The organism is Verrucosispora sp. WMMD1129 (assembly GCF_029581255.1).
GTDB classification, from domain to species: Bacteria; Actinomycetota; Actinomycetes; order Mycobacteriales; family Micromonosporaceae; genus Micromonospora; species Micromonospora sediminimaris.
In genome coordinates, this window is sequence record NZ_CP120741.1 from 572,447 (window position 1) to 799,228 (window position 226,782).

Annotated in this window: 215 protein-coding genes, 2 pseudogenes and 1 riboswitch (2 of these 218 only partly in view); of the genes and pseudogenes, 98 read left to right on the plus strand and 119 right to left on the minus strand. The window is 71.6% G+C overall.

Going from position 1 to position 226,782, the window contains the following annotated elements:
• On the plus strand, positions 1-152 hold the end of the coding sequence (locus O7624_RS02625) for a PIG-L deacetylase family protein (protein ID WP_282238759.1). Its footprint begins 586 nt before the window's first position; the window shows 152 of its 738 coding nt (coding positions 587-738); its start codon lies off the left edge, out of view; it ends in the stop codon at positions 150-152.
• A gap of 91 nt (positions 153-243) precedes the next feature.
• Here O7624_RS02625 and O7624_RS02630 read toward each other — a convergent pair whose 3' ends face one another.
• The 5 genes from O7624_RS02630 to O7624_RS02650 form a co-directional block, all read right to left on the minus strand.
• Positions 244-672, minus strand: coding sequence for a DUF2267 domain-containing protein (locus O7624_RS02630; RefSeq protein WP_093402780.1), 429 nt, complete (start codon positions 670-672; stop codon positions 244-246).
• Between the two features lie 719 nt (positions 673-1,391).
• Positions 1,392-2,267, minus strand: coding sequence for a DUF72 domain-containing protein (locus O7624_RS02635; protein WP_282238760.1), 876 nt, complete (start codon positions 2,265-2,267; stop codon positions 1,392-1,394).
• A gap of 45 nt (positions 2,268-2,312) precedes the next feature.
• Entirely contained in the window at positions 2,313-2,711 is a 399-nt protein-coding gene (locus tag O7624_RS02640) for a TraR/DksA C4-type zinc finger protein (RefSeq protein ID WP_093402778.1), read from the minus strand.
• 122 nt (positions 2,712-2,833) lie between these two features.
• A complete protein-coding gene (locus O7624_RS02645; protein ID WP_282238761.1) occupies positions 2,834-3,475 on the minus strand; it encodes a uridine kinase in 642 nt (213 codons plus the stop codon).
• Positions 3,476-3,530: 55 nt separating this feature from the next.
• On the minus strand, positions 3,531-4,142 hold the full coding sequence (locus O7624_RS02650; RefSeq protein WP_093402776.1) for a winged helix-turn-helix domain-containing protein: 612 nt from the start codon (positions 4,140-4,142) through the stop codon (positions 3,531-3,533).
• Positions 4,143-4,529: 387 nt separating this feature from the next.
• Here O7624_RS02650 and O7624_RS02655 point away from each other — a divergent pair, with 387 nt between their 5' ends.
• Positions 4,530-4,922: an ankyrin repeat domain-containing protein gene (locus O7624_RS02655; protein WP_282238762.1), complete on the plus strand. Its 393-nt coding sequence runs from the start codon at positions 4,530-4,532 to the stop codon at positions 4,920-4,922.
• 4 nt (positions 4,923-4,926) lie between these two features.
• On the opposite strand, the gene O7624_RS02660 is transcribed toward O7624_RS02655, so the two are convergent.
• The 4 genes from O7624_RS02660 to secA2 form a co-directional block, all read right to left on the minus strand.
• Entirely contained in the window at positions 4,927-5,679 is a 753-nt protein-coding gene (locus O7624_RS02660) for a class I SAM-dependent methyltransferase (RefSeq protein WP_282238763.1), read from the minus strand.
• A 100-nt stretch (positions 5,680-5,779) separates the two neighbouring features.
• A complete protein-coding gene (locus O7624_RS02665) occupies positions 5,780-6,280 on the minus strand; it encodes a DUF2231 domain-containing protein (RefSeq protein ID WP_282238764.1) in 501 nt (166 codons plus the stop codon).
• A gap of 79 nt (positions 6,281-6,359) precedes the next feature.
• Positions 6,360-7,100: a GAF and ANTAR domain-containing protein gene (locus O7624_RS02670; RefSeq protein WP_282238765.1), complete on the minus strand. Its 741-nt coding sequence runs from the start codon at positions 7,098-7,100 to the stop codon at positions 6,360-6,362.
• A 189-nt stretch (positions 7,101-7,289) separates the two neighbouring features.
• Positions 7,290-9,584 carry an accessory Sec system translocase SecA2 gene (gene secA2 / locus O7624_RS02675; RefSeq protein ID WP_282238766.1) on the minus strand — a complete coding sequence of 765 codons (2,295 nt, stop codon included), beginning with the start codon at positions 9,582-9,584 and terminating at the stop codon, positions 7,290-7,292.
• A gap of 320 nt (positions 9,585-9,904) precedes the next feature.
• Here secA2 and O7624_RS02680 point away from each other — a divergent pair, with 320 nt between their 5' ends.
• The 3 genes from O7624_RS02680 (at position 9,905) to ctaD (ending at position 13,794) form a co-directional block, all read left to right on the plus strand.
• Positions 9,905-10,888 (plus strand): glucosyl-3-phosphoglycerate synthase, encoded by a 984-nt coding sequence (locus O7624_RS02680; RefSeq protein WP_282240524.1) that lies wholly within the window; start codon positions 9,905-9,907, stop codon positions 10,886-10,888.
• An 85-nt stretch (positions 10,889-10,973) separates the two neighbouring features.
• Positions 10,974-11,702, plus strand: coding sequence for an ATP-binding protein (locus O7624_RS02685; protein WP_282238767.1), 729 nt, complete (start codon positions 10,974-10,976; stop codon positions 11,700-11,702).
• Between the two features lie 88 nt (positions 11,703-11,790).
• Complete coding sequence (gene ctaD, locus O7624_RS02690; RefSeq protein WP_093402769.1) at positions 11,791-13,794, plus strand: cytochrome c oxidase subunit I; 2,004 nt, start codon at positions 11,791-11,793, stop codon at positions 13,792-13,794.
• 59 nt (positions 13,795-13,853) lie between these two features.
• Here ctaD and O7624_RS02695 read toward each other — a convergent pair whose 3' ends face one another.
• The 4 genes from O7624_RS02695 to O7624_RS02710 all read right to left on the minus strand — a co-directional run bounded on the left by O7624_RS02695 (position 13,854) and on the right by O7624_RS02710 (position 18,736).
• A complete protein-coding gene (locus tag O7624_RS02695) occupies positions 13,854-14,795 on the minus strand; it encodes a SigB/SigF/SigG family RNA polymerase sigma factor (RefSeq protein WP_170863361.1) in 942 nt (313 codons plus the stop codon).
• 153 nt (positions 14,796-14,948) lie between these two features.
• Positions 14,949-16,319, minus strand: a complete 1,371-nt coding sequence (locus O7624_RS02700; RefSeq protein ID WP_282240525.1) for a hypothetical protein — start codon at positions 16,317-16,319, stop codon at positions 14,949-14,951.
• Positions 16,320-16,449: 130 nt separating this feature from the next.
• Complete coding sequence (locus O7624_RS02705) at positions 16,450-17,625, minus strand: thiamine pyrophosphate-binding protein (RefSeq protein WP_282238768.1); 1,176 nt, start codon at positions 17,623-17,625, stop codon at positions 16,450-16,452.
• The gene (locus tag O7624_RS02710) at positions 17,618-18,736 is read right to left on the minus strand and encodes a Vms1/Ankzf1 family peptidyl-tRNA hydrolase (RefSeq protein WP_282238769.1); all 1,119 of its coding nucleotides are present in this window, start codon (positions 18,734-18,736) and stop codon (positions 17,618-17,620) included. Before O7624_RS02710 ends, O7624_RS02705 begins: the two co-directional genes overlap by 8 nt.
• Before the next feature lie 147 nt (positions 18,737-18,883).
• Here O7624_RS02710 and O7624_RS02715 point away from each other — a divergent pair, with 147 nt between their 5' ends.
• On the plus strand, positions 18,884-19,423 hold the full coding sequence (locus tag O7624_RS02715) for a hypothetical protein (protein ID WP_093402765.1): 540 nt from the start codon (positions 18,884-18,886) through the stop codon (positions 19,421-19,423).
• A 48-nt stretch (positions 19,424-19,471) separates the two neighbouring features.
• On the opposite strand, the gene O7624_RS02720 is transcribed toward O7624_RS02715, so the two are convergent.
• On the minus strand, positions 19,472-19,816 hold the full coding sequence (locus O7624_RS02720) for a DUF3817 domain-containing protein (RefSeq protein ID WP_282238770.1): 345 nt from the start codon (positions 19,814-19,816) through the stop codon (positions 19,472-19,474).
• A gap of 87 nt (positions 19,817-19,903) precedes the next feature.
• On the opposite strand from O7624_RS02720, the gene O7624_RS02725 reads away from it, so the two are divergent.
• Together O7624_RS02725 and O7624_RS02730 are read left to right on the plus strand one after the other, a co-directional pair.
• Positions 19,904-21,382, plus strand: a complete 1,479-nt coding sequence (locus tag O7624_RS02725) for a glutamate--cysteine ligase (RefSeq protein WP_093402763.1) — start codon at positions 19,904-19,906, stop codon at positions 21,380-21,382.
• An 85-nt stretch (positions 21,383-21,467) separates the two neighbouring features.
• Positions 21,468-22,592: a hypothetical protein gene (locus O7624_RS02730; RefSeq protein WP_282238771.1), complete on the plus strand. Its 1,125-nt coding sequence runs from the start codon at positions 21,468-21,470 to the stop codon at positions 22,590-22,592.
• A gap of 140 nt (positions 22,593-22,732) precedes the next feature.
• Here O7624_RS02730 and bla read toward each other — a convergent pair whose 3' ends face one another.
• Positions 22,733-23,647, minus strand: a complete 915-nt coding sequence (bla, locus tag O7624_RS02735) for a class A beta-lactamase (RefSeq protein ID WP_282238772.1) — start codon at positions 23,645-23,647, stop codon at positions 22,733-22,735.
• Between the two features lie 134 nt (positions 23,648-23,781).
• On the opposite strand from bla, the gene O7624_RS02740 reads away from it, so the two are divergent.
• The 5 genes from O7624_RS02740 (at position 23,782) to O7624_RS02760 (ending at position 27,340) form a co-directional block, all read left to right on the plus strand.
• Positions 23,782-24,663: a LysR family transcriptional regulator gene (locus tag O7624_RS02740; protein WP_282238773.1), complete on the plus strand. Its 882-nt coding sequence runs from the start codon at positions 23,782-23,784 to the stop codon at positions 24,661-24,663.
• On the plus strand, positions 24,660-25,565 hold the full coding sequence (locus O7624_RS02745) for a serine hydrolase (protein WP_282238774.1): 906 nt from the start codon (positions 24,660-24,662) through the stop codon (positions 25,563-25,565). The genes O7624_RS02740 and O7624_RS02745 overlap by 4 nt, the downstream gene beginning before the upstream one ends.
• A gap of 139 nt (positions 25,566-25,704) precedes the next feature.
• On the plus strand, positions 25,705-26,133 hold the full coding sequence (locus tag O7624_RS02750; RefSeq protein ID WP_282238775.1) for a hypothetical protein: 429 nt from the start codon (positions 25,705-25,707) through the stop codon (positions 26,131-26,133).
• A gap of 23 nt (positions 26,134-26,156) precedes the next feature.
• Positions 26,157-26,351, plus strand: a complete 195-nt coding sequence (locus O7624_RS02755; protein ID WP_275415486.1) for a helix-turn-helix transcriptional regulator — start codon at positions 26,157-26,159, stop codon at positions 26,349-26,351.
• Positions 26,348-27,340 carry an NAD(P)-dependent alcohol dehydrogenase gene (locus O7624_RS02760; RefSeq protein WP_282238777.1) on the plus strand — a complete coding sequence of 331 codons (993 nt, stop codon included), beginning with the start codon at positions 26,348-26,350 and terminating at the stop codon, positions 27,338-27,340. The genes O7624_RS02755 and O7624_RS02760 overlap by 4 nt, the downstream gene beginning before the upstream one ends.
• 25 nt (positions 27,341-27,365) lie before the next feature.
• On the opposite strand, the gene O7624_RS02765 is transcribed toward O7624_RS02760, so the two are convergent.
• The 3 genes from O7624_RS02765 to argG form a co-directional block, all read right to left on the minus strand.
• The gene (locus O7624_RS02765) at positions 27,366-28,346 is read right to left on the minus strand and encodes a hypothetical protein (protein ID WP_282238778.1); all 981 of its coding nucleotides are present in this window, start codon (positions 28,344-28,346) and stop codon (positions 27,366-27,368) included.
• A gap of 225 nt (positions 28,347-28,571) precedes the next feature.
• Positions 28,572-28,901 (minus strand): hypothetical protein, encoded by a 330-nt coding sequence (locus tag O7624_RS02770; protein ID WP_282238779.1) that lies wholly within the window; start codon positions 28,899-28,901, stop codon positions 28,572-28,574.
• A gap of 134 nt (positions 28,902-29,035) precedes the next feature.
• Positions 29,036-30,484, minus strand: a complete 1,449-nt coding sequence (argG, locus tag O7624_RS02775; protein ID WP_093402754.1) for an argininosuccinate synthase — start codon at positions 30,482-30,484, stop codon at positions 29,036-29,038.
• 194 nt (positions 30,485-30,678) lie between these two features.
• Here argG and O7624_RS02780 point away from each other — a divergent pair, with 194 nt between their 5' ends.
• The 4 genes from O7624_RS02780 to O7624_RS02795 all read left to right on the plus strand — a co-directional run bounded on the left by O7624_RS02780 (position 30,679) and on the right by O7624_RS02795 (position 33,502).
• On the plus strand, positions 30,679-31,677 hold the full coding sequence (locus O7624_RS02780) for a hypothetical protein (protein WP_282238780.1): 999 nt from the start codon (positions 30,679-30,681) through the stop codon (positions 31,675-31,677).
• 127 nt (positions 31,678-31,804) lie between these two features.
• Entirely contained in the window at positions 31,805-32,419 is a 615-nt protein-coding gene (locus O7624_RS02785; protein ID WP_282238781.1) for a GNAT family N-acetyltransferase, read from the plus strand.
• Positions 32,420-32,551: 132 nt separating this feature from the next.
• Positions 32,552-32,902, plus strand: a complete 351-nt coding sequence (locus O7624_RS02790; protein ID WP_282238782.1) for a UBP-type zinc finger domain-containing protein — start codon at positions 32,552-32,554, stop codon at positions 32,900-32,902.
• Positions 32,903-32,965: 63 nt separating this feature from the next.
• Positions 32,966-33,502 carry a hypothetical protein gene (locus O7624_RS02795; RefSeq protein WP_282238783.1) on the plus strand — a complete coding sequence of 179 codons (537 nt, stop codon included), beginning with the start codon at positions 32,966-32,968 and terminating at the stop codon, positions 33,500-33,502.
• Between the two features lie 11 nt (positions 33,503-33,513).
• On the opposite strand, the gene O7624_RS02800 is transcribed toward O7624_RS02795, so the two are convergent.
• On the minus strand, positions 33,514-34,422 hold the full coding sequence (locus O7624_RS02800) for a LysR family transcriptional regulator (RefSeq protein WP_282238784.1): 909 nt from the start codon (positions 34,420-34,422) through the stop codon (positions 33,514-33,516).
• Positions 34,423-34,503: 81 nt separating this feature from the next.
• On the opposite strand from O7624_RS02800, the gene O7624_RS02805 reads away from it, so the two are divergent.
• Complete coding sequence (locus O7624_RS02805) at positions 34,504-35,487, plus strand: DMT family transporter (RefSeq protein WP_282238785.1); 984 nt, start codon at positions 34,504-34,506, stop codon at positions 35,485-35,487.
• A 75-nt stretch (positions 35,488-35,562) separates the two neighbouring features.
• On the opposite strand, the gene O7624_RS02810 is transcribed toward O7624_RS02805, so the two are convergent.
• Positions 35,563-37,347: a cellulose binding domain-containing protein gene (locus O7624_RS02810; RefSeq protein WP_282238786.1), complete on the minus strand. Its 1,785-nt coding sequence runs from the start codon at positions 37,345-37,347 to the stop codon at positions 35,563-35,565.
• Positions 37,348-38,000: 653 nt separating this feature from the next.
• On the opposite strand from O7624_RS02810, the gene O7624_RS02815 reads away from it, so the two are divergent.
• The 3 genes from O7624_RS02815 (at position 38,001) to O7624_RS02825 (ending at position 41,156) form a co-directional block, all read left to right on the plus strand.
• Positions 38,001-38,795, plus strand: a complete 795-nt coding sequence (locus O7624_RS02815) for a hypothetical protein (RefSeq protein WP_282238787.1) — start codon at positions 38,001-38,003, stop codon at positions 38,793-38,795.
• 253 nt (positions 38,796-39,048) lie between these two features.
• Positions 39,049-39,927, plus strand: coding sequence for an inositol monophosphatase family protein (locus O7624_RS02820; protein ID WP_282238788.1), 879 nt, complete (start codon positions 39,049-39,051; stop codon positions 39,925-39,927).
• 116 nt (positions 39,928-40,043) lie between these two features.
• Complete coding sequence (locus O7624_RS02825; protein ID WP_282238789.1) at positions 40,044-41,156, plus strand: hypothetical protein; 1,113 nt, start codon at positions 40,044-40,046, stop codon at positions 41,154-41,156.
• Positions 41,157-41,280: 124 nt separating this feature from the next.
• Here O7624_RS02825 and O7624_RS02830 read toward each other — a convergent pair whose 3' ends face one another.
• The gene (locus O7624_RS02830) at positions 41,281-42,513 is read right to left on the minus strand and encodes a helix-turn-helix domain-containing protein (protein ID WP_282238790.1); all 1,233 of its coding nucleotides are present in this window, start codon (positions 42,511-42,513) and stop codon (positions 41,281-41,283) included.
• Positions 42,497-42,661 (minus strand): hypothetical protein, encoded by a 165-nt coding sequence (locus O7624_RS02835; protein WP_282238791.1) that lies wholly within the window; start codon positions 42,659-42,661, stop codon positions 42,497-42,499. Before O7624_RS02835 ends, O7624_RS02830 begins: the two co-directional genes overlap by 17 nt.
• 209 nt (positions 42,662-42,870) lie before the next feature.
• On the opposite strand from O7624_RS02835, the gene O7624_RS02840 reads away from it, so the two are divergent.
• The 7 genes from O7624_RS02840 (at position 42,871) to O7624_RS02870 (ending at position 49,097) form a co-directional block, all read left to right on the plus strand.
• Positions 42,871-43,272: a hypothetical protein gene (locus O7624_RS02840; RefSeq protein ID WP_282238792.1), complete on the plus strand. Its 402-nt coding sequence runs from the start codon at positions 42,871-42,873 to the stop codon at positions 43,270-43,272.
• A 63-nt stretch (positions 43,273-43,335) separates the two neighbouring features.
• Complete coding sequence (locus O7624_RS02845) at positions 43,336-44,169, plus strand: IS5 family transposase (RefSeq protein ID WP_282237755.1); 834 nt, start codon at positions 43,336-43,338, stop codon at positions 44,167-44,169.
• A gap of 191 nt (positions 44,170-44,360) precedes the next feature.
• A complete protein-coding gene (locus O7624_RS02850) occupies positions 44,361-45,164 on the plus strand; it encodes a hypothetical protein (protein WP_282238793.1) in 804 nt (267 codons plus the stop codon).
• Between the two features lie 40 nt (positions 45,165-45,204).
• Positions 45,205-45,687: an NUDIX hydrolase gene (locus O7624_RS02855; protein WP_282238794.1), complete on the plus strand. Its 483-nt coding sequence runs from the start codon at positions 45,205-45,207 to the stop codon at positions 45,685-45,687.
• A gap of 203 nt (positions 45,688-45,890) precedes the next feature.
• Entirely contained in the window at positions 45,891-47,072 is a 1,182-nt protein-coding gene (locus tag O7624_RS02860; RefSeq protein ID WP_282238795.1) for a DUF262 domain-containing protein, read from the plus strand.
• The gene (locus tag O7624_RS02865; RefSeq protein WP_282238796.1) at positions 47,069-48,190 is read left to right on the plus strand and encodes a DUF3696 domain-containing protein; all 1,122 of its coding nucleotides are present in this window, start codon (positions 47,069-47,071) and stop codon (positions 48,188-48,190) included. Before O7624_RS02860 ends, O7624_RS02865 begins: the two co-directional genes overlap by 4 nt.
• The gene (locus tag O7624_RS02870) at positions 48,144-49,097 is read left to right on the plus strand and encodes a hypothetical protein (RefSeq protein WP_282238797.1); all 954 of its coding nucleotides are present in this window, start codon (positions 48,144-48,146) and stop codon (positions 49,095-49,097) included. Before O7624_RS02865 ends, O7624_RS02870 begins: the two co-directional genes overlap by 47 nt.
• 95 nt (positions 49,098-49,192) lie before the next feature.
• On the opposite strand, the gene treZ is transcribed toward O7624_RS02870, so the two are convergent.
• Genes treZ through glgX form a run of 3 tightly spaced genes read right to left on the minus strand, consistent with a single transcriptional unit; the run spans position 49,193 to position 55,335 of the window.
• A complete protein-coding gene (gene treZ / locus O7624_RS02875; RefSeq protein WP_282238798.1) occupies positions 49,193-50,914 on the minus strand; it encodes a malto-oligosyltrehalose trehalohydrolase in 1,722 nt (573 codons plus the stop codon).
• A gap of 16 nt (positions 50,915-50,930) precedes the next feature.
• Complete coding sequence (gene treY / locus O7624_RS02880) at positions 50,931-53,216, minus strand: malto-oligosyltrehalose synthase (RefSeq protein WP_282238799.1); 2,286 nt, start codon at positions 53,214-53,216, stop codon at positions 50,931-50,933.
• 1 nt (position 53,217) lies between these two features.
• The gene (gene glgX, locus O7624_RS02885; RefSeq protein ID WP_282238800.1) at positions 53,218-55,335 is read right to left on the minus strand and encodes a glycogen debranching protein GlgX; all 2,118 of its coding nucleotides are present in this window, start codon (positions 55,333-55,335) and stop codon (positions 53,218-53,220) included.
• A 360-nt stretch (positions 55,336-55,695) separates the two neighbouring features.
• Here glgX and O7624_RS02890 point away from each other — a divergent pair, with 360 nt between their 5' ends.
• On the plus strand, positions 55,696-57,099 hold the full coding sequence (locus O7624_RS02890) for a glycosyltransferase family 4 protein (protein ID WP_282238801.1): 1,404 nt from the start codon (positions 55,696-55,698) through the stop codon (positions 57,097-57,099).
• A gap of 92 nt (positions 57,100-57,191) precedes the next feature.
• Here O7624_RS02890 and O7624_RS02895 read toward each other — a convergent pair whose 3' ends face one another.
• Positions 57,192-57,677 (minus strand): DinB family protein, encoded by a 486-nt coding sequence (locus O7624_RS02895; protein ID WP_282238802.1) that lies wholly within the window; start codon positions 57,675-57,677, stop codon positions 57,192-57,194.
• A 100-nt stretch (positions 57,678-57,777) separates the two neighbouring features.
• Positions 57,778-57,900, minus strand: a complete 123-nt coding sequence (locus tag O7624_RS02900) for a hypothetical protein (RefSeq protein ID WP_282238803.1) — start codon at positions 57,898-57,900, stop codon at positions 57,778-57,780.
• A 98-nt stretch (positions 57,901-57,998) separates the two neighbouring features.
• Between O7624_RS02900 and O7624_RS02905 the strand changes: the two genes are divergently transcribed.
• Positions 57,999-58,568, plus strand: coding sequence for a maleylpyruvate isomerase N-terminal domain-containing protein (locus tag O7624_RS02905; protein ID WP_282240526.1), 570 nt, complete (start codon positions 57,999-58,001; stop codon positions 58,566-58,568).
• A 171-nt stretch (positions 58,569-58,739) separates the two neighbouring features.
• Positions 58,740-58,991, plus strand: coding sequence for a fasciclin domain-containing protein (locus O7624_RS02910; protein ID WP_282238804.1), 252 nt, complete (start codon positions 58,740-58,742; stop codon positions 58,989-58,991).
• Positions 58,992-59,069: 78 nt separating this feature from the next.
• On the opposite strand, the gene O7624_RS02915 is transcribed toward O7624_RS02910, so the two are convergent.
• The 9 genes from O7624_RS02915 to O7624_RS02955 form a co-directional block, all read right to left on the minus strand.
• Complete coding sequence (locus tag O7624_RS02915; RefSeq protein ID WP_093402738.1) at positions 59,070-60,353, minus strand: citrate synthase; 1,284 nt, start codon at positions 60,351-60,353, stop codon at positions 59,070-59,072.
• Positions 60,354-60,602: 249 nt separating this feature from the next.
• The gene (locus tag O7624_RS02920; RefSeq protein ID WP_282238805.1) at positions 60,603-62,699 is read right to left on the minus strand and encodes a sulfatase-like hydrolase/transferase; all 2,097 of its coding nucleotides are present in this window, start codon (positions 62,697-62,699) and stop codon (positions 60,603-60,605) included.
• Positions 62,696-64,171 (minus strand): class I SAM-dependent methyltransferase, encoded by a 1,476-nt coding sequence (locus O7624_RS02925; protein WP_282238806.1) that lies wholly within the window; start codon positions 64,169-64,171, stop codon positions 62,696-62,698. The genes O7624_RS02920 and O7624_RS02925 overlap by 4 nt, the downstream gene beginning before the upstream one ends.
• A gap of 9 nt (positions 64,172-64,180) precedes the next feature.
• Positions 64,181-64,330 carry a hypothetical protein gene (locus O7624_RS02930; protein WP_155220336.1) on the minus strand — a complete coding sequence of 50 codons (150 nt, stop codon included), beginning with the start codon at positions 64,328-64,330 and terminating at the stop codon, positions 64,181-64,183.
• Between the two features lie 250 nt (positions 64,331-64,580).
• Positions 64,581-65,804: a dolichyl-phosphate beta-glucosyltransferase gene (locus tag O7624_RS02935; RefSeq protein ID WP_282238807.1), complete on the minus strand. Its 1,224-nt coding sequence runs from the start codon at positions 65,802-65,804 to the stop codon at positions 64,581-64,583.
• A 5-nt stretch (positions 65,805-65,809) separates the two neighbouring features.
• Positions 65,810-67,915 (minus strand): glycosyltransferase family 39 protein, encoded by a 2,106-nt coding sequence (locus O7624_RS02940; RefSeq protein ID WP_282238808.1) that lies wholly within the window; start codon positions 67,913-67,915, stop codon positions 65,810-65,812.
• Positions 67,916-67,960: 45 nt separating this feature from the next.
• The gene (locus O7624_RS02945; protein WP_282240527.1) at positions 67,961-69,397 is read right to left on the minus strand and encodes a HAMP domain-containing sensor histidine kinase; all 1,437 of its coding nucleotides are present in this window, start codon (positions 69,395-69,397) and stop codon (positions 67,961-67,963) included.
• Between the two features lie 17 nt (positions 69,398-69,414).
• Positions 69,415-70,161 carry a response regulator transcription factor gene (locus O7624_RS02950; protein ID WP_093402734.1) on the minus strand — a complete coding sequence of 249 codons (747 nt, stop codon included), beginning with the start codon at positions 70,159-70,161 and terminating at the stop codon, positions 69,415-69,417.
• Positions 70,162-70,252: 91 nt separating this feature from the next.
• Positions 70,253-70,477, minus strand: a complete 225-nt coding sequence (locus O7624_RS02955; RefSeq protein WP_093402733.1) for a hypothetical protein — start codon at positions 70,475-70,477, stop codon at positions 70,253-70,255.
• Positions 70,478-70,641: 164 nt separating this feature from the next.
• On the opposite strand from O7624_RS02955, the gene O7624_RS02960 reads away from it, so the two are divergent.
• The 3 genes from O7624_RS02960 (at position 70,642) to O7624_RS02970 (ending at position 73,273) form a co-directional block, all read left to right on the plus strand.
• Positions 70,642-71,589 (plus strand): serine/threonine-protein kinase, encoded by a 948-nt coding sequence (locus tag O7624_RS02960; protein WP_282238809.1) that lies wholly within the window; start codon positions 70,642-70,644, stop codon positions 71,587-71,589.
• A gap of 59 nt (positions 71,590-71,648) precedes the next feature.
• The gene (locus tag O7624_RS02965) at positions 71,649-72,071 is read left to right on the plus strand and encodes an OsmC family protein (protein WP_093402731.1); all 423 of its coding nucleotides are present in this window, start codon (positions 71,649-71,651) and stop codon (positions 72,069-72,071) included.
• A gap of 335 nt (positions 72,072-72,406) precedes the next feature.
• On the plus strand, positions 72,407-73,273 hold the full coding sequence (locus O7624_RS02970) for a hypothetical protein (RefSeq protein WP_282238810.1): 867 nt from the start codon (positions 72,407-72,409) through the stop codon (positions 73,271-73,273).
• Positions 73,274-73,316: 43 nt separating this feature from the next.
• On the opposite strand, the gene O7624_RS02975 is transcribed toward O7624_RS02970, so the two are convergent.
• The 3 genes from O7624_RS02975 to O7624_RS02985 form a co-directional block, all read right to left on the minus strand.
• Positions 73,317-73,763 (minus strand): response regulator, encoded by a 447-nt coding sequence (locus O7624_RS02975; RefSeq protein ID WP_093402729.1) that lies wholly within the window; start codon positions 73,761-73,763, stop codon positions 73,317-73,319.
• A 208-nt stretch (positions 73,764-73,971) separates the two neighbouring features.
• Entirely contained in the window at positions 73,972-75,018 is a 1,047-nt protein-coding gene (locus O7624_RS02980) for a cobalamin-dependent protein (protein ID WP_282238811.1), read from the minus strand.
• A complete protein-coding gene (locus O7624_RS02985; RefSeq protein ID WP_282238812.1) occupies positions 75,015-76,769 on the minus strand; it encodes a PP2C family protein-serine/threonine phosphatase in 1,755 nt (584 codons plus the stop codon). The genes O7624_RS02980 and O7624_RS02985 overlap by 4 nt, the downstream gene beginning before the upstream one ends.
• A 252-nt stretch (positions 76,770-77,021) precedes the next feature.
• On the opposite strand from O7624_RS02985, the gene O7624_RS02990 reads away from it, so the two are divergent.
• Both O7624_RS02990 and O7624_RS02995 read left to right on the plus strand, forming a co-directional pair.
• Positions 77,022-77,363 (plus strand): STAS domain-containing protein, encoded by a 342-nt coding sequence (locus tag O7624_RS02990; protein ID WP_348774984.1) that lies wholly within the window; start codon positions 77,022-77,024, stop codon positions 77,361-77,363.
• 65 nt (positions 77,364-77,428) lie between these two features.
• The gene (locus tag O7624_RS02995) at positions 77,429-77,776 is read left to right on the plus strand and encodes an STAS domain-containing protein (RefSeq protein WP_282238814.1); all 348 of its coding nucleotides are present in this window, start codon (positions 77,429-77,431) and stop codon (positions 77,774-77,776) included.
• Between the two features lie 66 nt (positions 77,777-77,842).
• On the opposite strand, the gene O7624_RS03000 is transcribed toward O7624_RS02995, so the two are convergent.
• Positions 77,843-78,139, minus strand: a complete 297-nt coding sequence (locus O7624_RS03000) for a hypothetical protein (protein WP_282238815.1) — start codon at positions 78,137-78,139, stop codon at positions 77,843-77,845.
• Positions 78,140-78,354: 215 nt separating this feature from the next.
• Here O7624_RS03000 and O7624_RS03005 point away from each other — a divergent pair, with 215 nt between their 5' ends.
• A complete protein-coding gene (locus O7624_RS03005; protein ID WP_282238816.1) occupies positions 78,355-79,332 on the plus strand; it encodes a DUF2267 domain-containing protein in 978 nt (325 codons plus the stop codon).
• Positions 79,333-79,405: 73 nt separating this feature from the next.
• Here the strand turns inward: O7624_RS03005 and O7624_RS03010 are convergent, their stop codons facing one another.
• The 5 genes from O7624_RS03010 to O7624_RS03030 all read right to left on the minus strand — a co-directional run bounded on the left by O7624_RS03010 (position 79,406) and on the right by O7624_RS03030 (position 83,483).
• Positions 79,406-80,707, minus strand: a complete 1,302-nt coding sequence (locus O7624_RS03010) for an NAD(P)/FAD-dependent oxidoreductase (protein WP_282238817.1) — start codon at positions 80,705-80,707, stop codon at positions 79,406-79,408.
• Positions 80,708-80,765: 58 nt separating this feature from the next.
• Positions 80,766-81,047, minus strand: coding sequence for a DUF6510 family protein (locus O7624_RS03015; protein WP_282238818.1), 282 nt, complete (start codon positions 81,045-81,047; stop codon positions 80,766-80,768).
• A gap of 13 nt (positions 81,048-81,060) precedes the next feature.
• Positions 81,061-81,783, minus strand: a complete 723-nt coding sequence (locus O7624_RS03020; protein ID WP_282238819.1) for a ferredoxin reductase — start codon at positions 81,781-81,783, stop codon at positions 81,061-81,063.
• 8 nt (positions 81,784-81,791) lie between these two features.
• Positions 81,792-82,391: a sulfite oxidase-like oxidoreductase gene (locus O7624_RS03025; protein ID WP_093402722.1), complete on the minus strand. Its 600-nt coding sequence runs from the start codon at positions 82,389-82,391 to the stop codon at positions 81,792-81,794.
• A gap of 78 nt (positions 82,392-82,469) precedes the next feature.
• Positions 82,470-83,483: a TerC family protein gene (locus tag O7624_RS03030; protein ID WP_282238820.1), complete on the minus strand. Its 1,014-nt coding sequence runs from the start codon at positions 83,481-83,483 to the stop codon at positions 82,470-82,472.
• A gap of 242 nt (positions 83,484-83,725) precedes the next feature.
• On the opposite strand from O7624_RS03030, the gene O7624_RS03035 reads away from it, so the two are divergent.
• Positions 83,726-84,892: a CaiB/BaiF CoA-transferase family protein gene (locus O7624_RS03035; protein ID WP_282238821.1), complete on the plus strand. Its 1,167-nt coding sequence runs from the start codon at positions 83,726-83,728 to the stop codon at positions 84,890-84,892.
• Between the two features lie 24 nt (positions 84,893-84,916).
• On the opposite strand, the gene O7624_RS03040 is transcribed toward O7624_RS03035, so the two are convergent.
• Positions 84,917-85,327, minus strand: a complete 411-nt coding sequence (locus tag O7624_RS03040) for a DUF2267 domain-containing protein (RefSeq protein ID WP_093402720.1) — start codon at positions 85,325-85,327, stop codon at positions 84,917-84,919.
• A gap of 147 nt (positions 85,328-85,474) precedes the next feature.
• Here O7624_RS03040 and O7624_RS03045 point away from each other — a divergent pair, with 147 nt between their 5' ends.
• Positions 85,475-85,747, plus strand: coding sequence for a DUF2795 domain-containing protein (locus O7624_RS03045; protein ID WP_093402719.1), 273 nt, complete (start codon positions 85,475-85,477; stop codon positions 85,745-85,747).
• A gap of 226 nt (positions 85,748-85,973) precedes the next feature.
• Here O7624_RS03045 and O7624_RS03050 read toward each other — a convergent pair whose 3' ends face one another.
• From O7624_RS03050 to O7624_RS03060, 3 genes are all read right to left on the minus strand, one after another.
• Positions 85,974-86,636, minus strand: coding sequence for a hypothetical protein (locus O7624_RS03050; RefSeq protein WP_093402718.1), 663 nt, complete (start codon positions 86,634-86,636; stop codon positions 85,974-85,976).
• Positions 86,637-86,699: 63 nt separating this feature from the next.
• Positions 86,700-87,296: a dihydrofolate reductase gene (locus O7624_RS03055; RefSeq protein WP_282238822.1), complete on the minus strand. Its 597-nt coding sequence runs from the start codon at positions 87,294-87,296 to the stop codon at positions 86,700-86,702.
• Between the two features lie 51 nt (positions 87,297-87,347).
• Positions 87,348-87,890 carry a hypothetical protein gene (locus O7624_RS03060; RefSeq protein WP_093402717.1) on the minus strand — a complete coding sequence of 181 codons (543 nt, stop codon included), beginning with the start codon at positions 87,888-87,890 and terminating at the stop codon, positions 87,348-87,350.
• A gap of 64 nt (positions 87,891-87,954) precedes the next feature.
• Here O7624_RS03060 and O7624_RS03065 point away from each other — a divergent pair, with 64 nt between their 5' ends.
• Complete coding sequence (locus O7624_RS03065; protein WP_282238823.1) at positions 87,955-89,073, plus strand: alpha/beta hydrolase; 1,119 nt, start codon at positions 87,955-87,957, stop codon at positions 89,071-89,073.
• Positions 89,070-90,191 carry an NAD(P)/FAD-dependent oxidoreductase gene (locus O7624_RS03070; RefSeq protein ID WP_282238824.1) on the plus strand — a complete coding sequence of 374 codons (1,122 nt, stop codon included), beginning with the start codon at positions 89,070-89,072 and terminating at the stop codon, positions 90,189-90,191. The genes O7624_RS03065 and O7624_RS03070 overlap by 4 nt, the downstream gene beginning before the upstream one ends.
• Before the next feature lie 12 nt (positions 90,192-90,203).
• Here the strand turns inward: O7624_RS03070 and O7624_RS03075 are convergent, their stop codons facing one another.
• A complete protein-coding gene (locus O7624_RS03075) occupies positions 90,204-91,175 on the minus strand; it encodes a pirin family protein (protein WP_282238825.1) in 972 nt (323 codons plus the stop codon).
• Between the two features lie 65 nt (positions 91,176-91,240).
• A complete protein-coding gene (locus O7624_RS03080; RefSeq protein WP_282238826.1) occupies positions 91,241-92,179 on the minus strand; it encodes a hypothetical protein in 939 nt (312 codons plus the stop codon).
• A 208-nt stretch (positions 92,180-92,387) separates the two neighbouring features.
• Here O7624_RS03080 and gdhA point away from each other — a divergent pair, with 208 nt between their 5' ends.
• Positions 92,388-93,725, plus strand: a complete 1,338-nt coding sequence (gene gdhA, locus O7624_RS03085) for an NADP-specific glutamate dehydrogenase (protein ID WP_282238827.1) — start codon at positions 92,388-92,390, stop codon at positions 93,723-93,725.
• 85 nt (positions 93,726-93,810) lie between these two features.
• Here the strand turns inward: gdhA and O7624_RS03090 are convergent, their stop codons facing one another.
• The 3 genes from O7624_RS03090 to O7624_RS03100 all read right to left on the minus strand — a co-directional run bounded on the left by O7624_RS03090 (position 93,811) and on the right by O7624_RS03100 (position 97,576).
• A complete protein-coding gene (locus tag O7624_RS03090) occupies positions 93,811-94,443 on the minus strand; it encodes a hypothetical protein (RefSeq protein ID WP_282238828.1) in 633 nt (210 codons plus the stop codon).
• A 13-nt stretch (positions 94,444-94,456) separates the two neighbouring features.
• Complete coding sequence (locus tag O7624_RS03095) at positions 94,457-96,241, minus strand: DUF4012 domain-containing protein (protein ID WP_282238829.1); 1,785 nt, start codon at positions 96,239-96,241, stop codon at positions 94,457-94,459.
• An 81-nt stretch (positions 96,242-96,322) separates the two neighbouring features.
• Positions 96,323-97,576, minus strand: a complete 1,254-nt coding sequence (locus tag O7624_RS03100) for a glycosyltransferase family 4 protein (protein WP_282238830.1) — start codon at positions 97,574-97,576, stop codon at positions 96,323-96,325.
• Between the two features lie 162 nt (positions 97,577-97,738).
• Here O7624_RS03100 and O7624_RS03105 point away from each other — a divergent pair, with 162 nt between their 5' ends.
• Positions 97,739-98,293 carry a low molecular weight phosphatase family protein gene (locus tag O7624_RS03105; RefSeq protein ID WP_282238831.1) on the plus strand — a complete coding sequence of 185 codons (555 nt, stop codon included), beginning with the start codon at positions 97,739-97,741 and terminating at the stop codon, positions 98,291-98,293.
• On the opposite strand, the gene O7624_RS03110 is transcribed toward O7624_RS03105, so the two are convergent.
• On the minus strand, positions 98,274-99,740 hold the full coding sequence (locus tag O7624_RS03110) for a polysaccharide biosynthesis tyrosine autokinase (RefSeq protein WP_282238832.1): 1,467 nt from the start codon (positions 99,738-99,740) through the stop codon (positions 98,274-98,276). The genes O7624_RS03105 and O7624_RS03110 overlap by 20 nt on opposite strands.
• Positions 99,741-100,109: 369 nt before the next feature.
• On the opposite strand from O7624_RS03110, the gene nhaA reads away from it, so the two are divergent.
• Positions 100,110-101,441, plus strand: a complete 1,332-nt coding sequence (gene nhaA, locus O7624_RS03115) for a Na+/H+ antiporter NhaA (RefSeq protein WP_282238833.1) — start codon at positions 100,110-100,112, stop codon at positions 101,439-101,441.
• Positions 101,442-101,459: 18 nt separating this feature from the next.
• Here nhaA and O7624_RS03120 read toward each other — a convergent pair whose 3' ends face one another.
• The 9 genes from O7624_RS03120 to O7624_RS03160 form a co-directional block, all read right to left on the minus strand.
• Complete coding sequence (locus O7624_RS03120) at positions 101,460-101,750, minus strand: DUF1622 domain-containing protein (protein WP_282238834.1); 291 nt, start codon at positions 101,748-101,750, stop codon at positions 101,460-101,462.
• Positions 101,747-102,097 carry a DUF1622 domain-containing protein gene (locus tag O7624_RS03125; RefSeq protein ID WP_093402707.1) on the minus strand — a complete coding sequence of 117 codons (351 nt, stop codon included), beginning with the start codon at positions 102,095-102,097 and terminating at the stop codon, positions 101,747-101,749. The genes O7624_RS03120 and O7624_RS03125 overlap by 4 nt, the downstream gene beginning before the upstream one ends.
• Before the next feature lie 95 nt (positions 102,098-102,192).
• Positions 102,193-102,780: a TMEM165/GDT1 family protein gene (locus tag O7624_RS03130; protein ID WP_093402706.1), complete on the minus strand. Its 588-nt coding sequence runs from the start codon at positions 102,778-102,780 to the stop codon at positions 102,193-102,195.
• A 269-nt stretch (positions 102,781-103,049) separates the two neighbouring features.
• Positions 103,050-104,015 (minus strand): L-histidine N(alpha)-methyltransferase, encoded by a 966-nt coding sequence (gene egtD, locus O7624_RS03135; RefSeq protein WP_282238836.1) that lies wholly within the window; start codon positions 104,013-104,015, stop codon positions 103,050-103,052.
• A gap of 71 nt (positions 104,016-104,086) precedes the next feature.
• Entirely contained in the window at positions 104,087-104,833 is a 747-nt protein-coding gene (egtC, locus tag O7624_RS03140) for an ergothioneine biosynthesis protein EgtC (protein ID WP_282238837.1), read from the minus strand.
• A 22-nt stretch (positions 104,834-104,855) separates the two neighbouring features.
• Positions 104,856-106,190, minus strand: a complete 1,335-nt coding sequence (egtB, locus tag O7624_RS03145; RefSeq protein WP_282238838.1) for an ergothioneine biosynthesis protein EgtB — start codon at positions 106,188-106,190, stop codon at positions 104,856-104,858.
• Entirely contained in the window at positions 106,187-107,422 is a 1,236-nt protein-coding gene (gene egtA / locus O7624_RS03150; protein ID WP_282238839.1) for an ergothioneine biosynthesis glutamate--cysteine ligase EgtA, read from the minus strand. Before egtA ends, egtB begins: the two co-directional genes overlap by 4 nt.
• Positions 107,423-107,716: 294 nt before the next feature.
• Positions 107,717-108,481, minus strand: coding sequence for a hypothetical protein (locus O7624_RS03155; RefSeq protein WP_282238840.1), 765 nt, complete (start codon positions 108,479-108,481; stop codon positions 107,717-107,719).
• 1 nt (position 108,482) lies between these two features.
• Positions 108,483-109,112, minus strand: coding sequence for an RNA polymerase sigma factor (locus O7624_RS03160; RefSeq protein WP_282238841.1), 630 nt, complete (start codon positions 109,110-109,112; stop codon positions 108,483-108,485).
• 504 nt (positions 109,113-109,616) lie between these two features.
• Here O7624_RS03160 and O7624_RS03165 point away from each other — a divergent pair.
• Both O7624_RS03165 and O7624_RS03170 read left to right on the plus strand, forming a co-directional pair.
• Positions 109,617-110,984 carry a serine/threonine-protein kinase gene (locus O7624_RS03165; protein ID WP_282238842.1) on the plus strand — a complete coding sequence of 456 codons (1,368 nt, stop codon included), beginning with the start codon at positions 109,617-109,619 and terminating at the stop codon, positions 110,982-110,984.
• A gap of 124 nt (positions 110,985-111,108) precedes the next feature.
• Positions 111,109-112,371, plus strand: coding sequence for a nucleotide sugar dehydrogenase (locus O7624_RS03170; protein ID WP_282238843.1), 1,263 nt, complete (start codon positions 111,109-111,111; stop codon positions 112,369-112,371).
• Here O7624_RS03170 and O7624_RS03175 read toward each other — a convergent pair whose 3' ends face one another.
• The 5 genes from O7624_RS03175 to O7624_RS03195 all read right to left on the minus strand — a co-directional run bounded on the left by O7624_RS03175 (position 112,372) and on the right by O7624_RS03195 (position 118,440).
• Positions 112,372-114,849 (minus strand): ABC transporter permease, encoded by a 2,478-nt coding sequence (locus tag O7624_RS03175; protein WP_282238844.1) that lies wholly within the window; start codon positions 114,847-114,849, stop codon positions 112,372-112,374.
• Between the two features lies 1 nt (position 114,850).
• Complete coding sequence (locus O7624_RS03180) at positions 114,851-115,633, minus strand: ABC transporter ATP-binding protein (RefSeq protein WP_282238845.1); 783 nt, start codon at positions 115,631-115,633, stop codon at positions 114,851-114,853.
• A 130-nt stretch (positions 115,634-115,763) separates the two neighbouring features.
• Positions 115,764-116,444, minus strand: coding sequence for a response regulator transcription factor (locus O7624_RS03185; RefSeq protein WP_282238846.1), 681 nt, complete (start codon positions 116,442-116,444; stop codon positions 115,764-115,766).
• On the minus strand, positions 116,441-117,664 hold the full coding sequence (locus tag O7624_RS03190) for a histidine kinase (protein ID WP_282238847.1): 1,224 nt from the start codon (positions 117,662-117,664) through the stop codon (positions 116,441-116,443). Before O7624_RS03190 ends, O7624_RS03185 begins: the two co-directional genes overlap by 4 nt.
• 71 nt (positions 117,665-117,735) lie before the next feature.
• On the minus strand, positions 117,736-118,440 hold the full coding sequence (locus O7624_RS03195) for a DUF305 domain-containing protein (RefSeq protein ID WP_282238848.1): 705 nt from the start codon (positions 118,438-118,440) through the stop codon (positions 117,736-117,738).
• Between the two features lie 140 nt (positions 118,441-118,580).
• Between O7624_RS03195 and O7624_RS03200 the strand changes: the two genes are divergently transcribed.
• The 3 genes from O7624_RS03200 to O7624_RS03210 all read left to right on the plus strand — a co-directional run bounded on the left by O7624_RS03200 (position 118,581) and on the right by O7624_RS03210 (position 121,658).
• Positions 118,581-120,038, plus strand: coding sequence for a hypothetical protein (locus O7624_RS03200; RefSeq protein WP_093402693.1), 1,458 nt, complete (start codon positions 118,581-118,583; stop codon positions 120,036-120,038).
• 134 nt (positions 120,039-120,172) lie between these two features.
• Positions 120,173-120,394, plus strand: a complete 222-nt coding sequence (locus O7624_RS03205) for a DUF2188 domain-containing protein (RefSeq protein ID WP_093402692.1) — start codon at positions 120,173-120,175, stop codon at positions 120,392-120,394.
• Between the two features lie 193 nt (positions 120,395-120,587).
• Positions 120,588-121,658 (plus strand): ArsB/NhaD family transporter, encoded by a 1,071-nt coding sequence (locus O7624_RS03210; RefSeq protein WP_282238849.1) that lies wholly within the window; start codon positions 120,588-120,590, stop codon positions 121,656-121,658.
• Between the two features lie 51 nt (positions 121,659-121,709).
• Here O7624_RS03210 and O7624_RS03215 read toward each other — a convergent pair whose 3' ends face one another.
• The 3 genes from O7624_RS03215 to O7624_RS03225 form a co-directional block, all read right to left on the minus strand.
• The gene (locus O7624_RS03215; RefSeq protein WP_282238850.1) at positions 121,710-122,531 is read right to left on the minus strand and encodes a MerR family transcriptional regulator; all 822 of its coding nucleotides are present in this window, start codon (positions 122,529-122,531) and stop codon (positions 121,710-121,712) included.
• 68 nt (positions 122,532-122,599) lie between these two features.
• On the minus strand, positions 122,600-124,210 hold the full coding sequence (locus tag O7624_RS03220; RefSeq protein ID WP_093402689.1) for an asparagine synthase-related protein: 1,611 nt from the start codon (positions 124,208-124,210) through the stop codon (positions 122,600-122,602).
• Positions 124,211-124,212: 2 nt separating this feature from the next.
• Positions 124,213-125,169, minus strand: a complete 957-nt coding sequence (locus O7624_RS03225; protein ID WP_282238851.1) for a DUF5715 family protein — start codon at positions 125,167-125,169, stop codon at positions 124,213-124,215.
• A gap of 219 nt (positions 125,170-125,388) precedes the next feature.
• On the opposite strand from O7624_RS03225, the gene O7624_RS03230 reads away from it, so the two are divergent.
• Entirely contained in the window at positions 125,389-126,243 is an 855-nt protein-coding gene (locus tag O7624_RS03230; RefSeq protein ID WP_282238852.1) for an alpha/beta hydrolase, read from the plus strand.
• Between the two features lie 32 nt (positions 126,244-126,275).
• Here the strand turns inward: O7624_RS03230 and O7624_RS03235 are convergent, their stop codons facing one another.
• A complete protein-coding gene (locus O7624_RS03235) occupies positions 126,276-126,851 on the minus strand; it encodes a TetR family transcriptional regulator (protein ID WP_282238853.1) in 576 nt (191 codons plus the stop codon).
• Positions 126,852-127,032: 181 nt separating this feature from the next.
• Here O7624_RS03235 and O7624_RS03240 point away from each other — a divergent pair, with 181 nt between their 5' ends.
• Entirely contained in the window at positions 127,033-128,775 is a 1,743-nt protein-coding gene (locus tag O7624_RS03240) for a DEAD/DEAH box helicase (protein WP_093402685.1), read from the plus strand.
• Between the two features lie 86 nt (positions 128,776-128,861).
• Here O7624_RS03240 and lon read toward each other — a convergent pair whose 3' ends face one another.
• The gene (lon, locus tag O7624_RS03245; RefSeq protein WP_282238854.1) at positions 128,862-131,198 is read right to left on the minus strand and encodes an endopeptidase La; all 2,337 of its coding nucleotides are present in this window, start codon (positions 131,196-131,198) and stop codon (positions 128,862-128,864) included.
• 256 nt (positions 131,199-131,454) lie between these two features.
• Here lon and O7624_RS03250 point away from each other — a divergent pair, with 256 nt between their 5' ends.
• Positions 131,455-131,802, plus strand: coding sequence for an Lsr2 family protein (locus tag O7624_RS03250; RefSeq protein WP_093402683.1), 348 nt, complete (start codon positions 131,455-131,457; stop codon positions 131,800-131,802).
• A gap of 143 nt (positions 131,803-131,945) precedes the next feature.
• Here O7624_RS03250 and O7624_RS03255 read toward each other — a convergent pair whose 3' ends face one another.
• A complete protein-coding gene (locus O7624_RS03255; RefSeq protein WP_282238855.1) occupies positions 131,946-133,196 on the minus strand; it encodes a hypothetical protein in 1,251 nt (416 codons plus the stop codon).
• A gap of 300 nt (positions 133,197-133,496) precedes the next feature.
• Positions 133,497-134,369 carry a DUF2726 domain-containing protein gene (locus tag O7624_RS03260; protein WP_282238856.1) on the minus strand — a complete coding sequence of 291 codons (873 nt, stop codon included), beginning with the start codon at positions 134,367-134,369 and terminating at the stop codon, positions 133,497-133,499.
• A gap of 203 nt (positions 134,370-134,572) precedes the next feature.
• On the opposite strand from O7624_RS03260, the gene O7624_RS03265 reads away from it, so the two are divergent.
• The 3 genes from O7624_RS03265 to O7624_RS03275 all read left to right on the plus strand — a co-directional run bounded on the left by O7624_RS03265 (position 134,573) and on the right by O7624_RS03275 (position 136,579).
• Positions 134,573-135,298: a helical backbone metal receptor gene (locus O7624_RS03265; protein ID WP_282238857.1), complete on the plus strand. Its 726-nt coding sequence runs from the start codon at positions 134,573-134,575 to the stop codon at positions 135,296-135,298.
• Between the two features lie 164 nt (positions 135,299-135,462).
• A complete protein-coding gene (locus O7624_RS03270) occupies positions 135,463-136,032 on the plus strand; it encodes a DoxX family membrane protein (protein ID WP_170863357.1) in 570 nt (189 codons plus the stop codon).
• Positions 136,033-136,198: 166 nt separating this feature from the next.
• A complete protein-coding gene (locus O7624_RS03275) occupies positions 136,199-136,579 on the plus strand; it encodes an FKBP-type peptidyl-prolyl cis-trans isomerase (protein ID WP_093402679.1) in 381 nt (126 codons plus the stop codon).
• Between the two features lie 94 nt (positions 136,580-136,673).
• Here the strand turns inward: O7624_RS03275 and O7624_RS03280 are convergent, their stop codons facing one another.
• The 5 genes from O7624_RS03280 to pdhA all read right to left on the minus strand — a co-directional run bounded on the left by O7624_RS03280 (position 136,674) and on the right by pdhA (position 142,391).
• The gene (locus O7624_RS03280) at positions 136,674-137,024 is read right to left on the minus strand and encodes an STAS domain-containing protein (protein ID WP_282238858.1); all 351 of its coding nucleotides are present in this window, start codon (positions 137,022-137,024) and stop codon (positions 136,674-136,676) included.
• 194 nt (positions 137,025-137,218) lie between these two features.
• On the minus strand, positions 137,219-138,478 hold the full coding sequence (locus tag O7624_RS03285) for an Ig-like domain-containing protein (protein WP_093402677.1): 1,260 nt from the start codon (positions 138,476-138,478) through the stop codon (positions 137,219-137,221).
• 300 nt (positions 138,479-138,778) lie between these two features.
• On the minus strand, positions 138,779-140,212 hold the full coding sequence (locus O7624_RS03290) for a dihydrolipoamide acetyltransferase family protein (RefSeq protein ID WP_282238859.1): 1,434 nt from the start codon (positions 140,210-140,212) through the stop codon (positions 138,779-138,781).
• On the minus strand, positions 140,209-141,225 hold the full coding sequence (locus O7624_RS03295; protein ID WP_282238860.1) for an alpha-ketoacid dehydrogenase subunit beta: 1,017 nt from the start codon (positions 141,223-141,225) through the stop codon (positions 140,209-140,211). The genes O7624_RS03290 and O7624_RS03295 overlap by 4 nt, the downstream gene beginning before the upstream one ends.
• Entirely contained in the window at positions 141,225-142,391 is a 1,167-nt protein-coding gene (gene pdhA / locus O7624_RS03300) for a pyruvate dehydrogenase (acetyl-transferring) E1 component subunit alpha (RefSeq protein WP_282238861.1), read from the minus strand. The genes O7624_RS03295 and pdhA overlap by 1 nt, the downstream gene beginning before the upstream one ends.
• A 104-nt stretch (positions 142,392-142,495) precedes the next feature.
• Here pdhA and O7624_RS03305 point away from each other — a divergent pair, with 104 nt between their 5' ends.
• A complete protein-coding gene (locus O7624_RS03305) occupies positions 142,496-143,002 on the plus strand; it encodes an Lrp/AsnC family transcriptional regulator (RefSeq protein ID WP_093402674.1) in 507 nt (168 codons plus the stop codon).
• Positions 143,003-143,006: 4 nt separating this feature from the next.
• On the opposite strand, the gene O7624_RS03310 is transcribed toward O7624_RS03305, so the two are convergent.
• The 3 genes from O7624_RS03310 to O7624_RS03320 all read right to left on the minus strand — a co-directional run bounded on the left by O7624_RS03310 (position 143,007) and on the right by O7624_RS03320 (position 145,331).
• Positions 143,007-143,978: a DNA primase small subunit domain-containing protein gene (locus tag O7624_RS03310; RefSeq protein WP_282238862.1), complete on the minus strand. Its 972-nt coding sequence runs from the start codon at positions 143,976-143,978 to the stop codon at positions 143,007-143,009.
• 128 nt (positions 143,979-144,106) lie between these two features.
• Positions 144,107-144,337, minus strand: a complete 231-nt coding sequence (locus O7624_RS03315; RefSeq protein ID WP_093402821.1) for a hypothetical protein — start codon at positions 144,335-144,337, stop codon at positions 144,107-144,109.
• Positions 144,338-144,461: 124 nt separating this feature from the next.
• Complete coding sequence (locus O7624_RS03320; RefSeq protein WP_282238863.1) at positions 144,462-145,331, minus strand: metallophosphoesterase; 870 nt, start codon at positions 145,329-145,331, stop codon at positions 144,462-144,464.
• Between the two features lie 90 nt (positions 145,332-145,421).
• A riboswitch (ZMP/ZTP riboswitch) is annotated at positions 145,422-145,511 on the plus strand.
• Positions 145,512-145,529: 18 nt separating this feature from the next.
• On the opposite strand from O7624_RS03320, the gene O7624_RS03325 reads away from it, so the two are divergent.
• Positions 145,530-146,966: a glycine hydroxymethyltransferase gene (locus O7624_RS03325; protein ID WP_282238864.1), complete on the plus strand. Its 1,437-nt coding sequence runs from the start codon at positions 145,530-145,532 to the stop codon at positions 146,964-146,966.
• A 47-nt stretch (positions 146,967-147,013) separates the two neighbouring features.
• Here the strand turns inward: O7624_RS03325 and O7624_RS03330 are convergent, their stop codons facing one another.
• Positions 147,014-147,274: a hypothetical protein gene (locus tag O7624_RS03330; RefSeq protein WP_093402670.1), complete on the minus strand. Its 261-nt coding sequence runs from the start codon at positions 147,272-147,274 to the stop codon at positions 147,014-147,016.
• A gap of 85 nt (positions 147,275-147,359) precedes the next feature.
• On the minus strand, positions 147,360-148,469 hold the full coding sequence (locus O7624_RS03335; protein ID WP_282238865.1) for an alpha-hydroxy acid oxidase: 1,110 nt from the start codon (positions 148,467-148,469) through the stop codon (positions 147,360-147,362).
• Positions 148,470-148,598: 129 nt separating this feature from the next.
• Between O7624_RS03335 and O7624_RS03340 the strand changes: the two genes are divergently transcribed.
• Complete coding sequence (locus O7624_RS03340) at positions 148,599-149,012, plus strand: MmcQ/YjbR family DNA-binding protein (RefSeq protein WP_282238866.1); 414 nt, start codon at positions 148,599-148,601, stop codon at positions 149,010-149,012.
• 160 nt (positions 149,013-149,172) lie between these two features.
• Here the strand turns inward: O7624_RS03340 and O7624_RS03345 are convergent, their stop codons facing one another.
• Complete coding sequence (locus tag O7624_RS03345) at positions 149,173-150,408, minus strand: MFS transporter (protein WP_282238867.1); 1,236 nt, start codon at positions 150,406-150,408, stop codon at positions 149,173-149,175.
• Positions 150,409-150,495: 87 nt separating this feature from the next.
• Between O7624_RS03345 and O7624_RS03350 the strand changes: the two genes are divergently transcribed.
• Both O7624_RS03350 and O7624_RS03355 read left to right on the plus strand, forming a co-directional pair.
• Entirely contained in the window at positions 150,496-151,116 is a 621-nt protein-coding gene (locus O7624_RS03350; RefSeq protein WP_282238868.1) for an ABATE domain-containing protein, read from the plus strand.
• 111 nt (positions 151,117-151,227) lie between these two features.
• Positions 151,228-152,157: a sialidase family protein gene (locus O7624_RS03355; RefSeq protein WP_282238869.1), complete on the plus strand. Its 930-nt coding sequence runs from the start codon at positions 151,228-151,230 to the stop codon at positions 152,155-152,157.
• 377 nt (positions 152,158-152,534) lie between these two features.
• On the opposite strand, the gene O7624_RS03360 is transcribed toward O7624_RS03355, so the two are convergent.
• From O7624_RS03360 to O7624_RS03400, 9 genes are read right to left on the minus strand one after another with little or no spacing between them, the layout of a single operon-like run.
• Positions 152,535-152,858: an antibiotic biosynthesis monooxygenase family protein gene (locus tag O7624_RS03360; protein ID WP_282238870.1), complete on the minus strand. Its 324-nt coding sequence runs from the start codon at positions 152,856-152,858 to the stop codon at positions 152,535-152,537.
• Complete coding sequence (locus tag O7624_RS03365) at positions 152,858-154,105, minus strand: beta-ketoacyl synthase N-terminal-like domain-containing protein (protein WP_282238871.1); 1,248 nt, start codon at positions 154,103-154,105, stop codon at positions 152,858-152,860. The genes O7624_RS03360 and O7624_RS03365 overlap by 1 nt, the downstream gene beginning before the upstream one ends.
• 37 nt (positions 154,106-154,142) lie before the next feature.
• Positions 154,143-155,417, minus strand: a complete 1,275-nt coding sequence (locus O7624_RS03370) for a beta-ketoacyl-[acyl-carrier-protein] synthase family protein (protein ID WP_282238872.1) — start codon at positions 155,415-155,417, stop codon at positions 154,143-154,145.
• Positions 155,414-155,812, minus strand: coding sequence for a cupin domain-containing protein (locus O7624_RS03375; protein ID WP_282238873.1), 399 nt, complete (start codon positions 155,810-155,812; stop codon positions 155,414-155,416). The genes O7624_RS03370 and O7624_RS03375 overlap by 4 nt, the downstream gene beginning before the upstream one ends.
• Positions 155,805-156,566 carry an SRPBCC family protein gene (locus tag O7624_RS03380; protein WP_282238874.1) on the minus strand — a complete coding sequence of 254 codons (762 nt, stop codon included), beginning with the start codon at positions 156,564-156,566 and terminating at the stop codon, positions 155,805-155,807. Before O7624_RS03380 ends, O7624_RS03375 begins: the two co-directional genes overlap by 8 nt.
• Positions 156,563-157,942 (minus strand): acetyl-CoA carboxylase biotin carboxylase subunit, encoded by a 1,380-nt coding sequence (locus O7624_RS03385; protein WP_282238875.1) that lies wholly within the window; start codon positions 157,940-157,942, stop codon positions 156,563-156,565. The genes O7624_RS03380 and O7624_RS03385 overlap by 4 nt, the downstream gene beginning before the upstream one ends.
• 14 nt (positions 157,943-157,956) lie before the next feature.
• Positions 157,957-158,640, minus strand: coding sequence for an acetyl-CoA carboxylase biotin carboxyl carrier protein (gene accB, locus O7624_RS03390; RefSeq protein ID WP_282238876.1), 684 nt, complete (start codon positions 158,638-158,640; stop codon positions 157,957-157,959).
• Positions 158,637-160,331, minus strand: a complete 1,695-nt coding sequence (locus O7624_RS03395) for an acetyl-CoA carboxylase carboxyltransferase subunit alpha (protein ID WP_282238877.1) — start codon at positions 160,329-160,331, stop codon at positions 158,637-158,639. The genes accB and O7624_RS03395 overlap by 4 nt, the downstream gene beginning before the upstream one ends.
• Entirely contained in the window at positions 160,328-160,654 is a 327-nt protein-coding gene (locus O7624_RS03400) for a TcmI family type II polyketide cyclase (RefSeq protein WP_093402657.1), read from the minus strand. The genes O7624_RS03395 and O7624_RS03400 overlap by 4 nt, the downstream gene beginning before the upstream one ends.
• Positions 160,655-161,052: 398 nt before the next feature.
• Between O7624_RS03400 and O7624_RS03405 the strand changes: the two genes are divergently transcribed.
• The 6 genes from O7624_RS03405 (at position 161,053) to O7624_RS03430 (ending at position 166,461) form a co-directional block, all read left to right on the plus strand.
• Positions 161,053-161,895: a BTAD domain-containing putative transcriptional regulator gene (locus O7624_RS03405; protein ID WP_282238878.1), complete on the plus strand. Its 843-nt coding sequence runs from the start codon at positions 161,053-161,055 to the stop codon at positions 161,893-161,895.
• A gap of 91 nt (positions 161,896-161,986) precedes the next feature.
• Positions 161,987-162,334 (plus strand): TcmI family type II polyketide cyclase, encoded by a 348-nt coding sequence (locus O7624_RS03410; protein WP_282238879.1) that lies wholly within the window; start codon positions 161,987-161,989, stop codon positions 162,332-162,334.
• Between the two features lie 13 nt (positions 162,335-162,347).
• Positions 162,348-163,697, plus strand: coding sequence for an NAD(P)/FAD-dependent oxidoreductase (locus tag O7624_RS03415; RefSeq protein ID WP_282238880.1), 1,350 nt, complete (start codon positions 162,348-162,350; stop codon positions 163,695-163,697).
• Positions 163,698-163,920: 223 nt separating this feature from the next.
• A complete protein-coding gene (locus tag O7624_RS03420) occupies positions 163,921-164,787 on the plus strand; it encodes a helix-hairpin-helix domain-containing protein (RefSeq protein ID WP_282238881.1) in 867 nt (288 codons plus the stop codon).
• Between the two features lie 175 nt (positions 164,788-164,962).
• Positions 164,963-166,168 (plus strand): low temperature requirement protein A, encoded by a 1,206-nt coding sequence (locus tag O7624_RS03425; protein WP_282238882.1) that lies wholly within the window; start codon positions 164,963-164,965, stop codon positions 166,166-166,168.
• A gap of 86 nt (positions 166,169-166,254) precedes the next feature.
• Complete coding sequence (locus O7624_RS03430; RefSeq protein WP_093402652.1) at positions 166,255-166,461, plus strand: hypothetical protein; 207 nt, start codon at positions 166,255-166,257, stop codon at positions 166,459-166,461.
• 84 nt (positions 166,462-166,545) lie between these two features.
• On the opposite strand, the gene O7624_RS03435 is transcribed toward O7624_RS03430, so the two are convergent.
• From O7624_RS03435 to O7624_RS03455, 5 genes are all read right to left on the minus strand, one after another.
• Positions 166,546-168,117: a hypothetical protein gene (locus tag O7624_RS03435; protein ID WP_282238883.1), complete on the minus strand. Its 1,572-nt coding sequence runs from the start codon at positions 168,115-168,117 to the stop codon at positions 166,546-166,548.
• Positions 168,118-168,297: 180 nt separating this feature from the next.
• Complete coding sequence (locus tag O7624_RS03440) at positions 168,298-170,388, minus strand: amino acid transporter (protein ID WP_282238884.1); 2,091 nt, start codon at positions 170,386-170,388, stop codon at positions 168,298-168,300.
• Positions 170,389-170,443: 55 nt separating this feature from the next.
• Positions 170,444-170,839 (minus strand): hypothetical protein, encoded by a 396-nt coding sequence (locus O7624_RS03445; protein WP_282238885.1) that lies wholly within the window; start codon positions 170,837-170,839, stop codon positions 170,444-170,446.
• 319 nt (positions 170,840-171,158) lie between these two features.
• The gene (locus O7624_RS03450; protein ID WP_093402648.1) at positions 171,159-171,947 is read right to left on the minus strand and encodes a DUF5995 family protein; all 789 of its coding nucleotides are present in this window, start codon (positions 171,945-171,947) and stop codon (positions 171,159-171,161) included.
• Between the two features lie 106 nt (positions 171,948-172,053).
• A complete protein-coding gene (locus tag O7624_RS03455) occupies positions 172,054-174,927 on the minus strand; it encodes a LuxR family transcriptional regulator (protein WP_282238886.1) in 2,874 nt (957 codons plus the stop codon).
• Between the two features lie 193 nt (positions 174,928-175,120).
• On the opposite strand from O7624_RS03455, the pseudogene O7624_RS03460 reads away from it, so the two are divergent.
• A pseudogene (locus O7624_RS03460) lies at positions 175,121-176,293 on the plus strand (adenylate/guanylate cyclase domain-containing protein); the annotation flags it as partial.
• A 618-nt stretch (positions 176,294-176,911) separates the two neighbouring features.
• Here O7624_RS03460 and O7624_RS03465 read toward each other — a convergent pair.
• Together O7624_RS03465 and paaI are read right to left on the minus strand one after the other, a co-directional pair.
• Positions 176,912-177,478 carry a dienelactone hydrolase family protein gene (locus tag O7624_RS03465; protein ID WP_282240528.1) on the minus strand — a complete coding sequence of 189 codons (567 nt, stop codon included), beginning with the start codon at positions 177,476-177,478 and terminating at the stop codon, positions 176,912-176,914.
• A gap of 181 nt (positions 177,479-177,659) precedes the next feature.
• A pseudogene (paaI, locus tag O7624_RS03470) lies at positions 177,660-178,111 on the minus strand (hydroxyphenylacetyl-CoA thioesterase PaaI); the annotation flags it as partial.
• 196 nt (positions 178,112-178,307) lie between these two features.
• Here paaI and O7624_RS03475 point away from each other — a divergent pair.
• The gene (locus tag O7624_RS03475; RefSeq protein ID WP_282238888.1) at positions 178,308-179,066 is read left to right on the plus strand and encodes a class I SAM-dependent methyltransferase; all 759 of its coding nucleotides are present in this window, start codon (positions 178,308-178,310) and stop codon (positions 179,064-179,066) included.
• A 127-nt stretch (positions 179,067-179,193) separates the two neighbouring features.
• A complete protein-coding gene (locus tag O7624_RS03480; protein ID WP_282238889.1) occupies positions 179,194-179,898 on the plus strand; it encodes an MBL fold metallo-hydrolase in 705 nt (234 codons plus the stop codon).
• 18 nt (positions 179,899-179,916) lie between these two features.
• Here O7624_RS03480 and O7624_RS03485 read toward each other — a convergent pair whose 3' ends face one another.
• Positions 179,917-180,252 carry a hypothetical protein gene (locus tag O7624_RS03485; protein ID WP_093402817.1) on the minus strand — a complete coding sequence of 112 codons (336 nt, stop codon included), beginning with the start codon at positions 180,250-180,252 and terminating at the stop codon, positions 179,917-179,919.
• Between the two features lie 118 nt (positions 180,253-180,370).
• Positions 180,371-181,636: an MFS transporter gene (locus tag O7624_RS03490; protein ID WP_282238890.1), complete on the minus strand. Its 1,266-nt coding sequence runs from the start codon at positions 181,634-181,636 to the stop codon at positions 180,371-180,373.
• A gap of 146 nt (positions 181,637-181,782) precedes the next feature.
• Here O7624_RS03490 and O7624_RS03495 point away from each other — a divergent pair, with 146 nt between their 5' ends.
• From O7624_RS03495 to O7624_RS03580, 18 genes are all read left to right on the plus strand, one after another.
• Complete coding sequence (locus O7624_RS03495; RefSeq protein ID WP_093402816.1) at positions 181,783-182,766, plus strand: LacI family DNA-binding transcriptional regulator; 984 nt, start codon at positions 181,783-181,785, stop codon at positions 182,764-182,766.
• Between the two features lie 50 nt (positions 182,767-182,816).
• A complete protein-coding gene (locus O7624_RS03500; RefSeq protein WP_282238891.1) occupies positions 182,817-183,974 on the plus strand; it encodes an FAD-dependent monooxygenase in 1,158 nt (385 codons plus the stop codon).
• A 169-nt stretch (positions 183,975-184,143) separates the two neighbouring features.
• Positions 184,144-184,950 (plus strand): DUF3153 domain-containing protein, encoded by an 807-nt coding sequence (locus tag O7624_RS03505; protein ID WP_282238892.1) that lies wholly within the window; start codon positions 184,144-184,146, stop codon positions 184,948-184,950.
• 83 nt (positions 184,951-185,033) lie between these two features.
• Positions 185,034-185,369: a hypothetical protein gene (locus tag O7624_RS03510; RefSeq protein WP_282238893.1), complete on the plus strand. Its 336-nt coding sequence runs from the start codon at positions 185,034-185,036 to the stop codon at positions 185,367-185,369.
• A gap of 12 nt (positions 185,370-185,381) precedes the next feature.
• Positions 185,382-185,990: a glycine zipper family protein gene (locus O7624_RS03515; protein WP_282238894.1), complete on the plus strand. Its 609-nt coding sequence runs from the start codon at positions 185,382-185,384 to the stop codon at positions 185,988-185,990.
• The gene (locus tag O7624_RS03520) at positions 185,987-186,676 is read left to right on the plus strand and encodes a carboxypeptidase-like regulatory domain-containing protein (RefSeq protein ID WP_282238895.1); all 690 of its coding nucleotides are present in this window, start codon (positions 185,987-185,989) and stop codon (positions 186,674-186,676) included. Before O7624_RS03515 ends, O7624_RS03520 begins: the two co-directional genes overlap by 4 nt.
• Positions 186,677-186,706: 30 nt before the next feature.
• Positions 186,707-187,951 carry a phage tail sheath subtilisin-like domain-containing protein gene (locus O7624_RS03525; RefSeq protein WP_282238896.1) on the plus strand — a complete coding sequence of 415 codons (1,245 nt, stop codon included), beginning with the start codon at positions 186,707-186,709 and terminating at the stop codon, positions 187,949-187,951.
• Between the two features lies 1 nt (position 187,952).
• Entirely contained in the window at positions 187,953-188,432 is a 480-nt protein-coding gene (locus O7624_RS03530) for a phage tail protein (protein ID WP_282238897.1), read from the plus strand.
• A 1,303-nt stretch (positions 188,433-189,735) separates the two neighbouring features.
• Positions 189,736-189,906, plus strand: a complete 171-nt coding sequence (locus tag O7624_RS03535; protein WP_282238898.1) for a hypothetical protein — start codon at positions 189,736-189,738, stop codon at positions 189,904-189,906.
• The gene (locus O7624_RS03540; protein WP_282238899.1) at positions 189,906-190,667 is read left to right on the plus strand and encodes a hypothetical protein; all 762 of its coding nucleotides are present in this window, start codon (positions 189,906-189,908) and stop codon (positions 190,665-190,667) included. The genes O7624_RS03535 and O7624_RS03540 overlap by 1 nt, the downstream gene beginning before the upstream one ends.
• Positions 190,664-192,259 (plus strand): phage baseplate assembly protein V, encoded by a 1,596-nt coding sequence (locus O7624_RS03545; protein ID WP_282238900.1) that lies wholly within the window; start codon positions 190,664-190,666, stop codon positions 192,257-192,259. The genes O7624_RS03540 and O7624_RS03545 overlap by 4 nt, the downstream gene beginning before the upstream one ends.
• Positions 192,259-192,597: a hypothetical protein gene (locus O7624_RS03550; protein WP_282238901.1), complete on the plus strand. Its 339-nt coding sequence runs from the start codon at positions 192,259-192,261 to the stop codon at positions 192,595-192,597. Before O7624_RS03545 ends, O7624_RS03550 begins: the two co-directional genes overlap by 1 nt.
• Positions 192,594-193,049 (plus strand): GPW/gp25 family protein, encoded by a 456-nt coding sequence (locus O7624_RS03555; RefSeq protein WP_282238902.1) that lies wholly within the window; start codon positions 192,594-192,596, stop codon positions 193,047-193,049. Before O7624_RS03550 ends, O7624_RS03555 begins: the two co-directional genes overlap by 4 nt.
• Positions 193,046-195,643, plus strand: coding sequence for a putative baseplate assembly protein (locus tag O7624_RS03560; RefSeq protein WP_282238903.1), 2,598 nt, complete (start codon positions 193,046-193,048; stop codon positions 195,641-195,643). The genes O7624_RS03555 and O7624_RS03560 overlap by 4 nt, the downstream gene beginning before the upstream one ends.
• On the plus strand, positions 195,624-196,229 hold the full coding sequence (locus tag O7624_RS03565) for a phage tail protein (RefSeq protein ID WP_282238904.1): 606 nt from the start codon (positions 195,624-195,626) through the stop codon (positions 196,227-196,229). The genes O7624_RS03560 and O7624_RS03565 overlap by 20 nt, the downstream gene beginning before the upstream one ends.
• Positions 196,226-197,149, plus strand: coding sequence for a hypothetical protein (locus tag O7624_RS03570; protein ID WP_282238905.1), 924 nt, complete (start codon positions 196,226-196,228; stop codon positions 197,147-197,149). Before O7624_RS03565 ends, O7624_RS03570 begins: the two co-directional genes overlap by 4 nt.
• Positions 197,150-197,225: 76 nt before the next feature.
• Positions 197,226-197,681 carry a hypothetical protein gene (locus tag O7624_RS03575; protein ID WP_282238906.1) on the plus strand — a complete coding sequence of 152 codons (456 nt, stop codon included), beginning with the start codon at positions 197,226-197,228 and terminating at the stop codon, positions 197,679-197,681.
• A 14-nt stretch (positions 197,682-197,695) separates the two neighbouring features.
• Positions 197,696-198,466, plus strand: coding sequence for a hypothetical protein (locus O7624_RS03580; RefSeq protein ID WP_282238907.1), 771 nt, complete (start codon positions 197,696-197,698; stop codon positions 198,464-198,466).
• 29 nt (positions 198,467-198,495) lie between these two features.
• Here O7624_RS03580 and O7624_RS03585 read toward each other — a convergent pair whose 3' ends face one another.
• On the minus strand, positions 198,496-199,107 hold the full coding sequence (locus tag O7624_RS03585) for a TetR/AcrR family transcriptional regulator (RefSeq protein WP_282238908.1): 612 nt from the start codon (positions 199,105-199,107) through the stop codon (positions 198,496-198,498).
• A 90-nt stretch (positions 199,108-199,197) separates the two neighbouring features.
• On the opposite strand from O7624_RS03585, the gene O7624_RS03590 reads away from it, so the two are divergent.
• From O7624_RS03590 to yidC, 3 genes are all read left to right on the plus strand, one after another.
• Complete coding sequence (locus O7624_RS03590; protein ID WP_282238909.1) at positions 199,198-200,244, plus strand: aldo/keto reductase; 1,047 nt, start codon at positions 199,198-199,200, stop codon at positions 200,242-200,244.
• 169 nt (positions 200,245-200,413) lie between these two features.
• Entirely contained in the window at positions 200,414-200,698 is a 285-nt protein-coding gene (locus O7624_RS03595; RefSeq protein ID WP_282238910.1) for a DUF6412 domain-containing protein, read from the plus strand.
• Positions 200,699-200,792: 94 nt separating this feature from the next.
• Entirely contained in the window at positions 200,793-201,719 is a 927-nt protein-coding gene (yidC, locus tag O7624_RS03600) for a membrane protein insertase YidC (RefSeq protein ID WP_282238911.1), read from the plus strand.
• A gap of 111 nt (positions 201,720-201,830) precedes the next feature.
• Here the strand turns inward: yidC and O7624_RS03605 are convergent, their stop codons facing one another.
• The 4 genes from O7624_RS03605 to O7624_RS03620 all read right to left on the minus strand — a co-directional run bounded on the left by O7624_RS03605 (position 201,831) and on the right by O7624_RS03620 (position 207,330).
• Complete coding sequence (locus O7624_RS03605; protein ID WP_282238912.1) at positions 201,831-204,062, minus strand: glycoside hydrolase family 3 N-terminal domain-containing protein; 2,232 nt, start codon at positions 204,060-204,062, stop codon at positions 201,831-201,833.
• A gap of 141 nt (positions 204,063-204,203) precedes the next feature.
• Positions 204,204-205,070 (minus strand): carbohydrate ABC transporter permease, encoded by an 867-nt coding sequence (locus O7624_RS03610; protein ID WP_093402815.1) that lies wholly within the window; start codon positions 205,068-205,070, stop codon positions 204,204-204,206.
• Positions 205,067-206,065: a sugar ABC transporter permease gene (locus O7624_RS03615; protein WP_093402620.1), complete on the minus strand. Its 999-nt coding sequence runs from the start codon at positions 206,063-206,065 to the stop codon at positions 205,067-205,069. The genes O7624_RS03610 and O7624_RS03615 overlap by 4 nt, the downstream gene beginning before the upstream one ends.
• Positions 206,062-207,330, minus strand: coding sequence for an extracellular solute-binding protein (locus O7624_RS03620; RefSeq protein ID WP_282238913.1), 1,269 nt, complete (start codon positions 207,328-207,330; stop codon positions 206,062-206,064). Before O7624_RS03620 ends, O7624_RS03615 begins: the two co-directional genes overlap by 4 nt.
• Before the next feature lie 202 nt (positions 207,331-207,532).
• Between O7624_RS03620 and O7624_RS03625 the strand changes: the two genes are divergently transcribed.
• Both O7624_RS03625 and O7624_RS03630 read left to right on the plus strand, forming a co-directional pair.
• Positions 207,533-208,516 carry a LacI family DNA-binding transcriptional regulator gene (locus tag O7624_RS03625; RefSeq protein WP_170863354.1) on the plus strand — a complete coding sequence of 328 codons (984 nt, stop codon included), beginning with the start codon at positions 207,533-207,535 and terminating at the stop codon, positions 208,514-208,516.
• A 160-nt stretch (positions 208,517-208,676) separates the two neighbouring features.
• On the plus strand, positions 208,677-209,702 hold the full coding sequence (locus O7624_RS03630) for a hypothetical protein (protein ID WP_282238914.1): 1,026 nt from the start codon (positions 208,677-208,679) through the stop codon (positions 209,700-209,702).
• A gap of 60 nt (positions 209,703-209,762) precedes the next feature.
• Here the strand turns inward: O7624_RS03630 and O7624_RS03635 are convergent, their stop codons facing one another.
• Genes O7624_RS03635 through O7624_RS03645 form a run of 3 tightly spaced genes read right to left on the minus strand, consistent with a single transcriptional unit; the run spans position 209,763 to position 212,152 of the window.
• The gene (locus O7624_RS03635) at positions 209,763-210,224 is read right to left on the minus strand and encodes a hypothetical protein (RefSeq protein ID WP_093402616.1); all 462 of its coding nucleotides are present in this window, start codon (positions 210,222-210,224) and stop codon (positions 209,763-209,765) included.
• Complete coding sequence (locus O7624_RS03640) at positions 210,199-210,822, minus strand: sigma-70 family RNA polymerase sigma factor (protein ID WP_093402814.1); 624 nt, start codon at positions 210,820-210,822, stop codon at positions 210,199-210,201. Before O7624_RS03640 ends, O7624_RS03635 begins: the two co-directional genes overlap by 26 nt.
• Positions 210,823-210,841: 19 nt before the next feature.
• Positions 210,842-212,152: a S8/S53 family peptidase gene (locus O7624_RS03645; protein ID WP_282238915.1), complete on the minus strand. Its 1,311-nt coding sequence runs from the start codon at positions 212,150-212,152 to the stop codon at positions 210,842-210,844.
• Positions 212,153-212,332: 180 nt separating this feature from the next.
• Here O7624_RS03645 and O7624_RS03650 point away from each other — a divergent pair, with 180 nt between their 5' ends.
• A complete protein-coding gene (locus O7624_RS03650; protein ID WP_282238916.1) occupies positions 212,333-214,942 on the plus strand; it encodes a CHAT domain-containing protein in 2,610 nt (869 codons plus the stop codon).
• Between the two features lie 31 nt (positions 214,943-214,973).
• Here O7624_RS03650 and O7624_RS03655 read toward each other — a convergent pair whose 3' ends face one another.
• From O7624_RS03655 to O7624_RS03680, 6 genes are read right to left on the minus strand one after another with little or no spacing between them, the layout of a single operon-like run.
• Positions 214,974-215,873: a PmoA family protein gene (locus O7624_RS03655; RefSeq protein ID WP_282238917.1), complete on the minus strand. Its 900-nt coding sequence runs from the start codon at positions 215,871-215,873 to the stop codon at positions 214,974-214,976.
• The gene (locus O7624_RS03660; protein ID WP_093402613.1) at positions 215,870-216,493 is read right to left on the minus strand and encodes a hypothetical protein; all 624 of its coding nucleotides are present in this window, start codon (positions 216,491-216,493) and stop codon (positions 215,870-215,872) included. Before O7624_RS03660 ends, O7624_RS03655 begins: the two co-directional genes overlap by 4 nt.
• Positions 216,477-217,361: a carbohydrate ABC transporter permease gene (locus tag O7624_RS03665; RefSeq protein ID WP_282238918.1), complete on the minus strand. Its 885-nt coding sequence runs from the start codon at positions 217,359-217,361 to the stop codon at positions 216,477-216,479. Before O7624_RS03665 ends, O7624_RS03660 begins: the two co-directional genes overlap by 17 nt.
• Positions 217,361-218,344 (minus strand): sugar ABC transporter permease, encoded by a 984-nt coding sequence (locus tag O7624_RS03670; protein WP_093402611.1) that lies wholly within the window; start codon positions 218,342-218,344, stop codon positions 217,361-217,363. Before O7624_RS03670 ends, O7624_RS03665 begins: the two co-directional genes overlap by 1 nt.
• Positions 218,345-218,374: 30 nt before the next feature.
• Positions 218,375-219,715 (minus strand): extracellular solute-binding protein, encoded by a 1,341-nt coding sequence (locus O7624_RS03675; protein WP_282238919.1) that lies wholly within the window; start codon positions 219,713-219,715, stop codon positions 218,375-218,377.
• A gap of 19 nt (positions 219,716-219,734) precedes the next feature.
• Positions 219,735-220,865, minus strand: a complete 1,131-nt coding sequence (locus O7624_RS03680) for a LacI family DNA-binding transcriptional regulator (protein ID WP_093402812.1) — start codon at positions 220,863-220,865, stop codon at positions 219,735-219,737.
• Positions 220,866-221,102: 237 nt separating this feature from the next.
• Between O7624_RS03680 and O7624_RS03685 the strand changes: the two genes are divergently transcribed.
• The 5 genes in view from O7624_RS03685 to O7624_RS03705 are tightly spaced (at most 24 nt apart) and all read left to right on the plus strand, a layout consistent with a single transcriptional unit that may run on beyond the window.
• A complete protein-coding gene (locus O7624_RS03685; RefSeq protein WP_282238920.1) occupies positions 221,103-222,431 on the plus strand; it encodes a Gfo/Idh/MocA family oxidoreductase in 1,329 nt (442 codons plus the stop codon).
• Positions 222,432-222,455: 24 nt separating this feature from the next.
• Positions 222,456-223,883 carry a glucuronate isomerase gene (uxaC, locus tag O7624_RS03690; protein ID WP_282238921.1) on the plus strand — a complete coding sequence of 476 codons (1,428 nt, stop codon included), beginning with the start codon at positions 222,456-222,458 and terminating at the stop codon, positions 223,881-223,883.
• Positions 223,880-225,181: an enolase C-terminal domain-like protein gene (locus O7624_RS03695; protein WP_282238922.1), complete on the plus strand. Its 1,302-nt coding sequence runs from the start codon at positions 223,880-223,882 to the stop codon at positions 225,179-225,181. Before uxaC ends, O7624_RS03695 begins: the two co-directional genes overlap by 4 nt.
• Positions 225,172-226,662, plus strand: coding sequence for a mannitol dehydrogenase family protein (locus O7624_RS03700; RefSeq protein WP_282238923.1), 1,491 nt, complete (start codon positions 225,172-225,174; stop codon positions 226,660-226,662). The genes O7624_RS03695 and O7624_RS03700 overlap by 10 nt, the downstream gene beginning before the upstream one ends.
• Positions 226,659-226,782: the start of a Gfo/Idh/MocA family oxidoreductase gene (locus O7624_RS03705; RefSeq protein ID WP_282238924.1), read on the plus strand. The gene runs 1,046 nt beyond the window's last position; 124 of the gene's 1,170 nt are visible here — the first part of the coding sequence; its start codon is at positions 226,659-226,661; its stop codon lies off the right edge, out of view. Before O7624_RS03700 ends, O7624_RS03705 begins: the two co-directional genes overlap by 4 nt.

Consider the following 226,782-nt stretch of genomic DNA (forward strand, 5'->3'; position numbering starts at 1 on the left):
CGCTGCTGGCCCATGAGGCGTACCTGACCGGCCTGGGCGACGGCAGTTTCGACGCCGAGGAGTTCCTGCAGGGCGGCGCGCGGCCGGTCGGCGCCCGGCTGGGCGCGCGCTACGGCACCTCGTTCGAGGTGTTCCACTTCGACCTCTGGTAGGGCCTGGGCCCCGGCCCGGGCCCCGGCCCGGCGAACCGGGCCGCGTCGACCCACCCCACAATGGGCGGGGCGGGTCACGACGGGCCCGGAGTCAGGGCATGATCCGGGCGAGGTCAGCGGGCATCGTGCCCTTGACGTCCTCCCACTCGCCCTGGGTGATGTGCCGACGCAGGGTGTCCAGCACCACCTGGACCACCCGCTCCGGGCCGCCGGCCACGTCGTACGGGAAGCCCTGGCGGACCTCGTAGAGGAAGTCGTCCCGGTTGAGCTTGATCGGCACGTTCTGCGGCTGCCAGCCGTCGAAGTAGATGCCCCGCACCACGACCGGCAGTTGAGCGGAGAACTCCACGCTCTCCTGCACCGGCATCCGGTCGCGGAGCAGGTGCAGCACGGTACGCAACGCGGCGTACGACTGGTTGCGCTGCTCCTTCGGCCATCCGTACGCCTGCTCGATGTCCTTCAGGATCAGGTTGGTCTTGTCCATCGAGGACTCGATCGCGGACTGGAACTGCTCAGCCATCTGTCCACCCCCGTAGGTCGGTTTCCCACCGTCGGTCGTCGTGACGTCGCGGCGGACCCACCGGGCCGCGCCGGTACCGGATCGGGCTGTCGCGGCCGGCCCGGGCGACCCGTCGAGGCTGCTCGGACGCTCCGACGGTGCGCAGGACGCCGGTTCGCCGCCGATGCGGTACGACCCGAACGGTCATCGCGGTCACCTCCGTGGTGTCGCTTCCGCGCGGACGATCGCCAACGGCGCGTCGCCCGCTTGACCCCATCCTCGGTTGCCGCAAGGTGAGGTGCCCTCACCCCACCCGGGTGAGAACCGCCCGCGCCCCCATCGCACTCGAACCGCTGGCGGTCAGGCGCGAGTCACCGAAACAGCCATCACCCTCCGTGACAGCATCGATCGCCGCCCCATCTAACCCTCAGTGACGGCCTTGACGTCACCCCCGCTACCCCTGTTCAGCCCCTTTGCTCTGCTTCACTCCACGCACTAGTCCACAAGCTGGTGAGATGCGGCGGGGGCACCGATGAGCCCACGGCCACATCGACACGGAGAGTAGTTCTTTGCGTGGGTTGAAGCAGAGCAAAGGGAGCAGGGTGGGAGGCCGGACGGGCTAGGGCAGGTCTACGGAAAGTGGCCACTGCTGCGCGTACCCAGCAGCCGGGTACCGCCGGGCCGGGCCGCCGTGGTCGCATCCTCGGCTCTGCACGACGCCGGGCACGGCGGCGGGGACGTCAGCCGGTCTCGCCGAGCAGGGCCTGGAGTTGCTGGGCGTTGGTCTGGGCGTAGTCGCGGTAACAATTGTTCATGAGTACGTGCGTCTGTTCGGTCTCGCCAGCCAGTTCGCGGAGCTTGGGGGCCCAGTCCGTGAGCTCCCGTTCGGAGTAGTGGTAGCCGAACTTCTCGTGGATGTCCTTGCTGGTCCACTTGTCGCTGTGCCCGTGGAAGCGCACCACCGCGAGGTCGGAGGTGGCGGCCAACACCGGCGGGATCGACGAGCGGTGCCCCTGCGGCATGTCCACGCTGACGTACGCGAGCCGGTGCGCACGCAGGAAGTCGAGGGTCTCGGTGGCGTTGTCGCCGTCGAACCAGGACGCGTGCCGGAACTCGAAGACCGGGCGCAGCGGCGCGCAGCGCCGCGTCACCTCCAGCAGGTACTGCTTGTTGTCACGCCGGATGGTGAACCAGGGCGGGAACTGGAACAGCAGCGCGCCGAGCTTGCCCGCCTCGACCAGCGGATCGAGGGCGCTGAGGAAGCGCGTCCAGACCTCCTCGTACGCCTGCGGCGGCAGGTCGTCGGGGTAGAGATTGCGCTTGCTGGTCTCCGGTCGCAGCTCCTTGTAGAGCGCGCTGACCCGGGTGGGGTGGCCGGTGAGCAGGCTGAACGCCTTCACGTTGAAGGTGAAACCGGCCGGGGTCCGCTCGGCCCACAGCCTCGCCGTACGCTCCGCGGGCGGCGAGTAGTAGGTGGCGTCGACCTCGACCAGCGGGAACTGGCGCGCGTAGTAGGCCAGCCGTTTCTCCGGGTTGTCGGCGGTCTGGGGGTACCAGCCGGAGTCCAGCAGAGTCCGGTCGGTCCAGGACGCGGTGCCCACCTTGATCTCGCCCATGGGTGGAGTCCACCGTGTCCCGGACCGACCGGCAACCGTTGCGGGTCAGGCCGCCCGACGCTCGCGCGTCTGCTTGCAGGTGACGCAGGTGGTGGCCGACGGGAAGATCTCCAGCCGTTCGACCGGGATCGGCGCGGTACAGCCCTCACAGAAACCGTAGGTGCCCTCGGCGAGCCGGGCCAGGGCGTGCTCGTACTGGGCGCGACGGTCCAGGATGGTCCGCAGCAACGACTGTGCGGTGTCCCGCTCGGCGGTCTTGGTGCCGCTGTCGGCCTGGTCGTCGCCGGCGGTGTCGCCGACCTCGACGAGCCGCAGCACCTGGCTCTGCTGCACCGCCTGCTGGTACTCCTCGGTCAGCTCGTCGTGGCGGGCCTGCAGGGAGAGCCGGATCTGGTCGGTCTCCGCCTGGGATCGGCCGGTGCCGACCGTGTCGTGGACGAGCATCGCTGCCTGCCTTTCCTGGGCCTTATGGTCTCCGCGGGCGGGTCGGTCCACACCCGGTCATACCGCCCAAGTCATCGCACCCGGGCGCTGTGAGCCCCGCGTTTACCCTCGCTGTCGGCGTCTCAAACCGGTCCGTCGACGGATTCCACCAACGCCGGGCGACGCGGGTCGTCGACCCGGACCACCACGTCGGCGAAGCTGGCCGGGGCGACCTCGGCGGCGTACCTGTCGAATGCCGGCAGGGTCCAGGCCAGGTCGGTCCCGGTGTGCCGACGCAGCGCGGCGGCCGACATCTCCAGGTGTACGACGACGTCGAAGGCCAGCCCGCCGCCGAGCAGGAAGGCGCCGCTGACCAGTACCACCCCGCCGGGTGGCAGGTCGACGTAGGCGGCCCGGCTGGCCCGGTCCGTCCGGGCGTCCCAGAGCGAGGGCAGCACCCTCCCGGGCCCGTCCGGCCCCGCCGGGTCCAGCACCTCCCGCCGCAGACCGGCCTCGTCGATCCAGCTCTCGTAGTACGAATCCGGGTTGGTCCGGCCCTGTTCCAGGCGTAGCGAGGCGGGGCGCAGGAAGTCCTCGGTCCGTACGTGCAGCACCGGGTGGCCGAGGGCGCGCAGTGGATCGACCAGGGCGTCGGCCAGGTGGTCGGGGCGGGCGGCCGGCGCACCGTCCAACGCGACCCGCAGCCGTCCGGTCGACCTCGCGCCGGCCAGCCGCTCGGCCAACTCGCTGACCAGGAGCGGCGGTGAGATGGGACGTACGCGCATCCCACAATGGTGCCCGCCGGACGGAGCGAGGCCGGGCCAGGCCGGCGCGACCCGGTCAGCCGGCGCGGTCGAGGGTGACCCGGGCGTCGTCGGCCAACCGGTAACCGACGCCGTAGACGGTGGTGACCAGCGGAACGTCCACGCCGACCTTGCCGCGCAGCCGACGCACGTGCACGTCGACCGTGCGTACGCCGGCGTGCTCGTAACCCCAGACGGCGTTGAGCAACTGGAGCCTGGTGAAGACCCGTCGGGGATTCGCGACCAGGTGCAGCAGCAGATCGAACTCCAGCCGGGTCAGCGGCAACGGCTCGCCGTCGCGCAGCACCGACCGGGAGGACGCCAGGATGTGCAGGGCGGGAATGGCGGGCGCGAGCTGCCGCGACGGCGTACGACCCGCGGGCACGGTCTCGCTGCGGCGTTCCGGCACCACCGGACCGACGGTGGTGATGGTGCCCTCGCCCCGCTCCAGCATCTCCCGGGCCGCGTCGAGCAGCCGCCGCGCGGCCGGCGTCAGCGACTCCTCGCACGCCAGGGGAATGGAGAGGGTGACCGTCAGGACTGGCGCGGCGGTGTTGGCGGGACGACGCTGGCCGCCGGGGGGTCGACCGGGCACCGCGGGTTGGGACGTATGCCATCCGGCGCGCGACGAAGCGGGGCTGACCGACATGGTCCTCCTTGGCTGGTCCGGGTGTTCCCCACGGCCCCGGGACGCCGCTTTATCGATGTTTCCCGGCGCCCGTGCGAGGGTCAAGGGGCGGCTGCGTTGCATGAATGTGACAATTGACCGACACATCGGAGCCGTCCGCTCGCTCTGCGTACGAGGCCAGATGATTACAGCAGAGTCGCCAAGTTGACCTGATACGGGGGGTGGTCCACACCGTTCGCGGCCTTCGCGGCGGGATGTCCGTACCCGGCGTGACGTCGGCTGTTCGCGCTCCCACGCCACGGCCGTCACGCGAACGGGACAGCAGTGCCGGCCCCGGACGGTCGGGCAACGGCGAGCGGGTCGACTGGCGGTCGCGAGCGGTACGACGGCGGCGACTAACCTGGACCGGTGAGCGACGAACTCGACGCCGAGACCCTGGAATTCGCCCACCGGATGTTCGACCTGGCGCGCGACGGCGCGACCACGGAGCTCGCCGGGTACGTCGACGAGGGGCTACCGGTCAACCTGACCAACCAGAAGGGTGACAGCCTGCTGATCCTGGCGGCGTATCACGCCCACCCGGAGACGGTGCGCGCGCTGCTCGACCGGGGAGCCGATCACTCCCGCGCCAACGACCGGGGACAGACGGCGCTGGCCGCGGCGGTGTTCCGCAGCAACGCCGAGGCGGTACGCGCGTTGCTCGACGCGGGCGCCGACCCCGACGGCGGCAATCCGTCCGCAGTGGCCACCGCCGAGTTCTTCGACCTGCCAGAGATGCTCACGCTCCTCCGCACCGGCTAGACGCCTACGCCCGGGCCTCGATGAGGAAGCGGCGGGCGTGGGCGACGAAGGGGCCCTCGGCGCGGATCCGATCGTGCAGGCGCCGCAGCGCGGGTCGGTGCGCCGCCACGGTGAAGCCGGGCACGGTCCAGATCACCTTGCGCAGGAACCAGACCACCGCGCCGATGTCGTGGAAGACCGTCCGCAGCGTCGCCTCACGCAGGTCCACCACGGTCAGGCCGGCCGCCCGGGCGGCGGCCACGGCGTGCTCCGGATGGCGCTGTGCCGGCGGCGGCAGCGGGCCGAGGATCGCCTCGCTGAGTTCGCGTACGGTCCCGGGACCGATCTGCTGGGACAGGAACGTACCGCCCGGACGCAACACCCGGGCCACCTCGGGCCAGTCGGTGCGCACCGGATGCCGGCTGACCACCAGGTCGAAGACGGCGTCACGGAACGGCAGGGGCGCGTCGCCGGTCACCGCCACCACGCTCGCACCGAGTGGCGCAAGGTGCTTCCGCGCCACCGGCACGTTCGGCGGCCACGCCTCGGTCGCCACCAGCAGCGGGGGGTGGGGCACCTCGGCCAGCACCTCTCCCCCGCCGGTGTCGATGTCCAAAGCCGCGTCGACACCCGCCATCCGCGCTGCCACCAGCCGCGCGTAACCCCAGGGTGGGCGTTCCTCGGTGGCCCGCCCGGCAAGCCAGTCGAAGGCCCATCCCTCGACCGGGACGGTGGCCCCCTCGGCGATCAGATCCTCGAAGCTCGTCTCTCGCGGCACGGTGTCAGCGTGTCCGGCCAGGACCGCTCCGGCAACGCGTTATCCGACGCTGCCCGCCGAGCGCCGACGCCGACGCAGCACCCGGGTACCGGGCCGGGCGCTACGGACGGGGGCGTACGACCTCGACGGTGGGGGCGTCCACGCCGCGTACCAGCTCGACGCTTGCCGTCTCGGACCGGGTGGCGTCGAAGTGGCGCATCAGCCGCGCGCCGAGGTGGACGCCCACCCCGCCGACGGCGAGGCCGAGCACTTCGACGACCAGCAGCGCCGGAGTGGCACCGCGGTTCGTGGCGTCCGCCCGGACCAGGCAGGAGAGCAGGAACAGCCCGGCCATGCCGGCGTTGACGACGTTGAAGCTGATCGCCGTGTGGCGGGTACGGTCGGGCGGCACGTCCCACAGGTCCACCATCCCGGCCACCGCGGTCAACGCCGCCGTCACCAGGGCGGCCACCGCCGTCCAGTAGCCGACCTCGCCGAGGAAGACCGGGCCGCCGACCACGTCGGCGAGGTCGAAGATGACGGCACAGACGAAGAGCCCGTACGGAAAGGTCACCAGCATCGGTTGGATGGGGTGCCCCTGCACCCGCAGCCGGCTCTGCATCGTGGTCCCCCTGGCTAGGTTCAGTCCATCAGTCCAGGGTGCTACCCGGGCGCCACCCGGGCGAAACGACACGCCCCGGTCAGTTGTCCCGAGGTCGCGACACCGTGCTGACGAGCCGTTCCGCCACCTCCCGCAGCGGGATCGACAGCGACGACGCGGCGCTGCGCAGCACGTCGAGAGCGTCCTCGGCGGGGCAGCCGCGTTGGGTCATGATGACGCCGACCGCCTGACCGATCACGCCGTCGTTGAGCAGCGCGGTGTCCTGCTGCCCGGTCAGCGCGGCACGCTTCTCCCGGTCGCGCACCGCCGCCAGCAGCAGGCCGGCGTGTTCGGCCAGCAGCATCGCGGTCAGCTGGTGAGCGGGGGTCAGGGCGTCGGGTTCGGCAGCGTACAGGTTCACCGCGCCGATCACCTGGTCATCGATGTCGACGGGTGCCGAGATGACCCCGCGTACGCCCAGTTCGCGGGCCCGGGGCGTCCAGTCCGGCCAGCGCGGTTCGACGCCCAGCTCCTCCGCGCCGACCATCTCCCGGCGGCGGATCGCCTCCATCGCCGGGGTGTCCGGACCGTACCGCAGGTCGTCCAGCCCGCTCAGCCGCGGATCGGAGGCGGCCACGCCGGCCGGCTCGCCGGCCCGCAGGGCGGTGAACCCGCACCAGGCGACGCCGCCGACGGCGTCCCGGGTGATCCGGACCAGCGCGGAGAGCGCCGCGTCGAAGTCGTCCACGGCGATCAGCCCGGCGGTCACCTCCCGCAGCAGGGCAGCCGTCTCCAACACGCCGAGCGTCTCCGCCAGCGGTGTACGCGTTTCCAGGTTCACGAGCCCGCAACTCCCGTACGCCCGGTCAGCGTCGTCACCCGTATCCTCCTCGGCTGGGCCCCCACGCTGGAGCCGCACTCGACATCACGATCGCCCTGCTACCGGCGCCGACAACGGTCGAAGCGGCGCAAACCGGGGCCCCTCCCAGGGTACGGGTGCCGCCGGGAGGGGTGGGCCGGACCGGACGACTCAGCGAGAGCCGGCCCCGCTGAGCCGCCGCCCGACCGAGGCGATCAGCCGGTCCAGCTCGGAGCCGAACGGGTTGTCGTGCACCAGATACGTCCAGGTGGCGCTCGGACGGACCAGTTCCGCCGCGTCGGGCTTCCAGTCGTCGTCGAACTCGGTCTCGGCGAAGGTCGCGAGGGTACGCGCCTCGATCGCCGGCACCAGCTCGGTGAAGGCCGGCACCGCGGCCCGGTGGAACTCGTCGAGCGGGTCGAGCCGTCCCAGGGCCCGCAGGTGCACGCCCTCGCGGACCTCCGACAGCTCGGCCAGGTGCGATGCCCACAGCCGGTCAAGGTGGTAGAGGGCGATCGACCGGGCCACCTGGGCCAGCAGGTCCTCGTCCATCTCACCGGCCTTCTCCGGCATCTTGTCCAGCAGCATCAGCGCGGCGACATCGCTGGTGAGCAGCCGCTCCCGCCGCTCGGCGAGGGCCTTGCGCTGCTGCTCGATGACCACGCTGTAGCGCCAGGTGTTGCGGTGGATCTCGTGGTTGACCCCCTCCGCGACCCGCTGGGCGTGCTCCACGGCGTAGTCCACCTGCGGGTCGGTGACCAGGCCGTCGGCGTTCATCCGGGGCGACGGCGGGACGGTGTCGCCGGCGTGGCGGACGACCAGGTCGTCCTCCAGGCTGACGTAGAAGACCGAGCCACCGGGGTCGCCCTGACGGCCGGCCCGGCCACGCAACTGATCGTCCACACGACGGCTGTCGTGTCGGCCGCTGCCGATCACGTAGAGACCGCCCAGCTCGGCCACCCGCTCCCGGTCGGCCTGGTCGCTGCCACCGAGGCGGATGTCCACGCCCCGGCCGGCCATCTGGGTGGAGACGGTGACCGCACCGTACGCGCCGGCCTCGGCGATGATCGCCGCTTCCTCGTCGTCGTTCTTCGCGTTGAGCACCACGCACGGCACCCCGGCGGCGTTGAGCCCGACCGCCAACTGCTCGGACTCCTTGACATCCAGCGTGCCGACCAGCACCGGGCGCCCGTCGGCGTGGCAGCGCCGGATCTCGTCGATCAGCGCCTCCTCCTTCTCCGCCCGGGTGGCGTAGATGCGGTCCGGCTCGTCGACCCGCACGCACGGGGTGTTCGGCGGGATCACCGCGACCTCCAGGCCGAAGAACTCCCGCAACTGGTCGCCGACGAGCACCGCGGTGGCGGTCATGCCGCACACCACCGGGTAGAGCCCGACGTACGCCTGCACGGCGATGGTGCCCAGCACCTCGCCCTCTGCCGTGGCGTCCAGCCCTTCCTTGGCCTCGACCGCCGCCTGGAGCCCGTCGGGCCAGCGGCGGCGCTGAGCCACCCGCCCCCGCATCTCGTCGATCAGCTCCACCGTGCCGTCCCGGACGATGTAGTCCACGTCCCGGTGCAGCAGGGCGTGCGCGTGCAGCGCCACGTTGACCGCGGAGAGCTGCTCGACGTTCTCCTCGTCGTACAGGTCGATGCCGAGCTTGGCCTCGACGGCGGCCAGACCGGCGGAGGTGAAGGCGACGCTCCGGCCGTCCTCGGCCACCGTGTAGTGCTTGCCCTTGCGCAGGCCGCGCACCAGCGCAGCGGCGGCGTGGACCGGATCCTGCTCGCCGGGGACCGAGCCGGCGAGGACCATCGGCACCCGGGCCTCGTCGATCAGGATCGAGTCGGCCTCGTCGACGATCGCGGTGCGCAGCGGGCGCTGCACCCGGTCCTCGATGTCGGTGACGAGCTGGTCGCGGAGGAAGTCGAAGCCGGCCTCGCTCACCGAGACATAGGTGACGTCGCAGGCGTACGCGGCGCGCCGCTCGATCGGGGTGGACGCCTCGTTGACCCAGCCGACGGTGAGCCCGAGCAGGGTGTAGATCGGCTCCATCCACTGGGCGTCGCGGCGGGCCAGGTAGTCGTTGACGGTCAGCACGTGCACCGGCCCGTTGCCGAGCCGGACGTGCCCGTACGCGGCGATCGCCGCGGTGAGCGTCTTGCCCTCACCGGTGGCCATCTCGGCGACCTTGCCCGAGAGCAGCGACATGGCGCCCAGCAGCTGGACATCGTACGGACGCTGGTCGATGCCGCGGCGGGCCGCCTCGCGGCCGAGCGCACAGATCTCCTCGTAGCTCGACGCCGCGGTCGCCGCCTCGGTGAGCTCGGCGTCGTCGAACGCCGAGATCTCCTCCTCGCGGGCCTCGATGACCGGCAGCAGCTTCTCCAGCGGAGCCAGATCGACCGTGGTGCCCGGGCGTTGGAGGAACCGGCGGAACCTGGTCTTCAACCGTTGCGACACACCCATGAGCCGCAACGGTACGCGACCGGACCGATCTTGAACGTCCCGGCCGCCCTCCCGAATCCGCGCGATCTTGCACTCGATGTCTCGACATGGGGGATGTCCAGCGCATAAGGAAGACCAGACGTGCACGAATCGCGGAAATTGGGCCTGGTTGGTGGACGCAATCAAAGGTTCATCAGCCGGGAACGTGGCCGGAGCACGCTTGTGATCAAGCTGGGGGACCAATCCGGTTAGCGTGCGGGGGGCTGGGAAATCCATCACCCGGTCTTCCCGCCGACGAGGGGGTGCCTGTGCGCAACAACGAATCTCTGGTCTCGCCGGTGGTGGAGGCCTGGGCCACCTATCGGACCACCTCGGCGGCCGACTGGCCGACCCGACGACTCCTGCGGGCCAAGGGTGACAGCCGGGTCAGCGTGGTGCTGCCGGCGCGCAACGAGGAAGCCACCGTCGGGGCGATCGTGGCGACCATCCGCGAGCACCTGATGGACCGGGTGTCGCTGGTCGACGAACTGATCGTGGTCGACTCGCGGTCCACCGACCGCACCGCCGCGGTGGCCCGGGCCGCCGGCGCCGAGGTGGTCGGCCAGGACGCAATGACCCGCGGACTGCCCCGGCTGACCGGCAAGGGCGACGCGCTCTGGGCCGGCCTGGCCGCGGCGGAGGGCGACGTGGTCGCCTTCGTCGACGCCGACCTGCGCGAGTTCCGGCCGCACTTCGTCACCGGGCTGCTCGGCCCGCTGCTGACCGACCCGTCGGTCGATTTCGTCAAGGGCTTCTACCACCGGCCCCTGGTCAGCAGCGGCGGGGTGGAGGCCGACGGCGGCGGCCGGGTGACGGAGCTGATGGCCCGGCCGATGCTGAACCTGTTCTGGCCGGAACTGGCCGGGTTCGTGCAGCCCCTCGCCGGTGAGTACGCCGGCCGCCGGGAGGTGTTGTCGCGAGTGCCGTTCGTCTCCGGCTACGGCGTCGAGACCGCCATGCTGATCGACCTGCTCGAACTCGTCGGGTTGGACGCGCTGGCCCAGGTGGATCTCGGCGAGCGTAAGCACCGGCACCAGGACACCGCCGCGCTGGGCCGGATGTCCGCCCAGATCATGCTCACCGCCTGGTCCCGGTTGCAACGCCAGGGCTGGGCGAATTCGGACGTACTGCCCACCGCCCTGCTGACCCAGTTCCGCCGGGGCGGCTCGGACGCGCTGCCGAACCTGGACCGGGAGATCGTGGTCAGCGACGTCGCCGTGGAGGAGCGGCCCCCGCTGGCGGAGTTGCAGCACCAGCTGCCGCGACGGCAGGTCGCCGCGGCATGACGTGTCCGACCCCACGGTGGCGTTTCACCCCGTGGAGGACCGGGTACCTGCCAGGCTCTGCGACACCGCCGAGACGAGGGTGGAGATGGCGAGCCGGATCACCTGCCAGGTGCACGACGGAGCACAGGTCACCGTCGTACGCCTGGCCGGCACCCTCGACATGATCTCGATGCGTGAGGTGTACGCGCGCCTGGAGGAGTGTCTGGCCCGGCAGCCCGACGCGCTGGTGGTCGACCTGGCCGAGCTGGCCGTGCGGGACCAGCTGGCGGTGTCCGTCTTCGCCGCCGTGGCGCGTCGCGCCGCAGACTGGCCGATGGTGCCGCTGGTGCTCTGCGCACCCCACCCGGAAGCCGCCGCCCTGCTGACCGCCTCCACCGCCTGCCGGGTGGTGCCGATGCGGGACAGCTGTGACGAGGCGAGTCGGTTCGCCGGCGCGTCCGCCGTGAGCCGGCTGCGGCTGCGCCTGGACCCGGTGGCGGCGGCCTGCCGGCGGGCCCGGGAACTGGTGACCGATGCGTGTGCCCGGTGGAACCTGCCCGAGGCGGCCGGTCCGGCCTCGGTGGTGCTCAGTGAGCTGGTCGGCAACGTGGTCCGGCACGCTGGTACCCCGATGCAGGTCACGGTGACCCTGCGCCGGCCCTGGCTGCACCTGGCCGTGATCGACGGCAGCAGCGCGGCGGCCCGGCCCGGCGCGGCCGGGCAGCACGACGAGGGCGGTCGTGGGCTGCTGTTGGTACGCGAGCTGGCCGACCGCTGGGGCAGCGCGCCGGCCGGCGACGGAAAGGCCGTCTGGGCCACGCTACCGGCGAATTGACCGAAATTACCGCTCTCGCCTGGTTACATGGTCGACGGGGTGGGTAGCCACGCCCGTCCTTATCCGTCGTCAACGCAGGTGAGCGCTCATGCCCAAGCGGGTTACCACCGAACCCGGACAGGACCGGGGCCCGGCGATCCTCGCCCCGGCCCGGTTCGGCGGCTATCCCGGACCGCTGCGCAGGCCGCTTCCGGGCGGAAAGCTGGTCAGGTTCCTGGCCACCACGGACCACAAGCAGATCGGCCTGCTGTACCTGCTGACCTCGTTCGGCTTCTTCGTGCTGGCCGGGATCGAGGCCATGGTGATCCGCGCCGAGTTGGCTCGGCCCGGTCTACAGTTTCTCGCCCCGGAGCAGTACAACCAGCTCTTCACCTCGCACGGCGCGGTGATGCTGCTGCTGTTCGCCACCCCGGCGGCGTTCGGCTTCGCCAACTACATCGTGCCGATCCAGATCGGCGCCCCGGACGTGTCGTTCCCCCGGCTCAACGCGCTGGCCTACTGGCTCTACCTCTTCGGTGGGCTGATGGTGGTCGGCGGGTTCCTGACCCCGGGTGGCTCGGCCGACTTCGGCTGGACCGCGTACACGCCGCTGAGCACCGTCGAGCACTCCCCCGGCGTCGGCGCGAACATGTGGGTGATCGGCCTGGTGGTGTCCGGCCTGGGTACGATCCTCGGCGCGGTCAACCTGATCACCACGATCCTGACCCTGCGCGCGCCGGGCATGACCATGTTCCGGATGCCGATCTTCACGTGGAACATGCTCTTCACCAGCGTGCTGGTGATTCTGGTCTTCCCGCTGCTGGCCGCCGCGCTGCTGGCGCTCAGCGCCGACCGGCTGCTCGACGCGCAGGTGTTCAACCCCGACACCGCCGGACCGATGCTGTGGCAGCACCTCTTCTGGTTCTTCGGCCACCCCGAGGTCTACATCATCGCGCTGCCGTTCTTCGGCATCATCACCGAGGTCATCCCGGTCTTCTCCCGCAAGCCGATCTTCGGCTACACCGGCCTGGTGCTGGCCACCATCGCGATCACCGTGCTGTCGATGACGGTCTGGGCGCACCACATGTTCGCCACCGGTCAGGTGCTGCTGCCGTTCTTCAGCATCCTGAGCTATCTGATCGCGGTGCCGACCGGGGTGAAGTTCTTCAACTGGATCGGCACCATGTGGAAGGGACAGCTCACCTTCGAGACGCCGATGCTGTTCGCCATCGGCTTCCTGGTGACCTTCCTGCTCGGCGGGTTGACCGGCGTGCTGCTGGCCAGCCCGCCGGCCGACTGGCACACCCACGACAGCTACTTCGTGGTCGCCCACTTCCACTACGTGGTCTTCGGCACGGTGGTCTTCGCGCTCTTCGCCGGCTTCTACTTCTGGTGGCCGAAGATGACCGGACGCCTGCTCGACGAGCGGCTGGGCAAGCTGCACTTCTGGACCATGTTCATCGGCTTCCACGGCACCTTTCTGGTGCACCACTGGCTCGGCAACGAGGGCATGCCCCGGCGATACGCCGACTACCTGCCCACCGACGGGTTCACCACGCTGAACACCATCTCCAGCATCTTCGCGTTCGTGCTCGGGGCGTCCACCCTGTTCTTCATGTGGAACGCCTGGAAGTCCTGGCGCTACGGCGCCGAGGTGACGGTGGACGATCCCTGGGGCTTCGGCAACTCCCTGGAGTGGGCCACCACCTGCCCACCACCGCTGCGCAACTTCGACCGGATGCCCCGGATCCGCTCGGAGCGGCCCGCGTTCGACGCCAAGTACGGCGAACTCGTCTCCGACCTGGGCCGCGACCTTCCACAGCGGACCACCCGGCCGCCGCAGGAGTTCCGCGACGAGATCCACCGGGAGGTGCACATGCCGGAGTCACCGAGTGCCGAGGGGGCGCACGGCGCGCGGGAGGCCGTCGCGTACCAGCCAGCGCCGCAGTCCGGCGCCCGGCCGGTCGACGTGCCGGAGCCGGAGGAGGTACGCCGGCCGAGCTTCGAGGAGACCGACGAGCCGGAGGACAACCCGCTGGGCGCGCAGCGCGAGGCGCAACCCAACGACCGGTGGCGGCATCCGCGCGGACACGGCGACACCCCGCAGAACTGATCGACGCGTACCGGTCGGGGCGGCACCGGTCGGTGCCGCCCCGACGAGTTTCCCGAGGCTCAGCGACCGCGCACCGGCGCCGTGGCGCGCGACTGGTTGGCCGACTCGGACTCGGCGGGACCGTTCTGCCACGGTGGCGGCGCGTCGGCGAGCATCGCCTGGCGCAGCCAGGTCAGCGCCCGCGACAGCAACCGGGACACGTGCATCTGGGAGATGCCGAAGCGGGCCGCGATCTCGGCCTGGGTCTGGTTGCCGTAGAACCGCATGGCCAGGATCCGCCGTTCCCGCCAGGGCAGCCGGTGCAGCAGACCGCTGACGGTCACCCGGTCGTCGACCGACTCCAGCGCGATGTCCGACTCGCCGACCAGATCGCCGAACTCCGCCGAACTCTCCCCGCCGACCGGCGCGTTGAGCGACGCCGGGCTGTAGCCGGCCGCCGACTCCAACGCGGCGAGGATCTCCTCCTCCGGCGTCTCCAGCCGTTTCGACAGTTCGGCCACCGTCGGTGCCCGGGACAACTCACTGGTCAGCGCCGCCGTCGCCTGTCCGACCTCCAGGATCAGGTCACGTAGCCGGCGGGGCACGTGCACACCCCAGGTGCGATCCCGGAAATGCCGCTTGATCTCGCCCACGATGGTGATTGCCGCGTACGCGGTGAAGGAACCCCGTTCCGGGTCGTACCGGTCGACGGCGTTGACCAGTCCCAGGCGGGCCACCTGTTCCAGGTCCTCCAACGGCTCGCCGCGCCCCCGGTAGCGGCGGGCCAACCGGCCCGCGAACGGCAACGCGAACCGGACCAGGTCGTCGCGGGCCTCCTGGCGGCGCTCCGGCGGCAGCCCTTCGATCCGCGCCGCGTACGCCAACGCCGCGGCGTCGAGGTCCTCAAGCCCACGATCGGTGGGTGGTGGTGTGGTTGTGGTGGTCTGTCCGAACATCCGCGCCTCCCTCGGGAAGGACCCCGCCCGGATTCGCCGACACCGGGCACGCGCGTAGGCACGCACGGGCCTGTGACTGGGTTACGTGACTGGGATGCCAGCGGGCGACGGCGCCGCGCCACGCAAGGTGATCAGCCTGTCGCAGCCGGCGGTGTTCCCGCTCCGTAGGTACTCAATCACGGGATCGCGGGTTCGCGAGGATGTTTCGTCAGCCCGGTCTCAACAGATCAGCAGGCCGTGGTGGCTCCCGCCGTCGCGCAGCGCGGACAGGGCCTCGCCGGTCGCCAGCGGCGCCGGGTTGGGCAGGTCGTACGGCTGGGCGCGGAGCACCTCGGTGGCCCTGCGGGTGGGCACGGAGGTGACCGGGTAGCCGCGCGCCGAGGTGCGGTCCAGGGCCCGCCGCCGCCGACCGAAGCCGGCGACCGCCAGCCACTGCGGGAGCCCGGCCAGCGCCGGTGAGCGTACGCCGGGTGGCTCCGGCAGCACGTCGATCGAGGTGAACGACTCGCTGCCGGCCAGCCACCACTCCACCTGTTCGACGCTGCGCCGGGTGGCGTTCTCGCACCAGTACGGCACCAGCCCGGCCCGGAGCACCTGCCAGGGGTCGAGCAGTCGCCCGCACTCGACCACCAGGCGGTCACCGGTCTTGCCGGCGGCCCGCAGCCAGTGTCGGTACAGGTCCGCGGTGGCCGCGCTGAGCGCCTCCGGCGTGGGCACCAGGATCTGGTGCAGCGGATGACCGTGCCGGGAGGTCCAGTCCCGTACGCCCCGGTCGAAACCGGACTCCACGCCGTGTTCGGCGGCAGCGGGCGGGGCGGAGATCTCCGGTGGTTCCCAGTGCGCGCTGTCCCCGCCGGCCGAGCGCAGCACCTGCCGCAGCGCGTGACTGTCGGGATGGAAGTCCACCGGGTTCAGGCCGCTGGCCGGGCAGCCGAGTTGGAAGCTGTGCCCGTCAGCGGCGTCCACCACCGGCCAGGTCCGGGTGTCCCGCAGCACCAGCACCGGCGCGCCGGGCGCCAGCCGGTCGGTCAGAAAGCTGCGGTACGCCGCCGGCAGCGCCCGCCAGCGGCCGGTCAGCGCCACCGTCGCCCCGGCCAACGCGCCTCGGCTGGCCGGGCAGTGCACCTGCCGTACATGCAGGTCGGGGTTGCCGGCGAGCACCCGTCCGGCAAGCGCCGCGCCGTGGTCCAGGGCGGCGCGGGGCCGGTCCACCGCGCCCTGCGGCCAGTGCGCGATCATCTCGAACCCAGCGGGCAGCCAGGGCATGCCCAGCGCCACCGCCAGGTGTGCCACGCCGCCGTGCGGGGAGCCCAGCAGCACCCCGGGGTACCGGCGCCGCGGGTACTGGTCGACGAACCAGCGGGCGACCCGCTCCGCGTCGACCTCGGCGGCCTGACCGGCGGTGAGGGCGATCCGGCCGGCGGAGCGGATCGCCGCCGCCCGCCGTACCGGCTCGGGCGTACCGGCGAAACGGGACACCGGTCCGGCGTGCCCGAGGTCGGCGCAGTCGCTGCCGCGTAGGGCGCGGGCGGTGGCCCCGACCAGGATCCGGGCGGTGCTGCCGGCCGCGACCAGGCGGTCACCGGCCATGCCGGCCCCGGCCGCCGTCAGTCCCGGGCGCACCTTGCGCACCGGCCCCACCTTGCCTCGATCGCTCACCACGCGGCCCGGCTTCCCGCCACGATGCGGGTTAAACAGGGCATCTCCCCACCGGACGGCATCAATCAGGGGATCTTGCCCCTTCCCCCCAACACCGACCAGCCGCCATCGCCGGTGCACCGTTGCCGTCGAGCACCATCGGGGATCCTGCTGTCTCGCCGTCGCCCGGGGCAGCAACATGCCCGATGTTGTCCCATCCCTGCCGGTTCCACGGGCCTGGGAGCAGGGCGTCCGTGACCATCTCCAGCACGCACGGGCGGTCGGCGGTCAGCGCCTCGTCCCAGGCCACGCCGACCAGCTCCGGCCGGTCGACGCGCACGCCGTGCAGGCCGAGCAACCGGGCCCAGCCGGCGTACGGGACGTCGTCGGTCATCGGCCGGTCCCCACGCCGGAGATGACCAGACCGCTTGTTGAACACCAGCACCACCAGTCGCGGGTCAGGCCACACCGACCGCCAGCGGGAAACGGTGACCAGTTCGCCCAGTCCCTGCGAGCGCATCCCCTCGTCGGTGACCAGGGCGATCACCGGCCGGTCCGGGTCGGCCAGCTTCGCGGCGACGGCGTACGGCAGGGCACCGCCGGGCGGTCCGGCCGGACCCACCACGACGTGCGCCGTCGTCTTCAGGTGTACGGCCGGCAGGGTGCCGTCGACGATCACCGCGCCGTCCGGTGGCAGCCGGGCGGACAGCTCGTCGAGTATCCAGCGGCCATCGGTTGCGGCGCGCGGCGACGCGGCCTGCACCCCGCCGACCGGTGACGGGGGAGGCAGCACCAGGCCGACCGGGCGGCGAACGTGCGCCGCGACGCGCAGCGCCTCGTCCACCAGCTCCGGCACCCGCACCGGATCGGCGGCGTACCGGACGCCGTGACACACCTCGGCGAGCAGTCGTGTCGTGAGACCCACCTCGTCGTCCGGGACCGGGCCGGGCTCGGCGACGACGGCGAGCACCGGCAGGCCGGTGCCCCGGGCGGCGTCGAGTCCCGCGAGCAGGCCGGCGGCGGCCACTCCGCCGACGGCCAGGCAGACGCCCGGGCCGCCGGTGAAGCGGGCGTGCCCGGCCGCCATCACCGCAGCGCACTCCGCGTTGCGGACGGGTACGAACTCCGGGTCGCCACCGGCGGCGTCGAGCGCCTCGACCAGTGCCGTGGCCGCCTCCTCCGGATGGCCGAAGACCCGCGGAATCCGCCCGGCCAGCAGCCGGTCGACCACCGCGTCAGCGACGCTCGGGTCAGGCACCGCCCCGTCCCGGGGTGACCGGGTCGACGTAGCGCAGCACCGCGCCCACCCCGTCCACCAGGTCGGGCGCCTCGTCGGCGCCGAGCACGGTCAGCTCGGCGTCGGTGCCCACCAGGGCACGCACCAGCGCCGCGTCGGCCCGCACCCGCTCCGGTTCGGCGACCGCGGCCAGCTGATCCGGCTCGGTGGCGATGTCGGTGGCGGCCGGGCCGATCCAGAGTTCGCCGTCGGCCGACGGGTCGTCGACGATGAGCATCGTGTCGACCTGGTTGCGCTGCAACGCGGCCACCACCGCGTCGAGTCCGGCGCCGACGTCCTCCTGCGTGCCGAAGCGGTCCAGCGCCGCGTTCACCCGCTGGTCGGCCACCTCGGCGATGGTCTGCACGGTCAGGTCGTCGAGCAGGGTCTGGTCGGCGCCGCCGGCCCGGGAACCGGCGTCGGTGCGTACCACCAGGTCCTGCCAGCGATCCGGCATCTGGGCGGCGATCATGCCGGTGGCGCGGACGTCGCCGGCCACCACCACCACCTCGGCGCCCACCCGCTCGGCCAGTTCGACGGTCGCGGCGGTGACGTCACCGGCGTTGTGATGCCATGCCTCCATCGCGGCCCGCTGGTAGCGCGACTGGGACCAGCCCCCGGGTTGGACCCGGCGCAGCTGGTAACTTTCCCGACCGACGACATGTGCCCGGCGCGGCACTCCGCCGGCACTCACCGACATCGCGTCGGCACCCGTGCGGTCGGCCAGCACCCGCACCCACGCCACCTGTTCACCACGCTGGGCCAGCAGCGGCATCACATGCGGCAGCGGGGCGTACGCGGCCAGATCCCGTCGCGGCGGGGCGGACAGGTACTCGGAGAGCACCACCTGTCCGTGGGCACCGAACACGGCCAACCCGTAGTCGCCGGGCATCGGGTCGTGTCCCCGGACCACCCGGTCGATGGCGGCCATCGTCGGCTCGTCCGCCCCCTGCTCGGCCAGTTGCCGTTGCAGGCCACGCCAACGCAGATCGAGTGCCGCGTGCGCGTCCTCGGTGTCCAGGGAGGCGTCCAGGTAGACCGAGCACCACGGGCCCGGACGCTGGTACAGCGGGCGCAGGAAGGACAGCTGCATGCTCGACCCCTTTCCAGCTCGGCCCACCGCTTACCCGCGTCAGCGTGCTTGTCACCTGCCGGCAACCGCGTGACCGGTTTTCATTCACGTCGTTCAACCCCGAGGATCGATACGATCTGTAGGCGTAGGCGGACTCTGGGTGGTGGCATGGACGCGACATCGTACTCCCGGCGCAGCCTGCACCCCACCGGGCGGATCCTCACCGCGCAGATCGTGCGCCTGATGGACGGCTACCCCCGGGAGGTGCGGGTGGGGCAGCCGGTGCTGGTGGTGGTGCTGGCCGCGGCCAGCGTGGCGGGCCTGCTGGCCAAGCTGGTACGAGCCCTGCTCTCGGCCGGCTCCGGCACGGGTCGACGCAGCTTCAAGGAGCTGAAGAAGGGACCCGAGTACCTGGTCACCCCGGTGCGCCTGCGGGACGCCGACGGCCGGCTCTACGAGGTGGAGTTGCACGGGCACCTGCCGCAGAGCGCCCTGCATCCGGCCGACCACGTTCAACTGACCCTGCGCGACCAGGGTGATCCCGACCTGGCACCGAAGATCGAACGGATCGTCAACCTCACCACGGGGCAGTTGCTCCGGCCGCGTACGGCCACCATGTGGTCGCACCTGGGGCCTCCGCTGCTGCTCCAGGCGATGCTGGGCGTGCTGGTGGTCGCGACGGTGGCCGCCTGCACGGCGGTGACCTGAGGCGGCGGCCCGGCAAGACCGACGGCACGGGGGCCAGCCGCCTCGGGCTCAGCCGACCGGAGCGGGCTCCGGGGCCGGCTCGCCGACGTCGAGCATGCCCCGCCGCCGCGCCCAACGCTCGAAGATCACGGTGGCGAACGGCGGCACCGCGCAGGCCAACGCCACGAACGTGGCCAGCAGGCTCCACCGGTGCACCCGGGCCACCGCCAGCACCAGCACCCCGTACGCGACGAAGAGCGCGCCGTGGATCGGCCCGAAGATCTGCACCCCCAGCTCGTTGCCGGGCGGGCCGTACTTGACGGCCATGCCGGCCAGCAGCCCGGCCCAGGAGATCGCCTCCGCGATCGCCGCCACCACGAACAGTCGGGTCACCTTGTCACGCACGACGGCCATGCTACGGACCTCTCCACCGGTCCCGACTTCCGCAGGTGGCATGGACGTGCGACGTTTGGGGTACCAGCGGTGACAGGGTGGTGACCTATGGGCGAGGAAGTCGGCGTACAGACCTTCAGCCGTCAGGATCGGGCTCGCTACCGGGACAAGGTGCGCCGCTGTCTCGACGTCTTCGCCGAGATGCTGCGCGAGTCCCGGTTCGACGTCGACCGGCCGATGACCGGGTTGGAGATCGAACTCAACCTGGTCGACGCCGAATCGATGCCGGCGATGCGCAACGCCGACGTGTTGCAGGCGGTGGCCGACCCGAGCTTCCAGACCGAACTCGGCCAGTTCAACGTCGAGATCAACGTGGCGCCGCGGCGGCTGTCCGGTACCGGCACCGCCGAATTCGAGGAGCACGTCCGCGCCGCCCTGAACTCGGCCGACCAACGGGCCCGCACGGTCGACGCGCAGCTGGTGATGATCGGCATCCTGCCGACCGTGCTACCGGAGCACCTGACCGCCGCCACCCTGTCGGCAAATCCCCGTTACGCGCTGCTCAACGAGCAGATCTTCGCCGCCCGGGGTGAGGATCTGCGGATCGCCATCAACGGGGTGGAGCGGCTGGCGGTCACCGCCGACACGATCACACCGGAGGCGGCGTGCACCAGCACCCAGTTCCACCTCCAGGTGGGGCCCGGCCAGTTCGCCGACTACTGGAACGCCGCCCAGGCCATCGCCGGGATCCAGGTGGCGCTCGGCGCGAACTCGCCGCTGTTCTTCGGCCGTGAGCTGTGGCGCGAGACCCGGATCCCGCTGTTCCAGCAGGCCACCGACACCCGCCCCGAGGAGATCAAGACGCAGGGCGTACGCCCCCGGGTCTGGTTCGGCGAGCGCTGGATCACCTCGGTGTTCGACCTGTTCGAGGAGAACGTGCGCTTCTTCCCGGCGCTGCTGCCGGTCTGCGATCCGGAGGATCCGTCCGAGACGCTCGCCGCCGGAGGGGTACCGACCCTCGCCGAGTTGCGGCTGCACAACGGCACCATCTACCGGTGGAACCGGCCGGTCTACGACGTGCTGCGGGGCCGGCCGCACCTGCGGGTGGAGAACCGGGTCCTGCCGGCCGGTCCGACCGTGCTGGACACCATCGCGAACGGGGCGTTCTACTTCGGGCTGGTCCGGGCGCTCGCCGAGGCCGACCGGCCGCTGTGGTCCCAGATGTCGTTCAGCGCCGCCGAGGAGAACTTCAACACCTGCGCCCGGCACGGCATCGACGCCCACGTCTTCTGGCCCGGTCTGGGTTACCTGCCGGCCGCCGAGCTGGTGCTGCGCCGCCTGCTGCCCCTGGCCCACCACGGTCTGGACCGGTGGGGTGTCGAGCCGGACGAGCGGGACCGGCTGCTCGGCATCATCGAGCAACGCTGCCTGACCGGCCGTAACGGCGCCACCTGGCAGGTGGAGACGCTGCACCGGCTGGAGTCGACGGACCAGCTGGACCGCCCGGACGCGCTGCGCCAGGTGGTCCGGCACTACGTGGAGCTGATGCACAGCAACCGGCCGGTCCACGAGTGGCCGATCCCGTGACCACCTCCCGACACAACGCGTGACGGGTCCGTCACAGTCGCTACCGTGAGTGGGTTTCGTCCGCCGGGTGGAGAGGATCCCGCCGATGCCGCGGTCACCACGTCATGCCATCCCACTCACCGTCGCCCTGCTCGTCGTCAGCCTGCCGCTGCCCGCCGCCGCGAGCCCCGGGCTCGCCCAGTCCGCCGCCCCGCGCGCCACCGCCGCCGCGCCGTCCACGTCCACGTTCGCCGCCACGTCGCACCGGGAGGAAGCCGGTCGGAGCACTGTCGACACCACTGCGGGCGAGGTACGAACCACCTTGCGCGACCGGGCCACCGGGGCCGCCGTACGAGGATGCGTGTCCCTGGTTCCCGTCGACCGTGACCGGCTCACCGTCGTGTATCAGGGCGAGCCGCAGGACGGCCGGCACGGCGGCTGCACCGGCGTTGACGGTGGCGACGTGCTCGCCAGCAACGTGCCGCCCGGCCGTTATCACCTGCTCGCCGAGCCCTACGACAACACGCAGTACGGCATGCAGTGGGTCGGTCGGCACGGCGGCACCGGGCAGCGGGAGCGCGGGGTGACGATCCGGGTGCGTCCGGGCAAGACGGTCACCGCCCCGACGGTCCGGTTCGACCCGCCGGGCACCGTCACCGGCCGGGTCACCCGCGCGGCGGACGGCACCCCGGTCTACTTCGGATACGTCCTGCCCCTGCCGGTGGTCCCGCATCCCAAGTACAGCGACTACGGTGTCATCACCGATGACGACGGTCGGTACACGCTCACCGGTCTCGGGCCGTACCGCTGGCCGTTGTACTACACCGGTCCCGGACTGGCCAGCCAGTGGTCCGGCGGGGTGGCCGACCGCCGGAAGGCCGACACCGTACGGGTCCGGTCCGGCACGTCCGTGACCAGCAATCAGACACTCGTCGCGGGCACCGTGGTCAGCGGCACCATCGCCGTCGACGAGATGCCCAACTACTCCCAGGTGATCGCCTTCCACGCGCGGACCGGCGACGTGACGGGGGTGGTCGACGTCGGCGCCGACTACACGCTGCGGCTGCTGCCGGGGCAGCGGGTGCTGCTGCGGTGCGACTGCGCGCACGCGCCCAGCCGCTGGTTCCCCAACGCGGCGGAGGTGGCCGGGGCGCAGCCGGTGCGGATCCGGCACACCCCGGTCACCGCCGACTTCGACCTGACCGGTCCCGCCACGGTGCCGACCCCCTGACGAGCGCCCGGTCCCGGCCGCGCCGCCCGTCGGCGCGGCCGGGACCGGGCCGCACACGAACCCGAGCCAGCGACCGGACCGGCCACCAGGACGACCCGCCACGGTCGCCTGGTGGCCGGGTCCAGGCTCCAGGGACCGGCTCAGCTCAGCGCGTCGAGGGTGAGCTCGGTGGCCCGGGCGAGCAGGGCGTCGTCGCGCTCGGCGTCGGGCTCGGCCCGATCGGAGAGCACGGCCAGCACGATCGGTGCCCGGTCCGGCGGCCAGATGACCGCGATGTCGTTGCGGGTGCCGTGGTCGGCCGAGCCGGTCTTGTCACCCACCGCCCAGCCCTCGGGCACACCGGCCCGGATCGTCTTGTCGCCGGTGGTGTTGCGCTTGAGCCAGTCGACCAGCAGGGCCCGGTCGTCCGGGGAGAGGGCGTCGTCGACCGCGTACGCCCGCAGCGTGGTGGCCAGGGCGCGGGGCGTACTGGTGTCACGGCGCTCGCCCGGGACGTACGCGTTGAGTTCGGTCTCCCACCGCGTCGGCTCGGTGACCTCGTCGCCGATCTCGCGCAGCGCCTGCTTGAAGCCGGAGGGACCGCCGAGCTGCTTGAGCAGCAGGTTCCCGGCGGTGTTGTCGCTGTAGCGCACCGCCGCGTCGGCGATCGCGCGCAGCGACAGGCCGGTGTCGACGTGCCGTTCCGTGATCGGCGAGTAGGTGACCAGGTCGTCGCGGGAGTAGCTGACGACCTGGTCCAGTTCCTCGGTCGAGGTCGCGGCGAGCACCGCGGCGGCGGCGAGGGCCTTGAAGGTCGAGGCGTACGCGAAACGCTCGTCGGCCCGGTGCGTGACGGTGCTGCCGCTACCGGTGTCGATCGCGTACACGCCGAGCCGGGCGTCGAACTCCCGTTCCAGCGGCGCGAAGTCGACGGTGACCGGCGCAGCGGACGCCGCCGGTTCGGACACCGTCGGCGTTGGTGTCGGCGTGGACGGGCTGCCGGGAGAGCAGCCGGCGAGCAGGCCGAGTGTCAGCGCGAGCGCGATCGCACGGGTACGGCGGTCGGTACTGGTCACAGCTGGGTCCTTCCCTCGATCAACCGGTCCACCGGACGTCGTCCGGGCAACCGGCACCCAGATTCGCAGCGCCGTCCCATGCTGTCGAAGACACCGACGACGGTACCGATGCCGAATCGGCATAGACTGCCGGCGTGGATCTGGTGGCGGCCTGCCGGGCCTTCGTGTCGGTCGGCACCCACGGCAGCTTCACCGTCGGCGCCTCGGTGGCCCGGATCCCGCAGTCGGTGGCGAGCCGACGGGTGGCGGCACTGGAGCGGCACCTCGGCGGGCAGTTGTTCGACCGCACCTCGCGCAGCGTCACGCTCACCCCGTTCGGGCGGGACATGCTCGCCTCGGCCCGGCGGATCGTGGAGTTGGCGGAGGCGATGGAGCACGACGCCGAACGGGCCCGGCTGCGCCCGTTCCGGCTGGCCGTACCGGCGGCCTGCGCGCCACGCTCGCTCGCCCGGCTGGTGGTCGAGGCCCGTCGACACGACCTGAATCTGGAACTGCGCCGGGGCGAGCCGGCGGAACGGGCCCGGCTGCGGCAGCGCCACGAGGTGCGCGCCGCGCTGCTCTGCGTACCGCCGGACGAGGCCGCGTGGCGGGTGCCGCTCGGCCTCGCGGGCGGCACCGACCCGGGTGTCGAGGTGGTGCGGCTGGAGACGCTGCGGACCCCACGGGCGAACCGACGGACCCGTCGACGTCGGGTCTGGATCTCACCTGAGGACGACGTGCCGCACGTCCGTGACCCGCTGACCCGGCTGCGCGACGCCGTCGGGTTGCAGCCGACCCAGGTGGCGGTCGCGGCGTCCGTGGTCGACGCCGCCGCCGAGGCGCTCGCCGGCACCGACCTGGTGCTCTGCTCCCCCGCCGAGGCGCGCGAACTCGGACTGCACTGGCGACCCCTTGGCGACCTGCGACCGGTCCGCGGCTACCAGGTGACGGCCGGTGTCCGAGAGGACGCCGAGCGGCTGCGTGGCGCGTTGGGGGCCGCCGTGGCGCGGTGCCTGGGCGTACCGGAGGCGGCGTGACCGTCGGCCGCCTGCTCCGCACCGCCCGGGAGACGCTGCGCGACGCCGGGCTGCGGGGCTGTCTCCTGGTCCGCGACCTCGACTCCGGCGACGAGTTGGGCCTGGACGACGACGTGGTGCTACCCGTCGCGTCGCTGGTGAAGGTGCCGTTGGCGGTGGCCACCGTGGACCGGATCGAACGCGGCGAACTCGACGGCGCCACCGCGGTCACGGTGGCCCCCGGCCGGGTGCGCACGCCCGGTCCGACCGGGTTGAGCCGGTTCCGGCACCCGGCCACCGTGGCGATCGACGACCTGCTCTACCTCAGCGTGGCGATCAGCGACGAGGGGGCCTCGGACGCGTTGTTCGCGCTGACCCCGCCCACCGTGGTCGCCGACACGCTGCGCCGTTTCGGCGTCGACGGGATCAGCGTCCGGCACCGCACCCGGGACCTCACCGACACCCCGGCCGAGCGGCTCGCGCCGGAGGTGCACCTCGCGCACTCGCTCGCCGCGTCCGCGACCACCGCCGGTCAGGGCCATCCGGTCGCCCAGCTGGACGTGGGCCGGGCCAACTCCGGCTCTGCCCGGGCCTTCGTCGAGCTGCTGCACGCGCTGTGGCGCCCGTCGCGGATACCGGCTGCGGTGGCCGCCCGGGTGCGCGAGCTGATGGGTGACAACCTGCTACGACAACGGCTCGCCCCGGACTTCAGCTCCGACAGCTCCCGGTGGTCGTCGAAGACCGGCACACTGCTCAACCTGCGGCACGAGGTCGGCGTGGTGGAACACGCCGACGGGCAGGCGTACGCCGTGGCCGCGCTGAGCGAGTCGACGGTGCCGGCGGCCGTGCAGCCGCAGGCCGAGGCGGCGCTGGCGCAGGTGGCGCGGGAGCTGCACGACGCGCTGCGCGCCGCCCGACGCTGACCCAGCTGACAGATCGCGACCCCGCTCCGCTGGCCCGCCGGGCGCCTCCACGCGCCACGCGATGTAAAAGTTCCTAGACATGATGTCAAAGACGCCTTACCCTCATGATGTCAATGATTCTTTACATCGAGGAGTCGTCGTGACGCACCAGGAGAAGCGGGCCTGGATCATGCTGGTGGTCAGCGTGGTCGGCTACGCCGTCTACGTGGCCGTGGTCCTGAGCCGGGTCGGCGACGGGCGACTGACCGCGACGCCGTACGCCGGCGTACTGCTCTGGACGGTCGGCGGCGCCATCGCCGCCAGCATGCTCCTCGAGATCGGGATCGGCATGGTGAACCCGCGCGCCTCGCGGGTCAGCGACGTCCGCGACCGGGAGATCGGGCGGTTGGGCGACCACGTCGGGCAGGCGTTCGTGGTGATCGGGGCGGTGTCGGCGATGCTCATGGCGCTGGCGCAGTGGCACTGGTTCTGGATCGCCAACGTGATCTACCTCTGCTTCGTACTGTCGGCGGTGGTCGGCTCGCTGGCGAAGGTGGTCGTCTACCGCAGGGGCGTGCCGCAGTGGTGAAGCCGACCCGCGTCACAAACAACATCCGGGCACTGCGTTTCGCCCGGGACGAGATGACCCAGGCCGAGCTGGCCGAACGGCTCGGGGTGACGCGGCAGACCGTCATCGCCATCGAGCAGGGCCGCTACTCCCCCTCGCTGGAGATGGCCTTCCGGATCGCAAACGTGTTCGGCGTACGGCTCGACGACGTGTTCCAGTACCCCGAGGAGGCACCGTGAAGGCCATCGTGTACGACCACTACGGCCCGCCGACCGGGCTGCGGCTACGCGACATCGACCGCCCCGGCGTCGGGGATCGGGAGGTGCTGGTGCAGGTCCGCGCCGCCGGGGTGGACCCGGGAGTGTTGATCTTCCTGGCCGGACGTCCCTACCTGGTACGGCTCGCCGCCGGGCTGCGCCGGCCCCGGGTGCCGGTCCTCGGCCGGGACGTGGCCGGCGTGGTGGCCGAGGTCGGCGCGCGGGTGACCCGCTTCCGGCCCGGCGACGAGGTGTACGGCACCACGCTGCGCGGGTCGTACGCCGAGTTCACGGCCACCCACGAACGGCGGCTGGCCGGCAAGCCGACGAACCTGACCTTCGCCCAGGCCGCCGCCGTACCCGTCTCCGGGATGACCGCCCTGCGCGCGGTCCGCGACACCGGCCAGGTGCGACCTGGCCACCGGGTGCTGGTCATCGGCGCCTCCGGTGGCGTCGGTGCCCAGGCCGTGCAGATCGCCAAGGCGTACGGTGCGACGGTCACCGGCGTCTGCGCCCCCGCCAAGACCGAGTTCGTCCGCTCGCTCGGTGCCGACGACGTTCTCGACTACACCCACGAGGAGATCGACCGGGACGGTCCGGTGTACGACGTGGTCGTCGACACCGGCGGCAACCGGCCGCTGTCGTTGCTGCGCCGCGCGCTCACCCCACACGGGACGCTGGCCCTGGTCGGCGGCGACTGGACCCGGGGTGCGCTGCTCGGCGGCTACGGCCGGCAGATGTTCGGGGCGCCGTTGTTGTCGACGGTCGTCGGTCACCGGCTGCGCGCCGTCAACGCCCGCGAGCGCATCGAGGACCTCGACGAACTGCGCGACCTCGTGGAATCCGGCGCGCTCACCCCGCAGGTCGACCGCAGCTATCCGCTCGCGGAGACGGCGGACGCGCTGCGCCACTTCACCGACGGGCACCCGGCCGGCAAGCTCGTCATCACCGTCTCTGGACCGGGAACGTAGGCGGTCACGTCGCTCGGCCGGCGCGCTATCGGAACAGCGTGGCGCGCCCGGCCCGGCTCCCCACCAGGCGATTCCGGGTGTCCAGGTCGTTGACCAGGTCCGTGGTACCCAGCCCGTGGGCGGTCAGGTCGACGGTGCGCCCGACCCCCCACAGGACGGGCCGTCGGACACCGGCGGCGGTGTCGGCGCTGCCGAGGACCACCCCCAGGTCGTTCACGGCGGTCGCCCGGCTCGTCGCACCGCCCAACGTGCCCAGGTCGGCCAGCACCCCGGCGCGCCAGCGGAACGCCCGGCCATTGGCCACACCAACCACGTGGCCGAGGTTGTTGATCGCCGTCGCCTGGTCGCCGACAGGGGTGACGACGCCGTCCCGCAACCGGCCACCCACGCAGGTGCACGGGTAGTCGTACGGCGAGACGTTGAAGGTGCCTACCACGTCGCCCCGGTTGTTGAACCCGGTGGTCAGCTCGTAGAAGTCCTGCCGGCCCAGGTCGATGATCGCACCGTCCTGCCACACGACACGGTGCGGGATGTCGGTGGCCGGGTTGCTCAGGCCGAGTACCTGCCCCCGGTCGTTGACGGCGACCGCCTCGCTGTAGTCGCCACCGAGGGTGCCCAGGTCGATCATCTGGCCATTCCGCCAGAGCACTGCCCGGGTGATCAGCTCAGGGCCGGTCGAGGTGCCGACCACCTCGCCGCGCTCGTTGACGTCGACAGCGGTGGACTCCACGTGCCCCGGCAACACGCCGAGGTCGGTCATCACCCCGTTGCGCCAGACGAATGCGTGCCGTGCGCCCTCGGCCGTCAGGCTCCAGCCGACGACCGTGCCGCGGTCGTTCATCGCGGTGGCGGCGCTGGCGGCACCGCCCAGGGTGCCCAGGTCGACGGCGTGGTAGGCGAGCGTGGCCGGGGCGGCGGAGGCGGCGACCGCGGGCAGGACGGTCAACGCGGACGCGACGAGCACGGTCACGGACGCGGCGGCGGACAGGCCGGTGGGATACCTCAAGGGGTCCTCCTCGGTAGGCGACGAAGACCGACGCCACCCCACCATCGTGGACAGTACGCGATCGGTCGACTACGCAAAGTAGAACCGACTTCCGGGAAAGTCACCTCGGTCGATCGGCCACGGATCGGTAACCGTGCGCCGCCCGCGACCGTTCAGGTGCCCTCAAGGCCCGCAGGCACCCACAGACGCCACGCGGCGACGCGGCGGTCGGGGTAGGTCACGACGTCAGCCGCCCGCCTGCCACACCGCCCACAGGCCGTACAGGGTCGCGACGCCCAGCGCCACCGTGCCCAACGCGACCGATCTGTGGTACTGCCCGCCCCCCGGACGGACCCGGACGGCGACGACGACAGCCACGTAGAGCACCGCCACGATCGTCGTCCAGAGCCACGCGGCCGAGATCCGCGCGTCGACCCGGCAACCGGCCGGCGCCGGATGCACCGCGGGGCAGACGTCGGAGCGCGGCACAGCCAGGTACCAGAAGCCAGCCCAGGCGAGGACCGCGACGGCGGTCGCCACCGCGACCGCCTGCCAGGGTCGGACGCCTGCCAGCACCGCCACCTCCTTGAGCGCCTCCGAAGGCGGCAAGCGTACCGGCCACGGATCGGCAGGCCGGAGACGGCACCACCCACCGCCGGGGGTGGGTGACCGTCGGCGGCGGGTGGGTGGGCTTGACCGGATCCGGTCGGTCAGTCTACGCCGAACTCCATGGCGGCGCGGTCGAGCGCCTCGTCCTCGGCCGACGGGACACCCCGGGAGGCGATCGCCTCCGCGCCGCCCTCCGGCATGGCGCCGATCAGCCCGGTCGAGGCCGCCTGGGCCGCACCGACCACCCGCTGCGGAGCGCCGCCGACCATGCCCAGGTGCGCGTACTGCTCAAGCTTGGCCCGCGAGTCGGCGATGTCGAGGTTGCGCATGGTGAGCTGACCGATGCGGTCGGCCGGGCCGAAGGCGGAGTCCGTCGTACGCTCCATCGACAGTTTGTCCGGGTGGTAGCTGAAGGCCGGCCCGGTGGTGTCCAGGATCGAGTAGTCCTCGCCCCGACGCAGCCGCAGCGTCACCTCACCGGTCACGGCGGTGCCGACCCAGCGTTGCAGCGACTCACGCAGCATCAACGCCTGCGGGTCCAGCCAGCGGCCCTCGTACATCAGCCGGCCCAGCCGGCGGCCCTCGTTGTGGTAGTTGGCCAGGGTGTCCTCGTTGTGGATGGCGTTGACCAGCCGCTCGTACGCGGTGTGCAGCAACGCCATACCGGGCGCCTCGTAGATGCCCCGGCTCTTGGCCTCGATGATCCGGTTCTCGATCTGGTCGGACATGCCGAGGCCGTGCCGGCCGCCGATGGCGTTGGCCTCCAGCACCAGGTCGACCGCGCTGCCGAACTCCTTGCCGTTGATGGTCACCGGCCGACCCTGGTCGAAGCCGATCGTCACGTCCTCGGTGGGGATCTCCACCGCCGGATCCCAGAACCGGACGCCCATGATCGGGTTGACCGTCTCGATGCCGGTGTCGAGATGTTCGAGGGTCTTCGCCTCGTGGGTGGCGCCCCAGATGTTCGCGTCGGTCGAGTACGCCTTCTCGGTGCTGTCCCGGTACGGCAGGTTCCGGGCCAGCAGCCACTCCGACATCTCCTTGCGGCCACCCAGGTCGCTGACGAAGTCGGTGTCGAGCCACGGCTTGTAGATCCGCAGCTGCGGGTTGGCCAGCAGGCCGTAGCGGTAGAACCGCTCGATGTCGTTGCCCTTGAAGGTCGAGCCGTCGCCCCAGATCTGCACGTCGTCGGAGATCATCGCCCGCACCAGCAGCGTGCCGGTGACCGCGCGTCCCAACGGCGTGGTGTTGAAGTAGGCCCGCCCGCCCGAACGGATGTGGAAGGCGCCGCAGGTCAGCGCGGCCAGACCCTCTTCCACCAGGGCCGCGCGGCAGTCGACCAGCCGGGCGACCTCGGCGCCGTAGCTGAGCGCCCGGTCCGGCACCGATGCGATGTCGGGCTCGTCGTACTGGCCGATGTCAGCGGTGTAGGCGCACGGAATGGCGCCCTTGTCGCGCATCCACGCGACCGCGACGGAGGTGTCGAGGCCGCCGGAGAAGGCGATGCCGACACGTTCACCGGTGGGCAGGGAGGTCAGGACCTTGGACACGAGGAAAAGTATGCACCACGACGTATGGTCATGCAAGCCAAATGGGATGAAGGGCCGCCGGCTACCGGGGGTCGTGGCGGGCGCGACGGCACCGGCGACCGGGTCGACGAGGGTCGAGCAAACTGAGAGTTACCAGCCCCCGCCCCATCCACCATCATCATTGCTAACCCTACGTGATGATGAGGAGCCTATCCGTGACCAACACCGACAGGCGCACCAGCCCTCCACCCGCTGACGACGAGCTCCGCGTTCCGGCCGAGACCGGCCGCACCTCGATCTTCGTCCCCGGCGAGACGCCACGTCGACGCGGGCTGATCATCGCGCTCAGCGTGCTTGCCGGCTTCCTGCTCACCGTCGTCTGGTCGGCGGAGTTCGTCGACCGGACCATCGGGGACAACGTCGCCAACACGCTGCTGGGTCACGACGCCAAGGAGACTCCGATCAGTGGGGTCGTGGCCGGCGTGCTCTTCGCGTTCGTCTCGGGCATCGCCGGCACCTTCACCGCCTGCAACGTCGCCGCCTTCGGCGCGCTCGCCCCGCTGGCCGGCACCTCCGGCGGTCGACTGAGCCGCTTCCTGGCACCGCTGCGACCGCTGGGCTGGATGGCGGTCGGCATGATCGCGGTCTCCGCCACGTACGGTGTGGTCGTCGGCCTGGTCGGGACCGCGATGCCCCAGTTCTCCACCGCCTCGAACACGGCCGGCTCACTCTCGCCGCGCAGCATCCAGTCCATGGTGGTCTTCGGCGCCATCGGGCTGATCATGATCTACCTGGGGCTGGCCGCCCTGCGGGTGGTGCCGGACCCGTTCGCCCGGATCTCCCGCCGGTATCCCAATGCGCCGCTGGTATTCATGGGCGCGCTCATCGCCGGCTTCCTGATCGGACGCCCGTTCTCGCTGTTCCGGCAGATGTTCCGCGACGCCGCGGAGAGCGGCAACCCGCTCTACGGCGCCGCCGCGTTCACCCTCCAGTCGATCGGCAACATCGTCATCATGGCGGTGCTGTTCATCCTGCTCACGTGGTTCGCCGGCAGCCGGCTCCAGCGCTGGTTCGCGGCCCGCCCGAGCCGGCTGGCGGCGACCATGGCGGTGGCGTTCCTCATCGCGGGTGCCTTCACCTTCCTCTACTGGGACATCCGTCTGCTCGCCCGCCGCGAGATCATCCCCTGGTACCCGACCGCCCCCTGGGCGTGACCGCGAACCATGCCCCGGTCGACTTCCTGACGTCGGTGCTGGCCCAGGCGAGCGTCACGCCGCCCTCGCTGGGCACGGGCCACGAAAATCACGCGCCGCGCGGGCGGACGCGTGCGATCGTGGCCCGATGCCGCAACCGGTTCTGCGTACCGATCGTCTGTTGCTGGTCCCACTCGCCGATCGGCACCTCGACCTGGAGGTCGAGTTGGACTCCGACCCGGAGGTGCTGCGCTACCTCTACGGCCGGCCCCGTACCAGGGACGAGGTGGTCACCTCGCACGCGAACCGGATGGCCCTGGCCGACAAGGTGGACGGCCTCGGCTACTGGATGGCGTTCGGCACCGACGGCGGGGCTCGCGGATCGAGGCCGCCGCAGGCCGAGGATGACGGGGAGTTCATCGGGCTGATGATGCTTCCGCCCGCGCACGGCCCCGACCAGCCGGACGATCCCGCCGTCGCCGAGCTGGGGTACCGCCTCCTGCGCCGGCACTGGCGCCAGGGTCTGGCCAGCGAGGCCTCCCGGGAACTGCTGCGACACGCCTTCGAGACGGTCGGTCAGCGCCGGGTCATCGCACAGACCATGGCCGTGAACATCGGGTCTCGTCGGGTGATGGAGTCCGTCGGCCTGCGCTACGTCCGCACCTACTTCCCGTCCTGGGACGACCCGCTGCCCGGAACCGAACAGGGCGAGGTCGAGTACGCCATCACCGGCGCAGAGTGGCGGGCCACCCGACCCGGGTGAACTGCCCGAACGTGACGGACAGCGAGGAACCAGGGCACGAACCGCGCGGCCGGACCGACGGTAGAGTTGCACGCCTGCTGCGGCGCTTCGCACGCCGCGCGATGGTGCACGCTGTGACGGAGAGGACGCGCGATGGAGGGCATCAACCCCGAGGCGCCGCCCAGCGGCCCGGGCTGTGCCGACTGTGCGGCGACCGAACCGCCGGGCTGGTGGTTCCATCTACGGCGGTGCGGCCAGTGCGGTCACATCGGGTGCTGCGACTCCTCGCCCAACCAGCACGCCAGCGCCCACCATGCCGCGACCGGGCACCGGTTCGTCCGCAGCTTCGAGCCGGGCGAGGAATGGTTCTGGGACTACGACGAGCAGGTGCTGTACGAACAGGGGCCCTCGCTCGTGGCGCCCGTCAGCCGTCCGCCGGAGCAGGGCGCACCAGCTCCGGCCGAGCGCGTGCCCGCCGACTGGAAGCGGCAGCTGCACCGCTAGGGCGCTGGCTGGGACCGGTGGTCGGGCGAGGCCCGGGTGGGCCGGCCGACCATGATGGTCGGCATGCGGGAGACCGTCGCCATCGCGCTGATCACGTCACTGTCCACGCTGACCGCCGCCGGCCTCACCGGGCTGGTCACCGCGTTCACCGGGCGTCGGCAGGTCACCGGCCAACTCACCGCCGCTCGGGAGGAGCGCGACGCGCAGCGTACGGTCCGCCGAGACCAGGCACGGCGGGACACGTACGTCGGCTTCCTGGCCGCCTGCGACCGGGCGTACCGGGCACTGGACACCGGGTGGGTCGGGCCGGACACCGCACCCGGCGAGGACGCCCCGTACCGGGCGCTGCGCGCGCTCGACGAGGCGTACAACCTGGTGTTGCTGGCCGGCCCGGACCCGGTCGCGGACGCCGCCGGGCGGACCGTGCGCAGCGTCAACGAGGAGTACGCCCAGCAGCGTCGGTTACTCCGGGAGCAGGCCACGGAAGCCACCCCGCCGGGCGAGCGGCACCGTGCCGAGCACCTCGCTGCGCTGCGCTGCCGGACCGAACGCCGCGACGCGTTCGTCGCTGTCGCGCGTGGAGCGCTGGAGCCGAGCTGACCAGCGGATCGTCAGGGGGTGATCGGGGTGGGGGCGGACTGGGCGGCGGCTCGTAGCGCGGTTACCGCCATTCGGGCCGCCGGGGTGTGCTCGACGGCGTCGTGCACCACCACGTGGATGGACCGGGTCGGTGTCGGGCGGAGCAGCCGGACGCAGGTCACCCCGTCCGGCAGGTGCGCCGCGCCGAGCGCGGGCAGCACCGTGAGGCCGATGCCGGCGGCGACGAAGGCGAGCGCGGTCCGGTAGTCGTGCGCCTCGACCCGGAAGGCCGGACGAAAACCGGCGGCGGTGCAGGCTTCCAGGAGGTTGGCACGGCACCAGCCCCGGGCGAAGTCGTTGTCGACCCAGCGCTCGTCGGCGAGGTCGACCAGGTCCGTCTCCGGCCGGTCGGCGAGGCGATGCCCGGCCGGCACCACGGCGACGTACGGGTCGTCGAGGAGGTGGTGGGCGGTGAAGCCCGAACCGGGGTCGAAGCCGGTGCCCGCCACGACCACCTGCACGTCGGCGCGCTCCTCCCGGCTGTCCGGGATGTGTTCGCGTAGTTGCAGGTCGAGCCGTACTCCGGGAAGTCCGGTGAGGATGGACCGCACCACGTGCGGCATCCACGCCGCGCCCACCGACGCGAAGTACGCGATGGACAGGGCACCGGTGCGACCGGTGCGCAGGTCGGCGATGAGCGATTCGGCCGCACCGACCCGGGCGAGCACCCGATCGGCTTCGGCGGCGAGGGCGTGCCCGGCGGCGGTGGGCCGCAGCCCTCGTCCGGCTCGGGCGAGCAGGGTGAGACCGGTCTCGCGTTGCAGTGCGGTGAGGTGCTGACTGACGGCGGAGGGGGTGTAGCCGAGGTTGGTGGCGGCGGCCTGGACCGACCCGGACGCCACGACGGAACGGAAGACGCGGAGGCGGTGAACGTCAAGCACCGCCCAACGATAAAGCGCTACTAAACTGTTGTGAAGAAACAGTCGCTGGTGCTGAATCGTCGGGCGGCCGAGAATCTCCTCATGAGCAGCCCGTCGATGACCGAGCCCGCCGCCCCGATCCTGGCCGTCCCCGAGAAGCCGGTCACCGGGTACGCCGGGCGCGCGGAGCGGCCCCGGTCCTGGCCGATCGTCACCGCGGCCGGGACCACGGTGCTGCTGTGGGCCTCGGCGTTCGTGGGCATCCGCTTCGCCGGGCACGACTACTCCCCCGGCGCCATGGCGCTGGGCCGCATGGTGGCGGCGTCCGCCGCGCTGAGCGTCTTCGTCGCGGTCACCACCCGTCTGCGGCGCGCCCGAGCACCGCACGCCACGACTCGGGACACCCTGCCCCGTGGTGGCACGTTGGGACTCGTCGCGCTCTGGGGCGTGGCCTGGTTCGGCGGGTACAACGTGGCGCTCAACGCCGCCGAGCGGCTGGTCGACGCCGGCACGGCGGCCCTGCTCGTGGCGGTCGCACCCATCCTGGTCGCGGTGGCCGCGGTGCTCGTCCTGGGCGAGCGACTCACCGGCCGGCTCGGCGTCGGGGTAGCGGTCGCCTTCGTGGGCGTGGCCCTGATCGCGGCCAGTGGTTTCACCGGGCACGCCGACAAGGTAGGCGTCGGGCTGGCGGTGCTCTCCGCGCTGTTGTACGCCTTCGGCGTACTGCTCCAGAAGCGCCTCCTGGCGCGGATGGCCGCGCCGACGATGACCTGGCTCGGCGCGCTGGCCGGGACGGCGGCCCTGCTGCCGTTCGCCCCCACCCTGCTCGCCGAACTCGCCGCAGCCCCGGCACCGGCCACCATCGGCGTGCTGTTCCTGGGCGTCTTCCCGACCGCGATCGGCTTCCTCACCTGGGGTTACGTGCTGTCGCGCTGGACGGCGGGGCGCACCACCGCCGCCACCTACCTGGTCCCGCCGGTCACCGTCCTGCTGTCCTGGACGCTGCTGGGCGAGGTGCCGGCTCTGTTGGCCCTGCTGGGCGGCGCGCTCTGCCTGACCGGCGTGGTGTTCGCGACGCGCCGCTGAGGGGCGTGGGCAGCCAATGGTGGGGCAGCGCACGCCGGCCGGGGGCCGGCGTGCGCCGCTTCCAGAATGAGCTGCTCAGCTACAGGCAGCGCCGTTGAGGGTGAAGCCGGTGGGCGGGGCGTCGTTGCCGCCATGAGTGGCCTGGAAGCCGATGGTGACTGAGGCTCCCGGCGGTATGGACGGGTTGTAGCTGACGTTCGTCGCAGTCACCTGACCGCTGGTTGGTGAGTACGTGGCACCCCAACCAGAGGTGATCGTCTGCCCGGCAGCGAGGGTGAATCGCAGCGACCAGCCGTTGACGGCGCTCGTGCCGGTGTTGGTGATGGTGATGTTGTCGACCAGGCCGTTGTTCCACGCGTTGACCGCGTTGGTCACCCGACACGCCCCCGTGGGCGGCTCGGTGGTCGGGCTCGGGGTGGGCGTCGGCGTCGGCGTCGGACTGACGGTCGGAGTGGGCGTCGGGGTGACCGTCGGCGTGGGTGAGGCGGACCCTTCGGTCAGGACGATCGTGGAGATGCTCCGGGCGGGAACGTTCACCGTCGCCTGTCCCCCGCTGATGTTCACCGCCTGGGACTGGGCGCCCGAGGTGCGTGAGGTGACGATGTACTCGGCCGACGAGATGTTCTGCGGCACCTGGACGACGGCGTCGTTGACCGCGTTGTTCGACCGGTTGAGCAGCACCAGCACGACCTTGCCCCGGCCACGGTAGGCGGTGACCTCCAGCCCGGAAGCCCGCGAACTCTTCGACACGCCCACCCGGCGGTCACCGGGGCGGACGTACTTGGCGTACTGGGCGAACGCCTGGCCACGCTTGAGGACGGCGCCCTTGGTGGTCCCCCACTGCGCCTCACCGTCACCGATGAAGGAGTAGAAACGCCGGCCGTACCACCAGATGTAGGCGCTCCAGTTCGCCTCCATCGACCTGTGCACGGTCCGCATGATGTCGTCGAGGGTCTCGTTCCAGACGGCCGTGTTGCCGGGGTCTCCCCAGATGTTCGAACCGCTGCCGTCGGCCGCGTGCAGATTCCACTCGGTCATCCACTGGTTCTTGCCGTACTGGGCGGCAAGCGGGTACGGAGAAAGGTTCCCGCTGTTCTCGGCGTCGTACAGGTGGCCACCGACGTAACCGATGTTGTTGCGGGCGGTGGCGTCCTGCAACGTGGGGTCGGAGTACTGGCGTGCGAACCGCAGGGACTCGCCGACCATCAGCTGGGTGTCCCTGACCCGGGCACCGTGGTCGCGGACGAAGTTCCGCATCTCGGTACCGGTCCAGTCCATCGAGTCGTAGTCGGGGTGCCAGTCCGGCTCGTTCTGGACCGAGGTCACGTCGATGGTGACCCCCCGGCTCTTCATGAACTGCACGTAGCTGTTCAGGTGTTCCGCATAGTCGTCGTAGTAGTCGGTCCGGAGCTTGCCGCCGTTGATCCTGCTGTTGTTCGTCTTGAAGTGGGCGGGCGCGGTCCACGGCGAGGCGAGGATCTTGACGTCGGAGCCGTAGGACTTCGCCGTTTGCAGGCTGCTGGCGTACAGACCCCATTCGCTCGATACGGGCGACACCACGGTCCGCACGATCGACAGACCGAGCTGTCCCGGCCCCGTACCGACGAGGGTCTGGGTTTCGCTCGTCGTCCACGGGTCACCGGAACCACCGAAGATCGGCGTCGCGGCCCCGAACCCGTCGATCGTCTGGAAACTCGAAGCGGTGTTGACGGTGATGTCGGGTGTCGCGGCCAGCGAGGGCGGCGCGGTCAGGATTCCCGCCACGGTGACCAGCGAGGTCGCCGCCGCGAGCACGGTGATCGCGCCGGCTCCGTGCCGCCGACGCGACGGTGGGACGTTGTCAGGTTGGGCAAGCCTCATCGGGCTTCCTCTCTACCGCCGCTGCCAGGCAGCGGCGGCACCTCGCGCAGCTGGGCACGCCCGGTCAGCCCGAGCGGCCGAACGGCAGCGAGCCAACCGCCTGCCGTCGCCCCCAGCTACAAGTCGATCAGGAACGATCCGCTCCCGCGCCGTTGCCCTCGGCTCGGGTGACCATCGCTGCCACTCCCCGGCACCGCATCGACGGTCATCTTGCCAGCCCTGCCCAGCGCACTGCAATCGTTTGCCGAACCGACAGGCCGACCCATCACACCGGGCGGGACTCCGGATGGGGCCGGGATCGGCCGTAGACTCCCCCAGATCACGCTGTCGGTCGATGCACCGGGGTCGGAAGGGTGTCCGTGGCGAGTGACGCGAACGGAGGGAACACGGTCCCGCCTGCGCCCCACGTCGAGGTGCCACCTGCCCGCGGGGACCGGCGCAACCGATGGATCCTGGTCCTGGGGATCGTGACGACGGTGGTGGCGGTGGCAGCGGGCCTGACCGTGTGGGTCGCCGGACGGAGACCGGAGGTGCACACGCCAGGTGACCCACCCCGTTCGGCACCCACCCGGTTCGACCCCGGCCAGCAACTGTTCCGCCTCAGCTTTCTACCTGGCCCTGTGCACCAGGTCCGCTACCAGACCGAGCCGGACATGCACATCATCGACATGGCCGGACGACCCGATGACCCCCGGCAGAGCGACGAGGTCTCGACCGCATCGACCTGGCGCGTCGAGGTCTTGATGGCGGCACGGGACGTCGATGTCCATCGTTATGATCGGGAGTACGACCAGGAGGCCGGATGGCGCGTCCCGGGTGAGTCCGTCGCGCCGGTACGTGGCCGTCCCGCCTTTCAGAACGAGGGCGGCGTTCTGTCCTGGGAGTACGCGCCGGACGCTTGGATGCGAATTGCGGCGTCCGGTGATGACCCACATGAGATGACGCGTCAGGTGGCCGAGGGCATTCGCTGGGAGACGACGCCACTGGCCTTGCCGGTCCAGGCGATGGAGCTGCCCGACGGTGCCGTGCTCGGCAGCGCCGACCTGCAATGGGCCGACGACGAGCTGTGGCCCCACGACGCCCCACTGAGGAACTACGCCCACGCCCAGTACGTGCTAAAGCCGATCAAGGGTTACCGCGGCTACCTGAGGCCCGACATTCAGGTCGGCATCAGCACCGACAGCCTGGCCAGCGGCAGACACAACGGCACCGATGACGTGACCGTGTCGGGCCGTGCCGCCACCGCGGCCGACTGGGTCAGGAATGGCGAAGGGGTCTACCGGGTGGAACAGCTTCCCGGTGGGTGCGCTGAGTGCGTCGCGGAGACAAGAATCATGAGCCGGCGCGGCAACGAGGCGCTGGGGGGCCGAGACATGGCGCTACGGCTGGCGGCCTCGATCCGGCTGGCCGACGGCGTCAAGGATCCCGCCGACTGGCGAGCGCGATGAGTCGACCGGCAACCGTTCGGTGGCCATAGGGATTTGTGGCAGTGCAGGAGGTCGCGACCCGGCGTGTCGGATGCCGGCACTGCCACAGATCGGTCCACCGACTCCGCAGCAGGGTCGTCTTAGAGCTCTTAGGCGGGCGACGCCGAACGCTGCCGGGCGACGCTGGGCCAGCACGGCGAACTATCGCCGAAGTGGGATGATGGGACCATCGATCGAGCGGTGCCGAGAGCCGGTCGCGAGGAGTGTCGAGTCGATGAACCTTGACCCGTTGTGGACCGACCTGACGACTGAGCTGTTGGACATCCTCGCCTCATACCGATCCCGGGTAGCCGAGTTGAACGTGCGGGAGAAGGCCGACCGCACCCTGCTCACCGAAGCCGACCTCGCGGTCGAAGACATGGTCATCAGCAAGATCCGGGCGGTGGACCCTGATGCTCGCGTGCTGGCCGAGGAGTCGGGCAGTGGCTCGTGGCGGCCCGGCCACGACGAGGAACCCGAGCGGATCTGGGTGATCGATCCGATCGACGGCACGGCTGAGTTCGTCAATCCGCACAGCACCGAGTTCTGCTCCGTGGTGTGCCTGCTGGAGCGACGGGAGCCGGCTGCCGCGCTCATCGTCGCGCCGGAACTGGGAGACGGTGGTAAACCGATCGTGGTGGTCGCCTCTCGGGCCGACGATACGATCAGAGTCAACGGCAGACCGGCGACGTACAACCGCGAGCCGATTCGTGTCGCATCCCTGACCCGCAGCGCCCGATCGGAAGCCCCACCGCACGAGATCGGCATGGCCGAGGCAGGTTACGCCCTGAAAACGCGGACCACGTCACAGACGCTGGACATGCTGCGTACCGCCCTGGACCTCACTGATCTCGCGGCGGGTGCGCCGCGCTTCGACCTTTTCTACCGCCCTCGGCAGAAGGTCTGGGACGGCCTCGCAGGCTTGTGTCTCGGTGAGATCGTCGGTCTAATGTCCACAGACGTGAATGGGAAACGGCATTTGCCGGTGCCCATGGAAACGCTCGCCCAACCTGAGCCGACTTTCGCCAGCACCGTTCTGGGTCGCCCGGAGGCCGTCAAGTGGTTCGTGGAGCTAGCCCGGGACTCCCCCATCGGAACACCGAAGTCCTCGTAGACGTCACCTCGATCATCAGCGCGGAAGATTTCGTCGTTGCGCAGAACCGCGGGACTCGGCCCGACGACCCGTTCGCCCGCCAAGCGTTTGTCGAACTGATCCAATCTCTGATCTTCATGGACCGGGTGTGGGTGGCGCATCCGGTACTCGCCCGACCTTCGGCCGCCGACTTCGGCGCCAGACCGTATCTCCTCCGGGCGTTGGCCGACGTGGGACTGTTGCACCCGCTGCAACTCGACGACGACGAGACCAACCGGATGCGGGACGCCGAGGAGACGGCGCTGCACGAGTTGCAGAGCTGGCGCGGCAACCAGGTCCTCGGGCAGTTCATCGGGCAGGCTGTCACCTGCGACGATGCCCTGCCCGACTCACGGAACTCGCTGTCGAAGCGCATCCACGGCTGGTGCGCCTTCCAGGCTGCCAATGTACGGGTAGCCGGTCATCACACGGATCGGATCACCACCGCCGACGGGGTCGAGGACGACCCTTTCGGCACCTGGGCACGAGCGGCCTCGATCGTGCTACGTGGCCCGCTGCGACTGATGGCGCCGCCTGGCGAGGAGGTCTACGTCGCGGCGACACTGGCGCGCGGGCTGAAGTATCAGGCACGTGCGGACGCCACCAGCCTGTCCTACCAGGCCCATCCCGTCCGGCGCGACTTCCTGCTGACCTTCGACCTCTCCACCGAGGGTGCGACGGAAACGGTGGTGCTCGACGTCATCAAGGCCATCCGGGGGATCCACGAGTCCCTCGTGACGGCGGCGGACGACAATGACACGCACCGCGTACAGCTTCTCGAACTCGAACTTCCGCTGTTGGGCGGCCGTCTCTGGCAGGCGGATGAGACCGGGCGGCTCGGTGAACGCGAATGGATAGACCTGATCGTCGCCCGGATCGCCGATTACCGGGACAAGGCAGCCGAGCTGCGGGCCGCCGTCGCCCGCTGCGTCACCGACGAGGATTATCTCCGCCTCGCCCGCGACATCAACGGGGCGAAGCGACAACTCCTGGAACGGCTCGGCCTGCGCCGGGTGGCGCTCTCGCCGGTCGAACAGGAACTGGTCAACGGGGTGGCATCGGTGACCGAGTCGGTGCCCGGTGTACCCAAGGTCGCCGGCATGTGGATCGGCGCACGGGCACTCGGCAAACAGCTCTCCGCCACCGGCACGCCGGTGCAACGCTTCCTCTACAAGGAGTTCTACCGCGCCTGGAAACGCGCCGGCCGCTGACCCAACCCTCCACCCGCCCCGGCCGCCACGCTTGTCGATCATGCAGTTGTGGCACCTGACAATCGGCGCATTCTTTCCATTCCTCGTGCCACAACTGCATGATCAGCGACAAGGTGGTGGTGGATCAGCGGGTGAGGCCGACGAGGGTGGCCAGCCGGGCCACACCGGGCGGTGCGGGTCGTCCCCGGGCAAGCTCGCCGAGGAGGGTACGCGTCGACGGCCGCGCCCGGACCTCGGCCGGTGCGACACCGTCGGCCGCCACCAGCATCCGTCCCGCCCCGGCCAGGTCACCGGCGAGCAGGTACGCCCGCGCGGCATCCACCAGATAGGCACCCCGATACTCGGCGGGCAGCCGCCGCCAGCCCTCTCGCCGGATCACCAGCTCGTGCCGACCGAGCGCCTCGCCCAGGTCGCCCCGCCCGACGGCCACCACCACCCGGGTCAACTCGACGGCGACCGCCCCGAAACTCGTACGCTGCGGGTCATCCGCGAGGGCCACCCGGACGTCCCGCTGCTGCTCTGCGACCTCGACCTGGTCCGCGAGGTCGGCGGCCCGGCCGAGCAGCGCCTCGGCCTGCCCAGGCTCGCCGCAGCTCGCGGCGGCGAGGGCGGCCTGGAGCAGCAGCGTCCCACCCACCGCCAACTCCTGCGCCCGCCGACCCGACGACACTGCCCCGCCTGCGGACGGCCGAGGTGTGGTCAGCCGCTGTGCGGCGGCGACGGTGGCCGCCAGCGCCAACCGTTCCCGGCCGGCGAGCCGCAACGCCTGCCCGATCGAGATGGCCGCCGTACCCGTCAACACCGCGTCCCCGCCCGCCGCCGCCACCGCCCGGTCGGCGGCCAACCACCCAAGGGCGGCCTCCCCCAGTTTCACCAGCACCGACGAGGCGACCCGGTACGCCTGCACCGGCGACTCCGCGTGCTCGAACGCGGACGACATCCGCACGGCATCCAGCAACCCCGGCAGTGCCCGCACCACCTGCGCATACTGACCATGCTGAAAACTCAACCAGGCGTGCCCTACCTGCCGACGCAGCTCCGCCGTCGACACCGGAAACGCCGCCTGGCACACCCCGTACCGGGCAAGCGCCGCCCGCACCTCATCAAGCCCGTCGGGTACGCCGACACCGGCCGGCGGCGTCGGCTGGCCGAGCAGCACCGCCGGGTCGACGCGCAGCACCTCGGCAATAGCCTGGATCACCGAGAACTTGTCGAGCCGGCGGGCACCCCGCTCCACCTTGTCGACCCAGCTTTTCGACTTCCCGAGTCGGTCCGCGAGGCCCTGCTGCGTCATCCGCCGCCGCACCCGCCACTGTGCCACCCGCCGCCCGATTGGCACCTCACTCCGGCCGGTCACGCCGCCACCGCCGATCCGGCACCGCCCGCGTGGTCTCCTCCACCGGTACGCGCTCCGCCTCAGCCTGCTCCAACAGCCGCCGCTTCGCCGCCTTCCGCTCAGCCGCCTCAATCCGCTCACCTCTGCTAATCGACTCGTCGCGGTTCATGCCACCCTCCGTCGCCTCGGAGCGCCGTCGCTTTCGGCACCCGGTAGCAGCGAAGCCGACTGTCGATCGGCGGGACAGATGGCGGCCGACGTGCGGCATTGCGTTGAGCTAGCAATAGGTTGTGCGGGGTTGCGCGCCTCCCGATGGCGGTCCAGGAGGCCATAAGCTCATCACCGGCAGTAGCCGATTGAACTCGAAAGGTGCAAGCCATGGTGCGACCGGTCACTAATGAGGCTTTCGCAGCCGTGCTGGGTGACGCGGGCTACGGCAACGCCCGCGCTGCCTTTGCCCGCCAGCTCAATTACGCCGGACGCACTTACGGCACATGGCGGTACGACGCCGCCAGCGTCTACTGGTGGCTACGCGGGCGCCGCCCTGCTGACCAGGTGCAAGCCATCATGGCCGACGTACTCAGTCGTAAACTTGGTCGTCCAGTCGCGATCACGGAGTTGGGCTTCACGACCGCTCAGGTTGCCGAGAACCTCTCCTACCCTGCGTCTACCGCTGACGCGATGGAATCCGCCGAGCGACTCTGGACGATGCTGACCAAGCAGGTGAGTCCCCAAACCGACGAAGCTTTCGACAACGCCACTGCCTTAGAGTGTGTTTGAGAAGGTCTGTTGTGGACGGTGTGGCGGCGTGACATCTGTTGCCGGGGCGGGCAGGGTGGCGCGGTGGTTGCACGTCGCGGTTACCCCTCGGACCTGACTGACGCCCAGTGGGCGCTGATCGAGCCGTTGTTGCCCGAGCCGAGCACGGACGGCCGCAGGGAGAAGCATCCGCGTCGGGAGATCGTGAACGCGATCTTGTACGTGGTGCGGTCGGGGTGTCCGTGGCGCTATCTGCCGGCGGATCTGCCGCCGTGGCAGACGGTGTACTGGTACTTCACCCGGTGGGAAGAAGCCGGCGTCACCGAGAAGCTCCTGACCACGCTGCGGGTCAAGGCGCGGGTGCAGCAAGGCCGTCAGCCGGACCCGTCGGCGGGGATCATCGACTCCCAGACGGTGAAGGGCGCGGATACCGTGGGTCGGGACAGTCGGGGCTACGACGCCGGGAAGAAGGTCAACGGCCGCAAGCGGTTCATCGTCACCGACACCCTGGGACTGCTGGTCGCCGTCACCGTCCTCGCCGCGAGTTGGCAGGACCGCGACGGTGCCAAGACCGCCCTGCTGGGCGCCTACATGATCAGCCCGATCCGGCATGTCTACGCCGACCAGGGCTTCGCCGGCCGCCTGGTCGACTGGACTCGCGACACCTTGCGCACCACCCTGGAGATCGTCCGTAAACCCGCTGACCAGCGCGGCTTCGCCGTCCACCCACGTCGGTGGGTGGTCGAGCGGACTCTGGCCTGGCTCACCGCCTGCCGCCGCCTGGCCCGCGACTACGAACGCCACCCGGCCATCTCCGCAGCCCTCATCCGCTGGGCCGCCATCGCCGGCATCACCCGCCGCATCACCCGCGGCCAACCCGCCCGCCGGCAACCCCGCCGCACCTTCACCAGGACCTGATCAACTCCATCTCAAACACGCACTTACAGGCCGCCTTCGCCTGGCGGTACGACTGGCCCGACAAGTCGGTCAGCCGGTCCGGCCGACAGTCAGTCACCACGGCCGAAGTTCAGTCGCTGTACGCCCTCGCCGACCACTTCACCGACCTTGACCGGCGTCATGGAGGCGGCTCTCCGCGCATCCGGACCCTCATGGCCGACCTCCTATTGCGCCAGGTCGCCCCAATGCTGCACGGCACCTACAGCGACACCGTCGGGCGAGAGCTCATGCGCGCAACCGCCACGCTCACCGGCCAACTTGCCTTCATGTCCTATGACGCCGGCGACCACGGTATAGCTCAGCAGCACCTGATCATTGCCCTTCGGCTCGCCAAGGCAGCTGACGACCGCCTGTACGGTTCACACCTGCTGGCCAATCTCGCGACCCAGGCCATCTACCTCGGGCACACCCAGGACGCAGCACGGCTCGCCGAAGCAGCAATCGACGGAGCAGGTCGAGCCCCTGCCGCCGTCCTCGCTCGCCTTTACACCACCGCCGCCAGCGCCTACGGCCGCTCGGGTGACAAGCGGGTCTGCCAAGCGGCACTGGCGAAGGCTGAACGTGCTCTTGGCCGGTCGACCCCCGGAGCCGGCCCCCGCTGGACCAACTACTTTAGCCCGGCCCATTTCGCCGGTGCCGCGTTGAAGTGCCTGAGCGATCTACAGCTGAGCCGACAGGCACTACGGCACCACCCCGATGCGATCGCACTTGGCGAGCGGAACCCCAGGACGCTCGCCCTGCACACGGCACTTATCGCAACAAGCTATGCGCGAGCCGGGGACTTCGACGCTGCTTGCGGGTGGGGCTGGCAACTAGCGCAGCATGCGACGGAGATTCACTCAGCGCGCGTGAAGAAGCGGATCCGGGAACTCGTCACCATCCTCGGACCACACCAGTCCGCGTCCCAGGTCAACGACCTCCTTCATGCTCTCGGAGCGACAGCGTCGCCCGTCTGACCCAGAGCCAAAGCGAGACATGTCCGCTAACGTCACCGAAGTGACCTGGACGGAGCCCGCCACCTGGTACGCCAACCTCGCCTCCTTCTACGCCGCTGCGGCCGCCTTCATCACAAACCCGGCCGGCGATGTACTCCTCGTCAAGCCCACCTACCGCGACCACTGGGCCTTCCCCGGCGGCTACGTGGACGAGGGCGAGTATCCCCACGAGGCATGCGTCCGAGAGATCACGGAAGAGTTGGGCGTTAGCGTGAGTGTCGGCGGGCTGCTTGTCGTGGACTGGGCACCTCCCGCCGGCAAGAGGCCACGATCGCTTGCAAGCTTCACCTTCGACTGTGGCTTGCTCACCGATACAGATCAACTCTGCCTGTCAAAGGATGAGTTGGAAGACGTCGCCTTCTTCTCGCTACAGCAGGCCGCGCGACACCTTCCAGATGATGTCGCACCACGAGTCGCAGCTGCGATGCAGGCTCGCGCTCGGCGCGTCCCGGTGTACCTCGCGGGCATGCCGTACCGGCTCTGACTACTCGAACCAGTCTCAGCAACACCATCGGGACGAAGTGTCGCTCGCCAAGTCCCCCTCATGGCTTGCTCCACGGTGGTCGATCATGCGGGTCCACCAACCACCTGACGGACACCGTAAGTGTGGCTATCGCGAGCGCCGGATGAGCCTGGTGACCATCGGATCCGTATGATTTGATCTAGCTGATCAACGGAGGCAGGCAGATGATCCAGCACGAGGAGCGGAACGAGTCGCGCGAGGCGGCCCACGAGCCACGCGAGGAGTACTTCGACAACCAGCCGCTAGGAGTCGAACTGGAGGAAGATGAGCCTGATGAAGACGAACAGATCGCCCGACCTTGGGACCCAAACGCTATTCGGGTCTCAACCAAAACGTTCTCCATACGCCAAGTCCTTGATCAGATCGATGAAGAAGATCTAGAGCTAGCCCCAGACTTCCAGCGGAACCTTGTTTGGAAGGGGCCACAAAAGTCTCGCCTTATCGAGTCGATAATTCTGCAAATCCCCCTACCCGCCTTCTATTTTGCAGAAGATGAAGACGGCATGTACCGAGCGGTGGATGGGTTGCAACGTTTGTCAACAATCCACTCTTTTGTACGCAACCAGGCGTTCGCGCTGCACGGCCTAGAATACCTAAAAACTGCGATTGGGCAGAGGTTTGACGACCTCCCACAGGCATGGAAGCGTCGGATATTCAGCAGTCAGCTGGTTGTCCATGTCATCGATCCCTCCACGCCGACTGACGTAAAATACAACATATTTAAGCGTCTCAACACAGGCGGCTCCCCCCTTAACGCACAGGAAATTCGCCACTGCATGAGCGGCAACCGCAGCCGAGATTTCCTGGCAGAGTGCGCAACATTACCAGAGTTCGAAGCCGTTATCGGCGAGGCACTGAGATCTAGAGTGCGCATGACGGATCGAGAAATGGTCCTCCGCTTCTGCGCCTTTCGCTTACTAGGCGTCGATGCGTATGAAGAGCAACGCTACCGAGCAATGGAACCCTTTCTAGATGAGGCTACTAGAAGGCTGGATGACCCTAAACAGGTACCGGAATCAACACTAAAGCTACTTCGACACGACTTTAGGCAAGCAATGGACAACAGTTACAAAATTTTCGGAGATCATGCATTCCGCAAATGGCCGCTAGGCAAAGACAACCTTAGCCCCTTCAACCGGGCTCTATTCGAGTCATGGTCGGTCGCACTTGCCGAAATAGATCCAGCAACAGTTTCCAAAACCCGCGGCAAGATCGTCGAAAGGGCCCGGATTTTGATGTCAAACGATGCAGACTACATAACGGCAATAACTACCTCAACTGGCGATGCCAGGAAAGTGCGGTATCGGTTTCGGAAGGCCGCCGAATCCGTGCAGGAAAGCCGATGATAGAACGCATCAAAATACGGAACTTCAAGTGTTTTCGTCAGGTTGATCTGCCTCTTCGGTGCCTGACGGTTCTAACTGGCACTAATGGTGCAGGAAAGAGCAGCCTGATTCAAGCCCTTCTCCTAGTTCGCCAAGCTAGCGAGGACGAACGAGCTTCTGTCGTACAACTGAACGGACCATACGGTCTTGAAATCGGCGAAGCCGATGACGCTCTTCACGCCGCCGCCGAAGACCAAGACATACAGGTATCTTTGAGCATTGCAGGTAGCTGGCGGGATTTTAACTTCTCTGCAGTTATTGAGGAACGAACTCTGCACCTTCCAATCACCCACAGGCCAAAGCCGCTTCCCGAAGCGCTTAGCGCCCCCGGCATGCCCTTCACTTATCTAAACGCCGAACGACTGGGACCTCGTGACCAACTTTCGGTAACCTCCGATGAAATCTTGAATATTGGCGTAGGAGTTCGGGGCGAGTATGTGGCACAAGCGATCACTTTACGAGAGCGCGACGTAGTCGCGGAAGCATTAAGACATCCAGGTGCACCGGCGGTTCAGACCTTACGGGCACAGGTTGAGGCGTGGATGTCCGACATCGTACGGCCAATTCGCATTGAAGCCCAGTGGCCACTCGGCATGACTGCCAGCATGATTCGGTTCCAGGCGCCAAACATGGAGTCTCAATCGCTCAGACCGGGAAACATCGGCTTCGGCGTCTCCTATTCACTTCCAATTATCGTTGCCGGGTTAGCAGTCGGACACGGCATCCTGATCATTGAGAATCCTGAGGCTCATCTCCACCCAGGAGGACAGTCCAAGCTAGGAAGATTTCTGGGTCGGGTGGCCGGCACTGGCGCCCAGGTAATCATAGAAACGCATAGCGACCACATACTGAACGGCATTCGTCGCGCCGCAGTCGATGATCACACTATAGATCCGTCGGACCTTGTAATTCATTACTTTGACGGATCCGAATCATCACCTATTCCGATTGATGTTGGCGTCGGAGGACGCATGTCCAGCTGGCCTCCTGGCTTCTTCGATCAGTTAGACCAAGACCTTGGAAGGCTTGCATATGCAAAAAGGGAAGCCAGACGAGCCGCTCAGAATAGTGATCGATGAGTCAAGCCTTACGTTTCACAGCGCTAATGATCTACAGGCCGAAGAGGCTCTCGACGAATTTAACGACACGCTTTCCGAACTCCTTCGATCCGGCATTCCAGTAAGCAAAGTCTCGTTTTGCCTAGAATTTGAGTGCCGGGCGGGATTACCTCTTTACGCCCTCCTGTACGAGAGATCAACCAACATCGACGTCGACACACTCCGCCGCTGTAGCGACCTACTCGATAGATGCGCCGACTGGGACGAAGATGTTTACGACGTCGTCACCAGTTGCGTAGTATCGGAAAAGCCGGTGGAGAGTTGGTCAATAGGATATGCAGTGTTGCGGTCAAGCGGTCACTTAATGGCTTGCCTAGTGTGCCCAACAACTGAAAGACGAGGCTTACTTCCAGCTACCACCGGAGACGCTAGTGCCGAAATATTCTTTCTAGCGGGAACCTCAGACACGATCGAATACTGGCAGCTCGTCTTGTCGCGAGAGAGGATTGCATTTGAGCAGTTCTTCACGGTTGCCAAACGAGCATTTCCGAAACTTGCATTTCACCCCGATCTGGACTTCCGAAGATTCCGCGCCCCCTACGATGAAGTGTACAACTGGGTTGTTCTAGCACTCACAGTGATCAACAACTTTCTCACCGCCTCATTTGAGTCCCGGAAGGGCGTGCGTCAAGCAGTTCAGGCCGATATCGCTTCCTACGGAGTAGACGTCTCGCCCGAAAGTTCCCAGACTCACAAGAACACGAGGGCAATCAATCAACGGACCGTCAAATATGACGGTGTGGCTTATTTGTGCGAATGGCACGCAAAGCGGACCTGGAACACCGACAGAATTCACTTCACCACGCCGAGAGCCTTTCCGGGCGGACAAATATTGATCGGCATTTTCGTGGACCATCTCGACACTTAGACATGAGTTTCAAACACTTCCACCGGTTCTCCCCTGCAGAAGAGAACCGCGAATCGACAACAAGCCACCCAGCCACCACGCGAACTAGCGGGAGGCTAAAGCGCCACGATCGCTGCTGTTTCGGCTGGTAGTTCGATGCGGTCGCGTTGCACTGTGACGCCGCTACCGGTGGCCAGCAGGACGCGCCGCGCCACCCCCGGCAACGTCACCCGCTGGGGTTTGCCGGCCAGGTTCGCCGCGACCAGGCAGCCACCCCGCCGCATCACCAGGAACTGGTCGCCGTGGCGTACCTCCATCGCGAACAGGTGTGGATCCGACAGCTCGGGGCGGGACTTGCGCAGCGCGATCAGGCGGCGGTGGAAGTCGTACATCTCGCGGTGTTCGGGTTTGTCCAGCTCGGCCCAGTCGAGCCGGGAACGGAGGAAGGTCTGCGGGTCCTGCGGGTCCGGCACGTCGCCGGGGGGCCAGCCGTGGGCGGCGAACTCCGCACGGCGACCGGAGACCACAGCGGTCGCCAGTTCCGGCTCCGGGTGCGAGGTGAAGTACTGCCAGGGCGTCGAGGCGGCCCACTCCTCCCCCATGAACAGCATCGGGGTGAACGGCGCGGTCATCAGCAGGGTCGCACCCACCCGCAGCAACGCCGGGGAGAGCGAGGCCGACAGACGATCACCGACGGCGCGGTTGCCGATCTGGTCATGGTTCTGGAGGTAGGCGACGAAGCGGTGGCCGGGGGTACGCGGGTCGACCGGGCGGCCGTGTTGGCGGCTGCGGAAGCTGGACCAGGTGCCGGTGTGGAAGAAGCCCCCGGTGAGCACCTCCACCAGGCATTCCATGGTGCCGAAGTCACCGTAGTAGCCCTGCCGTTCGCCGGTGAGCAGGGTGTGCAGGGCGTGGTGGGCGTCGTCGTTCCACTGGGCGTGCAGGCCGTGGCCGCCGGCCTCCCGGGGGGTGATCAGCCGGGGGTCGTTGAGGTCGGACTCGGCGATCAGGGACAGCGGGCGGCCCAGATGCGTCGAGAGCGATTCGACCTCGACGGTGATCTCTTCGAGGAGGTGCACGGCGCGGGTGTCGGGCATGGCGTGCACGGCGTCCAGCCGCAGCCCGTCGACGTGGTAGTCGCGCAGCCACATCAGGATGCTGTCGATGATGAAGCGGCGTACCCCGTCGGAGTGCGGGCCGTCCAGGTTGATGGCCTGACCCCAGGGGGTGTGCCGCTCCCCCACATAGGGCGCGAACTTCGGCGCGTAGGCCCCGGAGGGCCCGAAATGGTTGTAGACGACGTCGAGGATCACCCCCAACCCCTTGGCGTGGGCGGCGTCCACGAAACGTTTCAGGCCGTCCGGCCCGCCGTAGGGTTCGTGCGGGGCGTACCAGCAGACGCCGTCGTAGCCCCAGTTGTGTTCGCCGTTGAACGCGTTGACCGGCAGCAGTTCGATCATGTCGACACCCAGGTCGACCAGGTGGTCGAGTTTGCCGATCGCCGCGTCGAAGGTGCCCTCCGGGGTGAAGGTGCCGACGTGCAGCTCGTACAGGATGCTGCCGGGCAGCTGCCGGCCGGTCCAGGAACCGTCGGTCCATCCGAAGGCCGCGTGGTCGTAGATCCGGCTGGGGCCGTGCACCCCGGAGGGCTGCCAGGCCGACCGGGGGTCGGGCAGCGGCTGGTCGTCGTCGAGCAGGAACGCGTAGTCGGTGCCGGCGTCGGGCACCTCGACCCGCCACCAGCCGCCCCGGCCGGCACGCATCTCGTGGTCCGCCGCACCCGGCAGGTGCAGCCGTACCCGTGTCGCCTCGGGCGCCCAGACGGTGAACTCGGTCATGACGCAGCCTCCCGGGTCAGGTGGTGGGCACCAGCAGCGCGACGGGATAGGTGGTCAACAGGTCCGCGAGGCGGACCTGAGAGCCACTGTAGACCCGACCGGTGAACAGGCACGACATCTCTTTAACGGGTAGTGACAGGGTGGTCTCCCGCCAGCCGCCGGCCGCCGCCAGTCGCAGCGGCAGCCGGGTGGCCACGGCGACCGCACCGCCCCGGTCGAAGGCCACGGCGTGCCGGGCCGCCGGCCCGTGCACGATGAGCGGCTGGTAGTCGCCGAACAGTTCAGGGTGGTCGCGACGCGCCCGCAGGGTCCGCGACACCACAAGCAGTTTCGCCGCGCCGGTCTCGTCCACCGGCGGCTGCCAGCCGGCGTCGAGCCGGGCCAGCAGTTCCCGGCGTACGCCGAAGTCGACCGGGCGGCGGTTGTCCGGATCGACCAGCGAGTTCTCCCACAGCTCGGTGCCCTGGTAGGTGTCGGGCACCCCGGGCATGGCCAGTTGCACGAGCTTCTGACCCAGCGAGTTCGACCAGCCGGGCGGAGTGATCTCGGCGGCGAAGGCGGCCAGCTCCGAGCTGACGGCCGGGTCGTCGTACATGGCGTCGACCAGGGCGTGCATGGCCCGTTCGAAGTCCGGGTCGGGCTCCGTCCAGCTGGTCGAGGCCGCCGCCTCCCGGGCGGCCTTTTCCGCGTACGCGTGCAGGCGCTCGCGCTCGATGGGCCAGGCGCCGACGGCGGTCTGCCACAGCAGGTGGGCCAGGGCGGCGTCGGGCAACGGCACCGCCGCCATCCAGCGGGTGACCGCGTCGGCCCAGCGCTGCGGCAGCTCGGCGAGGACGGCGAGGCGGGCGCGGACGTCCTCACCACGTTTCGTGTCGTGGGTCGACAGGGTGGTCATGCTCGCCGGCCAGCGCTCGTGGCGGGCCGCGGCGAAGCGGTGGAACCGGCCGGGCCGGGTGCCGAAGTGGGTGGGGCTGCCGCCGACCTCGTTGAGCGCGATGAACCTGCTCCACCGGTAGTAGGCGGTGTCCTCGACGCCCTTGGCCATCACCGCGCCGGTGAACTGTGGGAAGCGGCGGGCCAGCTCGTCGTCGGGGTCGCGCAGCCGGCGGGTGATCGCGTCCAGCGCGCCGGTCAGGTCGGTGCGGCGGCGGCCGGCCTCGGCGCGGGCGTTGGCCAGGTGCCGTGCCCCCTCGGGCGGGTAGCCCCGGTAGACGGCGAAGGCGGCGGCGAGTTCGGCCAGGGCGGCGCGGGCCGTGTCCGGGTCGACGTCGGGGGCGAGCGCGGCCAGCCGGGTCAGTTCGGCGGCCAGCAGCCGGGTGGCGGCGCCGAGTTTCGTGTCGTGGGTCAGGTCGGCCCAGGAGGTGGCCCGGCCGGCGAGGCGGGTGTCCAGGGCGGTGAAGTCGGCTTCGGCGTCGCCGTCGACGAAGAGCCCGCCGACGGCGCCCAGCGCGTCGTAGCCGGTGGTGCCGTCGACCGGCCACGCCGGCAGTTCCTCGCCGTACTCCAGGATCTTCTCCACGATCAGCCAGGCCTCGGGGGCGGCTTCCCGCAGCCGGGCCAGGTAGCCGGCGGGGTCGCGCAACCCGTCGGGGTGGTCGACCCGGATGCCGTCCACCTCACCGGCCGCCGCCCAGGCCAGGATCAGCTCGTGGGTGGCGGCGAACACGTCCGGGTCCTCCACTCGCAGCCCGGCGAGGCTGGAGACGGCGAAGAACCGGCGGTACGTCAGCTCGGCGTCGCCGCGTCGCCAGGAGACCAGCTCGTAGTGCTGCCGGTCGTGCACCTCGCGGGCGGCGCCGTCGCCGGTGCCGTCGGCGATCGGGAAGCGGTGTTCGTGGTAGCGCAGCTCCCCGTCGGCGAGCTTCAGGTCGTCGAGCGCGTCGGGGGTGTCGGCGAGCACCGGCAGCAGCAGCCGGCTCCGCTGCCAGTCGATGTCGAACCAGGCGGCGTACGCCGACTCGCGGCCCCGGCGCAGCACGTCCCACCAGGCCGGGTTGGCTGCCGGTACGGCCACTCCGGCGTGGTTGGGGACGATGTCCACGACCAGGCCGAGGCCGGCGTCCCGCAGTGCCCGTAGCAGCCGCTGCCGGCCGGCCTCGCCGCCGATTTCCGGGTTGACCTGCCGGTGGTCGACGACGTCGTAGCCGTGCGCGCTGCCCGGTGCGGCGGCCAGCAGCGGCGCGCTGTAGAGGTGGGTGACGCCGAGGTCGGCGAGGTAGCCGGCGAGGCCGGCGGTGGCGTCCAGGTCGAAGCCGGGGCGCACCTGCACCCGGTAGGTGGCGCCGACGGGCTTCGCAGGCATGTCAGGCCACCCTCTCCAGCACCACCAGGGATCGGTCCGGTACGCAGAGCGTGTCGCCGGCCTCCACTGTGGTGCCCTTGTCCTGGTCCGGTTCGGCGGTGCTGATCACCAGTTCCCAGCGGTGGCCGAACTCGGCCGGTGGGAGGGTGAAGTCCAGTGGTGCGTCGTGGGCGTTGAAGCAGAGCCAGAACGAGGCGTCGTGGTGGCGTTGGCCGTACTGGCCGCGTTCGCGGATGCCCTCACCGTTGACGAACAGCGCCACCGAGCGGCCGAAGTCGTTACCCCAGTCCTCGCCGGTCATCTCCCGCCCGTCGGGGGTGTACCAGGCCAGGTCGGGCAGCGGCTCGTCGACCTCGCGGCCGTGCACCGGCAGGCCGCTGAAGAACCGGCGACGCTGGAACACCTGGTGCTGGCGGCGGAACTCCACCAGCCGGCGGGTGAAGTCGAGCAGTTCGGTGTCGGCGTTGTCCCAGTCGATCCAGGCCAGCTCACTGTCCTGGCAGTAGGCGTTGTTGTTGCCCCGCTGGGTCCGGCCCAGCTCGTCGCCGTGGCCGATCATCGGTACGCCCTGCGACAGCAGCAGGGTGGCAATGAAGTTGCGGCGCTGCCGGGCGCGCAGGCCGAGCACGCCCGGGTCGTCGGTGTCGCCCTCGACGCCGCAGTTCCAGGAGCGGTTGTGGCTCTCCCCGTCGCGGTTGTCCTCGCCGTTGGCCTCGTTGTGCTTGTCGTTGTACGACACCAGGTCGTTGAGGGTGAACCCGTCGTGGCAGGTGACGAAGTTGATGCTGTGGAAGGGACGGCGGCCGTCGTCCTGGTAGAGGTCGGCGGAGCCGGAGATGCGGGAGGCGAATTCGGCGAGGGTGGCCGGTTCGCCGCGCCAGAAGTCGCGGACCGTGTCGCGGTACTTGCCGTTCCACTCGGTCCACTGTGGCGGGAAGTTGCCGACCTGGTAGCCGCCGGGGCCGACGTCCCACGGTTCGGCGATCAGCTTCACCCGGCTGACCACCGGGTCCTGCTGCACCACCTCGAAGAAGGTGGAGAGCCGGTCCACCTCGTAGAACTCGCGGGCCAGGGTGGCGGCCAGGTCGAAGCGGAAGCCGTCGACGTGCATCTCGGTCACCCAGTACCGCAACGAATCCATGATCAGTTGCAGGGAGTGGGGGCTGCGGACGTTCAGGCTGTTGCCGGTGCCGGTGTAGTCGACGTAGTAACGCCGATCCTCTTCGGACAGCCGGTAGTAGCTGGGGTTGTCGACCCCCTTGAAGCTAAGCGTGGGGCCCAGGTGGTTGCCCTCGGCGGTGTGGTTGTAGACCACGTCGAGGATCACCTCGATCCCGGCGGCGTGCAGCGCCTTGACCATGCCCCGGAACTCCTGCACCTGCTGGCCCAGGTGGCCGAGGGCCGAGTACGCGTGGTGCGGGGCGAAGAAGCCGATGGTGTTGTAACCCCAGTAGTTGCGCAGCCCCAGGTCGGTCAGGCGGTGGTCGTTGACGAACTGGTGCACCGGCATCAGTTCGATGGCGGTGATCCCGAGCCGGGTCAGGTGCTCGATCATCGGGGGTGAGGCGATGCCGGCGTACGTGCCGCGCAACTCCTCGGGGATGCCGGGCAGCCGCATGGTCAGCCCGCGGACGTGGGCCTCGTAGATCACCGAGTGGTGGTACGGGATGCGCGGCGGCGCGTCGTTGCCCCAGTCGAAGTAGGGGTTCACCACCACCGACTTCGGCATGTACGGCGCCGAGTCGTCGGTGTTGATCCGATCGGGGTCGCCGTGGGTGTAGTCGTAGACCGCCGGATCCCACCGCACGTCACCGTCGATGGCCTTCGCGTACGGGTCGATGAGCAGCTTGGCCGGGTTGCAGCGCAGCCCGTTCGCCGGATCGTACGGGCCGTGCACTCGGTAGCCGTACCGCTGCCCCGGCCCGATCCCCGGGATGTACGCGTGCCAGACGTACGCGTCGACCTCCCGCAGCTCGACCCGGCGCTCGTGGCCCACGTCCCACTCGTCGAAGAGGCAGAGTTCGATCTTCTCCGCCACCTCGGAGAAGATCGCGAAGTTGGTGCCCATCCCGTCGTAGGTGGCCCCGAGGGGGTACCGCTCGCCCGGCCAGACCTGCATGTCGCTCCTTCGGCCCACATGTCATGAGCGCGCCCGCACCATGAGCGCACCCGCCGGGGCGGCCCGGTGATGCGCGCGGCGGTAATGCCCCGCACGGTCCACCGCCAATCCATCCGATCGGGTGAATGCCCGGTATCCGCCCGACTGAGCCGAGATGAACCCTGCGGTGTCCTCGGTCACTGAGGCCCTCTTCGAGATGCGCGATCGGCCGTCATGACGTTTCCTTGTTCGCGGGCGCGTAGTGCGCGCGCCTATCAGATCCTTGCACCGCGGACGCGTCCACGCGTGTCCGAAACCCAACCCTGCCCGTTCGCCGCCACCGACGTCGGCGCGTTCCTTCCTGCACGGACGGAGACTGATGTGACCACCCTGCGGGTCGGCGGACGTACCGCCACCGCTCCGGATCGCGTCCACCGCCCCACGCTCACCTCGCGCCCCCAGGTTCCGACGCCGTCCGGCCCTACCGCCGGGACACAGACCCGCCGCATCCTGATGCTGTCGTGGGAGTACCCGCCGGTACTCGTGGGCGGCCTGGGTCGGCACGTGCACGCCCTGTCGGTGGCGCTGGCCGCCGCCGGTCACCAGGTCACCGTCGTCACCCGCCACGCCGACGGCGCGCCGCTTGAGGAATACGTCGACGGCGTCCGCGTCGTCCGGGCCGCCGAGGACCCGGTCACCTTCCCGCTGGCCACCGGATCGCTGCTGGCCTGGACCATGGCCTTCAACCACACCCTCACCCGCGCCGCCCTACGCGCCGCCGCGACCGACGACTACGACGTCATCCACGCCCACGACTGGCTCGTCGCGCACACCGCGATGACCCTGCGCGACCACCTCGACCTCCCCCTCGTCACCACCATCCACGCCACCGAAGCCGGCCGGCACCAGGGCTGGCTACCCGAGGAGATGAACCGCACCATCCACGGCGTGGAGCACTGGTTGGGCGGCGAGTCGAACCGGGTGATCGTCTGCTCCGGCTACATGCGCGACGAGGTGGCCGGCCTGTTCGGCGTGCCGAACGGCCGGGTCGACGTGGTGCCCAACGGGGTCGAGCCGCACCGCTGGCGGGTCTCCGCCGCCGCCGTGGCCAAGGCGCGGGCCCGGTTCGCCGGAGACGGGCCGCTTGTCACCTTCGCCGGCCGGCTGGTCTACGAGAAGGGTGTGCAGCACCTGATCGCCGGGCTGCCCCGGCTGCGTGAGCGGCACCCGGGGCTGCGCGCGGTGATCGTCGGCGACGGGCCGTACCGGGGTGAACTGGAGGCCCACGTGCACCGGCTCGGCCTGGCCGACACCGTCAGCCTGCCCGGTTTCCTCGGCGGCACCGACCTGCCCGCAGTGATGGCCGCCTCGGACTGCTTCGCCGTGCCCAGCATCTACGAGCCGTTCGGCATGGTCGCCCTGGAGGGAGCCGCCGCCGGTGCGCCGCTGGCGGTCGCCGAGACCGGTGGGTTGTCCGAGATCGTCGAGCCGGGCGTCACCGGCGTGACCTTCCGGCCGCACGATCCGGACGCGCTGACCGACGCGGTGCACACCCTGCTCTCTGACACCGAACGCGCCCGGACGCTGGCCCGCCGGGCCCGGGTGATGGTGCACGAGCAGTACGGCTGGGCCGCCATCGCCAGCCGCACCGCCTCGACGTACGCCTCGGCGATCACCCAGGCCCCGACGTTCACCGCCGAACGCGCGGCGCAGCAGATGGCGCACGGGCGGGCGCTCCCGGCGCTCCCGGAGGGCAACCTGCTCGCCGCCGCCGGCCTGCGCTGACCCCTTACCCACCGCTCGCGCTTGCGGGCGCCTCGCCCCGACCCGGACCTCGACCGGGTCGGGGCGATGACCCATCGGCGATCGGGGGGCGGCTATCGGGGCCCGAGTCCCGTCCTTCCGTCGAGCAGCTCGCGCGCCGCGTCGAGATGACCCGCGTGTCGTGCGGTCTCCTCGATCATGTGCAGGACGACGCGCCGCAGGTCGGTGACCTCTTCTCCGAGCGGGCCGGGGTGCCGCTCGCGTACCGGGGCGGACAGCGACGTGGCGGCGAGGACGGCGTCGGACCGCTCGCACTGGGCACGGTAGAACTCCAGCACCACCGACGGCGGTCGGGGCGTGGTCAGCGGCGCGTGGTCGTCGTCGGGCCAGACCAGCGGGACGGCCGAGCCGAGCATGATCTCCTGGAACCAGTGTCGCTCGGCGTAGCCGAGGTGCTCCACCAGGCCCAGCGGCGTCCACCCGGAGGGCAGCACGGCGGTGGTCAGAGCCGTCACGTCGAGCCCGTCGATGATCGCGAGGACGCTTACCCGCTGCGCCTCCAGGAACATCGACAGTGCGCTCTTCTCCTCGTCACCCATGCCGTGCATCCCCTCTTGTCAGCCGGTGGCCCCCGCGAAACGTGTCGCCCGGATCGGCTCCAGCGAATGCCGGACGGTAGCAATCCCGACCGACACTCGCTCACGACCGCCGTCGGCAAACCCCTAGTCTGCCGATCAGCACGGCGGCCAGCATCAAGAGGTGGGCCGCCAGCACCACGCGCCCACCGAGCGAGAACGGTCGGACCCGCACCTGCTGACTCATGGGCGGCACCGTACCGCTCACCCGGTTGGTGCGGCGGCCCGGACCTGACGGGGCCACCGGCCGGCAGGGCGAATGGCAGCATGCTGGACATGACGAGGATGGACGGTGGGGACGTCGAGCGGGCGGTGACCGAGATGGTGCGGGTGCTCACGCCGCACCTGTCCCGGGACTGGCGGGAACACCGGGCGGGCCCGCTGAAGTGGAGTTGCTGGACGACGGCGGTCCACGTCGCCCACGACCTGCTGGCGTACGCGGGTCAGGTCGCAGCCCGCCCGGATGCGGCGTACCTGCCGTTCGACCTGGTCGTCCGGGACGACGCCGCGCCGCGCGATGTTCTCGCCGTGGTCACCGCCTGCGGGCGGCTGCTGAGCGAAGCGGTCGACGCTGCGGATCCGGCCGCCCGTGGGTGGCACTGGGGGCCGACCGATCCGGGTGGCTTCGCCGCACTGGGGGTCAACGAGACGCTCGTGCACACCTGGGACATCGCCCAAGGGCTCGGGATCGACTGGCGGCCACCGGCGGCGCTGTGCGCGGCGGTGCTCGCCCGGCTCTTTCCGCAGGCCCCGGCCGGGGATCCGGTCGATGTGCTGCTCTGGTGCACCGGCCGGGCCGAGCTGGCCGGCCAGCCCCGGGTGACGTCCTGGGTGCTGAAGGCCGCCGTCTACTGACAGACCCGGCGGGCACCGCCGGGCGGCGTGTGGGGCGGCGCCCGCCGGATGGCACCAGACCTGTTCGGGTAGTCGGTCTGCCGTTACGATCTATCCACACTGGTCGGCGACGCTGCGCATCCGACACACTCGCAGGCATCCGGCGGCGGTGCGGTCCGAGGAGGGCGCGGGTTGCTGCGCGATCATCTGGTCACCGGGGCACTGCCGGTGGCCGAGCTGGTCGCCGCCGGCACGGTTACCACCGTCGCCGGCACCAGCCTCACCGTCACCGGTGTCGGGCAGGGCGCCCGCCTCGACGACCAGGCCGAGACGGTGTGCGCCGACTACCGGGCCGGCGCCGCCCGCATCCATGTCATCAACGAGGTGTTCGGCGACCTGCCCACCACTGCGGGTCAGGACGACGACGGCCATCCGGCGCACTGAACGCGGCACGACGACGGCCGCCGTACCCGTGATCGGGTGCGACGGCCGTCGTCGTGCGGGCTGCGTCAGGTTGCGCGGTCAGCGCTGCTCGACGGGGAGGTAGTTCCGCTCGGCGGCACCGGTGTAGACCTGCCGCGGACGGCCGATCTTGGTCTCCGGGTCGTTGATCATCTCGCGCCACTGGGCGATCCAGCCCGGCAGCCGCCCCAGGGCGAACAGCACGGTGAACATCTTCGTCGGGAAGCCCATGGCCTTGTAGATCAGGCCGGTGTAGAAGTCGACGTTCGGGTAGAGCTTGCGGGAGACGAAGAAGTCGTCGGCGAGGGCGATCTCCTCCAGCTGCATCGCGATGTCCAGCAGCGGATCCGGCTTGGCCATCCGGCCGAGCACGTCCTGCGCCGCCTGCTTCACGATCGCGGCACGCGGGTCGTAGTTCTTGTAGACCCGGTGGCCGAACCCCATCAGCTTGACGCCGTCCTCGCGGTCCTTCACCTTGCGGACGAACGACTGCACGTCACCGCCGTCGGCCTGGATGCGCTCCAGCATCTCCAGCACCGCCTGGTTGGCGCCGCCGTGCAGCGGGCCGAACAGCGCGTTGACGCCGGCCGAGACCGAGGCGAACAGGTTGGCGTTGCTGGAGCCCACCAGCCGCACCGTCGAGGTGGAGCAGTTCTGCTCGTGGTCGGCGTGCAGCACGAAGAGCATGTCCAGCACCCGGGCGATCACCGGGTCGACCTCGTACGGCTCCGCCGGCACACCGAACGTCATCCGCAGGAAGTTCTCCACGTAGCCCAGGGAGTTCTCCGGATACAGCAGCGGCTGCCCGATCGCCTTCTTGTACGCGTACGAGGCGATGGTCGGCACCTTCGCCATCAGCCGGACCGTGGACATCTCCACGTGTTCGGCGTCGAACGGGTCGAGGCTGTCCTGGTAGAAGGTGGAGATGGCGCTGACGGCGGAGGAGAGCACCGCCATCGGGTGGGCCTCCCGGGGGAAGCCGTCGAAGAAGCGCCGCATCTCCTCGTGCAGCAACGAGTGCCGGCGGATCCGCTCGGTGAACTCGGTCAGCTCCTGGGTGGTCGGCAGCTCACCGTAGATCAGCAGGTAGGAGACCTCCAGGAAGGAGCTCTTCTCGGCCAGCTGATCGATCGGGTAGCCACGGTAACGCAGGATGCCCGCGTCACCGTCGATGTAGGTGATCGCGGACGAACAGGCGGCGGTGTTGACGAACCCCGGGTCGTACGTCGTCAGCCCGGTTTCCTTCAGCAGCTTGCCCACACCGATCCCGGCGGGGCCCTCGACCGCGGAATGTACCGGCATCGACAGCTGCCCGCCGGGGTGATCGAGCTTGACTTCCGTCATGTGGTTCCTCGCTTCGCCGGCAGATCTACGTTGAATTGCCTTCGCTTCTACCGTAATTGCGGTTGCGGCAACACCGCCGCTCGTGGTTCGGCGGTGAGGCATGCGTCACCCGATTCCCGACCGAAGCGCCGGGAAACCCCGACGACCGGGACGGACAGGCAGGAAAGGCGCACGTAGCGTGCAAACAGGCGGAGTGAGAAACGATCCAGGACCGGCGCGCGTGCCGACCTGGCGGGCCCGACGGACCGGTCAGGAGATCGACAGCTGACGAAGTTGGCCGTCCTGGCCGACCAGGTAGAGGTCGAGGCGGTTGGCACCGGCCCGGAACAGCCGGTCGTCGGCGAGCAACGCCGCGAAGCGCCGGCCGCCGGGGTCCGGGGCGACCACCGGGACCACCGCCGTGACGGTGCCGTTGACGGCCACCGCCAGCTCGGTGCCGTCGGGGACGTCGTCGTCGACGGTGCCCCAGATCATGCCGGGCAGCACACCCTCGTCGGGATCGACGGCACGGAAGGCGTCCAGCCCACCGACCCGGGCGCTGCCGGAGATCGGTGCCGCGCCCACGGCCGTGCCGACCAGCCGGTGCGGCGCCATCGGTGGCGGCGCGGCCGGCACCCCGCCGCTGATCGGCATCGGCTGGGACGGCCGGTCGTAGAAGACCTTGCCCGCGTCGGCGCGGGGCCCCTGCCGGGCGGAACGACCGTCGACCCCCCAGGGCAACCGGATGGCGGCCTCGTCGGCGATCGTCGGCAGCAGGTCGACGTGTTGCCAGTTGCGGTCGTCGACCCGCCCGCTGCGCTGGCCGGGCGTCTTGACGAACAGCGGCACCCAGGCCACCTCGTCGGCGGCGGCGCGGATCGCGTCCTCGCCGCGCCCCTGCACGCCCTTTGTGAAACTGACTCCGTGGTCGGCGGTGACCACCACGAGCGCCTCGTCCCACAGTCCGCTGGCGCGCAGCGTACGCATCGTCTCGCCAATCAGCCGGTCGGTGTAGCCGAGTTGGGCGAGGTGCCGGGCGCGGGCCAGGTCCACCCAGCCGTCACCCTCGTTGGGGAAGTCCTCCGGGGCCTCGTACCGCGCCCCGGACGGCAGGAACGCCCACGGCGAGTGGGGCATCAGCAGGTGCAGGAAGTGCAGTGTCGGTCGCGCCGACGGGGTCAGGCCGGTGAGGAAGCTGGTGAAGCGGGCCGGCTGGTTGACGTTGAGGCTGTCCCAGCGGAACTTCGGGTCGGTCGGCACCGGCTCTGCGGCGTCGATGCCGGCCTCCTCGGCGGTGCGTTCGCGGTAGGAGTCCTCCGGGTCGATCCGACTGTCGTGCGGCGCGATCACCTGACGCAGCAGCTCCGCCGTCTCCCGCACCAGCACGCCGGTCCCCTGTTCCGGGGTGACCGGCTGCTCGCAGCGGCTCGGCGGGCAGAGCCGGGTGATGCTCTCCTCGGCGCGGATGTCGTACAACCCGCCGAAGGCGGTGAAGAGGTTGTCCGGGTAGTGCGAGTAGTGCGGGGCGAACGACTCCGCCGGGTAGCGGCCGGTCAGCATCGCCGGCAACGCGTACGGGGTCCAGCCGCTGACCCCTGTCGCGTTGCGGTACCAGGTCGAGGCGGCGGCCAGCTCGGCGAAGTGCGGAAACCGGGTCGCGTCGACGCCACCGGTGGCGTCGAGCAGGGAGACCAGCGGAAGCTCGTCGAGGATCAGCATGATCACCGGCGGGTGCCGGTTGCCGGTCGCCGTGCCCGCCACGCCGCCGTCGCCGAGCGGCAGCACCACCGGCCCGGTCGGCGAGGCGAACAGGAACAGCCCGACGAAGATCAGCGGGCCGACGGCCGCCAGGCGCAGCACCCGACCGAGAGCCGTCCAGCGCCGGTGAGCGACGGCTCCGGCGGCGCCGAACACCAGCGCCACCAGCAGCAGCGGTACGCCCCGCAGCGGCGTGGTATGCCGGCCCACCTGCACCGCGAGCGCGGCGACCAGCAGCCCGAGCAGCAGGCTGTGGGTGACCGTCCGCACCGCGGCTCCGGCCAGGCCGGCGAGCAGGCCCAGCAGCCCGAGCGCCGCCGTCGGCAGCACCGCGACCAGGGCCACCAGCAGCAGGATCTCGCCCCGGTCGGCCCGGTGGAACAGGAAGAAGTCCGGGCTGCGGCCGAGGATGTCCAGCAGCGGCTGGGTGATCACCAGCCCGACCAGCGCGGTGACCTCCAGCAGCCGCCGGCCCTCAGCCCGCCAGCCGCCCCAACCCCACCACCTGCGGCGTACCGTCTCGGTCGAATCGGTCGGCGCGGACGGGGCTGGCACCGGGTCGCTGCCGGGACCGCTCCCGCCGGCCTCGGTGGTGGGGCGGTCGGTCACGGAAGCGCCACCCGGTACAACGTGCGGGTCCCCGAGGGCAGTTCCAGCCGGTCCTCGACGGTGCCGTGGCCGGCGAGCAGGGCCTCGAAGGCATCCCGCCGGTAGTCGGGAAAGATGCCGTCGGGCTTGTTGGCCAGCAGTCGGGCGGCCATCGGGTCGTCCGGGTGGACGAACTCGACCACCAGCCGGCCGCCGGGCGCGGCGAAATCGGCGAGGCAGGCCAGCACCTCCGGCAGCGGCACGTTGCGTCCGATCGCCAGGTGGTGCACCAGGGCCAGGGCGAGCACGGTGTCCGCGTTGACCCGGGCGGCGAACGAGGCCCGTTCGGTGCCGCGCCAGCCACCGCCGGGCGACGGGTCGGCCAGGTCCATCACCAGCGGCAGGACGTGCCGTTCGCCCTCTCCGCGCAGGGTGCGGTACAGCCGGTCGACCACCGCCGGGTCCTGCTCCACGGCGACCACGTAGTCGGCGTGCCGGGCCGCGAGGCGCGCGTACCGTCCGTCGTTGGCGCCCAGGTCGAGCACGAGCCGGCGCCGACCGGCGACGCTCAGCGCGGCGGCCACGAAGCGCTCCTTGCCCGCCCGGTCGTCGCCGGAGTAGCCGCAGGTCTGCTGGTAGTCGACCCAGTGGGTGGCAGCCGGTTGATGATCGAGGCGGCGGACGAGCTTCTCCAGCCCCCGCACGGTGGCCACGGCCAGCTCACGGGTGTACCCGGCGTCCCGCAACTGGGCGCGTACGTCGGCGGTGCTGGTGTCGGCGCTACGACGCTGCACGGAACCGTGCAGGTGGACGTGGGTGAGCACCCCGGGCAACAGCCGACGGGTGCCCCGGAACAGTGGTCCCATCTGCTCCGGCTCGATGCCGTCGACCTGGGCCCGCAGCCACGGTTGGAAGGCCAGCCCCAGGTGGGCGCCGAGCATCAGCGGGTAGAGCAGTGTCTGGCAGAACTGTCGGTAGCCGGCCCAGGGTTCGCCGTCGCGCAGCGGAGTGAAGGACCCGATGTCGATGAAGATTGGCTCGGTGCCGCGCCACTGGAGGTTGTACGCCGAGCCGTCCTTCGTGGTGAAGCCCGCCGGCAGGGCGGCCCGGAGGATCTCCAGGTGCAGCAGCGCGGCGTCGCGCAGCATGGCGAAGGACCACTCGTACGGGTGTGAGACGAACGGAACGCGCTCGTGCCGAAGCACCGTCGCCCAGTCGGTCGACGCCGGACCCGACGGCAGTTCCCGCAACGGCGACTCCACCGGCAGTTCCTCGGTGCCGCAGACCTTGCCGGCGGCGAGCAACGGCGGAAAGAAACTGCTGGCGGCGAGGGCACGCCAGTCGGCGGCGGCGGTCCGGTCGAGCGCGCGCAGCACGTCGTCGCCGGCGTGGAACACCCGGTTCGCCGGGTCGCGGAACGAGCCGGGCTCTGGCCGAGGGTCGACGTGCAGCGGGGCCGGTCGCGACGACCGGCCAAGGTCCGGAATCACCATCGGATCGGGTCAGCTCTGGTCGGTGGGCTGGCGGCGGAACCGGCTGACGAGCCTGCGCCAGTAGAGCTTGGCCGCCACCGCGACGCCGGCGATCCCGCCGACCACCGCCTGCACGATCAGGCTGCCGGATCCCGCGTCCAGGTAGGCCAGGTGGTTCACCGACCACTCCTTCCTCTGCCGTCACAACCGACACCAACCGCCATAAGTCTCGCATTGAGTATTCGGGCGGCCTGGCCGGACCATGCCACCGTACGCTGCCAATTGCCACCTGTCGGGCACAACAACACACTTCCCACCCCATTTCCCCCCGCCCCCACCCCGACGCCCGGTTGATCAAGAAGTTTCCGCCTAGTTCGATCTTCATCGGCGACCAGAACTTCTTGATCAACACGGTGTGTCGGGGGTGCTGTCAGGGGTGGTGGTGCATGGCTAGGCGGAGCAGGGTGAAGCGCAGGGCTGTGGCGGCGAGGTTTGCCGCAAGCAGGACCGCCAGTTCCACAGCCCGGTCCGGGGTGGTGGCCACGTGCAGGATGGCCAGTGACCCGCTGGTGAGCGCGAGGCCGAGAGCGAACGCCAGCAGTCCCTGCACGTGGTGCCGGGTGACGTGCCGGCGTCCGGCGATACCGAAGGTGAGCCGCCGGTTGGCGGCGGTGTTGGCCACCGCGGTGAGCAGCAACGCCAGCAGGTTCGCCGGCTGGGCACCGAGCGCACCCCGGGTCAGCGTGAACAGCAGCAGGTACGCGCAGGTGCTGACCACCCCCACGGCGGCGAACCGGACCAGTTGCCGGGGCAGCCCGGCGGGCGCCTGCTGCGGCGGTGCCGCCAGCGGAGCCCGACCGAGCTGCGCTCTCAGCTCGGCCAGGGGCAGCGCACCGGTCAGCAGCGCCCGGCCGAGCCGACCGATGCCGCGCAGATCGGCCACGGCGGTGGCCACCACGTCCACCCGGCTGTCCGGGTCGTCGATCCAGTCGACCGGCACCTCGTGGATGCGTAGTCCGGCCCGCTGCGCCAGCACCAGCAGCTCGGTGTCGAAGAACCAGCCGGTGTCCTGCACCAGTGGCAGCAGCTCGCGGGCCACGTCCGCCCGGATGGCCTTGAACCCGCACTGCGCGTCGGAGAACCGGACGGCCAGGGTGCCGCGCAGCAGCAGGTTGTACGTCCGGGAGATGACCTCCCGCCGGGCACCGCGCACCACCCGGGCGGTACGCGCCAGCCGGGTACCGATGGCCACGTCGGAGTGACCCGAGATCAGTGGCGCGACCAGCGGCAGCAGCGCCGCGAGATCGGTGGAGAGGTCGACATCCATGTACGCCAGCACCGGCGCGTCCGACGCCGACCAGGCCGCCCGCAGGGCCCGCCCGCGGCCCTTGGCGGACAGGTGCCGTACCCGAACCTCGGGCAGCTCGACGGTGAGGGCCTCGGCGACGGCCGGCGTGCCGTCGATGCTGGCGTTGTCGGCGATGGTGATCCGGAACGGGTACGGGAAGTGCTCGGCCAGGTGGGCGTGCAGTCGCCGGACGCTCGGGCCGAGGTCGACCTCTTCGTTGTAGACCGGGACGACGACGTCCAGTACCGGGTTCGGTGCGCCGGGCCGGGCCGGTACGGCGGCGCGGGAACCGATCGAGGTGATCATCGCGGTCACCCCTGCCGTCCGCTGCTCAGGTCGTAGAGAGCGACCCCGTCGACGGTCTGCGTCGGGAAGTTCGCCGCGACCCAGGCGGCGATCTCCGAGGAGGCGGAGCTGCCGCCGTTGGTGCCCCGGAAGCCACCCCCGCCGAGGAACCAGTGGATCCTGCCGTCGGCCACGTACCGCTGGAACTGCTCGAGGGTGGGCGACGGGTCGCTGCCGTTGAAGCCGCCCACCGCCATCACCGGCCGGCCGGTGGCCAGCTGGTAGCCGGAGGCGTTGTTGGAACCGACGGTGGCCGCGATCCAGGTGTAGTCGTCCCCGTCGCGTTGCAGCAGCTCCCGCAGTTCCGCGCTCGGCTCCCGGGAGTCGAGCAGGCCGCCAGTGCCGCCACGGTTCGCTCCGGTCCGCCCGGCCGTCGGCGGCCCACCGGGGACTTGGCCACCGGAGACCGCACCGCCGAGGGGTCGGCCGCCGTCGGTCTGGCCGGCGCCGTCGGCTGTGCCCGGCGGGCCGAAGCCGGATCGGCCGTCGCCGGGTCGACCGGTGCCGTCGAAGCGGCCGGCGTAAGGGCCGTCGGCGAAACGTCCGCCCCCGCCCGGCCCGAATCCGCCGCGCGCCTGCGGACCGGCGGTCGGGATGGCGCCGGTGTGCGGGGTCGCTGCGGTCTGCATCGCGTACGCGGCCGGCCCGGCCAGCGCCACCGCCGCGCTGACCAGCAACGCCGGGACGGCCGCGCGGCGGACCAGCCGATGGGCCAGCAGCAGCGTCGACACCGCGATCAGCCCGCCGACCAGTACGGCGGTACGCAGCCACGGATACCAGTCGGAGGTACGGCCCAGCAGCGTCGCCGACCACACCGCAGTGACGACGACGGTGCCGGCGAGGACCAGGGTGGACGCGATCCGGCGTCCCCTCGACGCGACGGCGCGGGCCTGCCAGAGCAGGGTCGTGCCGATGCCGACCAGCGCGGCGACCGCCGGTGCCAGCGCCACCGTGTAGTACTCGTGGAAGATGCCGGACATGTAGCTGAAGATCCCGCCGGTGACCAGCAGCCAGCCGCCCCAGAGCAGCAGCCCCGCCCGCGCCCGGTCGGTACGCGCCGCCCGGCCTGCCAGCACCAGCCCGGCCACCAGCAGGATCAGTGCGGCCGGCAGCAGCCAGGAGATCTGCCCGCCGACCTGCCCACCGAACATGCGCAGCGGGCCGGCCTGTCCGGAGAACGGGCCGCCGCCGCCCGGCCCGCCGCCACCGCCGACGCTGCCCACCTCGTTGCCGGTGATCCGACCGAGACCGTTGTAGCCGAGGGTCAGCTCCAACACGCTGTTGGACTGCGACCCGCCGATGTACGGGCGGTGCGCGGCGGGCACCAGCTCGACCACCGCCACCCACCAACCGGCGGCCACCACCACAGCCAGCCCCGCGATCAGCACCTGCCGGAGCCGGCGGCCCGGCGTGGTCGGCGCGGCGATCAGATACACCGCCGCGAGGACCGGCAGCACCAGAAACGCCTGGAGCATCTTGGTCAGGAAGCCGAAGCCGACCAGGGCGCCGGCCAGCACCAACCACCGGGTGCTTGCCGTCTCCAGGGCGCGGACCGTGGCGTACGCGGCGGCGACCAGCAGCAGCACCAGCAACGCGTCCGGATTGTTGAACCGGAACATCAGCGTGGCCACCGGCGTCACGGCGAGCACCCCGCCGGCGATCAGGCCGGCGATCGGCCCGTACCAACGGCGCACTGCGGCGTACAGCAGGCCGACCGTGGCCACCCCGCAGAGCGCCTGCGGCACCAGCAGCGCCCAGCTGTTCAGACCGAACAGGCGTACGGAGAGCGCCATCAGCCACAGCGAGGCGGGTGTCTTGTCGACGGTGATCGAGTTGCCCGCGTCCGACGAGCCGTAGAAGAAGGCCGTCCAGTCCTGCGAGCCGGCCTGCGCCGCGGCGGCGTAGTAGGAGTTGGCCCAGCCGGAGGCGCCCAGGCCCCACAGGTAGAGCAGCCCGGTGGCCAGCAGCAACGCGGCCAGGGCCGGCCGTACCCAGGCGGTCGAGGGGGCCGAAGGGTCGGGTGAGGCGGTGGGCGCCCCGGACGGGTGCGACGGATTGCCTGTGCTGTCCATGCCGGCCAGCCTCGGCCAGGCAGCTGTCGTGCCGCCGTGGCTCGCCTATGCGTCGGCTGTGGAGTTGGGCAGCCGGACGGTGAAGACGGTGCGGCCCGGCCGGGAGTCCAGGGCGACGGTGCCGTGGTGCGCCTCCACCACGGCGGCGACGATGGCCAGGCCGAGGCCGGTGCTGCCGTGGGCGCGGGACCGGGAGCTGTCGCCGCGGGCGAAGCGTTCGAAGACCTCGGGCCGCAGCTCGGGCGGTACGCCGGGGCCGTCGTCGGTGACGCTGAGTTCGGCGGTGTCGCCGGCCTGGCGCAGGCGGGTGGTGACAGTGCTGCCGGGCGGGGTGTGCACCCGGGCGTTGGCCAGCAGGTTCGCCAGCACCTGGTGCAGCCGAGCCGGGTCGCCGGGCACCCGGATGACCTCGTCGGGCAGGTCGAGCTGCCAGCGGTGCTCGGGGCCGGCCACGTGCGCGTCGCTCACCGCGTCCACCATCAGTGCGGTGAGGTCGACCGGTTCGACCGCCAGGGGTCGGCCCGAGTCCAGCCGGGCCAGCAGCAGTAGGTCGTCGACGAGGCCGGTCATCCGGGTGCTCGCCGATTCGACCCGGCGCAGCGCGTGGGCCACGTCGGGCGGCACCTCGTCGCGGCCCCGGCGCGCCACCTCGGCGTAGCCACGGATCGCCGCGAGGGGCGTACGCAGTTCGTGGCTGGCGTCGGCGACGAACTGGCGTACCCGGGTCTCGCTCGCCTGCCGGGCGGCGAGCGCGGCGGCGACGTGGCCGAGCATCCGGTTGAGCGCGGAGCCGACCTGCCCGACCTCGGTACGCGGATCGGTGTCGGCTGCCGGGACCCGTTCGGAGAGTGCCACCTCGCCCCGGTCCAGCGGTAGTTCACTGACCCGGGCGGCGGTGGCGGCGACCCGGCGCAGCGGACGCAGCGTGGCCCGGACGATCAGCGCTCCGGCGGTGCCGGCGATGAGCAGGCCGACGGCGGTGACCCCGGCCTGCGCGGCCACCATCGCCCAGACGGTCTCCTGCACGCCGGCCAGCGGCACACCCAGCACCCGCACCGTCCCGGTGGCCGACTGCCGGGCCACCACCCGGTAGCCGCCCCGGTCCCCCAGGCTCAGACTGTGCGCCCGGCCGTCGGTTGGCACGTCGGCCAGCTCGCCCACCTCGCCGACCGGTACCGGCTGTTCCTGCCGGCCGACGAGTGTCCACGCCTCGGTGACCCGGCCGTCGACGACCTGGGCGCTGATCGTGCCGGGCGGGAAGCCGCGCGGTACCCGCACGTCGCCCCACGGGCCGGTGCCCGGGCCGGGTTCCCAGGGTGCGCTGGGCCGCCCGCCGGGCGTGAAGCGCAACTGCTCGTCCACCCGGGAGATCAGGAACTGCCGCAGTGCCACGGTGGTGAGGCCGCCGATGGCCAGGCTGACCACGGCGAGCAGCGCGACCAGGGTGATCACCAGGCGGGTCCGCAGCGACCAGCCCGCCAGCCACCGGCGCACTCCGCTCACTCCGCCGGCTTGAGCAGGTACCCGGCCCCGCGCAGCGTGTGGATCATCGGCTGGCGGCCGGCGTCGATCTTCTTCCGCAGGTACGAGATGTACAGCTCGACCACGTTGGCCTGGCCGCCGAAGTCGTAGTTCCACACCCGGTCGAGGATCTGCGCCTTGCTGAGCACCCGGCGGGGGTTACGCATCAGGTACCGCAGCAGCTCGAACTCGGTCGCGGTGAGGGTGATCAGCCGACCGTCCCGGCGTACCTCGTGGCTGTCCTCGTCGAGGGTGAGGTCGCCCACGGTGAGCACCGCGTCCGGGCGGGCGGCCACCGCGAAGCCGGAGCGGCGCAGCAGCGCGCGCAGCCGGGCGATGACCTCCTCCAGGCTGAACGGCTTGGTCACGTAGTCGTCGCCGCCGACGGTCAGCCCGGCGACCCGCTCCTCGACGGCGTCCCGGGCGGTCAGGAACAGCACCGGCACGCTGTCGTTGTCCGCCCGCAACTTGCGCAGCACCTGGAAACCGTCGAGGTCGGGCAGCATCACGTCGAGCACCACCGCGTCGGGTCGGAACTGCCGGGCGGCGCGTACCGCCGCCATGCCGTCGGCTGCCGTGCGCACCTGCCAGCCCTCGTACCGCAGCGCCATCGACAGCAGGTCCGTCAGGGTCGGCTCGTCGTCGACGACCAGCACCCGGACCGGTTCACCGTCCGGTCGACGCAGTTCCACCCGGCCCGGCGTGGCCTCGCCCTCGATCCTCATGGCTGCCATGGTGGGGCCGCGCACTTGGGGCCGCTTGTGCGGTTGCTGTGTGCCAGCTGTGCGGCCACCGTCGGAGGGGGTCGACCCGGGGTCACTCGGTCACACCGACCGGGTCGGTCCGGACGAAACGCATGGACCAGGTGCCCGACCCGTCGGGGCGTTGCCGCACGTAGAGATGGTCGGCCGCCGGTGTGGGCGCCTCCTGCGGCCGGCGCAGCACCCACAGCCGCGGCGGCGCGCCGTCCGGCCCCGCCGGCAGCGACCGGACCAGGTCGTGGGCCGGACCGCCGACGAAACGTACGGTCACCTCACTCATCACGTTCCGCCTCCAGCCCGCCCGGCGCGTCGGGCGTCCCGGCTCGCACGCTAACGCACCAGCCGCCGTAGGAGGCGGGTTTGCCCTGATCGGAGCCGGGGTACCGTGCCGGGGCCACGGCCTCACGCGCCGCGGCGGAGCACTACGAGGTCAGGGGGCGGTCGATGCGTACGCTGGACGGGCGCTACCGGCTCGAACAGCGCATCGGCATCGGCGGGATGTCGGAGGTGTGGCGGGCGTACGACACCGTGCTGGATCGGTCGGTCGCGGTGAAACTGGTCTCGCCCGGTCAGCCCGACGGGACGGCCTCGGTGGAGCGGATCCGCTCCGAGGCACGCTCCGCGGCCCGCCTGGTCCACCCGAACGTGGCAAGCGTGCACGACTTCGGCACCTGCGACACCGGGTTGGGGCACGAGCTGCCGTACATCGTCATGGAGCTGGCGGAGGGGCAGACCCTCGCCGCACACCTGCGCACCGGCCCACTGGACTGGCGGATCGCGGTGCGGGTCTGCGCGGAGGTCAGCGCCGCGCTGGCCGCCGCGCACGCCCACGGCATCGTGCACCGCGACATCAAGCCGGCAAACGTGATGCTCACCCCCTCGGGGGTGAAGGTGCTGGACTTCGGCATCGCCACCCCGGCCGGGGCCGCCGACACCGCGCCCGACGGCGTCGTGGTCGGTACGCCCGCGTACCTGGCACCGGAGCAGCTGCACCGGGCCCCGGCGACCCCGGCGGCCGACATCTACGCCCTCGGCGTCCTTCTCCACTACAGCCTCGCGGGACGCCTGCCGTACCCGGTGGACAGCGTCAGTCAGTTGCTCGGGCGGGAGTCACGCCGGGCACCGCGGCCGTTGCCCGAGTTGCCCGGGCTGCCCGCCGAGGTGGCGGACCTGTGCCGGCGCTGCCTCGCCGACGACCCGACCCGGCGGCCGAGCAGCCTGGTGGCCGCACTGCTGCTGGCCGAGGCGGTCGACGCCCGGGTGTACGTGCCGATGCACGAGCCACTGATGCCACGGCAGCGGCCACCGGCGGTGAGTCCGTGGACGGAGCGGGCGGCGGCCGAGGTCACCGAGGCCGCCGCCGGCGCCCAGTGGAGTCGGCACGGCGGTTGATCCCCGGTTTCACGCGTCCGACCCCGGGTAGCCGGGCGGGGAGTGACGGGAGGAACGCGATGCCGAGTTCCTGGCTGAACGAGGTTGCCGCCGCGACCGCCGAGGGCGGTCACATCCACACCGACGACGAGGCGCTGTCGACCGCCCTCGCCTCGCCGCTGGCGCCGCACTGCACCGGGCTGACCCCGTCGCAGCTGCTGGCCGCCGCGTTCGCGTCCTGCCTGCACCACGCGGCGGTGGAGGCGGCCGGCGGGATCACCGACGAGGCGCACACCGTGCAGGTACGCGCGGAGGCGAAGCTGGGGCGGGACGACGACGGCCGGTACCGGGCCGACGTGCACGCCTCCATCTCGTCGGTCGGGCTCAGTCGACAGCAGCTCGCCGAACTGGTCGAGCACGCCGATCGGCTGTGGCCGTTCTCCAGCGAGGACGGCGGCCGGCACCGGCTCACCGTCAGCCCGGCGGAGAACGGCCGGCACTGACCCGCTGGTGGGATGAGCGGGCCGGGTTCCTGCCGGCGCGTACCGCCGCCGGCGGGCACCGGATGGTCCGACCGCCCCACCAGACGGCTCGAATGGGTCGAGCCAAGCCTCACCCATTCGGGGGAGGCAACCAACGGGCTCGATAGACGTCTACAAGATCCCGTTTCCGCCCTGTTTTATAGGCTCATTCCTGACATTTACTCCACAGCGGATAGGTCGGGCTTGACCCATATGTAGGCGTAAGTGGAAAATGACCCGGCGGATAGCCGCGAATTGTGACGCATGCCACCAACCGGGCCGATGGCAGGCGGCGATTGGCTTTCTAGCCTCGGCGGGTGCATCCCGACGACGACTTCGACCAGAAGCTGACCCCCGGGCAACCGCCGAGCCTTTCGGCCGACGGTGCATCATCCGAAAGGTTGATGGGGCGGCATCGTGCCGTGCCGACACCGCGCCGCGGCGTTCGCGCGGTGCTCGTCTCCACCCCGGTCCGGGTGGCCCTGGCCACCGGCGTGACCTGCTGCCTCGGCGCCACCGCCGTCGTGGCCACCCGGCACGATGACGAGGTACCCCCGCCTCCGGTGACCGAGGCGCTCACCGACCGCGCGCTCACCGACCGCGCGCTCGCCGCCCAGGAGAAGGCCGCCTCCCGGTCCCTCGACCGCAGCCCCACATCCGCCCCGGCCAGCCCCACCGCCTCGCCCAGCGCCAAGCCGTCGCCCACCCCCAAGCCGAAGCCGAAGAAGACCCCCACCAAGCCACCACGCCCCCGACCCGTCGCCGGGCTCACCCAGGCACAGATGGACAACGCCAAGGCAATCGTGGACGTCGGCGTCGACATGAAGATCCCCCGCCAGGGGCTGGTGATCGCGGTGGCCACCGCGATGCAGGAGAGCACTCTGCTCAACTACGCCAGCGGCGTGCTGCCCGAGTCGCAGAACTACCCGCACCAGGCCATCGGCTGGGACCACGACTCCGTCGGGCTGTTCCAGCAACGCCCCAGCAGCGGTTGGGGCAGCGTACGAGACCTGATGCGGCCGGCGTACGCGGCCCGCGCGTTCTACGAGGCGCTGCTCCAGGTGCCCGGCTGGCAGCAGATGAGCCTGACCCTGGCCGCCCAGGCCGTGCAGATCTCCGCCTTCCCCTACGCCTACGCCCAGCACGAGGACCGGGCCGCCACCGTGGTGGCAGCGCTGACCTGAGCCGGGCGTACGTCGTCGGGTCAGGCCCGCCGGTAACGGCGGGTCAGCCCCGCTTGGGCAGCACGACCACCCGACCGAAGAACTCGTCGATCCGGTGCACCACGTCGTTGAAGTCGTCCAGGTCGATCGGCTTGGTGACGTAGGCGTTGGCTTGGAGCGTGTAGCTGCTGATGATGTCGGTGTCCGCGTTCGAGGTGGTAAGCACGACGATCGGGATCGTCCGCAGGTCCTCGTCGCCCTTCACCTCGCCCAGCACCTGACGCCCGTCCATCCGGGGCATGTTGAGGTCGAGCAGGATCACGTCCGGGCGTTGGGCGTCGCCGTGCCGGCCCTCGCGGCGGAGGAACTCCATCGCCTCCTGACCGTCGGCGACCACGTCGATCACCTTCTCGACGTCCGAGGTGGCCAGGGCCTCCTCGATCATGAGCACGTCGCCCGGGTCGTCGTCCACCACGAGAATGCGAACCGGAGCGAGGGTGCGTGCGCCCATCTCTACCTGCCTCAGGTCGGCCAGGACGGGGCCTGCCGGCCCCGCGCTGGCGGAAATCTAGCCCATCGCCGGACGGTCGGCGACCGCCGGGTCCGCGAAGTCGCGGCCGTACCTCCAGCACCCCCGGCCTGGCCCGCTACGGTCAGCACAGATGTTTGCTGCGCGACAAGTATAGGGGGGCCATGGGGGCCGGCAGCTCACCTCGCGGTCAGGCGGCTCGCCGGTCGGCAACCGGCAGTACCGCGCGTCCCCGCTGGAGATAGTCCACCGCCCGGGGAAAATCGTGCAGCACCCTGCCGTAGTGGGCCAGCGAAGCGTCCACCGTCACGGCCGGCACGCCACGACTGTCCAGGATGGTCACCAGCCACTCGACGAACTCGGTGAACAGCGAGCCGTCGTCGACGTAGAGGGCGGCGGCCAGGAAATCCAGGATGTATCCGAGGTCGCTGACCGTCGAGTCCAGTTGGGCCGGGCTGTGGTCGCGAATGGCCGGGAACCGCTGCGCCAGGTCGGCCAGCGCGCTGTCGATCAACTCACCGCGCCGGCTCACCAGGCTGGCGTACTCGTCGTCGGCCAGGTGCGCCAAATCGGCCGCCGCGACCGAACGCAGGGCCCGTTCGTCGCCGAGCAGGTCGGCGGCGGCGGGCGCGCTGCCCGCCCAGGGCACGCCGAGCCGCCGAGCCCACCGGCCGTCCACACCGAAGCCCCGACCACCGACCAGCACCGGCACGTCCGAGCGCCGGCACGCCTCGATCATCCGGTGCGCGTGCGGCAGCCGCATCGGCAACGCGGAGGCCAACGCCACCGCGTACGCGTCGTGCCGGTGCAGGTACGACACCAGGTGCGCGGCGGGGACGCTGGCCCCCAGGAAGGTGACCTGCCAGCCGCGCAGCCGCAATACCTCGGCGACCAGTCGCGCCGGCAGGGCGTGCCACTCGCCGTCCATGCAGGCCACCACGATCCGGGCGCGGGTCGGACGCACGTCGGCGTACGTGGCGACGGCCGCCACCACCCGCTCGCTGATGTGCGTCGCCGCGTGCTCCTGGGCCACACTCCACTCGTTGCGCGCCCAACGCTCCCCCACCTCGGCCTGCGCCGGAGCGACCAGATCCAGCAGCACGCGTTCGGCCGCCACGCCGGCGTCGAGCAGCCCGCGCGCCACCTCGATGGCGGCATGCTCGTCGGCCTCGGCGAGACAGTGCAGGTAGTCCGGGTAGACGGCGTCGAGCGAGGCATCCCTCGTCGCGGCGGTCACCGGGCCGTCGCCCCCTCCGGGTCCGGCCCGGCCACGCTCGGCACCGCGTGCAGATGCCGTTGGGGGCGGTTGGCGACGCCGCTGGCGCGCAGCGCGAGAACCGCGATGTCGTCGTGGTCACGCTGGGCCAACCAGTCGGAGGTCACCTGCTCGATCCGCTCGGCCAGCGCCGGTGCCGGCATCCGGTGGCACCCGGTGAGCGCCTGCACCAGACGATCGGCGCCGAGCAGTTCCTCGCCCCGCCGGCCGCCGCGCGCCTCGGTGACTCCGTCGCTGTATAGCAGGCAGGTTTCACCGGGGGCGAGCCGCGTGGAGACCTGACCGATGCGCGGATCCGGCACCACGCCGATGAGCATGCCGTTCAACGGCAACTGCTCCACCTCGCCGGAGGAACGCAGCACCAACGGCGGCAGGTGCCCGCCGCCGGCCAGCGTCAGCCCCAGGCCACCGTCGCGGTGCGGACGGACCACACCCAGCACCATGGTGGCGAACCGGCCCTGACCGTGCGCCAGGGTCGTCTCCAGCAGTGCGTCGTTGAGCAGCCGCAGCAGCCTGGCCGGTTGCTGCTCGACCCGGTGCAACGCGTGCAGGCACTGACGCAGCTGCCCGGTGAAGACCGCCGCCTCGACCCCCTTGCCGGAGACGTCGCCGAGGAAGAACACCGAGCCGCCGTCGGGCAGCCGGTGAGAACCGTAGAAGTCGCCGCCGATGCGCAGGCCGGCCTGGGCGGGACGGTACGCCGTGCCCCACTCCACGCCCGGCGCCGCAGCGGGCTCGACAGGCAGCAGGCTGGCCTGCAACATGTCGGTCACCTCCGCCTGTTCGCGGTAGAGCAGCGCGGTGGTCAAGGCCGCACCGGCCCGGGCGGCGAAGGCCCGCACCAGGTCGAGGTCGGCCTCGCCGTACCAGCCGCCCGTCCCCCGGGCGACGAGCAGTACGCCCGCAGGCGCGTCCCGGCCCGGCAACGACACCAGCCGGGCAGCCACCTCGGTGGCGGAGACACCGGGCAGCCAGCCCGCCTCGACGACCTGCTCGACCAGCCAGTCGACGGCATGCGGCTGGTTACCCCGCAGACTCTCGACGATCGCCGGCGGGAGCGCCGTCGCGGGAATCACCCCGCGATCGACGGTGGGTGTCTCGCCTCCGGCCTGACTGGCCCGCCACCAGCGGGCCCGTCCGGACCGTGGCGCCAGCACCAGCACCGCCACCTCGGCGAGGGTGGGCACGGCGAGGCGGACCACCGCTGCGGCGGCCCGGTCCGGATGCAGCGGGTTGCCCAGCTTGTCGCCGACCATCGTCAGGAATGCCGACCTGGACCGCTCGGCGGCCAGTTCCTCGGAGCGCCTCTCACGGTCGCTGACGTCCTCGACGTACCAGCAGCTTCGCCCGGCGGAGAGCGGGACTCGACGTACCCGCAGCCGCCGGCCGTGGTGAAGCAGGTATGGATCGAGCGAGGCCAACTGCTCGACGGCCGCGAGCGTCCCGCCGACGGCCACCTCGGGCAACAGACGCTGCGCGACCGGGCTGACGTGTCGTACGGTCCCGTCCGGGCCGCAGACCACCACGCCTTCACGGAGATGCTCGGCGATCTCGGGCCAGTCGACGGCGGGCTGACCCTGCACCGGCTCCAAGGCGGGCAACGCGGCGACCGACCGTGAGGTGGTCGGACGCCAGGCGGCGACCCGGGCGGCGCTCGGCGTGGAAGACCGTCCGTCGCCGGGGTCGAGGTCCCTGACGTCGGCACCTGTCACCAGCTTGAGCCTCGCTCCTTGTCGGGTCCGCAGCCGCTTCGAGCGGCATGCATGGTCACGTCCTGACACCCAGCCTACGCGGGTCTGCCGGTGCCGCCACCCGGGCGACCGTCCGCCGGGCACCGCCGGCCGCCCGAAAGGCGGGCCAGCTCAGTGGTTGTTACGATCCGATCGCCCCTACCCGCCCGCCACCCGCGGAAGGCGTGATCGTTGCTGTCCCACGGTCGCAGACCCGAGACGCCGCCGCTGAGCATGTCCGTCGACCGGTCCGATCCTGACGCCCCCGTGATCAAGGTCGTCGGTGATCTCGCCTACACCACCGCCGCGCCGCTGCGGGCCGAGATCGACCGGTCGATGAGCACCGAACCCAGAACGCTGGTGCTCGACTTCGGCGGCCTGCAGTTCATCGACAGCACCGGACTCAGCGTCATCGTGCACGCCTGGCGCGAGGGTCAGCAGCGGGCCATCCGACTGCGGCTGCGGACCGTCCCCCGGTTCCTCGAGACCATCCTCGACATGACGGGGGTGACCGGCCTGCTGGCCCGCGAACCGGTCGGCACCGAGCCGGACGATCAATCTCCGGTCACCGCGTAGCGGCTGTCGGCAAACTTCACACCCCCGCGACTTGCGCTTGGCCGGCGTACTGGGAGCATGTAGTCATGTCGGCACAGCTGTTGGTCATCGAGGTCGACCGGCACGACGCGGGGCAGGCCGAGTTGCGGCTGACCGGCGACCTCGACTTCGACAGTGCGCCGGAACTCATCGACGTCGTGGCCGCCCTGCGGCGCGACGGCTACCAACAGTTCGTCCTCGACCTCAGCGGCGTCGGGCTGTGCGACTCGTCCGGGTTGAGCGCGCTCGTGGTGGCCTATCGGGGTGGCTCCGCGCCGCTGCGGCTGACCGGCGTCAACCCCGCGCTGCGCCAACTGCTGGACCGCACCGGCCTCGCCGAGTTGCTGGAGCTTCCCCTGGCCGCCGGGGACGATGACGTGCAGGCGGCCGGCTGATCCACTCGGGCCACCGGAGGGGTGGCCCCCGACCCTGGGACCAGGGGTCGGGGGCCGGAGGATGGCTCAGGAGGCCGGGACCGGATACCGGCCCGTACGGTGGGTGGTCGGCTCCGCGTCCTCCGGCGGACCCGAATCCGGAGTTTTGAACAGATAGCGGACGAACTCCGCACCTGTCCCGTCGTCCTGCGCCCCGGGCCACTGGCCGGCGCAGTCGACGCCGATCACCTCGCGGCCGCCGCCGTCGGCCTCTTCCAACAGCGCCCACAGGCTCACCGGGTAACAGCGGGTGCGCTCAGGTGCCAGCCGCCACCGGGCGTACCAACCGGGTCGAGCGGGGACGATCTCGACTATCCGCTTCATCACGACCTTCCCTTCCGCCGTGCCTCGGAAGATCTCCGGTCCACCACGATCGTCAGCCCCGCCCGGGTGACCGGCCCTCACCCCGGCGGGATGAAGCCTCACCGGCGTCGGCGACCGGCACCCGGCCCGACCCCGGCCCGATCGTTTCGCACCGGCGACGGCCGGGAAGGCCATCGACGAAGCCAACGAACACCAGCGGAAGCGAGGTGTGCACCATGCGGAAGCAGATGGAGGGCGACAACCAGCGCCGCCGGGCACTGGCCCGCCAGGCCCGGGAACGCGGCATGCGAGCCGCCGACGCCGGCGCCAGCCTGAGCGCGTCCAAACAACTCACCCACCTCGACCAGAACAAGCGGGCCGGCCCGGCACCGGCTGGCGGCCGCAAACCGGACACCACGCGGGGCGGTCCCGCTCCCCCGCCAGCCGGTTTGCCGGAGGCCCCTCGGCCCCGGCCGGAGCCAGGTGTGCAGGCACCGGGGATCACCACCATGGGCTACCGCGACCTGGTCGAGGACGTCGTCCGTCGCGCCGGGGTCGACTTCCGCACCGCCAAGGTCGGGGTCGAGTCGACGGTGCTCGTGCTGGCCTGGGCCCTGGAGGCCGGCGAACGCCGCCGGCTGCTGGAGGCGGTGCCCGCCTCACTGCACGACGTGGTCCCGGTGGACGGCATCGAGCGGCGCCAGGACCTGAGCGGATTCCTCTCCGAGGTGGGTCGGATCAGCGGTCGAAGCCCGGAGCAGGCGCGCTACCAGGCCGAGGCGACCCTCGCCGCACTCGCCGAGCACGACGGTGACCTGATCGAGTCGCTGCACGTACCGGATGAGCTGCGACAGTTGCTGGACCAGCCGTCCGCCGGCGGCGGCGTGGTCGGTCCGGTCAGCGCGCTGCCGCCGTTGTCGGCGGCCGAGCTGCGTACGGCCCTGGGCGACCTGCCCTACTGGTCCGGTGACGGCACCGCGCTGTCCCGGACCCTGGAATTGCCGCCGGGCAACCTGGACCGGGTGTTGGACCGGCTCGACCTGCTGCGCCAGCAGACCGGCCGCGGACCACGGATCGGCCGCGCCGGCCCGACGACCGCCGTGCTGACCGTGACCTCCGGCAACGCCGGGGCGGTGACCGCGATGGACATCGACCTGGCGCACGCGGTGGATGACGCCATCGACGAGGCGGGGGCCGGAATGGCCGCCGGCTGAGCCGGAGATCAGCTGTGCGGTCGCGGGGTCCTCGCCCACGACCGCACGAGCCTCCGTGCCGACGGGCCCGTGGTCAGCGGGCCCGCGCCGGCATCTCGGGCGACGCACTCTCCAGCGGTACGGCGGTGGCGGAGATCAGTCCGAGCTGTGCCGCCGACCGCTGCAGTGCGGCGTCGAGGAACCAGTCCGCGCTCACCCTGGCCCGGTTGCCGGGCATCGCAAGCAGGTGGTAGCCCCGGGTGACCGCCTTGGCGGGCAGACCGGACAGCGGCACCTTCAACGGGTTCGCCGCGGCCTGCTTGCCGCCCAGGTCGACCACCCAACCGAGATCGTGGTGCTTGTACGGCCGGCGGCGTCCCTGCCCGTACGAGGCGGCGATGTTGTGCGCGGCCAGTTTGCCCTGCCGCTGCGCGTGCTGAGCGGTCATCGTGCAGATCTCACCGGGCCGGGTCAGGTCGGGCACCGCGGCGGCGTCGCCGCAGGCGTAGACCTCGGGGAACCCGGGGACGTTGAGGTACTCGTCGACGACCAACCGCCCCTTCTCGGTCCGCAGGCCCAGTTCCGCCACGAACGGGTCGGGACGTACGCCGACGCACCAGACCAGCGAGCAGGTGGGCACGTACTCGCCGTCGGTGAGCTTGACCCCGTCGGAGGTGGCGACCGCCACCGAGGTGCCCATCCGTACGTCGACCCCGCGCCGCCGCAGCACCTTGTCGGCGGTGACCGACATCCGCCGGTCCAACTCCGGCAGCACGCGTGGGGCGACGTCCAGCAGCAGCCACCTCGGCCGGATCTTGAGCCGGGGGTGCTGGGCGGCCAGTTCGTCGGTGAACAGGATGCCGTGCGCGGCCACCTCGGTACCGGTGTATCCGGCACCCACCACCACGAACGTGGCGCGTGCCTGCTGCTCCGCCGGGTCTTCCGCCTGCTCGGCCAGCTCGATCTGCCGGACCACGTGATCGTGCAGGTAGAGCGCCTCAGGCAGACCGCGGAAGCCGTGCGCGTACTCGGTCACGCCGGGAATGGGTAGCAGCTTGTTCACGCTGCCGACGGAGAGGACCAACCGGTCGTACGCCAGCCGATTGCGGTCGCCCTCCGGCTGGGTGAAGCCGACCCACCGGTTCTGCAGGTCGACGCTGTCGGCCTCGCCGATCACCGCCCGTACGCCGTCCAGGGTGCCGGCCAGCGGCACCGCGATCCGGCCCGGCTCTACCACCCCCGCCGCCACCTCCGGCAGCAGCGGCAGGTATAGGAAGTAATCCGTCGAGTTCAGCAGGACGATCTCGGCTCGGTCGCGGGCCAACCGGCTCAACGTCTTCGCCGCGTGGTACCCGGCGAACCCGGCCCCCACGATCACCACACGAGGCTTCGTCATTTCGGCCCGGTTCCCGTCATGCGCGCCGGCAAACGTCCCCACGACAGTCGCGAAGACCTCAGCGTGGCCGGTCGAGTGGCATCGGGAACTGGAGGAACGTGGCGCCGCGCAGGTCCAGCCAGGCGCGGTCGGGCGCGCGGACCAGCCGCACCATCACCTCGACGCAGGTGGGGCAGCGACCCACCAGGCCGGGCGCATGCGAGTAGACCCGAAGCCCCGCCACCGGACCGGGGGTGCCACAGGTGGCGCACCGGGCGGTGGCGGTGCTCAAGTCGACCGCGAACACCTCCCCCAACGGACCGTCGAGCATGTTGCCGTCCACGTAGGGCAGCGCGGTCATCCGCGGTCTCCTCTCAACCGGTCGGGCCGAAACGTTCGGTGCGTACCCGCCGCGCCGGGTGGCCCAGCCCGACGAGCAGGTCGGAGACGGTCTCCACGAAAGCGGTGGGCCCGCACACGTACACGAGGGGCTCCAACTCCGGCGGCCAGCCATGGGTGTTGACATCGGCGAGGCCGAGCCGGTGCGGCTCGCCGCGCCAGCCCTCGGGCGCCTGCCGGGTGTACACGTACGCCACGTCCAGGCCGGCGTCGTCGCGTACCCGTCGCCGCAGCTCGTCGGTGTAGAAGGCGTCCTCGGGGGTGCGGACGGAGTAGATCAGCCGGAACGGTGCCCGGCTTCCGGCCGCCCGCCGGCCACGGATCATGGCCATCAGCGGCACCACCCCCGACCCCCCGGCGACCAGCAGCACCGGTTCGGTCTGCTGTGGCCGCCAGACGAACCAGCCGCCGATCGGGCCGCGCACCTCGACCGGATCACCCTCGCGGTAGGCGTCCACCAGGAACGGCGACACCTCGCCGTCGGACACCCGCTGGATGGACACCTCGATCCGGTCACCGTCGGCGGGGGCGGCGAGCGAGTACGACCGGGCGGCCTGGTACCCGTCCGGCGCGGTGAGCCGGATGTCGACATGCTGGCCAGGCAGGTGGGCCGGCCAACCGGGTACCTCCAGCACCAGGGTCCGCGCCGTCGGCGTCTCGGTCCGGTGTGCCACCAACCGGGCCGCCCGCCAGCTCATCCGGCCGCTCAATCGCCCTGGTACCGCTGCTCACGCCACGGGTCGCCGTAGTCGTGGTAGCCGGCGGTCTCCCAGAAACCCGGGGTGTCCTCGACGGTGAGATGAATGCCCCGCACCCACTTGGCGGACTTCCAGAAGTAGAGGTGCGGCACGAGCAGCCGCGCCGGCCCGCCGTGCTCGGCCGGCAGGTCGTCTCCGTCGTAGGTGTGCACCAGCCAGGCCTGCCCGTCGCGCAGGTCCTCCAGCGGGAGGTTTGTGGTGTAGCCGCCGTAGGAGTGCGCGAGGGCGTAGTCGGCGGCGGTGTCCACGCCGTCGAGCAGCGTGTCCAGCGAGACGCCGCGCCAGGTGGTGCCGAGCTTGGACCACCGGGTGACGCAGTGGATGTCGACGGTCGGCGTCTCCTGCGGCAACGCCATCATCTCGTCCCAACTCCACCGGTACTCCGTACCGGTCTCGGAGCTGATCACGAATTCCCACTGGTCACGGGGCACCCGTGGGGTCGGGCCCGCGGAGAGCACGGGAAAGTCAGGCGTCAGGTACTGGCCGGGAGGCAGATCCGGAGCCTCGGCGCGCGGCCGACCCTGGAAGCCCGGTGTGACGATACCCACCGCTCAGTCCTACCACGGCGAGGACCGCCGGGGGCGGGTTCGACCGGCACGGAGTCGGCCACCCGTTCCCGGAGACGCTCACTTCCGCTCGGTGACGACTTCCTTGGCCCCCGGCACCACGTTCCGGGTCGCCCGCAGGCTGGTGATCGTGACCACGGTCAGCACGCCGACGATGACCAGCAGCGAGGCCACGGTGGGGATCTCCGGGACGCCCTCCCAGACACCGTGCGCCCAGTGCAGGCCGAGCTTGATGCCGATGAAGGCCAGGATGATCGCCAGGCCGTAGGTGAGGTGGACCAGCCGGCTCAGCGCCGCGTGCAGCACGAAGTACAGCGCCCGCAGGCCCAGCAGGGCGAAGGCGTTGGTGGCGAAGACGAGGTACGGGTCCTCGGTGATGCCGTACACCGCCGGCACCGAGTCGACGGCGAAGACCACGTCGGTGGCGAACACCGCAACCACCACCAGCGCGAGCGGGGTGAGCGCCCGACGCCCGTCGACCCGGACGGTCATCTTGGTGCCGTGGTACTCGTGGACCACCGGCATGAACCGGCGCAGCAGTCGCACCGAGCGCATGTTGCCGATGTCCACCGTCTGCTCGTGCCCGGTGAACGCGTCGCGGAGCAGCTTGGCGGCGGTGAACAGCAGGATCAACGCGAAGATCAGAAAGGCGAAGTCCAGGGTTTGCAGGGCCGCCGCGCCTAGGGCGATGAAGACACCACGCAAGACCAGCGCTCCGGTGATGCCGAACAGCAGCACCCGCTGGGCGAGTTCGCTGGGCACTGCGAAGGCGGCCAACAGCAGCATGAAGACGAAGAGGTTGTCGACCGACAGCGACTTCTCGACCAGGTATCCGGTGAGGTACTCGAAGCCACGCTCGGAGCCGTAGCGGTGCCAGACCCAGGCACCGAAAGCCAGCGGCAGGGCTATGTAGAAGGCGGTCCAGCCGAGTGCCTCCTTGAGCGACACCTCGTGCGGGCGCCGGGTCACCAGGAAGTCCAGCGTCAGCAGGGCGAGCACGCCAAGGATGGTGATCGCCCACAGCGAGGGCGTGCCCACCGACTGCAGACCAGCCGCGACAGACAAATCGGACATGGGGCCTCCTCGAACACCGTGTCATGTTCGAGGTCTCCTTCACCCACGTTTCGTGGGCAACCACCCGAGGCGCGCTCCGGGCGCGCCGTACTGACCGGCATGGTTCGTGGGAAGTACTCCCCTCGTGCTGACAAGGTTAGGACAGCCGAATTCCGCCCGCCAGGCGGGGCGTTGTCGGGCCCGGTGGCTTCGCTCACGGCGGGCGGCCGGCCGAACGCGAGGTGAGCGCCTATCGTGACCCGGTGACCGCAGACCTGGCGACCGGCCCACTGTCCGGCGTACGCGTGGTGGAGCTGGCCGGGATCGGCCCCGGGCCCTTCGCCGCCATGATGCTGGCCGACCTGGGGGCCGACGTGATCCGGGTCGACCGGGTCACCGAGGTGGATGCCACGGCCTTCGGCACCCCGCACCCCGATCTGCTCAACCGGGGGCGCCGCTCGATCGGGGTGGACCTGAAATCCGCCGACGGGCGCGAGGTGGTACTGGCCCTGGTCCGCGACGCGGACGCCCTCGTCGAGGGGTTCCGGCCCGGCGTCACCGAACGGCTCGGCGTCGGGCCGGCCGACTGCCACGCGGTCAACCCGGGGCTGGTCTACGGCCGGATGACCGGCTGGGGCCAGGACGGCCCGAACGCCCCGTACGCCGGGCACGACATCGACTACCTGGCGCTGACCGGTGCGTTACACGGCATCGGACGGGCCGGTGAGCCTCCGGTGCCGCCGATGAACCTGCTCGGCGACTTCGGTGGCGGCGGAATGATGCTCGCCCTGGGTGTCGTCTCCGCGCTGTACGCGGTGCGCGGGGGTGCCACCGGCCAGGTGGTCGACGCGGCCATCGTGGACGGGGTCGCGGTGCTCAGCACCCAGATCCACGCCCTGCACCAGCTCGGCATGTGGCGAAACCCGCGCGGGGTCAATCTGCTCGACGGCGGCGCGCCCTTCTACGACACGTACGAGTGCGCCGACGGGCGGTACCTCGCCGTCGGGGCGCTGGAGCCGCGCTTCTACGACGAGTTGGTGCGGCTCACCGGTTTCCCGCTGCCGCCGGACGAGCCGATCGACCGCACCGACCCGGCGAACTGGCCGGCGCTGCGGGCCGCCTGGGCGCGCCTGTTCCGCACCCGTACCCGCGACGAGTGGGCCGCGCTGCTCACCGCCTCCGACGCCTGCGCCGCGCCGGTGCTGGACTGGCGTGAAGCCCCGGAACACCCGCACCTGGCCGCCCGGAAGACGTTCGTGCTCAGCGACGGGGTCGTCCAACCGGCGCCGGCACCCCGGTTCTCCGCCACCCCGGCCGCGATCCGCCGGCCGCCGCCGTGGCCGGGCGAACACACCGACGAGATTCTCGGCGAGGCAGGCGTCGACCGGGACCAGATCAGCCGGCTGCGCGCCAGCGGGGCTGTCGGCTAGTGCGGTGTCCGCACCGACGGCCAGTCAGCCGCGCCGCAACGTGGCGCCGGGCGCCAGGGCGGGCTCAACCATGTCGCGGTAGTCGCGGGGCAACTGGACCACCAGTTCGTCGAACTCGCCACCGGTCACCGCCTCCCGAAGGGTGGTGAAGACCGCGCGGACCGCGTCCCGGGCGGCCGGCTCCCCCACCCCGGCGCGGAGCGCGACCCGGGCGACGAACTCGGCGGCGCCGAAGCGCTCCGCCGCCTCGATGTCCGGTGTCGGGCGCATCGGCAGCCTCAGCGGAGCGGGCAGCTGCACGGCCAGGTCCAGCACCTCGCCGCCGGTCAGCCGCTCGGCCAGCGTCTCCAGCGTCGCCCGAATCAGCTCCACCGCCCGCGACGATGACGTGGCGGTGCGCTGGGCGACCTGGTCGACGAACGTGTCGTAGTTCATCGCGTACCCCCTCCGGCCGGCGCTTACCCACCCGCTCGGTATGGAAACGGCGACTGCTTTTCCGTCGGCCTCGGCGCGTGAGCGGCCCCGGGTCGGGTATCCGCGCCCGGTTGTGGCCGGACCGAATGCCCGGGAGGAGCCGACATCATGGCGAGTTACGCCGACGTCCTGCAGTACCTGTCGAGCCTGGACTACCCCGCCGGGAAGGACGAGGTGGTACGCGAGGCCGAGCGGGAAGGGGCGCCGCCGGACGTGCTCCAGGCCCTGCGCGCCCTGCCTCCGGTGGATTACGCCAACGGCAACCAGGTGGCCCGTTCGGCCGGCATCGACGCGGCCCCCGAGATCACCGACGCGCAGCGTGGCGCGCAGGGACGCGACAAGCGGCACCAGCGGGTATCTCAGCACCTGCGCGGCATCTAGGCCCTGCCCGGCGCGTCTCGACTCGCCGGTAGACAGGGAGGCGCCCCGGCAACGAACCGCTGCCGGGGGCGCCCCTGCGTAACCGCCTGCCCTGGCGACGGCGCACCCGAACCGGGTCGCGGCCACCAGGCGGCCGGCAGCCACCCGAACCGGGTGGCTGCGTTTTACTGCGGTCAGCTTACCGCACGCCATCAGCCGAACGGACAGCGGGTACCGACGAAGGGCCTCATTCTGTCAGCTCGGCGTAGCGCCCCTCCAGGTCGACCCGCGCGAGCGCACCGACCAGCCAAGCGAGCCGCTCCGACTCGCGGCCGCCGGCCAGCCCGGCGAGATCCTCGGCGGAGCGGCCCAAGCCGAGTCGCCGCGCCGCCGTCAGCGCCCGCCGGTCGGCCACCGGCGCGACCTCGCCCCACAGCGCCTGCACCTCGCGCAGGAACAGGTCCGCGACCTGCTCGTCGACCCCCGGGAGGGCGGTGAGCAGGGCCCGCTCACGGGCCGGGTCGCGGTGCGCCGCCGACCGCAGCCGCCTTAGGTCGCCCCGGTACCGTTCGACGACCGTGCGGGCCAGCCGGCCCAGCAGGTCGGCCAGCGCGTCGACGTCGCCGCGCTGGCCGCTGTCGCGCAGCGCCCTGACCCGATCCGGGTGTGACGCGCCGGACAGCCGGGCGGCGCTGTCCCAGCCCGCGTCGGACAGCGCGTGCGCGCCGTCGACGGCCCGCCGGAAATCTCCCCGGCGGGCGAGCAGCATGGACAGGCAGAGCACCTGGAACAGGCTGGACGGGTTGTTTGTGACCCGGAATCCGTACTGCTCGGCGAAGCCCCGGCCGCTACCGGCGAGCCGACGCGCCAACCGCTTCCTGTCCTCGATCGTGGCAACCGTGGTGGGCATGAGCGGCTGTTACCCGCGCCCCGCACGAGTAGGCCGGGTGTCCCGGCCGCCCGGACACGAACCTCAGCTGCGATCCAACGTCAGTACGCGTACCCCTGAGTCCAGCACGGCGGCGTCCACGTGGGTGAACAAGGTGGGCTGGAAGGGACCGGCGAACATCGGGATGCCCGAGCCGATCACGGACGGGTGCTGCTTGATGATGAGCCGGTCGATCTCGGGCAGCAGGCTGTGGGCCAACGTACCGCCGCCGACCAGCCAGATGTCCAGCTCGCTGCCGTCCTGCTTGAGGCTGCGGACTCGGTCGAGGGCGTCGGTGCGGACCAGCTCGACGGCGTTGCCCGGCGTTGCCCGCAGGGTGGTGGAGAACACCAGGTGACGCAGGTGCGGATAGGCGTCGTCGAGCCCGGCGTCCAAGCCGAGCTGATAGGACGCCCGACCTTCGAGCACCGTGTCGAAGACCTTTCCCGGCCCCTCGACGCCCAACGCGGCACGGGCGGGCGCGGGCAACGTCTCCGGGAAGTTGGTCACCATGTAGTCGATCAGGTCGGCGGGGACCGGGAAGTAGCTCTGGCCGCTCGGGTCCCCGCCGTCCGGGCCGGCGATGAAGCCGTCGAGGGTGGTCGCCACGTAGTAGGTGAGTCGGCGCAAGAGGCTCTCCATCACAGGACGCTCAACTGTCGGATCGGTCCTCGGGGTTCAGGCCGGCTTGGGTCACTCGGCGCCCACGAGCCTCGCCAGGGTAGCTTCCAGCTCGGCGCGGCCGCGTTGCTGCCCCTCGGCCGCGGTGAGTTCGGCGAAGAGCAGACCGTCGACGAGCGCGAGCGCGGCCTTGGCCACATCGCGTGCTGCCACGACGCCCTGCTCGGTCAGCCGCTGCTCGATGGCACCACGCACCCGGTGCGTGCCGGCCGCCAGGACCTCGCGCAGCTCGGGCCGCCGTACGGATTCGAGCGCGAGCTCGTAGCGGGCGAGGAGCCGCTCCCGGTCGGCGCTGAGCAGCTGTTCGGCCACTCGGGCGAGGTCTGCGGCGAGCGTCCCGCCGGTTGCGGGAGCGAGGGCCGCCTCGTCCAGTTCGGCCAGCCGGTCGACGGCCGCCCGGAGCAGGTCCGCGCGGGTGCGGAAGTAGTAGGAGGTCGAGCCGAGCGGAAGCCTCGCCTCCCTGTCGACGGCTCGGTGCGTGAGTCCACGTCCACCGGCCGTGGCCAGCGTGGTGATCGCCGCGTCCGCGATCACCGTCCGGCGTTCGGTCGCCATGGGCTTCCCTCCCAGCTCTACAGGTGTAGAGTAGCACTCCTCGACACCTGTAGAGGAGGAGTCCATGCCGAACGACTACGTGGTGCACGTCCTCGTACTCGGCCTGGCCACCACCGCCGCGTTCAGCCCACCTACGCGACCACGGCCGCTGGCGCGGGCCGCCTTCCTGGCCGGGATGGTCGTGAACGAGGTGCCCCACCTGGTACTGACGCTGCTCGCGGTCTCGACCGCTGCGGCCGTCTGGAGTGGGGACCTGCGCCGCGACGTGTTGTCGGGCGTCCTGCTGGCGGGCGCGGCCGCGACCGCGGCGATGCTTGTCGCGTTGACCCGCCGAGCCGCCCGTTCGAGCTCCGTCGCTGATGACGCACTCCGAGCGGCCGGCATAGATCGCGCACCGCCGCGACGGAGCCGGTGGCGTACCGCCCTCACCCCGCTTCCGATCCGACCGCGTTCCGTGCAGCGGCTACGCAACCTGCGCTACGGCGACCACCGACGCCAGCGCCTCGACGTGCTGCGACGCCGCGACCGGCCCACGGGTGGCCCGGTGCTGGTCTACTTCCACGGCGGCGGCTACTTCTCGGGAAGCAAGAACTGGGAAGGTCGTGGCCTGCTGCATCACCTCGCCGCGCGCGGCTGGGTGTGCATGAGCGCGACGTACCGACTCCGCCCCGGGGCGGGCTTCGAGGAGCACCTTGCCGACGCGGAGGCCGCGATGGCCTGGGCGCGCGAGCACGCCGAAGAATACGGCGCGGACGCGACGACTGTGGTGATGGCGGGCAGCTCCGCGGGCGCTCATCTGACCTCTCTCTACGCGCTACGCGCGACGCCCGACGAGCGCCCTGCCGCAGCGGTCTGTCTCTACGGCTACTACGGCCGCTACTACGGCCGCAGCACCGACGAGGTGGTCACGTCGACCCCGTTCGCGCTGCCGGCATCCGACGCACCGGCATTCCTGATCGCGCACGGAAGTCTCGACAACCAAACCTCCGCCGCCACGGCGCGCGCCCTGGCGGACAAGCTGCGAGCCGAGTCGTCGCAGCCGGTGGTCCACGTCGAACTGCCCGGCGGCCAGCACGCGTTCGACTTCGTCTCCTCCTGGCGGCTGACCGCTGTCATCGACACCCTGGACGCTCTTCTGGCTGACATCGGCGTGGGAGCGAAACGTCGCCTGGAGGCGTCATGAAGGTGCTGATCGCCGGCGGGGGTGTCGCCGGCCTGACACTCGCGGCGCTGCTGCGTCCCCGTGGCCACCAGATCACCGTGGTCGACCCCGGCCACGGCAGCGACGACGGCTTCGCGCTCGCCCTGTGGCCACACGGAACCCGGGTGCTGCACGCGGTCGGCGTCCACGACCGGCTGGTCGAGCGCGGCCTTCCGATGCGGCGCTACACGGCGCGGTCGGGGTCCGGTGCCCTGCTCACCACCTCCGGGCCACCTGCCGGCATCGCCCGCCACGGATATCTGGGCACCGTGCCGCGCAGCGACCTCGTTGAGATGCTGGCCACGGCCTGCGACCACGTCGAGCACCGGACAGGTCGCATCGTGGCTCTGCAGCAGCACCACGCCGGCGTCGATGCTCGTCTCGACGACGGAACCACCTTCGAGGCCGACCTCTTGGTGGGTGCCGACGGCATTGGTTCCGCGGTGCGCACCGCGCTCCTCGGACCCCAGCCCCGGCATGACACGGGATGGACCTGCGCCACGTGGTGGACCGAGGCGGCGGACCACCCGGGCGACGCCGGTGAGACGCTGGAATTCTGGGGAGCCGGCAGCTTCGTCGGGTGCTACCCGTGCCAGGGCCGGGTGTGCCTGATCGTCGGCGGTCCCTCGGATACCGTCCGTGGTCCGCAGGCCAGGGCATGGCTGCGCCGGACCCTCACCGGAGCGGGCCTGCCCGCCGACCGTCTGCTGCCCGGCTCGGACGACGAGCGTTGGCTGTGGCCCATGACCGACGTGCGCTCCACCCGATGGGTACGCGACCGGGTGGCGCTGGTGGGGGACGCCGCCGCCGCCTTTCTGCCGACCGCCGGAATGGGCGCCTCGATGGCACTGGAATCGGCAGCGGCGCTGGCCGATGAGCTCAGCCGCTGCGACGCCGGCCACGTGCCCTTCGCGCTCCGCCGCTACGAGCGGCGGCGAAAGGGGCGTGTCGAGCGGGCGCAGCGGCAGTCACGCCACTTCGCCCGGGCGCTCTTCACCTCGTCGAGCACGGTCGCCCGCCTCCGCAACGGGATCGTCGCCCGGATGTCCGTCGACCGGCTGCTCGACCCCTTGGTGCGCGACTTGGAGCACCCCGCCTGACTGGACACGGCACTAGCCGTGGAAGCCGCCGGAACGGTCGCGGGCCTTGAGCCGGACAGTGGGCAGCGCCGGTGCCGGCAGCGGCGGGTCGGGGTCGTCGGCCACCACCCCGAAACGCCGCCCGGCCATCCAGTCCTCCCGGGCGGCGACGATCTCGTCGTGGTCACGGCCGACGAAGTTCCACCACATCACCAGCGGCTCCTCGAACGGTGTGCCACCGAGCAGCATGAGCCGGCTACCCGGCTCACCACGCAGGCGCAGCACGTCCCGCCCGGCCCCGAGCCAGAGCAGCGCCCCGGGCACCAGCGGTTGGCCGTCGACCTCGCCGGCACCGTCGAGGGCCAGCAGCGCGTACTCGAAGTCACGCCGCAGCGGCAGCCCGGCCACCGCCGATCCGGCCAGTTCCAGTTGCGCGCCGAGCAGCGGGGTGTGCACCCGGGCCGGCGAGCGTTCTCCGGCGAGTTCCCCGACCAGCAGGGTGACGTCGAGATCCCCGTCGCGCCACCGGGGCAGCTCGGCGTGGTGGGCGAAGTCGGCCCCGCCGGCTCGGGCCTCGTCCGGCAACGCCACCCACAACTGCACCCCGTGCATCAGGGGCGGGTGCTCCGCCGGTGAGCGTTCGGAGTGGGCGATGCCGTGACCCGAGGTCATCACGTTGAGTTGGCCGGGACGGATCGGCTGCTGGTTACCGAGGCTGTCGCGGTGCAGGATCTCGCCGTCGAGCAGCCAGGTCACCGTCTGCAGACCGGTGTGCGGGTGCGGCGGCACCTCCATGCCGGGCCGTTGGGCCACGTCGTCGGGGCCGAAGTGGTCGACGAAGCACCACGCCCCGACCAGTCGACGGGTGCGCTGCGGCAGCAGCCGGCGCACCGTGGTGTAGCGCCCCAGCGGCACATCGTGGCCGGGCAGCAGCACGCTGCCTGGATCGACCGTCGCCACCCCGGGCGGACGGGTCTCGGCAGGCATCGCTTCGGCACGCTCCACGGTCCGACTCTACGCCGGCCCCGGCCGGCCGCCCGGCGGTCGGCGAGCGGCTGCCCCGCACGGGCTCAGCCGCCGCGTACGGTCACCACGTTGGCACCGGCCACCAGGTCCAGGAAAATCCGTTCGGGGGCCCGGTCCCAGCCCTGCGAGCCGAGCACCGTACCCGGGGCGAGGCCGTCGCGGCGCTCGCCGTACAGCTCGACGGCACCGGCGCCGGAGCCAGTCCGGACGCGCACCGGCACGCCGTCGGTGACCGTGACGTCGAACTGGTTGACCCCACCGGTGACCCGCACCACGAGCAGCCCGTCGACGTGGGGCAGCCGAAGGTCGGTCCGGGTCGCGCCACCCACCAGTTCCAGTCCGGACAGCCGGGCGGCGCTGAGGTCCATCCGTCGCTCGGCGGTCCCACCGGTGAGCCGCAGATCCCAGGACACCCGGGCGTTCAGCAGCACCTCGACCATGCCCGGCTGCTCGCCGGTCCGCTCCATCCGCAGCGACACCCGATCGCCTACCAGTTCCGGACGTGCCCGCGAGCCGGACGCGGCGGGGCTGACCACGCGGTACAGCTCCTCCCCCAACTCGGTGACCCGCAGATCCACCCGGTCCAGCCCGTCGACCAACTCGAAGCTGGCCCGCCGTCGATCGTGCAGCGGCGCGGTCCGTACCTCCTCGGGGCTCTCCCGCGCCGCCCGGGCGGCACCGCCCAGTCCGCTGGCGTCGTCCGGCGCGGCGGTCGCGCTGGCCACCGAGTCCGTTCCGCCGGAGAAGACCCGGCCGAGCCGGTGCGGGTCGGAGAGGATCACCACGACGGCAACCGCTCCCAGGCCCAGCACCAGCACCGCGGCGGCGACCAGCAGCCGGGCGGCCGGCGACCAGACCTGCCGATCCGGTGGTGTGCCTCCGACCTCGGTGGGCGTCGCCGGGAACACCTCGATCTCGATCGATGGTGCCGGGGCTGGCCCGGATTGTGTCTGATCCTGTCCGCCCTGCACCGATCCGGCCATCGGTCTCCCCTTTCACGGTCCCCTACCGAGGGGTACGCGCCAGGAGGCGGGTCGGATCAGTCGACCGCGTGTCGCACCGGCACCTGAGCTGGTCCGGGACCGTCGGTGAACCGGACGGCGGTGACGAACCGTATCGAAGGACGGTCGGCGCGAGGCCGCCGAGGTCCGGCAACGGCGCCGGGCCTGAACCGGAAGGGACGTGTCGGTGATGCCGGAGACGGTCGAGTCGGTGTTCGCCAGTGTGGTCGCCCGCAACCCGGGTGAGCCCGAGTTCCACCAGGCCGTACGGGAGGTGTTGGAGAGCATCGGGCCGGCGCTGGCCCGGCACCCGGAGTACGCGCGGGCCCGGATCATCGAGCGGATCTGCGAACCGGAACGGCAGATCATCTTCCGGGTGCCCTGGGAGGACGACGCAGGTCGGATCCGGGTGAACCGGGGCTTCCGGGTCGAGTTCAACAGCGCGCTCGGCCCGTTCAAGGGTGGGCTGCGCTTCCATCCCACGGTCTACCTGGGCATCGTCAAGTTCCTCGGCTTCGAGCAGATCTTCAAGAACGCGCTGACCGGGCTGCCGATCGGCGCCGGCAAGGGCGGCGCGGACTTCGATCCCAAGGGGTGCTCGGACCGCGAGGTGATGCGCTTCTGCCAGAGCTTCATGACCGAGTTGCACCGGCACATCGGGGCGCAGACGGACGTGCCGGCCGGTGACATCGGGGTGGGCAGCCGGGAGATCGGCTACCTGTTCGGCCAGTACAAGCGGATCACCAACCGGTACGAGTCGGGTGTGCTGACCGGCAAGGGCCTGTCGTACGGCGGCGCGCAGGCGCGTACCGAGGCCACCGGTTACGGCGCGGTGTTCTTCGCCGAGGAGATGCTGCGGCAGACCGGGGATGGTCTGGACGGCAAGCGGGTGGTGGTCTCCGGTTCCGGCAACGTGGCCATCCACGCCATCGAGAAGGTCCACCAGCTCGGCGGGACGGTGGTCGCCTGCTCCGACTCCACCGGCTACCTGCTCGACGAGAAGGGCGTCGACCTCGACGTGTTGCGGGAGCTGAAAGAGCGGCGGCGCGGCCGGTTGGCGGACTACGTGCTGGACGTGCCGCACGCGGTAAGCGTCGCCGGCCGTACCCCCTGGGAGGTGCCGTGCGACCTGGCCCTGCCGTGCGCGACCCAGAACGAGATCGGCGGCGCGGAGGCCGCCCAGTTGGTCGCCGGTGGCTGCGCGGTGGTGGTGGAGGGGGCGAACATGCCGACCACCCCCGAGGCGGTGCGCATCCTCGGTCGGGCCGGCGTGCGCTTCGCTCCCGGTAAGGCGGCCAACGCCGGTGGCGTGGCGGTCAGCGCCCTGGAGATGCAGCAGAACGCCAGCCGGGAGACGTGGACCTTCGCGAAGTCGGAGCAGCGGTTACGAGAGACGATGCGGGACATCCACGCCCGGTGCTGGGCGACGGCGGAGGAGTACGGCCTGCCGGGCGACTACGTGGCCGGGGCGAACATCAACGGGTTCCGCCGGGTCGCCGAGGCGATGCTGGCGCACGGCGTGGTCTAGGGCGGGCAGACAGGTACCGGTGCCCGTCGGAGGGAGCGGCGGGCACCGGTACCTTCGTTCTCCGGGCCCTGCCCGGAATCGTGGATCAGTTCGCGCCACCCGCACCGAAGCGGTTGCGCCGCCGCCAGGCCAGCGTGCCGAGCAGCAGGACGGCACCGGCGGCGACGAGCCCGCCGCCGACCTTCATCGGCGTGTCCAGGCTGCTGCCGGTGACCGGCAGGTGCGGCTTCTTCTTCGGCAGCACCCGCAACTGGGTCGAGGCGGAACGGCCGGACTCCCGACCGGTCGCGGTGAAGGTGAGCAGGCCGGTCACCGACGGCGTGTACCGCCGGGTGAAGACCCCTTCGGAGTTGGTCCGGGCGGTGAAGCTCAGCGGCGCGCTGGCCTGGAAGGCCACCGGCGCCATGGCGACCGTGCTGCCGTCGCTGCGCCGTGCCGTACCAGCGGCCGGTGCGGCCAGCGGCGACACCGAGACGACGATGTCGACCGTCTCGTTCGGCCCGAAGTTGCGGCCGGTCAGGATGACCGTCTCACCGAGGAAGATGGTGGGTCGGTTCACCGTCAGCGACGCCAGCACCGGCGGATACGGCGGTGGCTGGGGCGGATCGGTGACTGTTGGCGACGGCTGCGGCTGCGGTTGCGCCGCCCCCGCCGCAGCCGGCACGGCCACCACGGCCAGACCGACCGTGAGCGCCATGATGATGCGGGATAGCCGCATGGTTCGTTCCCTCCTACTGAGAACAGCTTGGTGCGGTAACAACATGGGTGGTCCATGGGGTGGCGGTCGGGGTCAGCCACAGCTCGGCCGCTCCGCTCTCCGTCTTGCCGGTCAACAGGGAGACCTGCAACGTGCGAGTCCCGCCCGGGCCGATCTCGACGTTCACGGTGGCGACCTGCCGCCGCCGCTCGGTGCCGTTGCCCACCGAGGTCTCGGCACCGTCGACCCGGGTGTCGAGCACCGCCCCGCCGGCCGGGCCGTACACCGACACCAGCGTCCGGACGGTGTACGGATCCCCGGCCCGGCCGAGGCCGAGGACCGACTCGCTGAGCCCCGAAGCCGGTGCGGTGGACCGGAGCGTCACCCGGAGGTTCAGCTCACGGCGACCGTCGGCGTGGCAGTCGCCGACCGTCAGGTCGGCGGTCTGCCGGAGGTAGTAGCCGAGCTTCGCGCCGCTGCCGTCGTTGAGGAACACGCCGACCGTCGGCACGGTGTCCTGTTCCGGAAGCGTCCCGGCCATCCGGCTGTCGCCGAATGTCCGCTGTTCCTCCGGTCGGGCACTCCAGAACAGTATCCGACGTTCTTGTATAGAGCGGTTGAATGCGGATAACAACCCATTCGGGTGGACGTTCCGGGCGAATAGCGTGTCGAAGACGGTGGCCGCCGCGCCCGCGAAAAAGCCGTCCTGTTCTCTCGGACTCATCCGCTGGTAGGTGTCACTGAGCAGGGTCCGAACCACGTTCTCGGCGCTCAAAGCCACGCCACCCGGCACCCGCACCGGCCCGGTGGCCTTCAGCAGGTACGACAGCACCACCGGATCGACGGCCAGGACGCCGTCCACCGTCTCGCCGCTGTGCCGGCGGTACATCTCCCGGTACAACGCCGCCGCGGTCGGGAAGTGCGGGCTGAGGTTCACATCCGCCGGATAGATGCCGGGCAGCTCTCCCCAGAGGGCGCGCACCTCCGCCGGGATCTTCAGCGGCTGGGTGAACCGGCCGAGGCTTGAACTGCTGCCCTGGCCGCCCATCGTGACCCGGCCCTTGTTGGCCTCGATGACCGCGTACGCGCCGAACATGCCGCCGGTCGCGCGCAGCTCAGCGGGGTTCTGCGACACCAGCAGATACCGTCGCGGCCCGTCCACGCCCAGCAACGGCGGCAACAGTCGGCTCGCCCGGTCCGCCGCCGAGGTCATCGCGGCCAACTGGTCGATCTCGCCACGCAGCTCCGTGAGGGCGCGTCGGACCTGCGCGACCAGCCGGTCACCGGAGACCTCGGCCAACTCAGCGCGGGTCCGCTGCACCGTGGCGTGCACCGCGACCAGATCGTCGGTGACCGTACGCAGCCCGGTCAGGTCCAGCCGACCTTCCTGGGGGATCAGTCCACCGAGGTCGACCCGGAGCAGCGCCGGGAACGCCTGGCGGGCCAGGTCGTCGATGGCGATGGCGATCTGCCGAACCGCGGTGAGGTTCGCCCCGGCCACCGGGGCCTGTCGGCCGAGCCACCATCCGGGGTCCCCGGTGGCCCGCCGCGCCGCGCCGGCCTGCTCCTGCAAGGCGGCGAGGGTCCGCTGGGCGCGTGCGGTGTCGCCACCGACCAGATGGGCACTCAGTTCACCGGCCAGGCCGGCGGCGTTTACCAGATGGGCGCGCGCCTGCCAGCCACGGAAACCGACCCACCCGGTGAGACCCAGCACCAACGAGGCGACCACCAACGTGGTCAGCAGGATGCGACGCAGTCGGGCGCGCCGACGGCGGCGGGATCGGCTACGCCGCCGTCGAGGGCTCTCGCTCTCCGACACATCACACCTCTTTCCAAAAACGGACAGAAGACCACATTGTTCTTAACACCTAACGGTGAGTTTGGCGGGTTAATGACGGGATCAGGCGTTACGAGAGGTTCGTTCGGCTTCCGTGGCACGCCTGGCGCCGATGGCCGCCGCCTCGCGCAGCAGCTCCTCGATGCGATCCACGCCCGACGGCAGCGACATCTCCCGGAGATACGCTTCCCGGCCGCGCCGACCCATCTCGGCCCGCGCCGGTGCGGGGATCTGCGCCGCCAGCCAGAGCCGGTCCGCCAGGCTGGCCCAATCCTCCGGCGGGCAGGACAGCCCCGCCCGGGCCCGTTCGACAAGCGTCGCGGTGTCGCCGCCGGCCGAGGCGACCACCGGCGCTCCGCAGGACAGGGCCGCCTGGAGCTTGTCCGGGACGCTGCTGCGCAGCTCGGGCAGATCGCGCACCATCACCAGCTGGTAGTCGGCGGCGGCGTACAGCTCGGGCATGTCCAACGGGGAGCGCCGGTCCACGAATCGGACGTTGTCGGCCCGCAGCTCGGCGGCGAGTCCCCGCACCCGCCGCTCGTCGGAGCCCGAGCCGACCAGGACCAGATCGACGGTCTCGCCCAGGGCTGCCGCCGCGCGTACCGCCGTGTCCAGTCCCTGCCGCGCGCCGATGGTGCCGGCGTGCATCACCACGCACCGTTCGTCCCGACGGACCAACCGCCGAGCGGCCGGACTGGCCGACACCGGGCGGAAGATCCGCTCGTCGGTCCAGTTGAGCACCACCCGGACCCGCGCCTGGTCGATCCCGTCCGCCAGCACCGCGTCCCGCAGGGACGGCGTGGTCACCGCGACCCGGCTGGCGGCACGGTAGGTCCGGAGGGTGGCCGCCCGCACCCGCGCCGCCCACCGGCCGTCGTCGACGGCCTCGGGGACCTGTTCGGCCCAGACGTCCGGCACGTGCAGTACCAGCGGCACCGGACCGAGCAGGCGCAGCAGGGCCGCCGAGGCGAACGCGGCGGCCGGCGGCTGGTGCACGTACAGCACGTCCACGCCGGCCAGGAACCGGCGGCCCACAAGCGCCGCGCTGCCGGCGAAGGTCAGCCAGGAAGCCATCCGGCCGCGTACGGTGACGTCGCCGGTGCTGTACCGGGGCACCCGCCGCACGGTCAGCCCCCGGCTGCGGGTCTCGTGGTGCCAACGCTGCCGCCACCCCGGGTACACGTGCCCGCCCGGATAGTCGGGGAAGCCGGTGAGGACCCGCACCTCGTGCCCCCGCGCCGCGAGTTCCTCGGCGAGGCTGCCGGGGATGAACGCCGGCTCCGGCGGAAAGTGGTACGTCACCATCCCGATTCGCACCCGGACACCCCCGTTCCCTCGCATCGGTTCGGCGCGCCGCCCGGGACCGTGGCTGCGACGAATGCGTACGATCTCGACATCCCCTCACCGGGCGGACGCCGCCGGCGACCGTCAAACGTCGCGGCGCCACCGCCCGCGACCGCGTCGTCCAGGGGGTTCCACATGCTCAGCGGGGTGTTGTTCGTCTGCCACGCCAACCTGTGCCGGTCACCGATGGCCGAGTACGCCGCCCGTCGCCTGCTCGCCGGGCAACCGGTGACGGTGGCCAGCGCCGGCACCGACGCCGTCGAGGGCCTGGCCATGCATCCGTACGCGGCGGCGATCGCCGCCGAGACCGGCGAGGACCCGGCGTCGTTCCGCAGCCGGCGGCTGCTGCCGGAGCATCTCACCGGGGCGGTGCTGGTGCTGACCGCCACCCGGCGCCAGCGCTCCATCTGCACCGCGCTGGCGCCGGCGGCGCTGCACCGGACCTTCACGCTGCGCCAGTTCGGCCGGCTCGCCGCGGCGGCCGAACCACCGCCGGACGAGCAGGACGATCCGGTACGGGCCGCGGTGGCGGCCGCCGCACTGGCCCGGGGGCGATTGCAGCCCGCCCCCGGCGATGCGGACGACCTGCGTGACCCCGTGGGGGGCACCCCGGAGGACTTCCGACGCTGCGCGGAGGAGATCGACCGGGCGTTGCGCCCCCTGGCCACGCTCATCGGGACAGCCGGGTGAGTTCCTGCGTGTGGTCGCTCACCTCGCCGGCGTTGGCCCGCTCGGCATGCCGGCCGCCCCGGCTGCGGTCCCTCGGCACCGACTGGCCACCGGCCGCGGCGGCGACCACCCGGTAGGCCTCGTACTGGTACGCCTCGGCCTTGGGCACCCGGGCCATGTTGAGCACGCAGCCCAGTAGCCGCACCGAGACCGAGTGCAGGGCCCGGGCGGCTGCGGCGACCTGGGCCCGCGAGGTACGTCCCTGCTGGGTGACCAGCAGCGCGCCGTCGGCCTGCACGGCGACCACCACACCGTCGGTGACCGCGAGCAGCGGCGCGGTGTCGATGATGACGATGTCGGCGGATTCACGCAGGGCGAGCAGCAGATCCGACATGGCCTTGGAGCCGAGCAGCTCGCTCGGGTTGGGCGGCGCCGAGCCGCTGGGCAGTACCAGCAGCGACTTGTCGCCCCAGCGCTGGACCACGTCGCCCACCTGCACGTCGCCGACGAGCACGTCGGTCAGCCCCACCCCCGGGTCGATACCCAGGTAGTCGCCGACCTTCGGGCGACGCAGGTCGGCGTCGACAAGCAGCACCCGCCAGCCCGCCTCGGCCAGGGCGATCGCCAGGTTGCACGACAGGGTGGTCTTGCCCTCGCCCTGCAGGGCGCTGGTCACCGCGATGACCCGGGCCGGCTCGTGCACGTCGACGAAGCGCAGGTTCGTCCTCAGCTTGCGGACGGCCTCGGCCCGCGCCGAGGTGGCGGCGTCACCGACGATCAGTGGAGCCGACCGCGCGCTGGTGTCGATCGGGATCTCGCCGAGCAGCGGGCTGCCGGTCACCCGCTGCAGGCCGGCCGCGTCGCGCAGCCGGACATCGGCCATCCCCCGCAGAATCGCCAGACCGACGCCGGCCAGCAGACCGAGCAGGGCGCCGATCGCGGTGTTGCGTACCGGCTGCGGCGACACCGGCGTCGGGGTCACCCGTGGCCCACTTACCACCTCGATCTTGATTGGCCCCGGGGTGCCGTCCGGCCGCGCCTCGACCTTCTGTACGAGTTCCACGAACTTCGCCGAGAGCGCCTCGGTCACCCGCAACGCCCGGGTCTGGTCGGTGTCGGTCACCGACGCCCGCAGCAGCACCGTGCCGGTCTCGGTGGAGGTGCTGACCCGACGCTGAATCTCCTCTGCGGTCAGCCCGAGCTGATTGTCGGCCACCGCGGCCTGCGCCAGCCGATCACTGGTCAGCAGCTCCGCGTAGGACTTGACCCGTTGCTGGAGGAAGAGCCCGCCCTGGTAGGCGTCGGTGACACCCTGGCTCGGCGTGGTGACGAAGAAGGTGACCGAGGCGACGTAGCGAGGCTGGGCCCGCACGGTGACCAGCGCGGTCACGCCCAGAGCCACCATGAGGGTGACCAGGACGATCCACCAGTGCCGGCGCACCAGGCGTAGTTGGCGGTACAGGTCCATCAGGCGGGCCTCCGTACCGGGCCGGTAACGCCAAAGAACTTCACGAAAACCCCCAAGGTCGACTCAATCTCGTGAAACCATTAAAGCGGCTCATGCGGCTTATGTCCGGAGTTAGGTATTTTCTCAATGGCGGATCGTGCCCGCAGTGACCAACCGGACCGGGGGTCTGTCGGAATCGCTCCGACCCGGAAAAATTGCGGTGTCTTCGCCGAGCACTTCGGGTGACTCCTCGCCCTCCTGTGGGAAGAGTCGCGTTCGCCCCGCTCGCGACGGCCGTCGGCACTGGATAGGGTCTTGCACGGGTGTGCCGGGAAGCCTGGTCGGCGATGGTGCCGTGCTGCCCTCCGACCGACGAGGTGGACCTCACGTATGACCGATCAGACCCCGCCCCCCGAGCGCCGCGGCGTGCGCGGCCTCTTCGCCCGTACCTCCTGGCCCGAGGCGCGTTTCGTGGCCGACGTGCTGCGCACGGAGACCGTCGGCGGCGCCCTGCTGCTCCTCGGCGCCGTGATCGCACTGGTCTGGGCGAACTCGCCCTGGGGTGACGCCTACGCGGACCTGGGGCGGTGGGTGCCCTGGTCGGGCGGCGCGGCGTTGCACCTCGACCTCGACCTGGCCACCTGGGCCGCCGACGGCCTGCTGGCCATCTTCTTCTTCGTGGTAGGGCTGGAACTCAAGCGCGAGTTCGTCGCCGGCGAACTGCGTGACCCGCGGCGGGCGGCGCTGCCGGTGGTGGCGGCGGTCGGCGGAATGGTCGTGCCGGCGCTGATCTTCGTGGCCGTCAACGTCGCCGGTGGCGGCGACGGACTGCGCGGCTGGGCGATCCCGACCGCCACCGACATCGCGTTCGCGCTGGCGGTGCTGGCCGTGATCGGGGCCTATCTCCCGCAGGGACTGCGCGCCTTCCTGCTCACCCTGGCCGTCGTCGACGACCTGCTGGCCATCACCATCATCGCGATCTTCTACACCGACGACTTCAGCATCGTCCCGCTGCTCGCCGCCCTGGTGCCGATCGCCCTGTTCGGCCTGCTGGTGCAGCGTCGCCGCACCTGGTGGTGGGCGCTCATCCCGCTCGCCGTGATCGCCTGGACCCTGGTGCACTCCTCCGGAGTGCACGCCACGGTGGCGGGCGTGCTGCTGGGCTTCACCGTGCCGGTGCTCGCCGGCAAGGGCAGCCCCGGCGGTCGCCCGATGCCCGGCCTCGCCGAGCACCTGGAGCACGTGTGGCGGCCGATCTCGGCCGGCTTCGCGGTACCGGTCTTCGCGTTCTTCGCCGCCGGGGTGTCCCTGCGGGGCGCGGACCTCGGCGCGGTGATCACCGACCCGATCGTCCTCGGCATCGTGCTCGGCCTCGTCGTCGGCAAGTGCGTCGGCATCCTCGGCTCCACCTTCCTGCTGGCCCGGTTCACCCGGGCCAGCCTGGACGAGGACATCAGCTGGTCGGACCTGCTCGGCGTGTCGTTCCTGGCCGGTATCGGGTTCACCGTGTCGCTGCTCATCGGCGAGTTGGCCTTCGGCTCCGACGGCGGCGAGGGCGACAACGTCAAGGCGGCGGTGCTGGCCGGCTCGTTGATCTCGGCGCTGCTGGCCACCGTCGTGCTGCGGCGGCGCAACAAGGTGTACCGCGCGATCGCCCTCAAGGAGCAGGTCGACCAGGACCGGGACGGTGTGCCGGACGTCTACCAGAAGCCCGGCGGCTGACCCCGTTCCGCGCCGCACTCATCGGGGAAACGCCCGGCCGACCCGCTCGGCCGGGCGTTTCGCCTCTCTCGACCGCCGCCGGAAATCCGCGGTCAGCGCGGTACGCACCAGCAGGCGCAGTGCCACGATCGCCACCAGTACGGCGATCTCCGTCCAGGACTGCTCCCCGGCCAGCCGCAGCAGGCCGGCGGCGAGCAGCATGTCGAGCAACACCCCCAGGGCCGTCGTACGCGAGCCGGTGGTCAGCAACGCCACCGTCGCCGCGAGTACACCGAGCGCCGTGATGAGGGCGGACAGCAGCATCCTCATCGGTTGTCGACCTGCCGCTGCTCGTGTTCGATCTCGCGTCCCAGCACGTAGTTCAGCACCGTCCGGATGGCGGCGATGGCGGCCAGCTGGCCGATCTGCGCGAAGGTCGGCGACAGGGCGGTCCGCAGGATGTCCGCCGCCAGCTGGAATTCCAGCCCGAGGGTGAGGAAGCGCCCCAGGGACAGCCGGATCCGGGTGAACACGGCGGCGTCGCGGTGGCGCAGCCCGTCGACCACGAACCGCAGCGCGGCCAGCGTCGCGCCGACCACGATGACGAACGCACCGACGAGTTCCACAGCGGTCACCAGCAACTGGTGGCCCCGTTGGAGGATCACCTCGACGTCCACCACGAGGGCTTACCCGGCCTGCCTGCGGGTAGTCGGCGCCGGGTCGTACGACGACGGGCCGGTCACCGCGGCCGCTGGGCAGGCGACCACGGCGGTCAGCGCAACTGGGTCACCGCGTCGATGATCAGCCAGACACCGCTGATGGCGAAGAGCGTGGCGGCGCCATACCTGATGGTTCGTTCCGGCAACTTCCGACCGAGCAGCCGACCGGCGATGATCGCCAACGCGTCCGCCAGGACCATGCCGATCGTCGAGCCGATCCAGGTGCCGAACCAGCCGTACTGGGTGGCCAGCGTGATGGTCGCGAGCATCGTCTTGTCGCCCAACTCGGCGAGGAAGAAGGCGACACCGACGGTGATCACGGCTGATCTGCCGCCGCGGGCGGCACGGCGCTCGTCGTCCTCGGTGAGCCGGTCGCCCCGCAGCGTCCACGCGCCGAAGCCGAGGAAGGCCAGACCCGCCAGCAGCGAGATCCAGCCGGTCGGCAGGGTCGCGCCGAGGCCGTGGCCGATCGCCACCGAGGCGAGGTGCACCACTGTGGTGGCGACGGTGATGCCGATCAGCACCGGCACCGTGCGATACCTGGTGGCGAAGGCCAGCGCCATGAGCTGGGACTTGTCTCCCAGTTCGGCGACGAAGATGACGCCGAAGCTGATCACCAGCGCGGCGAGGAACCCGTCCATGATGTCCTTCCCGGATCAGACCGGGAGAAGGGTGTGGGGACGCCCTCGACCCGGCCGCGACAGCCTGGGTCGAAGGTCTCGCCCGCCTCGCCGAAACGAGGCCGGGTGGCCGGATGCGTCACGCACCAGTATGTCGACCACGACGTTATGGGCTACTCCCCTTCGCTACGCCCAGCCTAGCCGATCGTCCGTGCCCGGATCACCGGGGCCCGGCGTGCCGGCCGCCGGGCCCCGGTGCCGAGCTGATCAGCTCCGCCGCTGGACAGCGCTCATTCGGCGCGTGCGAGGGTCACCCCGAACAGGCCGTCCGGGTCGGTCCAGAACCGCTCGGTGCGGAAACCGGCGGCGGCCAACTCGCGCGAGATCCCCTCCGGGCGGAACTTCGCCGACACCTCGGTACGCAGGTCCTCACCGACGGCGAAGTCGACGTTCAGGTCGAGCACCGCCACTCGCATGGATCGCTCAGCCCGCAGCCGCATCTCGATCCACTCCTGATCCGGATTCCAGAGCGCGACATGGGCGAACCCCGCCGGATCGAAGTCGGCGCCGAGTTCCCGGTTGAGCACCCGCAACACGTTGCGGTTGAACTCCGCGGTCACCCCTGCCGCGTCGTCGTACGCGGGCACGATCACCGCCGGATCCTTGACCAGGTCGGTACCGACCAGCAGCCAGTCACCCGCCTCCAGCGCGGCCCGCATCCCGGCGACGAACGCCGCCCGCTCCTCCGGCAGCAGGTTGCCGATCGTGCCACCGAGGAAGATGACCAGCCGCCGCCCGCCGGTCGGCAGGTGCTCCAGGTGGCGCGTGAAGTCCCCGACGATGCCGCGCACCCGCAGGCCCGGATAGTCGGCGGCGAGGGCGGCGGTGGACCCGGCCAGCGCGCTGACCGACACGTCCAGCGGCACGAACGTGCCGAGCCCCCCGTGCTGGGTGAAGGCGTCCAGCAGCAGGCGGGTCTTCTCCGAGGAACCGGAGCCCAGCTCGATGAGCGTCTTCGCGCCGGTCAGCTCGGCGATCTCCGTCGCCTGCGCGGCCAGGACGGCACGCTCGGCCCGGGTCGGGTAGTACTCGGGCAGTCGGGTGATCTCGTCGAAGAGTTCGCTGCCCCGGGAGTCGTAGAACCACTTCGGCGGCAGCCACTTCGCCGCGGCGGTCAGCCCGACGCGGACGTCCCGACGCAGGCTGCGACTGATGTCCCGGTCGTCGAGGTGGATCTCGAGCGGCTCAGCGCTCATCTGCTGTCCCTTCCGTCGTGTCTGACAGGTGTGTGCGGACCCGAGGCCTGCCGGCCGGCCGCCCGGACGCCTCACCACGCCGCCAGTGCCTGCTGGCGCAGATCGGTCGCCGTGGCCTGCACGAGTTGCCCGTCGGGCACCGCACGCCAGCCCGGTCCGTCGTCGTGCGGTTCGGAGGCGAGCAGCACCGACGCGGGTGTGGCCCGCAGTGACAGGGCGTGCCCGGCCGCGCTGGCGACCACCGTGTGCCCGTCGGTGAGCAACAGGTTGAGCCGGGAGCCGGGGGCCGCCGCCGCCACCGAGGTCACCGTCTCGGCGACCGCCCGGGCCGGCGCGACACCGGCGCGCAACCGGTCACGGACCAGCGCCCACAGCAGTGCCGAGTCGGTCGTCGCGTCGAGGGTGAGCAGGTCCCGTACGGGCAGCTCGGCGGCGAGCGGGACCATCGTGTCCGGCCAGCCCCGGACCACACCGTTGTGGCTGAACAGCCACCGCCCCTCGGCGAAGGGCGCGGCGGCGGTGTCGACGATCGCCATGCCGACGGTGGCTGAGCGGACGGCGGCCAGCACCGCGCCGGTGGAGGTGACCGCGGCCAGTTCGGCGATGGTCGGGTCGCTCCAGATGGGTTGCGCCCGGCGGTACCGCACCGGCGTCTGGCCGTCCGGGTACCACCCGATGCCGAAGCCGTCGGCGTTGATGGTCCCGCCGCCGCGCATGTCGCGGGGAGCCCAGGACTGGCGCAGCAGCGAGTGCGGCGGGTCGAACAGCAGCTCCCGCAGGGTCACCGGTGGCCCCAGATAAGCCAGGTGTCGGCACATCAGGCGACCGGCTTCCGGGCGGTCACCGATGCGCCTCGTCCGGCCGGGCGTCCCGGGCGCAGCGGAAGCCGCTGAAGATCTGTCGCCGGATGGGATAGTCCCAGTTTCGGAACGTGCCGCGGCACGCCGCCTGGTCGGTACCGAACGAACCACCCCGCAGCACCTGGTAGTCGTCGCCGAAGAAGACCTCGGAGTATTCCCGGTAGGGAAAGGCGGCGAAGCCCGGGTAGCCCCGGAACGGGGTGGCGGTCCATTCCCACACGTCGCCGATGAGTTGATGCACCCCGAGTGGCGAGACGCCTGCCGGATAGGCGCCCACCGGTGCCGGCGACAGGTGCCGCTGGCCCAGGTTCGCGTGCGCGGAGGTCGGATCCTCGTCGCCCCACGGATAGCGCCGGGACCGGCCGGTCGCCGGATCCCACCGGGCGGCCTTCTCCCACTCCGCCTCGGTGGGCAGCCGCTTGCCCGCCCAGGTGGCGTACGCCTGTGCTTCGTGGAAGCAGACGTGCACCACCGGCTCGTCGTCGCGGACCCGGTCCAACCTGCCGAACCGCAGGTAGGCCCAGCCGTCTCCGTCCCGCCGCCAGTGCATCGGCGCGCTGAGCCCGGCCTGCCTGCGGTGCTGCCAGCCCGCCTCGGTCCACCAGCGCGGGTCGTCGTATCCCCCGTCGGCGATGAACGCCCGGTACGCACCGTTGGTCACCGGTGCGGCGTCGATGACGTACGCGGGCAGGTCCACCCGGTGGGCGGGGCGCTCGTTGTCCAGTGCCCACGGGTCGGTGTCGGTGCCCATCACGAACGGGCCGGCGGGCACCAGCACCTCGGCGGGCACCCGTACGGTCGGCTCGGGTGGCGGCGGCGCGTGCAACGCCACCGGGCCGGAACGCAACTGGTGGGTGGCGAGCATCGTCTCGTCGTGCTGCTGCTCGTGCTGCACGATCATGCCGAAGGCGAAGCCGTCGGTGACCAGCCGACCGCTGTCGAAGGTGACGCGGTCCAGCAGGTCGTACACCTTCTCCCGGACCGTGGCCACGTACGCCCGGGCCTCCGGCGGCGGCAGCAACGGCAACGACGGGCGGTCCCGACGCGGCTGTTTGAACGCGTCGTACAGGTCGTCGATGTCGCATCGGACCGGTTCCCGCCCGCCGACGTCGCGTACCAGCCAGAGCTCCTCCTGGTTGCCCACGTGCGCCAGGTCCCACACCAGCGGGGACATCAACGGTGAGTGCTGACGCATCAGGTCGTCGTCGTCCACCGCCTCGGTCAGCAGGGCGGTGCGGGCGCGGGTACGCGCCAGCTCCGCCGCGATCCGGCCGCGTAACCCCTCGGCGTCGCGGTCGATGCCGATGTCGGTCACCGCATGCTCCTCTCCGCGGCGTCACGCCGCCGTCGTAATCCGTGGTCCATCTCCTGGTGCAGGGTCGGCGGCAGTTCCAGCCGCGGCAGCGCGGTCCGGGCCAGGTCGAGCAGGCCAGCGGCGGCCCGGGCCAGGGTGGTGTCCCGCAGGCCGTGCCGCGCGGCGCGATGCCAGCTGTCGGCAGCGGGCGCGGCCGCCTCCATCGCCGCGACGATCGTGTCGGGCCCGCTGAGCAGTGCGCTGAGCACCGCCAACGGCAGGATCCAGCCCCGCCCCGGTTGGGCGTCGAAGTAGCGGATCTCCAGGTAGCCACGCGGACGCACCGGCGGGAAGAGGGTGCTGACGTGGTATTCCAGGTCGTCGACGCGGGGCGGTCGGTGCAGCGCCCCGTCGACCCAGTCGGCGAAGGTCACGCCCGGCGGAGCTGTCCAGTCCGGACCGTCGCCGCGTACGCAGAGCAGCGGCGCGGCCAGGACGTAGGCCGTCCAGGCGGCGACCGGATCACGGTCAGCTTCGGCGGGCGTCCAGACCGGGGCGGTGCGGGCGGGATCGATGCGCCACCACGCGCCCATCCGGGCCGACGCCCAGCCGGTGTCACGGCCGGCGTGCCGGTTGGCGGTGGCGAAGGCGGCGAGCAGGGGCGGCCCGACCGCGTGTACCAGTTGCCAACGGGCCGGCAGTTGCTCAGGCTGCCCGGCGTCGAGACAGATCTGCAGCCCGGCGGTGCTGTACATCATCGTCCGCCCGTCGGGCCCGCGACGGTCGAAGACCTGGCGCATCGCGCGGTAGCGGGGGGTGTCGATCACCGGCCGAGGGCGTCGGTACGGGTCGATGCCGGCCCGGCCGAGAGTCAGGCCGGCGGCGTCCAACAGTCTGGTGGCCTGCTCCACGTCGGACTGGGTGGCATCGATCAGCGCGGCGACGCAGGCTTGCGGTGCGGTGGAGATCTCCAGTTGCCCGCCGGGCTCGACGGTCATCGCGCTGCCCCGGAGCAGGCGCAGGGCGGGGCTGGTCGGGTCCAGCGTGGTGGGGCCGTACGGCCCCAGTGCCGCGCGCAGCCGCGCGGCGTCGACGGGGCGAACCGGCTCGACGGCGTCGTGGACCGTCCATTCCAGCTCGACCCCGGTGAGGGTGGGTGGACCGGTCTTGAAGCAGATCCGGGCGAGGTGCCGGGCCGCGGCGGCACGGTCCCGCAGCACCGGGATCCGGTCCACCTCCGGTGACATCACCATGCGTGGCTCCTTCCCGATCGATCCGCCGCCACGGTAGCCCACCCCGGTGACATCGAACCCATATGAACCTGAACCGCACGGTGCCGACGCACCGGCTCCGAAAGCCTGACACGTCGCCTTCGCCGGCTGGTTGACGAGGCGATTCGCCCGGGGGGCGGTCTCGGCAGCTCCGCCACCATCTGTGTAGCAGGGACCAACCGTCCGTCGAACGGATTTCACGATTCGGTCGAATTCGGCTCGGGCGGAACAGGTTCCCCTTCGCGCGGACCGCCGGACGGAGGGGTCCAATGGGACTCAGCCGGCGGCGCTTCCGGTCTGCTCCGGCTCGGCCCGCAGGCCGTGGCAGTACTCCTCGACGTGTTCCGCGCCGCCGGCCGCGACCACCAGCTCCTCGAAGGCCGGCGTACGCAGCGCCTGCTCCCGCTGTCGCTCCGACTTGGCCAGATAGGCCCGGCATAGGCCCGGACGGTCCCTGGTGTTGTCCGAGTTTCCGGGGCCGACGTTCCCGCTGGCTCCGGGGCTCGGCCTCGCCGAGGCGCCCGGTGGCCACACCGGGGTGCTCGGCGACCGCGCGGGTGGGGAGGTCGGGACTGCGGTAGGACCGTCGGTCGGGGCTGCGGTGGCCGCTCCGGTAGGCCCGGTCTCCCCGGGAGGCGTGGCGTCGATGGTGGGTGCCGGCGCGGCGGGGCTGGTGACGACCGGCGGCGAGACCGGACCGGAGCCGTCCAGACCGGCCGCCGCCAGAGCGACGCCCGCGGTGGCGGCGGCCGCCAGACCGGCGACCCAGGCCACCGCGCCAACGGTGAACCGGCGCCGTCGTCGCCGGGGCGTCGACGCCGCCGCCCCAGGTTGGCGGGCGGTGCGGAACGCCGCGACGGCGGCCTCCTCGCCGGCCAGCTCCCGCTCCCGCGCCGGACCGGCGGCGGCCCGTAACAGGTCGGCGAGCGGGCCGGTCGGACCCGGTGCCGTACGCGTGGGTCCGGCGTGCGGGGCGGCGTCCAGCAGCCGCTCGTGGTCGCCGCGTCGCGACCGGCTCAGCATCACTCGCAGTCCACGCATGTCAGCCGTCCACCGGTTCGGTCCGCGGCGGCAGGCCGGCTCGTCGCCGGACCCGGATGTCGGCCTCGGTCGGGACGTCGTCGGGTGCGGTGCTCGCAGCTCGCTGGTCCAGCAGCACGGCCAGCCGGCGCAGGCCACGGTGGGCGGCGGTACGCACCGCACCGGCCCGACGGCCGAGCACCCGCCCGGCGGTCTCGGCATCGAGCCCGATCACGGCCCGCAGCAGCACCGCCTCGGCCTCCCGGGGCGGCAGGCTGGCGATCATCGCGAGCGCGGCCTCGGTGCCGAGACTCTCGCCCGCCCGTTCGGCGGTGTCCGCGTCCCCGGCCAACTCGCTGAGTTCCTGCACGGGAACTGACAAGGCGGGGCGACGGCGCTGCCGGCGCAGGTGGTCCATGGCTCGGTTCCTGGCGATGGTGACGACCCAGGCACGAAACTGGCCGCCGGTGAAGGTGGGCAGGTCGCGGGCCACCTGCAACCAGGTCTCCGACGCGACGTCCTCGGCGTCCGCACCGACCAGGGCGGTCAGGTAGCGCAGCAGCCCGGGCTGGAGATTGCGGTAAAGGTGACGGAAGGCGTCCTCGTCGCCCGCCCGGGCGGCCACCACCAGTTCGTCCAGTTCACCGGTCACGGTCGCACCGCCGCCCCACCGGCCGCTCTCGGGAGGCCCACCGAGGGGCGGCACGCCTCGACTCGGCCGACTCCGCGCCCCGGACCTCGCTCCGCACCCCACCCCCGTTGACCTGAACGAACCGGGCTCGTGCGGCCCGGTAGCGGATTCTCGCCGACAACGCCGAGGACCACAACCTGACCGCGGGCCAGTCCCAGCCGACCGAGGTTGGGCCGACGCTCGAAGCGCCGACACCGCCGGACCGGGACGTGGCGGGCACACCGCAGTGAGAATTGTCTACCTGCGCAACCGCGGTTCGCCGTAACGCGGCGCGGGCCCACGACGCTGCGGACGGTCGGACCGGACCGACACCGACGACAATGTGGCGCCCTGTGCCGCCCTGGTCACCCTGGGACAACCGCGGTCCGCGGTCGACAGGTCCGTCGATTCGGACAACGGGCCGACCATCGGCACGGCCCGACCCGCCGACGCGCCGTTCGGGCTCGCGGTGGGTACGGTAATGCCGTGTTGTCTTCGGAGGTCGTACTCAGCGGTCGCTACCGCTTGGACGAGCGTGTCGCCACCGGCGGCATGGGCGACGTCTGGCGGGCGACCGACCTGATCCTCGGACGGCAGGTCGCGGTCAAGGTGCTGCTGCCCTCGCTCGTCTCCGACCCCGATTTCATCGCCCGGTTCCGCGCCGAGGCACGGATCATGGCGGCGCTGCGGCACCCGGGAATCGTGCAGGTCTACGACTGCGGTGAGGACGATCTGCCCGACGGTGGCCGGGCCGACTACCTGGTCATGGAGTTCGTCACCGGTCAGCCGCTGTCCAAGCGGATCGAGGCCGAGGGTCGCCTGGACGTCGGCCTGACCATGTCGGTGGTGGCGCAGGCGGCCCAGGCGTTGCACGCCGCGCACGTCGGCGGGATCGTGCACCGCGACGTCAAACCGAGCAACCTGCTGATCCAGGAGGACGGCACGGTCGTCCTGGTCGACTTCGGCGTGGCCCGTTCGACGAACGTCACCAGCATCACCAGCACCAACGCCGTGCCGGGCACCGCTCTGTACATGGCTCCCGAGCAGGCCGCCGGGCGACCGGTCTCCGGCGCGACGGACCTGTACGCGCTCGGTGCCGTCGCCTACTGCTGTCTGACCGGCAGTCCGCCGTTCACCGGCGACAACCCTCTCCAGGTCGCCGTCCGGCATCTCGACGACCCACCACCGGAACTGCCCCACGACATCCCGGAAGCGGTGCGGGTGCTGGTCGACCGGGCCCTGGCCAAGGACCCGGCCGACCGGTTCAGCAGCGCGGCGGCGATGGCGGAGGCGGCACGGGCAGCCGTCTCCGAGGGCTCCCTGCCCACCACGGTGGTCCCGGCGGCCACGGCGCTGCGCGACGCCGGGCCGGACACACGCACCGGACTGCCGGTGATCGACGCACCGCCACCGGGCCGTCGGCGTCGCGGCAAGTTGGTGGGCGCGCTGACCGCCGTGCTGGTCGGGATGACGGCGCTCGGCGCAGCGCTCGGCGCCACCCAGGAGGCCAACACCCCGGCGGTCAAGCTGCCGACCACCGCACCGACGGTGGAGTCCACCGACGAGGAAGCGGCACCACCGAGCCCGCAGGAGAGCGCACCGGCGCAGGCGCCGTCGCTGCGTCCGGCCGGTTCGACGACCCGGCCGAGCGAGTCTCCGTCGCCTGAGCCGTCCTCGCCCCAGCCCAGCGAGTCGAGCGAGCCCGCGTCGCCGGACCCGACCACGCCCAGCCCCGACCCGGAGCCGACGGATACGCCCAGCAGCCCGGCGCCGTCGACACCCACCACGCCGTCCACGCCCACCACACCGCCGGACGGTGATCCGCCGGGCACCGGCGAGGGCGAGAGCGGCTGACCTCACCGGCCTCAACCTTCCCTAAACGCGACCGGTCGCTCTAAATCCCCGAAACGGACGTACGGCACCACACTGCGCTCTAGGCTCCTCACCAGCAGTTATCTCCTACTGTTCGGGAGTTCGGGTGAGCGTGGAGAAGTTGGTCGTCGTCGGCCAGGGTTATGTCGGTCTGCCGCTGGCCATGCAGGCCGTCGAGGCCGGTCTGGACGTGGTCGGCCTCGACGTCGACGCCGACCGGATCAAGCGCCTCGCTTCGGGCGAGTCGTTCGTGTCGGACATTCCCGCCGACCGGCTCGGCCGTGCGCTGGCCAGCGGTCGGTACCGCCCGAGCACCGAGTACGCCGATGCCAAGGACTTCGACATCTGCGTCATCACCGTGCCCACTCCGCTGCGTGACGGCACCCCCGACCTGAGCTTCGTGGAGCAGGCCGGCACGGGGATCGGACCGTACCTGCGGCCCGGTTGTACGGTGGTCCTGGAATCCACCACCTACCCCGGCACCACCGAGGAGCTGCTCCGACCGCTGTTGGAGGCGGCCAGCGGGCTGCGCAGCCCCGGGGACTTCCACCTCGGGTACAGCCCCGAGCGGATCGACCCGGGCAACCCGACCTGGCGGCTGGCCAACACCCCGAAGGTGGTTTCCGGGGTGGACGCCGCCGCGCTCACCCGGATCGACTCGTTCTACCGGCGCCTCGTGGAACGCACGGTCCCGGTGGACTCGACCCGGGTCGCCGAGCTGACCAAACTCATCGAGAACACCTTCCGGCAGGTCAACATAGCCCTGGTCAACGAGCTGACGATGCTCTCGCACCAGTTGGACATCGACGTGTGGCAGGCCATCGAGGCGGCCGAGACGAAGCCGTTCGGATTCATGCCGTTCCGGCCCGGGCCCGGCGTCGGCGGGCACTGCCTGCCGATCGACCCCTGCTACCTCTCCTGGCAGGTCAAGCGCCGCCTCGGCCGGCAGTTCCGGTTCATCGAGCTGGCCAACGACGTCAACCACGAGATGCCCGAACACGTGGCGCAACGGGTGATGGCCGGGCTGAACCGCTCCGGGCGTGCGGTCAAGGACGCCCGGCTGCTGCTGCTCGGGCTGGCGTACAAGCGCAACACCGGTGACATGCGCGACTCGCCGGCCGTGGAGGTCGCCCGCCGGCTGCGGGAACTCGGCGCCGAGGTCCGGGCGGTCGAGCCGTACGCCGAGGCGCACCACCTGCCCGCCGGGGTGCTGACCGTGGGCCTGACCGAGCGCGAGCTGCGCGAGGCCGACGGTGTCGTGGTGGTCACCGACCACGACGTGTTCGACTACGACCTCGTGGTCCGGCATGCCCGATACGTCTTCGACACCCGAAACCGCTGCACCGGCCCCACGGTGGAACGCCTCTGATCAGCGGTCCGCGAGTGCCTCGACGACGGGCAGCGCCAGGGCCCGGCGGGCCGGCAGCACCGATGCGACCAGCGCCGCCAGCACCGCGATCCCGAGGATGCCGCCGAGCTGTCCCCACGGCACGACGAGGGTGAACTCGCCGGCGATCCGGGACAGCACGGCCATCGCCGAGGCGGCGACCCCGGTGCCGAGGGCGACGCCGAGCACCGCGCCGACAAGCGCGGTGAGCACCGCCTCGACGGCCAGCATGCCCCGCATCCGCCCACGGGTCAGACCGACCGCCCGCAGCACCGCGTTCTCCCGGGTGCGTTCCACCACCGACAGGCTCAGTGTGTTCGCCACCCCGACCAACGCGATCACCACCGCCAGTCCGAGCAGTGCCACCACGAACGCCAGCAGCATGTCGATGGTGCCGGTGAGCACCCGTTTGTACGCCGCCTGGTCCATCAGGTTGACCGTCGGGTAGTCGACCAGGACCGCCTCGATCGCGGCCCGGGCCGCAGTGGCGGACACCCCCGCCGCCGGGTCGACCTCCGCCAGGTGGCCCCGCTCGTCGGGGAAGAGCCGGGTGAAGTCGGCGTCGTCCAGTTCGACGACGTGACCCTCCGGTACCCGCCCGTTGTCGGCCTCGGGTCCGGTGCCGACGACCACCGCCGCCACCTCGAACGAGCGTCCGTGCAGGGTCACCGTCTCCCCCGCCGACCAACCGCGCCGACCGGCCAGCTCCCGGTGCACCAGCAGCCGACCCGGTCCGAACCGGTCGAGCTGCCCGGTGAGCACCCGGTCGACCCGGTGACCGACAAGCGCCGGGGCGGCGGCCCGGAACTCGACGTCGGCGACCACGTGCGTACGCAACTCGTGCACCGTGCCCAGCTCCGGACGGTCGGCCAGCGCGTCGACGACCCCGGCGGGCAGGTCCACCCCGATCCCGGTCACCACGAAGTCCACGCCCACCTCGGCGTCGACGCTGCGCTCGATGGCCGCCTTGGTGCTCTGCGCGCCCACCACGAAGGAGGAGACCAGGCCGATCCCGATCACCAACGCGGTGGCGGTCGCGGCGAGCCGTCGCGGATTGCGGACCGCGTTGGCCACGGCGAGGGAGCTGGTCCTCCCGAAGATCCTGCGGGCCGGGACGCCGAACAGCCGCACCAACGCCGGCACCAGCACCGGACCGAACAGGACCAGGCCGAGGAAGCTGAGCACCCCGCCCAGGGCCACCAGCACGACCTGCCCCGCCGAGGCCGCGCCGACCAGTGCCGCCACCCCGCAGGCGAGGACGATCGCGCCGAGCGCCAGGCGTACCCGGCCGGCGGGGCGGGCGACCTGGACGGCGGCGTCGGTCAACGCGGCCACCGGGGCGACCCGGGTGCCCTGCCAGGCCGGTACGAGTGCCGCGCCGACCGTGAGGGCCGTGCCGGCGGCGAGGCAGCCCAGCACGGTGCCGACGGTGAGGGTCGGCTCGCCGTGCAACGGGGTGTCCAGCCGCGCCATCAACAGGTTGAGGCCGGCCGCCAGCCCGGCACCGAGCCCCACGCCGAGGGTCGAGGCGGCGAGCCCGACCACCACCGACTCCAGCAGCGTGGCCCGGAACACCTGTTCCCGGGTGGCACCGACCAGGCGCAGCAGCGCGGTCCGCCGAGTGCGCTGGGCGAGCACGATCGTGAACGTGTTGGCGATGACGAAGGCGGCGACCACCACGGCCACCCCGGCGAAGGTGAGCAGCACCATGTTGAACTGGCTCAGGTCGCGAACCTCCTCGGCCACACCGGCGTCGAGGATCTCCTGTCGGGTGCGTACGGTCGTGTCCGCGCCGGCCGCCTCGGCGATCCGCTCGGCGAGCAACCGATCGGTCGTACCCGCCTCGGCCGCCACCATGATCCGGTCGTAGCCGCCGCGGTCGGTCGCGGCGAGGGCGTCGGCACCCACCAGACCGATGTACGGACCACCGACGTCGCGCGCAGTACCGGCCACGTCGACCGCGCCCACCAGGGTGTACGGGCGGGCCGCGCCGCTGGCGCCGCCGACGCGTACCGGCGCGCCGAGGTCGAACCCCTGCGCCGTGACGGTCCGCTGGTCGAGCACCAGCTCGCCGGTGCGGGCGGGCAGGCGGCCGGCCACCACGTCGTACGACTGGAGGGCGGGATCGGTGGGGATCGCGGCGAGGACCCCGTAGCCGAGCACCGGACGGCCGTCGGAGCCGACCAGCCCGCCGGTGCCGATCAGCTCGCCCTCGGCGGCGCGTACCCCGTCGACCGCGCGCACCCGTTCGACCAGGGACGCGTCGATCGCCTCGTCCCGGTAGACACCGACGTCGGTGTGGCGGTCGAAGGTGCCGGCCCGGTCGTAGGCACCGGCCCGCATCCCGTCCACGAAGATCAACGTGCCGGCGATGAAGGCCACCCCGAGGACGACGGCGAGGGTGGACAGCAGCATGCGCGCCGCCTCGGCGCGCAACGATCGCAGGGTCAGCCTGATCATGTCAGCGCCCTCCGACCGGGGCCGCGGCGTCGGTGTCCAGACGACGGAGCACGTCGAGGATCCGCTCGGCGGTCGGCTCGGCCAGTTCCCGGACGAGCCGACCGTCGGCGAGGAAGACCACCCGATCGGCGTGGGCGGCGGCGACCGGGTCGTGGGTCACCATCACCACGGTCTGCCCGAGGGTGTCGACCGCCTCGCGCAGCAGCCGCAGCACCTCTGCCCCGGCGCGGGAGTCCAGGTTGCCCGTGGGCTCGTCGGCGAAGATCACCCACGGTTTGGTGATCAGTGCCCGGGCCACCGCGACGCGCTGCTGCTGGCCACCGGAGAGTTCGGCCGGACGGTGCCGCAGCCGGTCGGTCAGTCCCACCGCCGCGACCACCTGCCGCAGCCAGGCCGGGTCCGGCCGTCGTCCGGCGATGTCCAACGGCAAGGTGACGTTCTCCTCCGCGCGCAGCGCCGGCAGCAGGTTGAACTTCTGGAACACGAAGCCGATCCGGTCGCGGCGCAGCAGGGTCAGCCGGCGGTCGTCGAGGCGGCCCAGCTCGGTGTCGCCCACGCGTACCGTTCCGGCGGTGGGGCGGTCCAGGCCGGCCAGGCAGTGCATCAGGGTCGACTTGCCGGAGCCGGAGGGGCCCATGATGGCCGTGAAGCGGCCGGCGGCGAAGTCGACATCGAGGTCGTCGAGGGCGACGACGGCGGCCTGGCCGGTGCCGTACTGCTTGCGCAGGCTCCGAGCGGTGACGGCGACACCTGCGGTTACGTGGACGGGTGGTGCGATCGACACGTGCTGCTCCGTGGGACGGTGGATGTCGGACGTCCCCGACGCTATGGAGACCACCGGCCTGTCGAGATCAACCCGGACGCTCGACCTCGGTACGCCTCAGGTCGTCCCGCCCCGGACACTCCCGTACGCCTCAGGTCGTACGCGGGCCCTCAGCGCCCGGGGTGACCAGGCCGCTCTCGTACGCCAGCACCACCGCCTGCACCCGGTCGCGGAGCTGGAGCTTGGCCAGGATCCGGCCGACGTGGGTCTTCACCGTCGCCTCGGCGACGTGTACCCGGGCGGCGATCTCCGCGTTGGCCAGACCCTGCGCGACCAGCAGCAGGATCTCCCGTTCCCGGTCGGTGAGCTGGGCCAGCCGGGGGTTCTCGGTGGGCCCGCTGCCGAGCTGTCCGGCGAACCGGTCGAGCAGCCGGCGGGTGATCGACGGGGCGACCACCGAGTCGCCGCCGGCGACGACCCGGATCGCGGTCAGCAGTTCCTCCGGAGGGACGTTCTTGAGCAGGAAGCCGCTGGCTCCCGCGCGCAACGCGGCGAACGCGTCCGCTTCGGTGTCGAAGGTGGTCAGCACCAGCACTCTCGGTCCTCCGGCCGGCCGGTTGGCGCAGAGCCGCCGGGTGGCCTCCACCCCGTCCATCGTCGGCATCCGGATGTCCATCACCACCACGTCCGCCGGGACGCGGTCGAGTACCCGCAGCGCGTCCGCGCCGTCGATCGCCTCGCCAACCACCTCAAGATCGGGCTGGGAGTCCAGCACCATCCGGAAGCCGGCTCGCACGAGCGCCTGGTCATCCACGATCACCACCCGGATCATGCCGCGAGCACCTCCGAGCCGGGGGACGACGGCAGCGGCAGCCACGCCCGTACCTGCCAGCCACCGGCCAGCCGGGCACCGGCGGTGAGGGTGCCGTCGTACACCGAGACCCGTTCGCGCATGCCGACCAGCCCGTGACCACCCGGCGGTGTCGGGGTGAGCGGTCCGTGACCGCGACCGTCGTCGACCACCGCGAGCGCGACACCGTCTGCGGTGTGCGCCAGCGTGAGCTCCACGCTCGCTCCCACCCCGGCGTGCTTGAGCACGTTTGTCAACGCCTCCTGCGCCAACCGGTGCACGGTCAGCTCCAGCGCGGGCGGCAGCGGGACGGATCTGCCGGTGACCGTGTAGCGCACCCGCAACCCGGCCTCCCGGAACCGGTCCAGCAGGGCGGGCAGCTCGGCCACCGAGGGCCGCCGGTGGTCGGGCCCGGCCGGGTCGGGCACGGGTCGTACGGCCGGTGTGGGCACTGGTTCCGGAGGGTTCGCTTCGCGCAGTACGCCCACCAGCCGACGCATGTCCTCCAGTCCCTGCCGGCCGGTGTCCGCCACGATCTTGAGCGCGTCCCGGGAGGTGTCAGGGTCCTGGTCGATCATGTACCGGGCCCCGTCCGCCTGAACGATCATGACGGCCATGCTGTGCGCCACGACGTCGTGCAGTTCGCGGGCGATGCGGGTGCGTTCCTCCGCCACCGCCGCCCGCGCCTCGGCCTCCCGTTCCCGTTCGAGGGTGGCCGCCCGCTCCTCCAGGCTGAGCACGTACTGCCGGCGGGTACGGACGTTCAGGGCCACCAGCCAGACCGCCCCGGTGAGCAGGGTGTAGTAGACGGCGGCGTAGTACCAGGCGGCCGGCAACGGATCCCGCACGGCGGCGAGGACCGCTCCGAGCACGGCCACCACTCCGGCGATGGCGCCGTCGCGTAGCCGCTCGGCGTACTTGACCACGCCGTAGAGGGCGATCAGGACCGCCACGTCGTAGAGCATCGGCGCCCACCCGAGGGCGACCTGGGCGAAGGCCAGCGCCGCCACCACGACGGTCACCGCCACCGGGCGGACGCGGCGGAACAGCAGCGCCAGCGCCATCGCGACACCTATGGAACTGGACCACCAGCCGCCCGGCTGCACCGGCCCGCCGGCCACGCTGACCAGGGCCACCAGGCCGGCAAGGGCAACGTCGAAGGCGACCGCGGGCAGCCGCCGGCCGAAGATCATCGCATTCATCGTGCACCCAGCGTACGAGGCACCCGGCGACGGACGCGAAAGGTGCTCCCGGCCTCCCGGAGCTGGATCGGTCAGGACGGCAGCAGGTCGCGCATCCGGGCGATCTCGACGGACTGCTCGCTGGCCACGGAGGTGGCGAACTGCTCCACGGTCAGGTCGACCCCCACCTTCAGCACGTCGGTCGCCATCACCACGGCGCCCTCGTGGTGATCGGTCATCATCCGCAGGAAGAGACGGTCGAACTCGGCGCCCCGGGCGGCCGCGAGCCGGCGCATCGCCTCGGCCGACTGCATCCCGCGCATCGTGGCGTGGTCGTGCCCGTCGACACCGGCGGCGAGGCCCCGCGCGGTCAGCCAGGCCCGCAGCACGCCGATCTCCGGCCCCTGGCTGGCCCGGATCCGGTCGGCGAGGGCACGCACCTGCGGCTCGGCGGACCGGTCGGTGGCCAGCTCGGCCATCTCCAGCGCCTGCTCGTGGTGCGGGATCATCATCCGGACGAACCAGGTGTCCAGCCCGTTGTAGCGCGGCGGCGCGTCGTCGCGGACCTCGTCGGCGGGGCGTTCGACGGCTTCCTCACCCGGACGACCCGGCACGATGACCGGTGGCGCGGAGGCGTCCGCCGAGGCCGGCGCGGGGCTGGCGGTGGCGGGCGCGGTGGCGGTTGCCGGGGCCGGATCGTCCGATGCGGAGACACCCCGCAACGCGAAGGCTCCGGCGGCCAGCGCCACGGCAACCGATGTGACGGCGGCGAGTAGCCGTCCGCGTCGGGCGGTCATGCCACACCTCCTCCGGGTCGAGGTCGCTGCGATCGTAACCATTCACATTGGACGTAGAATGTGACCTGGATCACATCGATGAATCTCATCTACGAGTAGGGTACGGCCAACGTCACTACCCCTCTCGAAGGGCGTCGCCGATGGTCGGATCGACCCTGCCACGGGGGCGGCAACTGCGTATCGTCAGTGTGGCCGCCACCGGGCTCCTCCTCGCCAGCATCGCCGTTGCCTCGCCCGGCAACGCACAGACGGTCTCGTCGGCGGCCAGCGAGCCCGCCGCAGCCGTCCAGGCACCGCTCGGTGTCGACGAGATTGCCAGCAGCCCCAACCTCAAGCTGATCGCCAACCTGCCGAAGCAGGCGCCGTTCGACACCACCGCGGCGCTCGGCACCGACATCGCCTTCCAGGGCAGGTACGCCTTCGTCGGCAACTACGACGGCTTCGTCATCTACGACGTCGCCAAGCCGAGCAAGCCGAAGATTGTCTCCCAGGTGCTCTGCCCGGGCGCGCAGAACGACGTCTCCGTCTACGGCGACCTGCTCTTCCTGTCCACGGACTCGTCCCGCAACGACGACTCGTGCAGCAGCACCTCCCAGTCCGCCACGAACAAGGCATCGTGGGAGGGCATCAAGATCTTCGACATCAAGCACAAGGCCAGCCCGCGGTACGTCAAGGCGGTCGAGACGGCCTGCGGCTCACACACCCACACGCTGGTACCGGCGAAGGACAAGAAGTCGGTCTACCTGTACGTCTCCTCGTACAGCCCGAACGCCGCCTTCCCGGACTGCCAGCCGCCGCACGACTCGATCAGCATCGTCAAGGTGCCGCTGAAGAAGCCGACCGACGCGGCCGTCATCGCCACGCCGAACCTCTTCCCCGACGGTGGCTACGAGGGTCGTACCGGCGGCTCGGCGACCACGGGCTGCCACGACATCACCGCGTATCCGACGAAGGACCTCGCCGCCGGCGCCTGCATGGGTGACGGGGTGCTGCTGGACATCAGCAAGCGGGAGGCGCCACGGGTGCTGCACACCGTGCGGGACACCACCAACTTCGCGTTCTGGCACTCGGCCACCTTCAACAACCGTGGCACCAAGGTCGTCTTCACCGACGAGCTGGGCGGTGGCGGCGGCGCCACCTGCAACGAGACCGTCGGCCCGGAGCGTGGCGCCAACGCCATCTACGACATCACCGGTCGGGGTGACCAGCGGAAGCTGGAGTTCCGCAGCTACTACAAGATCCCCCGTACCAACGGCGACACCGAGAACTGCGTGGCCCACAACGGCTCGCTCATCCCCGTCCTCGGCAAGGACATCATGGTCCAGGCCTGGTACCAGGGCGGCGTCTCGGTGTGGGACTTCACCAACTCCCGCAAGCCGAAGGAGATCGGCTACTGGGAGCGCGGCCCGCTGTCGGACAGCCAGCTGATCGTGGGCGGCTCCTGGTCGGCCTACTACTACAACGGGCACATCTACTCCTCCGACATCCAGAAGGGGCTCGACGTGCTGGCGCTCAACGACTGGCGGACGTGGACGGCCAAGCTGGCCCACTTCCGCGAGCTGAACGTCCAGACCCAGCCCAGCTACCTGAGCTGGTAGGACCAGCGCACCGACCGGGCCCGGTCACCCCGTACGGGGTGGCCGGGCCCGACCGCGTAACAGCCGCATCGACTGTCGCGTTTCCTCCCGCCTGCCCCGGGTACCACGTCCGTCACGCAGGGAAGGGGTGTGAGATGACGCGCAACGAGTACCACGTGGTGCCCGACGGCGCCGGCTGGAAGGTCGAGCAGGGCAGCACCGTCGTCGGGACGTACGACACGAAGCAGCGGGCGGTCGAGGCCGGGCGCGAGACGGCACACGGCAACGAACCCAGCCAGCTCGTGGTACACACGGCCGACGGCAAGATCGAAACCGAGTACACCTACCAGGACGACCCGTACCCGCCCGCCGGCTGACCGGGCGGCACCAGCGGCGGCCTGCCGACACCATCCACCCCGGGTGCTGTCGGCAGGCCGTCGTCGCGGGTCCGTCGTCGCCACCGTCCCTCACCGCCGCCGCGGCGCCGCTGCCACCGCTGGCCGTGCCGGCCGTCACCTGCGACGACACCGAGACCGGCGGGGTACGCCGGGCGTGTCAGGATGGCCGATCGTGACCACTGCCGGGGCTGCCCCGCCCGCCCCGATCCGACCGCCCCGCCGCCGACCCCACCCGCTCGACGCGATCGCCGTTCTGCTCGCCGTCGTCGGGGCCGGTTGCGTCGCGACCGGGCTGTTGCCCCGCCCTGAGGCCGCCGCCACCCTCGGCCGGATCCTGCCACTGCTGCTCTTCCTGGACACCACCGCCGTGCTGCTCACCCCGGTGCTGCTCACCTTGGCGGCCACCCTGCGCACCGCGGTGGCGCCGCTGGCGGTCACCACCGTCTGGCTGGCGAACACGGCCAGCCTGCTGCTGCCGGTGTCCAACCTGACCAACCTGCTCGCCGCGGACCGGATCGGCCTGGACCCGCTCACGTACGCGAGCCTGATGTGGCTGCCGCAACTGGCCGTGCTCGCGGTCACCACGGTGCTGCTCTGGTACTGCTGGTGGCGGCCGGCCCGGCCGCCCGGCAACCGGTTCCCGGCACCGGCGGCACACCGCCCGCCCGACGGGGTGCTGTACCGCACCGCGCTCGCCGGCTGCCTGCTCTTCGTCGGCGCGATCCTGGCCGGCGTACCGGTCGGCCTCGGCTCGACGGTCGCCGCCGGTCCGCTGGTGCTCGCCTTCGCCATCCGCTCGCCCCGCACGCTGCGGTACGCGCTGGTCCCCTGGCGGTTGCTGCTCTTCGTCACCGGGCTGTTCCTGGTGATCCAGACCATCGGTCGGCACGGGTTGAACGACCTGGTGGCCGGGCTGATCGGGCCGGACGGCGGGGTGCTCGGCGCGCTGCGCGCAGGTGGCACCGGAGCCCTGCTGGCCAATCTGGTGAACAACCTGCCGGCCTATCTGGCCGGCGAGGTGGTGCTGCCGGCCGGGGAACGGCAGCGACTGCTGGCGCTCCTGATCGGCACCAACGTGGGACCGCTGGCGCTGCCCTGGGCGTCTCTGGCTACGCTGCTGTGGCTGGAACGATGCCGGGCCGCCCGGGTCCGGGTGCCGGCGGTCCGGTTCCTGCTGACCAGCGCCGTGGTCGCGGTGCTCGGCACCCTCGCCGCGGTCGGTGCCCTGCTGCTCACCGGCTGACCCTGATCGGGGCCGGGCGGCGTGGCCGGTCACCCGGCCACGCCGCTCGGCTCAGGCTCGACGGACCGGCAGCTGCAACTCGGTGACCCCCTTGTCGGCCTCCTCCGGCCAGTACTCCACGTAGAGTTCGCGCGCGTAGCCGTCCGTCCGCCAGTCGTTCTCCTCGATCCAGCGGGCCAGCACCTGCAGGCTGCGGTCGGCCGTGTCCATCGGGCCGTGGTGGATCGTCGTCGCCGCCGTGATCGCCGGCAGTTCCACCACGGTGATGCCGCCGACCGCATCCCGGCTGCCCTCGATCCCCACCCCGGCGTGCACCACGACGCCGTCGCCGTCGGCGGCCTGGTCGTACCAGGCCACCGCCGGACCGGCCGGGTTGACCCCGGCGGCCTCCAGCCGGCGGAACAGCTCCGGGTAGAGCGGCGTCAGCACCGGACCGATGTCCGCTGGTTCGTAGCTGCGGGCGACGGCACTCAGCTCCGCGACCCGGATCGACGGCACCTGCTTGAGCACGACATCCTGGCTGGTCATCCGACCCTCCGTCTCAATCATGTGGAGCCTCGCCTCGACGCTGGACAGTCGGGCGGTGTCCGCCGCCACCTGCGCCGCCAACTGGGCCCGACGCAGCCGCAGCATGCCCCGCAGCTCGACCAGGTCGACCGCCTCGTCGAGGATCGCCCGCACCTGGGCCAGGGTCAGGCCCAGCTCCTTGAGGGCGATCACCCGGTTGAGCCGACCCAGTTGGGCGGCGGTGTAGTAGCGGTAGCCGCTGTGCGGATCGACGGCGGCCGGCGGTAGCAGCCCGATGCTGTCGTAGTGCCGCAGCATCCGGACCGACACCCGGCCCAGGCTGGCGAAGTCTCCGATGGTCAACATGGCTCCCCCAGGGTCGGCGCTGACACCGTGTCAGAGTCAATCCTGGGCCACCACGGGCCGACAACGACTCAGCCGGGCAGCGGGGCCTCGTCGCCGCGGTTGCGACGTGGGGACACCAGCCGGCGCATGATCGGGGTGGCGTTCCACTTCGCCGCACCGACCAGGTCCCGGGCGTGTTCCAGCACTGTGTAGTCGGGCCTCGCCCGACCGGCGGCGAGCGCGGCGTCCAGGTCGTTGCCGCAGCGCATCAGCACGCTGTCGAAGTCACGGCGGACCGGCTCCAGCAGGTGGTAGCCGAATGATCGGTGCAGGCGGGCGAAGAGCGGCTTGTACAACCGGGCCCGCTCGTGCAGCCCGGAGGAGTACGACATGGGGTTCTTCGGCCGGCGTCGGATGTAGTCGGGCAGCACGTCGGCGAAGGCCCGGCGGACGATCCACTTCTCCTGGCCGGCACGCAGCTTCAAATCGATCGGCAAGCGCATCGCCAGCTCGACGAGCGCGAGGTCGAGGAAGGGCACCCGGGCCTCGACGCCGAAGGCCATGCTGGTCCGGTCGACCCGCTGGAGCTCGGTCCGGCACAGGTTGCGGATCTTGTGCAGGAAGAGTCGCCGGGACGCCTCCGGACCGACCTCGTGGTACATGGGGTAGCCGCCGAACAGCTCGTCCGAGCCGTCTCCGGTGAGGACCACCTTGACGCCCAACTCGCGCAACCGCCGGAAGATCGGCACGGAGACGACCGCGTTGATGATGTCGCCGTACTCGGTCAGCTCGGAGATCCGGATCGCCTCCCGCACGTCGGCGAGCCGGATGTCGCGCGGGCGCAGCTCCACCACCTCGTGCGCCACGCCGAGATCCTTCGCCAGCCGCCGGGCGTACGCCAGGTCCGGGCTCTCCGGCACGCCGACGGTGACGGCGACACAGTCCGGGTGCAGCTGGGCCGCGTGCAGCAGCGCCAGCGAGCTGTCCAACCCGCCGGAGAGCACCACGCCCACCGTCAGGTCGGTGTCCAGCCGCACCCGGAGGCTGTCGGTGAGGGCGGCACGGACGAGCAGGGCGGCCTCGTCCGGGTCCGCCACCACCGGCCGGCCCGCGCCGAGGGCGAGCAGGTCCACGTACGGTCGCAGCTGCGGGTGACCGTCGGCGTCGGCCCAACCGTGGTGCCCCGGCGGCACCTCGCCCACCGGCGCGCCCAGCCGGACCAGCGCCTTGACCTCACTGGCGAGGTGCAGGCACCCCGGTGTCCGCGCCCAGTACAGGGGCTTCACGCCGAGCGGATCCCGGACCAGGTACGCACGTCCGGTGGCCCGTTCCACCACGACGAAGGCGTACTCGCCCCGCAACCGGGTCACCACCTGCTCGCCCCAGTGTTCGAACGCCGCGAGCACCACCTCGGTGTCGCTGGCGCTGCGGAACCGGTGACCGAGGGCGGTCAGCTCCGACCGCAGTTCATGGTGGTTGAAGACCTCGCCGTTGTAGCAGAGCAGCCACCGCTCGTCGGCGGAGACCCAGGGCTGCACGGCGCGCTCACGATCCACCACCCGCAGCCGCCGGGTGCCGGCGAGCAGACCACTCTCGTGTCGGGTCTCGGTCACCTCGCCCCGTGGCGCGAGTGTGCCGAGCATCCGCCGGAAGATCGCCGGGTCCGCCTCCGGGCCGATGCTGAGCATGATCCCGCACACGGTCAGCTCCCCATCTCGGCTTCGTACGCGCGGCGCAGCCGCAGCGTCGCCGACGGCGCGAGGCAGATGTGCCACGCCTGCCCCTCGTCCACCACGTTGATCTCGCCCGCCCGTTGCCGGTTCAGCAGCAGTCCGGCCAGGGTGTCCCGGACCCCGAAACGGCGGTACCACTCCATCTCCACGTCGACCGCCCAGCCCAGGCAGTGGCCGCTGGGCACCATGGCGGCGTACCCGAGGCGGCGCAACCGGTACTGGTGTTCGGCGCTGCGGACCAGGCTGGTCACCCAGAGCGGCGGCGTGCCCGCCGGGGTGGCCGCAGCGAACTCGCGACCGATGTCGTTGAGCAGGGCGATCACCTCACGGCGGGACCGGCGGAACAGCAACCCGGCGGTACGCGGCGTGGCGTCGGGCAGCACCCGGCGGCGCAGCGCGCGTACGCCCCGGCCGACGACCGTGCGGGGCTGCTCGGTGTACTGGAACCGCAGCAGCCCTCGCCGCCGCAACCACTCCAGGTCGACAAGTTCGGCGCTGTGGTAGACCTCCGTGTCGGTGAGGAACGTGGCGGCGTCGCGCCACCACATCACGTCGATCCGGGACAGCAGGTAGATGCGGACCAGTGCGGCCAGGTCAGCGGCGGAACTGCGCTCGTTCGGCTGGTACCGGGCCATCTCCAGCAGCAGGGTCTCGCGGGCTCCGATCAGCCCCTGGGAGGTGGCGTCGAGCACCTGCATGATGGCCGGTTCCCGCAGCCGCTGGTCGATCAGCACTTGACGAGCCTTCGCGCTGCTCACCCCGGCGAGCGCGCTCACCTCGACCAACAGTTCGGCCACGGCGTCGCGGTAGGCCGCCAGGTCGGGCGGGGCCGCGGTGACCGGGCGCACGATACCCGGTGGGCGTCGGCGGGCCGGGGTGACGGGGAGACCGGGTCGGTGTCCCGGGCTTCGGCTGGGCACTCGCATGATCGGTCCTCTCTGCCGCCGCGACGGTCGCCTGTGACAGAAAGTAACCACACCAATCCGGATGAGTGCGAGCAATACTCCTGTATCCCCCTAAGGCGTGGCAGACCACTCGGCAGGCGCGTGCCGCCCGGCGGCACACAGACCGGGCGGGGTCGTTGTACCATTCGGTACAACGACCCGTGCCGCGGAGGTGCGGTCGACGGACGGGAGGGACGGTCGATGCCGACCATCACCCTGACCACGGGCACGATCGACTACACCGACACCGGTGGTGACGGAGCAGTCCTGGTGCTGCTGCACGGTGTGAACATGGACGCGAGCCTGTGGCGTCGGGTGGTCGCCGAACTCGGTCCGACCGTGCGCTGCGTCTGCCCCACCCTGCCGCTCGGCAGCCACCGGAGACCGATGGAACGGCCGGAACTGGTCACCCACCGGGGCGTCGCCGCCCTCGTCGGGGAACTGCTCGACGCACTGGACCTGCGTGAGGTGACCCTGGTCGCCAACGACTGGGGTGGCATCCAGTTCCTCGTGGCCGACGGCCCGACCGACCGGATCGCCGGTCTGGCGCTGGTCGCCTGCGAGGCGTTCGGCAACTTCCCGCCCGGAAAGCCGGGCAAGGCGGTGGCGATGAGCGCGCGACTTCCGGGTGCGCTGTGGCTGTCGATGCAACTTCAACGGTTCGGCTGGTTCCGGCGCGCTCCCGGCGCGTGGGGGTGGATGAGCAAGTACCCGATCCCTGACGAGGTGCTGGACGCCTGGTTCCGACCGGCGCAGCAGGACCGGGCGATCCGACGGGACCTACGCACCTTCGCGTTGTCCACCCCGCCGAAGGCGGAACTGCGGGCCCTGCCGAACCGGCTGGCGTCATTCGACCGCCCGGTCCTCGTGGCCTGGGCCCGTGAGGACAAGCTCATGCCCCCGTCGCACGGCCCCCGGCTGGCGGCGCTGTTTCCCCGGGGCCGACTGATCGAGATCGACGACAGTTACACCCTGGTGCCGGAGGATCAACCCCGCCGGCTCGCGGCGGAACTCGCTCGGTTCGTCACGACCGAGGTGCGCGGGCCGCACCCCTGAGCCGTTGCCGGACGTCACCCACGCCGCGCGCGTCACCCGGCCCGGCTGATCGGCCGGGTGGATTGCAGGAAGGCCGCCATGGTGGCGTCCGCCGTCGCCCGGTCGCCGGTGAGCGCCAACTCGAACAGGACGCCCCGGGTCATCGCCATCGCCATCCGCGCCTGGATCCGCGCCTGTGCGGTCGGATAGCCAACCTCCTCGAAGAACCAGCCGAGCCGGTCGGTCCAGAAGGTGATCCAGGTGCGCAACGCGCTGGCCCACGCGTGCCCCTGCATCGCCGCCGCCGACATCTCGAAGAACAGCGGCGCGAACGCCCGATCGTCGGCGAGCCGGAGCCAGAAACGCCAGGCGCCGTCGTACGGGTCGTCGGCCGCCTCGCGCAGCAGCGAGTCGAGCAGTTCCTGCTGGTCCCGCCAGACGGCCTCGACCATCGCGGTGAGCAGCCCTTCGCGGGAGCCGAAATGGTAGATCAGCATCCGGTGGCTGGTCCCGATCTCGGCTGCGAGCGTACGCAGGCTGGTGTCGCCGACACCGTTGGCGGCGAAGTACGCGATCACCCGTCGCAGGAGGGCCTCCTGCGGACCGCCGGCCGGCACGGTGACTGTCACGACCCGATGCTAGTGCGGTGGCCAGGACCGTTGGCGGTGTCGCGGCGAGGTCCGCTCTCCGCGATGACGGTCAGCGGTCGGGACACGGCGGCGTCCAAGGCGGCACCGCCCTCGGCGACGCCGCGCACATGTTCGGGTGGTCGCCGCAGCGGTCCAGGGGAGGTGATGAAAGGCTTGACCCATGAGTTCCACGCCCGTACTGCCCGACCCGTCCGCCGAGCCGCCCGCCTTCACGGAACTCGGCCTACGACCCGAACTGCTCGCCGCGCTAGCCGCGCTCGGGTACGAGGAGCCCACGCCGATCCAGCGGGAGGCGATCCCACCGCTGCTGAGCGGCCGGGATCTGCTCGGGCAGGCGGCGACGGGCACGGGCAAGACCGCGGCGTTCGCCCTGCCGCTGTTGCAGCGAATGCCCGACGACCGGGCCGGAGACGACCCGCACGCGCTGGTGCTGGTGCCGACCCGGGAACTCGCGGTGCAGGTCTCCGAGGCGTTTCACCGCTACGGCAAGGACCTCGGTGCGCGGGTGTTGCCGATCTACGGCGGGCAGCCGATCGGTCGGCAGTTGCGGGCGCTGGACGCCGGCATCGACGTCGTGGTGGCCACTCCCGGCCGCGCTCTGGACCACATCGCCCGGGGCACGCTGCGGCTGGGCAACCTCGCCACGGTGGTGCTGGACGAGGCCGACGAGATGCTCGACATGGGCTTCGCCGAGGACATCGAGGCGATCCTGGAACACACCCCCGAGCAGCGGCAGACGGTGCTGTTCTCGGCCACCATGCCGGCGCGTATCGACGGGATGGCCCGAGCGCACCTGAGCGATCCGGTGCGCATCCTGATCGCCCGCGAGCAGCCGGTGGCCGGTGAGGCGCCCCGGGTGCGGCAGAGCGCGTACCTGGTGGCGCGGGCGCACAAACCAGCGGCGCTGGGGCGGGTGCTGGACGTCGAGTCGCCCACCGCGGCGATCGTGTTCTGTCGCAGCCGGGAGGAGGTGGACCGGCTCACCGAGACGATGAACGGTCGCGGTTACCGGGCGGAGGCGCTGCACGGCGGCATGAGCCAGGAGCAGCGGGACCGGGTGATGGGGCGGCTGCGCGCCGGCACCGCCGATCTGCTGGTCGCCACCGACGTGGCGGCCCGTGGGCTCGACGTCGAGCAGCTCAGCCACGTGGTCAACTTCGACGTGCCGTCGGCACCTGAGTCGTACGTGCACCGCATCGGTCGGGTTGGCCGAGCCGGACGGGAGGGGGTGGCCATCACCCTGGCCGAGCCCCGGGAGCACCGGATGCTCAAGACCATCGAGCGGGTCACCGGGCAGCGGATCACGATCGACAAGATCCCCACGGTCGCCGATCTACGAACCCGTCGGCTGGAGCTGACCCAGGCCGCGCTGCGGGAAAGCCTGCTGGAGGACGACCTGGACCCGTTCCGGGTGATCGTCGAGACGCTCAGCGACGAGTTCGACCTGATGGAGGTGGCGCTCGCCGCCGTGAAGCTGGCCCACGAGGCGACGCTGCCCGGTTCCGACGAGGCCGAGGAGGAGATCCCGCAGGTGGCGGTCCGCCCGCCTCGGGAGGGCCGGTCGGCGGGGTACGAGGGCCGGGGCGAACGCCGACCGGCGCGGCCCCGTACCGCCGGCACCACCCAGGTCTTCATCGGGGTGGGCCGGCGGGCCGGGGTGCGCCCGCAGGATCTGGTGGGCGCGATCACCGGGGAGACCGGGGTGCGGGGCAGGGACATCGGCTCGATCGAGATCGCTGATCGCTTCTCCCTGGTCGAGGTGCCCCTCGGCGTCGCCGACGAGGTCATCGCCGGGCTGCGCGGCAGCACGATCAAGGGCCGTAAGGCCACCGTCCGCCGGGACCGGGAGGGACGTCCCGGCGAGCGCCGATTCGACGACGGCGACCGACGCGACCGCCGCTGATCTCGGTCACCCTCCCGCGCCCCGGCTCCCGTCGCCTGCTCCGCTGTGCCGCGCCCCCGGCCAGGTGACCGGGGGCGCGAGCACGGTCAGGCGGCGGTGACGCGCTGCCCGCCCAACGACGCCGGATCGATCTCGGCCGGGCGCAGCGCCAGCGCGAGAACGTCGGCGACGTCGGCCAGGGTGTGCACGGTCAGCGCCTCGCGCACCTCGGTCGGCAGGTCGTCCAGGTCCGGTTCGTTGCGGGCCGGGATGATCACCTCGGTCAGTCCGGCCCGGTGGGCGGCGAGGAGCTTCTGCTTCACGCCGCCGATGGGCAGCACCCGCCCGGAGAGAGTCACCTCGCCGGTCATCCCGAACTCGGGGCGTACCGGTCGGCCGCTGGCCAGCGACGCCAGGGCGGTGACCATCGTGATGCCGGCGCTGGGCCCGTCCTTGGGCACCGCGCCCGCCGGGACGTGCAGGTGGATCCGCCGCCCGGCGAGGGCGTTCGGGTCCAGGCCGAGGCGACGACCGTTGGCCCGCAGGTAGGAAAGGGCGATGTGCGCCGACTCCTTCATCACGTCGCCGAGCTGGCCGGTGAGGGTCAGCCCCGGCTCGCCGTCCATGCTTGTCGCCTCGATGAACAACACGTCTCCCCCGGCACCGGTGACCGCCAGTCCGGTGGCCACGCCAGGTGTCGCGGTGCGTTCCGCCGATTCCGGCGTGTGCTTCGGCCGGCCGAGGTAGCGGACCAGGTCGTCGGCGCCGACGCGGGCGGGCGTCGGGTCGTCGGCCAGGGTCACGGCCACCTTCCGCATGATCTTCGCCAGGGCACGCTCCAGCTGCCGTACGCCGGCCTCGCGGGTGTACTCCCCGGCGATCCGTGCCAACGCCGCGGCGTCCACGTCGACCTCGTCGGTGGTCAGCCCGGCCCGCTCCCGCTGGCGCGGCAGCAGGTGGTCGCGGGCGATGGCCACCTTCTCGTCCTCGGTGTAGCCGTCCAGAGTGACAAGTTCCATCCGGTCCAGCAGCGGCCCGGGGATGGCTTCCACCACGTTGGCGGTGGCCAGGAACAGCACATCGGACAGGTCGAGGTCGACCTCCAGGTAGTGGTCCCGGAAGGTGTGGTTCTGCGCCGGGTCGAGCACCTCCAGCAGGGCCGCGGCCGGGTCGCCGGCGTACCCCACGGAGACCTTGTCCACCTCGTCGAGCAGCACCACGGGGTTCATCGACCCCGCCTCGCGCAGCGCCCGGACGATCCGCCCGGGTAGCGCCCCCACGTAGGTACGGCGGTGTCCCCGGATCTCGGCCTCGTCACGGATACCGCCGAGGGAGACCCGGACGAACGTCCGGCCGAGTGCCCGGGCGACCGACTCACCGAGGCTGGTCTTGCCGACACCGGGCGGGCCCGCGAGGGCCAGTACGGCACCGGAGCCACGGCCGCCGACCACCCCGAGGTCACGTTCGGCGCGCCGGTTGCGCACCGCCAGGTACTCCAGGATGCGGTCCTTGACGTCGGCCAGGCCGGCGTGGTCGGCGTCGAGCACGGCCCGTGCCGCGGCCAGGTCCGTGTTGTCCTCGGTACGCGTGCTCCACGGCATCTCCAGCACCGTGTCGAGCCAGGTACGGATCCAACCCGCCTCCGGGGAGGCGTCGCTGGCCCGCTCCAGTTTGCCGACCTCCCGCAGGGCCGCCTCGCGTACCTTCTCGGGCAGGTCGGCGGCCTCGACGCGGGCCCGGTAGTCGGCCGAGCCGTCCGGGGCGTCCTCGCCGAGTTCCTTACGGATCGCGGCGAGCTGCTGGCGCAGCAGGAACTCCCGCTGCGTCTTCTCCAGTTCTTCGCGTACCTCGGAGTTGATCTGCTCGGTGACCTCCTGCTCGGCCAGGTGGTCCTTCACCCAGCCGACGAGCAGTTCCAGCCGGGCCGTGACGTCGGGGGCAGCCAGCAGTTCGGTCTTCTGCGCCAGGCTGAGCCAGGGCGCGTAGCCGGCCGAGTCGGCCAGCTCGCCGAGGTCGGTCATCCGCTCCACCGCGTCGATGACCTGCCACGCGCCGCGTTGCTGGAGCACGGAGGTGACCAGGGCGCGGTACTCGCGGGCCAGTTCCCGGGCTTTGCCGGCCGGGGCGGGTTCATCGATCTCGGACGCCTCGACCCACAGCGCCGCGCCGGGACCGGGCACCCCGGAGCCGATGCGGGCGCGGGCGATGCCGCGGATCACGGCGGCCGGTTCGCCGCTGGGCAGCCGACCGACCTTCTCGATGGTCGCGACCGCGCCGACGGAGCCGTACTCGCCGTCCAGGCGGGGCACGGCGAGCAGCTTGTGGTCGCCGGTGGCGCGGGCCGCGTCGACCGCGGCCTGGGTGGTCGGGTCGAGGGTCACCGGAATGACCATGCCGGGCAGTAGTACGGCGTCGGTCAGTGGAAGTACCGGAAGAGTTGCCATCGAACACCTGCTATCGCGTATGAGTTGAGCGTGTCTGGCTCAAGTCGCGACGGGCCTCGGTTGTTCCGCCGTGTGACCCAGCACACGGCAGGCGGCTCACAGCTAGTCGGCCGCGCCCACGCGGAGCAGATCCAAAATCGGGGATTTCGGTGTCACGCAAAACGCGAACCGCCGCAGGGCGCGCTTTTGTTGCGTAATTGGCGGACGATCAGTCAAACTTTGAGCACACCCCGTCAGACACAGGGAGTAATCGACGATGGCCAAACAAGTAATCACGGTGCTGACTGACGACCTCGACGGCGGAAAGGCCGACCGTACGGTCGAGTTCAGCCTGGATGGCGTGGCGTACACCATCGACGTTTCCGACGAGAACGCGGGTGTCCTGCGGAAGGCGTTGGATCCGTTTATCAATGCCGGCCGGCGACTCGGCCGTGGTGCTGCCGACACGGGCCGTAACCCACGTCGTGGCATCGGTTCGGGCACACCCGGAATGAACCGCGAGCAGAACCGCGCCGTCCGCGAATGGGCGGTCCGGAACGGCTACAAGATTTCCGAACGGGGTCGCATCCCGGTCGAGGTGGTCGAGGCGTACAAGAACCGCTGAGCAGCGGGAATGTCGCTCTGGCGCGGTTAGGGCTCGGGTCACGGCAGGATTGCACCGGCTTTCCTACATGCAGCGGGGCCGCCCGGAATTTCTCCGGGCGGCCCCGCTGTTTGGTCTCAGCCGCACGACCTCAGTCGTCGGCGTCAGTTGACCTGGATGCGCACCGCGTCGAAGGCCGGGGTCTGGTTGGCCCGCTCCGACATCGGGATGCGGTGCGAACCGTCGCCGGCCCAGACCGCGCACTGCGCGGTACCGGAGTCCGGCAGGCCCGGGATCTGGATGGTCACCTGGTCCGGCTGGGCGCCGCCGCCACCGTCCTCGGTGGCCACGAAGAAGGCCGGCACCGGCTCCGGCGCAGGCGCCTCGTCCGTGTTGTTCAGCATCCGGCAGGCGGTGTGGAAGTGACCGCGGGTCAGGCCCTCACCGTTGAGCAGCGAGCTCTCCAGGTAGTAGCCGCCCTGGCCGGCCGGGAGGAACCGGTCCCGGACCAGGTTGCGGGTGCTGACCTGGATCGAGAAGCCCTCGTTACGGTTGATCTGCTGCGGGAAGTCGGTGATCAGCAGCGACGGGTTGTTGGCTGCGGCACCGACCTCGCCGAAGGCGGTGCTGATGCAGCGGTTGCCGTTCTGGAAACCGTCGTGCGCCTGAAGCTGGCTGTTGTCACAGTTGTTCGCCAGCACGTCGAGACCGTTGTTGTTGTTACCGCCGTCGTTGTCCCCGTCGTTACCGCCGTTGTTGTTGCCGCCGTCGTTGCCGCCGTTGTTGTTGTCGACCGGCTGCACCTGGCAGGTGGCGAGGTTGCCGAGGCCGCGTGGCCGGGGGCCGAAGCGGTCGATGGCGATCGTGATCCGGCCGATGGTCGCTCGACGCTTGCTGGCCAGCGGATTGAGGATGGCGTTACGGATGAACCCCTCGCCGCGGTCACCCTCTGCGGCGAGTCGCTCGTCCGCCTCGGTGATCTGGGTCTGCAACGCGTTCAGGTTGCGGTCCACCTCGGCGCGGGCCCGGTCGGGCACCTGCGGGAGTCGGCTGACCACGTCCGGGCAGGCCACCGCGAAAGCGCCGTCGGTCGCGCCGTCGGTGCCGTCGCGAGTCTCCTGACACTCCTCGACGGTCTGCTGCCCGTCGCCCCAGTGGTTGACCACCCAGCGGCCGTTCTGCCAGGTGCGGGTCGTGGTGGCGCCCCGAGCGGCCGGCGCGGTGGCGCCGGGGCTGGGTGCGACACATTCTGCCGCCACCGGTCGCTGCTGCTGGTTTGACCGTCGGTCACCGGCCGACGAGATCTGGGTCACGGCGACGACGCCGCCGAAGACAGCGAGCGTGGCGCCAACGGCCAGAAGTCGCTTGGTCCGCGCGTTACCGGTTGGTCGGCGCGACCGGGTTGACCTGCGCATCGAATTGCTCTCCTTCTCGATCCGGTTCCTGATTCGTGACTCGACGGACCGAACGGAATCTTGGTTGGCGCGTTCGACGGGGACCGCCTGAACGCACCGGTGGCACGTCGACGAACGACGATGCCCTTTCCGCACCGTCTGCCGCACCTGCCGGTGCGGGTTGGGGAGATCCTGTCCATTCGCGGTGAGGTACGGGCCCGCTCCGACGGCGGTTCAAAGGCCGCCAACTTTTTTTCGATGTTTCTTTCCGCGCCCGGCCGGTCACCGTCCGCCCTCGGTCGACGAACGCTCAGGATGCGGTCACCGCTGGCAGAGATGGTCGTAGGCGAAATCGCCGACGAGTTCGTCGCGTCGATCCCGCAGCTGCCGAATGTCGGCCAGCAGATCTGCGAGTGGCACCAGCGTCGGCGCGTCCGACTCGATCGTCCGCAGTCGCTCGCCGACCGCGAGGACGGCCAGGTCCTCGGCCAGCCGAGCGGGTTCGATGCCGCAGGAGAGGCCGTGCGCCTGCACGGTCACCCGCTCCACCAGCACCTCGCCCGGACGCACCTCGGCCCAACTCCACCCCTCGGCCGGCCCGCGCGCCCAGCACACGTGCAACCCGCGCAGGATCGGATCGGTCAGCCGACGCGCCACGTACCCCTGCACCGCCTCGACGCGGGCAAGCGCGCCGAGGTCGTTGACCGCACCCTCACGTCCGTCGGGCAGCCGGCCGACGATGTCCCGGAACCCGACGCCCGCCAGGTCGGATCCGGCGGCACCGGCGGCGAACCGACGCGCGTCGACGAGGTACGCGACGATCCGCGCCCCGTGCCCGGCGGTACGCAGGGTGGCCGAGACGACCCGTAGCAACGGCAGCCCGATCGCGGCGGCGACAGCCTCCGTGGTCCGCTCGGCCCGCCGGGCTGTGGCGTCGGTCGACGGCGACCGGAACTCGACGGCGAACTCGGGCCGTCCGGTCACCGCCGTGCAGACCACATGGTCGAACAGCGTCCGGCTGGCCGTGTTCCACTGGCTCGCGGTGAGACCCGGCGGCCGACGCCGGACGACCTCGCCGAGCCGCAGCCCGGCATGTATCCGCTGCTCCGCCCGGACCTGCACGGGGGCGCGCCCGGCGTCCTCCGGCACCTGCGACAGCCCGCGATCGTGGTCACCGGTCATCGTCGTACCCATGAGTCCTCTTCAACCTCTCCTTGCCGGCCGACAGCGGCCGCGAGGCCGGACGACGGGTGCGCGGGCAGCTCGACAAGGCTCTCCTCCCGTCGGCCGACCGAGTCTAGGATGACGATCATGCCGGCGGCTCCCCCGGCGGGCCGGCGGTGACCGGACGCGCTCCACGCCGGACCGACCGGCAGCCGGGCCGAGGAGGTGGACGGGTGCGGGTGGTGTCCCTGGTGCCGTCGCTTACCGAGGCGGTGGCGGCGACCCTGCCCGATGTGCTGGTCGGCGCCACCGACTGGTGCACCCATCCGGCGGACCTGGACGTGCCACGGGTGGGCGGCACCAAGTATCCGGACCTGGACCGGGTTCGCGCGCTGCGTCCGGACCTGGTCCTGCTCAACGTCGAGGAGAACCGGCGGGAGGACGCCACCGCCCTGGCCGCGGCGGGGATACCCACCCGGGTGACCTATCCGCGCACAGTGGACGGTGCGCTGACCGAGCTGGCCGACCTGCTTCGGGAGCTGGGATCGGCAGCGGAACCGCACTGGCTGACGAAGGCCCGCCGAGCCTGGGCCGCGCTGCCGGGAACGCCGGTCCGCCGACGCGCGGTGGTGCCGGTCTGGCGGCGGCCCTGGGTGGTGCTCGGCGCCGACACCTTCGCCGGGGATCTGCTGCGCCGGCTCGGCGTCGACAACCCGTACGCCGAGCAGCCGCAGCGGTATCCACGACCGACCCTGCCGCAGCTGCGGGACCAGGCACCGGAGCTCGTCGTGCTGCCGGACGAGCCGTACCGCTTCACGCGCGACGACGGGCCGGAGGCGTTTCCCGGCATTCCCTGCGCCCTGGTGTCCGGCCGGCACCTGACCTGGTACGGCCCTTCGTTGGCGGAGGCTCCCGCACTGCTCTCCGCCCAGCTCGCCGATCTCTACGTCGCCCGCTGACCGCCGCGACGCACGGTCGTCGAGGGCGGCACCTGTCACCGGTCCCGGCGAACAGGGGTCGAAGGTCCCGGCCGGCACCGGCCCGCTGGCCCTGATCGCCACCGCCTCCCCGGGCGTCAAATGGAAGTGCCACCGGGACACGCGGTGCGAAGCAGAGAAGGGACGTGGACATGATGACCGCGATGATCGAGCGGAACACCGCCGCCAAGACCCCGGTGGCCGAGACCAACCAGGAGCAGAACCTCCGCACCCGGGCCACCCGCTACCTGCTCGCCGGGCTCCGCCTGGCGCTCGGTTGGGTCTTCCTCTGGGCCTTCCTGGACAAGGTGTTCGGCCTGGGGTTCGCCACCGAGGCGAAGAACGCCTGGATCAACGGGGGCAGCCCGACCAAGGGCTTCCTCAGCTTCGGTGCCGCCGGCCCGTTCCAGGGCTTCTACAACAGCATCGCCGGCGCCGCCTGGGCCGACTGGCTCTTCATGATCGGCTTGGCCGCCATCGGTACCGCACTGCTGCTCGGTATCGGAGTGCGCGTCGCCGCCGCGGCCGGTGGTCTGCTGCTGGTGCTGATGTGGACGGCCGTCCTGCCTCCGGAGAACAACCCCTTCATGGACGACCACCTCGTCTACGCCGGCGTGCTGGCCCTGCTCGCGGTGACAAACGCCGGTGACACCTGGGGCCTGGGCCGCACCTGGGCACGACTGCCGATCGTCAAGCGGTTCGGCTGGCTCCGCTGACCCTGATCACCTCCCCCCGCGGCGGGCGTCACCTACCGGTGACGCCCGCCGCACCGCATCCGGCGCGCTCGGCCACCGGTGGCCCACATCGGTCCACGGGGCGCGCCGGGCCGTAGCATCCGGCAGGATTGTGCTGAGACGGAACCGACGCACCAGGAGAATCCGCATGAACCAGGCAGCGAGCAAGCCCGAGATCGGCCCGATCGAGGGCGCCCCGCCGGCCGACCTCGTGATCGAGGACATCACCGTGGGCGAGGGCCCGGAGGCCCAGCCCGGGCAGGAGGCCCGGGTGCACTACGTCGGGGTGTCCCATTCCACCGGCGCGGAGTTCGACGCCTCCTGGGACCGGGGCGAGCCGTTCGACTTCCCGCTCGGCGGTGGACGGGTCATCGCCGGCTGGGACCAGGGCGTGGTGGGGATGCGCGTCGGCGGCCGACGCCGGCTGACCATCCCGCCGCACCTCGGGTACGGCAGCCGAGGCGCCGGTGGCGTCATCAAGCCCAACGAGACCCTGGTCTTCGTGGTCGACCTGCTCGGCGTCCGCTGACCGCACGCGTCCGGCGCCGGCCCCGTGCCCGGCGCCGGACGCGTCGTCGGAACCCCGCACCCGGTGCGCCACCTGACGGTGGCACGCCGGCCGGTCACGCCGCGGCGAGCACCCGCTGCGGCGTCGTGCCGACGACCGGGATGACCCGTCCCAGGCCGGTGGCCCGCAGCACCCGCTCCACCAGGGGCGGCGGGTCGACCAGCACCAGATTGCCGCCCTGCGACCGCACCCAGAGCCGAGCCGCGACAAGTGTCCGGACCCCGGCAGCGGAGAGCAGCCGGACCCCGGAGAGATCCACCCGCAACTCGGTGCGGGTGGGGGCCGCCCAGAGCGCGGCGCGGAACGCCGCGACCGTGGCGATGTCGATCACACCGACCACGCGAACGCACACCGCGTCGTCGGACACGCTGGTCTCGACGTGGAACCGTTCCTCGCGCTCTGGCATACGACGAACCTATCCCGCACCACCGACACTTCCACCCTGCTGGAAGGCGGTTCCGGGTAAGCCCAGGGCATGACCCGCAGGCCGGCCGGGTCCACCCTAGGGACGATCCCCGGCCCTCAGGGTGACCACCTTCCGGAGACCGCCACGACACGCCGGGCCGACCCGAGGGCGGGTGGCCCGGCGCGTACGTCTGGTCAGCCGCCGCTCGCCGACGGCTGCGGTTCGGGCGAGCCTCCGGCGACCGCTCCCGGGTCCGGGGCCTGGGTCGGCGAGGGCCGCAGGCCGGCCGGCACCGGCAGCGCGCTGCCCTTGGCGAACTGCTCCCAGCTGACGTTCCACGCCGTCCAGCCGTTGCCCTCGTCGAGCTCGACCTCGGTGCCCTTGACGGTGACCAGGTCACCGACCTGGGTGATGCCCATCAGCCAGTCCGCGTTGGCCGCCGACAGGTTGGTGCATCCGTGGGACACGTTGGTGTATCCCTGATCCCCCTCCGACCAGGGCGCGCCGTGGAGGAACTCACCGCCCCAGGTGAGTCGCTGCGCATCCTCGACGTCGACCACGTACGGATCGGCCGAGCCCCGCGTGTCGAACGTGGTGAACTCGTGCTTCTCCATGATCACCATCTTGCCGCTGGAGGTGGGCGTGCTCGGCTTGCCGAGACTTACCGGCAGCTTGCGCAGCAACTTGCCGTCCCGGATCACCGACATCTGCTTGCTCGCGTTGTCGATCTCCAACTCGACCTGCCGACCGATCTTCGAGGTGGCCCGCCGGTCGGCGTCGCCGACGTGCTCCTTGCCGATCGGCAGTCCCTCCAGCGCGGCGCGGACCTTGATCGACGTACCGGGCCGCCAGAAATCGGGCGCCCGGTAATAGACCTGGCTGCCGTCGGACACCCAGGACCAGGTGCCCGGCTGCGGCGGATCCGTTTTCACGAACAATCGGCGTTGCACATCCGCCCGCGCCTCTTTGGGAATTGGCGGGTCGAAGGCGACGGTTACCGGCATGGCCGTTCCGTACGTCCGATCATCGGCGAAATACAACGTGCTGACAATGGCTGGTTTGGATGATTTGGGCTGCGTCGTGAAGGTCGTCCTGCGGGTGACGGTCTTCCCGGAGTGGCCGGTCGCGGTGACCTCCGCGGTGTACGTCCGCTTCGGTTCCAAGGTCCGGCTCGGCACCCACCCGGAGCCGTCCTCACGCGGCTCGGCCGCGACCGTCGCGCCCTTGTCGTCGGTGATTCGCACGGCGGTGACCTGCCCGTGCTTGACCATGGTGCCGATCTCCCCGGTGACCGGCACGTCCCGCGTCCCCTCGGCCGGCGTCACGGACAGTTCCGGGTTGGCTCGCGCCTCGGCGGGCTGCCCGGCCCTGCGATCGCCGGTGCACGCGCCCAGCGCCAGCGGTGCCGCTGCGACACTCACCGCCAACAGCGTCAGTCGCCGCCTCAACATCATGATGCGTCCCCCCGTTATAGCCGCTTCCTCCGCCACATTCTCCCTAGCTCGGCACCGACGTTTTTGCGGTTTCGACCAAGAGCGGGGACATTACATGGAGAACCGTTTCCGTAATCGCACCCAGGCGAACGGAAAATGCCAGCGACGACGGTACGGGCGATACTCGGTCGACTGTCGCGTTCTGTCCGGCGGCGTACCACTGATCCGCTCCGTGGGGTCCGCACCCGGCGGACGTCGATCGCGGGTTCGCTGTCCCGCCTGCGGGCGGAACGGCGAACCCTCCCGGTCGACCTGGTTCCGTCAGACCGTGGCGATCAGCAGCGCGGGCTGCTCGACACAGTCCGCCACATGCCGGAGGAACCCGCCGGCCACACCGCCGTCGCAGACCCGATGGTCGAAGGTGAGGCTCAGCTGCGTCACCTTCCGGACCGCGAGCTGGCCGTCGACGACCCACGGCTTGTCCACGATGCGGCCGATGCCGAGCAACGCGGCCTCCGGGTGATTGATGATCGGGGTCGAGCCGTCGACGCCGAACACCCCGTAGTTGTTGAGCGTGAAGGTCCCCCCGGTCAGCCGGGCCGGTGGCAGCTCGCCCGCCCGGGCCGCGGCGGTGGTGGCCGCGAGTTCGGCAGCCAGTTCGGTGGTGGTGAGCCGCTCGGCGTCCCGCAGCACCGGCACCACGAGCCCCCGGTCGGTCTGGGCGGCGATGCCCAGGTGCACCCCGGCAGACTGGACGATCCGCTGGCCCTCGGTGTCGACCCGCGCGTTGAGCTGCGGGTAGCGGCGCAGCCCGGACAGACAGATCCGCGCGAACAGGGCCAGGATGCTCACCGGACGGTCCGGGCGAGCGGCGTTGATCGCGGCCCGGGTCTCCAGCAGGCCGGTGGCGTCGGCGTCCACCCAGATGGTCACCTCGGGGATCTCCCGCCGGCTGCGGGACAGCTTGTCCGCGATGGTGCGGCGGATACCGGTCAACGGGATGACCAGATCCTGGGCACCGACCGGGCGCGGGTCTCCCGATGCCGGTTGTCGTCCCGTCGTCGCCGGCCGGTCGGGAACAGCGGTGAGCCGGGCGGTCCCGTCGGCCGGCGCCCCGGTGACGTCGCGGGCCGCCGCCTCCACGTCGGCCCGGCGGACCACACCGCCGGGGCCGCTGCCGCGCACCGTCGTCAGGTCCACCCCACACTCCCGCGCCAACCGCCGCACGATCGGCGAGATGACCAGTGGCTGGGCCGGTTCGGGCGGGCCGGGCTCCCGGTCGGCCACCGCCACCTGCCGGCCGGCGGCGGACGGAGCCACTGCCGCACCCGATGCCGTCGCGGCGTCCCTCGCGCCCGACGCGTCCGTGGCCGCGGCGAGCCGAGGCCGCCTACGACGGCGGGAACTGCCGTGCCCGGTGCCGTACCCGATCAGGACGTTGCCGGAGCCGGCCCGCTCCTCCTCGCGGTAGACCGCGTGCCCGGTCGGCTCACCGCCATCGGCGCGCCCGCCGACCGGATCGGCGACGGTGATCAGTGGCTGGCCCACCGGGCGCACCTCACCCTCGGCACCGTGCAGGGCGACGACCCGCCCGGCGTACGGGCAGGGCACGTCGACGACCGCCTTGGCGGTCTCGACCTCGACCACGGTCTGGTCCACGGTGACCGTGTCGCCGACCGCGACCCGCCACTGGACGATCTCCGCCTCGGCGAGACCCTCTCCGAGGTCGGGCAGGAGGAAAACCTTCTCGGTCATGCCGCACTGCTCTCGGTCAGCCAACGCCGGTCGGGCTGGTCGTCCCACTGCAACCGGGCGACCGCGTCCAGCACCCGGTCGACCGACGGCAGGTGGGTGTGCTCCAGCATCGGCGCCGGGTACGGGATGTCCAGCCCGGAGACCCGCAGCACCGGAGCGTGCAGCGCGTGGAAGCACCGCTCCTGCACCCGGGCGGCGATCTCCGCGCCGACCCCTGCGAAGCCCTGCGCCTCCTGCACCACCACGCACCGTCCGGTACGACGCACCGAGGCGGCGATGGTGGCGTCGTCGAACGGCACGATGGTGCGTACGTCGACCACCTCCAGGTCCCATCCTTCCTCGCGGGCGGCGTCGGCGGCCTCCAGCGCGACCGGAACCGCCGGCCCGTACGCGACCAGGGTGGCGTCGCGTCCGGCCCGGCGCACGACCGCCCGGCCGAACGGCTCGGTGCGGGTCGGCAGCTCGGTCTCGGCGCCGGCGAAGTAGAGCTTCTTCGGCTCCATGAACACCACCGGGTCGGGGTCGTCGATCGCCTCCCGCAGCAGCGAGTACGCGTCGTCGACGGTCGCCGGGGTGACCACCTTCAGGCCCGGGGTGTGTGCGTAGTACGCCTCCGAGGAGTCGCAGTGGTGTTCCACGCCGCCGATCCCACCGGCGTAGGGCACCCGGATCACCATCGGCACGCTCAACGCGCCCCGGGTGCGGTTGCGCAGCTTCGCCACGTGCGAGGCGATCTGTTCGAACGCCGGGTACGCGAACGCGTCGAACTGCATCTCGACCACCGGCCGCAGCCCGGACATGGCCAGCCCGACGGCGAACCCGACGATGCCGGCCTCGGCGAGGGGGGTGTCGAAGCAGCGTTTGTCGCCGAAGCGGGCCTGGAGTCCGTCGGTGATCCGGAAGACCCCGCCGAGTTGGCCGACGTCCTCACCGAAGACGAGCACCCGCTCGTCGTCGAGCATCGCGTCGGCGAGCGCGGCGTTGAGCGCCTTCGCCATGGTCATGGTGGCCATCAGGCGTCCTCCTCCGCTGCCGCGGCCAGTTCGGCGCGCACCTGCTCACGCTGCTCCACCAGTTGCGCGGTGGGTTCGGCGTAGACGTGGTCGAAGAGGCTGAGCGGGTCGACCGTGGGTTGGGTGTTCATCCGTTCCCGCAGGTCGGCCGCGTACCTCTCGGCCTGCTCGGCGATCTCGGCGACGGCCGCGTCGTCGAGTACGTCCCGGCCGCGCAGGTAGGTCTCCAGCCGGACCAGCGGGTCGCGGTCACGCCACGCCTCGACCTCGTCGGCGTCGCGGTAGCGCGAGGCGTCGTCGGCGTTGGTGTGCGGCTCCATCCGGTAGGTGTGCGCCTCGACCAGGAACGGTCCCCGGCCGGCGCGGGCGTGCGCGACCGCTCGGGTGAGCACGGCGAGTACGGCCACCGGGTCGTTGCCGTCGACCTGCTCGCTGGGTACGCCGTACCCGACACCCTTGTGCGCCAGCGTCGGGGCGGCGGTCTGCCGGGACAGCGGGACGCTGATGGCGTACCTGTTGTTCTGCACGAAGTACACGACCGGGGCCTTGAACACGGCGGCGAAGTTGACTCCCTCGTGGAAGTCGCCTTCGCTCGTGGCACCGTCGCCGATGTAGACCAGGGCCACCGTGTCGCGCCCCTGGTAGGACTCCCCGTAGGCCAGGCCGGCGGCGTGCACGCACTGGGTGGCCAGCGGCGTGCACTGCGGTGCGGTGCGCCGCTGTGCCGGGTCGTACCCGCAGTGCCAGTCGCCGCGCAGCAGCGTCAGCACCTCAACCGGGTCGATGCCGCGGGCGGTCAGCGCCATCGACTCCCGGTAGGTCGGGAAGACCCAGTCGTCGTCGCGCAGCGCCAGCACGCCGCCGACCTGGCAGGCCTCCTGGCCCCGGGAGGACGGGTAGACGGCGAGCCGGCCCTGCTTGGTAAGCGCGGTGGCCTGCGCGTCGAAGCGCCGGCCGACGACCATCCGCCGGTACATCTCGCGCAGCGCCTCGACCGGCGGTTTGGGGTAGTCCGCGCGGGCCGGCAGCAGGGTGCCGTCCGGGTTGAGCAGCCGGACCGGTTCGGTCTGGGGCAGCAGGCCGGCGGCGGGGTCGGGCGTGGCCGGGGTGGCCGGCCGCCGCTTGCGCGGGGATGCCCTGCGGGCCGCCTGAGGGGTGGTGGTCACGGCGGAACCTCCTGGACGTGTGGTGGCCCTATGCTCCTGCTGTCGGATGATTGACTCAAGATGCCCGGTGAACGCGGGATGAATGGCACCCGGAGGAGACCACGATGAGCCAGGAGGCCGCCGAGGAGGCGGACCGGCGGGGCGGAACGGGACGTTCGGCCGTCCCCCTCGACGAGGTGGACCGGCGCATCCTCGACGAGCTGACCCGGGATGGTCGGCTCTCCATCCGGACGCTCGCCGAACGGGTGCACGTCTCGCGGACCAACGCGTACGCCCGGGTGGAGCGGCTGCTGCGGGACGGGGTGATCACCGGTTTCGCCGCGCGGGTCGCCCCGGAGGCGGCCGGCCTGGGCACTTCGGCGTACATCGCGCTGACGATCCGGCAGAACACCTGGCGGGAGGTGTCGGCGGAGCTGGCCCGGGTGCGCTACGTCGAGCATGTGGCGCTGCTCAGCGGTGAGCACGACGTGCTGGCCCTGGTCCGGGCGCCCGACAACGCCACCCTGCGGGACGTGGTGCTGGACCGGGTGCAGCGCATCGCCGGGGTGCTCGCCACCCGCAGCTGGCTGGTCTTCGAGGAGTACGACGGGGCGCGCAGCCCGTGGGAGTGACCGCTCAGCGCTCGGGCGGCGACTCCAGGCCGTCCCGGTCGGCCAACTCCAGCAACGGCGCCAGGGAGAAGCGGCGCTCGTCCAGGCCCGCGTGCGGGTCACCCCGATCGGCGAACCGGCCCGGCATGGTGGTCACGTCGAAGTCCTCCGGCCGGGCGTCGTCCAGCTCCGCCCAGTCCAGCGGCGCGGACACCAGCGCGGCCGGCGTGGGCCGGATCGAGTACGCCGAGGTCATCGTGTGGTCCCGGGCCATCTGGTTGTAGTCGACGAAGACCGGCCGGTCCCGCTGTTCCCGCCACCAGGTGGTGGTGACCAGGTCCGGCCGTCGCCGCTGCATCTCCCGCCCGAGGGCCAGCACCGCGCGGCGGCAGTCGCCGAAGCTCCACCGCGGCTCGATCGGGACGTAGACGTGCAGGCCCCGCCCGCCGGTGGTCTTCGGATAGCCGACCAGGCCCAGCTCGTCGAGGAAGGCGCGCACCTGCTGCGCCACGGGCACCACCTGGTCGAAGCCGACCCCGGGCTGCGGGTCGAGGTCGATCCGCAGCTGATCCGGGCGCTCCACGTCCGCCTTGCTCACCGGCCACGGATGGAAGCGCAGGGTGCCCAGGTTCACCGCCCAGATCACCACTGCCAGTTCCCCCGGCGCGACCTCGTCGGCGGTGCGTCCGCTGGGGAAGGTGATGTGGGCGGTGCTCACCCAGTCGGGTGCACCGGCCGGCACCCGCTTCTGGTAGAACGCGTCACCCCGGTTGTCCGCCCGGGTGGCGATGGTCGCGCCCTCGAACACGCCGCGGGGCCACCGTTCCAGCATCGTCGGCCGGTCCCGCAACGCGCGCAGGATGCCGTCGCCGACGGCGAGGAAGTAGCGCACCACGTCGAGCTTGGTCAGCCCCCGCTCCGGGAAGTACGGCTTGTCCGGGCTGGTGACGCGGACCGTCCGCCGCCCCACCTGGATCTCCTCCGCCGCCGTCGCCACATCTGAGAGGGTACGACGCGACGCCCGGCGCGGCGGGCCACCGCCGGACGCCCGGCTGCGACGAGTCCCAGCATCCCGAGCCGTGGCGCCGCCGGCCGGACCGGGTGGAACCGCCGTCGTCGCGCCGCTCAGCCGTTCTCGCGTTGCAGCCGCGCGGCCAGCATCTGCTTGCCCTGCTCGCCCGCCTTGCGATTGTTCTCCTGAATCTTGCGGAACCAGGTGGCGAGTTCCTGGTCGCCTCGGGCGTCCGCGTCGGCGATGTAGGTCTCCAGATGCCAGATGTTCTCCAGCGACATCTGCAACGCGTGGATCAGGTCGTAGTTCTTGTCCTTCACCGGACTGTCCGGCCGCTGCACCATGGTGGCCACGACGCACCTCCAGCTCGTTGGTTGCCGGCCGCATACCCCCGGTCGGCCGCAGCACACGCATCAGCCTGAGGCGCAGTTCCGTGGTAGCCCGCCGGGTGGTGGCGGCCGAGCCGGTTCACCAGGCCGTCGGCGGCACCCCGTCCGGTGGCGGCAGGATCTGCCGCAGCCGGCCCGGGGGGAGGCGACGGGTCCGCCACTCCCGGGGGTAGCCCACCGACACCTCCTCGAACCGCACCCCGTCGTGCCAGGTGGTACGCGGGATGTGCAGATGGCCGTAGACCACCGCGGCGGCGTCGAAGCGTACGTGCCAGTCGGCGGTGGCGGCGGTGCCGCACCACTGGGCGAAGATCGGGTACCGCAGGACGCGTGTCACGTCCCGGACCAGCGGCCAGTGGTTCATCAGCACGGTCGGCAGCGCCGGATCGCGTTCGGCGAGCCGGCGGGCGGTCTCGGCCACCCGTGCCGCGCACCACGCCGACCGGCTCTCGTACGGGTCGGGGTGCAGCAGCACCTCGTCGGTGCAGACGATTCCGGTCCGGTACGCCTCGGCCAGCGCCGCCTCGGGCGTGTCGAAGCCGTCCGGCCGCCAGCTGTGGTCGTACAGCAGCATCAGCGGGGCCACCGTCACCGGGCCGCCGGGCCCCTCCCACACCGGGTACGGGTCCTCGGGCGTGACCACGCCGAGCTCACGACACAGCTCGACCAGGTGGGCGTAGCGCGCCACGCCCCGCAACGTCACCGGGTCGCCGGGCGGGGTCCAGAGCTCGTGGTTGCCCGGCGACCAGACGACCCGGGCGAACCGGCCGGCCAGCAGCCGCAGCGCCCACTCCACGTCGGCGACGGTGTCGCCCACGTCACCGGCGACGAGCAGCCAGTCCCGCGGCGTCCGGGGACGCAGCCCCTCGACGATCGACCGGTTCTCCGGATATCCGACATGCAAGTCACTGATGGCCAGGAGACTGCCACCATCGTCCGTCCCCGCCATGCCTCCGATCCTAGTGAAGCGATCAAGGGCGTCGATCCGGCCGCGCCCGGCGGCGCTGCGGCCCGCCGTGCGGGCGTACCCGGTAGGATCCCCTCGGGCCGTGACTGGCGCATGGAGATGGAGAACCATCGGGGAGCGGCCCCGTCACGAGGACGCATGCCGAGCGCCTGGGCCTTCCGCACGTCACCTGGAGGTCGCATGCCGCGCAACGCCGAATCCACAGCCTTCCGCAGCGCTCTTGAGGTGATCCGTGGTGTCGAGCCGCGGGTCGCCGACGCGATCGGCGCGGAGCTGGCCGACCAGCGCGAGTCGCTCAAGCTGATCGCGAGCGAGAACTACGCCTCCCCGGCGACGTTGCTGGCCATGGGCAACTGGTTCAGCGACAAGTACGCCGAGGGCACCATCGGACGCCGGTTCTACGCCGGCTGCCAGAACGTGGACACCGTCGAGGCCCTCGCCGCCGAGCACGCCCGGGAGTTGTTCGGCGCGTCACACGCGTACGTGCAGCCGCACTCGGGCATCGACGCCAACCTGGTGGCGTTCTGGGCGATCCTGGCCGACCGGGTCGAGGCGCCGGCGTTGCAGCGGGCCCAGGCGCGGCACGTCAACGACCTCACCGAGGCCGACTGGTTCGCGCTGCGACGTGAGCTGGGCGACCAGCGGATGCTCGGCATGTCGCTGGATGCCGGGGGGCACCTCACCCACGGTTTCCGGCCGAACATCTCCGGCAAGATGTTCGACCAGCGCAGTTACGGCACCGACCCGGCCACCGGTCTGGTCGACTACGACCGCGTTGCCGAGGCGGCGCGGGAGTTCCGCCCGTTGGTGCTGGTCGCCGGCTACTCGGCGTACCCCCGAAAGATCAATTTCCGCATCATGCGGGAGATCGCCGACTCGGTCGGCGCCACCTTCATGGTGGACATGGCGCACTTCGCGGGCCTGGTCGCCGGCAAGGTCTTCACCGGCGACTTCGACCCGGTGCCGCACGCGCACATCGTCACCAGCACCACGCACAAGTCGCTGCGCGGCCCGCGCGGTGGCCTGGTGCTGTGCGGCCCGGAACTGGCCGACCAGGTCGACCGGGGTTGCCCGATGGTGCTCGGCGGCCCGCTGCCGCACGTGATGGCCGCCAAGGCGGTCGCCCTGGCCGAGGCCCGGCGCCCCGACTTCGCCGGCTACGCCCGCCAGATCGTCGACAACGCGCAGGCGCTGGCCGAGGGCCTGCTACGCCGGGGTGCCACGTTGGTCACCGGCGGTACCGACAACCACCTGGTGCTGATCGACGTCACCGGCTACGGGCTGACCGGCCGGCAGGCTGAGCAGGCGCTGCTGGACTCCGGCATCGTCACCAACCGCAACGCGGTGCCGCAGGACCCCAACGGCGCCTGGTACACCTCCGGCATCCGGATCGGCACCCCCGCGCTGACCACCCGGGGGCTCGGTACGGCGGAGATGGACACCACCGCCGAGCTGATCCACACCGTGCTCAGCCAGACCAGCGCCGGGGCCGGCCCGGACGGCGCCGCCTCCAAGGCGAAGTACGTCCTCGACCCGGCCCTCGCGGACAAGGTCAGCCGCCAGGCCAGCGAGCTGCTCACCGGTTTCCCGCTCTACCCCGACGTCGAGCTGGGCTGACGAGGTCGCGCCGGGCCGGGGCCTCCCGGCCCGGCGCGATCCCGGCCTCAGGCGATCGGACGTTTGAGGTGGTAGCGGTGGACCTCGGTGCTGCCCTGCACGTTGTTCACGTCCTCGGCGGCGGAGACGAGTTCCCAGCCGTCCCGCCCGGCGCGGTTGAGATGCGCGATGGCGGTGTCGCCGTACGCCGTGATGTCCTTGCGGGACCCGTCCGGGCCGTACCAGACGAACGAGACATGAAAATTGCGGCCCTGCCCCTGGTAGCGGCGGACCAGCAGGGCGTACTCCCAGGCAACCATGTCGCCCATTATGACCGTCCACCGAGGACGCCGGCAGGGCAGCGGTCACAGGTTGCAAAGCGGTGAACGCGATGAGTCGCCGTACCGGTACCGGTCAGTCCACCGGCACCGTGCGCAGTGCCCGGGCGGCCACCGGGTCGGCGCAGCCGGCCAGGGCCAACGCGTCCCGCAACTCGTCGGCGAGCAGGGCCAGGGCGGTGCTGGCCGCCGGTTGCCCACCGACCGCCAGCGCCCAGAGCATCGGCCGACCGACCAGGACACCGTCGGCACCCATCGCCAACGCGCGCAGCACGTCGACTCCGCCCCGGATCCCGCTGTCCAGCAGCACCTCGCACCGGGCACCGACCGCCGCCACCACCTCGGGCAGCATGGTGGCGCTGGCCGGGACCCCGTCGAGCTGCCGGCCGCCGTGGTTGGACACGACCACCGCCTGCGCCCCCGCCTCGACAGCCCGCACGGCGTCGGCCGGGTCGAGGATGCCCTTGACCACCAGCGGCAGGTCGCACCTCTCCCCCAGCCACCGCAGATCCGCCCAGCTCAGTGCCGGAGCGAAGGGCGCGTCGTGCGGCGCGGACAGCGGAGTGACGCCCGGCGTACCGCCGTGGGCCAGGTCGTCGCGGCCACCCGGCAGATTCGCCGGGACCAGTTCCGGCGGCAGCCGGAAGGTGTTGCGCAGGTCCCGCAGACGTCGGCCGAGCACCGGCACGTCCACCGTGACCACCAGCGCCCGACAACCGGCGGCGCGGACCCGGGCCAGCAGGTCGGCCACCAGCGACCGGTCCCGCAGCCAGTACAGCTGGAACCAGACGTCGGCGCCGGTGGCGGTGACCTGCTCGATCGGGGTGCTGCCGAGAATGCTGGCCAGGTACGGCACCTCGGCGGCACGGGCCGCGGCGGCCAGCGCCGGTTCGCCGTCGGGATGCACCAGCCGTTGGTACGCCATCGGCGCCACCCCCACCGGCATCGCGTACTCCCGGCCGAGCAACCGGGTCCGCAGTCTCGGGGTGGTCACCCCGGTCAGCACCCTCGGCAGCACGCCGACCCGGTCCAGCGCACGGCGGTTCGCACCGAGGGTCACCTCGGCGCCGCTGCCGCCGTCCAGGTAGTCCCAGACGTGCGGTGGCAGCACCGTCCGGGCCAGGGTGGCGAAGTCGGCCAGGCAGACCGGGGCCGGACCGGGCGTGATCTCCATACGGTCCACCATCGCCGACCCGGCGCCCGCCACGCCACTGTCGCGCCGGAGGATCGGCGCCGGCGCGGCGAGGTGTCCGGGCGGAGTCGGACGCGCCCGGCGGGGCCCCACCGGGCGCGACACCTGGCGTACCGTCGGGAGGTGGCCAGTTGGGACGACGTACGCCGGATCGCGCTGGGCCTGCCGGAGACCAGCGAACGGCCCTCCTACGACGGGGTGGCCGCCTGGCGGGTGAAGGACAAGCCGTTCGTCTGGGAACGCCCGCTACGCGGCAAGGAACTCCAGGACCTCGGTCCGGCCGCGCCGGAGGGTCCCATCCTCGGGGTACGGGTGGCGGACTTGGGCGTCAAGGAGGCGTTGCTCGCCGACGAACCGGACCGCTTCTTCACCACGCCGCACTTCGACGGCTACCCGTCGGTGCTGGTTCGGTTGGACCGGGTCGACGTCGCCGAGCTGACCGAGCTGATCGTCGAAGCTTGGTACGCCCGCGCCCCGAAACGGCTGGCCGCCGCGCACCAGGCGGAGACGGCGCCACCCGCAGAAGATTCGGGATAAGGAGACGCCATAAAGGCGCTCGATAACCGCCCCCACTCCGCACACCGTCGACGCGCGTGCTCAGCCCTCCCACCCCGCCGGACTCCCCGGACAACACCCCGCCGGACTCCCCGGCACCTTCAGGGATACTGCTGCATCCGGCGTCGTCGAGGCAGCAGTGTCAGCGAAGTTGCGGGTCAGCGCAGCGCGGGGCAACAAGCGCCGGCGTGGCGGTGGGGGGCGACTCCGACGGCGCGTCCCCGGTAAGGGCGGGGTGGGCGAGACGCCGCTCGCCGAGCGCCAGCACCATGGCCACGGCGCTGAGCAGGGCGCCGATGAGCACCGTGCGGTGCACGCCGTGACTCGGCAGCGTTAACCCGCCGACGAAGGCGCCAGCGGTGATGCCGACGTTGACGGCGGCCGACACGGTGGCGGCGGCGAGGTCCGAGCGCCCCGGCGCCACCTGCAGGACGAGGCCGCCGAGGGTAGCGGTGAACGCGGCGAACGCCAGCCCGGCCAGTGCGATCAGGCCGACGGCCGCGGCGGGCCGGTGCCCCAGTGTGTACAGCCCGATCAGGGCCAGCGACTGTACGGCGACCGTCGCGACCAGGGCGAGCCAGGGGCTGCGATCCACCAGCACGCCGACGGCGAGGATGCCGAGCACGCTGGCGATGCCGCGGACGAGCAGGACGGCACCGACCGAGGTCGCGGCCATGGCGCTGTGCTCGGTGACGAAGAGGGCGACGTAGGTGTAGGCGGCGATCGCCCCGGCGGTCGCCAGCACGGCCACCGCGACCAGCAGCCGGAAGCGTCGGGCGTCGGGCGTCGCGCCTCGGGTGGCGTGCCCCTGGTCGGGCCGGGTCGAGGGCAGCAGCGCGGCGACCACCGCGAACACCACCGCGCCGAGCCCGGCCACCGCCAGGAACGAGGCCCGCCAGCCGGCCCGCTCGCCCAGCCAGATGCCCGCGGGTACACCCAGGGCCAGGGCGACGTTGCCCCCGGCGAACACGACCGCGACCACCCGGCCACTGAGCCCCGGCCGGAACAGTTCCGCGGCGGCCGGCACCACCACCGCCCAGAACAACGCGTGGGTCGCCGCGGTCGCCATCCGGGCCGCCAGCAGCACCGCGAAGCTGCTCGCGAAGACCGTCACCGCGTTGCTGACGACGAAGCCGGCCAGCAGCGCCGACAGCAGTGGCCGGCGAGGAACCCGGCGGACCAGCGCGGTCAGCGGCACCGAGGCGACCATCACCACCGCGCCGTACGCGGTGACCAGCATGCCAACGTCCGCGGGTGACACGGTCAGGTCCAGCGCCATCGGCAGCAGCAGCCCGATGGGCAGCGCCTCGGCCGTGGTGTAGAGGAAGGTGCCGCCCGACAGTCCGATCAGGACCACTGTCGCCCGCCCGCGTCCCATGCGCCCTCCAGTGTTACCTGCTATGTCGTTTACGGGGGTAACACTAGGGAGCGCCCGACACACGGTCAACTGGTAAAGTCTGTTTTGATGGAAACATTCGAGGGTGTCCGGAGGCTGCGCCTGGTGGGCGGCAACCTCGCGCTGGACTTCGTCAACACCCGCACCGGTCCACCCGTCGGGCCGCCCGACGGCGACGTGCTCACCGGCTATCCCGAGCTGGTCGCCTGGGCCGGCTACGCAGGCGTCCTCACCGACGCGGAGGTGACCAGGTTGCATCGTCTCCGCCACGACGACCCGGACGCCGCGCAGGCCGCCTTCGAACGGTCACTGCGCACCCGCGACCGGCTCGACGAGGTGTTCCGGGCCCTGGCGAGCGGCCGGAGCCCGAGCAGGTCCGCCCTGGCCGACCTGCGTGACGACGAAGCTGACGCGCTCAGTCACGCGCAGCTCGACCGGGCCGGCAGCTTCGTCTGGACCTGGCGGGACGACCGCACCGCCGCCCGACCCCTCCGGCCGGTGGTGCACGCGGCGATCCAGCTGCTCACCACCGGCCCGCTGGACCGGATCAAGGGCTGCGGCGGCTGCCGCTTCGTCTTCACCGACGAGAGCAAGAACCGAAGTCGACGCTGGTGCAGCATGGACGACTGCGGGACCACCGAGAAGGCCCGACGCTACGTCGCCGCGCGCCGCACCCGGGCGAGCCGGTGAGCAACGACGCCGGACAGCGCCACCGGTGGACCACCGCCGGGCTGTCGCGTTCGTCCGCTGTTCGTCCGACCGCCACACCGGTGTCGCCCGCTCCGCGTACCGTCGACGCACGTGATCATCCGTCCGGCGACCACCGAGGTGCGCGCGTTACGCCGTATCGGTGACACCGCCCCGCACAGCGCCTTCACCGACCTGGTCCGGTACGCGGGAACCTGGTTCTGCGCCTTCCGCGAGGGCCGGTCGCACCTCTCCGACGACGGCGTCCTGCGGGTGTTGACCTCCTCGGACGGTCGTTCCTGGCAGACCGCGGCCGTCCTCGCCCAGGCCGGTGTCGACCTGCGCGATCCGCGCTTCGTCCTGCGCCCCGACGGACGGTTGCAGCTGCTCGCCGCCGCCGCGACCGGCATGCCGAAGCAATTCCGGACCGTCACCGCGGTCAGCGACGACGGTAAGCGGTGGGACGAACCACGGCCGGTCGGCGAACCCGACGTCTGGGTCTGGCAGGCCGCCTGGTGCGGCGACACGATGTACGGCATCGGCTACGCCACCCGGGAGCCACGGTTCGTCCGGCTATACCGCAGCGAGGACGGCTTCGACCTGCGGCCGGTGGTACGGACGCTGTTCTCCGGCGGCTATCCGAACGAGTCCGGGCTGGTCTTCGACCCCGACGGCACCGCCACCTGCCTGCTGCGGCGCGACGGCGGCACAGCCACCGCCCAGCTGGGTCGCGCCCGCCCGCCCTATCGGGAGTGGACCTGGACGGATCTCGGGGTACGCGTGGGCGGGCCCGCGCTGTGCCGGCTGCCCGACGGCACTCTCGTGGCCGGCGTACGCCTGCACGACGGTGCGGTGCGGACCGCGATCTGCGCCGTCGACGTGGCCCGGGGCCGGCTGCGGGAGTTGGTCACGCTGCCCTCCGGCGGCGACTCCAGCTATCCCGGCCTGGTCTGGCACGACGAGCGGCTGTACGTCAGCTACTACTCCTCCCACGAGGGGCGCAGCTGCGTCTACCTGGCCGAGGTCGACCTCGGGTCGCGCTGAGGGCCCGCCGGCCATGTCGACAGCCGGGACACAGCCCGGCCCGGCAGGTCGGCGGAGGGCTGCTGGTCGGCGCGGGACGACAGATCGGCGGGGGTCGGCAGGTCGGCGAGGGGTGGCCGATCGGCCTCGCTCGGCGAGAACAGCGGTCCGGTCATGACATCCCCACCTCACCATCGGCGTCGCTGCGGCGCGAACCGGCCGCAGGTCGCCCGCTCGGAGCACTGCCGGAACCCTACGGCAGGCACGGTGGACATTGCTTCATGCAAATGGATGCCGGAGATGGGCAACAGGCCGGATTGTCGCCGGGCCCTCCGGCGAGGATGATCGATTCCGTGTGCCGACCTTGAGTGAGTGATTCGACACCTAGCGTGCATCGTTCACCCGGGCGTCCCGGCCGGTACCGGGGTCTGCGCGTGGATGTGGAAACGCAGGGACCGGGCGTCGGTGAAGCACTCCCGCATCGGCCGGACCAGTTCGCGGTGCTCCGGGCTGCGCTCCCACGCCTCGAAGTCGGCCAGGCTGGTCCACTCGCTGGTGATCAGCCACTGCTCCGGGTCGGTCGACGAACGGCACACCTGGTCGACAAGATGGCCCGGCACCCCGTCGGCGACCAGGTGCCGGACCGCCTCGTAGGCCAGCAGGAAATCCTCGGTTCGCTCGTCCGGCACCCGGACCAGGAACACCACCCGTGCTCGCGTCATCACCCCTCCTCTCCGGCTGGTGGCGCACCGCGCAACACCAGCGCACTGTTGAATCCGTCGAAACCTCGGGCGCAGACCAGCGCCACCCGGGTACGCGGGCGGCGGGGGGCCCGCAGGAAATCCAGCTCGCACCCCTCGGCCACGACCTCCGGACCGGCCGAGGCGGGCAGTGTGTCGTGCGCGAAGGCGAGCAGGGCGGTGGCCACGTCCAGCGCCGACCCGCCCTGATGCGCCCGCCCGGTCAACTCCTTGTGGGTACTGACCGGCGGCGTGCGGGCACCGAAGACGGCACGCAGGGCGCTCGCCTCGGCCCGGTCGTAGCGGGGCACCCCGAGCGCGTCGGGGACCACCACGTCCACCTCGTCCGGCTCGACGCCGGCCCGGCCCAGGGCCAGCCGCATCGCGCGGGCGTACTGATGCGGGTCACCGGCGCTGTCGGACGTGGTGTGCGCCGCGTCGTGGGTGGCGCCCCAGCCGGTCACCTCGCCGTAGCTGCGCGCCCCCCTCGCTCGGGCGTGGTCCAGTTCCTCCACCACGAACACCGCGCCTCCCTCGGCGGGTAGGTAGCCGCTGGCGGTGGCGTCGAACGGCCGGTAGGCGTGTTCCGGATCGGCCACCTCGCTGAGCAGGCCGGACCGCAGCTGACAGGCGAGCGCGTACGGGCTCAGCGGACACTCGGTCGCCCCGGCGAGCACCACCGAGGCGCCGCGCCGCACGGCCCGCACCGCGTGCGCCAGACTGTCCAGGCCACCGGCTGACTCCGCCACCAGCACCCCGCACGGCCCCTTCGCCTGATGCCGGATGGAGAGCTGTCCGACGCTGGCCGCGTAGAACCAGGCGATCGACTGGTACGCGCCGACCGTGCGCGACGGTGACGACCAGAGACGTTGCAGCTCCCGCTGGCCGAACAGGTTGCCGCCGGAGGCGCTGGCCAGGGTCACCGCCCAGCCGTACGGGTCGGTGGCCCGCTCCGGCAGGCCGGCGTCGGCCAGTGCCAGCGCGGTGGCGGCGAACCCGAGGTGCGTCCACCTGTCGGTCTGCACCAGAGCGCGGTTGTCGGCGTACCGGGCCGGGTCGAAGTCCACCACCTCGCCGCCGAGACGGGTCGGGTACCCGGCGGCGTCGAACAGGGTGATCGGACCGGTACGGCGGCGGCCGGCCAGGACCGTACGCCAGTGCGCGTCCGCGCCGACGCCGCTGGGCGCCACCACCCCGATGCCGGTGACCACGGCCCGCCCGCCGGTCACGCCGTCACCTCGACGGCCGTCCGGACCCGACGCGTGCTCACGGTGTCACGTCCCGGGCCAACCGGCGGAACAGCATGGCCGACTGGAAGCCGCCGAAGCCGCTGCCCACCGAGAGCGCGACGTCCACCGGCACCTCCCGGGCCTCGTTGGGCACGTAGTCCAGGTCGCATTCCGGATCCCGGGTGGCCCAGTTGGCGGTCGGCGGCACCACCCCGAACTCGATGGCCAACGCGCACGCGGCCATCTCGATGGCGCCGATGGCACCAAGTGAGTGCCCGACCATCGACTTGATCGAACTGATCGGTACCCGGTAGGCCGCCGATCCGAGCGACCGTTTGAACGCAGCCGTCTCGTGCCTGTCGTTCTGCCGGGTACCCGAGCCGTGGGCGCTGATGTAGGAGACGTCCTCGGGCGCCAGGCGAGCCTGCCGCAGCGCGTCGGTGATGGCCAGCCCCATCTCCAGGCCGTCGGGGCGCAGCCCGGTCATGTGGTATCCGTTGCTGCGACTGGCGTAGCCGGCCACCTCGCAGTAGACGTGCGCGCCGCGCCGCACGGCGTGTCCGGCCTCCTCCAGCACCAGCACCGCCGCCCCCTCGGCCAGCACGAATCCGTGCCGGTCGGCGTCGAAGGGGCGGGAGGCGTGCGCCGGGTCGTCGTTGTCCGGGCTGGTCGCCTTGATGGCGTCGAACGAGGCGACGGTGACCGGTGAGATGGGCGAGTCGGCAGCCCCGGCGAGCACGATGTCGGCCTCGCCGTCGACGACGAGTTGGTGGGCGTACCCGATGGCGTCGATGCCGGAGGTACAGCCGGTGGAGATCACCTGGGCCGGACCGTGCAGGCCGTGGCGGCAGGCCACGTCGGCGGCCAGGCTGCTGGGCATCAGCGCCGGGTAGAGGTACGGGCCGCCGAGTGCCGCGTCGACCAACCAGCGCCGGCCGCTGTCGCTCACCGTCACGTACTCCTGCTCCAGCGCCATGGTGCCGCCGACCGCGGTGCCGAGCACCACCCCGGCCCGGTCGCGTTCGGCGTCGGTGAGGTCGAGCCCGCTGTCGGCGACCGCCTCGGCGGCACAGGCCAGCGCGAACTGCACGTACCGGTCGGCGCGCTGCCGCTGGGCCGGGGTCAGTCCGGCGGCGTCCGGGTCGAAGTCGCACTCGGCGGCGATCTGCGACCGGAACGGTGACGGGTCGAAGAAGCTGATCCGCCGGGTCGCCGTACGGCCCTCGGTGATGCTCTTCCAGAACCGGTCCCGGGTCACCCCACCGGGGGCCACCACCCCGACGCCGGTCACCACCGTGCGGCGGCTGGTCACGACCGGTCCCGCTGTTCGACGAGCTCGGTGTCGACGTGGCCGAGTTCCGGGCGCGGAGCCAGCGGTCCGAGGTGGAAGACCACCTCGGCGGGGAGATGGCCGGTGTTGCGCAGCCGGTGCCGGACGTTGCGGGCCACGAACAACGCCTCGCCGGCCGCCAACGGCACCGGCTCGTCGTCCAGGTCGACGGTGATGGCGCCCCGGGCGACGTAGAGGAACTCCTCGCTGTAGGGGTGGTAGTGCTCGGCGATCCGCTCCCCCGGCGCCATGGTGGCCACGCCCATGAAACCCGAGGTGCTGCCGACGGTACGCGGACCGAGCAGGACGCGCAGCTCGCCACCGCGACGGCGGTCGGCGGGCACGTCCCGGGCGGCCACCACGGCGAGGTCACTCATCATCTGCTCCTGTCGCGCTCGTACCGGTCGCCGACGCCGTACTCGTCAGGGTCGTCCGGTTCCGGGCGAGCCGCTCGACGCGCTCCTTGATCACGGCCAGCTGCACCGCGCTGTTGGTGTTGATCCGTTCGGTCATCCCGGCGTTGTCCACAGGTGCGGTCGGTTTCATGGCGAAGTCCTGCATCCAGGTCATCCGGACCCCGTCGGGTTCCTCGGTGTAGGTCCAGCGGATCCGCATGTACTCGAACGGGCCGGTCTCCACCCGGCGGGCGTGCACCTGTCGGGTGGCCGGGTCCGCGGTGCGTTCGCTGACCCAGCTCCAGGCCACCCCGTTCTCGTCGGGATGCATGGTGAGCCGGAACCGGACGGTGTCGCCGTTCCGGTCGAGGATCTCCGCCCGCGCGTACTCGGTGAACAGGTCCGGCCAGCCCGCCACGTCGTTCGTCACCGACCAGACCAGCTCCAGCGGGGCGGCGATGACCACGCTGTTCTCGGTGTGCCCGGGCGGGTCGGCCCGCCGGGCGACCAGGTCGGCCACGGCCGGAATGGTCAACTGGGCGGCCTGCTCCGGGATGCTCACCTGCCACCGGTCGGCGACCACGGCCGAGAGTTCGAGCAGGGCGAGCGAGTCCATGCCCAGCTCCTCCAGGGAGGCGGCCGGCGCGCGGGCGGCGGCATCCGGGTCGAGGCCGCAGTTGGTCACCAGGATGTCGGTTATCTCCGCGGTCAGCGAAGCGCCGTCGGTGACGGTCATCGTTTCCTCCTCGGGTGTGCGGGTTTCGGTGCGGCGATCAGGCGGTCCACCAGCCCGGTGGAGTGACGCCCCTTGCGGAACTCGGCGTCATCGAGCACCCGCCGGACGAACGGGATGGTGGTCCGCATCCCCGGTCCGGAGATGTCGAACTCGCCGAGCGCGCGGTCCAGCCGGCTCAACGCCAGGTCGCGGTCCGGGGCCCAGACCGCGACCTTCGCCAGCAGCGAGTCGTAGTGCGGACCCACCAGGTAGCCGGCATGGCCGTGGGTGTCGACCCGGGTGAACGGGCCGCCGGGCGGCACGAACCGGTCCAGGCGGCCGGGCGTCGGGGCGAAGTCCCGGTCGGGATCCTCCACGTTGACCCGGCACTCGACGCTGACTCCGGTGAACCTGATGTCGTCCTGACGCCAGCGCAGCGGGGTGCCGGCGGCGACGTGGAGCTGCTCGTGCACCAGGTCGATCCCGGTGATCATCTCGGTGACCGGGTGTTCCACCTGGATCCGACAGTTGATCTCCAGAAAGTGGAACCGTTCCTCGGCGTCGACCAGGAACTCCACAGTTCCGGCGCCGGTGAACCCGACGTCGAGGGCACCGCGCAGGGCGGTGCTGGCGATGGCCTCCAGCGTCGCCGGGGACAACGCCGGGGCGGGCGCCTCCTCGACCAGCTTCTGATGGCGACGCTGCACCGAGCAGTCCCGGGTACCCAGGTGCACGCCGTTGCCGTGCGAGTCGCAGAGCAGCTGGACCTCGACATGCCGAGCGTCGGTCAGGTAGCGCTCGACGTACACCCGGTCGTCGCCGAAGGCGGCCTGGGCGGCGGCCCGGGTGCGGGCGTACGCCCGGGGCAGGTCCGCCGGGGCACGGACCACGGCCATCCCGCGGCCCCCTCCCCCGGCGGCGGCCTTGATGATGACCGGATAGCCCACCTCGGCGGCGAGGGCCGCGGCCTCGGCGGCCGTCGGTACCGGCTGCACCGCACCCGGTGCCAGCGGTAGCCCGGCCCGGCTCATCAGCGCCCGGGCGGAGGACTTGTCGGCCAGCACGGACATCACATGTGGCGGCGGGCCGACGAAGGTCAGCCCGTTGTCCGCGCAGATCTCCGCGAAGTCGGCGTCCTCCGAGAGGAAGCCGTAGCCCGGGTGCACCGCCTGGGCGCCGACCTTACGGGCGGCCTCCACCACCGCCGCCGCGTTGAGGTAGCTGCGCCGGCTGACCGAGGGGCCGATCCGGACGGCCTCGTCGGCCAACCGCACGGCCGCCGAGTCGGCGTCCGCCGTGGAGTAGACCACCGCGGTACGGATGCCCAGTTCCCGGCACGCGCGCAGGATGCGCAACGCGATCTCGCCCCGGTTGGCGATCAGCACCTTGGAGAACATCAGCGCACCACCCCTCAGGCCGGGTCCAGGGCGACAAGTGGCTGGTCGTACTCCACCGGCTGTCCGTCGGCGGCGAGGATCTCGACGACCCGGCCGGGCCGGTCCGCGACGATCTCGTTCATCAGCTTCATCGCCTCGACGATGCCGACGACCTGCCCGGGTCGGACCTGGTCGCCGACGGCCACGAAGGGTGCCGCACCCGGCTGCGGCGACCGGTAGAAGGTGCCGACCATCGGCGAGCGGACGCTGGTGCGGGTGGCGGGGCTCGCCGCCGGCGGGACCACGGACGGACCGCCCAGCGACCGTGGGGCGGCGGCGGAATCCGTGCGACCGGACGGTGCGGCCTGGTCCGGACCGACCGGCCGGTCCCACTCCACCTCCAGTTCGGCGTCGCCGAGGCGCAGCCGCAGCCGGCGTACCGGCTCGGCCAGTTCGGCGACGAACTGCTGGGCGTGTCGGCGTAGCTCGGCCAGGGCGGCGTCGGCCGTCGGGGGCCAGGCGGGTTCCGGGTCGGCGACGCCGCCGGTCGGGTGCCCGGTCCGGTCGCCGGTCGGGGTCGGCGGTGCGGTGCGGGCGCAGGGTGTGCCGGTCCGCCCGGCCCCCGCCGCGTCCGCGCCGGGCGGTGGCGCGGCGGACTGGGGTGGGGAGACCGCGGCGTCGGCGGCCGGAACACCGGCTGCCGTGGGCACGGCGCTCATCGGGCACCCGCGCGGGCACCGGCACGGGCGGCGCCGAAGCGGCGGAAGCGCCGTCGGCGTCGTTGCACGAGGGTCACCGTCGGCACCTCCAGCAGCGGCAGCAGGTTCGCCAGCAGCGCCTGCCGGACGGCTCGGGCCGTCGCCTCGGGGTCGTTGGCGGCCGAGCCGTCCGGCTCGGGTACGACCTCGTCGACGACCCCGAGCCGGCACAGATCCGGCGCGGTCAACCGCAGCGCCCGGGCCGCCTGCGGGGCGGCGGTACGACCCGGCCAGAGGATCGCGGCGCAGCCTTCCGGACTGATCACCGAGTAGACCGCGTGCTGGAGCATCAACACCCGGTCGGCCACCGCCAGGGCGAGGGCACCACCGCTGCCACCCTCCCCGGTCACCACTGTCACCACCGGTGTGGGCAGCACGCTCAGGGTCAGGATGTTCTCCGCGATGGCCGCCGCCTGGCCGTGTTCCTCCGCCTCGACGCCCGGGTCGGCGCCCGGGGTGTCGACCAGGGTCACCACGGGCAGCCCGAGTCGGGCCGCCAGTCGCATCAGCCGCAACGCCTTGCGGTGGCCCGCCGGGGTGGCCATGCCGAAGTTGCGGGCGGCCAGTTCGGCAGTGGTGTGTCCCTTCTGGTGGCCGATCACCATCAGGTGCCGGCCGTCGAGCCGCGCCACCCCACCGACCACCGCCGGGCAGTCGCCGCCGAGCCGGTCGCCGTGCAGCTCGGTGAAGCCGTCGAAGGTGGTCTCCAGGTAGTCCAGGGTGGTGGGGCGGCCGGGGTGCCGAGCCAGGCGTACCGTCTCCCAGGCGTCGCGGGCCGGCGCCCGGGACGCGGGCGTCGGGCGGGCCGCCTCGGGCGGCGGGGCGGTGGCGCCGGGGCGGTTCGTGGCCCGCCGGCAGGTGGCGGCGAGCAGGGTCGCCAGTCGGACGCGCAGCGCGTGCCGGGGTACCACCATGTCGATCTGGCCGTGCCGCAGCAGGAACTCGGCGGTCTGGAACCCCTCCGGGAGGGTGCGTCCGGTCACCTGGCGGATCACCCGAGGACCGGCGAAGCCCATCCGGGTTCCACTCTCGGCGAGTACCAGGTCGGCGCTTGTGGCGAAGGAGGCCGCCACCCCGCCGTAGGTGGGGTCGGTCAGCACGCTGACGGTGAGCAGCCCGACCTCGCGCAGCGCGGCCATCGCCTGGCTGACCGTGGCCATCTGCATCAGCGACAGCGCGCCCTCCTGCATCCGGGCGCCGCCGGAGGCGGTGACCAGGACCAGTGCGATGTCGAGCTCCAACGCCTGCTCGGCGGTACGGGTGATCAGCTCGCCGACGGCACAGCCGAGACTGCCGCCGAGAAACCGGAAGTCCATCACCGCGAGCGCACAGCGCGACCCGCCGATCGTGGCGGTGCCGCAGAGCACCGCCTCCGCCAGGCCGGTGTCGGCGCGGGCGGCGGCGAGCCGGTGCGGATACGGCAGGACGTCGACGAAGCCGATCGGGTCCACCTCGACCGCGCGGTCTGGCAGCGGCCGGAACGATCCGGGGTCGACCAGCTGGCTCACCCGCTCGGGTGCGGCGAGTCGGGTGTGCAGGCCGCACTCCGGGCAGACGTCAAGATTGCGGCGCAGTCGCTTGCGGTAGAGCAGGGCGGCACAGCCGCCGCACCGGGACCACAGGGACTCGCCGGAGGGCGCGGTGGCGGTCACGGCCGGTGCCCGTCGAAACGGTAGAAGCAGCGGGCCATGGCGTCCCGGGGCGCGCGCCAGTCCGGCCGGTACGGCGAGATGTAGGAACTCAGCCGGCTGCTGACCCGGACGAACTCCGGGTGCTCCCGAACGGCCTCGACGGCGCCGTCGCCGGCCGACTCGGTCTCGATGAGATGCACGTACAGGTCGTGCAGGCGGTACAGCGAGCGATGCCGGACCCCCACCAGGCGGGGCAGTTCGGTCGTGTCGGACTCGGCGAAGATCTCGGCGACCGCCGATTCGGCGGTCGGGACCACCTTCGCGACGATCAGCGTTCGGTCCATGCTGGTCCTCCCCCCATGGGGCCGGTCGGACGCCACCGGGTGCGCCCGGACGGCTGCCGCCACGATGCGCGGCACCGCGTCACCCGGGCGTCACAGACACCCCCGGAAAGAACGGAGCTGGTGACGCTGTGTTGACGCAAGCTGTGGTTCAGCTGAGCGGCCACGGTTGCCATGATCAGCGCGATTGACCAGTTCAGAGGCGGTTTCACAGACGCTGACGAGTTACATTGCCGACAACATCGTTGACTCAGAGTAATTGCGATTGATAATCTTCACGACGGTCGGACCCGGCACCGCACCCCACGTGCGACGGCCCGACGAGTCGACAGTGGCGTCCCGGCGGCCACGCCGGGCCCGGCCTGAACCCGCAACCGACGCGTTTCGCAGGGGGTGCCGCCGTGGCCGCCGTTCCGCCCACGCCCACCACCGGCCAGCCCCACGACGCCGACATCCGGCTGCATCTGCTCGGCGGCTTCCGCCTGACCCACGGCGACACCCCGGTGGTGGTGCCGCGCGGCCTGCAACGGATCATCGCGCTGATCGGGCTGCGCCCCGGGGCCACCCGTACCCACCTCGCCGGTCTGCTCTGGCCGGAGGCCACCGAGGAACGGGCGCTGTCGTCACTGCGGACCGCGCTGTGGCGACTGCGTCAGGATCCGTACTGCCCGCTGAGCACCGCCGCCGACACCGTCCGCCTCGACCCGCTGGTCCGGGTCGACGTCGACCTGCTCATCGACACCGCCGGTCGGGTCCGTGACGGCCATGCGCCGGGCGACGCCCCGAAGGCCCTCGCCGCCGGCCGGCACGACCTGCTGCCCGGTTGGTACGAGGACTGGGTGCTGGCCGACCGGGAACGGTTGCGCCAGCTCCGACTGCACATGCTGGAACAGGTCGCCGGCCAGCACCTGGCCGCCGGGCGGCACGGCGAGGCGTTGGAGGCGGCGCTGGAGGCGATGGCCGCCGAGCCGTTGCGCGAGACGCCACACCGGCTGGTCGTACGCATCCACCTCGCCGAGGGAAACGCCTTCGAGGCGGTGCACGCCTATTACGTCTACCGGGATCTGCTGCTGCGGGAACTGCGCCTGGAGCCGTCGCCGGCGATGAGCGCGCTGCTCGCGGAGACGCTCGACCCCATCCGGCGCGCCAGCCGGCCGGCCAGCGGACCCCGCCGGCACGTGGTCACCCGCAACGCCGCTCCAGGCCCGTTGACGATGCGTCACCGCACCGATCCCGGACATTGACGGACAGGTGACTGTGCGGGCGACAGGGTGGAGCCACAGCGGCCCGGCACCCGGTGTCCGGCCGGGCCGAACCACCGGTGAGAGGGGTCCGATGAGCCGTCTAGTGATCGTCAACAGAATCATCCCGGGCGCGGAGGGTCGCGTGGCGCAGATCTTCGCCGAGTCCGACGAGACCGAACTGCCCAGCCTGACCGGGGTCCGCCACCGGTCCCTGTACTGCCTGCACGATCTGTGCGTACACCTCATGGAGACCGACGACGTCGGCGCGGACGCCCTCGCGGCGGCCCGCAACCATCCGCTGTTCCAGCAGGTCAACGAGCGGCTGTCCGCGCACACCTCGCCGTACCTGCCCACCTGGCGCTCGCCGCGCGACGCGATCGCCAACTGCTTCTACCGCTGGGATGCGGCGGACGTTCCGACACCGCGTGTGGCCAGCTGACCGGGCGAGAAACATGACGACCCGAGCACCGCACGTCCTGGTCATCGGCGCCGGCACCGGCGGCCTCTGCCTGGCCCACGGGCTGCGCCGGGCCGGAATCGGCGTCGCGGTCTACGAACGACACCGGGCCAGGGGCGAAGGACTGCTCGGCTACCGGGTGGGCATCGGCCCCACCGGCAGTCGGGCCCTGCGTGACTGCCTACCGCCCGAGCTGTTCGAGATCTACCTGGCCACCTGCGCCCGCTCGCCCCGCTACTTCAACGTGCTCAGCGAGAAGATGCGCCACACCGCGTCCTTTCCGCTGCGACCGGACACCCACCCGGTCGACACGGAGCGGTCCGTGGCCCGGATGACGTTGCGCCAGGTGCTGCTGACCGGACTGGAGGACGTGGTGCACTTCGACCGCACCTTCACCCGGTACGAGCAGCACGACGACGGCACGGTCACCGCCCACTTCGCTGACGGGGGCACCGCCACCGGTGACCTCCTCGTGGCGGCGGACGGCACGCACTCCGCGGTCCGCCGCCAGTACCTGCCGCACGCCGTCATCCGGGACGCCGGCACGGTCAACATCGCCACCCGGGTGCCACTCACGGCGCACACCCGGTCCCTGCTGCCGGAGAGCGTGCAGCGGGGCATCTCGCTGATCTTCGGCACCGGCGGGGTGATGGGCGTACTGCACGTGATGGAGTTCAAGTGGGACCGCGACGGCCGGCTGAAACCGGAGACCAGCTCGGCGGACGCGAAACTGCTCACCGACTGGCCGGGGCTGCGGCACGATCCCACCCGCGACAACATCAACCTGGTGGTATGGAGCACGGCCCGCCGGTTCCCGTCCGACGTGATGAGTCGCCGGGGCACGGAGCTGATCGAGGTGGCCCTGGAGCTGACCGCCAACTGGCACCCTCACCTGCGGGAACTGCTCAGCCTGGCGGACCCGGAGAGCGCCCTGCCGATCCGGGTGTCCACCTCGGAGCCGGTGCCGCCCTGGAAGAGCAGCACCGTCACCCTGCTCGGTGACGCGATCCACACCATGACGCCGGGGCGCGGCGTGGGGGCCAACACCGCACTGCGCGACGCGAACCTGCTGCGGCGGCAGCTGATCCTCGCCGCCGCCGGTGAGAAGAACCTGGTGCAGGCGGTGGCCGACTACGAAGCGGCGATGGTGCCGTACGGCTTCGCCCGGGTCGCCGACTCGCTGGGGCGCAGCGGCACCAACGGTGACGATCGCATGTACCAGCCGGTGTTCGGGCGGCTCGCGCTGCTCGGTGCCCGGGGTTACTTCCGGGTCACCAGCCGGGTTCCCCGGTTGCGGCGCAAGTTCATCGACGACTTCTACACCTACCGAGGTGAGCAGGACTGATCCGCATCGCGACCCCGGCACCCGAGTTGGTGTCGGGGTCGCGATGTGTCCACATCCGCACGGCGGCGCCACACCGTCCGTCCCGTAGCGGACACCTGCCGTAGCCTCCGCCCGTCCGGTACGGACTGTTACCTGGCCTGCCTGTCGTCCCGGCCGCGCGTATGCGAAGCTGCGGCGAGTTTTTCTCGCGACGATCCGGACGTGAACCTCAGGGAGGGTTACCGTGGGCGAGTCCTTCGGGAGCTGGCTGATACTGCTCGTGGCGCTGCTGGCGGGGCTGGCGGTGGGCTGGGTACTGCTGCGTGGTCGGCGGTCGGAACCGCCCGCGCCGACGGCCGGCACGGCGAGCGACGCGACCACCGAGGCGAGCGAATCGACCCCGGTCGCCGCCGGAACCGCGCAGTCCACCACCGCGACCGAACCAACGACCGAGCCGGCTTCCGGCGCTCCGGCGAGCACCGGAACCACTACTGCGACGCAGGCCGAGCCGACCGAGGCCGAGCCGGCCCCGACCGCCGCCGCGGAATCGGCCGGCAGCACCACCGAGGAGCCGCTGACCGGTACGCCCACCGGGGCGACGCGGGTCGGCGAACCGCTCGCTGGCGACGTCGACCCGTCGTCGATCCATGCGGGACCGACGGCGGACACCACGGCGGACACGAGCGCGGAACCGCGATCGACGGTCGCCACCCCGCCGGTCCGGCCCAAGGACACCACCGAACCCGCAACGGCAGCCAGCGCAGCCGACCCGGTCGCCACCGAGCCGGCCGTCGCCGTCGACCCGATCGCGACCGAGCCGGCGGTCGCCGCCCATCCGGTGGTGACCGAGCCGGCTGCGGCAGCCGAGCCGGTCTCCGCGGAACCGGTAGCCGCCCAGGTCGACGACTTCCGGCGCATCCAGGGGGTCGGCCCGAAGATGGCGGCGGCACTGCACGGCGCGGGTATCCGGACCTACCGGCAGTTGGCCGAACTGGACGAGGCAGCGCTGCGGGAGACCGTCAAGAGCGCCGGGCTCCGCGCCACCGCCAGCCTGGCCACCTGGCCTCAGCAGGCGAAGGTGCTGGCCGCCCAGGCCGACAGCGAGTCCTGACGACCCGGGCCGCCGGTCGCGGAGACGCCCCCACGGGCTCCGTGACCGGCGGCTCCGGTGTACGCCGTTCCGGTGACCGGCCTCAACCAGGACACGCTCCGGCCGGAAACGCCGTACGGTCGGTACGCCGGCCGAGCCGGCAAGCCGCACTGTCGCCGGCTGCCGGGAGTCATCCGTGCCGTTCGCCCAGCAACAGCCCGAGAACCCACGGCGACCTCTGACCCGCAGTGCCACCACGACCCGCCGGGTCACCCTCCTGGAACTGTTCTTCGACCTGGTCTACGTCGTCGCGTTGGCGCTCATCTCACGCGGGCTGGCCGAGGAGATCAACTGGCACCAGGCCGGCCAGGCGCTGATCCTGCTGGCCGCGGTGTGGTGGACCTGGACGATCACCAGCCTGGTCACCGACCTGTACGACCCGGAACGCACCGAGATCAAGGCCCTGGTGCTCGCGGTGATGTTCGGGGTGCTGCTGATGGCCAGTGCGATCCCCAAGGCGTTCGGCGATCGGGGGCTCACCTTCGCCGGTGCGTACGTCGCCATCCACCTCGGGCGCGGGTTGTTCATCATCCCGGCGGTGCGCAACGACCGGCAGATCCAACGACGGGCGGCCCGGGTCTTCTGCTGGTTCACGCTGTCGGCGGTGCCCTGGATCGGCGGCGCGTTCGTCTCCGAAAACGCCCGAATGGCGCTGTGGCTGCTCGCCCTCGGCCTCGACTACCTCGGGCTGCGGCTGTCCTACCCGGTGCCCGGGCTGGGCAGCGTCCCCGCTTCCCTGTTCAGGTTGACCGCCGAACATCTCGCCGAGCGGTATCAGCAGTTCTACACCATCGCGCTGGGCGACGCGATCCTCGTCATCGGCATGGCGTACACCACCAATCACTCGGAGCTTGAGGACGCCGTGGCGCTGCTGCTGGCCTTCGCCACCACGCTGGTGCTCTGGCGGATCTACGTGCACAAGGCCGGGGAACTGCTGCCCGTCGCCATCAAGGTCGCGAAGAAGCCGATCCGTTTCCTGGGCACCTCCCCCTACACCCACCTGGTGATGGTCGCCGGGGTGGTCATCACGGCGGCCGGCTTCGAGGTGGTGCTGCACACACCCACCCTGCCCGCGCGTACCCCGCCGGAGTGGGCGGCGATCATGCTCGGCGGCCCGGCGCTGTTCCTGGTCGGCCGGGCCCTCTTCGAACGTGAGGTGTTCAACCGGGTGTCGTGGTCCCGGCCCGGCGGCGTGGTGGCGCTGACGGCGGTGGCACCCGCGACACTGTTTCTTCCATCTCTGACCGCTGGGCTGGCCGCGCTGTTGGTGCTCACCGGAGTGGCGCTGGCCGACCTCCGACACACTCGCACCCGCCCGCCTGAGGCACCCATGCCGCCGTAGCTCACGGCGGCCTCCGTTAGCCGCTCGGCGCGTCTGGGTACAAGGCCCACACCTTGCAACCCACCCCCGAACCTGTGGAGGAAGCCATGCGTGGCACGTCGATATTCGGAGTCCTCGTGGTGATCTGGCTCGTCATCGGCGCCATCGCCGCCGGTCAGCGCGGCTACTACAGTGACGAGGAAGCCAACTGCGCCGAGGTCGGCACCATCCTGGTGACCATCGCCGCCGGGCCGTTGAACTACGTCGGCGCCAACCCGAAGGTCGACTGCGAACTGCCCCAGCCCTCTCAGTGAGCCCGGGGAACACGAACAGGGCCCGTGCCGGCTTCGGACACGGGCCTTGTTCGTCGGCGGGATGCGGCTGCCGACCGTGCCGGCTCAGCGGAAGCAGTGCGCCACCGGCACCTTGCTACCCGCACAGTTGGTCGGGTTGTTCTCGATGACGACGCTGTCGTCATCGATCTTGACCTGGGCCCGTTCGGCCTGGATCCCGCCCGCCTTGACGGTGGACTGGTTGCCGATCACGTGGCTGCGGTAGAGCGAGGTCGAGCCGGCCGTCACGAACAGCCCCGCCCCCTGCGACCGCTTGCCGACCGCGGCGTTGCCCTTGACGTCGCTGCCCCGCACGAGCAGGTTCGACCTCTCGGCGTGGATGCCGCCGCCGTTGCCACGCGTGGTGTTGTCGCTGATCACGCTGTCGTCCACGGGCAGCAGGCCCTGGAAGGTGGAGATGCCGCCGCCCTTGACGGTGGCGACGTTGTCGCGGACCGTCAGCTGCCGCAGCACCAGCACCGCGTCGGAGTTGGCCAGGCCGCCACCGATCTCGGCGCTGTTCTGCGCCACCAGCGTGTCGAAGACCTTGGTACGGGCGGAGAAGCTGGCCACACCGCCACCCTGACCGGCGTTGTTCTGCACGAAGGTGGAGGAGTACACGTCGCCCGCGGCCCGGAAGTTGGCCAGGCCACCGCCGTAGCTGACCGCGCTGTTGTGCCGGAACTCGGTGCCGTGCATGGTCATGACGCCGCCGTTGAGCAGGCCCCCACCCTTGCCCTGGGTGCCGGCGGCCCGGTTGCCGATCAGTTTGCTGTCGCTGATCCAGAGGTTGCCGTCGTTGAAGATGGCGCCGCCACCGCCCTCCGCCGACAGCGAGGTGCTGCCGACGACGGTGACCCCTTCGACGACCGCCGTGGCGCCGTGCACGATGTGGATGCTGCCGCCTTCCGCCGCCGAGCGGCCGTTGCGCAGGGTGACGTCCCGGAGGGTCAGTTCGCCACCGTCGCGGACGGTGAAGAAGCGGAAGTCGGGGGTGTTGACCCCCCGGGCGATGGTCGCGCCGGAGCCTTCGATGGTGATCCCGTGGTAGATCACCGGCAGGCCGGCCTTGTCGTCGGCGGGGTTGCGCGGTGGCGCCTCGGCGTCGCCGGGGTTCTCAGCGGCATCGGCGGCCTCCCGCGCGTCGCGGATGCCGCCGTCGTACTCGTCGGGCTGCTGGAACGCGTGGGTCAACGTGTAGGTGCACTTCTCCGCCAGCCGCAGCGTGGCGCCGCCCTCGGCGTTCGCCCGGACCAGCGCCGCGATGAGCCGGGCGGAGTCGCAGGGCACCGGCACCACCGTGTCGTCAGGTGCGCGCCCGTGGTGACCGCGCGACCGGCCGGTCGCGCTCCCCTGGCCGTCCGGGGTCGCGCCGGAGTCGTGCCGCCACTCCGGCCGTTGCCGGTCCTGCCCCCGGCGGTGCGGTGTCTCGTCGACTCCGGGTACGTCATCCTGAAACATCGCGGCGGGCTGGCCCGGGTTCGGTGCCGCCGGGTCACGGTCGGCGGCCGAGGCGGTGACGGCGGTCAGGCCCGCCGCCCCGACCACCAGGCTGCCCGCCACCAGGCCACCGGCCAGCAACCACCGGGACCGCCGACCGGGTCGGGTGGACCCGCGGCTCCCTTGGTACGTGGACATCAGCGCTCCTGCCTCTCGTGCATGCGGAAACACGGCCGCACCGAATCGGGCGCGGGGTGGCTGACTTCGCCTCAGCCACCAGAGGCCACCGTACGGCGACACATGACACAAATCAGGCATAAGTGAACGAGTAAGCCATTCGGCTTCACATCTACCCGGAGCCGGCATCGACCGCGCCGCTCAACCTCCGACGTGAATGCCGGGGCGGCGGGCGGGATCCGGCTCGGACTTACGCAGAATCTCCCGTACCACGGGCGGGGTGTCCCCCCGCCCGAGAATGAGGTAGCGCAGCAGGTGAGCGATCGGGTTTCCCTCCGACCACTCGAAGTGTGCGTGCGGGCGTACGCCGGTGGCGTCCCGCAGCGCCAGCAGGATCGCCGCGATGGCGTTCGGTGCCGCCGGGCTGCTGGCCCGCAGCACCCGGTAGCCCCCCACCTCGACGCCGCACACCCGCAGCACGTGACGGAACCCGGACGGATCCACCACGTCGATCTCCAGGAAGAGCACGTCGGTCGCCCCCGGCACCGGGTTCAGGCCACGCTGCGCGCGCTCCTTGATGGTGTACTCCTTGATCGCCCCGCTGCGCCGCTTGTGGGCGATCACGTGCAGCCGCCCGTCATGGGCCACCGAGTCGGCGATGAACCGCCGCGCCGTCTCGTCGAACTCGACCCGCTCCGCCCGCAGTTCGGTGGTGCGGGTCACCCGGGACACCAGCGACACGGCGATGATGCCGAGGATGAACAGTCCGGAGATGGCGATTCCGTCCGGCTTCTCGATCACGTTCTCGACCAGCGCGTACAGCAGCACCAGGGTGAGCACCGTGAAGCCGGCGGCGACGCCGCGTTGCCGGCGGCCGGCGGCGGCGATGGCCACCGCGACGGCCGCCGACACCATCATCGCCAGGATCCCGGTGGCGTACGCCCCTGCCTGCGCGTCGACGTCGGCGCGGAACACGATGGTCAGCACGATGCAGACCAGCGTGTAGACGATCACCACCGGGCGCACCGCGCGCGCCCACTCCGGGGCCATGCCGTAGGAGGGCAGGTAGCGCGGCACGATGTTGATCAGCCCGGCCATCGCCGAGGCACCGGCGAACCAGAGGATCAGCACGCTGCTCACGTCGTAGGCCGTTCCGAACGCCTCACCCACCTGCTCGTGGGCGAGATAGGCAAGCGCCCGCCCGTTGGCGGCCCCGCCCGGCGCGAACGCCTCGGGCGGGATGAGCACCGCGGTGACGAAGGTGGTCGAGAGCAGGTAGACAGACATGATCAACGCGGCGGCGGTGAGCAGCCGCCGGGTGTTGCGGATCCGGGCGGCCAGGCGGGCCGGTGCGTCGGGCCCCTTTCCCGCCACCAGCGGCATCATGCTGACCCCGGTCTCGAACCCGGACAGGCCCAGCACCAGCAACGGGAACGCCAGCGCCGCGGTCAGCGCCACCTGGCCCGGACCGCCGCCCGTGGTGAGCGCCGCCGTCCAGTCCGTCAGCGGACGGGGATCATCGGCCAGCTCGACGAGCGACACCCCCACGATCACCGCGTTCAGCCCGAGGAAGGCGGCCACCAGCGGGACGGCCACCGCCACGGCTTCCCGAAAACCGAGCAGGAACACCCCGCCGAGGATCAGCAGCAGACCCACGGTCACCCCGACGGCGACGCCGGTGCCGCCGAACCACTCCGGCAGGTACGGGTTCTGCAGCACGTGCACGGTGGCGTCGGCCGAGGAGAGCGTGATCGTGACGATCCACGAGGTGGCGACGAAACCGAGCAGCACCAGTACGAATATCTTGCCGCGCCAGAACGGCAGCAGTCGTTCCAGCATCGCCACCGACCCCTGGCCGTGCGGGCTGTCCCCGGCCACCCGGCGGTACATCGGCAGCATCCCGAACAGGGTCAGTGCCACGATCAGCAGGGTCGCCACCGGTGACAACGCACCGGCGGCCAGGGCGGCGATGCCGGGCAGGTAGGACAGGGTGGAAAAGTAGTCCACGCCGGTCAGGCACATCACCCGCCACCAGGCGTGCGACCGGGTCTGTCCCTCGGCGGTCTCCGGTCCGACCGGCTGCACCCGGTGGACGAACAACCACCGACGCAGCCGACTCTCCGGTGTCACCGGGCCGGTCGGGACGGCCACCCGCTCGGGCACGGTGACCCTCCGCCCCGCCCGCTCCCCCTTGCGCGTCGGGTCCCGCGCGGCACGCAACTCCGGTTCTGGTGCGCCGGTCGCCGGGCGGCGGCGTTCCCGGCCCCGTCGCGCTCTCGTCCGGTCCCCCATGTCCCCGCCTCACCGTTGTCGAACAGACCGTAGGTGGTGGTTCGTCCGCTACCGGTCAGCCGCCGTCCGGTGCGGTGAGCGCCCGAGCCAGGTCTGCGGGGTCGGTCACGGTGACGGTCATCCCGGGATGTCGGGGCCACCGGCCGGGCAGCAGGGCGGGCACCGGTCGCACGAACCGGACACAGAGCCCGGCGGCGGTGGTGGTGCCGAAGGTGACGCCGGTGTCGGCGCCGGACAGGTGCGGACCGATCACCCGCCACCAGCGGTACGGGCCGCCGCTCTCCACACCCGCGATGTTCTCCCGACCGGTACGTAGCTGCCAGGGGCCGAACCGGACCAGCAGTTGGGCGGAGTCGACCCGCACCCAGGCGGTGCCGGGCCGGACGCCGATCAGCGCCAGCAGCCGGCGGAACCGCGGGTCGAAGCGGAACTGGAAGACCTGAACGGTCATCCCCGGGCTCCGCGGGCGGCGCGGTCTCCCGGCCGCGCTGGGCGGGGTGGGGCGGCAGGGCGCGGTCGCGGCCGGGCGGCCGGACGGTGCCGGGACACAGCGGTCATGGTCGCGGCGTACCCGGAAGGGGCCGGCCGACACCCCCCGGGCCGGCCGGCCCCTGTTTCCCCCGTGGTCCCCCCGTGGTCCCCCCGTGCCCCCGTGCCCCCGGCTCCCCCGTGCTCCCCCCGGTGGCCGCCTCCGGGCGTTGCCGCCCGGTCTCGGGTCGGATGCCCCCGCGCCCCTCGGGTGGACGGAGCGCGGGGACCCCCCGTCCCGGTTACTGCAGGAACGCCCCCAGGGGCGACAGCAGCAACCGACCGAGCGCGGCGGCCGTGTCGTCGAGCCGCCTGCGCTCGCGCTCGTGCTGGTGCGGGTCGTGCCGGCACCGCCAGATCCGCTGCGCGTTGCGCCAGGCGACGTCGCGCGTGTAATGGATCAGCTCGCCCTGATACCAGTCGTCGATCTCGCCGTTGAGCATGTCGATGAGCAGTTGCCACTGTTCGAGGTAGCCCCGGCGCAGGCCGGGGATCTTGTCGGCGAAGATCTTGTTGATCTCCAGATAGTCACGGTGCTGGTCGCTGCCGTCGACCGGCTCGGACTCCAGGTGGTCGAAGGTGGTGACAAGTGCGAACGGCAGATCGAAGTTGATGTGCGCGTTGACGCCGGCCGCCGCCGAGGGCAACGGTCGGGCGTCCGGCCCGCGCATCCGCTCGAACAGGCACGCCCAGGCCCGGGGCGTGCTCGGGCTGGCGTCGCTCCACATCCGTAACGCGTCGAAGTAGCGAGCCGCGAACTCGACGTCCAGCCGGGACAGGAAGACCGGGTCGACGAACCGGTCGGCGTACAGCCCGTCCAGCACGCTGGAAGTGATGGTGAGGTACAGCTTGTTGAAGTCCGCCAGCGGGCAGCTGTCCAGCAGCGGAGGCAGCCGGACCAGCATGTCCTGCAGCTTGGTCAGATGGTCGACGACGGCGGGCACGTCGGTCGGATGATCGGCCAGCAGGTCGACGATGTCCCGGTGCACCGGCCCCCACGCCGGCTCACCACACCCACCGCGCTCGCTCATGTCCCCTCCAGGCTGCTCGCCGGCGTCGTCGTGCCCGTTGCGACGCCGGGCCCCAGCCTTTCAGGCGTCCGCTGCGCGGACATCAGTAGAACGACGTATCCGACACCTACGCCCGACTACGCAGGAAGATGGCGCTCGCCTGAACCCGGGTACGTACCTGGAGCTTGTCGAAGATGTGTGACACGTGGACGCCGATGGTCCGCTCGCTGATGAACAGCCGCTGGCCGATCTCCTTGTTGGTCAGCCCTTCGGCCACCGCGGCCAGCACCTCATGCTCCCGAGCGGTCAGGGCGGCCAGCTCCTCACCGATCGACCCGCCGGACGTCCCGGACTCGACCGCGCCGCGCTCCTCCAGCGCGACCCGGGCCCGCCCGGCCAGCGTACGGATCTCGTCGGTCAACGGCACCGCGCCCAGCGCCTGCGCCATCTGGTACGCCTGGCGCAGCAGCTTCCCGGCCGTGGCGGCCTTGCGGCGGCCGGCCAGCAACGCCTCTGCCTGACGTAGGCGCGAGTACGCCGCCGGGTACGGGTGGTTGCGGTGGTCCCACTCGGCCGCCGCCCGCGCCCACAGCTCCGGATCGGCCCCGTCGAGCCGGCTCACCTCAGCGGCGCACAACGCCAGGTAACCGTCGATCACATAGCGCACCGGCCGGGCCGCCCGCTCACTGCGTGCCGCCACCCGGTCGGCGATGCCACGAAGTCGGCGCACCGCGTTGTCGTCCACGGCGACGGTGCGGCTGGCGTGTGCCTCCGCCTCGGCGCGCAGCCCGTGCCAGACCAGCACCGCGAGGATGACCAGGTCGTCGGAGCGGGTCTCGGTCAGACCTCGCTGCACCGCGTGCCGGGCCACATCGTGCCGCCCCTGCCACATGGCCAGCCCAGCCCGCAGGGTGAGCAGCGGGATGACGTGCCGGGCGCCCCCGCCGGCCAGGATGGTCGCCACCGCGTCCAGGTCCCGGTCGGCCGCCTCGACGTCGCCGTAGCCGACCGACAGCCGGCAGCGGGCCAGCAGCAGCTCGACGGCGTCAGCGCCGGAGGGACGGTGCCGCAGGGCCGAGGCGACCACCTTCTCCGCTTCGGCCCACTGTCCCACCCGGAACAGTCCATTGGTGGCGATGGCCAGCAACCGGGTCTCGTAGGACCGGCCCAGTCCCAGCTCGGCGACCCGCTCGGCACCCCGGCGGGCGACCACCACGCCCTCCTCGAGGATGTTCAGCGGCCCGGTCAGCAGCTCGGCCAGGTGCAGATAGGCCAACGCGACGTCCTCTGGACGACCGGCCCGCTCGGCGGTGGCCAGTGCCCGCCGCAGCACCGCCAGGCCCGCGTCCGGATCCTGGCGGTACGCCTCGGAGAAGCCCAGCGCGGCGCTGGCCAGCACCACCTCGGTGGTCGCCCCGTCCACCTGCTCGGCCAGGGCGAGCGCCTCCCGCGCCCGCTCGCCCGCCTCGGCGTACCGGCCGAGTTGCAGCAGCAGCTCCGCCAGTCGGGCGGCGGCGGTGGCCCGCTGCCCCGGTGTGCAGTCGGCGACGGCGAGCGCCTGCTCGTACTCCGCCTCGGCCAACGCGGAACGGCCGGCGGCGGCCAGGTAACGGGCCCGTCGGATGTGCAGTTCGCAGGCCGGAAGGTCGGTGTCGGCACCGGCCAGTTCCTCCAGCAGGGCCAGCGCGCGGGCGTACTCACCACAGTGGTGGGCCGCCTCGGCCGCCCGCCCGAGCAGCGTGGCCCGGTCGACGCCGGGCAGTCCCTCGGCCGACTGCACCGCCACCGACCAGTGTCGATGCGCCTCGGCGTAGCCGTACAGCCGCTCCGCCTCCTCGGCGGCGGCCACCGCCGCCGGCAGCGCCCGCTCCGGCTCACCGGCCAGCCGCCAGTGATGGGCCAGCCGGGCCTGGTGCAACTCGGCCGGGGCCGAGGTCAGTGCCTCGGCGTAGCTGCGGTGCAGCAGCGCCCGCTCGGCGGGGAGCAGCTCATCCTCCAACACCTCGGCGACGAGCCGGTGGCGGAGCCGGTAGCCGTCGGCCGAGCCGACCAGCAGCCGGTGGGACACCGCTGCCCGGACCGCATCGAGCAGGTCGTGCTCCGGCAGCCCGACCACCCGGGCGAGCAGCCAGTGCTCCACCGGTTCCACTCCGGCGGCGACGGCGTGCACGGCCCGGTGGGCCGGTCGGGGCAGCGCGTCCACCCGGGCCAGGAAGACCTCGCGGAGGGTGTCGGAGAGCCCGTCGCGACCGTCGCGCAGTTCCCGGGAGAGTTCCTCGACGACGAAAGGGTTGCCGCCGCTGCGCTGCCACAGTTGCTCGGCCGCCTCCGGCGCCAGTGGCCGGCGCATCACGGCGGTGGCCAGTTCCTCGGTGCCGGCCCGATCGAGCGGGGCCAGATCGAGTACCCGTACCGACCGCAGTCGGCGCAGCTCGGTGAGCACCCGACGCAGCGGATGCGCCCCCTGCAACGACTCCGACCGCACCGCCGCCAGCACCGACAGTTGCAGGTCGCCGAGGCCGGCGAGCAGGTAGAGCAGGAGTTGGCGGGTCGTCCGGTCGACCCACTGGAGGTCGTCGAGCACCAGCACCAGCGGGCGGCCACCGGCGATCACATTCAGCCCGCGGGACACCCGCTCCAACAACGCGCCCGCGCCGTCCGGGCCGGCCCGGTCCTCGGCGAACACCCCGAGCAGCGCGCGGACGGACGCTGCGGCCGGCGGGGCGAGGTCGGCGTCGAGGCGGCGCAGCGCCTGGCGCAGCGGATGCAGCGGCGAGGCGTCGCCGATGTCCAGACAGGACCCGGTGAGCACCAGGGCGCCACCGTGGCTCAACTGGCCGCCGACTTCGTGCAGCAGGCGGGTCTTGCCCACGCCACTCTCACCGGTCAGGAACACCGCCGCCGTGTTTCCCGGCGTGACGTCGTCGAGCAGCGCGGATCGTACCGTCGCCATCAGGTCGTCCCGACCCACGAGCGGTGTGGTGTCCACGTCGCTGGCCATGGCTCGCAGCCTAGTCACAGGTTCCGTCCCCGTTCTACAGGTGCCTCGCGTCAGTCCTCCGCATCGCGTCGACATTGCGACCAAAGGTTGCGTTCGGCCGACATACGTCGTTCTGCCGATCCGCCGTCAGACCAGCGGTGACAGGCTCCGGGCATCGTCGGCGCGTACGGGGGGAGAGGCAGGTGCGATCTCCATGCCCAGTTCTGTTGTCGCTGGTCAGCTAGCCGTCGAGCGGGCGCCTTGGCCCGTGACGGAGGAGCGGCGGACCATCACGGTCCTCTTCGTGGACATCGTCGGTTCGACCCGGTTGGTCGACCGGTTGGACCCGGAGGACGTCCGCGCCCTGCAACGGGCCTACTTCGGCACCGTCGCCCGGGTGCTGCGGCGGTGGAACGGCGCGGTGGAGAAGTACGTCGGCGACGCCGTGATGGCTCTGTTCGGCGCGCGCCGTGCCGACGGGTGGGACGCGTACCGGGCGGTGCGGGCCGGGCTGGAGATCCAGCGGGCGCTGGACGGCCGACCGTTGGCCTCGGCACCGGGCCTGCGGGTCCGGGTCGGCGTCGCCACCGGTGAGGCTGTGGTCGACCTGGCCGTCGACCACGACGGCGGGCACGGCGTCGCCAGCGGCGCGGTCATCACCCTCGCCGCCCGGTTGCAGGAGCACGCCCCACCCGGCGGGGTGGCGCTCTGCCCGGCCACGCATCGGGCCGTCGTCGGGCTGATCGCGCAGCGCCCGGTCCCGGCGGTGACCGTTGCCGGCAAGGCCCTGCCGGTAGACGTCTGGCACGCCATCGGCACCGAGCGTCCCCGACCGCCACGGCACGACATCCCGCTGTTCGGGCGGCGACGGGAGTTGGCCGTCGCCCGGGAGCACCTCGCCGAGGCGGTACGCGGGCGCGGTGACCGCCGGGTGTTGCTGCTCGGTCCGCCCGGCAGCGGGCGCAGCCGCCTCCTGCGCGAACTGGTGCGGAGCACCCGCACGCTGGGCGGCGTCCCGGTGCGTTGGTGCTCGACGACCTGCCCGCCCTACCCGGAGGGACCGCTGGATCCCGTCGCGGACCTGGTCCGCGGTCTGGCCCAGGTGGGCACCGGCGACGACCCCGAGACGGTACGCCGCCGGCTCGCCGCCGCCCTGACGGATCTGGTGCCGGCCGAACTGCTGACGCCCGCCCTGAACACAGTGGAGGACCTGCTCGGGGTGACGGTCGCGCAGACCGGGACGGTGGCGTACTGGCGGGAGGTGCTGTTGAGCCTGGCGCGGCGGCAACCGGTCGTGGTCGCCGTCGACGATCTCGACCGTGCCGCACCAGCGCTGCGCCACCAACTGGCCGTGCTCGTGGAACTGGCCGACAAGCGTGACCTCCCGCTGGTGCTGGTGGCGACGGGCACTCAGGAGCTGGAGCTGGACGCTTCCGGTCCAGGGGTGGTCAGGGTGCTCCTGTCCCCGCTCGACACCATCACCACCGGCCGGCTGTTGCGCCGACTGCTGCGTCGGGCCGGCCGACCTGCCTGGATGGCGGCCCGGTTGATCCCCGTGACCGGTGGCAGTCCTGGGCGGGCGGTGGCCTACGTCCGTACGGTCACCGGGGGCGACAGCGGGAGCCTGCCCGTACCGGAGGGTGTCCGTCGGGTCGTGGAGGCCCGGCTGGATCGTCTCGACGCCGATGCGCGTGCGGTCCTGACGGCCGTCGCGCTCGCGCCGGGCCGCACCGGGGCGGAGCTGGCCGAGGTTCTCGACTGGCCGCGGACCCGGGCGGCGGCGGAGCTGGCCACCCTGACCCGCAACGGCCTGCTGGTGCACCGGCCGACCGGCGGTTACGACGTCGCCGATCCGGTCCTGCGGCAGGTCGCCGACGCCCGGCTGCCCCGGGCGGTGCGCGCCGTGCTCGCCCGGCGGATCGACCAGGTCACCTCGGCGGCCGCCACGATCGCGAGCCGGATGGTGGCGCGGACCTGCGGCGTCGCCCTCCGGTCGACGGCCCGGTCAGCGGTGCTGAAGGAAGGCCAGCACCCGATCCCAGGTCAGCCCGGCAGCGACCGGGTCGTGGTCAACCACGGTCGGGTCGGTGAAGAGATGCCCCGCCCCGGGATAGCGGTGCACCACGAGATCCGCTCCGGCCGCGACCATCTCCCGCTGCCACTGGTCGACCTCGTCGGGCGGGTCGTAGGCGTCCGGGTCAGCCAGGTGCAGGTGCACCCGGAGGCCGGGACGGACCGCCGCCGGGGATCCTCCGGTGCCGTGCAGCAGCAGCAGGCCGGCGGTGTCGGGTCGTTCGGCCAGCAGCGCGCCGGCCACCCCGGCACCCATCGAGAATCCGGCGAGCACGGTGTCGGGCGGCAGCCCGTCGAGCGCCGCGCGGGCCCGGTCCAGAACTGTCTGCTGGCCGATCCGCTCCAGCAGGGCGAAGCCCGCCGCCACGGAGTCGACGGCGGGCACGCCGTACAGGTCGGGCGCGTGCACCTGATGGCCGGCGGCGCGCAGCCGGTCGGCGGCCGCCAGCACCGCCGGCCGCAGCCCGTACACGGAGTGGAAGAGCACGACGTGTCCCATCGGGACATCGTGCCCGACGCCCGGGACCACCACGGAGCGGCGCGCACGGGATCCGTCCCGGGCGGAGCGTGGACCCGCGTCGGCTGGAGCAGCGGTGCCGGATCCGGGGTCAGCGTCCCTGGCCGGCCGCCGGTGCCCGGTCCCGCTCCCCCGGATCCGATCCGTCAGCGTCAGGGGGAGCTGCCGCGCGCAGGGTCCGGCTCCGGCCACGGAACTCCGCGACCACCTCCCCACCCTCCCGGCTCACGGTGACGTCGTAGATGCCGCTGCGGCCGTACCGAGTGCGCTCGCTGGCCCGAGCGACAAGCACGTCCCCCTGGTGGGCCGGGCGGATGAAGGTGATGTCGGCTCCGGCGGCGACGGTGGCCGGACCATGGCTGTTGCAGGCCAGGGCGAACGCGGTGTCGGCCAGTAGGAAAACGTAACCGCCGTGCGCGATGTGGTGTCCGTTGACCATGCCGTCGGTGATCCGCATCCGGGCCACCGCGCTGCCGTCGGCGGCGCTGAGCAGCTCGATGCCGAGCCGGTTCGAGGCCACGTCGGCGTCGAACATCTTGTGCGCGGCGGTGCGCTGAGGGTCCACCTTGCTTCCAGTCCGTTCCGGCCGGGCAGCTCGCCCTCGCCACGGGACATCATGGCACCGCCGGCGGGCGGGCGTTCGGGGAGGCTGGCCACGGGCGGGCGCAGGTGCTCGCGGAGACACGATCGGGCCGGACCAGGTCATCCCGGTCCGGCCCGATCCGATCATCGCCATGCCATCCTCCCGTAGTTGCAAAAGATTGGCAACAAGCCTGGACAGGCGAGCCGTCTAGTAACTAGCGTGCTCGCCATGAGTCCTTACATCAGCAATGTCGCCGCCTGGCAGGAAAGTTGGGACCGCCAGCAGGAGGCGTACATGCCGGACCGCGAGCAGCGGTTCACCGTCATGCTCGACGCGGTCGACGCCATCCGCGAGGCCACCCCGCCCCGGCTGCTCGACCTGGCCGGCGGCACCGGCACCATCTCCCTGCGGGCCCTGCGACGTTTCCCCGACGCCGAGATCACCCTGGTCGACCTCGACCCGGCACTGCTCGCCCTCGCCACCGCCTCCCTCGGCGAGCGGGCCACAATCGTCACTGCCGATCTGGGCCGGCCGGACTGGACCACGGCGCTGCCGCACCGACGCTACGACGCCGTGCTCACCGCCACCGCGCTGCACTGGTTGCCCGCCGACCGGTTGCGCATCCTCTACACGGAGATCCGCGACCTGCTCCGGCCGGGCGGCCTGTTCGTCAACGCCGACCACATGCCCGACGGCGACCTACCCGAGTTGACCAAGCGGCTGCTCGCCCGGGGCGAGGAGCACCGGGCGGCCCGCTACGCCGCCGGCGCCGTGCTGTCGTGGTCGCAGTGGTGGCAGCAGGCCGAGCAGGACCCGACGCTGGCTCCGCTCGTGCAGCAACGCCACGCCATCTACCCGTCCGGACACAGCCCGGAATGGATGCCCCCGGCCTCCTGGCACCTCACCGCCCTCAAAGACGCTGGATTCACCGAGGTCGGCACCCTCTGGCGCGGCGCCGCCGACGCCGCCGTCGTCGCGCTCCACTGACCTCGCCTTTCGCAATCATGCAGTTGTGGTCGTTGCTTGCTCCGCATTCGCCCCACTCGTCCACTGCCACAACTGCATGATCGCCGGGGCCGGGTACCGCGGGGAGTGGGGTTAGGGTGCGGTGGTGGTGGCGTTCGAGCATCTTGCGGGGCGGGTCTGGCTGTGTGCGGGGGATCCTGACCCGGAGTTCGTGCAGGCGGGCGTCGCGGTGATCGCCGACGAGCGGGGCAGCGTACTTGTGGATGCGGGACAGAGCCCGTCGCACGCCCGTGAGATCCAGGTCGCGTTGCGCGCCGCCGGTCTCCCGGCGCCACGGTGGCTGGTCTACACCCACCACCACTGGGACCACGTCTGGGGCGCCTGCGCCTGGCCGGACGTGGAGATCATCGGACATGTCAGCGGCGCGGAGTTGCTACGCGCGGAGGCGACCCGGCCGTGGAGCGTCCGATACCTCCGCGAGGAGGTGCTCCGCAACCGGCGGCTCGGGCCGAGCTACCGGGCTCGCGCGCTGGCCGTCGACTCCTGGGACGAGTTGCGGATGCTACCGCCCAGCCGGGTCTTCACCGACGAGGTGGAGTTGCCCACCGGCGTGCTGGCGCGCCACGTCGGCGGCCGGCACGCCCCGGACTCCACCGTCGTGGTGGTACCCGACTCGGGGGTCATGCTGCTCGGGGACAGCTGGTATCCACCGCCGGCGCACCTGCGGACACCGGCGGACGAACCGGACCTCGCGCTGGTCGGACGGCTGCTCGACGACGACATCGGCTGGTACGTCTCCAGTCACAGCCCGCCGTTGACCCTCGACGAGGCCCGGACGGCGATCACCGGCTGAGTCGGCAGCACGGTCGGCTCAGCGGGCGCGACGCTCCGGATGGGCCCGGTTCCAGGCGCGCATCCGATCCGGGTACCCGACCTTGGCGGCCTCGTAGAGCGGGATGGCGTGTTTGCGGGCCAGAGCGCCAGCGGCGCGCGGCGTGCCGGTGCGGCGGCGGATCCACTCGCCGTCGTGGGCGATGGCCATCACTGTGGTGTCGGTGGCGGTTGTCTCCGGCTCCAGGTAGAACTCCACCCCCTGCCGGCTGGTGGCGAAGCGCTCAAGCGCGGCGAGGTCCTCGGGGGTACCCTCGCGGTCGAGTTTCGTCGGGGTGCCCTGCGCGGCTCGTGACCGCCGGCTGAACCAGCCCATGCCCGGCTCCTCTCCTCGGCGTGACTCCCAGTGCAGCACCGTCACCTGGCAGATCCCTGTGAGCCGGGTGAGAATCCCCCGTCGGTAGCCAACCGACGGCGGCACGGCCACCGGCCTGCTACGCGTCGGGTTGCGCCGAGCCCGCCCGCGCCGGCGCCCCCGTGCCGCCGGCGACGGGCGGGCGAGCCGCCGGGACCAGCAGGAGGGTCGGCAGCAGGAGCAGCGGTACGACCAGCAACGCTCGCAACGTGCCGACCTGGTCACCGAGCAGGCCCAGCAACGGCGGCCCGGCCAGGAACGCCGTGTAACCGATCACCGCGACCACGCTTACCCGTACGTGCGCGTGCTCCTCCTCGTCGGCGGCGGCGCTCATTCCCACCGGGAAACCGAGCGAGGCACCGATCCCCCACAGCGCGACGCCGACCACCGCGACCGGACCGGACCCGGCGAGCACCGCCAGCCCCGCGCCGACGATGGCGAGCAGGATCGTGGTGGTCAGCACCGGCCCCCGTCCCCAGCGGTCCAGCGCCACCGTCCCGACGGTGCGGCCCAGCGTCATACCGACCACGAAGACACCGAAGACCGCCGCGCCGGCCGCCTCACTGAAGCCGTAGCCGTCGATGAAGGCGACCGCGAGCCAGTCGTTGGCGCTGCCCTCGGCGAACGCCGCCGCCAGCACCAGCAGGCCGATGAGCAGGGTGCGCGGCTCCCGCCAGGCGGCCAGCAGTCGACTGCGACGCCCGGCCGAGGTGCCGGCCGCCGCCGGCTCGGCCGGCAGGAACGCGCGCACCCCGAGCAGCGTGCCGCCGAACACCACCGCGGCCAGCACACCGAGGTGCACGGCGACCGGGACGCCCAGGCGGGCGGCCCCCGCGCCGATGCCCGCGCCGGCCACCGAGCCGAGGCTCCAGGCGGCGTGGAAGCGCGGCATCACCGTCCAACCGAGCCGCCGTTCGACCGCCGCGCCCTCGATGTTCATCGCGACGTCGCAACTGCCCGAGCCGTACCCGAGCGCGAACAGGCCCACCGCCACCCCGGGCAGCCATCCGGCCACACCGGCCGAGATTCCGGTGATGGTCAGCCCGAGCGCGACGAGCAGGGTGGACGCCGCCACCGCCCGGGCGGCACCGAGACGCTGGGTGACCAGGCCGGCGGTAGGCATGGCGAGGATCGCCCCGAGCGACAGGGCGAGCAGCAGCAGGCCGAGCCGACCTGGGCTGAGTCCGAGTCCGTCGCGGACCGCCGGCACCCGGGCGAACCAGGTGGCGACGGCCAGTCCGTTGAGCGCGAACACGACCGCCACACCGTTCCGGGCGGCCAGGACGGCCCGGGACGGGCCGGCGCCGGTCGGCGGGGTGGCAGGGGTGGTGACGACGGGGTCCATCCGGTCCTCTCCTCGGGCAGTACGACGATCACACACCTGGGAGCGCTACCACCACAATCCACCTCCGGTCCTTACCAGCGGCCGTCGGGCACGGCATGATGCTGATGGGCGCCCAGGCGGGCGGGAGCAACAACGGGGAGAAGTTCATGACGACGGCAGCGCGCCGCCCGGCCACCCTCGACGACGTGGCCCGGGCCGCCGGGGTGTCCCGTTCCACGGCGTCCCGGGTCCTCGCCGGCAACGGTTTCGCGTCACCTACCGCCCGCGAGCGGGTACGCACCGCCGTGAACCTGCTCGGCTACGTGCCGAATCCGGCGGCCCGGGCCCTGGTGCACGGTTCCGGCGTACGGCTGCTGATCGCGGTGGCGGGCACCGGCCCGGCTGTCCTCGACGACCCCTACGTCGACCAGGCGGTCGCCGCGGTGGCCCGGGCCTGCACGCCGCACGGTCTGGGTGTGGCGGTGCAGTGGGTGCCGTTGGGAGCGCCGGAGCGGCTGACCCAGTTGACCGAGGACCGGGGCGTGGCCGGCCTGGTCCTGCTCAACACGACCCCGGCGCTGCTGGACCTGGTGCCGCGCCGGCTGCGTGGCCGGGCGGTGTCGATCGGGATCGGTTCGGCCACGGTGCCGTCGGTGGACATCGACAACGGCGGGGGCACCGCGGCAATCGTCCGCCACCTGTACGACGCCGGACGGCGACGGATCGCCATGGTCACCGGTCCCCGCTGGCTGGCCTGCGCCAACCGCTCGGTGGGGGCGTACCGCAGGCTGCTGCACGACGCCGGGCTGCCGGCCCGGGAGGTGGTCGGCGACTTCAGTGCGGCCCGAGGTTACGCCGCCGCTCGGGAGGTGCTGCGACGCTGGCCGGACACCGACGCGATCGTCGGGATCAGCGACGCGACGGCGCTCGGGGTGATCGGACGGCTCCGGGCCGACGGCATCCGGGTGCCCGAGGACGTCGCGGTGACCGGATTCGACGACATTCCGCTGGCCGCGACGGTGGCGCTGACCACGGCCAGTCACCCGGTACGGCAGATCATCACCGCGGCCGCGACCATGGTGCTGGAGCATCGCGAGGCGCCGGAGACGACCGTCTTCCCCTCGGCGTTGGTCGTCCGCGGCAGCGCCTGAAGGGTCAGCCGGTCTCCTTCCGGCTTCTACAGGCGTAGAAGGGGGTCGCCGTGACGGAGCGGCATGCGGTGGTCGCCGGGGCGGGCATCGGCGGGCTGGCCGCCGCCCTCGCCCTGCACCGACGGGGCTGGCGGGTCACCGTGTTGGAGCAGGCCCCCGAGCCGCGTGAGGTCGGCGCGGGAATCACGCTGATGGCGAACGCGGTACGCGGGCTGGACGCCCTCGGCATCGGCACCGAGGTACGACGGCTGGGGCGCGACGGCGCCACCGGCGGGCTGCGCACCTGGAACGGGCGCTGGCTGTCGCGGGTGGACGCGGCCGAACTGGAGCGCGTGCTCGGCACCACCGCGCTCGGCGTACACCGGGGCGCGCTGCACCGGGCGCTGCGCGAGGCGCTGCCGGCCGACGCGCTGCGGACCGGCTGCGCGGTGCGGGACGCCGACCCCGCCAGCGGCACCGTGCGCTACCAGCGCGACGGTGAGCCGGCCGAGATCTCCGCCGACCTGGTGGTCGGCGCCGACGGGCTGCGCAGCACGTTGCGTACCCGGCTCTGGCCGGACAGCCCACCACCGGCGTACTCCGGCTCCACCGCCTGGCGGGCGGCGATCGCCTTCGACGAGCCGGTCCCCGCGGCGGTCAGCTGGGGACCGGGCAGCGAGTTCGGCACCGTCCCGCTCGGCGACGGGCAGGTCTACTGGTACGCCGCGATCACCGCCCCGCCCGGCCGGCAGGCCGTCGACGAGCTGGCCGAGGTACGCGAACGCTTCGGCCGCTGGCACGACCCGGTACCGGCGCTGCTCGCCGCCACCCGACCCGACGACGTGCTGCGCAACGACCTGTACCACCTGGGCATGCCGCTCCCCCGCTACGTGCGCGGCCGGGTGGCCCTGCTCGGTGACGCCGCGCACGCCATGACCCCGCATCTGGGGCAGGGCGCCTGCCAGGCGATCGAGGACGCGGTCACGCTTGGCGCGCTCGCCGGTCCGGAGGTCGACGTTCCGGTGGCGCTGCGCGCGTACGACCGGCTGCGCCGACCCCGCAGCCAGGCCATCGCCCGCGCGGCCGCCCGCACCGCCCGGTTCGGACAGGAACTGCGACACCCGGCGGCCATCGCGGTACGCAACGCGATGCTGCGTCTCACACCGAGCCGAACCGCGCTGCGGGGCATGGCGAAGCACGCCGACTGGCATCCGCCGAGGCCGGACTGACGCCAGACCCGACGCAATCCGATCAAGAAATTGCGGTCAACCTTTCAGAATATCGATTTTCCCGGTTCGCGACCTCGGCCGAATGTGACGGGGTGCCGGTAAGATCGGCGACTGGCATGTGACTGATCGCTGACTGATGACTCGGACGGCGAGAGCACACACTGAGCCCATGAATACGAGGCTCGGGCGCTTCAGCACACTCCGCGGCGCGGCGTGCCTCGTACTGGTGGCAGCCCTTTCCGGCTGTATGCAACTCAATGCCGGGCTGACCGTCAACCCGGACGACACGGTCAGCGGCCAACTCCTGCTCACGGCCGAGCGCAACGTCCTGACCTTGAACAACAGGCCGGTCGAGGCGGGCTTCGCCGAGTTGCGGCAGAACATCCCGGCGCTACCCACCGGGCCGGAGACCCGATACGAGGACGCCACCCACTTCGGATCTCTGATCAACTATCGGAACGTGCCGCTTGCCGAATTCGACAGCGAAAGTCTGAGCATCGTCCGTACCGACGACCGGTACGTGTTCACCCTTCCGCTGGACCCGAAGAAGTACGGCGGAAAAGTGGCCGAGCAGGACCCCAAGAATCAAGAGCGATTCATGTTGTTGATGTCGTTCGAGATCGCGGTGACCTTTCCCGGCCGCGTCCTGGACGCCAGCACCGGTGGTCAGGTCAACGACCGGACGGTCACCTGGCGGGTCAATCGCAACGAGCCGAAGCCCGTCGAGCTGCGCGCCGTCGCCGAGGCGCCGCCGCGCCCGTCTCCGGCGGCCGACCCGGACTCCGGCGGCGGGTTTCCCTGGCTGCTGATCGTCGCCGGCACCGTGGTACTGCTGCTCGTCGCGGTGCTTGTCGCGTTCCTGCTCCGCCGCTCCCGCACCGGCGGGACACCGCCCGAGAACGCCACACCCCAGGTCGGCGGAGCCACCCCGGTGACGCCGGCCGCCACGAATCCCGGCCCGCCGGACGCCGGCTGACAGCCGGCCTGCCGCCGCCCGCCGAGGACGGCAGCGAACCCACACCCCACCCCGCAGTACGCAATACCGAAGGGGGATCGGCGATGAACGATCTCTTCACCTGGGCGGCCCTGGGCAGCCTCACCGGAGCCAGTGCCGCGACGCTGCTCACCACAAACGCCATCGGCGGACTCATCGGCCCGAGCGCCGACAAGGCCCGCAAGTGGATCGCGCTGGGCATCGCCCTCGCGCTGTCGTACCTCACCGCGGCCTTCGCCACCGAGGCCGGCGCCGAGAAGTGGATCATTGCGTTCTTCAACGGGCTGGTCATCTTCTCCGCCGCGCTGGGCGTCAACCAGTTGCCCCCGGGCAACCGGCAGGCGACGCCGACCCAGCTGGCCCAGGGCAATGAGCCCCGGTTCATCCGCTCGTGGGCCTGAGCGGAGCCGGCCATGGTCTTCGGAATCTTCAGCGCCGCCGCTCACGTCGCCGCGGGCGCCGTGCTCGGCCAACTCGTCGGGGGCAGCATCGGGCTGCTCATCGGGGCGGTCATCGGCCTGCTCGTCGGCGCGGTCTTCGGCTGGGCGGTCGCCGCAGCCGAGGTCTACGCGGTCAGCCCGCGCGGTGTCCTCCTCTTCGTCGTCGATCACACCTGGAGCCTGCTGAACACCCTCGTCGGTGCGATCTACCTGGCCCTGCACCTGGTGTTCGGCCACTCGCTGGACCGGGCCACCTCCCGGCACAGCTGCCGGGTGAACGTGGTCGAGGGGGTCTCCCCCCGCTACGCCACCACGCTCGGCACGGTCTGCGCCGGTTCCGGCCCCGGCATCCAGCGACACGAGGACGTGCACATCTTCCAGGCCCGACTGCTCGGCCCGCTGTACATCCCGCTGGTCGTGGCCAACTACGTGCTGTTCACCATCGCGCCGATCTGGCTGCTGTACCACGACCACACCGGCGCACCGATCAACCGCTTCACCCGGTACTTCGAGATCGGCGTCTACCCGCACGTGTGGAACGAGGCCATCGCGTACCGGATCCAGGGGACGCCGCCGCGATGACCGACGGTCCGATCTGTGCGGCCACCACCGAGTTGGTGGCGTGGCTGGCCGGGGCGGTGGGAGACACCGTCCCGGTCGGCCCGCCCGAACCCGACGCCGATCCGAGCCGGTTGACCCTGTGGCCGCTTGACGTCCGGCCGGCCCGGCAGACCCGGGGCAGCGGCAGCGGCCCCGAGCCGTACCGGTTCACGGTGCGCTACCTGCTGGCCGCCGGTGGCCCGGAGGCGCTCACCGCGCTGGACCGGGCGCTCGTCGCGGCCACCGAAACAGACGGCCGCACGCTGGTCCTGGAGGCCGGCGACCCGGCCCTGTGGGCGGCCTTCGGTGCGCCGCCCCGACCGGCCTTGCTCATCGACGTGCTGGTGCAGGTCACCCATCCGACCCGGCCGGCCGCACCGGTCCTGCGACCGCTGCGACTGCGACAGCTGGAGATGCTCTCCTTCGACGGGCGCGTCGTCGGCCCCGCCGAACAGCCCCTCGCGGAGATGCGGGTCGAGGTCGTCGGTCAGCCGTACTCGACACGGACCGACCCGGCGGGCCGCTTCCGGGTCGTCGGCGTACCCCACGACCCGGAGCGTCCCGCACCGGTCCGGCTCCGGCTCACCGGCCGGGGTCAGGTGCTCACCGCCGAGGTCGACCCGACCGAACCCGACATCGTCATCGTCTGCACGCCGCCGACTCCCTGATCCGCCGACCCGACCTGCACGGGAGGACCGATGCCCACCTACTTCTCGCCCGGCATCTACGTCGAGGAGGTGCCCAGCGGTGCCCGGCCGATCGGACCGGTCGGCACCAGCACGGCGGCCTTCGTCGGGGTCGCGCCGGACCGCACCGCCCATCTCGGTGCGGCCCTCGCGGTGAACAACTGGACCGACTTCCTCCGCCTGTACGCCGACGGTGACGAGTTGGAGAGCACGCCGCTGGCCCGGGCCGTCTTCGGCTTCCTGGACAACGGCGGCACCCGCTGCTGGGTGGTGAACGTCGGCGAAGGCGGTGCCGTCTCCGGCACCGGCCGCAAGCGCGCCGGGCTTGACCTGCTGGAGGCGGTCGACGAGATCTCCATCCTGGCCGCGCCCGGCTTCCACGACCCGGTCTCCCACGAGGCGCTGCTGAGCATGGCCGAGCGCACCCGCACCATGGTCGCCATCTGCGACCCGGCGCCCGACATCGACGACATCTCCACCCTCACCCGGGTCGCCACGCCCGGTTCGGGCCGCCCGGCGAAGCCGAGCGACACCGCCGGGTCGGACACCGCCGCCGGATCCGGCGGCGGAAGCAGCGGGAGTGCTCCGCTGGCGCACCGCCCCCGACAGTCCGACTTCGGTGCCCTCTACTACCCGTGGCTGCGGGTCCGCGACCCGCTCAGCGGCGAGCTGGTGCTCACCCCGCCGAGCGGGCACGTCGCGGGCATCTGGGCCCGGACCGACGCCCTGCGCGGGGTGCACAAGGCACCCGCCAACGAGCCGGTACGCGGCGCGGTCGACCTGGGCCACCTGGTCACCCGGGCCGAACACGACGTGCTCAACCCCCGGGGCGTAAACGTCATCCGGTACTTCCCCGGCGAAGGCATTCGGGTCTGGGGCGCCCGCACCCTCGCCGCCGAGGCCAGCGAGTGGCGTTACCTCAACGTCCGGCGGCTCTCCATCGCCATCGAGCAGGCCATCGCCAACGGCACCCGCTGGATGGTGTTCGAGCCGAACGACTACACGCTGTGGCGGTCCATCCGGCGGGACATCGGCGCCTTTCTCACCCGGGTGTGGCGTGACGGGGCGCTGCTGGGACGCACACCCGAGGAGGCGTTCTTCGTCAAGTGCGACGAGGAGACCAACCCGGCCGACGTCCGCGACGCCGGCATGGTGGTCGCCCACATCGGCATCGCCGTGGTCAAGCCCGCCGAGTTCGTGGTGTTCAAGCTGAGCCAGTGGGCCGGTGGCACCGAGACCGAGACGATTGGAGGCTGACATGCCGACCACGGCCACGCCGCAGCCGGGCACCCCGGTCGACCCGTACCGGGCCTACAACTTCAAGCTGCTTGTCAACGGGGTGACAAACGGCCACTTCACCGAGGTCAGCGGGCTGGAGGTGAACATCCCGGCGGTGCCGTACCGGGAGCAGGGCAACGACCGGATCCGGATTGTCCCGGGCCAGGTCGAGTACGGGCCGGTCACCCTGCACTTCGGTCTCACCGCGTCGCGGGAGCTGTGGGACTGGGTGCACGCCGTCGCCCGGGGCACGGTCAGCCGCCGCAACGTCTCGGTGGTGCTGCTCGACGCCGCCGGCACAGCGGAGGTGCTGCGCTGGAACCTGATCAACGCATGGCCGACCAACTGGCGCGGCGCCCACCTGAACACGCTCGGTCAGGAGATCGCCATCGCGGCGCTGACGCTGCGCTACGAGAGCCTGGAACTGGAGGCCGGTGGTGCCGCGCCGACGCCCGCGTAGCTGGCTGGCCGATCGTCTCCGGTCCGCGGCGGCTGCCGTGGACCGGCTCGCCGGTGCGGTCGACTCCCCCGCCCCGGGGCCGCCGGCCGGCCCGACCGCGAGGTCGGGCAGGGAACCGGCCACCATCGATCGTGCCGTCGCAGCCACGCCTGCCGAGCCCCACGGTCGGCCCCGGCGACCGGGGCAGCCACCCGAGCACTGGCTGCGGGTGGTCACCGCCCACGCCCCCGGCCTGCTCCGGGACCTGGCCCTCGACTCGCCGCCGGCCGGCACGTACCACCATGGGCCGGGCTTCCGCGAATCGGACGGCGACGGCCGGTCGAAGGAATGTTTCGCCGATCCGGCGGGCGAGGGTGGTGCGGACGGTCCGGGGCGTCGACCCGCGACGACGGTCGAAGAAGCCGGTCGGCACGCCGAGCGACCCGGCGCGGCGACCGGTCCGGACCCGACCGCCGACGCGCCCACGGAGCACTCCCCGACGTCCGGGCCGGCACCGGCCACCCACTCCCCCACGTCCTTTGCTCTGCTTCACCCCACGCACCACGTAACGTCCGGTATCCGGACATCAGCCGGTGCGCCGATTGAAGCAGAGCAAAGGGACCACAGTGGAATGTCCCGGCCCGTTCCGGCGACGGCCGCGCAGCACGGGTCCGCCGGGCCCGGCGGACCAGGCGGACCGGTTGGGTCGAGCGGGTCGCGCGCTGTCCGCCGGCGATCGACCCGAGGGGCGGTCCGGGTAGCCGGGGCGGCGGCAGCAGCCACGACGGATGCCCACGACGGGGCTCCAGCGTCGACGCCAGGTCCCCGCCCGGCCGAGCCGGTCCGGACGGACCCGGGCGCGACCACGGCCGGGATTCGCACCGATGCGGGGCGGCCCGCAGCAGTCCCGGCCACGGCGGAGCCGCCGCTGCCGCCCGTACCGACCTCCCGGCACACCGATCCCACGAGCCCATACACCGGCCCGGCGGGCCCGCCCACCGACGCAGCCGCCTGCCCGCCGGTCGACGCGGCGGGACGGCCCACCGGCTCCGCAGGCCGGCTCTTCGACGTGGCCGGGCCGGGGCCGGCGGGGCCACCGGGTAACCCCGAGCCGCGACCGGCAGCGGCCACCCCGGGGCACCGGGCGGTGCTCCGGTTGGTGACCGGGCGCCAGCGGACGGCCGACCCTCGCCTGCCGGACCGGGACGGTTGGGCGGGACGCCCGATCGGGCCAGGCGACGGACGCTGGGTACCCCACGGGCCACCCACCGGCGACGGGCGGTGGCCCGGCAGTGGGCTGCCGATCGGCGATGGACGCTGGTCCGTGGGCGCGGACGTCCGCTGGCCGGAGCTGGAGTCGTCGCGCGGTGGGCGTACGCGGCCCGACCCGTGGCCGGCTCTCCCCGACGACCGGTCGCTGTGGTCGGTGCCCGGACCGGCCGACGGCGACGAGCACCGGACGCGGCGGCTCGACGGTGAACAGGCGGGTGGCTGATGCAGCGGGTGGCCTTCCTCATCGACACCGGCGAGCGGATCGACTGTCTGCTCAATCCGGAGACCGTGCAGGTGACCCGCCTCGCCGGGGTGCGTCAGCGAGGTGGCGCCGACGGTCAGCTCACCGGCGCCGGGCTGGCCGACGACCCGCTGCTCTTCACCGGCGGTGGCCGCACCGAACTCGTGCTGGATCTGCTCTTCGACATCGACTTCGCCGAGGGGCAGGTCCGTCCCACCGACGTCCGGACGCTCACCCGACCACTCTGGATGCTGGCCGAGAACTCGGCGGTGGAACACGGCTGGCTACGTCCACCGCTGGTACGGATGGTCTGGGGCAAGACCTGGAACGTGCCCGGTGTGATCGTCGCGGTGGCGGAACGCTTCGACGCGTTCACCGCCACCGGCTCCCCACGCCGCTCCTGGCTGCGGCTCAAACTGGTCCGGGTGGCGGAGGACGCCCGGCACGCCGAGGCGGGCTTCGCCGAGGAGTTGTCCGCCGCGCAGACCCCCACCGTCGCCCCGGGCACGGCCGTGGTGGCCGCCGGTGACGGCACCGCCACCGCCGACACCTCGGGCGTACGCTTCGATCTGCTCGCCCACGACGCGCTGGGCTCGCCCCTGCGCTGGCGGCTGTTGGCCGAGCACAACCGGATCACCGACCCGCTGGCCGTGCCCGCCGGCACCGCGCTCGCCGTACCGCCGCTGCCGGGCACCGCACCGGCGGGGGCGACGTCCACCGACTCCTCCGGGGCCGGGTCGTGACCGCCGCCGCGCCCCGGGCGCTGACCGTGCTGCTCGGCGGTAGATCGCTGCCCGAGGCGGTGACCGGCCGGGTCGCCTCGGTGCGGGTGGCCGCCCGCCTGAACCGGCCCACCCAGTGCGAGGTGACGCTGCGCACCGCCCCTGGCAGCGCCGCGCTGACCGGACCGGTGCAGATCGGCGCGAGCCTGGACGTGCACCTCGACGGGCGTCCGGAGGCACTGTTCACCGGGGAGGTCACCGCCGTCGAGATCGAGTACGCCGCCGACGGTACGGCCGTCCAGCGGGTGCGCGGGTACGACCCGCTGCACCGGTTGCGCAAGCGGCAACGGATCCGGGTCTTCGAGTCGGTGAGCGCCGCCGGGTTGGCCACGGAACTCTGCGCCGACCTCGGGTTGCGTGTCGAGGCGGAGGTCGACGGCCCGCACCTGGACCGGCTTCCGCACCACCGGCCCAGCGACCTGGACCTGCTGGTCGAGGTCGCCGCACGGGCCGGGCTGCACCTGACTGTCGACGGCGACGTGCTGCGACTGGTCACCCTGGACGGCTACGGCGAGGCGATCCCCCTGGAACTGGGCCGCGACGTGCACGGCCTCCGGTTGTCGGTGAACGCCGACAGCGCCGCCGGGGAGAGCGCGGTGCTGGGTTGGCATCCGCAGCGCGCCGAGGCGATGGCCCAGAGAGTCGGCACCCCCCGCTGCGGGCGACGCACCCCGGCGGATCCCGATCCGGCCGATGTTGGCGCGGACGGCACGCGTACCGCCCTGGACCAGCCGGGGCGCAGCGACGACGAGATCGCCGCGTTGGCCCAGGCCCGGCTCGACACCCGGGCCGCCGCGCTGGTCACCGCCGACGGCACGGCCGAGGGCACGCCCGCGTTGCGGCCCGGCCGTCGGATCCGGCTGACCGGGGTGGCCGAGCCGGTGGCCGGGACGTACGTGTTGACGGAGGTGGTGCACACCGTCGACGCGAACGGTCACCTGAGCCGCTTCTCCACCCTGCCGCCACCGGCACCGCGCACCGGCACGCCGGCACCGGCGGTGGTCACCCTCGGCACGGTCACCGACGTGTCCGACCCGGACGGTCTGGGCCGGGTACGGGTGGAACTGCCCGCGTACGGCGGGGCGGACGCGGGCTGGCTGGCGGTGCTGTGTCCGGGAGCGGGGCGGGGCAAAGGACTGGTCGCGCTGCCCGATCCGCAGGACAGCGTGCTGGTGGCGCTGCCCGGTGGTGAGCCGGCCTCCGGGGTGGTGCTCGGGTCGCTGTTCGGCACCGTCGAGCCGTACGACACCGGGATCGACGACGGGCGGGCCCGGCGCTGGTCCCTGCGTACCGCCGGTGGTCAGCAGGTGGTGGTTGACGACGTGGCGCGAAGCCTGCGCCTGAGCACCGACGGCGGCAGTTGGCTGGAACTGACCCCGCAGTTGGCCACCCTGCACGCCGCGACGGACCTGGTGTTGTCCGCGCCCGGTCGGGCGATGGTCGTGCGGGCCCGCAGCGTCGACTTCCTGCACGCCGAGACCGTCGAGGACCCGCAGACGGCGGCCGAGCAGGCCCGAATCCTCGCTCGCGCCCACCACGAAGGAGGCAGCTGATGCGCTGGATCCACCGCGACTCGGTGATCAGGTGCAGCCACGACGGCCGGGTCCGCAACCGGGCGTCCCAGGGATGGGTCACGGTGGCCGGCGTACCCGTGCTGGTGGCCGACGACCCGAAGGGCCGGGAGATCGTCGCGTGCCCGAACTACGGCGCCACGGTCAAGCCGTGCACCGGCACCGAGGCGGTGCGGGCCGGCTACAGCGACTGGGTACGCGTGGACGGCCGGCGGATCGTGCTGTCGCACCTGTCCGGGTTCACCAACGGCAGTCCACCCGGCCAGTTCACCTACCGGGTACGCGATCCCCGGCAGCGTTTCGTGGGGGCCGACCGGTGAGGGCGATCCGGTTCGTCGGCGCCGGCTTCGACCCCGGTCAGGGCGGCGGGCTCGGGTTGACGGCGGCCGGCGGCCTGGCGATGACCGACGGTGACGAGACCGTACGTCAGGCGCTGTTCCTGCTGCTGTCCACCACGCCGGGCGAGCGGCTGATGCGACCGGGGTACGGCTCCCGCCTGCACCGGCTGGTCTTCGCGCCGAACGACGACACCACCGCCGGGTTGGCCATCCACTACGTCCGCGCGGCCATCGCACGCTGGGAACACCGGATCGACGTGCTCGACGTCGACGCCGGACCGGATCCCGACGACCCGTGGCGGCTGGTGATCCGGCTGGACTACCGGATCCGGGCCAGCCTCACCCCCGGGCAACTCGTCTTCTCGGTCGACCTGCTGCCCGCCGACGACGACCCGACCACCGGTTCCGCCGCCGACATCGAGGAGGCACGATGACGCTGCCCGTGCCGCACCTGGACGATCGGACCTTCCTCGACCTGGTCACCGAGGCCCGGGAGCGGATCCGGCAGTCCTGTCCAGGATGGACCGACCTGTCCGCGCACGACCCCGGTGTCGCGCTGCTGGAGGCGTTCGCGCATCTCACCGAGGTGATGATCTACCGGCTCAACCAGCTGCCGGAGAAGGCGTACGTCTCCTTCCTCAACCTGCTCGGGGTGACCCGGCACCCACCGGCGGCGGCCTGGGCGGACGTCCGGTTCACCCGCACCGGCCCGGACGATGCCCCGCTGCGGATCCCCGCCGGTACCCGGGTGGCCGCCGCCCGCGGAGCCGACCCACGCCCGGTGGTCTTCGTCACCTGCGAGCCGGCGCTGCTCGCCGCCGGGCAGCGTGAGGTGACCGTCCGGATGCACCACTGCGAGCCGGTGGAGGCGGAGTTGCTCGGTGTCGGCACCGGGCAACCGGGGCAGGTGCTGCGCGCCGGGCGCGCCCCGCTGGCCCGTACCGCCGAACCGCTGGACCTGCTGCTCGGTGTCGAGGTGCCAACCGGCTCGGTGGAACTGGGCGCCGCCGCGCGGGAACACGACGGGCGCACCTTCGAGATCTGGCGGGCGGTGGACAGCTTCGCCGGGCTCAGCCCGCAGGACAAGGCGTACCTGGTGGACCGGTGCTCCGGCACCGTGACCTTCGCCCCGGCGCTGGACCTGCGGGCCACCGACGGCGGGACGCTGACCTTCGGCGACGGCGCGGTCGCGGCGGTGCCACCGGCCGGGCGGCAGGTCCGGCTGTGGTACCGCGCGGGCGGTGGACCGGCCGGCAACGTGGCCGCCGGCACCCTGACCAGCCTGCGTGACCCGCTGCCCGGGGTGAAGGTGGTCAACCCGCTGCCGGCGGCCGGTGGGCGGGAACTGGAGGCCATGGAGTCCGTGCTGCTGCGCGGGCCGTACGCCTTCTTCGCCCAGCAGCGGGCGGTGACCGCCCGGGACTTCGAGGTGCTGGCCACCGCCGCCGGCGGGGTGAGCCGCGCCCGTGCCTTCACCCGGGCCGCCGTCTACAGCTTCGCCCGCCCCGGTGAGGTGGAGGTGGTGCTGGTGCCGTACGTGCCGGACGGGGCGCGGCCCGGTGGCCAACTGCCGGTGGCGGTGCTGCGCGATCACGAGGTGGAGGAGGTCCGGTTGCGGGTCGAGGCGGACCTGGAGCGCCGCCGTTCGCTGGGGACCACCTGCCGGGCCTCCTGGGCGCGGTACAAGGCGGTGTCGATCCGGGCCCGGGTGGTGGTTCGTCGGGAGGAGGACGTCGACGCGGTACGCCGACGCATCCACGACCGCCTGCACCAGACGTTGACTCCGCTGCCGACCGCACTCAACCCGACCGGTTGGGCGTTCGGTGAGCCGCTGCGGGCGTCAAACGTGTATCGCCTGCTGGAGCACGCCGAGCCGGGGGTGCGCTACGTCGAGTCGGTGCGGTTCGAGGTCGACGAGGCGCCGGACAACCAGGTGCGTACCCTGGCGGCCGACCAGTACCAGCCCCGCACCTGGTACGCCGGCAGCGGGGCGGTGCTGTTCCGCTCCACGAACGCGGGCGCCGGTTGGGAGCCGGCGGGACGCTTCGACGGGGAGACCGTGCAGCGGGTGGTGCCGGCCCCCGCGCCGGTGCGACCCGGCATCGTGCCCCGGGCCGGTTCGGTGGCGGTGGCGACGGTACGCGCCGGCGGCGGGTCCCGGGTGCACCTGAGCACCGACCTGGGTGAGACCTGGTCGCTGCTGGCCGACCTGGACTCGCGGGTCGGCGACCTGGCCTGGATCGACCGGGACGGCGCCGGAGCGCTGCTGGTCGCCACCGACACCGGCCTGTACGAGGTGTCCCTGCTGCCGGGCGCGGTGCCGTTGCAGATCCTGGTCGATCCGGCCGACGCCGATCGGGGTTTCTACGCGGTGCGGTCGTTCGTCTCCGAGCGCGGCGCGGCCGGGGTGGCGGTCGCCGCCCAGGCCGGTTTCGGGGTGTACCTGTCCCACAACGCCGGACGCCCCGGCAGCTTCAGCCACGTCGGCATGGCCAACGTGGACAACCGGGTTCTCGCCGTGCAGTACGACGGACCGGCCACCCTGCTGTGGAGTGGTGCCGGCGAGCCCGATCCGAAAAGGCCCGGCCAGGGGTGCTTCCGCACCCGGCTGTTCGAGTCCGACGTGAAGTGGCAGGCGCTGTCGGCGGGCTGGCTCGGCGGCACCTGCCGGGATCTCGCCTTCAGCGGTTCGCTCGCGCTGGCCGCGACGCAGAGCGGCGGGGTGCTCCGGCTGGACACGCTCGCCGCGCAGCCGCAGTGGACATCGGTGTCGGTCAACTGCGGGTTGCCGCTGCGTGACCGGACCCGGTTCATGCCGGTGGACGCGGTCGCCGCCACCGGCGCGGCGGAACGCCTGGTGCTGGCCGGCGGGGAACGCGGCGTGCACCGCAGCGAGGACGCGGTGGAGTGGTCGGCCAGCGCGAACCAGTCGACCGCCGACGTGGTGACCGTCCCGGACACCTGGCTGCTCTGCTCCGGCGAGCACGACATCGAGGTGGTGCGGCAGGATGCGACGAGCGGCCATTGAGCGGCTGCTGCCCGCGGCCTACCAGCGGGCGGCCGGGCCGGGCAGCGTGCTGTGGGCGTTGCTGGACGTGATGGAGGCGTTGCACGCCCCGGACGAGGCGGTGCTGTCCGAGGTGGACGCGCTTTTCGCGCCGTACCGGGCACCGGCGCCGATGATGGCGTACCTGGCCCGATGGGTGGCGATGGACCACCTGGTCAGCGCGCCCCGGCGGGACGTCCCCCTGCCGTTGCCCCTGAATCGGCTGCGCGACGTGGTGGCGCACGGCGCGGCACTGGCCGCCTGGCGGGGCACCCCGGACGGTCTGCGGGTCGCTCTGGAGCTGGCCACCGGGGTCACCGGGTTCGTCCTCGACGAGCCGGCCGAACGGCCGTTTCACCTGGTCGTCCGGGTGCCCGCCGACGCCGTCGATCAGTTGGCGCTGGTCGACCGGATCGTGGCCGCGGAGAAGCCGGCCGCGGTCACCGCCGAGATCACGGTCGGCGACACCCCGTCCGAGCGGGCGGTCGGCCGGGCCAGCGTGCCGTCGCCGGCCGTCGACCCGTCAGCTCCCGTCTCCCCCGTTTCCGCCGCCGAGGAGCCGTCATGACCACCGAATGGACCGTCGTCGCCGCCGCCGAGCAGTTCACCCTGGACGCCCGCAACGCCGGTGAGCTCACCTTCACCGTCTCCAACCCGGGCGTCGCACCGGACACCGTGGTGTTCGACGTGGCACCCGGCGAGGGCACCCAACGGTCGTGGTTCACCGTCACCGAGCCCCAGCGGGTGGTACCGGGCCAGGGTTCGGTGTCGTTCCTGGTCCGCCTGGCCGTGCCGGCGGGCACGCCGCCCCGGCGCTACGACATGACCGGGTTCGCGTACTCGGCGAACACGGCGCCGGAGGAGAGTTCCCGCTCCAGCGGCCGGGTCACCTACGAGGTGCGCGCGGTCGCGCCGCCGAAGCGTACGCCCTGGCCCTGGATCGCCGCGGCGGCGGCGTTGGTGCTGGTGGTCTCGGCGGTGGTGGTCTTCCTGGTGGCCCGCGACGATGAGCCGCCACCGCAGGCGCAGGTGGTGACCGTCGAGGCGGAGACCCTGGTGACCGGGGCTCGGGTCGAGTCGCCCTCGGGTTCCGGTGCCACCGTTCAGGTGCAGCAGAACTGCTGCGAGGTGACCTGGTCGCAGGATGCTCAGCTGTTCTTCCTCGGCCGTGCGGTCAACGACCGGGTGACCGTGACGGTGGCGCTGCCCGCCGAGGCGACCTGGCAGTTCTCGGCCGTGCTGACCACCGCGTCCGACTACGCCAACACGGTCTTCCTGATCGATGGCCGGCAGGTCGGCGCCCCGTTCCTCGGGTTCACGCCGAAGGTGCAGGTGACCGACTGGGTCGAGGTGGGTCGGGTGCGGCTCGGCCCCGGTACGCACGAGATCACCCTGGTCGTGATCGGCAAGACGCAGAGCACGAACCGCTACTTCGCCGGTATCGACCTGCTCCGGTTCACCGAGGTCGCACCGGAGGACCAGCGATGAGCGAGCGGCAGCGAGCGAATCATCAACTCAGCGCGGCGATGCCTCATGACGGCACGCAGCGAAGCGAAGTGCCGACATGAGCGGGCAGCAGAAGGCGCTGCTGGCGGCGCTGGGCGTACTGCTGGTGGTGCTGTTCGCGGTGGCGGTGGGCGCGGGTAGCGACGACCGGGGCGACCCGGCGGCCCGGCATCCACTTGTCGACCTGCTGGGGCGAGCCGGAGGTGGGCGGAGCGCCGTCGATCCGGCCGGGGTGGACGCGGACTGCGCCGACGCCGCCGGGCAGTTGGTGGTCAACGGTCGCTGCGAGCTGCGCATCGCCGATCCGGGCGGGTTGCGCACCCTGATCCTGCGCGGTCCGCAGGCGTTCAGCGTACGGGCCACGGCCCCGGGCGACGCCGACTTCACGGTCACCGACGAGGTGGATCCCGCCGACGACGGCAGCGGCGCCGTGGCCCGGGTCGCCGTCGACCGGGCCACCACGGTGCTGGTGAGTTGCCCGCCCGGGTGCCTCGTCACCATCGCGCAGGACTGAGGCAGGAGGTCGGCATGGGTGCGCTGCGCAAGCCGTTCCTGCTGCTGGCGATGCTGGCGCTGGTGCTGGCGGTCGGCCTGGAGGTGGGTGCCGGGCTGTTGCTGGGCGGCGGTGACGCCGGTGCGGAGTTGGCCGGCAGCGCCGCCGACCTCGGGGTGGAGGTCGGCGACGTACGAGAGGTCAGCGAGCCGTCCGGCCGTGGTACGGGTTACCTGGCGCTTGTCGACGCGGCGGCGCTCTGGACGACCGGGCTGTTCTGCCTGGGTCTGGTGCTGCCGGACCGGCTGCACGGCCGGATCCAGGGCGTCGCCACCCTGGTCTTCTCCATCGTTCTGATCCTGGTGGCCCTGCTGGCGCTGGTGCTCGCGTTCATCGAACTCATGATCATGGTGTCGTTGTTCCTGGCGCCGCCGTTCGGCACGCTGGCGTACCTGGCGCTGTGGGGCTTCTTCCCGGTGGGTGACGCCGCGCTGCTGCTCGCGCTGGTGCTGCTGCTCAAGCTCGCCTGGGCCGGGTTGCTGATCCTGGCTCAACCGAAGTTCCTTCAGAACAAGGGGCTGGTTCTGCTGATCCTGACCAGCCTGCTCTGCACGGTGCTGCTGGAGTTCCTGCACCACCTGGTGCCGGTGATCCTGGTGAGCATCGTCGACTCCGTGGGCGCCGTCGTCTTCGCGATCATCGCGATCGTCTGGGCGCTGGTGCTGCTGATCGGAGCGATCCCGGCGATCGTCAAGGCGGTGCGGGCCACGGCCGCCCTGCGCGCCGAGCCGGACCCGCACGGCTGACGGCCGGCCTGAAGGAATGAGCTGTGCCGTCAGTCGGGACCGCTGGTCTGCCTGAAGACGCCGGCGTGGGCGGCTGCCGCTGCCGCTTCGGCGGCCCGGTCCGCCATGGCCTCGTCGATGGGGTCTCCGCTGACGAGCAGGCGGTAGTAGAGCGGCGCCGAGACGGCACGGATGACCTCGGCTGCGTCCGTGTCCGGGGGCAACTCCCCGCGCCGCACGGCCTGTTCCACGCAGGGGGCCCACTCGGCGATCCGGACGGCGTAGAAGCGATGCAGAGCATCGGCGGCGCGTAGGTCGCAGGCCGCGGCGACGATGACCGCCCGGAACAGGGCACCCTGACGCGAGTCGACCAGGGTTCGCTGCACGAGCCGGGCATTGGCACGCAGGTCTCCGATCAGGCTTCCGGTGTCGGCTCTCGGCAGCGACTGCTCCGCCATGTCTGCCAGCAGGTCGGTGACCAGGCCGGCGGCCGTACCCCAGCGGCGGTAGACAGTTGTCTTGCCTACCTCGGCACGGCGCGCCACGTCCGCGAGGTCAAGACGGTCGAAGCCGTGCTCGACGAGTGCGTCACCGGCAGCTTTCAGCACGGCGGCGCGGACCCGGGCGGTCCGTCCTCCGGGCCGGATCGCACCGACAGTCATAACGGGTCTCCAGTTCCCTTAACTGCGATTGACTGCTAGCGTAGCCGACGCGCTAACGAAACCCCAGTTCCCTTAGCGGAAGGATTCATCGTGGAGTACCGACGACTCGGGGCATCCGGCCTCACCGTGCCCGCCCTCAGCTTCGGCGCCGGCACCTTCGGCGGGTCCGGCCCGCTTTTCGGCGCCTGGGGCAACACGGACGCCCGAGAGGCGAGACGCCTCGTGGACATCTGCATCGAGGCCGGGATAACGATGTTCGACACTGCGGACGTGTACTCCGACGGCGCGTCCGAGGAGGTGCTGGGGCAGGCGATCAAGGGCCGACGCGACGCCGTCCTGATCTCGACCAAGAGCGGTCTGCCGACCGGTGACGGGCCGAACGACGCGGGAACCTCACGGGCTCGTCTCATCCGATCGGTCGACGTGGCGCTGCGCCGACTCGGGACCGATCACATCGACCTGTTTCAGCTACATGCCTTCGACGCCGCGACGCCCGTCGAAGAGGTCATCGCGACCCTTGACGACCTGGTGCGAGACGGCAAGATCCGTTATCTCGGCGTCTCCAACTTCGCCGGCTGGCAGCTCATGAAATCCCTCGCCGCAGCCGACCGGGAGCATCGCCGCCGCTACGTGGCACACCAGGTCTACTACTCGCTCGTCGGTCGGGACTACGAGTGGGAGCTGCTGCCCCTGGGCCTCGACCAAGGCGTCGGAGCCGTGGTGTGGAGCCCGCTCGGCTGGGGACGACTCACCGGCAAGATCCGCCGCGGCACACCGCCACCGGCCACGAGCCGGCTCCACGCGACCGCCGCCTTCGGCCCACCCGTCGAGGACGAGCACCTGTTCCGCGTCATGGACGTCCTCGACGAACTGTCCCGCGAGACCGGTCGAGCGGTGCCGCAGATCGCGGTCAACTGGCTACTGCAACGGCCCACGGTAGCCACCGTCATCATCGGCGCCCGCAACGAGGCACAGCTGAGGCAGACCATCGACGCTGCCGGTTGGTCACTCACGCCGGAACAGACAGCCCGGCTCGACACTGCCAGCAGCCGCACCGCGCCCTATCCGTACTTTCCTTATCAGCGACAGGAAGCCTTCGCCAGGCTCAACCCTTCGCCGGTCGCGACCACAGCCTGAACGCAGACCCAAGCTAGAGAGGCGGCAACAACCCTGTAGTTGCCGCCTTTCGCGGGCCGGACACCGCAACAACCCTGATGTTGCTGCGTCGACGGCGGGGCGGCGTCCAGGGGGCGGTGGTCGAGATCCTGGACGCCCACCTTTTGCTTACGGCGGATATGGTTGCCCCGTGATCGGGCTCGGCCTGCTCTGGTACCTCGTCGGCGTGTTGGCCGACGTCGGTGCCACCAGCATGCTCTCCGGCACGGCGGCGGTGACCGGCGTGCTGCTGGCCGCCGTGCTCGCCGCCGGGGTCCTGCTCACCGGGACGGTGGCCGATCCCGCCCTGCGGGTCACCCGTCGGATGCTGCGGGAGCGCTCCGGCCGTACCGGGATACCCCGCCACCGCGATCCGGACGCTGCCGGCCGGGCCCGGCCCAGAGCCCCCACCGCCGCGACCCTCGCGGTCGCCTGAGCGTCTCTCCACTCACCCACCTCTGCCGCTCCTCGGCGACCGCTGGTGACCGTTCCTGCTCACATCAGCCTCAGGCCGTATCGAGGGGTGTTCCATGTCCATGATCTACCACGCCATCTCCGAGATCCTGTTGTTCTGGCACGCCGCCTGGCAACGGCTGCTCGGCGACGCGTCCGCGCTGCGCACCGACTGGTCCTGGGTGCTGGGCATCGTCTTCCTGGTGCTCACCGTCCGGATCATCCTGTTCCCCGTCTTCGTCAAGCAGATCCGGTCGCAGCGAGCCATGCAGGCGTTGCAGCCGAGGCTCGCCGAGCTCCAGGCCCGGCACCGCGACGACCGGGTGACCCTACAGAAGGAAATGGTCGAGCTGTACCGGGTGGAGAAGGCCAACCCGCTGATGGGTTGCCTGCCGATGCTGGTGCAGATCCCGGTCTTTCTCGGCCTGCTCCACGTGTTGCGACATCTCAAGCCGACGATGCCGGAACACCTGAAGACGCTGTACGGCTGGTCGGTGACCCAGTTCGACAGCGCCTCGTCGGCCACGCTGTTCGGCGCCCCGATCGCGGGTTCCTTCGGCTCCACCGGGCAGGAACTGGCCCTGCTCGGCGCGGACAGCGCGACGGTCAGGATCGTGGCCGCCGTGCTGATCGTGACGATGATCGCCACGACCTACCTGTCCAGCCGTCAACTGATCCTGCGCAGCGGCTGGGCCACGGACCCGCAGCAGCGACTGGTGCAGCGGCTGATGCTCTACGGCATCCCCGCCTCACTGCTCGTCTCCGGACTGATCTTCCCGATCGGAGTGATCATCTACTGGGTGACCACGAACCTCTTCTCGCTCGGCCAGCAGACCTGGATGCTGCGCAGGTACCCGCCACCCATTACCGCGACGACCGGTCCGGGTGCGCCGGCCAGCACGCCGACGGTTGACCCGACCCGCGACGGGGACGCAGCTGGCCGTCCGGCCGCACCGAAGGTCGGGGCGAAGCCGACCAACCGCCGCCGGAGGCGGGCCACCTGAGTCCCGGGGCAACCGCGCGGCGGACGTGCACCAGGGCAGTTCCCGATCATCGGGAACTGCCCTGGTGCAGGCGGTCGGCCACCATCGCGGCGGTGGCCGGTCAGCCTGGATTCAGCTGATCTCGGCGGTGGTCCACCGGGCGGAGGCGTTGGTGACCGGCGCGACGTCGCCGACGAGCGTGGTGGACGCCTCGACGTCACGGCGCGCGCTGGTGCCGATCCAGAGGTCCACGTCGCCGGGCTCCACCACTCGCGTCAGCGTTCGGTCGGAGAAGGCCAGCCGGGTGGTGGGCACGGTCAGCGTGACGGTGGCCGACTGACCCGGTGCCAGGTGGACCCGCTGGTAGCCGAGCAGTTGCGCCACCGGTCGGGTCACCGACGCCACCAGGTCACGGCCGTAGAGCTGCACCACGTCGTCGCCGGCCACTCCGCCGGTGTTGGTGACGCGTACGCTCACCGTCAGCGCCCCGTCGGTCGGCGCCGTGGCCGGCACCGTCAGGTCCGTGTACCCGAACGTCGTGTAGGACAGGCCGTGACCGAACGGCGCCGCGGGCGTCGCCAGCAGGTTGGTCACCTCGTTGCCGTCGCCGAGCGTGGGATGCAGGTACGAGTACGGCTGCGCGCCCGCCGACCGGGGCAGACTGACCGGCAGCCGTCCCGATGGGTTGACCCGCCCGGAGAGCACACCGGCGATGGCGCCCGCCCCCTCCTCGCCGGGGAAGAACGTCTGCACCACCGCCGCGCAGCGGCTCAGCGCCCAGTCGATCGCGTACGGCCGGCCGGTGAGCAGCACCAGCACGACGGGCCGGCCCGTCGCCAGCACCGCCTCGACCAGGTCCCGCTGCACCCCGGGCAGTTCCAGGTCGTCCCGGTCGCAGCCCTCGCCGACCGTGCCGCGACCGAACAGTCCCGCGTGGTCGCCGACGACCAGTACGGCGACATCCGCCGCGGTGGCTGCGGCGACCGCGGCGTCGAAGCCGGAGCGGTCGTCGTCGTCCACCGCGCAGCCGCGGGCCGAGGTGACCAGTTCGGCACCGAACTCGGCACGCAGCGCGTCGAGCACCGTCGGCACCTCGATACCGGCCTCCACATCGGGATGCTGCACGAGCACGTGGTTGAGGAAGGAGTAGCACCCGAAGAGGGCACCCTGCCGGTCGGCGTTCGGCCCGATCACCGCGATCCGCCGGTCCGCCGGCAGCGGCAACGCGCCCTGGTTGGCGACCAGGACTATCGACTTCTCCGCGAGGCTGCGGGCGATCGCCCGGTGCTCGGGCGAGTCGAGGTCGACCACCGGGGCGGGCTCGTCGGTGAAGGTGGCGTCCAGCAGCCCGAGTTCCAGCTTCTGGCGCAACACCCGCAGCACCGCCTGGTCGATCACCGACTCCTCGATCCGGCCGGCACGCACCGAATCCGCCAGGGTCAGGTACGCGTCGCCGGTCGGCAGCTCGATGTCGACACCGGCTGTCAACGCCTGCACGGCCGCGTCCGCGTGGTCACCGGCGACCTGGTGCAGCAGGTTCAGGAACGCCACACCGTAGTAGTCGGCAACCACCGTGCCGTCGAAGCCCCACCGGTCCCGGAGCAACCCGGTCAGGATCGTCGGATCGGCGGCCACGGGCACGCCGTCGATCTCGGCGTAGGAATGCATAACCGAGCGGGCGTCGCCGTCGAGGATCGCCATCTCGAACGGTACGAGCAGCACGTCGGCGAGTTCACGCGGACCGGCGTGCACCGGCGCGAAGTTGCGCCCGGCGCGGGAGGCTGAGTAGCCGACGAAGTGCTTGAGCGTGGCATGCACGCCCTGCGACTGCAGGCCGCGCACGTACGAGGTGCCGAGGGTGCCGACCAGGTAGGGATCCTCGGCGATGCACTCGTCGACCCGCCCCCAGCGGGGATCACGGATCACGTCGAGCACCGGGGAGAGCCCCTGGTGGATGCCGAGCGCCCGCATCGACGCCCCGATCGCCGCAGCCATCTCCGTGACCAGGGCGGGGTCGAAGGCCGCCCCCCACGCCAGCGGGGTCGGGAAGGTCGCCGCCTTCCAGGCCGAAAGCCCGGTCAGGCACTCCTCGTGCACGATCGCCGGGATGCCGAGCCTGGTCCCCGTCACCAGGTCGGACTGGAACTTCCACAGCCATGACGCCCGCGATACGGCCTCGACCGGCCGGGTGCCGTAGGCGCGGGTGAGGTGACCGAGCCCGTGCCGGGAAAAGTCTTCGAGCCGGCCGATGTCACCGAACTCGCCCTGCAACGGCGCGACCGCCTCGCCCTCCGCCTTTTCCCAGAAGCCGACGAGCTGTGCGATCTTCTCCTCGATCGTCATCCGACCGAGCAGTTCTCGCACGCGCGTCTCGCCATCGGACCCGTACCGGTCGGGCCGGCCGTGGCCCGATCCTGTCTGGGCCGGCACTGTCGCCGGCCCGCCCACGACCTCGCGGACCTCAGTCATGCTGTGTTACCCCTTTTGTGTTCGTGCCGCTGCCGCTCAGCCCTTGACCGCGCCCTGGAGGCCACCGACGATCTGCTTCTCGGCGAACGTGAAGAAAATAAGTGCCGGCAGCATCGCCAGCGAGGTGAAGGCGAGGATGCCCGCCGTGTCGGAGGTGTACTGGCTGGAGAAGTTCTGCACGCCCAGCGGCAGGGTGTGCAGGCTCGCGTCGCCGAGCACGAGCAGCGGCAGCAGGAACGCGTTCCAGCTGGTGACAAAGGCGAGGATACCGACGGTGACCAGCGCGGGCCGCGACAGGGGCAACAGGATGCGCCAGAGGAAGCCGAGCCGACCGGTGCCGTCGATGGCCGCCGCGTCCTCCAACTCCCGGGGGATGGCGGTGAGGAACGGTCGTAGGATCACGATCGTCAGCGGCAACGCGAAGGCGACCTGCGGCAGGATAACCGCGTAGTACGAGTTGATCAGGTTCAGGTCACGCAGCATCAGGTAGAGCGGCAGGATCGCCGCGCCGGCCGGGAACAGCAGGCCCAGGGTGAAGAAGGTGTAGAGCACCTCACGGCCGCGGAAGGTGTAACGGGCCAGCACGAACGCGGCGCAGACCCCCAGCACCACGACGCCGATCGTGGTGCCCAGGGACACCACGGCGCTGTTGAACACCTGCCGCCAGAAGTCGCTCTGGGTCAGCACCCGGGAGTAGTTGTCCCAGACCCACGGGTCGGGCAGCCCGGCCGGGTCCGCGACGATCTGCGGCGTGGTGCGGAAGCCGCCGACGATCACGTACACCACCGGGGTGATCGACACGGCGGCGACCGCGAGCGCCAGCGCGTAGGTGAGGGGATTCCCCCACGAGATCGGGCGACGCTTGGCGGTGGGAGACAGAACGGCGTTCGCGGCCACGATCAGTTTGCCCTTCTGGTGATGGCGCCCTCGATGTCGCGACGCAGGAGGAAGCGCTGGAACAGCACTGCCGCGACGAACGAGATGGCGAACAGGATGACCGCCACCGCGTTGCCGTAGCCCCACAGGCGAGCGAAGAACCCGTTGTCCACCATGTACGTCGCCATGGTGGCCGACGCGCCCAGCGACCGGACCGCAGGCACGGAGGTCACCCAGATCACGTCGAAGACCTGCAGCGAGCCGATCATGGACAGGAACATCCAGATCCGGATCGTGGGCCCCAGCAGCGGCAGCGTCACGTGCCGCTGGATCTGCCACCAGCTGGCGCCGTCGATGGCGGCGGCCTCGTTCAACTCCTGCGGCACATTCGACAGGCCGGCCAGCAGAAGGATGATGGCGAAACCGACGTACTTCCAGGTCAGAACGGCCAACATCGTCCAGATAACGATATCGAGATCGGCGAGCCACGCCTGTACGAGGCTGCCCAGTCCCAGCGACTCCAGCATCGCGTTGACCGTGCCGGCGTCGGACAGCAGCAGCTTCCACATGATGCCGACGGTGACCTCGGCCAGCACGTACGGCACGAAGGCCAGCAGGCGGAACAGCGTACGGCCCCGGAAATTGCGGTTGAGCAGCAGAGCGACGCCCAGCGCGATGGGTCCCTGGATCAGCAGTGACCCGAACACGATGATCGCGTTGTTGCGCAGCGCGTCGATGAAGATCGGGTCCTGGAAGGCCAGGACGTAGTTGTCGAAGCCGACATAGTCGGTGGGTGGTCCGACGCCACGCCAACGGAACAGGCTGTAGTAGAAGGCGAAGCCCATCGGGACCAGCACGAACATCACGTAGACGATCACGGCTGGTGTCGTGAGCCCGATGATCTCGTACCACTTGCGTCGGGTCTCGGCGGCCCGAGCGGACGAGCGCCGGGCAGGCCGAGGTCCCGCCGGCGGCGCGGATGCGCCGCCGGCGAGGTCCAGGGTCGGGTTGGTCGACGTCACTTGCGCGCGGCCGCCTTCATGGCCTCGACAACCTGCTCAGGGGTGCCGTTGCCGGCGAAGATGGCGACGATCGCGTCGTTCATCGCGTTACCGACGGTGCTACCGAACGCCGTGTCCAGCCAGAGCTGCACGTAGGTGGCGCTGGTGGTGGCCTCCAGGATGGACTTCAGGGCCGGGTCCTTGACGCCGTCCTCGGCGCCCTTGGCGACCGGCAGGCCGGTGCCGGTCTCGGCGTAGCCCTTCTGTACCTCGGGGCTGACGATGTACTTGAGGAACTCGACGCACTCGGCCGGGGCGTTCTTGGCGCAGGCGAAACCGTCGCCGCCGCCCAGGGCCGCCTTCGGGTCACCGGCGGAACCGGTGATGGCGGGCACCGGGAACCAGCCGATGAACTTGTTCAGCGCCTCCTGGTCCTCGGTGACGGTGTCCAGGGTGCCCTTGTTCCAGTCACCCATCAGCTCCATCGCCGCCTTGCCGTTGGCCAGCAGGCCGTTGGCGCTGGTCGGGTCGTTCTGGCCCGGCGTGGCGATGAAATTGGGCTGGAACGGCTCGGTGTCGATGAAGGCCTTCAGGTCCTGACCGGCCTTGACGAAGCACTGGTCGTCGAAGACGTTCTCGAGGGAGGCCTTCCGCAGGGTCTCCACCGAGCAGGCACGCAACGCGAAGTTGTACCACCAGTGCGCGGCGGGCCACTTGTCACCGGCGCCGACGGCGATCGGAATGACGTTGATCGCCTTGAGCTTGGTGACCGCGTCGTTCAGCTCGTCGAAGGTGGCCGGCGGAGCGGTGATGCCGGCCTGCTGGAACAGGTCCTTGTTGTACCAGATGCCCTCGATGCCCATCCGGTACGGCAGGCCGTACTGCTTGCCGTCCACCTGCCAGATCTCGACCGCGCTGCCGATGTTGGCAACCTCGTCCTTGACCTGGTCGGTGATGTCCTTGAGGTAGTCGGCCTCCACCTGCTCGCGGATCTCGCCGCCGCCCCACGCCTGGAAGATGTCCGGCGGGTCGTTGCTCAGCAGCGCGGCAGGGAGCCGGGTGCGCTGGAGCTGGTTGGTCTCGATGCCCTCGATCTCGATCGTGACCGTGGGGTGCAGTGCATTGAAGTCCTTGGCGACCTTTTCCCAGTAGGTCTTGCCGGGACCATCCTGGGAGGCGTTGTGCCACCAGGTAAGCGTCACCGGGTTCTTGTACAGCTCGCTCTCGGCAGGCGCCTCGTCCTCACCGCCGCCACCGCAGCCGGCGACGAGTAGTGCGGTTGTCATGGAAAGCGCTAGAAAGGTGGTTGCACGGCGCTTTATAGCCATCGATGTCTCCTCGACCAGTCAGTCGGGTGCTCGGCCTGAGCGAGTTTTTCAGTCGGGTAACCCAGTGTCAATCGGTGTCGATAACGTTTTCGACTCGTCTCCGTAACCGGCCCGATCGCCCTCTATCATCATCGACGTGGCGTTTCCCCAGCGTGTCAAGATGTCGGACGTAGCCCGCACGGCCGGCGTCTCCGTGGCGACCGTTTCCAAGGTGGTGAACGGCCGTTACGGAGTGGCACAGGCGACCGTGGAACGGGTCCAGCAGGTCATCCGTCAACTCGGCTACGAGGCGAGCCTCGGTGCGCAGAGCCTCCGCAGCCATCGCACAAACGTGCTGGGCATCCTGGTCGCCGAGTTCGAGCCGTTCTCGACCGAACTGCTCAAGGGCGCCAGCGTGGAGGTCGCCGGCACCGGCTACCAGCTACTGGCGTACTCCGGCGGCGACGGTGCCGGTACGGCCGTCGGTTGGGAACGCCGCTCGCTGGCCCGGTTGTCGGGCACGCTCATCGACGGGGCCGTGATCGTCACACCGACGGTGGTGGAGACCAAGCAGGGCTTCCACGTCGTGGCCGTGGACCCGCACACCGGCCCGTCGGGGCTGCCGACCGTCGATTCCGACAACTTCGCCGGTGCCGTCCTGGCGACCAACTATCTGTTGTCCCTCGGCCACCGCCGCATCGGGCACATCAGCGGACGCCGCGACCTCGAGTCGTCCCGGTTGCGCGAGGCGGGCTTCCGGCAGGCAATGGCCGACGCGGGCGTGACGGTGGACGAGCGGCTGGTGCGGGTCGGCGGGTTCCGCATCGAGAGCGCCGCCGAGACCGCCGCCGAACTACTCTCGTTGCCCGACGGCCCGACCGCCGTCTTCGCCGGTAACGACCTCTCCGCGATCTCCACAATCGACGTCGCCCGGAGCATGGGCCGGTCGGTCCCCGACGACCTGTCCGTGATCGGCTTCGACAACATCCCGGAATCAGCGCTTGTCAACCCGCCACTGACGACGATAATGCAGCCGTTGCAGCGGATGGGTGCCGAGGCGCTGCGGCTGCTGGTCGACCTGATCGCCGGCGTCGAGCGGGACACCCACATCCGGCTGCCCACCGAACTTGTCGTCCGCTCGTCCTGCCGTCCGCTGCGTGATTGATCAGCCGCCCCTTTGCCGCTTCTCGCGCCATCTGACGGTCTGCTCCCCCGCCGACGGTATTTCCCGGCTACGACCCCGCTCTGTATTTGGCGTAACCAGGTCGACACCGGAGCGTAACGAGCCGGGTCGACCACGGCTCCGTCGATGGGAGACACCTGTCATGAGCAGTGTAGGGAGACGGCTCCGCCGGGCCGTGTGGATCGGGTTCCTGGGAGCGGCGCTGACCGGCCTGTTGACGACCGGCGCAGCCGCCGCCGTGCCGGTCGGGCACGGGTCGGACCGCGCCACCCCGGTTGCCCGCACCGACGTCCACATCCGGGATGTCGCCGCCGACACCGGAGTCCAGCCACACTCGCTCGACCCGCTGTGGGCCAGCCCCGACATCAAGGTCTGCCCCACAGCGGTGGAGTGCGCCGTGAGCCAGAACCCGGTCGTCGGCGCGACCAACTACATCTTCGTCAAACTCCGTAACCCGGGCCCGTCCGGCTCGGGCTCGGTCAACGGCGTGCTACAGGTCTACCGGACGACGCCGGGTGGCGGTGCGGTGTGGCCCATCCACTGGACCAGGATCGGGGCGGCCTCCGTAGCCGCCGCACCCGGCGTCACCACCGTCACCATCCCGTGGAAGGGAGTCCCGGGACCGGGTCATTTCTGCCTGCTCGCCCGCTGGGTGTCGAACTCCGACCCGATGACCGTCGAGGGTCCGGACATCAGCACCAACACCCGGAGCAACAACAACATCGCGTGGCGCAACGTCGACTCGGTCCCGCTCACCCCGGGTGCCGGTCCGACCGTCCGGCCCTTCGCGATCGGCAACTCGCTCACCGTGCCGTCGCGCAACGAGGTGCTCTTCGTGGCGGCCGAACCATTGCAGAACATCGGTGGCCGGGTGGTCGTCGACCTCGGCCAGGACTTGTTCGAGCGCTGGCGTGCCGGCGGCGCGGTCGGCACCGGGGTACGGCCGATCGGCAGGACCCAGGTGGAGATCGTCGACACGACCTGGGCCAGCCTGGGCAACCTCCTGCTGCAACCCGGTGAGCGGGCGCAGTTCTCGCTGATCTTCACGGCCCAGGCGGAAAGCGACGGGGAGATGTGCCTCGCCGTGGTCCAGTTGGGCCCGGACAGCAGCGGGACGATGTCCGACCTGGGCGGTGTGCAATATCTGATCACCTCCCTGAAGGAGTAGTCCTCCAACGCCGTGTGCCGCGGGGGTCGGGAACCGTCCCGGTTTTCGATCCCCGCGGTGTCAGCGCAGGCAGACCCAGTCGGTCACCACGCTGAACCCGCCGGAGCGGGCGTGCAGTTGGACCGGGCCCGGCGGTGGGAGACCGAGCGAGAAGAGACCCACGGCGTCGACCGAGGTCTCCTCGTAGGTGCCGTTCGCGGTCCGGGCACTGACCCGGCCGCCGTCGACCGGACTGAGCTGCCCGACGATTCCCGTGCCGCCGATCTCGATCTCCACCACGATCGGGCCGCCCCGGAAGGACAGGTTCCGCGTGGAGCCGGCCGACCGGGTGGCCACCGCGCCCGGCTCACAGGCCGAGTCGAAGACCAGCTCAGCGACGGTGGGCTGGGCGCCCACCGTACGCCAGGCGAAGGCCGCCCGGGCCGCCCGGAGGTGCTCCTCGGGGACCTCGCCCGCGTCGCCGAGCGCCGCGCGCAGCTCCGCGCCGAGCGCGGCGTCATCGGCCGGCGGCCACTGCTCCATCACGCTCACCCCCCTTCGTCCCGTCCCCCGGGTGAGCACCAACGTACGGCGCGAGCGCGGCACAGGCACGAAGCCGACGCAGGCAACGCGCCTGGGTCGGCCCGATGCTGCCGACCGGTACGCCCAACCGCTCGGCGGTCTCCCGATAGCTCAGCGGCGGATCGGCCGTGAGCATCGAGAGCACCTGCTGGCAGCGGGGTGGAAGCTGGGCGAAGCCCTCGCGCAGGGCCCGCCGCCGCTCGGCACGCAGCAGGTCCTCGTCCGCCGCCGGCGACGTGCCGTGGTACGCGTCGAGGGCGCCACCGGACGGGTCGACGGGTTGGGTCCGCCGGCCGAGGCGGGACATCCGGTAGCACTCCCGCCGGGTGGTGACGGCCAGCCAGCCGGCCAGCGCCTCCGGTCTGCGCACCTGATCCAGATGTTCCACGAGCCGCAGCCAGACGGTCTGGTTGACGTCCGCGGCCTCGGCCCCAGCCAGGTCGTGGCCGCGGATCACCGCGTAGACGAGCGGGGTGTAGCGGCGAACCAGCTCGGTCCAGGCCGACTCGTCACCGTCGGCTGCGGCGGCCACCAGAACCGCGGCACCGCGCTCGGTCACCACAACGTGTCCCGGGAACTCATTCGACGAACACGCCGTAGTCGGGGTGCCAGGACGGCGCCGCCAGCAACGCCAGCCGGGCCTCGTCGGCGCTCAGGTCACCGGCGGTCATCAGGGCGGCGAGCCGACCGGAGACGTGGGCAGCCGCGAACGAGGTGCCGGCCCACGTCGCGAAGCCCTGGAACACCCGGGTCGGACGATCGGGCAGCGGCAGTCGACCCGCGACGTAGGTGCTGTCCCGGCGGCCGACGGCACAGGCGTCCACCCACGACCCGAATCCGCTGTCTTCCGCCGGCACCAGGCCGGCAGGACCCGAGGCGAGCGCGGCCACTCCCACGACGCGGTCCAGCGCGGCCGGCCAGATCGGTCGGTCGGTGCCAGCGTTACCGGCAGCCGCCACCACCGCGGTGCTCGGCGGCAATCCGGCCACGGCGTTGGCAAGTGGCATCGAGGGCTGGTCGTCGAGGGTGAAGCCGCCCAGCGAGAGGTTCACCACCGACACCTCGGGCGTCAGCCGTCCCATGGCCGCCACCACCATGGCCTCGTCGCCGATCCCGGTCGGCGCCAGTGCCGCCTCCGGGTCGACGTGTACGCCCGGCGCGGCCTGCCGCACCACCCCGGCGACGAACGTGCCGTGACCGCCCTGCACGGCGAGCACGTCGGCGTACAGGTAGAGCGGGTCCTCGTCGTCCGGCTCCGGGAGATACCCACCGCCCAGCCAGGACGGGTGGTAGTCGCCGGCCTTCCGCCAGATACCGGTGTCGCAGATACCCACCGTCACCCCCGCTCCCTCGCCGAGCCGGCTCGGGTCGGGCGGTGCGAGCGCGGCGGCCTCCCGAGGCGGCGTACCCGGGTTGCCCATGATGTTGCCCAGGCCGACCAGCACATGGTGCGGTTGGACCCGGGGTGCCGGTTGCCCGGGCCACTGTCGTGGGTCACGCAGCCTCGTCACGATTGAGGGAACATCGGTCTCGGCGACGAACCGCAAGCGGGTGACTCCCGCGAAGCTGTCCGCGATCGTCACCGCGTGACCGCGGGCCCTCAGCCAGGCCGCGACCCGCTGGGCGTCGGCGGTGGCGGCAAGCAACTGCCGGGGCCGGTAGAGGAAGTGCCGGCCGGCGGCGAGGTACCGCCGCACGTCGGGATCGGCGGTCAGCGCCGCCTCGAACGCGAGCTGGTACGCCTCGTCGTCAGCACGGTCGTGCCGGGTACGCGCGTAGCTCGGACGTGGCCCTGCGCCGAACGGTAACGCCGCCGCGGCCAGGGCGGATGCCGCGAGCAGTCGCCGACGCGACGGTCGGCCGGTGAGGGTGGCGCGGTCAGGACGCACGGCTCCTCCAACTGTGCGAGAGGCGGCACGCCCACCGGTGGCGGGCGCGGCGGCCCCCGCGAACCTCACCAATTCTTCCAATCAATCGTTGCAAGTCAATGAGGTGAACGCCCGTAACGGCCCACCGTAGCGCCATTCGTCGGCGTTGACGGACGAGTGTGGATGCTGAATTCTCTGACCATGCCTGACCGCACCGGTAGCGGTGCCGGAACCGCCCAGGCGGCTCTCGACCTCGTCCAACGCTGTCCGCGCGAGGCGATCACGATCGCCACCGGGGTCCTCACCGCGATTCCCGCCGATCGCGACGAGCGCGCCACCGCCGAGCGGGCCATCGGTCTGGCCCTGCGGGAACTAAACGATTTGTCCGGTGCGCTTCGCCACCTGCGCCGGGCGGTCCGCAGCGCCGGCTCCGCCCGCACCGAGGCGCTGGCCCGGATGAGCCTCGGCTACGTACTGGCCAACGCCGGCCGTACCGCGGCGGCGCTGCGCGAGGTGACCGCCGCGCTGCCCGAGCTGACCGGCGCCGATGCCGGACGCGCCCGAATGCAGCGGGGCGTGGTGCTGCACTACCGGGGGCTGTACGACGACGCGGTCCGCGACTACGGCCAGGCCATCGACATCGCCCAGCGTGAGGGTGACCGTCTCCTGGAGGCACGGGCTCGCAACAACCGCGGACTGCTCAACGCCCACCGGGGCACCGCAGACGGCACCGACGATCTGGACCGGGCGGCGGCGGTGTTCCACGGCCTCGGCCTTGACCTGGCGGCGGCCGACGCCCGCTGGAACGGTGGGATCGCCGCCGGGCTGCGCGGTGACGTCGCCGCCGCACTGCGCTGTTTCGCCGCCGTCGGCGAGGAGTACCAGCGGCTGGCCGTGCCCCGGCCGGCGCTGCTGCTCGACCGCTTCGAGCTGCTGCTGTCGGTGCCGCTTGTCGACGAGGCGGTGCAGGTCGCCGCCACCGCCATCCGGGAGTTGCGCAGTCGGGGAATGGCCTCCGATCTCGCCGAAGCGCTGCTGGCCCAGGCTCGGGCCGCGCTGCTCGCCGGTGACCTGGACACCGCTACCGGGTCCGCCGCGGCGGCACGCAACCGGTTCCGTCGCCAGGGCCGCCGTACCTGGGCAGCCTTCGCCCGGCACGTCGAGCTACGCGCCGAGTTTCGCCGGGGCACGCGGTCGGCCACGCTGCTGCGGGCGATGGTGCGCACCGCCGACCAGCTCGATGCCACCGGCTGGCCGGATCCCGCCCTCACCACCCGCGTCGACGCCGGACTGCTGGCGACGGAGTTGGGCCGGACCGGACGTGCGACGGCGCTGTTCGCACAGGCCGCCCGTAGCCGCGGTCGCGGCACCGCCCCGCGACGTGCCCGAGGTTGGTACGCCCTGGCGTTGTCGCGTCGGCTCGGCGGTGACGAGGCCGGTGCGGCCCGCGCACTGCGGCGCGGCCTGGCCGTGCTCGACCGGCACCGCACCTCGCTGGGCGCCACCGAGCTACGCGCGCACAGCGGGGTGTACGGGCAGGAGCTGGCGGCCGAAGGACTGGACATCGCGGTCCGGGCCCGCGCACCGGGCCAGGTGCTGGCCTGGGCCGAACGGTGGCGCGCCAACGGGCTACGGATGCGCCCGGCGCTGCCGCCCGATGATCCCGACCTGGTCGCTGCCCTCGCCGAACTCCGACTGGTCAGCGGCCTGCTGGAGGAGGCGGTGCTGGCCGGGCGGACCGTGCACAGTTTGCGCGAGCGGCAGACCCGGCTCGAACAGCGCATCCGGGACCTGGCCCGGCGCGCGCCGGGCGGTGCTCAGGTGGTGGCACCACCGGGTGTCCGGCGCCTGGCCGACCGACTCGGCCCCCGCGTCCTGGTCGAACTCGTGGCCCACGGCGACCGGCTTCGGGCGGTGCTGCTCCGCGACGGCCGCGCCAGCCTGCACGACCTGGGTCCACTCGACCAGGCGGCCCAGCTGGCGCACTGGCACCGGTTCGGGCTACGCCGGCAGATCGTCGGCGGGGACTCGGCCGCCGCGCGAGCCGGCACCGAACACGCCGCCGCGGCGCTCGACAGTCAACTCTTCGACCCGATACGGCGGCAGGTGGCCGACCGTCCGCTGGTGATCGTCCCGGTCGGCCCGCTGCACGGCGTCGCCTGGGCCGGGTTGGCTACCTGCGCCGGCCGGGCCGTCACCGTCGCCCCGTCGGCCACCGTCTGGCTCAGCGCCGAGCAGCGCGAATGGTGCACCAGGGCACCGGTGCTGGCCAGCGGTCCACGCCTGCCGGCCGGGCGGGCCGAGGTCGTCCGGCTCGCCCGGGTGTTGCCGGCAGCCCGGACGTTGACCGGGGCGGACGCCACCGTCACCGCGCTGACCTCGGCGATGGATCGGGCCGCGCTGGTGCACATCGCGGCGCACGGCGCCTTCCGGGCGGACAACCCCCAGTTCTCCACCCTGGAACTCGCGGACGGGCCGCTGTTCGCGTACGAGTGGGAGCGGCTCACCCGTCCGCCGTCCTGTGTGGTGCTCTCCGCCTGCGAGTCCGGGCTGCACGGAGTCCGCCCGGGCGACGAGATCATGGGCTTCGCCGCGGTGCTGCTGGCGCTGGGTACCCGGTGCCTGATCGCCACCGTGCTACCGGTGCCGGCGGAGCCCACCACCGCTCTCATGGTGGACCTGCACCGACGGATGCGAGCCGGTACCCGGCCGGCGCAGGCGCTCGCCAGCGCCCAGCGGGTGTTCGCCGCCGGCGGCGACGACACCGCGCGGGCCACTGCGGCGGCGTTCGTCTGCCTCGGCGCCGACTGACGGGTCATGCCTCGGGTTGACCGGACCCGGTTCAAACACCCGCGGCGGCCAGCCCGGCAGCGCTTTCCGGGTCGAGCCTGCCGTCGACCACGATCACCTGGTGACGGCCGTGCCGGCTGGTGCCGGCGGGGATGGTCACCGTCCGCGCGAAGGCGTAGGCCACGCACACCCCCGGGTACATGGTGGTCCGGACGAACCACCGGTCCCCCGGTCCGAGGCCGCTGAAGATGAGGGTGTACGCCCCGCCCTCGGGGGCCTGCCCGCGCAGCGCCACCCACGGTCGGTCACAGCCGTTGACCGCCTCCTCGCCGGTCAGCTCACCGGCGAACACCTCGGGCGGTTCGGTCGCCACCGCCCGCCAGAAGAACCCGCCGTAACCGGCGCCGCCGGGGCGCCCGTTGGTGGCCGGGCTGCCCAGCACGATGTCCCGATCGGCGGGTGCGGTGAGGGTGCTGGCGAGGTCGAGTCGCCAGGCGCTCGGGTGGCCGGACACGGCCGAGGCGCTGATGGTGCGCTGTTCGGAGAGCAGCACGTCACCGGCCGGATCACACCAGTGCAGCCGGTGGTCGAGCCGGTCGGGCGTCCGCTCCTCCCAGCCCACGTGGACGATGCGTCCGTGGTCGCCACGCCAGGTGTATCCGACGTCGCGGACGTAGGTGCGCCCGCCCCAGAGGTTGGTGCCGGCGACGTCCTGCACCGCCACCGACGCGCCGAGGTGCCAGACATGGTCGGCGGGCAGAGCGTCGGTGACCGGGGTGCCGGCCAGGGTACGCACCGGGTGCAGGTAGGGCCGGGGCCCGTGTTCGACGTCGAGGTCCGGGGCGAGCACGTAACGGGCCACCGGCGTACCGCCGACCAGCAGGTGCGGGTCCGCGCGGCCCTCGGAGGCGTCATCGGTGGCCCGGCCGAGGGTTCCGTCCCGTCCGTTCACGACAGCTCCACCTGGGTGACCGGCCGGCGACGGGCGACGGCGTGCACGGCGGCCAGCGCGTACCCGGCGAGGATCGGCACCGCGACCGGGGTGACCAGCACCCCGACCAGTACGGCCACCAGACTGGTCCCGGCCAGCGCGGCGCAGTTCGCAGGGTGGTCGAGGCAGGCGCGGGCCGCCCTGGTGACCGCCGACCGCCACCCAGTGCCACCGGTGCGCCCCACCTCGACCACGATCGCGGCGGCGTAGCCGAGCAGGGCCGCTGCCACCACGCTGGTGACAGCCAGTCCCACCGCCCCACCCGGGACCCGACCGGTGGCCAGCGCCACCAGGTTTGTGACGAGCAGCCCGACGCCGCCCAGTCCCAGCAGGGTGACGGGCAGGCCGGGCAGCAGTCCCCGGCCGAACCGCGACATCGTTCGGCGGGCGGTCGGCCAACTGCCCGTGTCGAGCCAGTCGTGCAGCGCCGCGCTGGCGGCGCCGACGGCGGCGCCGGCGGTCAGCACCGGCGCCGAGGCGAGCACCGTCAGGATACCCAGCAACGCCAGGTCGGCAGCGTCGCGTACGGTGTCGCGCCAGTCGCGGCGCTGGTCGCCGCGCTCGTCAGCCCTTGAGTCCACTGGTGTTGATCCCCTCGACGAGCATCCGTTGGAAGGCGACGAAGAACAGGAAGACCGGCAGCAGGGACAGCACCGCCATGGCGAACATCGGCCCCACGGCGCTCTGGCTGGTGGAGTCGATGAACAGGGTCAGCGCCACCGGGACGGTGTAGTCGCTCAACTCGGACAGGAAGACCAGTTGCCGGAAGAAGTCGTTCCAGGTCCAGATGAACGAGAAGATCGCGGTGGTGACCAGGGCGGGACGGCTCAGCGGCAGGATCACGTGCCGGAAGATGCCGAACGCGTTCGCGCCGTCGATCCGCGCCGCCTCGTCCAGCTCGCGCGGGATGCCGCGCATGAACTGCACCATCAGGAAGACGAAGAACGCCTCCGTGGCCAGGAACTGCGGGATCAGCAGCGGCAGGTAGGGCCACTCCCCGCCGACCAGGCCGAGGGTGCGGAAGAGGATGTACTGCGGCACGATCAGCACGTGTCCCGGTAGCAGCAGGGTGCCGATCATGACGGCGAACCACAGCCCCCGCAGCCGGAACCTCAGCCGGGCGAAGGCGTACGCGGCCAGCAGGCAGCTCACCGCGTTGCCGACCAGGGTGAGCAGGCTGACCATGGCGCTGTTCAGGAAGAAGCGGGCGAAGCTGACGTCGAAGTTGGTCCACCCGTCGGTGTAGTTGCCCGGGGTGAAGTTCCGGGGCAGCAGACCGATGTTGTTGACGATCTCCTCCTGCGACTTGACGGAGGTGCCGATCATCCAGAACAGCGGGTAGAGCACGACCGCGACGATGGCCAGCAGCACGACCAACCGGAGCCAGGAACGGCTGCGTGGGCGTTGTGGACGGGTCGCCACGGTCGGGACGACGGTATCGGCCACCATCAGCGATCCTCCCCGTCGGAGTAGTGCACCCAGAACCGGCCGGTGCTGAAGAAGATCACCGTGATGATCGCGATGGCGATCAGGAACACCCAGGCCATCGCGGAGGCGTAGCCCATCTCCAGGTTGGTGAAGCCGGTGATGTAGAGGTTGAGCGTGTACATCAGGGTCGAGTCGACCGGCCCGCCGGTGCCGTTGCTGAGCACGAACGCGGCGGTGAAGCCCTGAAACCCGTTGATGGTCTCCAGCACCAGGTTGAAGAAGATCACCGGGGAGAGCATCGGCAGGGTCACGTTCACGAACTGCCGGAACTTGCCGGCCCCGTCCACCGCGGCGGCCTCGTACAGCTCCGTGGGCACCTGCTTGAGCCCGGCCAGGAAGATCACCATCGGTGCGCCGAACTGCCAGATGGCCAGCACCATCAACGTCTCAAGCGCCCAGTCCGGGTCGTTCACCCAGGGCTTGCCCTGAATGCCGAAGAGGGCGAGGAACGAGTTGAACGCACCGTCCCGGTTGAACATGTTGACCCAGACGATGGCCAGGGCCACACTGCCGCCGAGCAGCGACGGCAGGTAGAACAGGCCGCGGAACAGGCCGACGCCGCGCCAGGCCCGGTTGAGCAGGAGAGCCACCCCGAGTGCCGCGGCCAGTTTCAGCGGTACGGCGATCAGGGCGAAGCTGAGCGTGACCCGTACCGAGTGCCACCACGAGGTATCGCTTGTGAACATCCGTTCGTAGTTGGCCAGCCCGACCCACTCCACCTCGGACCACGGCGTCAGGATGTCGTAGTTGGTGAAGCTGAGGTAGAGCGACAACAGCATGGGTATCGCCGTGATGCCCATCAGACCGATGAGCCAGGGCGACAGGAAGACGTATCCGGCCAGACCTTCCCCGTGCCGGATCCGTCCGGTCCCGCGCCGGTTGGCGTCGGGCCGGACGGATCCGGTGCCGCGTCGGGTCGGGTCGGGCGCCGTGGTCAAGGCCACGAACTGCTCCTCTCCGGGTGGTGCGGCGGGTCAGGAGGCGATTGCCGCCTTGCACGCCTCGACGAACTGGGCGGCGGACTCGGCGGGGGTGGCTCGGCCGTACTGCGCGTTCTCGGCGGCCTTGATCAGCTCGGCGCGAACCTTGCTGTGCCCCTTGATCGGCACCTGGGGCGCCTCGCCGAACGTCTTGGCCAGCTCGGTCTCGACGGCGATGGACTGCTTCATCGCCTCGTCGGTGGTGTCGTCGCTGACCACCCGGCGCAGGTCCAGGTTGGACGGCAGGCCCCGGTCGGTGCCGAGCAGCTTGACCGCGTCGGCGTCGTTCGCCAGGAAGTTGATCACGTCGACCGCGATGTCCGCGTTCTTGCTGCCCCGGAAGACCGACCAGTACATCGAGGCGCGGGCCCACTGGCCGCTGGGGTCACCCGGGTAGGCGATGACGCCGAGCTCGTCGGAGGTGTTCTTCTTCAGCTCGGGCATCTGGTTGACCCACACCCACGAGGTGGCGGCCTTGCCGGTGACCACCAGCTGCTTGGTGATGTCGGTGGCGTTGCCCTCGTGGATGACGTCCGGGGTAGGGGTCGCGCCCCGCTCGCGGGCGTCCTTCCACAGCTCGAACCACCTGGTCACGTCCTCCACGGTGAAACCGAGGTCGTTGCCGGAGTACAGATCCTTGCCCTGCTGGCGCAGCCACACCCAGAACGCCTTGTCGATGGCGCTCGCGTCCATCGTGCCGGGGACACCGGTCTTCTTGCTGACCTCCTCGGCCCAGGCGATGTGCTCCTCCCAGCTCATGCCGGTGGTCGGCTCGGGCAGGCCGTTCTTGGTCACCAGCGTCTTGTTGTAGACCAGCCCCTGGGTGTTCTCCCCGGCGGCCAGGCCGGCGAGCTTGCCGTCGACCACGCCGTACTGGAGCAGGCTGGGCGGGAACTTGGAGGTGTCGAGGTCACCGGACTCCTGGTACGGCTTGAGGTCCAGGGTCGCGTTGCGGGCGGCGTACTCGGTGAGGAAGTTGTCATCGATCTGGAAGATGTCGGGCGGGTTGCCGCCGGCGGTCAGGGTGGCCAGCTTGTCGAAGTAGCCCTGGTTGGCCTGCCACACCTTCTCGAAGACGACGTCCGGATTCTTCTGGGTGTAGAGGTCCAGCGCCTGCTCGGTGAGCTGGGCCCGGGCCTCGCCACCCCACCAGAAGATCGAGATGGTGGTCTTGCCGTCGGACGCTGCGTCGTCGCCGCAGGCCGCGGCCGCGCCGACCAGCGGCAGGGCGACGACCGCGGCGACCAGGCCGCGCAACAACCGGCGGCGCGGCAGGGGGGTACGGTAGGTGCGCCCGTCGGGCGCGCTGGCGGTGGGGTGCGTTGCGGGGTGCATGTGCGCTCACTCCTTGGCGTTAGGAGGCGACCACGTCACCGGCGGCCACGACCGGGTTGCCCGGGTCCGCACGGCGATGCGGGCCCGGGCCAGCGGCAGCGGTTCCGGGACGTTCCCGGCCGGCGTAGGGGCCCGGCGCGGTGGAGTCGCGGATGACCAACTCGGTCTGGAGCATTACCTGTGCGGTGGTACGACGGACGCCGACTGCCACGGTGGCACCGCCGCCCCGCGCGGTACGCGGGAAATCGGTGTCTTGTTGCAGCAACATGTCGACGGCCGTCCGGCCGGCGGCCGCGGTTGGCGTGGCCACCGTCGTCAGCTTGGGGCGGGTGAGTCGGCTCAGGGAGATGTCGTCGACACCGACGACACTGACCTCCTGTGGCACCCGCACCCCGAGTGCGTCGAGCCCTTCGAGAAGCCCGATCGCCATCAGGTCGTTGTAGGCGAGCACGGCGGTGACGCCGGCCCGGCGGACCTGCTCCGCCTGGGCGAGGCCGCCGGTCTCGGTGGGCGGGTTGGGACCGAGCACGGTCAGCTCCGCTCCCGCGGCCCGGGCTGCGGCGCTGGCGGCGCGCCGGAGCTCCCGGCTGGTCCACGAACCACGTGGACCGCCCAGCAGCGCCATTTCCCGGTGACCCAGCCCGGCGAGGTGCTCGATGGCCGAACGCGCGCCCTGCCCGACGTCCATCAGCACGCACGGCAGCCCGGCCAGCTGTCGGTTCACCACCACCAGCGGCACCTCCCGACTGAGCTGCTCGATCAGGCTGTTGCTCATCCGGGGGCTGCACAGCAGCACCCCGTCGACCTGCTTGGCCAGGGCGTGGACCAGTTCCTCCTCGGCGGCGGCGTCCTCGTTGGTGTCGGCCACGAAGACGTGGTAGTCGCGGTGGCGGGCCTGGCTCTCCGCCGCCTTGATCAGTGGCGGGAAGAAGGGGTTGGCGATGTCGGCGATGATCAGCCCGATGTTGTGGGTGCGGCCGGTGATGAGTGCGCGGGCGGCGCGGTTGGGCCGATAGCCCAGATCCTCGGCGCACGCGAGCACCCGTACCCGGGTCTCGGGGTTGACCAGATGGGGTGCCGAGAAGGTGCGGGAGACGGTGGAGATGTGCACGCCGGAGGCCCGGGCGACGTCCCTGATGGTGACTGGCATCCAGGCCCCCTTCGTCGATGTGTCGGCGGTCACGGGTGCCGCCAATTAATGCAAACGGTTGCGCCAGTGTCAACGGTGGATGGTTACAGCTGTGTTTCGGTGGGCTACACATCATGCCCTGTTAAGCCCATCAAACGGGGCAAAGGCCGCCGATTTTCGCGCCCTCGTTGACGCGAGCCGATCGACCGTGGTTACTTCAGTGCAAAGGTTTGCAGAGAGATCGAGGAGGGTCGGTCCGTGTCACCGCAATCCGGCAGGCGGGCCCGGTACGCCGTGGTCGGCACCGGCGCCCGCGCCGAGATGTTCGTCCGGGCGCTGGTGCGCGACCACGCCGACACCGTCGAACTGGTCGCCTTCGCCGACGTCAACCAGGCCCGGATGGACGCCCACAACCGGTGGCTCGGTGAGCTGGGCCACCGACCCGTGCCGACCTACCACGCGGGCGACTTCGCCACGATGCTGGCCAAGGAGCACGTCGACGTGGTGTTGGTGACCTCCGTGGACGTCACCCACGACGAGTATGTGGTGGCTGCGCTGGAGGCGGGCTGCGACGTGGTCACCGAGAAACCGATGACCACCGACGCGCCGCGCTGCCAGCGCATTCTCGACGCGGTACGCCGCGCCGGCCGGCGGGTGACGGTGGCCTTCAACTACCGCTACAACCCGCTGCACGAGCAGCTGCGCCGGCTGCTGGCCGACGGCGCGGTCGGCGAGATCGGCTCGGTGCACTTCGAGTGGCTGCTCGACGTGCGCCACGGCGCCGACTACTTCCGCCGCTGGCACCGGGACAAGGCCAGCTCCGGCGGCCTGATGGTGCACAAGGCCAGCCACCACTTCGACCTGGTCAACTGGTGGCTGGACGCCACACCCGTGCAGGTGTACGCCGCCGGCCGGCTGTTCTTCTACGGTGCCGCCGGCCGCCGGCACGGCTACGCCCGGGACTACGACCGGGCCCATGCGTCGCCGGCCGCCGACGACGACCCGTTCGCGTTGCGGCTGGCCGAGCACCCCCGACTGCGCGAGTTGTACCTCGACGCCGAGGCCGAGGACGGCTACCACCGGGACCAGAACGTCTTCGCCCCCGGGGTCAGCATCGAGGACGACATGGCGGTGCTGGCCACCTACTCCACCGGGGCGACCATGACCTACCACCTCACGGCGTACGCGCCCTGGGAGGGATACCGGGTGATGGTCAACGGCAGCCGGGGCCGCCTCGAACTGGAGGTCACCGAGAGCGAGTTCGTAAGCCCGGCCGCCGCCGGTGCGCTCAAGGGCGCCGCACTGCACGGCGACCAGGCAGCCGACGAGGGTGGCGCCGCCACGCTGACCCTGCGCCCCTTCTGGTCACCGCCGCAACGCATCGAGGTCGACGGCTACACCCGGCACGGGCACGGCGGGGCGGACGCTCGGATGACTCAGGTGCTGTTCGGTGGCGTACCCGATCCGCTGCACCGCGCGGCCAGCGCTCGCGACGGGGCGCTGGCCCTGCTCACCGGCCTGGCCGCCAACCGGTCCTTCGAAACCGGCGCACCCGTGCGGGTCGCCGACCTGCTCACCCTCGACTGACACCGACCACAGGAGCCGCTCCCCGTGCCCACCTCGACCAGACCCGACCTGCTCCTCCCCGCCGAGCCGGGCCAACGCGCGCTGGCCCGCGAGCTGTACGCGCTGGTGGCGCAGTTGCCAATCATCTCCCCGCACGGGCACGTCGATCCGGCGCTGCTGGCCGAGGACCAGCCGTTCCCCGACCCGTCCCAGCTGCTCATCGTGCCCGACCACTACGTGACCCGGATGCTGCTCAGTCAGGGCGTCTCCCCGGGTGAGCTGGGGGTGCCCAGCCGCGACGGCAGCCCGGTGGAGACCGACGGGCGGCGCATCTGGCGTCGCTTCGCCGACGGGTGGCACCTGTTCCGGGGCACGCCGTCACGGCTGTGGCTGGAGCAGACCTTCACCGAGGTGTTCGGCGTGCACACCCGACTCACCCCGGGCACGGCCGACGAGGTGTACGACGCCCTCGCCGCCCGGCTCGCGGAGCCCGACTTCCGGCCGCGGGCACTGTTCGAACGGTTCAACATCGAGGTGCTCGCCACCACCGAGTCGCCCCTGGACGATCTGGGCCGGCACGCCAAGCTCGCCGCCGACGGCTGGGGCGGTCCCGGCGGGCGGGTGGTCACCACCTTCCGTCCCGACAACGTGGTCGACCTGGACTTCGAAGGCTGGTCGAGCAACGTCGACCAGCTCGGCGAGATCACCGGGGAGGACACCGGGACGTACGCCGGTTACCTGGCCGCCCTGCGTTCGCGCCGGGCCGCCTTCATCGCCGCCGGCGCCACCTCGTCCGACCACGGTCACCCCACCGCCCGTACCCTCGATCTCGGTGCGGACGCGGCGGCGCTGTTCGACCGGGCCCGGCGGGGCGCGGCGGAGCCGGGCGACGCGGAGGCGTTCCGGGCGCACATGCTGCTGGAGTTCGCCCGCATGTCGCTCGACGACGGCCTGGTCATGCAGTTGCACCCGGGGGCGGTGCGCAACCACAACCGGTGGCTGCACGCCCGGCACGGCCGTGACGTGGGTGGCGACATCCCACAGGTCACCGAGTACGTGCACGCCCTCGCCCCGCTGCTGGACGCGTACGGCAACGACCCCCGCCTTCGGGTGGTGCTCTACACCCTCGACGAGGACACCTTCACCCGGGAGCTGGCACCACTGGCCGGTGGGTACGCCGCGCTGCTGCTCGGTGCGCCCTGGTGGTTCCTGGACTCCCCCGAGGTGCTGCGCCGCTTCCGCGAGTCGGTGACCGAGACCGCCGGCTTCTACAACACCGCCGGGTTCGTCGACGACACCCGGGCGTTCTGTTCCATCCCGGTCCGGCACGACGTGGCGCGCCGCGTCGACGCCGGTTTCCTGGCCCGGTTGGTCGCCGAGCACCGGCTGCCCATGGACGAGGCCGCCGAGACCATCGTCGACCTGGCGTACCGGCTGCCGAAGCGGGTCTTCAAGTTCGGAGAAGAGTCATGACCAGCATCACCGAGGTGACCGTGCACGACGTGCGGTTCCCCACCGCCGCCAGCGGCGACGGCTCCGACGCGATCAACCGCGGCGACTACTCGGCCACCTATGTGGAGTTGAGCACCGACGACGGGCCGACCGGCGCCGGCTTCACCTTCACCAACGGCCGTGGCAACGAAATCACCTGCGCCGCGGTCGACGCGCTGGCCCACCACGTACGAGGGCGGACGGTGCAGGAGATCACCGCCGAGCCGGTGGCGTTCTGGCGCTCGCTCGTCGCCGACGTGCAGCTGCGCTGGCTCGGCCCGGAGAAGGGGGTCATCCACATGGCCACCGGCGCGCTTGTCAACGCGGTGTGGGACCTGCGGGCCAAGCTGGCCGGCAAGCCGATGTGGCGCTACCTTGCCGAACTGCCCACCGACGAGCTGGTGGCCAATGTCGACTTCAGGCACATCACCGACGCGCTCACCGCCGACGAGGCCGCCGCCATCCTGGACAAGGGGCGCGACGGGCTCGCCGACCGGCTGGCGCTGCTGGAACGTGAGGGCTTCCCGTCGTACACCACCTCGGTGGGCTGGCTCGGCTACCCCGACGACAAGGTCCGGGCGCTGACCCGGGAGGCGTACGCGCAGGGGTGGCGGGCGATGAAGATGAAGGTCGGTGGCCCGCCCGCCGACGACCTGCGGCGGGCCCGGATCATCCGGTCGGAGATCGGCCCGGACGCGCTGCTGATGATGGACGCCAACCAGGTCTGGGACGTCGACGAGGCGATCACCAACATGACGGCCCTCGCTGAGGTCGACCCGTACTGGATCGAGGAGCCGACGCACGCCGACGACATCCTCGGCCACGCCCGGATCGCCCGGGCGATGGACGAGCTGGCCGGCGGGCGGTGCCGGGTCGCCACCGGCGAGGTGGCCGCCAACAAGGTCATCTTCAAGCAGTTGTTGCAGGCCGAGGCGATCGGCGTGATGCAGATCGACGCTTGCCGGGTCGGCGGGGTCAACGAGGTGCTCGCCGAGATCCTGATGGCGGCGAAGTTCGGGGTGCCGATCTGCCCGCACGCCGGTGGCGTCGGCCTCTGCGAGTACGTGCAGCACCTGGCGATCTTCGACTACCTGCGGGTGGGCGCCAGTCTGGAGGGACGGATGGTGGAGTACGTCGACCACCTGCACGAGCACTTCGTCGACCCGATACGCACCCGCGACGGGCGCTACCTGCTGCCGACCGCTCCCGGCTACAGCGCCACCATGCGCCCCGAGTCGATCGCCGCCTTCCGCTTCCCGGACGGTCCGGCATGGCGGTGACCGTGGGCGCGTCCCGACTAGGGCTGGGCGCGGTACGCCGGTTGCCCGCGGAGGCCCGTCCCCTGATCCGTCCGGGCGCCGTCCCGGCCGGTGTGGTGCACCTCGGGCTCGGCGCCTTCCACCGCGCCCACCAGGCCGTCTACACCGAGCAGGCGATCGGCCTGGCCGGCGGCGACTGGGGCATCATCGGCGTGGCCCCCCGCAACGCGGAGATGGTGGCGACCCTGGCCGCCCAGGACAACCTCTTCAGCGTCAGCACGCTCTCCGCCGCCGACCAGCACACCCGCGTGGTCGGAGCACTGGCCGGGGTGCGACTGGCCGCCGCCGACCCGCAGGCCGTGGTGGCCCTGCTGGCCGACCCGGCGATCCGGGTGGTCACCCTGACCGTGACCGAGAAGGCGTACCAACTCGATCCGGCCGCCGGCACGCTGCGACCCGACACCGACCTGGTCGCCGACCTGACCACCGACCGACCGCCGATCACCGTGCCGGGGCTGCTGGTGCGCGGCCTGCTGGCCCGCGCCACCGCCGACGCCGGACCGATCGCCCTGGTCAGCTGCGACAACCTGCCCGCCAACGGCCGCCGGCTGCGGAGCCTGGTGACCCAGTCCCTGGCGTACGCCGGCATCTCGCGACAGGTGCTGGACTGGGTCGAGGGGCAGGTCGGTTTCCCGGGCACCATGGTGGACCGCATCGTCCCCGCCAGCACCCCGGAGACCCTCGCCGCGGCCCAGCGGGCACTCGGCGTCGAGGATCTCGCGGCGGTGGCGGCCGAGCCGTACACCCAGTGGGTGATCGAGGACGACTTCCCCGGCGGTCGGCCGGCGTGGGAGCGCGCCGGGGCGGTGCTCTGCGCGGACGCGGGGCCGTGGGAGCGGCTGAAGTTGCGCGCCCTCAACGGCGTGCACTCGGCCACCGCGTACCTCGGCGCGCTGGCCGGCTGCGAGACGATCGCGGAGGCCCTCACGCTGCCGCACCTGGACACGGTGCTGCGCCGGCTGATCGCCGAGGACGTGGCCGCCAGCTTCGTTCCCCCCGACGGGGTGGACGTGGTCGGCTACGGCGAACAGGTGCTGGAGCGCTTCGGCAACCCGGCGATCCGGCACCGCACCCTCCAGGTGGCGATGGACGGGTCGCAGAAACTGCCGCAGCGCATCCTGCACACGGTCGCCGACCTGCGCGCGGCCGGGCGGCCGGCCCGCTGGGCGGCGCTGGTCGTCGCCGCCTGGATCCGGTTCGTCCAGGGCAGCGCCGACGACGGTCGCGCCCTGCCGCTGGACGACCCGCTGGCGGAGCGGATCCGCGCCGCGCTGGCCGCCGCGCCGCAGAGCCCGGCGGGGGCGGTGGAGGCGGTGCTCGGCATCGACGAGGTCGTGCCGCCCGAGGTGGCCGCCGACGCGCAGGTCCGCGCCGACGTGGTCGCCTGGCTCACCGACCTGCATCAGCACGGTGTACGCGCCACCCTGGCCGGTGCGGTGTGACGAGTCCCCGGGTGGCGCTGGTGGGGGCGAACGGCCACGGGCGCTGGCACCGCCGCGTCATCGGGCCGCTGCACGAGGCCGGCCGGGTACGCCTGGTCGCCCTGGTCGACACCCGGCCGA

What these genes read in the sequence shown, in the direction of transcription:
- O7624_RS02630 (WP_093402780.1), bottom strand. Translation starts at nt 672, where the DNA reads ATGGCTGAGCAGTTCCAGTCCGCGATCGAGTCCTCGATGGACAAGACC.
- O7624_RS02635 (WP_282238760.1), bottom strand. Translation starts at nt 2,267, where the DNA reads ATGGGCGAGATCAAGGTGGGCACCGCGTCCTGGACCGACCGGACTCTG.
- O7624_RS02640 (WP_093402778.1), bottom strand. Translation starts at nt 2,711, where the DNA reads ATGCTCGTCCACGACACGGTCGGCACCGGCCGATCCCAGGCGGAGACC.
- O7624_RS02645 (WP_282238761.1), bottom strand. Translation starts at nt 3,475, where the DNA reads ATGCGCGTACGTCCCATCTCACCGCCGCTCCTGGTCAGCGAGTTGGCC.
- O7624_RS02650 (WP_093402776.1), bottom strand. Translation starts at nt 4,142, where the DNA reads ATGTCGGTCAGCCCCGCTTCGTCGCGCGCCGGATGGCATACGTCCCAA.
- O7624_RS02665 (WP_282238764.1), bottom strand. Translation starts at nt 6,280, where the DNA reads ATGCAGAGCCGGCTGCGGGTGCAGGGGCACCCCATCCAACCGATGCTG.
- secA2 (WP_282238766.1), bottom strand. Translation starts at nt 9,584, where the DNA reads ATGGGTGTGTCGCAACGGTTGAAGACCAGGTTCCGCCGGTTCCTCCAA.
- O7624_RS02685 (WP_282238767.1), top strand. Translation starts at nt 10,974, where the DNA reads ATGGCGAGCCGGATCACCTGCCAGGTGCACGACGGAGCACAGGTCACC.
- ctaD (WP_093402769.1), top strand. Translation starts at nt 11,791, where the DNA reads ATGCCCAAGCGGGTTACCACCGAACCCGGACAGGACCGGGGCCCGGCG.
- O7624_RS02700 (WP_282240525.1), bottom strand. Translation starts at nt 16,319, where the DNA reads ATGGCCGGTGACCGCCTGGTCGCGGCCGGCAGCACCGCCCGGATCCTG.
- O7624_RS02710 (WP_282238769.1), bottom strand. Translation starts at nt 18,736, where the DNA reads ATGCAGCTGTCCTTCCTGCGCCCGCTGTACCAGCGTCCGGGCCCGTGG.
- O7624_RS02715 (WP_093402765.1), top strand. Translation starts at nt 18,884, where the DNA reads ATGGACGCGACATCGTACTCCCGGCGCAGCCTGCACCCCACCGGGCGG.
- O7624_RS02720 (WP_282238770.1), bottom strand. Translation starts at nt 19,816, where the DNA reads ATGGCCGTCGTGCGTGACAAGGTGACCCGACTGTTCGTGGTGGCGGCG.
- O7624_RS02725 (WP_093402763.1), top strand. Translation starts at nt 19,904, where the DNA reads ATGGGCGAGGAAGTCGGCGTACAGACCTTCAGCCGTCAGGATCGGGCT.
- O7624_RS02730 (WP_282238771.1), top strand. Translation starts at nt 21,468, where the DNA reads ATGCCGCGGTCACCACGTCATGCCATCCCACTCACCGTCGCCCTGCTC.
- O7624_RS02785 (WP_282238781.1), top strand. Translation starts at nt 31,805, where the DNA reads ATGCCGCAACCGGTTCTGCGTACCGATCGTCTGTTGCTGGTCCCACTC.
- O7624_RS02790 (WP_282238782.1), top strand. Translation starts at nt 32,552, where the DNA reads ATGGAGGGCATCAACCCCGAGGCGCCGCCCAGCGGCCCGGGCTGTGCC.
- O7624_RS02795 (WP_282238783.1), top strand. Translation starts at nt 32,966, where the DNA reads ATGCGGGAGACCGTCGCCATCGCGCTGATCACGTCACTGTCCACGCTG.
- O7624_RS02805 (WP_282238785.1), top strand. Translation starts at nt 34,504, where the DNA reads ATGAGCAGCCCGTCGATGACCGAGCCCGCCGCCCCGATCCTGGCCGTC.
- O7624_RS02810 (WP_282238786.1), bottom strand. Translation starts at nt 37,347, where the DNA reads ATGAGGCTTGCCCAACCTGACAACGTCCCACCGTCGCGTCGGCGGCAC.
- O7624_RS02815 (WP_282238787.1), top strand. Translation starts at nt 38,001, where the DNA reads ATGCACATCATCGACATGGCCGGACGACCCGATGACCCCCGGCAGAGC.
- O7624_RS02820 (WP_282238788.1), top strand. Translation starts at nt 39,049, where the DNA reads ATGAACCTTGACCCGTTGTGGACCGACCTGACGACTGAGCTGTTGGAC.
- O7624_RS02825 (WP_282238789.1), top strand. Translation starts at nt 40,044, where the DNA reads ATGGACCGGGTGTGGGTGGCGCATCCGGTACTCGCCCGACCTTCGGCC.
- O7624_RS02835 (WP_282238791.1), bottom strand. Translation starts at nt 42,661, where the DNA reads ATGAACCGCGACGAGTCGATTAGCAGAGGTGAGCGGATTGAGGCGGCT.
- O7624_RS02840 (WP_282238792.1), top strand. Translation starts at nt 42,871, where the DNA reads ATGGTGCGACCGGTCACTAATGAGGCTTTCGCAGCCGTGCTGGGTGAC.
- O7624_RS02850 (WP_282238793.1), top strand. Translation starts at nt 44,361, where the DNA reads ATGGCCGACCTCCTATTGCGCCAGGTCGCCCCAATGCTGCACGGCACC.
- O7624_RS02860 (WP_282238795.1), top strand. Translation starts at nt 45,891, where the DNA reads ATGATCCAGCACGAGGAGCGGAACGAGTCGCGCGAGGCGGCCCACGAG.
- O7624_RS02865 (WP_282238796.1), top strand. Translation starts at nt 47,069, where the DNA reads ATGATAGAACGCATCAAAATACGGAACTTCAAGTGTTTTCGTCAGGTT.
- O7624_RS02870 (WP_282238797.1), top strand. Translation starts at nt 48,144, where the DNA reads ATGCAAAAAGGGAAGCCAGACGAGCCGCTCAGAATAGTGATCGATGAG.
- treZ (WP_282238798.1), bottom strand. Translation starts at nt 50,914, where the DNA reads ATGACCGAGTTCACCGTCTGGGCGCCCGAGGCGACACGGGTACGGCTG.
- treY (WP_282238799.1), bottom strand. Translation starts at nt 53,216, where the DNA reads ATGCCTGCGAAGCCCGTCGGCGCCACCTACCGGGTGCAGGTGCGCCCC.
- glgX (WP_282238800.1), bottom strand. Translation starts at nt 55,335, where the DNA reads ATGCAGGTCTGGCCGGGCGAGCGGTACCCCCTCGGGGCCACCTACGAC.
- O7624_RS02895 (WP_282238802.1), bottom strand. Translation starts at nt 57,677, where the DNA reads ATGGGTGACGAGGAGAAGAGCGCACTGTCGATGTTCCTGGAGGCGCAG.
- O7624_RS02900 (WP_282238803.1), bottom strand. Translation starts at nt 57,900, where the DNA reads ATGAGTCAGCAGGTGCGGGTCCGACCGTTCTCGCTCGGTGGGCGCGTG.
- O7624_RS02905 (WP_282240526.1), top strand. Translation starts at nt 57,999, where the DNA reads ATGGACGGTGGGGACGTCGAGCGGGCGGTGACCGAGATGGTGCGGGTG.
- O7624_RS02915 (WP_093402738.1), bottom strand. Translation starts at nt 60,353, where the DNA reads ATGACGGAAGTCAAGCTCGATCACCCCGGCGGGCAGCTGTCGATGCCG.
- O7624_RS02925 (WP_282238806.1), bottom strand. Translation starts at nt 64,171, where the DNA reads ATGGTGATTCCGGACCTTGGCCGGTCGTCGCGACCGGCCCCGCTGCAC.
- O7624_RS02935 (WP_282238807.1), bottom strand. Translation starts at nt 65,804, where the DNA reads ATGATCACCTCGATCGGTTCCCGCGCCGCCGTACCGGCCCGGCCCGGC.
- O7624_RS02940 (WP_282238808.1), bottom strand. Translation starts at nt 67,915, where the DNA reads ATGGACAGCACAGGCAATCCGTCGCACCCGTCCGGGGCGCCCACCGCC.
- O7624_RS02950 (WP_093402734.1), bottom strand. Translation starts at nt 70,161, where the DNA reads ATGAGGATCGAGGGCGAGGCCACGCCGGGCCGGGTGGAACTGCGTCGA.
- O7624_RS02955 (WP_093402733.1), bottom strand. Translation starts at nt 70,477, where the DNA reads ATGAGTGAGGTGACCGTACGTTTCGTCGGCGGTCCGGCCCACGACCTG.
- O7624_RS02960 (WP_282238809.1), top strand. Translation starts at nt 70,642, where the DNA reads ATGCGTACGCTGGACGGGCGCTACCGGCTCGAACAGCGCATCGGCATC.
- O7624_RS02965 (WP_093402731.1), top strand. Translation starts at nt 71,649, where the DNA reads ATGCCGAGTTCCTGGCTGAACGAGGTTGCCGCCGCGACCGCCGAGGGC.
- O7624_RS02975 (WP_093402729.1), bottom strand. Translation starts at nt 73,763, where the DNA reads ATGGGCGCACGCACCCTCGCTCCGGTTCGCATTCTCGTGGTGGACGAC.
- O7624_RS02990 (WP_348774984.1), top strand. Translation starts at nt 77,022, where the DNA reads ATGTCCGTCGACCGGTCCGATCCTGACGCCCCCGTGATCAAGGTCGTC.
- O7624_RS02995 (WP_282238814.1), top strand. Translation starts at nt 77,429, where the DNA reads ATGTCGGCACAGCTGTTGGTCATCGAGGTCGACCGGCACGACGCGGGG.
- O7624_RS03000 (WP_282238815.1), bottom strand. Translation starts at nt 78,139, where the DNA reads ATGAAGCGGATAGTCGAGATCGTCCCCGCTCGACCCGGTTGGTACGCC.
- O7624_RS03005 (WP_282238816.1), top strand. Translation starts at nt 78,355, where the DNA reads ATGCGGAAGCAGATGGAGGGCGACAACCAGCGCCGCCGGGCACTGGCC.
- O7624_RS03010 (WP_282238817.1), bottom strand. Translation starts at nt 80,707, where the DNA reads ATGACGAAGCCTCGTGTGGTGATCGTGGGGGCCGGGTTCGCCGGGTAC.
- O7624_RS03015 (WP_282238818.1), bottom strand. Translation starts at nt 81,047, where the DNA reads ATGACCGCGCTGCCCTACGTGGACGGCAACATGCTCGACGGTCCGTTG.
- O7624_RS03020 (WP_282238819.1), bottom strand. Translation starts at nt 81,783, where the DNA reads ATGAGCTGGCGGGCGGCCCGGTTGGTGGCACACCGGACCGAGACGCCG.
- O7624_RS03030 (WP_282238820.1), bottom strand. Translation starts at nt 83,483, where the DNA reads ATGTCCGATTTGTCTGTCGCGGCTGGTCTGCAGTCGGTGGGCACGCCC.
- O7624_RS03040 (WP_093402720.1), bottom strand. Translation starts at nt 85,327, where the DNA reads ATGAACTACGACACGTTCGTCGACCAGGTCGCCCAGCGCACCGCCACG.
- O7624_RS03045 (WP_093402719.1), top strand. Translation starts at nt 85,475, where the DNA reads ATGGCGAGTTACGCCGACGTCCTGCAGTACCTGTCGAGCCTGGACTAC.
- O7624_RS03050 (WP_093402718.1), bottom strand. Translation starts at nt 86,636, where the DNA reads ATGCCCACCACGGTTGCCACGATCGAGGACAGGAAGCGGTTGGCGCGT.
- O7624_RS03055 (WP_282238822.1), bottom strand. Translation starts at nt 87,296, where the DNA reads ATGGAGAGCCTCTTGCGCCGACTCACCTACTACGTGGCGACCACCCTC.
- O7624_RS03060 (WP_093402717.1), bottom strand. Translation starts at nt 87,890, where the DNA reads ATGGCGACCGAACGCCGGACGGTGATCGCGGACGCGGCGATCACCACG.
- O7624_RS03065 (WP_282238823.1), top strand. Translation starts at nt 87,955, where the DNA reads ATGCCGAACGACTACGTGGTGCACGTCCTCGTACTCGGCCTGGCCACC.
- O7624_RS03070 (WP_282238824.1), top strand. Translation starts at nt 89,070, where the DNA reads ATGAAGGTGCTGATCGCCGGCGGGGGTGTCGCCGGCCTGACACTCGCG.
- O7624_RS03080 (WP_282238826.1), bottom strand. Translation starts at nt 92,179, where the DNA reads ATGGCCGGATCGGTGCAGGGCGGACAGGATCAGACACAATCCGGGCCA.
- gdhA (WP_282238827.1), top strand. Translation starts at nt 92,388, where the DNA reads ATGCCGGAGACGGTCGAGTCGGTGTTCGCCAGTGTGGTCGCCCGCAAC.
- O7624_RS03090 (WP_282238828.1), bottom strand. Translation starts at nt 94,443, where the DNA reads ATGCGGCTATCCCGCATCATCATGGCGCTCACGGTCGGTCTGGCCGTG.
- O7624_RS03105 (WP_282238831.1), top strand. Translation starts at nt 97,739, where the DNA reads ATGCTCAGCGGGGTGTTGTTCGTCTGCCACGCCAACCTGTGCCGGTCA.
- O7624_RS03110 (WP_282238832.1), bottom strand. Translation starts at nt 99,740, where the DNA reads ATGGACCTGTACCGCCAACTACGCCTGGTGCGCCGGCACTGGTGGATC.
- nhaA (WP_282238833.1), top strand. Translation starts at nt 100,110, where the DNA reads ATGACCGATCAGACCCCGCCCCCCGAGCGCCGCGGCGTGCGCGGCCTC.
- O7624_RS03120 (WP_282238834.1), bottom strand. Translation starts at nt 101,750, where the DNA reads ATGAGGATGCTGCTGTCCGCCCTCATCACGGCGCTCGGTGTACTCGCG.
- O7624_RS03130 (WP_093402706.1), bottom strand. Translation starts at nt 102,780, where the DNA reads ATGGACGGGTTCCTCGCCGCGCTGGTGATCAGCTTCGGCGTCATCTTC.
- egtD (WP_282238836.1), bottom strand. Translation starts at nt 104,015, where the DNA reads ATGAGCGCTGAGCCGCTCGAGATCCACCTCGACGACCGGGACATCAGT.
- egtC (WP_282238837.1), bottom strand. Translation starts at nt 104,833, where the DNA reads ATGTGCCGACACCTGGCTTATCTGGGGCCACCGGTGACCCTGCGGGAG.
- egtA (WP_282238839.1), bottom strand. Translation starts at nt 107,422, where the DNA reads ATGGTGATGTCACCGGAGGTGGACCGGATCCCGGTGCTGCGGGACCGT.
- O7624_RS03155 (WP_282238840.1), bottom strand. Translation starts at nt 108,481, where the DNA reads ATGCGTGGACTGCGAGTGATGCTGAGCCGGTCGCGACGCGGCGACCAC.
- O7624_RS03175 (WP_282238844.1), bottom strand. Translation starts at nt 114,849, where the DNA reads ATGATCAGGCTGACCCTGCGATCGTTGCGCGCCGAGGCGGCGCGCATG.
- O7624_RS03185 (WP_282238846.1), bottom strand. Translation starts at nt 116,444, where the DNA reads ATGATCCGGGTGGTGATCGTGGATGACCAGGCGCTCGTGCGAGCCGGC.
- O7624_RS03190 (WP_282238847.1), bottom strand. Translation starts at nt 117,664, where the DNA reads ATGAATGCGATGATCTTCGGCCGGCGGCTGCCCGCGGTCGCCTTCGAC.
- O7624_RS03195 (WP_282238848.1), bottom strand. Translation starts at nt 118,440, where the DNA reads ATGACCGCCCGACGCGGACGGCTACTCGCCGCCGTCACATCGGTTGCC.
- O7624_RS03200 (WP_093402693.1), top strand. Translation starts at nt 118,581, where the DNA reads ATGGTCGGATCGACCCTGCCACGGGGGCGGCAACTGCGTATCGTCAGT.
- O7624_RS03205 (WP_093402692.1), top strand. Translation starts at nt 120,173, where the DNA reads ATGACGCGCAACGAGTACCACGTGGTGCCCGACGGCGCCGGCTGGAAG.
- O7624_RS03215 (WP_282238850.1), bottom strand. Translation starts at nt 122,531, where the DNA reads ATGTTGACCATCGGAGACTTCGCCAGCCTGGGCCGGGTGTCGGTCCGG.
- O7624_RS03225 (WP_282238851.1), bottom strand. Translation starts at nt 125,169, where the DNA reads ATGCGAGTGCCCAGCCGAAGCCCGGGACACCGACCCGGTCTCCCCGTC.
- O7624_RS03230 (WP_282238852.1), top strand. Translation starts at nt 125,389, where the DNA reads ATGCCGACCATCACCCTGACCACGGGCACGATCGACTACACCGACACC.
- O7624_RS03240 (WP_093402685.1), top strand. Translation starts at nt 127,033, where the DNA reads ATGAGTTCCACGCCCGTACTGCCCGACCCGTCCGCCGAGCCGCCCGCC.
- lon (WP_282238854.1), bottom strand. Translation starts at nt 131,198, where the DNA reads ATGGCAACTCTTCCGGTACTTCCACTGACCGACGCCGTACTACTGCCC.
- O7624_RS03250 (WP_093402683.1), top strand. Translation starts at nt 131,455, where the DNA reads ATGGCCAAACAAGTAATCACGGTGCTGACTGACGACCTCGACGGCGGA.
- O7624_RS03255 (WP_282238855.1), bottom strand. Translation starts at nt 133,196, where the DNA reads ATGCGCAGGTCAACCCGGTCGCGCCGACCAACCGGTAACGCGCGGACC.
- O7624_RS03260 (WP_282238856.1), bottom strand. Translation starts at nt 134,369, where the DNA reads ATGGGTACGACGATGACCGGTGACCACGATCGCGGGCTGTCGCAGGTG.
- O7624_RS03275 (WP_093402679.1), top strand. Translation starts at nt 136,199, where the DNA reads ATGAACCAGGCAGCGAGCAAGCCCGAGATCGGCCCGATCGAGGGCGCC.
- O7624_RS03280 (WP_282238858.1), bottom strand. Translation starts at nt 137,024, where the DNA reads ATGCCAGAGCGCGAGGAACGGTTCCACGTCGAGACCAGCGTGTCCGAC.
- O7624_RS03285 (WP_093402677.1), bottom strand. Translation starts at nt 138,478, where the DNA reads ATGATGTTGAGGCGGCGACTGACGCTGTTGGCGGTGAGTGTCGCAGCG.
- O7624_RS03290 (WP_282238859.1), bottom strand. Translation starts at nt 140,212, where the DNA reads ATGACCGAGAAGGTTTTCCTCCTGCCCGACCTCGGAGAGGGTCTCGCC.
- O7624_RS03295 (WP_282238860.1), bottom strand. Translation starts at nt 141,225, where the DNA reads ATGGCCACCATGACCATGGCGAAGGCGCTCAACGCCGCGCTCGCCGAC.
- O7624_RS03305 (WP_093402674.1), top strand. Translation starts at nt 142,496, where the DNA reads ATGAGCCAGGAGGCCGCCGAGGAGGCGGACCGGCGGGGCGGAACGGGA.
- O7624_RS03315 (WP_093402821.1), bottom strand. Translation starts at nt 144,337, where the DNA reads ATGGTGCAGCGGCCGGACAGTCCGGTGAAGGACAAGAACTACGACCTG.
- O7624_RS03320 (WP_282238863.1), bottom strand. Translation starts at nt 145,331, where the DNA reads ATGGCGGGGACGGACGATGGTGGCAGTCTCCTGGCCATCAGTGACTTG.
- O7624_RS03325 (WP_282238864.1), top strand. Translation starts at nt 145,530, where the DNA reads ATGCCGCGCAACGCCGAATCCACAGCCTTCCGCAGCGCTCTTGAGGTG.
- O7624_RS03330 (WP_093402670.1), bottom strand. Translation starts at nt 147,274, where the DNA reads ATGGGCGACATGGTTGCCTGGGAGTACGCCCTGCTGGTCCGCCGCTAC.
- O7624_RS03335 (WP_282238865.1), bottom strand. Translation starts at nt 148,469, where the DNA reads ATGGTGGACCGTATGGAGATCACGCCCGGTCCGGCCCCGGTCTGCCTG.
- O7624_RS03345 (WP_282238867.1), bottom strand. Translation starts at nt 150,408, where the DNA reads ATGGGACGCGGGCGGGCGACAGTGGTCCTGATCGGACTGTCGGGCGGC.
- O7624_RS03350 (WP_282238868.1), top strand. Translation starts at nt 150,496, where the DNA reads ATGGAAACATTCGAGGGTGTCCGGAGGCTGCGCCTGGTGGGCGGCAAC.
- O7624_RS03360 (WP_282238870.1), bottom strand. Translation starts at nt 152,858, where the DNA reads ATGACGCGAGCACGGGTGGTGTTCCTGGTCCGGGTGCCGGACGAGCGA.
- O7624_RS03375 (WP_282238873.1), bottom strand. Translation starts at nt 155,812, where the DNA reads ATGAGTGACCTCGCCGTGGTGGCCGCCCGGGACGTGCCCGCCGACCGC.
- O7624_RS03380 (WP_282238874.1), bottom strand. Translation starts at nt 156,566, where the DNA reads ATGACCGTCACCGACGGCGCTTCGCTGACCGCGGAGATAACCGACATC.
- O7624_RS03385 (WP_282238875.1), bottom strand. Translation starts at nt 157,942, where the DNA reads ATGTTCTCCAAGGTGCTGATCGCCAACCGGGGCGAGATCGCGTTGCGC.
- accB (WP_282238876.1), bottom strand. Translation starts at nt 158,640, where the DNA reads ATGAGCGCCGTGCCCACGGCAGCCGGTGTTCCGGCCGCCGACGCCGCG.
- O7624_RS03400 (WP_093402657.1), bottom strand. Translation starts at nt 160,654, where the DNA reads ATGGACCGAACGCTGATCGTCGCGAAGGTGGTCCCGACCGCCGAATCG.
- O7624_RS03410 (WP_282238879.1), top strand. Translation starts at nt 161,987, where the DNA reads ATGAGCCGTCTAGTGATCGTCAACAGAATCATCCCGGGCGCGGAGGGT.
- O7624_RS03415 (WP_282238880.1), top strand. Translation starts at nt 162,348, where the DNA reads ATGACGACCCGAGCACCGCACGTCCTGGTCATCGGCGCCGGCACCGGC.
- O7624_RS03430 (WP_093402652.1), top strand. Translation starts at nt 166,255, where the DNA reads ATGCGTGGCACGTCGATATTCGGAGTCCTCGTGGTGATCTGGCTCGTC.
- O7624_RS03435 (WP_282238883.1), bottom strand. Translation starts at nt 168,117, where the DNA reads ATGTCCACGTACCAAGGGAGCCGCGGGTCCACCCGACCCGGTCGGCGG.
- O7624_RS03440 (WP_282238884.1), bottom strand. Translation starts at nt 170,388, where the DNA reads ATGGGGGACCGGACGAGAGCGCGACGGGGCCGGGAACGCCGCCGCCCG.
- O7624_RS03445 (WP_282238885.1), bottom strand. Translation starts at nt 170,839, where the DNA reads ATGACCGTTCAGGTCTTCCAGTTCCGCTTCGACCCGCGGTTCCGCCGG.
- O7624_RS03450 (WP_093402648.1), bottom strand. Translation starts at nt 171,947, where the DNA reads ATGAGCGAGCGCGGTGGGTGTGGTGAGCCGGCGTGGGGGCCGGTGCAC.
- O7624_RS03455 (WP_282238886.1), bottom strand. Translation starts at nt 174,927, where the DNA reads ATGGCCAGCGACGTGGACACCACACCGCTCGTGGGTCGGGACGACCTG.
- O7624_RS03465 (WP_282240528.1), bottom strand. Translation starts at nt 177,478, where the DNA reads ATGGGACACGTCGTGCTCTTCCACTCCGTGTACGGGCTGCGGCCGGCG.
- O7624_RS03475 (WP_282238888.1), top strand. Translation starts at nt 178,308, where the DNA reads ATGAGTCCTTACATCAGCAATGTCGCCGCCTGGCAGGAAAGTTGGGAC.
- O7624_RS03485 (WP_093402817.1), bottom strand. Translation starts at nt 180,252, where the DNA reads ATGGGCTGGTTCAGCCGGCGGTCACGAGCCGCGCAGGGCACCCCGACG.
- O7624_RS03490 (WP_282238890.1), bottom strand. Translation starts at nt 181,636, where the DNA reads ATGGACCCCGTCGTCACCACCCCTGCCACCCCGCCGACCGGCGCCGGC.
- O7624_RS03495 (WP_093402816.1), top strand. Translation starts at nt 181,783, where the DNA reads ATGACGACGGCAGCGCGCCGCCCGGCCACCCTCGACGACGTGGCCCGG.
- O7624_RS03505 (WP_282238892.1), top strand. Translation starts at nt 184,144, where the DNA reads ATGAATACGAGGCTCGGGCGCTTCAGCACACTCCGCGGCGCGGCGTGC.
- O7624_RS03510 (WP_282238893.1), top strand. Translation starts at nt 185,034, where the DNA reads ATGAACGATCTCTTCACCTGGGCGGCCCTGGGCAGCCTCACCGGAGCC.
- O7624_RS03515 (WP_282238894.1), top strand. Translation starts at nt 185,382, where the DNA reads ATGGTCTTCGGAATCTTCAGCGCCGCCGCTCACGTCGCCGCGGGCGCC.
- O7624_RS03520 (WP_282238895.1), top strand. Translation starts at nt 185,987, where the DNA reads ATGACCGACGGTCCGATCTGTGCGGCCACCACCGAGTTGGTGGCGTGG.
- O7624_RS03525 (WP_282238896.1), top strand. Translation starts at nt 186,707, where the DNA reads ATGCCCACCTACTTCTCGCCCGGCATCTACGTCGAGGAGGTGCCCAGC.
- O7624_RS03530 (WP_282238897.1), top strand. Translation starts at nt 187,953, where the DNA reads ATGCCGACCACGGCCACGCCGCAGCCGGGCACCCCGGTCGACCCGTAC.
- O7624_RS03540 (WP_282238899.1), top strand. Translation starts at nt 189,906, where the DNA reads ATGCAGCGGGTGGCCTTCCTCATCGACACCGGCGAGCGGATCGACTGT.
- O7624_RS03550 (WP_282238901.1), top strand. Translation starts at nt 192,259, where the DNA reads ATGCGCTGGATCCACCGCGACTCGGTGATCAGGTGCAGCCACGACGGC.
- O7624_RS03560 (WP_282238903.1), top strand. Translation starts at nt 193,046, where the DNA reads ATGACGCTGCCCGTGCCGCACCTGGACGATCGGACCTTCCTCGACCTG.
- O7624_RS03565 (WP_282238904.1), top strand. Translation starts at nt 195,624, where the DNA reads ATGCGACGAGCGGCCATTGAGCGGCTGCTGCCCGCGGCCTACCAGCGG.
- O7624_RS03570 (WP_282238905.1), top strand. Translation starts at nt 196,226, where the DNA reads ATGACCACCGAATGGACCGTCGTCGCCGCCGCCGAGCAGTTCACCCTG.
- O7624_RS03575 (WP_282238906.1), top strand. Translation starts at nt 197,226, where the DNA reads ATGAGCGGGCAGCAGAAGGCGCTGCTGGCGGCGCTGGGCGTACTGCTG.
- O7624_RS03580 (WP_282238907.1), top strand. Translation starts at nt 197,696, where the DNA reads ATGGGTGCGCTGCGCAAGCCGTTCCTGCTGCTGGCGATGCTGGCGCTG.
- O7624_RS03585 (WP_282238908.1), bottom strand. Translation starts at nt 199,107, where the DNA reads ATGACTGTCGGTGCGATCCGGCCCGGAGGACGGACCGCCCGGGTCCGC.
- yidC (WP_282238911.1), top strand. Translation starts at nt 200,793, where the DNA reads ATGTCCATGATCTACCACGCCATCTCCGAGATCCTGTTGTTCTGGCAC.
- O7624_RS03620 (WP_282238913.1), bottom strand. Translation starts at nt 207,330, where the DNA reads ATGACAACCGCACTACTCGTCGCCGGCTGCGGTGGCGGCGGTGAGGAC.
- O7624_RS03625 (WP_170863354.1), top strand. Translation starts at nt 207,533, where the DNA reads ATGTCGGACGTAGCCCGCACGGCCGGCGTCTCCGTGGCGACCGTTTCC.
- O7624_RS03630 (WP_282238914.1), top strand. Translation starts at nt 208,677, where the DNA reads ATGAGCAGTGTAGGGAGACGGCTCCGCCGGGCCGTGTGGATCGGGTTC.
- O7624_RS03635 (WP_093402616.1), bottom strand. Translation starts at nt 210,224, where the DNA reads ATGGAGCAGTGGCCGCCGGCCGATGACGCCGCGCTCGGCGCGGAGCTG.
- O7624_RS03650 (WP_282238916.1), top strand. Translation starts at nt 212,333, where the DNA reads ATGCCTGACCGCACCGGTAGCGGTGCCGGAACCGCCCAGGCGGCTCTC.
- O7624_RS03665 (WP_282238918.1), bottom strand. Translation starts at nt 217,361, where the DNA reads ATGGTGGCCGATACCGTCGTCCCGACCGTGGCGACCCGTCCACAACGC.
- O7624_RS03675 (WP_282238919.1), bottom strand. Translation starts at nt 219,715, where the DNA reads ATGCACCCCGCAACGCACCCCACCGCCAGCGCGCCCGACGGGCGCACC.
- O7624_RS03680 (WP_093402812.1), bottom strand. Translation starts at nt 220,865, where the DNA reads ATGCCAGTCACCATCAGGGACGTCGCCCGGGCCTCCGGCGTGCACATC.
- O7624_RS03695 (WP_282238922.1), top strand. Translation starts at nt 223,880, where the DNA reads ATGACCAGCATCACCGAGGTGACCGTGCACGACGTGCGGTTCCCCACC.
- O7624_RS03700 (WP_282238923.1), top strand. Translation starts at nt 225,172, where the DNA reads ATGGCGGTGACCGTGGGCGCGTCCCGACTAGGGCTGGGCGCGGTACGC.